Source organism: Chitinophaga sp. W3I9, assembly GCF_050434025.1.
Taxonomy (GTDB): domain Bacteria; phylum Bacteroidota; class Bacteroidia; order Chitinophagales; family Chitinophagaceae; genus Chitinophaga.
Genome location: NZ_JBNPWC010000001.1, coordinates 4,174,319 through 4,405,004, shown reverse-complemented (window position 1 = coordinate 4,405,004; position 230,686 = coordinate 4,174,319). Strand labels below are relative to the sequence as shown.

General features: G+C 46.8%; 187 protein-coding genes, 2 tRNA genes and 1 other RNA gene (2 of these 190 cut by a window edge). 93 read left to right on the top strand and 97 right to left on the bottom strand.

Going from position 1 to position 230,686, the window contains the following annotated elements:
- On the bottom strand, nt 1-611 hold the 5' portion of the coding sequence (locus QFZ51_RS18000; RefSeq protein WP_079467430.1) for a glycogen/starch synthase. Its footprint begins 208 nt before the window's first position; the window shows 611 of its 819 coding nt (coding positions 1-611); its start codon is at nt 609-611; its stop codon lies off the left edge, out of view.
- Between the two features lie 110 nt (nt 612-721).
- Here QFZ51_RS18000 and panC point away from each other — a divergent pair, with 110 nt between their 5' ends.
- The 10 genes from panC (at nt 722) to amaB (ending at nt 11,379) form a co-directional block, all read left to right on the top strand.
- The gene (gene panC, locus QFZ51_RS17995; protein WP_429047713.1) at nt 722-1,585 is read left to right on the top strand and encodes a pantoate--beta-alanine ligase; all 864 of its coding nucleotides are present in this window, start codon (nt 722-724) and stop codon (nt 1,583-1,585) included.
- Nucleotides 1,586-1,699: 114 nt separating this feature from the next.
- Entirely contained in the window at nt 1,700-2,044 is a 345-nt protein-coding gene (gene panD / locus QFZ51_RS17990; protein ID WP_133811105.1) for an aspartate 1-decarboxylase, read from the top strand.
- 46 nt (nt 2,045-2,090) lie between these two features.
- Nucleotides 2,091-3,095, top strand: a complete 1,005-nt coding sequence (locus QFZ51_RS17985) for a lysylphosphatidylglycerol synthase transmembrane domain-containing protein (protein ID WP_429047711.1) — start codon at nt 2,091-2,093, stop codon at nt 3,093-3,095.
- 346 nt (nt 3,096-3,441) lie between these two features.
- Nucleotides 3,442-5,586, top strand: coding sequence for a polyphosphate kinase 1 (ppk1, locus tag QFZ51_RS17980; protein ID WP_429047709.1), 2,145 nt, complete (start codon nt 3,442-3,444; stop codon nt 5,584-5,586).
- A gap of 44 nt (nt 5,587-5,630) precedes the next feature.
- A complete protein-coding gene (locus QFZ51_RS17975; RefSeq protein ID WP_429047706.1) occupies nt 5,631-6,518 on the top strand; it encodes an exopolyphosphatase in 888 nt (295 codons plus the stop codon).
- A gap of 95 nt (nt 6,519-6,613) precedes the next feature.
- Nucleotides 6,614-7,429, top strand: a complete 816-nt coding sequence (gene panB, locus QFZ51_RS17970; protein WP_370910340.1) for a 3-methyl-2-oxobutanoate hydroxymethyltransferase — start codon at nt 6,614-6,616, stop codon at nt 7,427-7,429.
- 419 nt (nt 7,430-7,848) lie between these two features.
- A complete protein-coding gene (locus QFZ51_RS17965; protein ID WP_429047705.1) occupies nt 7,849-8,919 on the top strand; it encodes a saccharopine dehydrogenase C-terminal domain-containing protein in 1,071 nt (356 codons plus the stop codon).
- A gap of 18 nt (nt 8,920-8,937) precedes the next feature.
- Nucleotides 8,938-9,504: a DUF1338 domain-containing protein gene (locus QFZ51_RS17960; protein ID WP_429047703.1), complete on the top strand. Its 567-nt coding sequence runs from the start codon at nt 8,938-8,940 to the stop codon at nt 9,502-9,504.
- Complete coding sequence (locus tag QFZ51_RS17955) at nt 9,482-9,829, top strand: 2-oxoadipate dioxygenase/decarboxylase family protein (RefSeq protein ID WP_429051590.1); 348 nt, start codon at nt 9,482-9,484, stop codon at nt 9,827-9,829. The genes QFZ51_RS17960 and QFZ51_RS17955 overlap by 23 nt, the downstream gene beginning before the upstream one ends.
- A gap of 23 nt (nt 9,830-9,852) precedes the next feature.
- On the top strand, nt 9,853-11,379 hold the full coding sequence (gene amaB / locus QFZ51_RS17950) for an L-piperidine-6-carboxylate dehydrogenase (RefSeq protein WP_370910337.1): 1,527 nt from the start codon (nt 9,853-9,855) through the stop codon (nt 11,377-11,379).
- A gap of 359 nt (nt 11,380-11,738) precedes the next feature.
- Here the strand turns inward: amaB and QFZ51_RS17945 are convergent, their stop codons facing one another.
- On the bottom strand, nt 11,739-12,272 hold the full coding sequence (locus tag QFZ51_RS17945; RefSeq protein WP_370910336.1) for a phosphoglycerate mutase family protein: 534 nt from the start codon (nt 12,270-12,272) through the stop codon (nt 11,739-11,741).
- 358 nt (nt 12,273-12,630) lie between these two features.
- Between QFZ51_RS17945 and QFZ51_RS17940 the strand changes: the two genes are divergently transcribed.
- Nucleotides 12,631-14,325, top strand: a complete 1,695-nt coding sequence (locus tag QFZ51_RS17940; protein ID WP_429047699.1) for a S8 family peptidase — start codon at nt 12,631-12,633, stop codon at nt 14,323-14,325.
- A 68-nt stretch (nt 14,326-14,393) separates the two neighbouring features.
- Here the strand turns inward: QFZ51_RS17940 and QFZ51_RS17935 are convergent, their stop codons facing one another.
- The 10 genes from QFZ51_RS17935 to bioD all read right to left on the bottom strand — a co-directional run bounded on the left by QFZ51_RS17935 (nt 14,394) and on the right by bioD (nt 24,916).
- Nucleotides 14,394-14,804, bottom strand: coding sequence for a DUF4870 domain-containing protein (locus tag QFZ51_RS17935; protein WP_370910334.1), 411 nt, complete (start codon nt 14,802-14,804; stop codon nt 14,394-14,396).
- A gap of 67 nt (nt 14,805-14,871) precedes the next feature.
- Nucleotides 14,872-15,246, bottom strand: an RNA gene (rnpB, locus tag QFZ51_RS17930) — RNase P RNA component class A.
- A 25-nt stretch (nt 15,247-15,271) separates the two neighbouring features.
- The gene (locus tag QFZ51_RS17925; protein ID WP_429047697.1) at nt 15,272-16,321 is read right to left on the bottom strand and encodes a Smr/MutS family protein; all 1,050 of its coding nucleotides are present in this window, start codon (nt 16,319-16,321) and stop codon (nt 15,272-15,274) included.
- A gap of 144 nt (nt 16,322-16,465) precedes the next feature.
- Complete coding sequence (locus tag QFZ51_RS17920; protein WP_370910332.1) at nt 16,466-16,930, bottom strand: DoxX family protein; 465 nt, start codon at nt 16,928-16,930, stop codon at nt 16,466-16,468.
- Nucleotides 16,931-16,977: 47 nt separating this feature from the next.
- Nucleotides 16,978-18,612: an amino acid permease gene (locus QFZ51_RS17915; protein ID WP_429047695.1), complete on the bottom strand. Its 1,635-nt coding sequence runs from the start codon at nt 18,610-18,612 to the stop codon at nt 16,978-16,980.
- Between the two features lie 57 nt (nt 18,613-18,669).
- Nucleotides 18,670-19,641: a polyprenyl synthetase family protein gene (locus tag QFZ51_RS17910; protein ID WP_370910330.1), complete on the bottom strand. Its 972-nt coding sequence runs from the start codon at nt 19,639-19,641 to the stop codon at nt 18,670-18,672.
- Nucleotides 19,642-19,658: 17 nt separating this feature from the next.
- Nucleotides 19,659-22,607 carry a ribonuclease R gene (gene rnr, locus QFZ51_RS17905; protein ID WP_429047693.1) on the bottom strand — a complete coding sequence of 983 codons (2,949 nt, stop codon included), beginning with the start codon at nt 22,605-22,607 and terminating at the stop codon, nt 19,659-19,661.
- Nucleotides 22,608-22,619: 12 nt separating this feature from the next.
- Nucleotides 22,620-23,693, bottom strand: a complete 1,074-nt coding sequence (gene lpxK / locus QFZ51_RS17900; RefSeq protein ID WP_429047691.1) for a tetraacyldisaccharide 4'-kinase — start codon at nt 23,691-23,693, stop codon at nt 22,620-22,622.
- Nucleotides 23,694-23,699: 6 nt separating this feature from the next.
- Nucleotides 23,700-24,275 carry a 5-formyltetrahydrofolate cyclo-ligase gene (locus QFZ51_RS17895; RefSeq protein WP_429047690.1) on the bottom strand — a complete coding sequence of 192 codons (576 nt, stop codon included), beginning with the start codon at nt 24,273-24,275 and terminating at the stop codon, nt 23,700-23,702.
- A complete protein-coding gene (gene bioD / locus QFZ51_RS17890; protein WP_429047688.1) occupies nt 24,272-24,916 on the bottom strand; it encodes a dethiobiotin synthase in 645 nt (214 codons plus the stop codon). Before bioD ends, QFZ51_RS17895 begins: the two co-directional genes overlap by 4 nt.
- Before the next feature lie 286 nt (nt 24,917-25,202).
- Between bioD and QFZ51_RS17885 the strand changes: the two genes are divergently transcribed.
- The 3 genes from QFZ51_RS17885 (at nt 25,203) to QFZ51_RS17875 (ending at nt 27,852) form a co-directional block, all read left to right on the top strand.
- Entirely contained in the window at nt 25,203-26,561 is a 1,359-nt protein-coding gene (locus QFZ51_RS17885) for a pyridoxal-phosphate dependent enzyme (protein WP_429047686.1), read from the top strand.
- Between the two features lie 9 nt (nt 26,562-26,570).
- Nucleotides 26,571-27,347: a helical backbone metal receptor gene (locus QFZ51_RS17880; protein WP_429047685.1), complete on the top strand. Its 777-nt coding sequence runs from the start codon at nt 26,571-26,573 to the stop codon at nt 27,345-27,347.
- 67 nt (nt 27,348-27,414) lie between these two features.
- Nucleotides 27,415-27,852: a ubiquinol-cytochrome c reductase iron-sulfur subunit gene (locus QFZ51_RS17875; RefSeq protein ID WP_429047684.1), complete on the top strand. Its 438-nt coding sequence runs from the start codon at nt 27,415-27,417 to the stop codon at nt 27,850-27,852.
- On the opposite strand, the gene QFZ51_RS17870 is transcribed toward QFZ51_RS17875, so the two are convergent.
- Nucleotides 27,849-28,661: an alpha/beta fold hydrolase gene (locus QFZ51_RS17870; protein WP_429047682.1), complete on the bottom strand. Its 813-nt coding sequence runs from the start codon at nt 28,659-28,661 to the stop codon at nt 27,849-27,851. The genes QFZ51_RS17875 and QFZ51_RS17870 overlap by 4 nt on opposite strands.
- 136 nt (nt 28,662-28,797) lie before the next feature.
- Here QFZ51_RS17870 and fbaA point away from each other — a divergent pair, with 136 nt between their 5' ends.
- The 4 genes from fbaA (at nt 28,798) to QFZ51_RS17850 (ending at nt 32,653) form a co-directional block, all read left to right on the top strand.
- The gene (gene fbaA, locus QFZ51_RS17865; protein ID WP_079467453.1) at nt 28,798-29,865 is read left to right on the top strand and encodes a class II fructose-bisphosphate aldolase; all 1,068 of its coding nucleotides are present in this window, start codon (nt 28,798-28,800) and stop codon (nt 29,863-29,865) included.
- 202 nt (nt 29,866-30,067) lie between these two features.
- Nucleotides 30,068-30,916 carry an acetyl-CoA carboxylase, carboxyltransferase subunit beta gene (gene accD / locus QFZ51_RS17860; RefSeq protein WP_429047680.1) on the top strand — a complete coding sequence of 283 codons (849 nt, stop codon included), beginning with the start codon at nt 30,068-30,070 and terminating at the stop codon, nt 30,914-30,916.
- 101 nt (nt 30,917-31,017) lie between these two features.
- Nucleotides 31,018-31,455 (top strand): SsrA-binding protein SmpB, encoded by a 438-nt coding sequence (smpB, locus tag QFZ51_RS17855; RefSeq protein WP_079467455.1) that lies wholly within the window; start codon nt 31,018-31,020, stop codon nt 31,453-31,455.
- 46 nt (nt 31,456-31,501) lie between these two features.
- Nucleotides 31,502-32,653, top strand: a complete 1,152-nt coding sequence (locus QFZ51_RS17850) for a tetratricopeptide repeat protein (protein WP_429047679.1) — start codon at nt 31,502-31,504, stop codon at nt 32,651-32,653.
- A 119-nt stretch (nt 32,654-32,772) separates the two neighbouring features.
- On the opposite strand, the gene trxA is transcribed toward QFZ51_RS17850, so the two are convergent.
- Nucleotides 32,773-33,069 (bottom strand): thioredoxin, encoded by a 297-nt coding sequence (trxA, locus tag QFZ51_RS17845; protein WP_429047677.1) that lies wholly within the window; start codon nt 33,067-33,069, stop codon nt 32,773-32,775.
- A gap of 95 nt (nt 33,070-33,164) precedes the next feature.
- On the opposite strand from trxA, the gene QFZ51_RS17840 reads away from it, so the two are divergent.
- Nucleotides 33,165-33,728, top strand: coding sequence for a methyltransferase family protein (locus QFZ51_RS17840; protein WP_429047675.1), 564 nt, complete (start codon nt 33,165-33,167; stop codon nt 33,726-33,728).
- Between the two features lie 73 nt (nt 33,729-33,801).
- Here QFZ51_RS17840 and QFZ51_RS17835 read toward each other — a convergent pair whose 3' ends face one another.
- The 5 genes from QFZ51_RS17835 to QFZ51_RS17815 form a co-directional block, all read right to left on the bottom strand.
- A complete protein-coding gene (locus QFZ51_RS17835) occupies nt 33,802-35,292 on the bottom strand; it encodes a RagB/SusD family nutrient uptake outer membrane protein (RefSeq protein ID WP_429047673.1) in 1,491 nt (496 codons plus the stop codon).
- 11 nt (nt 35,293-35,303) lie between these two features.
- Nucleotides 35,304-38,393: a SusC/RagA family TonB-linked outer membrane protein gene (locus QFZ51_RS17830; protein ID WP_429047671.1), complete on the bottom strand. Its 3,090-nt coding sequence runs from the start codon at nt 38,391-38,393 to the stop codon at nt 35,304-35,306.
- A 432-nt stretch (nt 38,394-38,825) separates the two neighbouring features.
- Complete coding sequence (gene aspT, locus QFZ51_RS17825; protein WP_429047669.1) at nt 38,826-40,544, bottom strand: aspartate-alanine antiporter; 1,719 nt, start codon at nt 40,542-40,544, stop codon at nt 38,826-38,828.
- 69 nt (nt 40,545-40,613) lie between these two features.
- On the bottom strand, nt 40,614-41,075 hold the full coding sequence (gene rnhA, locus QFZ51_RS17820; protein ID WP_429047668.1) for a ribonuclease HI: 462 nt from the start codon (nt 41,073-41,075) through the stop codon (nt 40,614-40,616).
- A 69-nt stretch (nt 41,076-41,144) separates the two neighbouring features.
- On the bottom strand, nt 41,145-42,782 hold the full coding sequence (locus tag QFZ51_RS17815) for an acyl-CoA carboxylase subunit beta (protein WP_370910311.1): 1,638 nt from the start codon (nt 42,780-42,782) through the stop codon (nt 41,145-41,147).
- 114 nt (nt 42,783-42,896) lie between these two features.
- Between QFZ51_RS17815 and QFZ51_RS17810 the strand changes: the two genes are divergently transcribed.
- Complete coding sequence (locus tag QFZ51_RS17810; RefSeq protein WP_370910310.1) at nt 42,897-43,358, top strand: DinB family protein; 462 nt, start codon at nt 42,897-42,899, stop codon at nt 43,356-43,358.
- A gap of 33 nt (nt 43,359-43,391) precedes the next feature.
- Here QFZ51_RS17810 and QFZ51_RS17805 read toward each other — a convergent pair whose 3' ends face one another.
- The gene (locus tag QFZ51_RS17805; RefSeq protein WP_429047665.1) at nt 43,392-44,324 is read right to left on the bottom strand and encodes a bifunctional helix-turn-helix transcriptional regulator/GNAT family N-acetyltransferase; all 933 of its coding nucleotides are present in this window, start codon (nt 44,322-44,324) and stop codon (nt 43,392-43,394) included.
- A 279-nt stretch (nt 44,325-44,603) separates the two neighbouring features.
- Between QFZ51_RS17805 and QFZ51_RS17800 the strand changes: the two genes are divergently transcribed.
- On the top strand, nt 44,604-46,046 hold the full coding sequence (locus QFZ51_RS17800; protein ID WP_429047663.1) for a sodium:solute symporter: 1,443 nt from the start codon (nt 44,604-44,606) through the stop codon (nt 46,044-46,046).
- Nucleotides 46,047-46,091: 45 nt separating this feature from the next.
- Here the strand turns inward: QFZ51_RS17800 and QFZ51_RS17795 are convergent, their stop codons facing one another.
- Nucleotides 46,092-47,048, bottom strand: coding sequence for an ion channel (locus QFZ51_RS17795; RefSeq protein ID WP_429047661.1), 957 nt, complete (start codon nt 47,046-47,048; stop codon nt 46,092-46,094).
- Nucleotides 47,049-47,515: 467 nt separating this feature from the next.
- On the bottom strand, nt 47,516-48,223 hold the full coding sequence (locus QFZ51_RS17790; protein ID WP_429047659.1) for a DsbA family oxidoreductase: 708 nt from the start codon (nt 48,221-48,223) through the stop codon (nt 47,516-47,518).
- Between the two features lie 105 nt (nt 48,224-48,328).
- Here QFZ51_RS17790 and QFZ51_RS17785 point away from each other — a divergent pair, with 105 nt between their 5' ends.
- Complete coding sequence (locus tag QFZ51_RS17785; protein WP_429047656.1) at nt 48,329-48,715, top strand: winged helix-turn-helix transcriptional regulator; 387 nt, start codon at nt 48,329-48,331, stop codon at nt 48,713-48,715.
- 33 nt (nt 48,716-48,748) lie between these two features.
- On the opposite strand, the gene QFZ51_RS17780 is transcribed toward QFZ51_RS17785, so the two are convergent.
- The gene (locus QFZ51_RS17780; RefSeq protein WP_429047653.1) at nt 48,749-49,675 is read right to left on the bottom strand and encodes an NADP-dependent oxidoreductase; all 927 of its coding nucleotides are present in this window, start codon (nt 49,673-49,675) and stop codon (nt 48,749-48,751) included.
- Between the two features lie 96 nt (nt 49,676-49,771).
- Here QFZ51_RS17780 and QFZ51_RS17775 point away from each other — a divergent pair, with 96 nt between their 5' ends.
- The 4 genes from QFZ51_RS17775 to QFZ51_RS17760 all read left to right on the top strand — a co-directional run bounded on the left by QFZ51_RS17775 (nt 49,772) and on the right by QFZ51_RS17760 (nt 54,153).
- Entirely contained in the window at nt 49,772-51,103 is a 1,332-nt protein-coding gene (locus tag QFZ51_RS17775) for a DEAD/DEAH box helicase (protein WP_429047652.1), read from the top strand.
- Nucleotides 51,104-51,455: 352 nt separating this feature from the next.
- Entirely contained in the window at nt 51,456-52,013 is a 558-nt protein-coding gene (locus QFZ51_RS17770; protein WP_370910302.1) for an RNA polymerase sigma factor, read from the top strand.
- 36 nt (nt 52,014-52,049) lie between these two features.
- The gene (locus QFZ51_RS17765; protein WP_429047649.1) at nt 52,050-53,144 is read left to right on the top strand and encodes a FecR family protein; all 1,095 of its coding nucleotides are present in this window, start codon (nt 52,050-52,052) and stop codon (nt 53,142-53,144) included.
- Nucleotides 53,145-53,169: 25 nt separating this feature from the next.
- Complete coding sequence (locus QFZ51_RS17760) at nt 53,170-54,153, top strand: hypothetical protein (protein WP_429047647.1); 984 nt, start codon at nt 53,170-53,172, stop codon at nt 54,151-54,153.
- Nucleotides 54,154-54,217: 64 nt separating this feature from the next.
- On the opposite strand, the gene QFZ51_RS17755 is transcribed toward QFZ51_RS17760, so the two are convergent.
- On the bottom strand, nt 54,218-55,105 hold the full coding sequence (locus tag QFZ51_RS17755; RefSeq protein ID WP_370910299.1) for a LysR substrate-binding domain-containing protein: 888 nt from the start codon (nt 55,103-55,105) through the stop codon (nt 54,218-54,220).
- 117 nt (nt 55,106-55,222) lie between these two features.
- On the opposite strand from QFZ51_RS17755, the gene QFZ51_RS17750 reads away from it, so the two are divergent.
- Nucleotides 55,223-56,470, top strand: a complete 1,248-nt coding sequence (locus QFZ51_RS17750) for an MFS transporter (RefSeq protein WP_429047645.1) — start codon at nt 55,223-55,225, stop codon at nt 56,468-56,470.
- Between the two features lie 46 nt (nt 56,471-56,516).
- Here the strand turns inward: QFZ51_RS17750 and QFZ51_RS17745 are convergent, their stop codons facing one another.
- Nucleotides 56,517-58,952 carry a TonB-dependent siderophore receptor gene (locus tag QFZ51_RS17745; RefSeq protein ID WP_429047643.1) on the bottom strand — a complete coding sequence of 812 codons (2,436 nt, stop codon included), beginning with the start codon at nt 58,950-58,952 and terminating at the stop codon, nt 56,517-56,519.
- Nucleotides 58,953-59,042: 90 nt separating this feature from the next.
- A complete protein-coding gene (locus tag QFZ51_RS17740) occupies nt 59,043-60,026 on the bottom strand; it encodes a glycoside hydrolase family 43 protein (RefSeq protein ID WP_429047641.1) in 984 nt (327 codons plus the stop codon).
- A gap of 112 nt (nt 60,027-60,138) precedes the next feature.
- On the opposite strand from QFZ51_RS17740, the gene QFZ51_RS17735 reads away from it, so the two are divergent.
- The gene (locus QFZ51_RS17735) at nt 60,139-63,348 is read left to right on the top strand and encodes an AsmA-like C-terminal region-containing protein (RefSeq protein WP_429047639.1); all 3,210 of its coding nucleotides are present in this window, start codon (nt 60,139-60,141) and stop codon (nt 63,346-63,348) included.
- Here QFZ51_RS17735 and QFZ51_RS17730 read toward each other — a convergent pair.
- Nucleotides 63,345-64,667, bottom strand: a complete 1,323-nt coding sequence (locus QFZ51_RS17730) for a cytochrome P460 family protein (protein ID WP_429047638.1) — start codon at nt 64,665-64,667, stop codon at nt 63,345-63,347. The two genes, QFZ51_RS17735 and QFZ51_RS17730, sit on opposite strands and share 4 nt — an antisense overlap.
- A 281-nt stretch (nt 64,668-64,948) precedes the next feature.
- Here QFZ51_RS17730 and QFZ51_RS17725 point away from each other — a divergent pair, with 281 nt between their 5' ends.
- The 4 genes from QFZ51_RS17725 (at nt 64,949) to QFZ51_RS17710 (ending at nt 70,832) form a co-directional block, all read left to right on the top strand.
- On the top strand, nt 64,949-67,330 hold the full coding sequence (locus QFZ51_RS17725) for an ABC transporter permease (protein WP_429047635.1): 2,382 nt from the start codon (nt 64,949-64,951) through the stop codon (nt 67,328-67,330).
- A 142-nt stretch (nt 67,331-67,472) separates the two neighbouring features.
- The gene (locus tag QFZ51_RS17720; protein WP_429047632.1) at nt 67,473-68,030 is read left to right on the top strand and encodes a TetR/AcrR family transcriptional regulator; all 558 of its coding nucleotides are present in this window, start codon (nt 67,473-67,475) and stop codon (nt 68,028-68,030) included.
- A gap of 6 nt (nt 68,031-68,036) precedes the next feature.
- Nucleotides 68,037-69,278 carry a beta-ketoacyl-ACP synthase II gene (gene fabF / locus QFZ51_RS17715; protein WP_429047630.1) on the top strand — a complete coding sequence of 414 codons (1,242 nt, stop codon included), beginning with the start codon at nt 68,037-68,039 and terminating at the stop codon, nt 69,276-69,278.
- Between the two features lie 312 nt (nt 69,279-69,590).
- A complete protein-coding gene (locus QFZ51_RS17710; protein WP_429047628.1) occupies nt 69,591-70,832 on the top strand; it encodes an alpha/beta hydrolase-fold protein in 1,242 nt (413 codons plus the stop codon).
- Between the two features lie 53 nt (nt 70,833-70,885).
- Here the strand turns inward: QFZ51_RS17710 and QFZ51_RS17705 are convergent, their stop codons facing one another.
- Complete coding sequence (locus tag QFZ51_RS17705) at nt 70,886-72,226, bottom strand: DUF3472 domain-containing protein (RefSeq protein WP_429047627.1); 1,341 nt, start codon at nt 72,224-72,226, stop codon at nt 70,886-70,888.
- A gap of 255 nt (nt 72,227-72,481) precedes the next feature.
- Here QFZ51_RS17705 and QFZ51_RS17700 point away from each other — a divergent pair, with 255 nt between their 5' ends.
- Nucleotides 72,482-73,462, top strand: coding sequence for a DUF6268 family outer membrane beta-barrel protein (locus QFZ51_RS17700; protein WP_429047625.1), 981 nt, complete (start codon nt 72,482-72,484; stop codon nt 73,460-73,462).
- Nucleotides 73,463-73,519: 57 nt separating this feature from the next.
- On the opposite strand, the gene QFZ51_RS17695 is transcribed toward QFZ51_RS17700, so the two are convergent.
- On the bottom strand, nt 73,520-76,789 hold the full coding sequence (locus QFZ51_RS17695) for a S41 family peptidase (protein WP_429047623.1): 3,270 nt from the start codon (nt 76,787-76,789) through the stop codon (nt 73,520-73,522).
- Between the two features lie 301 nt (nt 76,790-77,090).
- Between QFZ51_RS17695 and QFZ51_RS17690 the strand changes: the two genes are divergently transcribed.
- The gene (locus QFZ51_RS17690) at nt 77,091-77,552 is read left to right on the top strand and encodes a cold-shock protein (RefSeq protein ID WP_079469927.1); all 462 of its coding nucleotides are present in this window, start codon (nt 77,091-77,093) and stop codon (nt 77,550-77,552) included.
- Nucleotides 77,553-77,661: 109 nt separating this feature from the next.
- Entirely contained in the window at nt 77,662-78,759 is a 1,098-nt protein-coding gene (locus QFZ51_RS17685; RefSeq protein ID WP_429047622.1) for a metallophosphoesterase, read from the top strand.
- On the opposite strand, the gene QFZ51_RS17680 is transcribed toward QFZ51_RS17685, so the two are convergent.
- Nucleotides 78,747-79,775 (bottom strand): sterol desaturase family protein, encoded by a 1,029-nt coding sequence (locus QFZ51_RS17680; protein ID WP_429047621.1) that lies wholly within the window; start codon nt 79,773-79,775, stop codon nt 78,747-78,749. The genes QFZ51_RS17685 and QFZ51_RS17680 overlap by 13 nt on opposite strands.
- 174 nt (nt 79,776-79,949) lie before the next feature.
- On the opposite strand from QFZ51_RS17680, the gene QFZ51_RS17675 reads away from it, so the two are divergent.
- A complete protein-coding gene (locus QFZ51_RS17675; RefSeq protein WP_429047620.1) occupies nt 79,950-80,642 on the top strand; it encodes a molybdopterin-dependent oxidoreductase in 693 nt (230 codons plus the stop codon).
- Here QFZ51_RS17675 and QFZ51_RS17670 read toward each other — a convergent pair.
- Nucleotides 80,639-81,901 (bottom strand): alpha/beta hydrolase, encoded by a 1,263-nt coding sequence (locus tag QFZ51_RS17670; RefSeq protein ID WP_429047618.1) that lies wholly within the window; start codon nt 81,899-81,901, stop codon nt 80,639-80,641. The genes QFZ51_RS17675 and QFZ51_RS17670 overlap by 4 nt on opposite strands.
- Nucleotides 81,902-82,098: 197 nt before the next feature.
- Here QFZ51_RS17670 and QFZ51_RS17665 point away from each other — a divergent pair, with 197 nt between their 5' ends.
- Nucleotides 82,099-82,590, top strand: coding sequence for a BON domain-containing protein (locus QFZ51_RS17665; RefSeq protein WP_429047616.1), 492 nt, complete (start codon nt 82,099-82,101; stop codon nt 82,588-82,590).
- Nucleotides 82,591-82,614: 24 nt separating this feature from the next.
- Entirely contained in the window at nt 82,615-83,040 is a 426-nt protein-coding gene (locus tag QFZ51_RS17660; RefSeq protein ID WP_429047615.1) for an SH3 domain-containing protein, read from the top strand.
- A gap of 212 nt (nt 83,041-83,252) precedes the next feature.
- On the opposite strand, the gene QFZ51_RS17655 is transcribed toward QFZ51_RS17660, so the two are convergent.
- Nucleotides 83,253-85,211 carry an alpha-L-arabinofuranosidase C-terminal domain-containing protein gene (locus QFZ51_RS17655; protein ID WP_429047613.1) on the bottom strand — a complete coding sequence of 653 codons (1,959 nt, stop codon included), beginning with the start codon at nt 85,209-85,211 and terminating at the stop codon, nt 83,253-83,255.
- A 240-nt stretch (nt 85,212-85,451) separates the two neighbouring features.
- Here QFZ51_RS17655 and QFZ51_RS17650 point away from each other — a divergent pair, with 240 nt between their 5' ends.
- The 6 genes from QFZ51_RS17650 (at nt 85,452) to QFZ51_RS17625 (ending at nt 89,281) form a co-directional block, all read left to right on the top strand.
- The gene (locus QFZ51_RS17650; RefSeq protein ID WP_429047611.1) at nt 85,452-85,931 is read left to right on the top strand and encodes a GNAT family N-acetyltransferase; all 480 of its coding nucleotides are present in this window, start codon (nt 85,452-85,454) and stop codon (nt 85,929-85,931) included.
- 107 nt (nt 85,932-86,038) lie between these two features.
- The gene (locus tag QFZ51_RS17645) at nt 86,039-86,380 is read left to right on the top strand and encodes a YciI family protein (protein WP_429047609.1); all 342 of its coding nucleotides are present in this window, start codon (nt 86,039-86,041) and stop codon (nt 86,378-86,380) included.
- 5 nt (nt 86,381-86,385) lie between these two features.
- Nucleotides 86,386-87,624 carry an RNA polymerase sigma factor gene (locus QFZ51_RS17640; RefSeq protein ID WP_429047607.1) on the top strand — a complete coding sequence of 413 codons (1,239 nt, stop codon included), beginning with the start codon at nt 86,386-86,388 and terminating at the stop codon, nt 87,622-87,624.
- Nucleotides 87,625-87,655: 31 nt separating this feature from the next.
- The gene (locus tag QFZ51_RS17635; protein WP_429047605.1) at nt 87,656-88,495 is read left to right on the top strand and encodes a helix-turn-helix domain-containing protein; all 840 of its coding nucleotides are present in this window, start codon (nt 87,656-87,658) and stop codon (nt 88,493-88,495) included.
- Between the two features lie 67 nt (nt 88,496-88,562).
- Nucleotides 88,563-88,970: a DinB family protein gene (locus QFZ51_RS17630; protein WP_429047604.1), complete on the top strand. Its 408-nt coding sequence runs from the start codon at nt 88,563-88,565 to the stop codon at nt 88,968-88,970.
- 20 nt (nt 88,971-88,990) lie between these two features.
- Complete coding sequence (locus tag QFZ51_RS17625; RefSeq protein WP_429047602.1) at nt 88,991-89,281, top strand: DUF1330 domain-containing protein; 291 nt, start codon at nt 88,991-88,993, stop codon at nt 89,279-89,281.
- A gap of 4 nt (nt 89,282-89,285) precedes the next feature.
- Here the strand turns inward: QFZ51_RS17625 and QFZ51_RS17620 are convergent, their stop codons facing one another.
- A complete protein-coding gene (locus QFZ51_RS17620) occupies nt 89,286-91,778 on the bottom strand; it encodes a hypothetical protein (protein WP_429047600.1) in 2,493 nt (830 codons plus the stop codon).
- Nucleotides 91,779-92,321: 543 nt separating this feature from the next.
- Here QFZ51_RS17620 and QFZ51_RS17615 point away from each other — a divergent pair.
- The 5 genes from QFZ51_RS17615 (at nt 92,322) to QFZ51_RS17595 (ending at nt 99,753) form a co-directional block, all read left to right on the top strand.
- Nucleotides 92,322-92,447: a hypothetical protein gene (locus QFZ51_RS17615; protein ID WP_429047598.1), complete on the top strand. Its 126-nt coding sequence runs from the start codon at nt 92,322-92,324 to the stop codon at nt 92,445-92,447.
- Between the two features lie 152 nt (nt 92,448-92,599).
- On the top strand, nt 92,600-95,740 hold the full coding sequence (locus QFZ51_RS17610) for a SusC/RagA family TonB-linked outer membrane protein (protein WP_429047596.1): 3,141 nt from the start codon (nt 92,600-92,602) through the stop codon (nt 95,738-95,740).
- A gap of 11 nt (nt 95,741-95,751) precedes the next feature.
- Nucleotides 95,752-97,635 (top strand): RagB/SusD family nutrient uptake outer membrane protein, encoded by a 1,884-nt coding sequence (locus QFZ51_RS17605; RefSeq protein ID WP_429047594.1) that lies wholly within the window; start codon nt 95,752-95,754, stop codon nt 97,633-97,635.
- A 23-nt stretch (nt 97,636-97,658) separates the two neighbouring features.
- Nucleotides 97,659-98,348, top strand: a complete 690-nt coding sequence (locus QFZ51_RS17600; protein WP_429047592.1) for a DUF3823 domain-containing protein — start codon at nt 97,659-97,661, stop codon at nt 98,346-98,348.
- 73 nt (nt 98,349-98,421) lie between these two features.
- Nucleotides 98,422-99,753 carry a glycoside hydrolase family 71/99-like protein gene (locus QFZ51_RS17595; protein WP_429047590.1) on the top strand — a complete coding sequence of 444 codons (1,332 nt, stop codon included), beginning with the start codon at nt 98,422-98,424 and terminating at the stop codon, nt 99,751-99,753.
- Between the two features lie 78 nt (nt 99,754-99,831).
- Here the strand turns inward: QFZ51_RS17595 and QFZ51_RS17590 are convergent, their stop codons facing one another.
- The 4 genes from QFZ51_RS17590 to QFZ51_RS17575 all read right to left on the bottom strand — a co-directional run bounded on the left by QFZ51_RS17590 (nt 99,832) and on the right by QFZ51_RS17575 (nt 103,637).
- On the bottom strand, nt 99,832-100,287 hold the full coding sequence (locus tag QFZ51_RS17590) for a hypothetical protein (RefSeq protein ID WP_429047588.1): 456 nt from the start codon (nt 100,285-100,287) through the stop codon (nt 99,832-99,834).
- Nucleotides 100,288-100,376: 89 nt separating this feature from the next.
- Nucleotides 100,377-100,739: a VOC family protein gene (locus tag QFZ51_RS17585; RefSeq protein ID WP_429047586.1), complete on the bottom strand. Its 363-nt coding sequence runs from the start codon at nt 100,737-100,739 to the stop codon at nt 100,377-100,379.
- Between the two features lie 89 nt (nt 100,740-100,828).
- Nucleotides 100,829-102,352, bottom strand: a complete 1,524-nt coding sequence (locus QFZ51_RS17580) for a family 43 glycosylhydrolase (RefSeq protein WP_429047584.1) — start codon at nt 102,350-102,352, stop codon at nt 100,829-100,831.
- 88 nt (nt 102,353-102,440) lie between these two features.
- Complete coding sequence (locus QFZ51_RS17575; protein ID WP_370910264.1) at nt 102,441-103,637, bottom strand: metallophosphoesterase; 1,197 nt, start codon at nt 103,635-103,637, stop codon at nt 102,441-102,443.
- Nucleotides 103,638-103,730: 93 nt separating this feature from the next.
- On the opposite strand from QFZ51_RS17575, the gene QFZ51_RS17570 reads away from it, so the two are divergent.
- The 4 genes from QFZ51_RS17570 (at nt 103,731) to QFZ51_RS17555 (ending at nt 106,513) form a co-directional block, all read left to right on the top strand.
- Complete coding sequence (locus QFZ51_RS17570) at nt 103,731-104,351, top strand: dihydrofolate reductase family protein (protein WP_429047582.1); 621 nt, start codon at nt 103,731-103,733, stop codon at nt 104,349-104,351.
- Between the two features lie 22 nt (nt 104,352-104,373).
- Nucleotides 104,374-104,727, top strand: a complete 354-nt coding sequence (locus QFZ51_RS17565) for a DUF2200 domain-containing protein (protein WP_429047581.1) — start codon at nt 104,374-104,376, stop codon at nt 104,725-104,727.
- A 355-nt stretch (nt 104,728-105,082) separates the two neighbouring features.
- Nucleotides 105,083-105,502, top strand: coding sequence for a sigma-70 family RNA polymerase sigma factor (locus QFZ51_RS17560; RefSeq protein WP_429047579.1), 420 nt, complete (start codon nt 105,083-105,085; stop codon nt 105,500-105,502).
- A gap of 63 nt (nt 105,503-105,565) precedes the next feature.
- Entirely contained in the window at nt 105,566-106,513 is a 948-nt protein-coding gene (locus QFZ51_RS17555) for an ABC transporter permease (RefSeq protein WP_429047578.1), read from the top strand.
- 193 nt (nt 106,514-106,706) lie between these two features.
- On the opposite strand, the gene QFZ51_RS17550 is transcribed toward QFZ51_RS17555, so the two are convergent.
- Nucleotides 106,707-107,588, bottom strand: coding sequence for an NmrA family NAD(P)-binding protein (locus QFZ51_RS17550; protein WP_429047577.1), 882 nt, complete (start codon nt 107,586-107,588; stop codon nt 106,707-106,709).
- A 73-nt stretch (nt 107,589-107,661) separates the two neighbouring features.
- On the opposite strand from QFZ51_RS17550, the gene QFZ51_RS17545 reads away from it, so the two are divergent.
- Nucleotides 107,662-108,048, top strand: coding sequence for a winged helix-turn-helix transcriptional regulator (locus QFZ51_RS17545; RefSeq protein WP_429047575.1), 387 nt, complete (start codon nt 107,662-107,664; stop codon nt 108,046-108,048).
- Nucleotides 108,049-108,681: 633 nt separating this feature from the next.
- Here the strand turns inward: QFZ51_RS17545 and QFZ51_RS17540 are convergent.
- The 9 genes from QFZ51_RS17540 to QFZ51_RS17500 form a co-directional block, all read right to left on the bottom strand.
- The gene (locus tag QFZ51_RS17540; RefSeq protein WP_429047574.1) at nt 108,682-110,424 is read right to left on the bottom strand and encodes a hypothetical protein; all 1,743 of its coding nucleotides are present in this window, start codon (nt 110,422-110,424) and stop codon (nt 108,682-108,684) included.
- Nucleotide 110,425: 1 nt separating this feature from the next.
- On the bottom strand, nt 110,426-110,866 hold the full coding sequence (locus QFZ51_RS17535; protein ID WP_429047573.1) for a hypothetical protein: 441 nt from the start codon (nt 110,864-110,866) through the stop codon (nt 110,426-110,428).
- Complete coding sequence (locus QFZ51_RS17530) at nt 110,863-111,402, bottom strand: hypothetical protein (RefSeq protein ID WP_429047571.1); 540 nt, start codon at nt 111,400-111,402, stop codon at nt 110,863-110,865. The genes QFZ51_RS17535 and QFZ51_RS17530 overlap by 4 nt, the downstream gene beginning before the upstream one ends.
- Before the next feature lie 295 nt (nt 111,403-111,697).
- Complete coding sequence (locus QFZ51_RS17525) at nt 111,698-112,780, bottom strand: SIR2 family protein (protein WP_429047569.1); 1,083 nt, start codon at nt 112,778-112,780, stop codon at nt 111,698-111,700.
- 478 nt (nt 112,781-113,258) lie between these two features.
- A complete protein-coding gene (locus QFZ51_RS17520) occupies nt 113,259-116,180 on the bottom strand; it encodes a gliding motility-associated C-terminal domain-containing protein (RefSeq protein WP_429047567.1) in 2,922 nt (973 codons plus the stop codon).
- A 352-nt stretch (nt 116,181-116,532) separates the two neighbouring features.
- Nucleotides 116,533-116,898, bottom strand: a complete 366-nt coding sequence (locus QFZ51_RS17515; protein WP_429047565.1) for a hypothetical protein — start codon at nt 116,896-116,898, stop codon at nt 116,533-116,535.
- A gap of 5 nt (nt 116,899-116,903) precedes the next feature.
- A complete protein-coding gene (locus QFZ51_RS17510; protein ID WP_429047564.1) occupies nt 116,904-121,097 on the bottom strand; it encodes a DUF6443 domain-containing protein in 4,194 nt (1,397 codons plus the stop codon).
- A gap of 237 nt (nt 121,098-121,334) precedes the next feature.
- On the bottom strand, nt 121,335-125,414 hold the full coding sequence (locus QFZ51_RS17505) for a DUF5977 domain-containing protein (RefSeq protein ID WP_429047561.1): 4,080 nt from the start codon (nt 125,412-125,414) through the stop codon (nt 121,335-121,337).
- A gap of 44 nt (nt 125,415-125,458) precedes the next feature.
- Nucleotides 125,459-126,877 carry a hypothetical protein gene (locus QFZ51_RS17500; RefSeq protein ID WP_429047559.1) on the bottom strand — a complete coding sequence of 473 codons (1,419 nt, stop codon included), beginning with the start codon at nt 126,875-126,877 and terminating at the stop codon, nt 125,459-125,461.
- Between the two features lie 1,206 nt (nt 126,878-128,083).
- Here QFZ51_RS17500 and QFZ51_RS17495 point away from each other — a divergent pair.
- The 7 genes from QFZ51_RS17495 to QFZ51_RS17465 all read left to right on the top strand — a co-directional run bounded on the left by QFZ51_RS17495 (nt 128,084) and on the right by QFZ51_RS17465 (nt 131,392).
- A complete protein-coding gene (locus QFZ51_RS17495; RefSeq protein WP_429047557.1) occupies nt 128,084-128,311 on the top strand; it encodes a hypothetical protein in 228 nt (75 codons plus the stop codon).
- Nucleotides 128,308-128,595, top strand: a complete 288-nt coding sequence (locus tag QFZ51_RS17490) for a hypothetical protein (RefSeq protein WP_429047556.1) — start codon at nt 128,308-128,310, stop codon at nt 128,593-128,595. Before QFZ51_RS17495 ends, QFZ51_RS17490 begins: the two co-directional genes overlap by 4 nt.
- Before the next feature lie 340 nt (nt 128,596-128,935).
- Nucleotides 128,936-129,748 carry a DNA cytosine methyltransferase gene (locus tag QFZ51_RS17485; protein WP_429047555.1) on the top strand — a complete coding sequence of 271 codons (813 nt, stop codon included), beginning with the start codon at nt 128,936-128,938 and terminating at the stop codon, nt 129,746-129,748.
- Between the two features lie 10 nt (nt 129,749-129,758).
- Entirely contained in the window at nt 129,759-130,349 is a 591-nt protein-coding gene (locus QFZ51_RS17480; protein ID WP_429047553.1) for a hypothetical protein, read from the top strand.
- A gap of 29 nt (nt 130,350-130,378) precedes the next feature.
- Nucleotides 130,379-130,621: a hypothetical protein gene (locus QFZ51_RS17475; RefSeq protein WP_429047551.1), complete on the top strand. Its 243-nt coding sequence runs from the start codon at nt 130,379-130,381 to the stop codon at nt 130,619-130,621.
- Nucleotides 130,622-130,625: 4 nt separating this feature from the next.
- A complete protein-coding gene (locus QFZ51_RS17470; RefSeq protein WP_429047549.1) occupies nt 130,626-130,925 on the top strand; it encodes a hypothetical protein in 300 nt (99 codons plus the stop codon).
- A 35-nt stretch (nt 130,926-130,960) separates the two neighbouring features.
- Nucleotides 130,961-131,392, top strand: a complete 432-nt coding sequence (locus tag QFZ51_RS17465; protein WP_429047547.1) for a hypothetical protein — start codon at nt 130,961-130,963, stop codon at nt 131,390-131,392.
- Between the two features lie 492 nt (nt 131,393-131,884).
- Here the strand turns inward: QFZ51_RS17465 and QFZ51_RS17460 are convergent, their stop codons facing one another.
- The gene (locus QFZ51_RS17460) at nt 131,885-132,640 is read right to left on the bottom strand and encodes a sensor histidine kinase (RefSeq protein WP_429047544.1); all 756 of its coding nucleotides are present in this window, start codon (nt 132,638-132,640) and stop codon (nt 131,885-131,887) included.
- A gap of 730 nt (nt 132,641-133,370) precedes the next feature.
- Here QFZ51_RS17460 and QFZ51_RS17455 point away from each other — a divergent pair.
- Nucleotides 133,371-133,715 carry a hypothetical protein gene (locus tag QFZ51_RS17455; protein ID WP_429047542.1) on the top strand — a complete coding sequence of 115 codons (345 nt, stop codon included), beginning with the start codon at nt 133,371-133,373 and terminating at the stop codon, nt 133,713-133,715.
- Between the two features lie 266 nt (nt 133,716-133,981).
- Here the strand turns inward: QFZ51_RS17455 and QFZ51_RS17450 are convergent, their stop codons facing one another.
- Together QFZ51_RS17450 and QFZ51_RS17445 are read right to left on the bottom strand one after the other, a co-directional pair.
- Nucleotides 133,982-135,067: a site-specific integrase gene (locus QFZ51_RS17450; RefSeq protein ID WP_429047540.1), complete on the bottom strand. Its 1,086-nt coding sequence runs from the start codon at nt 135,065-135,067 to the stop codon at nt 133,982-133,984.
- Nucleotides 135,068-135,384: 317 nt separating this feature from the next.
- Nucleotides 135,385-135,468: transfer RNA gene (locus QFZ51_RS17445), tRNA-Leu, on the bottom strand.
- A gap of 145 nt (nt 135,469-135,613) precedes the next feature.
- Between QFZ51_RS17445 and QFZ51_RS17440 the strand changes: the two genes are divergently transcribed.
- Nucleotides 135,614-136,891: a hemolysin family protein gene (locus QFZ51_RS17440; protein ID WP_429047539.1), complete on the top strand. Its 1,278-nt coding sequence runs from the start codon at nt 135,614-135,616 to the stop codon at nt 136,889-136,891.
- A 230-nt stretch (nt 136,892-137,121) separates the two neighbouring features.
- Here the strand turns inward: QFZ51_RS17440 and QFZ51_RS17435 are convergent, their stop codons facing one another.
- Both QFZ51_RS17435 and QFZ51_RS17430 read right to left on the bottom strand, forming a co-directional pair.
- The gene (locus QFZ51_RS17435) at nt 137,122-137,838 is read right to left on the bottom strand and encodes an ABC transporter permease (protein WP_429047537.1); all 717 of its coding nucleotides are present in this window, start codon (nt 137,836-137,838) and stop codon (nt 137,122-137,124) included.
- A gap of 47 nt (nt 137,839-137,885) precedes the next feature.
- Nucleotides 137,886-138,674, bottom strand: a complete 789-nt coding sequence (locus QFZ51_RS17430; protein ID WP_429047536.1) for an ABC transporter ATP-binding protein — start codon at nt 138,672-138,674, stop codon at nt 137,886-137,888.
- A 232-nt stretch (nt 138,675-138,906) separates the two neighbouring features.
- On the opposite strand from QFZ51_RS17430, the gene QFZ51_RS17425 reads away from it, so the two are divergent.
- Nucleotides 138,907-141,336 (top strand): ABC transporter permease, encoded by a 2,430-nt coding sequence (locus tag QFZ51_RS17425; protein ID WP_429047533.1) that lies wholly within the window; start codon nt 138,907-138,909, stop codon nt 141,334-141,336.
- Nucleotides 141,337-141,339: 3 nt separating this feature from the next.
- Here the strand turns inward: QFZ51_RS17425 and QFZ51_RS17420 are convergent, their stop codons facing one another.
- The 5 genes from QFZ51_RS17420 to QFZ51_RS17400 form a co-directional block, all read right to left on the bottom strand.
- A complete protein-coding gene (locus QFZ51_RS17420) occupies nt 141,340-141,975 on the bottom strand; it encodes a response regulator (RefSeq protein WP_429047531.1) in 636 nt (211 codons plus the stop codon).
- 9 nt (nt 141,976-141,984) lie between these two features.
- Nucleotides 141,985-142,764, bottom strand: coding sequence for a sensor histidine kinase (locus QFZ51_RS17415; protein WP_370910250.1), 780 nt, complete (start codon nt 142,762-142,764; stop codon nt 141,985-141,987).
- Nucleotides 142,734-143,372 (bottom strand): hypothetical protein, encoded by a 639-nt coding sequence (locus QFZ51_RS17410; RefSeq protein WP_429047530.1) that lies wholly within the window; start codon nt 143,370-143,372, stop codon nt 142,734-142,736. The genes QFZ51_RS17415 and QFZ51_RS17410 overlap by 31 nt, the downstream gene beginning before the upstream one ends.
- Nucleotides 143,373-143,395: 23 nt before the next feature.
- Nucleotides 143,396-143,944: a hypothetical protein gene (locus QFZ51_RS17405; protein WP_429047528.1), complete on the bottom strand. Its 549-nt coding sequence runs from the start codon at nt 143,942-143,944 to the stop codon at nt 143,396-143,398.
- Between the two features lie 107 nt (nt 143,945-144,051).
- Nucleotides 144,052-146,253: a B12-binding domain-containing radical SAM protein gene (locus tag QFZ51_RS17400; protein WP_429047526.1), complete on the bottom strand. Its 2,202-nt coding sequence runs from the start codon at nt 146,251-146,253 to the stop codon at nt 144,052-144,054.
- A gap of 470 nt (nt 146,254-146,723) precedes the next feature.
- On the opposite strand from QFZ51_RS17400, the gene QFZ51_RS17395 reads away from it, so the two are divergent.
- The 5 genes from QFZ51_RS17395 to QFZ51_RS17375 all read left to right on the top strand — a co-directional run bounded on the left by QFZ51_RS17395 (nt 146,724) and on the right by QFZ51_RS17375 (nt 153,247).
- Nucleotides 146,724-147,980 (top strand): peroxiredoxin family protein, encoded by a 1,257-nt coding sequence (locus QFZ51_RS17395; RefSeq protein ID WP_429047525.1) that lies wholly within the window; start codon nt 146,724-146,726, stop codon nt 147,978-147,980.
- A gap of 82 nt (nt 147,981-148,062) precedes the next feature.
- Nucleotides 148,063-148,707: a YceI family protein gene (locus QFZ51_RS17390; RefSeq protein ID WP_429047524.1), complete on the top strand. Its 645-nt coding sequence runs from the start codon at nt 148,063-148,065 to the stop codon at nt 148,705-148,707.
- 200 nt (nt 148,708-148,907) lie between these two features.
- Nucleotides 148,908-149,861 carry a cytochrome-c peroxidase gene (locus QFZ51_RS17385; protein WP_429047522.1) on the top strand — a complete coding sequence of 318 codons (954 nt, stop codon included), beginning with the start codon at nt 148,908-148,910 and terminating at the stop codon, nt 149,859-149,861.
- Between the two features lie 20 nt (nt 149,862-149,881).
- A complete protein-coding gene (locus QFZ51_RS17380; RefSeq protein WP_429047520.1) occupies nt 149,882-152,437 on the top strand; it encodes a TonB-dependent receptor plug domain-containing protein in 2,556 nt (851 codons plus the stop codon).
- 18 nt (nt 152,438-152,455) lie between these two features.
- The gene (locus QFZ51_RS17375; protein ID WP_429047518.1) at nt 152,456-153,247 is read left to right on the top strand and encodes a DUF4397 domain-containing protein; all 792 of its coding nucleotides are present in this window, start codon (nt 152,456-152,458) and stop codon (nt 153,245-153,247) included.
- 67 nt (nt 153,248-153,314) lie between these two features.
- Here QFZ51_RS17375 and QFZ51_RS17370 read toward each other — a convergent pair whose 3' ends face one another.
- Complete coding sequence (locus QFZ51_RS17370; RefSeq protein ID WP_429047515.1) at nt 153,315-154,175, bottom strand: SDR family oxidoreductase; 861 nt, start codon at nt 154,173-154,175, stop codon at nt 153,315-153,317.
- A 176-nt stretch (nt 154,176-154,351) separates the two neighbouring features.
- Here QFZ51_RS17370 and QFZ51_RS17365 point away from each other — a divergent pair, with 176 nt between their 5' ends.
- Nucleotides 154,352-154,723: a winged helix-turn-helix transcriptional regulator gene (locus tag QFZ51_RS17365; protein ID WP_429047514.1), complete on the top strand. Its 372-nt coding sequence runs from the start codon at nt 154,352-154,354 to the stop codon at nt 154,721-154,723.
- Between the two features lie 60 nt (nt 154,724-154,783).
- Here QFZ51_RS17365 and QFZ51_RS17360 read toward each other — a convergent pair whose 3' ends face one another.
- Complete coding sequence (locus tag QFZ51_RS17360) at nt 154,784-156,685, bottom strand: TonB-dependent receptor plug domain-containing protein (protein WP_429047512.1); 1,902 nt, start codon at nt 156,683-156,685, stop codon at nt 154,784-154,786.
- Between the two features lie 76 nt (nt 156,686-156,761).
- Nucleotides 156,762-157,214: a GNAT family N-acetyltransferase gene (locus QFZ51_RS17355; protein ID WP_429047511.1), complete on the bottom strand. Its 453-nt coding sequence runs from the start codon at nt 157,212-157,214 to the stop codon at nt 156,762-156,764.
- A gap of 109 nt (nt 157,215-157,323) precedes the next feature.
- Here QFZ51_RS17355 and QFZ51_RS17350 point away from each other — a divergent pair, with 109 nt between their 5' ends.
- Nucleotides 157,324-157,461 (top strand): alanyl-tRNA synthetase, encoded by a 138-nt coding sequence (locus QFZ51_RS17350; protein WP_370910237.1) that lies wholly within the window; start codon nt 157,324-157,326, stop codon nt 157,459-157,461.
- On the opposite strand, the gene QFZ51_RS17345 is transcribed toward QFZ51_RS17350, so the two are convergent.
- The 5 genes from QFZ51_RS17345 to QFZ51_RS17325 all read right to left on the bottom strand — a co-directional run bounded on the left by QFZ51_RS17345 (nt 157,458) and on the right by QFZ51_RS17325 (nt 161,469).
- Nucleotides 157,458-158,243, bottom strand: coding sequence for a PhzF family phenazine biosynthesis protein (locus QFZ51_RS17345; protein ID WP_429047507.1), 786 nt, complete (start codon nt 158,241-158,243; stop codon nt 157,458-157,460). The two genes, QFZ51_RS17350 and QFZ51_RS17345, sit on opposite strands and share 4 nt — an antisense overlap.
- Before the next feature lie 141 nt (nt 158,244-158,384).
- Nucleotides 158,385-158,603, bottom strand: coding sequence for a CDGSH iron-sulfur domain-containing protein (locus QFZ51_RS17340; RefSeq protein WP_370910235.1), 219 nt, complete (start codon nt 158,601-158,603; stop codon nt 158,385-158,387).
- A 62-nt stretch (nt 158,604-158,665) separates the two neighbouring features.
- Nucleotides 158,666-159,109 (bottom strand): VOC family protein, encoded by a 444-nt coding sequence (locus QFZ51_RS17335; RefSeq protein ID WP_429047505.1) that lies wholly within the window; start codon nt 159,107-159,109, stop codon nt 158,666-158,668.
- Between the two features lie 73 nt (nt 159,110-159,182).
- Entirely contained in the window at nt 159,183-160,523 is a 1,341-nt protein-coding gene (locus tag QFZ51_RS17330) for an MBL fold metallo-hydrolase (RefSeq protein ID WP_429047504.1), read from the bottom strand.
- A gap of 151 nt (nt 160,524-160,674) precedes the next feature.
- A complete protein-coding gene (locus QFZ51_RS17325; protein ID WP_429047502.1) occupies nt 160,675-161,469 on the bottom strand; it encodes a hypothetical protein in 795 nt (264 codons plus the stop codon).
- A gap of 259 nt (nt 161,470-161,728) precedes the next feature.
- On the opposite strand from QFZ51_RS17325, the gene QFZ51_RS17320 reads away from it, so the two are divergent.
- Genes QFZ51_RS17320 through QFZ51_RS17310 form a run of 3 tightly spaced genes read left to right on the top strand, consistent with a single transcriptional unit; the run spans nt 161,729 to nt 164,304 of the window.
- Nucleotides 161,729-162,745 carry a sensor histidine kinase gene (locus QFZ51_RS17320; protein WP_429047499.1) on the top strand — a complete coding sequence of 339 codons (1,017 nt, stop codon included), beginning with the start codon at nt 161,729-161,731 and terminating at the stop codon, nt 162,743-162,745.
- Nucleotides 162,742-163,452: a LytR/AlgR family response regulator transcription factor gene (locus QFZ51_RS17315; protein ID WP_429047498.1), complete on the top strand. Its 711-nt coding sequence runs from the start codon at nt 162,742-162,744 to the stop codon at nt 163,450-163,452. Before QFZ51_RS17320 ends, QFZ51_RS17315 begins: the two co-directional genes overlap by 4 nt.
- Before the next feature lie 45 nt (nt 163,453-163,497).
- Nucleotides 163,498-164,304, top strand: coding sequence for a DUF6597 domain-containing transcriptional factor (locus tag QFZ51_RS17310; RefSeq protein ID WP_370910229.1), 807 nt, complete (start codon nt 163,498-163,500; stop codon nt 164,302-164,304).
- A gap of 10 nt (nt 164,305-164,314) precedes the next feature.
- Here the strand turns inward: QFZ51_RS17310 and QFZ51_RS17305 are convergent, their stop codons facing one another.
- From QFZ51_RS17305 to QFZ51_RS17295, 3 genes are all read right to left on the bottom strand, one after another.
- Nucleotides 164,315-166,282, bottom strand: coding sequence for a M1 family aminopeptidase (locus tag QFZ51_RS17305; protein ID WP_429047497.1), 1,968 nt, complete (start codon nt 166,280-166,282; stop codon nt 164,315-164,317).
- 51 nt (nt 166,283-166,333) lie between these two features.
- The gene (locus QFZ51_RS17300; RefSeq protein WP_429047496.1) at nt 166,334-167,131 is read right to left on the bottom strand and encodes a helix-turn-helix transcriptional regulator; all 798 of its coding nucleotides are present in this window, start codon (nt 167,129-167,131) and stop codon (nt 166,334-166,336) included.
- Nucleotides 167,132-167,203: 72 nt separating this feature from the next.
- A complete protein-coding gene (locus tag QFZ51_RS17295) occupies nt 167,204-167,740 on the bottom strand; it encodes a DUF1905 domain-containing protein (protein ID WP_429047495.1) in 537 nt (178 codons plus the stop codon).
- Nucleotides 167,741-167,832: 92 nt separating this feature from the next.
- Here QFZ51_RS17295 and QFZ51_RS17290 point away from each other — a divergent pair, with 92 nt between their 5' ends.
- From QFZ51_RS17290 to QFZ51_RS17280, 3 genes are read left to right on the top strand one after another with little or no spacing between them, the layout of a single operon-like run.
- Entirely contained in the window at nt 167,833-169,050 is a 1,218-nt protein-coding gene (locus tag QFZ51_RS17290; RefSeq protein ID WP_429047493.1) for an acyltransferase family protein, read from the top strand.
- 13 nt (nt 169,051-169,063) lie between these two features.
- Entirely contained in the window at nt 169,064-170,089 is a 1,026-nt protein-coding gene (locus QFZ51_RS17285) for a sensor histidine kinase (protein ID WP_429047491.1), read from the top strand.
- Complete coding sequence (locus QFZ51_RS17280) at nt 170,089-170,805, top strand: LytR/AlgR family response regulator transcription factor (RefSeq protein ID WP_429047490.1); 717 nt, start codon at nt 170,089-170,091, stop codon at nt 170,803-170,805. The genes QFZ51_RS17285 and QFZ51_RS17280 overlap by 1 nt, the downstream gene beginning before the upstream one ends.
- Nucleotides 170,806-170,807: 2 nt before the next feature.
- Here the strand turns inward: QFZ51_RS17280 and QFZ51_RS17275 are convergent, their stop codons facing one another.
- A complete protein-coding gene (locus QFZ51_RS17275) occupies nt 170,808-171,506 on the bottom strand; it encodes a hypothetical protein (RefSeq protein WP_429047488.1) in 699 nt (232 codons plus the stop codon).
- 125 nt (nt 171,507-171,631) lie between these two features.
- Between QFZ51_RS17275 and QFZ51_RS17270 the strand changes: the two genes are divergently transcribed.
- Genes QFZ51_RS17270 through msrA form a run of 3 tightly spaced genes read left to right on the top strand, consistent with a single transcriptional unit; the run spans nt 171,632 to nt 174,016 of the window.
- A complete protein-coding gene (locus QFZ51_RS17270) occupies nt 171,632-172,282 on the top strand; it encodes a hypothetical protein (protein ID WP_429047486.1) in 651 nt (216 codons plus the stop codon).
- 39 nt (nt 172,283-172,321) lie between these two features.
- Nucleotides 172,322-173,491 (top strand): acyltransferase family protein, encoded by a 1,170-nt coding sequence (locus QFZ51_RS17265; RefSeq protein ID WP_429047484.1) that lies wholly within the window; start codon nt 172,322-172,324, stop codon nt 173,489-173,491.
- Between the two features lie 33 nt (nt 173,492-173,524).
- Nucleotides 173,525-174,016, top strand: coding sequence for a peptide-methionine (S)-S-oxide reductase MsrA (msrA, locus tag QFZ51_RS17260; protein ID WP_429047481.1), 492 nt, complete (start codon nt 173,525-173,527; stop codon nt 174,014-174,016).
- 68 nt (nt 174,017-174,084) lie between these two features.
- On the opposite strand, the gene QFZ51_RS17255 is transcribed toward msrA, so the two are convergent.
- Entirely contained in the window at nt 174,085-176,469 is a 2,385-nt protein-coding gene (locus QFZ51_RS17255) for an ABC transporter permease (protein ID WP_429047479.1), read from the bottom strand.
- A gap of 299 nt (nt 176,470-176,768) precedes the next feature.
- On the opposite strand from QFZ51_RS17255, the gene QFZ51_RS17250 reads away from it, so the two are divergent.
- The 3 genes from QFZ51_RS17250 to QFZ51_RS17240 all read left to right on the top strand — a co-directional run bounded on the left by QFZ51_RS17250 (nt 176,769) and on the right by QFZ51_RS17240 (nt 179,060).
- Nucleotides 176,769-177,086: a hypothetical protein gene (locus tag QFZ51_RS17250; RefSeq protein WP_429047478.1), complete on the top strand. Its 318-nt coding sequence runs from the start codon at nt 176,769-176,771 to the stop codon at nt 177,084-177,086.
- A gap of 99 nt (nt 177,087-177,185) precedes the next feature.
- Complete coding sequence (locus QFZ51_RS17245) at nt 177,186-178,175, top strand: amidohydrolase family protein (protein WP_429047476.1); 990 nt, start codon at nt 177,186-177,188, stop codon at nt 178,173-178,175.
- A 30-nt stretch (nt 178,176-178,205) separates the two neighbouring features.
- On the top strand, nt 178,206-179,060 hold the full coding sequence (locus QFZ51_RS17240) for a helix-turn-helix domain-containing protein (RefSeq protein WP_429047475.1): 855 nt from the start codon (nt 178,206-178,208) through the stop codon (nt 179,058-179,060).
- On the opposite strand, the gene QFZ51_RS17235 is transcribed toward QFZ51_RS17240, so the two are convergent.
- The 4 genes from QFZ51_RS17235 to QFZ51_RS17220 all read right to left on the bottom strand — a co-directional run bounded on the left by QFZ51_RS17235 (nt 179,061) and on the right by QFZ51_RS17220 (nt 184,003).
- Nucleotides 179,061-180,077 (bottom strand): efflux RND transporter permease subunit, encoded by a 1,017-nt coding sequence (locus QFZ51_RS17235; RefSeq protein WP_429047474.1) that lies wholly within the window; start codon nt 180,075-180,077, stop codon nt 179,061-179,063.
- A gap of 90 nt (nt 180,078-180,167) precedes the next feature.
- Nucleotides 180,168-180,764 carry a hypothetical protein gene (locus QFZ51_RS17230; protein ID WP_429047472.1) on the bottom strand — a complete coding sequence of 199 codons (597 nt, stop codon included), beginning with the start codon at nt 180,762-180,764 and terminating at the stop codon, nt 180,168-180,170.
- Nucleotides 180,765-180,895: 131 nt separating this feature from the next.
- Complete coding sequence (locus QFZ51_RS17225) at nt 180,896-182,617, bottom strand: hypothetical protein (protein ID WP_429047471.1); 1,722 nt, start codon at nt 182,615-182,617, stop codon at nt 180,896-180,898.
- 150 nt (nt 182,618-182,767) lie between these two features.
- Complete coding sequence (locus QFZ51_RS17220) at nt 182,768-184,003, bottom strand: DUF4157 domain-containing protein (protein ID WP_429047468.1); 1,236 nt, start codon at nt 184,001-184,003, stop codon at nt 182,768-182,770.
- Between the two features lie 313 nt (nt 184,004-184,316).
- Here QFZ51_RS17220 and QFZ51_RS17215 point away from each other — a divergent pair, with 313 nt between their 5' ends.
- Nucleotides 184,317-184,958: a DUF2490 domain-containing protein gene (locus QFZ51_RS17215; protein ID WP_429047466.1), complete on the top strand. Its 642-nt coding sequence runs from the start codon at nt 184,317-184,319 to the stop codon at nt 184,956-184,958.
- Between the two features lie 118 nt (nt 184,959-185,076).
- Here the strand turns inward: QFZ51_RS17215 and QFZ51_RS17210 are convergent.
- From QFZ51_RS17210 to QFZ51_RS17155, 12 genes are all read right to left on the bottom strand, one after another.
- Nucleotides 185,077-185,160 (bottom strand) — tRNA-Leu (locus tag QFZ51_RS17210).
- Nucleotides 185,161-185,235: 75 nt separating this feature from the next.
- Entirely contained in the window at nt 185,236-185,640 is a 405-nt protein-coding gene (locus tag QFZ51_RS17205; RefSeq protein ID WP_370910178.1) for a carbohydrate-binding protein, read from the bottom strand.
- A gap of 200 nt (nt 185,641-185,840) precedes the next feature.
- Entirely contained in the window at nt 185,841-186,908 is a 1,068-nt protein-coding gene (locus tag QFZ51_RS17200; protein WP_429047464.1) for a glycoside hydrolase family 76 protein, read from the bottom strand.
- Between the two features lie 14 nt (nt 186,909-186,922).
- Nucleotides 186,923-188,068 carry a glycoside hydrolase family 76 protein gene (locus tag QFZ51_RS17195; protein WP_429047462.1) on the bottom strand — a complete coding sequence of 382 codons (1,146 nt, stop codon included), beginning with the start codon at nt 188,066-188,068 and terminating at the stop codon, nt 186,923-186,925.
- 8 nt (nt 188,069-188,076) lie between these two features.
- Entirely contained in the window at nt 188,077-189,201 is a 1,125-nt protein-coding gene (locus QFZ51_RS17190) for a SusE domain-containing protein (RefSeq protein WP_429047460.1), read from the bottom strand.
- 27 nt (nt 189,202-189,228) lie between these two features.
- A complete protein-coding gene (locus QFZ51_RS17185; RefSeq protein WP_429047458.1) occupies nt 189,229-190,836 on the bottom strand; it encodes a RagB/SusD family nutrient uptake outer membrane protein in 1,608 nt (535 codons plus the stop codon).
- A gap of 19 nt (nt 190,837-190,855) precedes the next feature.
- Nucleotides 190,856-194,362: a TonB-dependent receptor gene (locus QFZ51_RS17180; RefSeq protein WP_429047455.1), complete on the bottom strand. Its 3,507-nt coding sequence runs from the start codon at nt 194,360-194,362 to the stop codon at nt 190,856-190,858.
- Nucleotides 194,363-194,412: 50 nt separating this feature from the next.
- Entirely contained in the window at nt 194,413-195,426 is a 1,014-nt protein-coding gene (locus QFZ51_RS17175) for a FecR family protein (RefSeq protein ID WP_429047454.1), read from the bottom strand.
- Nucleotides 195,427-195,678: 252 nt separating this feature from the next.
- Complete coding sequence (locus tag QFZ51_RS17170; RefSeq protein ID WP_429047453.1) at nt 195,679-196,326, bottom strand: RNA polymerase sigma-70 factor; 648 nt, start codon at nt 196,324-196,326, stop codon at nt 195,679-195,681.
- A gap of 278 nt (nt 196,327-196,604) precedes the next feature.
- Nucleotides 196,605-196,745: a response regulator transcription factor gene (locus QFZ51_RS17165; protein WP_429047452.1), complete on the bottom strand. Its 141-nt coding sequence runs from the start codon at nt 196,743-196,745 to the stop codon at nt 196,605-196,607.
- Nucleotides 196,705-197,370, bottom strand: coding sequence for a PAS domain-containing protein (locus QFZ51_RS17160; RefSeq protein ID WP_429047451.1), 666 nt, complete (start codon nt 197,368-197,370; stop codon nt 196,705-196,707). The genes QFZ51_RS17165 and QFZ51_RS17160 overlap by 41 nt, the downstream gene beginning before the upstream one ends.
- Nucleotides 197,371-197,450: 80 nt before the next feature.
- On the bottom strand, nt 197,451-197,753 hold the full coding sequence (locus tag QFZ51_RS17155) for a hypothetical protein (RefSeq protein ID WP_370910169.1): 303 nt from the start codon (nt 197,751-197,753) through the stop codon (nt 197,451-197,453).
- Nucleotides 197,754-197,847: 94 nt separating this feature from the next.
- Here QFZ51_RS17155 and QFZ51_RS17150 point away from each other — a divergent pair, with 94 nt between their 5' ends.
- Both QFZ51_RS17150 and QFZ51_RS17145 read left to right on the top strand, forming a co-directional pair.
- The gene (locus QFZ51_RS17150) at nt 197,848-198,993 is read left to right on the top strand and encodes a redoxin domain-containing protein (RefSeq protein WP_429047449.1); all 1,146 of its coding nucleotides are present in this window, start codon (nt 197,848-197,850) and stop codon (nt 198,991-198,993) included.
- A 58-nt stretch (nt 198,994-199,051) separates the two neighbouring features.
- On the top strand, nt 199,052-199,798 hold the full coding sequence (locus QFZ51_RS17145; protein ID WP_370910167.1) for an XRE family transcriptional regulator: 747 nt from the start codon (nt 199,052-199,054) through the stop codon (nt 199,796-199,798).
- Nucleotides 199,799-199,915: 117 nt separating this feature from the next.
- Here QFZ51_RS17145 and QFZ51_RS17140 read toward each other — a convergent pair whose 3' ends face one another.
- Complete coding sequence (locus QFZ51_RS17140) at nt 199,916-200,419, bottom strand: hypothetical protein (protein ID WP_429047447.1); 504 nt, start codon at nt 200,417-200,419, stop codon at nt 199,916-199,918.
- Between the two features lie 487 nt (nt 200,420-200,906).
- On the opposite strand from QFZ51_RS17140, the gene QFZ51_RS17135 reads away from it, so the two are divergent.
- Genes QFZ51_RS17135 through QFZ51_RS17120 form a run of 4 tightly spaced genes read left to right on the top strand, consistent with a single transcriptional unit; the run spans nt 200,907 to nt 207,345 of the window.
- Nucleotides 200,907-204,167 (top strand): SusC/RagA family TonB-linked outer membrane protein, encoded by a 3,261-nt coding sequence (locus QFZ51_RS17135; protein WP_429047445.1) that lies wholly within the window; start codon nt 200,907-200,909, stop codon nt 204,165-204,167.
- A 17-nt stretch (nt 204,168-204,184) separates the two neighbouring features.
- Nucleotides 204,185-205,642 carry a RagB/SusD family nutrient uptake outer membrane protein gene (locus QFZ51_RS17130; RefSeq protein ID WP_429047443.1) on the top strand — a complete coding sequence of 486 codons (1,458 nt, stop codon included), beginning with the start codon at nt 204,185-204,187 and terminating at the stop codon, nt 205,640-205,642.
- 18 nt (nt 205,643-205,660) lie between these two features.
- A complete protein-coding gene (locus QFZ51_RS17125) occupies nt 205,661-206,350 on the top strand; it encodes a hypothetical protein (RefSeq protein ID WP_429047442.1) in 690 nt (229 codons plus the stop codon).
- A gap of 23 nt (nt 206,351-206,373) precedes the next feature.
- Nucleotides 206,374-207,345, top strand: a complete 972-nt coding sequence (locus tag QFZ51_RS17120; RefSeq protein WP_370910162.1) for a DUF5007 domain-containing protein — start codon at nt 206,374-206,376, stop codon at nt 207,343-207,345.
- A 58-nt stretch (nt 207,346-207,403) separates the two neighbouring features.
- Here the strand turns inward: QFZ51_RS17120 and QFZ51_RS17115 are convergent, their stop codons facing one another.
- The 9 genes from QFZ51_RS17115 to QFZ51_RS17075 form a co-directional block, all read right to left on the bottom strand.
- A complete protein-coding gene (locus tag QFZ51_RS17115; RefSeq protein WP_429047440.1) occupies nt 207,404-207,901 on the bottom strand; it encodes a 2'-5' RNA ligase family protein in 498 nt (165 codons plus the stop codon).
- Between the two features lie 144 nt (nt 207,902-208,045).
- Complete coding sequence (locus QFZ51_RS17110; RefSeq protein WP_429047439.1) at nt 208,046-210,301, bottom strand: GH92 family glycosyl hydrolase; 2,256 nt, start codon at nt 210,299-210,301, stop codon at nt 208,046-208,048.
- A gap of 115 nt (nt 210,302-210,416) precedes the next feature.
- Nucleotides 210,417-211,943, bottom strand: coding sequence for a RagB/SusD family nutrient uptake outer membrane protein (locus QFZ51_RS17105; protein ID WP_429047438.1), 1,527 nt, complete (start codon nt 211,941-211,943; stop codon nt 210,417-210,419).
- A gap of 49 nt (nt 211,944-211,992) precedes the next feature.
- Nucleotides 211,993-214,983, bottom strand: coding sequence for a SusC/RagA family TonB-linked outer membrane protein (locus QFZ51_RS17100; RefSeq protein WP_429047437.1), 2,991 nt, complete (start codon nt 214,981-214,983; stop codon nt 211,993-211,995).
- Between the two features lie 136 nt (nt 214,984-215,119).
- Nucleotides 215,120-217,129 carry a DUF5989 family protein gene (locus QFZ51_RS17095; RefSeq protein WP_429047436.1) on the bottom strand — a complete coding sequence of 670 codons (2,010 nt, stop codon included), beginning with the start codon at nt 217,127-217,129 and terminating at the stop codon, nt 215,120-215,122.
- Between the two features lie 21 nt (nt 217,130-217,150).
- A complete protein-coding gene (locus QFZ51_RS17090; protein WP_429047435.1) occupies nt 217,151-217,540 on the bottom strand; it encodes an SxtJ family membrane protein in 390 nt (129 codons plus the stop codon).
- Between the two features lie 2 nt (nt 217,541-217,542).
- On the bottom strand, nt 217,543-219,597 hold the full coding sequence (locus tag QFZ51_RS17085) for a hypothetical protein (RefSeq protein ID WP_429047434.1): 2,055 nt from the start codon (nt 219,595-219,597) through the stop codon (nt 217,543-217,545).
- A gap of 433 nt (nt 219,598-220,030) precedes the next feature.
- Nucleotides 220,031-222,583 carry a hypothetical protein gene (locus QFZ51_RS17080; protein WP_429047433.1) on the bottom strand — a complete coding sequence of 851 codons (2,553 nt, stop codon included), beginning with the start codon at nt 222,581-222,583 and terminating at the stop codon, nt 220,031-220,033.
- Nucleotides 222,584-222,748: 165 nt separating this feature from the next.
- Nucleotides 222,749-223,036, bottom strand: coding sequence for a hypothetical protein (locus QFZ51_RS17075; RefSeq protein WP_429047432.1), 288 nt, complete (start codon nt 223,034-223,036; stop codon nt 222,749-222,751).
- 212 nt (nt 223,037-223,248) lie between these two features.
- On the opposite strand from QFZ51_RS17075, the gene QFZ51_RS17070 reads away from it, so the two are divergent.
- Both QFZ51_RS17070 and QFZ51_RS17065 read left to right on the top strand, forming a co-directional pair.
- Nucleotides 223,249-225,933 carry a PQQ-dependent sugar dehydrogenase gene (locus tag QFZ51_RS17070; RefSeq protein WP_429047431.1) on the top strand — a complete coding sequence of 895 codons (2,685 nt, stop codon included), beginning with the start codon at nt 223,249-223,251 and terminating at the stop codon, nt 225,931-225,933.
- Between the two features lie 112 nt (nt 225,934-226,045).
- On the top strand, nt 226,046-227,863 hold the full coding sequence (locus QFZ51_RS17065) for a WG repeat-containing protein (protein WP_429047429.1): 1,818 nt from the start codon (nt 226,046-226,048) through the stop codon (nt 227,861-227,863).
- 38 nt (nt 227,864-227,901) lie between these two features.
- Here QFZ51_RS17065 and QFZ51_RS17060 read toward each other — a convergent pair whose 3' ends face one another.
- The gene (locus QFZ51_RS17060; protein WP_429047427.1) at nt 227,902-230,391 is read right to left on the bottom strand and encodes a hypothetical protein; all 2,490 of its coding nucleotides are present in this window, start codon (nt 230,389-230,391) and stop codon (nt 227,902-227,904) included.
- 84 nt (nt 230,392-230,475) lie between these two features.
- Here QFZ51_RS17060 and QFZ51_RS17055 point away from each other — a divergent pair, with 84 nt between their 5' ends.
- Nucleotides 230,476-230,686: the 5' portion of a VanZ family protein gene (locus QFZ51_RS17055; protein WP_429047425.1), read on the top strand. It continues 164 nt past the right edge of the window; 211 of the gene's 375 nt are visible here — the first part of the coding sequence; the start codon lies at nt 230,476-230,478; its stop codon lies beyond the right edge, outside the window.

Below are 230,686 nucleotides of genomic sequence, written 5' to 3'. Positions count from 1 at the left end.
ATATCTTTTTCTTTGATCTGGTTACTGATGGTGGCCTTCTTAACAAAGGTAGTGCCTAACTTTTCCTTGAACGTATTGGGGGTCAGCGAATATATGATCTTTGAATTGGCAAAGACCGGCTCTTTTTTATAAGCCGTTTTCAGATACATAGGTATCAGAGAGGTCATCCAGCCACTGCAATGAATGATGTCAGGAGGCCATCCGAACTTTTTGACCGTTTCCAGGGCTCCTTTGCAGAAGAAGACAGCTCTCGCCGCGTTGTCGTCGAAAAACTCTTCGTTTTCATCGGCAAACACCGTTTTGCGCTTAAAATAATCTTCATTATCCAGGAAGTAAACCTGCAACCGGGCGTTTGGAAGCGAAGCCACCTTGATAATCAACGGGTAATCATCCCCGTCAATCACAATGTTGATCCCCGACAATCTTACGACTTCGTGCAAACGATGTCTTCTCTCATTAATAATTCCAAATCTAGGCATGATCACTCTCACTTCCAGGCCAGCCTCATTGGACTTAATTGCCATTTTATTGACCATTGCCGCGTAATCACTCAATTCCAGGTACGGCGACATCTCTTGGGCAATAAAAAGAATTCTTTTCTTTGTGGACATTTAACGCTGATTATTAATGCAGTAATTTTTAATTTGGCTTGCAAAATTACGGATTTTTTACGGAATATTGGTCAATCTGTCAGTTTTAACATCCTTTTAAGCAATGATTTATGTATCTATTTAAGCGCAGCTCGGACCTGAAGAAGCACCTGGACCTGGTAAGAAAAAGTAACAAAAGCATTGGTTTTGTGCCCACTATGGGAGCCCTGCATGCCGGTCACCTGTCACTTATTCAGGCAGCCAGGCAAGAAAATGATGTGGTCGTTTGCAGCATCTTTGTCAATCCAACTCAGTTTAATGATCCAAAAGATTTTGAAAAATATCCCATCACCATAGAGGAGGATATAAAAAAATTAAATAATGCATCGACAGATATACTTTTTTTACCATCCGTGGAAGAAATGTATCCGGAAGGCCTGGAAAGTGATCTGCATTATGACTTCGGCGACCTGGAAACTATCCTTGAAGGCAAATTCCGCCCGGGGCATTTTCAGGGCGTGGGTCGTATTGTTCACAAGTTACTGGATATTGTGCAACCTGACCAGCTTTTTATGGGACAAAAAGATCTGCAGCAATGCCTGATCGTCCGCCGGCTCCTGGTGATTACCCATTCCCCGGTAAAACTGGTGGTATGTCCAACGGAAAGGGAAAAGGACGGTTTGGCAATGAGCAGCCGCAATGCGCGCCTCTCTCCCGCCGCCCGGAAAAAGGCAGTGGGCATCTACCAGGCACTTCTTCACATAAAAAACAATTTCGGGAAAGGCCTCCACTTTATGGAAGGCGCCCATGAAGCTTTTGATGCACTCAAAACACAAGGCTTCGAACCCGAATATGTAGATATCCTCCAGCTGGATAATGACACCCTCGTTCACCTGGATCAACCACCCGGAAATGCCACGGTAGTTGTAGCCGTTGCTGCCTGGCTGGATGGCGTAAGGCTCATCGATAATATGGTGCTGCAGGGCAGCCTCTAGCCCCATTCCGCAAGGGATGCGGCAGGCACTGCGTTACTGCTGCATCCCCTGTTCGATCTTCCATATTTTTTTCCTAGCTTTGCAAACGCTCTATAGCGCTAAGCCAGTATAATTATGCAAATCGAAATTTTAAAGTGTAAGATTCACCGCGCGGTTGTTACGGAAGCCAATCTGCAATATGTTGGAAGTATTACGATTGACGAAGACCTGATGGACGCCGCTGGTTTAATCGAATATGAAAAAGTGCAGGTATTAAACGTAAATAACGGAGAACGCCTGGAAACCTATGTGATCAAAGGAAAACGTGGTTCCGGTGTGATCTGCATGAATGGCCCCGCTGCCCGTCTTGTTGCCCCCGGTGATATTGTAATTATTATCTCCTATGCCACTATGGATTTTGAAGAAGCTAAAAAATATACGCCTATCGCCATTTTCCCCAAGGAAGGAAATAAACTGTAAGCCCGTATCTGTACCTGTTTTTAATTAACGCCCTAAACAACTTTGGATGATGCCCAAAACGCTTAAGAACGTCATTAAGTTTATTTGCTTTTTCGGCATTGGGGTGCTGTTGATATGGCTTTTTACCAAAGATATCACCACGGCACAGTGGGAACAGATCAATACTGCCTTCCGTAAAGCCAATTACTGGCTGCTGATCCCCACCATGACTATCGGTATCGCCAGTCACTGGTTCAGGGCCATAAGATGGAAACTGCTGATGAAACCACTGGGGCATCAACCCACTACCCTGAACACCTTTTTTGCGGTGATGGTAGGCTACCTGGCCAACCTCGCTGTACCCCGCCTGGGAGAAGTGACCCGCTGCGGGATACTGGCGCAATATGAAAAAGTACCTGCCGATAAGCTCGTAGGCACTATGATCGCAGAACGCGCGGTAGACATGGTTTGCCTGCTTCTGCTGATGGCCCTCACTGTATTGACCCAACTGGACGTTCTCGGCTCCTATGTCAATGAATCGATCTTTGTTCCATTATCCAATAAAATAGCGCATGCCAATGGCATACAGCTGCTCATAGGCATTTTAATCCTCGCCGGTATAGTGCTGCTGTTACTCTGGCTGCTGAAAAAGTTTGCCCGATCCAAAGTGGCCATCACTATTAAAACCCTCGCCAGAGGTATCATGGAAGGCATTCTTTCTATCGGCAAAATGGAAAAGAAAGGCTGGTTCCTGTTACATACCGTATTGATCTGGTCGTGCTACCTGTCGCAGGTATACATCGGCTTCTTCTGCCTGAAAGAAACCAGCCACCTGGGTATCAGCGCCGCTCTCGCCGTACTGATGATCGGCAGTGTGGGCATGATCGTTACCCCCGGCGGTATCGGCGCCTACCAGCCCCTAGTACAGAAATCGCTGGAACTGTATGGCATTCCGTTAGCCATCGGCTTCGCCTTTGGCTGGATCATCTGGGTGGCGCAAACGGTGCTCGTGATCCTGCTTGGCTTCATTAGCCTGGTGGCGTTGCCTGTTTACAACAAAAAACACGGATAGATCGCCTTCGGCGATTTTAAATTGTCTTGGCTCAGGATTACGCTGATTATACTGATTTCACTGATTTGATTATGTTGGATTTTTATTCTTTTAGATTTTATAAAGGATTAAGGGAGATAGAAGCGAATATCCACTTCTATCTCCCTTAATCCTTTATAAAATCTAAAAGAATAAAATCAAATTAATCAGTATAATCAGCGTAATCCCGAGCCAAGACAAAATCCGCATCGCCGAAGGCGATCATCTCCCCGATTTTCTTTAACTTTAATTTAATACTTCAATTAAAGCGAAAGCCGTATCATCGTGGTTTAGACGATGTGATTTTTTTGAATGTAAATAAGTTCGTATGCGTTTGCCGAATGGTGAGAACCTTGATATTATGACAATGCCCGATGTAACAGCACAAAAGAAAACAACCAAGAAGGCCCCTGCAGAGAAGAAAAAAATGATTGCCAGGGATATCAGCTGGCTCTCCTTTAATGCCAGGGTTTTACAGGAAGCAGCCGATAAAACCGTTCCACTCCATGAGCGTATCCGCTTCTTAGGCATCTTTTCCAATAACCTCGATGAATTTTTCAGGGTCCGGGTAGCCACCCTTAAACGCATGATGTTTTTCGGCAAAGCCGGTAAAATGCATCTCGAAGAAAATCCGGATAAAATACTGGACGAAATACAAACCCGTGTAATTGAGCAACAACGCGAGTTTGACCTGGTATGGAAAGATATCGCGGAAGAACTGGAAGCCCAGCACATCTTCCTGCGAACAGAAAAACAACTCAACCGCGAGCAACAGAAATTTGTACTCAACTACTTCAATGAACAGGTACGCACCAACATCATTCCCCTGATGATTGAAAGCATACAACAGTTCCCTATCCTGCGAGATAAATCTATTTACCTGGCCATCGTACTGGCCCGACAGGATAATTCCGTGCGACAGAAATTTGCACTCATAGAAATACCTACCACGGTACTTCCCCGCTTTATTATCCTGCCCTCCAAACCCGGAGAACACGATATCATCCTGCTGGAAGACCTGGTGCGCTTCTGCTTACCCAATATCTTTTCCTATTTCGGTTACGATAAATTCTCCGCACACATCATTAAAGTAACACGCGATGCGGAACTGGATATTGATAACGATATCTCCGACAGTCTTATCCACCAGATTGAAAAAGGCCTGAAAGACCGCCGCAAGGGCAAGCCGGTAAGATTTGTATATGACAAGGACATAGACCCGCTGCTGCTGGAATATCTCATGCGCAGACAAGGACTTTCCGGAAAGGATAACCTGATCCCGGGCGCACGTATCCATAATTTCAAAGACTTTATGGATTTCCCGGAATCTATCTTTCCCCCTCATTTACACCGTAAAACCTTTACCCATCCGCTGTTCCTCAATGCGCCCAGTGTAATGCATGTAATACAACAGCAGGATGTAATGCTCCACTTTCCTTATCACTCGTTTGATACCATCATCGACCTGTTAAGGGAAGCGGCAATAGATCCGAACGTATCTTCTATAAAAATAACTGCGTACAGGCTTGCCCGTAATTCCAAAATAGTGAATGCGCTGGTGAATGCCGTACGTAATGGTAAACAGGTAACCGTGGTGCTGGAGCTGCGCGCCCGCTTTGACGAAGCCGCCAACCTCGACTGGAAATCACGGTTGGAAGAGGAAGGCGTGAAAGTATTACTGGGTATACCGAATATGAAGATCCACGCCAAACTGTGTGTAATCAAAAAACGGATCGGCACGAAAACGCTGCAGTGCGGCTTTGTAAGCACCGGTAACCTCAATGAAAAAACGGCAAGGGTTTACGGTGATCACTGCCTGCTCACCACCAACCGCGCTATCATTGCCGATATGAACCGTATCTTTTCCTACCTGGAAAACACCCGTCATGATATCAAAATACTGGAGGGCTGCAAAACCCTGCCGGTTAGTCCTTTTAACATGCGCGATACCTTCCTTCGCCTGATGGACCGTGAAATCAAGAATGCAAAACACAAAAAGAAAGCGGCTATTACTGTTAAAATGAACTCGCTTTCTGATGCAGCGCTTATTGCCAAGCTGTATGAAGCCGCCAAAGCCGGTGTGGACGTGAAGATGGTGATAAGAGGTATCTGCTGCGCCTATACGGAAAATAAAAAATGGAAAAAGAATATCACCGCGGTAAGCATCGTGGATGAATACCTGGAACATGCCCGCGTATTTATTTTTCACCACGGCGGCCAGGAAAAGGTATACATTGCTTCCTGCGACTGGATGATACGTAATCTCGATCACCGCGTGGAAGCGGCTGCGCCTATAACGGACCCGGCTATACGCAAAGAACTGATCGATATTATGAATATTCAGCTGAGCGGCAATGTGAAGGCCCGTATACTGGATAACGAGCAGAAAAATGAATATAAGAAAGCCGGTGATAAAAAGATCCGTACACAAATGGAGATCTATAAATACCTGCACGAAAAACAATACCATTAACTCTAAAAAGTTATACTTTTGCCCTTTGATCTAACGACTGACAGATGAAATTAGCTGCGATTGATATAGGCTCCAATGCTGCCAGACTGCTCATCTCTGAGGCATCGCCCAATAGTGCCGGCGTAATGGACTTTACCAAACTAAACCTGGTAAGAGTACCGCTACGGCTGGGCTTTGATGTATTTAACCATCATGTTATTTCAGACAAAAAGGCCGCACACCTTATTGATACCATCCGGGCCTATAAGCTGCTGCTGGATGTGTATGAGGTGAAATACCTCAAAGCATGCGCTACCTCTGCCATGCGCGACGCCAGCAACGGCATCGACATCCTCCAGCAGGTAAAAGCACAAACCGGCATCGATATCCGGATCATTACCGGTCAGGAAGAAGCTTCTTTTATCTACGAAAACCATGTGGCGGAGAATATGGATAAAACAAAGTCGTACCTCTACATCGATGTAGGCGGCGGCAGCACGGAAATCACGCTTTTCAGCGCAGGCAAACAGATCTTCAAGGAGTCCTTTAATATTGGTACTATCCGCCTGCTGCAACAACAGGTTACCGAAGCGCACTGGCAGCAACTGAAAGATTTCCTGAAACATCAGCTCAAAGGCATCGGCGCCGTGATTGCGATTGGTTCCGGCGGCAACATCAATAAAATATTCTCTCTCTCCAAACGAAAAGAAGGCAAACCCCTTTCACTGGATACGCTGAAAGACTATTACAAGGAGTTCAGCGCCTTCACCGTGGAAGAACGTATTCACCTGTACGGACTGCGGGAAGACCGCGCCGACGTGATTGTTCCGGCCCTGCAGATCTATGTAAACATCATGCGCTGGGCAGATACCCCTGAGATATATGTACCCAAGATAGGGCTGGCAGATGGCCTTATTCATGCCCTCTATGAGGAAATCGCAGTGAGTTCCTGATCCCCGGCCGTACATAAAAAACATTTCCTTTTATCTTTTTATATTACCACCTTTGCGGTTATTGCTAACAGCTAAATGCTAAAAGCTCACTGCTTATGTCTGTGAATAAAGAAATAAAGCGTGTCACTACGCATATACTGCAGAAGATGAAAGTAGACGGGGAAAAGATCTCCATGCTTACTGCGTATGATTATTCCATGGCCCGCATTTTTGATGATGCCGGCATTGATATCCTGCTGGTGGGAGATTCCGCTTCCAATGTAATGGCCGGTCATGAAACCACCCTCCCTATTACGCTGGACCAGATGATCTATCATGCCGCTTCGGTGGTCAGGGCAATTAAACGCTGCTTTGTGATCGTGGATCTGCCCTTCGGTACTTACCAGGGGAACTCCAAAGAAGCCCTGGGATCTGCCATCCGTATTATGAAAGAAACAGGCGCCCATGGTATTAAAATTGAAGGGGGCGAAGAAATCATTGAATCTGTAAAACGTATTATCTCCGCCGGCGTGCCGGTAATGGGTCACCTCGGACTTACACCGCAGTCGATTTATAAGTTTGGCACCTACGCCGTACGCGCCACAGAAGAAGCAGAAGCCAATAAGCTGATCAAGGACGCGAAACTGTTGCAGGAAGCCGGCTGCTTTGCCATTGTACTGGAAAAAATTCCGGCATCACTTGCGAAGATCGTAGCCGAAAGCGTGGAAATTCCCATCATCGGCATCGGCGCAGGCAGGTATGTAGACGGACAGGTACTGGTAATGCACGATATGCTTGGCATTAATAAGGAGTTCAAACCACGTTTCCTCCGTCGTTACCTCGACCTTTACAACCAGATCTTTGGCGCCACCCAGGCATACATCAATGATGTAAAATCCAAAGATTTCCCGAATGAAAATGAACAGTACTGATTAAATGATTAGCATGACGGATTTGTAGAGAGATCATCATCTCCCTACAAGTTCGTCATTTGCATTTAATATAAATTCCCTATATTCGCTTCGCACTTTATAAGTTGAATGAACTACCTGTTAAACATACAGCTTTCTCTACTCTCCTATCTGCGGAGCACCTGCTCCCATGTGCCATAGGTAGCACTTCCCTTCTTTTTCTTTCCTGTAGGCCGTTTAGCGGCTTGTAATGCTATTGTATCTGCCATACTGACTTTCATCACCACAGATGATTTTGCATTGGTTTGTTTTGAACCAATCCGCAAATGTAGGATCGTGTATAACAGTAACGTATATACGTAGCTAGGGGAAGCGTCATTTATTATTATTTACCCGGAGGCAACATACGCTTCCTTCTTCACTATAATTCCAAACAGATTATGAAACGTGTAATGATTATTGGCGCCGGTAAGATCGGCGAAACCGCTGCCTTCCTACTGCAACAGTCCGGCGACTATGAAGTAACGTTGGCCGACAGCAACGACGCCCTGTTACAAAAATGCACCGACCCTGCCATCCGCAAAACAGTGCTGGACGTAAACAACGCCGCCTCGCTCCAGGATGCATTGCAGAACCAGGACATGGTGCTGAGCGCCTGCCCCTTTTTCCTGAACGTAAAAATTGCTACGGCAGCAGCTAAAGCCAACACCCACTATTTTGATTTAACAGAAGATGTAGCTACTACCAACGCGATCCGCGAAATAGCGGCGCAAGCCAATGTTAGCTTCATGCCACAATGCGGACTGGCGCCCGGTTTCATCAGCATTGCCGCACATGATATTGCCAAACAATTTGATTCGCTGGATGCTGTCCGGCTACGTGTAGGCGCCCTGCCACAGTTTCCTACTAACAGCCTCATGTATAACCTTACCTGGAGCACCGACGGGCTGATCAACGAATACTGCAATCCGTGCGATGCTATTTACGAAGGTGAACGCAAAGAAGTAATGCCGATGGAAGGCTACGAGCGCTTCGCCCTTGATGGTGTGGAATATGAGGCGTTTAATACCTCCGGCGGACTCGGAGCGCTCGCTGAAATCCTGGACCATAAAGTATATAACCTGGACTATAAAACAGTACGCTATCCCGGGCACTGCCACCTGATGAAGATCCTTTTAAATGAGCTGAAACTCAATAAAAAAAGAGAAATGCTGAAGGAGATTATGGAAGATAGCATACCTTTCACCCAGCAGGATGTAGTATTGGTTTTTGTATCTGTATCCGGAATGGTGAACGGCCGCTCGGTGCAACGCTCCTATTCCCGTAAGATCTACAACCAGGCCGTGGCCGGCAGGGACTTTACTGCCATACAACTCACCACTGCAGGCGCTGCCTGTGCAGTAATAGACCTGCACGCAAAAGGACTGCTGCCGGCGAATGGTTTTCTGCGCCAGGAAGATGTAGCATTTAATGACCTGATCAACAACCGCTTTGCGGTATATTATAACTAGCCCTAAAAGCTGTATGTCATGTTAAAAGATGTTTTAAACGGGCTGATGGAGCGCTATCAGCAAAGGGTTCCGGACGTTGGAGCCGTTATTGCCGCCATGATAAAGGAAGGCATTATTGCGCAGGCAGATGATATAGAAAATGACCACATCGCCTTCCGGACGATGGGCGTTCCACAGCTTGGCGTGCAGTCGCTCGAGAAAATTTTTCTCCATTACGGCTATACGAAAATGGATCACTACCACTTTCCGGCCAAGAAGCTGGATGCATGGTGGTATGCTCCCCCCGAGCCGCAATATCCGCGTATTTTTATCAGTGAACTGCGGGTGGCCGAATTAAGCCCTGCTGCGCAAACCATCATTCATCATTATACAGATGAAGTGAAGTCGGACCCGGTGAATGCCTTGGACCTCGACGACAGCAAAGCCGTGGATGCTTTCCTTCACAGCGCACTGTGGCAAACCCCTACCCTGGCCGATTACAAAGTGCTGGCCGCAGAAAGCGAGTACGCCGCCTGGGTGATCTATAACCGTTATTACCTCAATCATTTTACCGTGAGCGTACATAATCTGCCCCCCGGGATATAATACGGTAGCTGATTTCAACCAGTTCCTGGAAAAACATGGTTTTCATCTCAATGATTCAGGAGGTAAAATTAAAACCAGTCCGGATGGCAGACTGCTGCAAAGCGCCACGGTAGCCGGAATGATCACCGCTACCTTTTCCGGTAGGGAAGAATTCCCCATTGCCGGCTCCTATGTGGAGTTTGCCGAAAGAAAGGTACTTCCTGCCTTTGCGCATTTACCTGCCAGTGAAATACGGCGGGAACACCGGCGTGAGGGTTTTGAAGCAGGCAATGCCGATAAGATCTTTGAAAGTACCTACGCCGCCCAAACAAAAAAAAGTTCCTAATTTAGTTTATTAATACACCAACAATGGAAGACATCTTAAAAGCATTTGGCATCACTGCGGCACAAAGTGGTATCAGCACGGGCACGCACTGGTTGCCGGCTCACGGGGAGGAAATTACCTCAGTTTCGCCGGTAAATAATAAGAAGATTATTACTGTCAGAAGCGCCAGCCGGGAAGATTATGACCAGGTGGTAGCTGTGGCCCAGGAAGCTTTCAAAGAATGGCGTACATGGCCTGCGCCCAAAAGAGGCGAAATCGTACGGCAAATCGGGGTAGCGCTCCGTGAACATAAAGAACATCTCGGCAAACTTGTTTCCTATGAGATGGGAAAGAGTTTGCAGGAAGGATATGGAGAGGTGCAGGAGATGATCGACATCTGCGACTTTGCAGTTGGCCTGTCGAGGCAGCTGCACGGCTTAACGATGCACTCCGAACGGCCGGGGCACCGGATGTATGAGCAATGGCATCCGCTGGGTATTACCGGTATTATTTCCGCCTTTAACTTCCCGGTAGCAGTATGGAGCTGGAACGCCATGCTGGCATGGGTTTGCGGCAACGTGTGTATCTGGAAGCCATCTGAAAAAACGCCGGTGACGGCGTTGGCCTGTCAACATATTGCGGCCAGTGTATTTGCCGCCAACAAAGTACCGGAAGGCGTTTGCTGCCTGGTAACCGGTCAGCGTGATGCAGGTGAATGGATGGCACACGACAAGCGGATTCCGCTCGTTTCGGCCACCGGGTCCACCCGGATGGGTAAAGCCGTAGGTGCTGCCGTAGGCGAGCGTTTGGGGCGTTCCCTGCTCGAACTTGGCGGCAATAATGCCATCATTATTACGCAGGATGCCGACCTGGATATGTCGCTTATTGGCGCTGTGTTTGGCGCCGTGGGTACCGCCGGGCAGCGCTGTACTTCTACCCGCCGGCTCATCATCCACGAAAGCGTGTATGATGCGTTTACCGCAAGGCTGGTAAAAGCTTACTCGCAATTGCGTATCGGCAACCCGCTGGATCAGCACAACCACGTGGGCCCGTTGATCGACAAAGCCGCTGTGGATGCATATCTCAACTCAATAGAACAGGTAAAGCAGCAAGGCGGTTCCTTCCTGGTGGAAGGCGGCGTATTATCCGGTCCGGGTTATGAATCCGGATGCTATGTAAAACCCTGCATTGCAGCGGTGGAAAACACCTACGATATTGTACAGCACGAAACCTTTGCGCCCATTTTGTATGTAATGAAATACGCCACACTGGCCGAAGCCATTGCCATGCAGAATGATGTGCCCCAGGGACTTTCCTCCGCCATCATGACGCTGAACCTCCGCGAAGCAGAACAGTTCCTTTCCAATGCCGGATCTGACTGTGGTATTGCCAATGTAAATATCGGCACATCAGGCGCTGAAATAGGTGGCGCTTTCGGTGGTGAAAAAGAAACGGGCGGCGGCCGTGAAAGCGGTTCCGACGCGTGGAGAGCTTACATGCGCCGGCAAACCAATACCATCAACTACTCCAACAGTCTCCCACTGGCACAGGGCATCAAATTTGATCTCTGATAATAATAAATCAGCTATCTGTTTTGCAGGTACAAATACCTGAAAACGGATAGCTGACAACAATATATTTACTGTAAATTTTTCCGGATCATCCAGCTCCGAGGCGCTTGCCCCGGAGCTTTTAATTTTCGTGACAGGAGATGCTACCCGATCAGATTTTTAAAAGCGGTTGATAAAATAACTACATGTCAAAAATGTTTTGCAACCTGCGTTGCTTTTCTCTACATACACCGACGGCGGCAAGGTTTTAAAAATAGTAGCGAGGTTAGAGAACCCCGCTTTTCGTTAAACGGAAACCATGCTTATGAGAAAAGTTAGAAATGGCGGGAAGCCATTAAAAACTCTTCCGGATATAAATATTAGACTTTTTTTTGAATATTCATATTCAACTTTTGTGCTACTGCCGCATTATTACCACTGTGTTTCACTACTAAAACCTGCCCGGATCCTTTATCATACAGTGTTTTCATGATTTTGCCCTTTACACCCGCATGCTGCAACATAGCAGTAATATTTTCAGGAACGCTGCAAATAACAATTGTTTTGCCCTTATTTTTCTTTATCATGTCTTTAAGGGTGGCGGTTGTTTGCTCCGGATCGCCGTTTAACCGGAAGTAGTCCAGCTGCTGCTGGTGGGCTTTAGAGAGCGGTGTCACCGTTTGCACAGCACGGTTCAGATAGGTAGTGTAGATAGCGGAAATTTCCATTCCTTCCAGGGAAGATGCCAGCTGGCTGGCCTGTTCCTGTCCGGTGGTGCTCAAGCCGGGATCTGCTGATGGTGATGATTCCATTTCCGCAGCATTCACAAAAATGAGTGTGGTTACTTCAGGTTCAGCGGCAGACACAGGTGTGCCGGTAGCCAGCAAAGTGGCCATGAGAACAGCTTTTAACATGATTGGTAAATTTAAGTAAATGAAATACGATACCTGTAAAAATCCCGAACGTAGATCTGGCGGATGAGGGGTATGAGGAATAAGAACAGGTTAAAGCTAAGACGGCTGACAACAATTACAAAAGGGATTGTGACAGGTGGTTACCGGCTATGGCTGGCAAGCAAATCAGGATAAGTAACCGGTAACAATGGCCTGCGGAAAAAGGCCGCCGGGAATGGGCAGAAACCCATTCAATCTCCCAATCAACCAATATATAGCGCGTTTATCATTAATATTTAATGTTATACCGCTTTTTCTATACCTTTAATCTTATCATCATGATATTTTTAGTTGTTTTTTATAGGGAAAATTATTGAACATGAAATTGTTAAGCCGAGAGGTTGCAGTCCTGGCAGGGTGTGTTGCATTGATGACTGCATTTACAACAAATACTACAGCGCAGAGTAAACCCCAGATACCTAAAAACTGGCAGTTACTGAGTTACGATACCGACAGTATACTGGGTACGTCAACGGAAAAAGCCTACAAGGAATTGTTAAAAGGGAAGAAAAGTACGCCCGTTATTGTGGCGGTGATCGACTCTGGTATTGACACTACCCATGAGGATCTGAAAAGTATCCTGTGGACCAATACCCGTGAAATCCCCGGTAATGGCAAGGATGACGATCACAACGGCTATGTGGACGATATTCATGGCTGGAACTTCCTGGGTGGCAAAGACGGCAGCAGCCTGAAAGAAGACTCTGAGGAAGCCGCCCGCGAATACTACCGCTATAAAAACCTTTATGGCAACCCGGATTCCGCACTCGCAAAGGATTCCAAAGAATATGCCATCTGGCAGCAGTTGCAATCGAAAGTGGAGAAGCCTAATTCCCAGTTCAAGATGCAATACAAAAGCATGTCGAAGCTCCAGGAAAACGTGAATAAATGTGAATCTATCCTGAAAACCTACCTGGGTAAGGATGATTTCAATGTAGCGCAGCTGGACAGCATTCAAACGACTAACCAGGATGTACTGCTGGCACGTAATTTCATGAGCCGTTTGCTGAAAAGCGCCGGTGATGAACCAGCCACTTTCGGCGAGTTCAAAATGGAGTTTGATGAGTACATGAATGAACTGAAGCGTAAGGCAGAAAGCACAGAAGTAGCGCCAAATGCCAACAGGGAAAGGATTGTAGGCGACAACCTCGACGACATCAATGACAACAAATACGGCAACAACGATGTGATGGGCACCTTTGGTTTCCATGGCACGCACGTTTCCGGTATCATCGCAGCGGCCAGGAACAACGGTGTAGGCATGGATGGCATCGCCGATAATGTGCGCATCATGGCGGTAAAAGCCGTTCCTGATGGCGATGAAAGAGATAAAGATGTAGCCCTCGCCATCCGTTATGCGGTTGATAATGGCGCACAGATCATCAATATGAGCTTTGGTAAACCGTTTTCACCTCATAAAGACTGGGTGGATGCGGCTTTTAAATATGCAGAAGAAAAGGGCGTTTTATTGGTACATGCAGCAGGTAATGACGGCAGCAACAACGACTCTGTTGCCAACTACCCCAACCCGAATTACCTGGATGGCACGGTTGCTTCCAACGTCATCACTGTAGGCGCCAGCAATACCGGCCTGGGCAATGATAAGGTGGCACCTTTCTCCAACTATGGTAAGAAAAGCGTGGATCTTTTTGCTCCCGGTGTACAAATTTACTCCACCATTCCCGGTGGCAACAAATACGGCAGCGCCAGTGGTACCAGCATGGCCAGCCCTGTAGTAGCAGGTGTAGCAGCATTGGTACTCTCCTATTATCCTGAGCTCAGTGCAAAGCAACTGAAATATGTGCTGGAAAAAAGCGCAACACCATTACCTGGTATTACGGAAGTAAATAAACCAGGTGCTGCGGATGAAAAAGTAAATTTTTCGGATCTGTCCATCACCGGTGGAATGATCAATGCCTATGAAGCATTAAAGCTGGCGGCTACTGTTAAAGGCGAAAATGTGAAAGGTAAAAAACAGCACAAGGCAAAAGTAAAAGCCATCAAAAAGAACTGATTCAGTATATAAAAAAGGGCGGGAATTTTATCTTTATAAGATAAAATTCCCGCCCTTTTTTTATACAATTACTTTACGAGACGAACGCTCAGCGGATACTTGTAAGACTGGCCATTGCTGGCTTTTGTGGCAGCAATAATGCTAAAGATAACATTCAGCAGCCATAATACACCGAGCAGGTTTGTCCAGCCCCAGGCGTTATAAAAATCTCCTCTTGCATGGCGCCAGAAGCTGGTGAGCGACCAGAAACCGGTAACAATATTATTGACCAGGTTTACAATGACCGCAGCAATGCTCAATGTGATCTGGAAATTGATGGCTTCTTTGCCCTGGCTGTCTACAAAAGCAGATTCGTTCTTTTTGATAAGCCAAAAGATCAGTACTCCAAGGATGTTGCCGACGGTAGGTAATATCAGCATCCCGATAATTCCTCCCAGGTGAACAAGCGCTCCCCAGGTTCGTTCATCTTTCTGATTCATAAAATATAGATTAAATATAATGCGGGAAGTTAACAGCTTATTTTAGGATATCAAAAAAGAGAAGAAAAAAAACTACAAACCTGTAAGCCGGATTCTGTTTCTGCCCCGGCAAGCCGGGACAGACTGCTATCATTTATCTGCGACAACGTTCGCACATTGTCTGTATCTGCCTACCCTCGGTCATCGGGCGAGCAGCCCTCAATCGACCGTATACATGGCATTTCAGCACGCAAGGTTTACCCGCACAAACAGTTACCTGCCTGCACCGTGGGCTCTTACCCCACATTTTCACCCTTATCTGCCGAAGCGGACGGTTATTTTCTGTGGCACTTGCTGTTCCCGGTTTGCACCGGGCCCCACCCGTTAGGTGGTGCGTTGCTCTGCGCTGTCCGGACTTTCCTTCCCGCCAACAAGTTAGCGGAACGATAGCACGGTTTGTAGTTGAAGCGCGAAGGTAAATAAAAATATTACCTAAACGTTATTTCTGTAGCCCCATAGCCGTATTTGGCGTGATATTGATTCACAAAGCTGGCTACTTCCGGCGTTTGTTTCAGGATCTGGTGTATTTCGTCTTTGAGCTTTCCCTTTCCGATACCATGAATCACGATCAGGTTGTGCTGATGATGACTGATAGCCAGTTCCAGGTAACGCTGGAAAGCATTGAGCTGGATAGCAAGGATGGCAATATTGCTCAGCCCTTTCCAGTTTTTCTCAAGTGCTTCGATGTGCAGATCTACTTCGTGCTTAGGCTCCAGCGATGTTTCGGGCTGCAGCTGTATTTTACTTAACAGGCTGGCGAAGTTTCCGCCGCCAATAGTAGTAACAGGCGCCTTCTTTTTTGGTTGTTCTGCCGGCGCCGGCGGCTCGGGTTCTTTCTCCGGAAATTTATCAAACAGCGGGTAAGTGATGGTAGCTTCTGCTTTGGTACGCAGCTGCTCCAGCTGCACAAACATCTGTTTTGGCTTGATCTTCCAGGTTTTCTTTACGGAAGTGGCCAGCTTGGGCTGTGGCTCCTTCAGGAAAAAAGTAAACTCAAACCGCGGATTATCATTCAATGATTCAAAGATGAGATCAGCGAGATAAAAGTGATTATAAGGATGTATTTCATTCTTGATTTCCAGGTCCAGCTGGTTATTCAGCCATATCTGGAAATAAAAACGCATCGCATGCGGCGTATCATTAAACAGGTGAAACTTCATCAGCTTCACGGTTTCATCGTATCCATCCATCTGGTATACCGGCAAAACAGACAGGAACATTCCCTTATCTGTTTTAAACACTTCATACTTGCTTCTGTCTACCTTGATTTCGTCGCCGGGAATTAGTTTGGGCTTTTCCTTGACCAGTTTCTGCTGGGTAAAACGATGGAAATAGGGAAAGTCGATCTGATCCAGGTACACCGGAAAAGACGTTCCTTTCACCTCTATCATGACCATATTATCATTCACAATGTCAACAACCGTTCCTTCTTCTTTTGAACTCAACAACAAGATGTTGTCGCCTTTTTGGTATTTCATAATTGCATTCTTCAACTGCAAAAATAGAATATTGAAGGGATATGCGTGGAAGAGATTTGAAGATTTGCCGGATCCGGCGGAGACATGGCTCCTTATTGCCATTAAAAATGGTAGCACTCACCTGCACGGCTATATGAAGAAAAGTTATTCCGCGTACTTCCTGGACCTTGCTTTTTCAGGATGCCGCCGCATGTAGTCATCTACCGAAATGCGGCCACTGCCTTCAATCAGGAAAACGATCAGCAGGAACAGCACCAGTAAGGAGATGCCCATTACGGGGTATACTGTAAACAGCCCGGTGGGAGAATGAACAAAAAATACAGCACCCAGCAATACGGGAATATTCAGGAATGCGGCGATCCTGGTGAACAGTCCCATCGCAATGAATAGCCCACCTACTGTGTGCGCAAATACAACATAATGTCCCAGGAATATGGACAGTGTGGCCAAAGCCGGGTTTTGATTAATCATGGAAATCAGCGCGTCCCTGTCCTGTACAAACCGGATGCCTACATACATGATAAATATCCCCAGCAGAATGCGAACCACACTCAGCCAATTTGGGTGATGTGTATCACCCCAGTGTTCAACCCGTTGTAGCATGTTCATAAAATATAAATTTTAAGATCAAAGAGCTACCCTGAAGTTACGAAGATTTACGCTTTTGTGGCCAGCTTGCTGTTGGTATAGCTGTAGAGAAAGTAAATGGTTAAGCCTACCGCCAGCCATACCGAGAATACGATCCAGTTTTTAAGTGCGATTTCTGTCATCAGGTAAAAACAGCTGAGCATCCCCAAAACCGGTATCAGGGAGAGCTTGCGGGTGAGCGAAAAGTAGGAAAGGGCGATGGTAACCACCACAAATATGTAGAAGGGGATATTATGTTTCCATACCTCCCAGCCGCCTGCGGGGGAGAGCTTTGCCATGATTTCTTTGCTGAACAGGAAAACGAGCAGCACTACGATGCCGGGCACAATGAACTGCCCGTTGATATATGGCAGCTGAAACCGTTTTACCACTGATTTTTCCTCTCTTGGCAGAATGAGTACGCCCCCGCATACCAGGATAAAGGCAAACAGGGTACCAATGCTGGTCAGGTCCGTAACGATGGTGAGGTTCAGGAAAAGCGCCGGGATACCTACCAGGAAACCGGTGATGATGGTAGCGAAAGAAGGTGTTTTAAACCGGGGATGTATTTTGCTGAAGCGTTTTGGCAGCAGGCCGTCGCGGCTCATGCTCATCCAGATGCGCGGCTGGCCGATCTGGAATACCAGCAGTACGCTGGTAGTAGCCACCACGGCGCTTACAGAAATAAGATAACTGATCCAGGGCAGGTTTACCTGTGTGAAGACATATGCCAGGGGATCATTTACCTTTAAATTATAATATGGCACCATACCGGTGAGCACCAGTGAAATCAGGATATATAATACCGTACAGATGATCAGGGAATAGATCATGCCTTTGGGCAGATCCCGCTGTGGATTAGCACACTCTTCGGCGGTGGTGCTCACAGCATCAAAGCCGATATAAGCAAAAAACACGGCCGATACGCCCTTTAGCACACCAGAGAAGCCGTTAGGCATAAAAGGGTGCCAATTGGCCTTATTTACGTAAAAAAAGCCTATCACAATCACAAACAGGATCACCAGGATCTTCAGGGCTACCATAAAGTTGGCGCTTTTCTTACTTTCCTGGATACCTACATACGCCAGGTAAGTGACCAGCAGTACGATGAGGAAGGCAGGGAGGTTCACGATGAAGGGTATGCCGGCAATATGCGGTGCTGCCGCAATAGTTTCCGGCGTGGCACTGTCGTAATTGCTGGCCAGCCAATCGGGTAAACTGAGGCCGATACCACTTAACAGGTTGTTGAAGTAGCCGCTCCATGAAATGGCTACGGCGATATTGCCAATGGCGTATTCCAGGATCAGCGCCCAGCCGATCACCCAGGCAGCCAGTTCTCCGAAAGTAACGTAGGAGTATGTATAGGCGCTGCCGGATACCGGTACACGGGACGCAAATTCTGCATAGCACAGGGCTGAGAATCCGCAGGTAACTGCGGTAATAACGAAGAGCAGGGAAACGCCTGGCCCGCCATGGAAGGAAGCTTCCCCGATAGTGGAAAAGATCCCGGCTCCGATAACCGCCGCAATTCCCATAGCAGTAAGGTCTTTCACCTTCAACACCTTATTCATTCCCCCTGTTTCATGACCATCCGACAAACCGTCTTTGGCATCTTTAATAATGGCAGTAAGTGATTTTTTCCGAAACAGCGAGTTTGACGACATTGGCTAAGGAATTACGTTTAGACGAGCGCGAATATAATGCGAATTTAAATACGAACCTTATTGCTGACGGTTTAAGAGGTAGTTAGCCACTTCCATCAGCGCTGCCTTGCGGTTAGACAGCACCGCCACGTTATCCAGGCTCTGGAACGCCAGTTGCTGGAAGCGTTCTTTTTCCTTCTCTGCCCATTCATCCACTTTACAGCTGCGGAATAATGCCAGCACCCGTTCTACTTTATCGGCGGGTGATGTTTCCATGAGCATTTTCAATTCTGCACGTTGTTCCGGGTTGCACAGTTCCAGCGCTTTCAGGAGCAGGAATGTTTTTTTATTGACGAGGATATCCCCTCCCTGCTGCTTACCGAATTTTTCAGGATCACCAAATGCATCGAGGTAGTCGTCCTGGATCTGGAAAGCAATACCCACATTTTTACCAAAGGAATAAATGTGCTGCTGGTTGCCTTCGCCGGCGCCGCCAATGATGGCGCCCAGCTGCAGGCTGGCAGCAAGTAAAACGGAGGTCTTCAATCCGATCATATGCACATAATCATCGTACTGCACCTTTTCGGGGTCCATGCCTTCAAAGTCCATGTCGAGCTGCTGCCCTTCACATACTTCAATGGCGGCTTTATTAAATACGGAGATGATCTTTTGTTTATAATGCGGTTCTATTTTGTTCAGGCGTTCATATACATAAATGAGCATTACGTCGCCGGCAAGGATCGCCGCCGGCTCGCCATATACCGTATGAACGGTAGGTTTACCCCGGCGGATCGGCGCTTTATCCATGATATCATCATGCAATAAAGTGAAATTATGAAAAAGTTCTATCGCACTGCCCACCTCAAATGCATCCGGGCGCAGGTTATCAAATAGCTCGTTCCCCATCAGGCATAGTACAGGGCGGATTCTTTTTCCGCTTATTCCCAGGATGTGGGACGCTGCATTATATAACTTACTGGGTTGTTCCGGAAACTGTTGTTTTTCAAAATGCTGACTAAACTGCGCTGTTAAATCTTTGAATGAATGCATTGCTGGTGGCTCGTGTTTTATTTTTTACTCTTTTTGTTCTTTGCTGGTGCGGCCTTTTTAGCAGTGGCTTTTTTAGCGGCCGGTTTAGCGGCTGCCTTCTTAGCGGGTACCGCTTTCTTAGCTACCGGTTTTGCAGCAGCTTTCTTCGCAGGAACCGCTTTCTTAGCTACTGGCTTAGCAGCGGCCTTCTTCGCAGGTACTGCTTTCTTCGCTACCGGTTTGGCGGCGGCTTTCTTTGCGGGTATTGCTTTCTTGGCTACCGGTTTTGCAGCGGCTTTCTTCGCTGGTACTGTTTTCTTCGCTACCGGTTTAGCGGCGGCTTTCTTCGCTGGTACTGCTTTCTTAGCTACTGGTTTAGCGGCGGCTTTCTTTGCGGGTACTGCTTTCTTAGCTACCGGCTTAGCAGCTGCTTTTTTTGCGGGTACTGCTTTCTTAGCGGCCGGTTTTGCAGCGGCTTTCTTTGCGGGTACTGTTTTCTTAGCTACCGGTTTTGCAGCGGCTTTCTTCGCAGGTACCGCTTTCTTTGCGGCCGGTTTTGCAGCGGCTTTCTTCGCAGGCGCTTTAACTGCTGGTTCCGGTGCAACTGGTTTCTTCACCACTTCTTTTTCAACTACAGGTGCCGGAGCTGGTTTTTCTTCCGCCACTTTTTCCGTTACCTCTTTCTTCGGCTTCTTTTTATCCACTGGCGCTGGTGCTGGCGTTGCAGGCGTTTCAGGTACATCCGGTGTTACCGGTACCACATGCGTTTCCACTATCACCTGGTCAACAACCGGTAATGGTTTAGGCTCGCCGAGCGATACTTCCGGCGCTCTGTGGGGCGCTTTCCCTTCCTGTTCCCAGGGTTTATACGGACGTTGTTTGTCTTTCTTCTTTTTCCGGTCGTCACGACGATCACCATGACGCTGATCACCTTTACGATCATCGCGGCGGTCTTCCCGGCGTTTATGCTGGAATGGCGCAGCAGCAGGTGTGCCCGTGCCGGTCAGTTCATCTTCCAGGTCGTAGTCCAGCTGGCGTTTGGCCAGGCTGGCAGCCACTACGCGGATGCTCACTTTTTCGCCTATACGAAACTTGCGGCCGGTGCTTTGGCCCACCAGGGAATACTCCCCTTCATTATATTGGAATTCTTCTCTTTTATTCAGATTGTGAATGCTGATCAGTCCTTCGCACTTGGTATCCACTGTTTCCACCCAGAAGCCGAAATGCGCCACACCGCTGATCACACCATCGAAGGTATGACCAATGAACTGCTGCATGTATTCTACCTGTTTGTATTTGTTACCGGCGCGTTCAGCTTCCATTGCCTTGCGTTCCATTTCAGAGCTGTGTTTGCATTTCTGCTCCATTTGCTTGTCGGGACGCACGCTGTTGGCAAGACATTCAGCCAGTACACGGTGTACCAGTACATCGGGGTAACGGCGGATAGGGGAAGTAAAATGGCAGTAGTCTTCAAAACCAAGACCATAGTGCCCCACATTATTCACCGTGTAAATGGCTTTGGCCATTGTACGGATGCCCAGCGTTTCCAGCACCGGTTGCTCCGGTTTGCCTTTTACCTGTGCCAGCATTTTATTGAAGGAGCTGGCAATGCTTTCCGGTGTGGTGAGATCGAACTTATACCCGAATTTTCCGGCGAACAGGGCGAACACTTTCAGCTTTTCCGGGTCGGGCGTATCATGCACACGATAAGGGAACGGGATGGGCTGTTTATTAATCCGCAGCTTGCCCACGTATGCCGCAATGGTTTTGTTGGCCAGCAGCATAAATTCCTCGATCAGCTGGTGCGCTTCTTTACTTTCTTTAATGACAATGCCAATCGGCTTACCGGTTTCATCGAGTTTAAAGCGTACTTCCTGCGAGGAGAAGTTAATGGCGCCATGTACAAAACGTTGCTTGCGCAAAGTTTGAGCAATGCGGTTTAACAGCATCACTTCGTTCTTATACGGACCCTCAGATTTGCCTTCTATAATCTCCTGTACTTCTTCGTAGGTAAACCTGTGATCCGAATGGATCACGGTGCGGCCGATCCAGTGTTGCTTCACCTCTCCTTTTTCGTTCATCTGGAACATAGCGGAGAAGGTGAGCTTGTCTTCATGCGGCCGCAGGGAACAAAGCTCATTGGAGATCTTTTCCGGCAGCATGGGCAACACGCGGTCTGGCAGGTATACGGAGGTAGCGCGTTTATCCGCTTCTTTATCGAGTTCGGTGCCGGGCAGTACATAATGACTTACATCGGCAATATGCACCCCCAGTTCATACAAACCGTTTTTCAGCAGGCGGATAGAGATGGCATCATCAAAATCTTTGGCATCCACCGGGTCGATGGTCATGGTAAGGATTTTGCGGATATCTTTCCGTTTACCTACTTCTTCTTCAGAAATATTTTCCTGGATGGTATCCAGTTCTGCTATTACTTCTTTAGGGAAACTGAGCGGGAATCCTGCTTCTATGAGGATTTCCTTCATGGCCAGGTCGTTGGTATCGCTGGCATCCAGGATTTCCACGATTTCACCTACAGGCTTGCGGGATTTTTCTCCCCATGCTACTATTTTCACCACGGCTTTATCGCCGCTTTTCGCCTCTCCGAGGGAGTTGGCGGGAATATAAATATCCGGCATAAACAATCCCTTTTCAGGGATCAGGAAAGCAAAGCTTTTGCTGACCTGCAGGGTACCGGTGAATTCGGTTTTATTTCGTTTAAGGATGTCCGTTATGATGCCTTCCATGCGGCCTTCGTTATGGGCTGCTTTCAATACATCCACCAGCACTTCATCTTTATCGAGGGCGGTATGCAGGTTTTTCTGCTTCACCATGATGTCTTTTGTAAGGCCATCCACGATCACAAAGGCCATTCCGGACCTTGTTACTTCCAATACGCCTTTAAAGGTCTTCTTCTGGCTATGGCTTTGTTGGGGGTTGTTAGGGTTATGATTACCGCCTTTTTTATTTTTCTTTTTTCTACTCATGTTAGTCGTAAGTTATTGTTGACCGGGCGCTGGCAGGTGCCGGCCTATGTAGTCAAAAATAAAGTTATTAAATAATTCTGCTTCCCCGAAGAGGAATGCAATCTCTACTGGAATAACAGCCATCTGCAGGTTTTGTTCTGCCAGCATTCCTTTGAGCAGATGTAATCTTACCGCATCCTTTTCTGTGGTAATGACAATCTTTTCTGTGCCGGGCAGGTCGCTGCATTCCTTTTTTATTTTTAGTATATCCTTTTCCGTATAATAATAATGATCGGGAAAAGACAAGAGGTATACCTGTTCGTAACGTCGTTTCAATTCTTCGAGCAATGGTTCGGGCCTTGCTATACCACATGCCAGCAATACGGTTGCTGATTTAGGGACGGCCACCGGGTGATGGGTGATCATATCGGACAAGGCGCCGTATTGCAAGGTAGTGAAAAAGAGCCGCTGATGTGGCAATGGTTTAATTTCTTTTTCCAGGGCCAGCTTCTCTTCCGTGCTCATGGCGGGCGGACACTTTGATACAATAATACAATCGGCCCGGTGATATCCCTGTCTGCCTTCCCTTAAACGGCCAAAAGGTACTACATGATCCCGGGTAAACAATCGGCTGTAATCGGTGATCATGATATTAAGACCGGGCTTTATGGAGCGGTGCTGGAAGGCATCATCGAGCAGTACCACCTGGGTATCGGGCTCATCTCCGAGCAGCTGCGGAATGGCCAGCATCCGTTCTTCTCCTACGCAGACCTTGATATCCGGGAATTTATCGTGAAACTGCATGGGTTCGTCCCCGATATCGGCAGCAGTGCTTCTTTCATCTGCCAGGATGTAGCCGCTGGTACGGCGGTTGTACCCCCGGCTGAGCGTGGCAACTTTCAGATGATCCTTCAGCAGGCGGATCATATATTCAACATGCGGGGTTTTCCCGGTGCCGCCTACCGACAGGTTGCCCGCGGCGATCACAGGAAGATCAAATTCCACTGCAGTGAGCAGCCCTTTGTCGTAAAACCGGTTCCGCAACCACATCACCAGGCCATACAGCAGGGAAAAAGGATATAAAAGAACATTCAGGTATTTAAGCACTGTTGTTTATTTAAATTGATAAATGTGATCCGGGGTTACCACCGTATGCAACGGCACATCCCACGAATCCACGTCTTCTATCTGCAGAACGGGTTCAAACAGCGACAGGCCGATGGTACGCACATCCGGCCGGCATTGTTTCAGAAAACGGTCGTACATACCTTTGCCATATCCTACCCGCTGCCCCTGCCGGTCGAAAGCCAGTAAAGGTACAAATACAAGGTCTATATTTTCCGGTGATATCACTTCCCCATGATCCGGTTCCGGGATGCCGAACCTGTTTTTCACCAGTATGGTATTGGTTTTCCAGAGATAATGATTCATCTCGCCGGTTTTCATATCCGAGCGGGAAAGCAACCATTCCATTTCCGGCCATTGGGTTCTCCCCCATTTTACCAGGGGCCAGGTATCCACTTCTTTTTTTTCAGAGATAGGAAGAAAGATATGCGCATTCCTGACGTTGCTGTAATCAAGCTGACGGGCATTCGCCAGTAACCGCTCATTCAGGGCGAGGGCGGTGGGTTCGTCCAGGTTAAGCCGCAGCTCCAGGAAATGTTTTCGTATATCCTTTTTAGTGGTCATGCCAATAAACTATGCAGCGAGGCTGACAACAACTGTGCCTGTTGTTGAATGAATGCCTTATCTACCGTATCTGTCAGCGGGATACGGCCAATTTTCGGGTACCCGCTCCACTTTACCACATCGTCTTCATTGCTGTGATAATCTCCGCCAAACACCCATCCGATAACGGGCACGCCTGTATGTTGCAGCATCCTTGCAGTGAGCATCGAGTGGTTGATGCTGCCCAGGTAATTCTGCGCTACAATCACCACCCTGGCTTTCAGCGCCACTATCAGGTCCAGCGTAAACAGCTCTTCATTTACCGGCACCATCAATCCCCCGGCGCCTTCCATTACCAATGGCCTGTCAACCGGCTGGTACTGGTCCGCCAGCTCCAGGATACGCCCCGCATCAATAGTACAGTCCTCCAACCGTGCCGCCAGGTGCGGAGAGGCAGGCGCCTGCAACCGCCACGCTTCCGGGTGACAAACTGACACCTTATTTGACAACAGGGATAATACCGTATCTGTATCTGTGCCTTCCATCAAACCCGTTTGCACCGGCTTCCAGTAGTCGGCTGTTAGTGCCTCCGTGATACAGGCAGCGGTAATGGTTTTACCCACGCCTGTACCTATTCCTGTAATAAAAATCCTTTCGCTCATTGGCGCAAATATACGCGAATGTTGTCTTTCGCGGATTTTGTCTTTCCCGCTGATTACGCTGATTATACTGATTTAGGGATTTGATCACTTTGGATTTAAAATGATTTGGGTAGATGTAAGCGGATATACCCGCTTATATTTCCCATAATCATTTTAAATCCTTATAAAATCTAAAAAGTAAAATCAAGGTAATCAGTATAATCAGCGTAATCAGTGAGAAAGACAAAATCCGCTCCGATCCCTCAACGCAATTCCGTATTTTCGTAATCATACAACCTCATTTTTTATGAAATACTGCGATAATATACTTGAAACGATAGGCAATACCCCGATGGTAAAGTTGCACCGCGTAACGGCTTCCCTGCCTTGCACGGTGCTGGCGAAGGTGGAGTTTTTTAACCCCGGCAATTCTATTAAGGACCGCATGGCGGTGAAAATGGTGGATGTAGCGGAAGAGAAAGGATTACTGAAACCCGGCGGCACCCTTATCGAAGGCACCTCTGGCAATACAGGTATGGGACTGGCGCTGGCGGCCATTATCAGGGGATACAAATGTATTTTCACCACTACCGATAAACAATCCAAAGAAAAAGTGGATATCCTGAAGGCGGTAGGCGCCGAAGTAATTGTTTGTCCTACCAATGTGGAACCCGAAGATCCCCGCTCCTATTATTCTGTGTCTAAAAGACTGGCCACGGAAGTGCCCAATTCATTTTATGTGAATCAATATGACAACCTGGCTAACCGGGATGCGCATTACGAACAAACCGGTCCTGAAATATGGGAACAAACCGACGGTAAAATCACCCACCTGGTAGTGGCCACCGGCACCGGTGGTACGGTTACCGGCACCGGGAAATACCTGAAAGAAAAAAATCCGGATATTAAAGTATGGGCGATCGACAGTTATGGCTCCTTACTGAAGAAGTATTTTGAAACCGGGGAGCTGGATATGAGCGAAGTGTATCCTTATATTACAGAAGGTATCGGGGAAGATTTTGTGCCGGAGAATTATGATATGAAGGTGATCGACAAATTTGAAAAGGTAACGGATAAAGATGCTGCCGTGATGGCGCGACGCATCACCAAAGAAGAAGGTATTTTTGTTGGATACTCCGCCGGATCAGCCATAGCCGGTCTGTTGCAGCTGAAAGAAGGACTGAAGCCAACAGATGTGGTGGTCGTTATTTTTCATGATCATGGCAGCCGCTATGTAGGTAAAATCTATAACGACCAGTGGATGCTGGAACGTGGTTTCCTCGATGTAAAAACAGTGAAAGATGTAGTGAATGGCCGTCGTAACCAGCCACTGGTAACCATCAGCGCTGATGAAAAAGTAAGTGAAGCCATTGCCCGGATGAAAAAATATGACATCGAACATATACCTGTAGACCAGGGCGGGGAACTGATCGGATCCATTTCCGAAAACGGGTTGTTCAACCGCCTGATCGATGATGCCAACCTGAAAGATGCGCAGATAAGCCAGGTAATGCAGCCATTGTTCCCGCTGGTAAGCCAGGACACGCCTATCGAAAAGCTTTCGGTATATATCAACCGGGAAAACGGCGCTGTACTTACAAAAGATGACAGCGGCAATCACCACATTGTTACGAAATACGATATTATACAGGCGTTGGGCAGATAAAAGTACCGCATGTTATTTACCGATCAGCTCAACAGGCAGATAACAATTGAACATCCGCCACAGCGGATTGTTTCACTGGTGCCATCCCAAACAGAGTTGTTATATTCCCTCGGACTTGAAAAGGAAGTGGTGGGTATTACCAAATTCTGCGTACATCCGTTAACGTGGTTCAGGGAAAAAACACGGGTGGGTGGCACCAAAAATATTCACGCTGGTATTATACGGCAGCTTTCACCGGATCTGATCATTGCCAATAAGGAAGAAAACCTCGCCGCTGATGTGGAGCTGCTGATGAAAGATTACCGGGTGTGGGTGAGTAATATCCAAACATTGGAAGATGCTTATGCCATGATTGCCGGTATCGGCGCTATCACCCACCGGGTGCAAGCGGCCGCTGATCTGGTTTCGCAGATCAAAGCCGGCTTTGCATCGCTGCACCCGCTTCGGGAAGCTGTTCCCACCGCTTATTTCATCTGGCGCGATCCCTGGATGGTTGCCGGTGGCGACACCTTCATACACCAGATGTTGCAGTTATGCGGGTTCCATAATGTATTTGGCCACCTGCCCCGCTATCCAACTGTTACTGCCGCTGAGCTGGCCGCCAGCGGATGCCGCAGGGTATTGCTCTCGTCTGAGCCCTATCCATTCAAAGAAAAACATATAGCCGAGTTGCAGGCTGTTTTGCCGGACGCCCGAATCCAGCTGGTAGACGGTGAAATGTTTTCCTGGTATGGCAGCCGTTTAATTGAGGCGCCCGCCTATTTTCAATCAGTGATAGAAAATTAAAGGTCCCGAGGCAACTTTCTTCTTTTCACTTGCGTAAACAGGATAACGATCAACTAAAACGCATTTTATGGAAAGAAGAGATTTTGTTTCCAACATTGGATTAACGCTGGCATTGGTATGTACAGCCGGTTTGGCTGCCTGCAGCAAGGGAGGCAGTAATGATCCCGACCCCACACCTCCCGGCGGCGGCAATGCAAAGCTAACATTGAACCTCGGCAGTGACCTCACCAATGTGGGCGATTTCAGGATCTCCAACGGGGTAATCATTATCCGTACAGGCTCCGGCAATACTGCAGCGGCTTTCACGGCCCTTTCCAGTACCTGCACCCACCAGGGCTGTACCGTAGCCACCTTTAACAATTCCTCCAAATTAATTGAATGTAATGCGCCTTGCGGTCATGGCAGCCGGTACACCACTACCGGCTCGGTGAATACGGGTCCCGCTACCGCTGCGTTGACGGCTTACACCATCAAGGTAGATGGCAATGTGCTCTCCGTTAGTTAATGTTTTTGCAGAAAATCGAGCACCCATTCTGCAAAGGGTACCGTGCGCACTACTGAATTATGATCTCCGGCTACTGTGCCGTGCATTCCTGCCGGCATCATGGCCGCGAGAGAGCCTCCGGTATCATTATCTTCGTCTTTATCCCCACCGATAACCAATACCGGCTGATGCACGCCGGCCAGCTCCTGTGGTGTAGTAGAGGGCTGGCCCAGCTGCATCATGGCGAGGGCCCGCTGATCCAGTCCGGACTGTTGTACATATTTAACCATCGCAGCCAGTTCCGGCACGTCTTTCCCCGAAAGCGCCTCGTAAAACTGCCGGCGGCGCGGCCATGCGGGATCTGTAAAAGCTATACCCATACCGCCCATCACGGCGCTGCGCACCCTGGCGTCCAGCACCAGCAGGCGGGAAACAATAATAGCGCCCCTTGAATAGCCCACTACCTGGTAATTATTAATATTAAGATGGGTCATGAGTCCCATAATATCTTTTGTTTCCGCATCATTAAGATAAGCGAGGCTGTCGTGCGGATGATCCGACGCGCCATTTCCCCTCAGATCGAGGGTGATCACCTGATACCCATGCGCCAGCAGGGAGTCGTACAAAGCTGTTTTCTTCCAGGAATCCCCGTTCACAATAAAACCGTGCACCAATAATACCGGGGCGCCGGTACCTGCAATGGTATAATGAATACGGGTGCTGTCGAAGGAGGTATAATATAGCAGGGAGTCCGCAACATTGGCTGTAAATGCACCAGCAGCAGACACTTTCAGGAATATACCTGCGATGAAAAACAGAAATAGTTTCATACAAAACCGGATTGAGATCGGTTAAAATACATTTTTCTGTTGGTAGAATTAATACGTAAGCGCTTACTTTTCGCTATAAATCTTCTATTTAACTCCTTATATTTGCTTTCCTAAAAAATAAAACACATATCAGAGTATGGGAAAATACAGAGCTGGCGTATTATTCGGCGAAGAGCTGGATGCGCTGTATAACGATGCCAAAGACAACGGATTTGCTATGCCTGCCGTAAATGTTGTGGGAACTAACTCCGTGAATGCGGTACTGGAAACAGCTGCTAAAGTAAATTCACCGGTTATTATTCAGTTTTCTAACGGTGGTGCACAATTTTTTGCCGGTAAAGGCATGCCGAACGACAAGCTGCAGGCGAACATTGCAGGTGGCGTTTCCGGTGCTAAACACGTACATGAAGTAGCTAAATATTACGGTGTTCCGGTGGTACTGCATACCGACCATGCTGCTAAAAAATGGTTGCCGTGGATCGACGGTTTGCTGGATGCAGGTGAGCAGTTCTTTAAACAAACCGGTCAACCGCTGTACAGCTCTCACATGCTGGATCTTTCCGAAGAACCAATTGCAGAGAACATTGAAATTTCTCATAAATATTTTGAGAGAATGAACAAACTGGGTATGTCCATCGAAATCGAACTGGGCGTAACCGGTGGTGAGGAAGACGGCGTGGACAACTCCGGTGTAGACAACTCCAAGCTGTATACCCAGCCTGAAGAAGTAGCTTATGCGTATGAAATTTTATCAAAAGTAGGCCCCCGTTTCACGGTAGCTGCTGCTTTCGGTAACGTTCATGGCGTATACTCACCAGGTAATGTGGAACTCCGTCCGGTGATCCTGCATAACAGCCAGGAATTCATCCAGGAGAAATATAAAACTGCAGCTAAACCTGTTTACTATGTATTCCACGGTGGTAGCGGTTCTCCAAAGCACCAGATCACAGAAGCACTGGGTTACGGCGTTATCAAAATGAACATCGATACCGATATGCAGTGGGCATTCTGGGAAGGTATTCACGATTTCTACGAAGCCAAGAAAGATTACCTGCAGGGACAGCTGGGTAACCCCGAAGGTGCTGACAAGCCAAATAAAAAGTACTACGATCCCCGCGTATGGCTGCGCAAAGGCGAAGAAACCTTTGTTAAGCGCCTGGAAGAAGCATTCAGGGATCTGAACTGTATTAACAGGAACGCATAATTAAGCATTCAGCTTAAGATATAAAGGCAAAAAGCTGTTGTAACGGAGATAAAAGCGATCATATATTATATGTATATGTTATTATCTCCGCTACAATGGCTTTTTGCTTTTTGACTTAAACTTTATACTTTTCCCTATATGTTTTTGGCTTTATGCGATAATTCGTATCTTGCACCACTATTTTCTAATCTAATAGTAAAATATGTCAAGCTGGTTTAAGCGAATTAAACAAGGCATCTCTACCACCACCAGTGAAAAGAAAGAAGCACCGGATGGTTTGTGGCACAAGTGTCCTAACTGTAAAAAAACCACCACCGTAAAGGATCTGAAAGAGCATTACTATGTTTGCGATAAGTGTAATTATCACAACCGTATTAACTCTGCAGAGTATTTTGAGATCATATTTGATAACAATCAGTTCGAGGAACTGTTCCCAAATATATACCCGACCGACTTCCTGGGATTCAAGGATCTGAAGCCGTACGCCGACAGGCTGAAGGATGCGCAGAAGAAATCCGGGCTGAAAGACGCGATGACCGTAGGAGCCGGCAAGGTGCTGGGAAACGACCTGGTAGTAGCCTGTATGGATTTTAACTTTATCGGGGGTTCTATGGGCTCTGTAGTAGGTGAAAAGATAGCCCGTTCTATCGACTACTGCATACTGCACAAGATGCCGCTGATGGTCATCTCCAAATCAGGAGGCGCCCGTATGATGGAAAGTGCCTTCTCCCTGATGCAGATGGCCAAAACATCGGCCAAGCTCACGCAGCTGGCGGATGCAAGACTCCCCTACATCTCTTTAATGACTGACCCCACCACCGGTGGTGTAACCGCCTCCTACGCAATGCTGGGCGACCTCAACATTGCTGAACCAGGCGCGCTCATCGGGTTTGCAGGTCCCAGGATCATTAAAGAAACGATTAAAAAAGACCTCCCCGCTGGTTTCCAGAGCGCTGAGTTCCTGCTGGAACATGGCTTCCTGGATTTCATCATGGATAGAAAAGAACTTAAGACAAGGTTGGCAGGTTTGCTGACCATCTTCAAAAATTAGAAAAACAGCTTTTAGCCTTCAATTGTTAGTACGGGCATGGATCTTTCCTGCATCTGCTAACAATTGAAGGCTAAAAACTAACAGCCCATATTAAAGCGCAAATGGCAGAGTTAAAGAACAGATCGGCATATTTTGAGTACGCAATAGAAGATAAATTTATTGCCGGGATGGTATTGCTGGGTACGGAGATCAAATCGATCCGCGCCGGCAAGGTGAGCTTTAATGATTCTTTCTGCTATTTTTCCAAAGGAGAATTATATGTGAAGAGCCTGCACATCGCAGAATACTCACACGGTACCTCCTCCAATCATGATCCGCTGCGGGAACGCAAGCTGCTGCTTACCAAGCGGGAACTGAGAAAGATGGAAAACAAGATGAAAGAACGTGGCTACACCATTGTACCACTTCGCATGTTTATTACCGATAAGAGCCTGGCAAAAATGGAAATTGGTATCGGTAAAGGTAAAAAGCTTCACGACAAACGCGACTCTATCAAGGCCAGGGAAGCAGACAGGGAGCTCAGACGACAATTTAAATAAACATAGCCCCTGCAGGCAAAGCATATCCTTATAAAACAGTTCCCCATTGAAAAAACTAGCATTCAGGCCGTTACTGAGCATTACCGCCATCCTTCTCTACACCTGTATTCTCTCCTGTAAATCAGGTGAAAAATTATACAATAAAGGCAGATACGACGAAGCGGTTACCGCTTTTGTAAAAAAGCTGCAACGTAAACCGCAGGATGCCACCGCCACGCGGATGCTGCCGGACGCCTATAAACAGGCGCAACTGGTGCGGGAAGACCGCGTTAACGGATACCTTCGCTCTAATAATCAACTCAAGTGGGAAAATATACGGAATGAGTACAGGGCTTTACAAACGCTCTACAATGCCATTCACAGCTCCCCGGCGGCCCTTAAACTGGTGCAGCCGAAGGACTACCGCGATGCGATCACCGGCGCCCAGGAAAACGCCGCAGAAATGCGATACGACCGGGGCATGGCTTTGCTGGATAAAGGCGATAAAGCCAGTGCACGCCTGGCCTTTGATGAATTTAATGCCGCACTGAAGCTGATCCCCGATTACCGGGATACCAAGCAACGGCGGGATGAGGCTTACCAGATGGGCGTGATCAATGTGGTGGTCAGTGAAATTGAAGTACGCTCACCTTATTACCAGTTCAGCGCCGATCAGTTCCGCGACTATCTGGTGCGCAACCTTCAGCAGCGCAGTATCAACCAATTTGTGCAGTTTTACGACGAACGGGTGGTTCGTAATGAAAATCTCCGCCCCGATGAATATATTGAACTGCGCTTTTTTGATTTCGTGGTGGGTCAAACATATGTAGACCGTATCCAGCGCGATGTTTCAAAAGAAATTGTGATTGGTACCACGAAAGACTCCACCGGTAAGGAGTTCAATATCTACAAAACGGTGAAGGCCACACTTTTTATCACTAAAAAAACGGTGGTATCGAAAGGGTTACTGGATTACCGCATCACCAATACCGGCAACGGGCAATTACTGCGCACCGACCGCATCCCCGGCAGCTATACCTGGCTCAACCAGTTTGGTACCTTTAAAGGCGACGAAAGAGCCCTCAGCGATGAGGACAAGCAGCTGATGGGAGGACGGGATATGCCGCCACCGCCGCCTACAGACTTATTTATGGAATTTACCCGGCCTATTTATGATCAACTGGCAGGGGATCTGCAGAGTTTTTACAACAGGATTTAAGGGACATAGTGTATAGATAGTGCATGGATAGTGCATGAGGAGTCCATGAGAAGTGCATGGATGGTCCATAGTATACGCAGGTTTTAGGCATGGATGAAGTATCCATGAAGTAATGAAGATTATATCTTTTGCTTTAGCAGCGGTATCAGCTGGTGTGCTGGCACTACCCCACTCTGCCGCCAGATCAGTTTCCCATCCCGGAAAAGCAACAAAGTAGGTACGCTGGCAATCTGCCATTGAGCGGCCAGTTGCTGGTTTCTGTCTATATCTATCTTGATGATCCTGATCTGTTCCCCCATTTTATCCTTTACTTCTTTCAGGATAGGCGGCACCATCTGGCAGGGACCACACCAGGTGGCAAAACAATCGATCAGTACCGGGGTTGATGAAGCGAGTATTGCCTGAAGGTTTTCCATAGCACAAGTTTTAATTCCAATCACAAATTACGACTTTTTGAAAATCAGAAAATATAACATATATTACCAATATAACCCGTCTTATTTATTTGCATATGAACGTGCTATCCACTATTATCTATTTTGCCTGGTTCCTGTCTGAGATTCTGCTGCACCGCATTCTCCGCGGCAAGGACAAAGAAGACAAGAAGAAAAAGGACCAGGGCAGCCTGGCGTTTATCTGGATCGTGATCATTGTGTTCATCAATATTTCCGTATTGGTATCTGCAAAAACAGCTTACCCTATTCTTCCAGGCCCGGATATGAATCGTATAGGCCTTAGCGTTATACTACTGGGAATGGTGTTTCGCTTTATGGCCATTGCGCAGCTGGGCAGGTTGTTCACCGTAAATGTAACGATCCGGAAAGACCATCACATTAAAAAGGATGGACTGTACAGCATATTACGGCATCCCTCCTATGCCGGTTCCCTGTTATCTTTCCTGGGATTCGGGTTATCGCAGAACAACTGGCTGGGATTAGCCATCGTGTTCATCCCGGTTTTTATAGCATTTGCTTACCGGATGAACATAGAAGAAAAAGTACTGAGCGAACAGTTTGGAGAAGAATACACCAACTATATGAAGCATACCAGCCGGGTTATTCCCTGGATCTATTAGCAATTTCTTTTTACGATAAAAATATAGAAGCATAAAAAAAGCCCCCGGAAATTCCGGGGGCTTTTTTTATGCTTTAATTATTGATATTCGGATTGTTCTGCAACTCCGTAATTGGAATGGCAAAGAGGTAATATTTACTGTATGGCACAAACGGCGTTCCATCCGGTTGTTTCAGCGTAAGATGGCCCTGTGCAGGCACTTCTACAAAGGTACCGTCTCCTCTTGGCACACTGATGATGCTATCCTGCCCATTATAAGAAAGGAATGGCTTCCTTACTACGGTACCGCCTGTACGAATAATATCAGACAATGAAAATCCTTCTCCCCACAACTCTTTCCTTCTTTCCACCAGGATGGTATCCACCAGGCTGCCGCCACCTTTATAAAGCGTAGCGTTGCGCGCTGCACGCAATACATTGAGGGCTTCCGCACCTTTGACAGTGTTGCCGCTTTGGGCATAGGCTTCTGCTTCAATCAGGTACATTTCTGCGGAGCGCATCAGTACCAGGTCGCCCACCAGTGCGCCGGCATCACGGAAACGGAATTTTTTATAGCGCAGGTAGCCTTCCTGGTCAGGCAGGGTATCCCAGTCGAATAAACGGAAACGTACGTCTGCACTATCAAAGAAATTCTTAAAGTAAGGATCTGCCATAAAGCTCTGGTAGTAAGAGGCCGGGCTGGAAACATCCAGGAAATGGAAGTTATAGCTGGCGTTGCTTTGATTAGGCGTTTGTGCATGTCCCCAGATCCACTCCCCATTATTGATATCGCTGAATCCTTTGTTATAATCATCGCCCGACATCAGGGGATAACCATTGCGGGCCGCTATGGCAGCGGTGACAGCGCTTGTCCATTGGCGGTTGTAAAGGTAAGCACGGGCCAGTAAGCCATTGGCTACGTTGAGGTCAATTTTCCATTTCTGGGTAGCGTTGCGTTGATAATTCTGTAACAGCGGCAGCGCTTTCTGCAGGTCGTCGATTACCTGTTTGTATACTTCTGCTACGGTTGATTTTGCCTTTCCTGCAGTGGCCGGGCCGGATGGTTCTGTGTAGATCGGGATGGCTTTTTCTGTCCCGGTTCTGTTAAACTGGTAAAAAGACGCGAGCGTGAGGTAGCAATTGGCGCGCAGGGCATATGCCTGGCCTTTAAGACGTTTCTTTTTGTCCTCGTCGCCCGTGGCATTATCTACTTTCGCGATTACATTATTACAGTTGTCGATCACCTTGTAAAGAATAGTCCAGAAGGCATTTACCCGGTTCTTGGTATTGTCCGTCATTTCAGTGTATCCATATGAATCACGCAGGCCATACGATTGCGTTACCGCTACATCGCTGCCCATGGCGTCGCTGGTGAGATGAATGGATTTATAACCCGGCACTGCAAAGGTGAAGAATTCTTCAAACATATATGCCCAGGTACCGTTGATCACCGTTTCCACGTTGTCGGCAGTATTAAACACCTGGTCGTCGGGTACGGCATTGGTTGGTTTGGTATCCAGGAAGTCCTTGTTGCAGGCGCCTAATACCAAAGCTGCGATTATTATTAAGAATATATTCTTTTTCATGGTCGTAATTTTTAGAAGCTCAGATTAATACCTGCAGAAATGGATTTGATGGCCGGGTAACGATAGTAGGTAGTACCTCCTACTGATTGTTCCGGATCCAGGCCCTGGTGGTTATAGATCGTGAACAGGTTTTCTCCCTGCACATATACGAGTACGTTATTAAGATGTGCTTTATCCATTAATGATTTAGGAAGGTTATAGCTGATGTTCAGGCTCTTCAGGCGGGCGTAGCTGGCATCGTACAGGAACCGGTCGGAAACGGATGTCCAGTTGGTTTGTACGGTAGTGAGTTTAGGCACATCCGTTACCTTGTTGGTGGGCGTCCAGCGGTTCAGCATTTCCGTGCTGAAAGGGCGGCCTGCGGAGGTACCGGTACCCAGCAGGAACAGGTAATCCTGGTCCAGTACTTTACCACCAAGACTGTACACCATCAGGAACGACAATGAAAATCCCTTGTAGGTAAATGTGTTGGTGAAACCGCCGTATACATCCGGCAGGGAGGAACCGTTATAATACTGTGTAGCCGAAGAATAGTTGCCGGTAGTACCTTTGGTGCCATCTGCATTATCGATGTACCACATTGGCAAACCTGTTTCCTGGTTTACACCTGCCCATTTTCTCAGGTAAAAATCATAGATAGATTTACCTACCATGAGTTTCTTGGTGCCGCTGATAATTTCTTTCTGCGGCAGCTCCGTAATCTTATTCTTATAGTGAGTAGCGTTCAGGTCAATGGACCAGCTGAAATCTTTTGTTTTCACCGGCACTGCGTGTATGGAACCTTCCACCCCGGTATTTTTCAGTGCGCCGATATTTTCATCTACCGCCGAGTAACCTACTGAAGGCGCCATAGGCCTGGAATACAACAGGTCCTGTGATTTGCGCTGGAAGTACTCTATGGTACCGCCCAAACGGTTTTCAAACATGCTGAAATCCACACCAACGTTCAGGTTCAGATTGGTTTCCCATTGCAGGTTCGGATTGTATACCTGGCGACGATAGGTACCACCTTCACCGAGGTTGCTGTTTACATTCAGCAGCGGGTAGTAGTTGTAAAATGCGTCATCACCGAGGTTATCGTTGCCTTGTCCGCCGTAGCTGGCGCGGAGAGTTAGCAGGTTAAGCCAGGAACTATTCTTAAGAATACTTTCCTCTGTTAATTTCCAGGAAGCGCCCACGGACCAGAAAGTACCCCAGCGGTGATTGGGTGCGAAACGGGAAGATCCGTCGCGGCGCAGGGAAGCCGATAAGAAATATTTCCCTACATAGTCGTATTCAGCCCTGCCCAGGAAGCTGGAGAGCGTGTACGTGTCAGTATATCCCTGCAGATCCTTGATGAGAGAGGCATCCGACAGCTCTTCCAGTCCTGGCAGGGAGAAGCCGGATTTCTGACCATCTAAAAAGGTAGTGGTGTATTTATAAGCTTCCTGGCCTGCCAGCAGGTTCAGGTGATGCTTTTCATTAAATGTTTCTTCGTAGGTGAAGATGTTGTTGAACGTCCAGCTGAATACGCGGGTGTTCAACCGTTCTATTGTTCCGCCCACTTCTGCATCAAAGCCCAGGGTTGGGTTTGTATAATCATATTGTTGTTTGGCGGTATAATCGGCGTTGTAACTTGATTTGAATTTAAGTCCGCGCCAGATGGTGGCTTCGCCGTACAGGCGGGCCGATAAGTCATCGCGGGTAAGGCGGTGTTTATCGATAGCGGATGTGGCCACCAGGTTAGTGTTTGTATTGGCTGCGCTGGGGCGGTAACTGCCGTAGTCAAAGATCTTATTGCCGTTGGCATCCAGGATATAGGCGCCGGTGGACCGGTCGCGCTCATAAATAGGATAGAAATTTGACATCAGGCGGCCATAGTTTACATAGTTATCAGAGCGGCTGTCTTCCGAAGGAGGCGCATCCTGTTCGGAGTGCGTACCATTCAGGTTCAGTCCTACCTTTAACCATTTCTTGGCATCAATATCAATATTGCTGCGGAGGTTATAGCGTTTGAAACCGGAAGCAAGATAAATACCCTGGTCATTCAGGTATCCTCCGGAAACGTAGTACCTCGATTTTTCGGTAGCGCCGCTGAGTGCCACATCTGCCTCGGTACGTTTCCCGGTTCTTTGCATGGCATCGTCCCAGTTATCGTCCCACAGGGCTTTAGCGCCGGCTACCAGTTTGCCGTCGGTGCCAACAGGTTGCGGAAACGCGGTGCCATAGGGGTTAATCCCTACCCTTCTGATAAGGCTGCTGCTGGCCTGGGTGGCTGCGGTAGCGGGCGATAAGCCGCTGGTGAGGCCACCGTTACGGATGGCTTCCCAATACATTTCAAAATACTGATCGGTGCTTACCCGGTCGTAATTATCTACTGCTCTTTTTGAAAAACCCTGACTAACGCGAACGTCTATATTACTTCCCTGTTTCTTCCCTTTCTTGGTAGTGATAATCACTACGCCATTGGCGCCACGGGAGCCGTACAGCGCGCTGGAGGCAGCGTCTTTCAGTACACTGATGGATTCAATGTCGTAGGGGTTGATCGCATTCAGGCTGCCTCCGTAAGGCACGCCGTCTACCACGTATAACGGATCGGCGGACGCATTGATGGAGCCGATACCGCGGATGCGGATGGTGGCATCAGAGCCCGGCTGACCGCTGGTAGACGTGCTTTGCACACCAGCTGCAAGCCCCTGTAATGCTTTGGTAACACTGGATACCTGCCTGTTTACCAGTTCCTCGCTTTTAATTTGCGAGACAGAACCGGTGTAGGAACTCTTTTTAGCAGTACCATAAGCTACCACTACAATTTCATCAATGTCTTTCCCCAAAGAACGGAGTGATACATTGATGGGAGATGTGCTGATGGGTACTTCCTGTTGTTCCAGGCCAATGTAGCGGATCACGAGCGTAGTAGCAGCCGGATCAGTTACCTGGAGACTGAAGTTACCTTCAGGATCACTCACCGTGCCGCTGGTAGTGCCTTTAATCACCACCGAAGCACCCGGTAAGGGCGAATTATCTTTCGCGGAATAAACACGACCGGTCACCGTACGTGTTTGTGCAAATACTGCCATGGGTCCAATAAGCAGTAGAAAGAGGAGTAGTCGTTGTAACATGGTAAAATGTTGAGAGTTTTGCAGTGATCTGGTTTTTCCTGGCAATACCTGCCCCTGTCTGTTATTGAACAGGCATTGCAGCTTTGTATCCCATTGTTTTTTAACGCCGGTACAGACGGAGTTCCGGAAACAGTTATTGATCGTTGTAACCTGCTGTGGTAAGCAGACAAATATTTATTACTTCTTAATGATGGCAACAACAATAGTTGCTTAAACAATATGGTTGGGTAATATTCTCCATAAGCAATTCTTTAAATTAATTCCGTTCTATTATCCTATAATTCCTATAGACTAATGGGACGCAAAGCTATATGCTTTCATAATTAAAAACAAAAGAATTGTTAAAAATGTTGAAGAAAAGATTTTTCATCAGAACAGGTTTTCAGTACAGACGTGGATTTCATTGTTAAAAAATGTGATGAGCGGGGAACATCAACTGCCTTTATGCATCAGCAGCACGATGATGACGCCGGAGGTAGTGAGTGTAATATTCGCTACTGCATATGCCACGGTATATCCCAGTGCGGGCACTTTGCTGTTGATGGCATCCTGTATGGCCAGCAGTGGTGCTGATTCATCGTGCGCTCCCGCGCAGGCCCCGAGACCAATGGCCGGGTGGAATTTAAATACATACTTCGCCAGGAACAGTGCCAGCACCATTGGCAGCAGGCTTAGCACCACACCGGCCAGGAAAAGAGTGACCCCTTCTTCTTTCAATCCCTGCAAAAATCCTTCACTGGCGCTCAGCCCAACGATGGCAATAAATACATGTAGCCCCAGTTTGGTCAGCACCCATTGCGAGGCAGCCGGGATGTAACCAAACCGGGGATGAATACCACGCATCCAGCCGAAAACAAGACCTGCTATCAGCGCCCCGCCACTGGTACTCAGCTCTACAGGCACACTGCCAATATGTATGCTCAAACTGCCAAATAAAGTACCGGCCACAATGCCTGCTGCGAGATAAACAATATCTGTTTCCACCCCACTGCTTTCCTTATAACCTAACAACGCAACCGCCTTATCAAGGTCTTCCTGGATGCCCACCAATTCTACCATATCTCCTTTCTGTATAACGGTAGATGCATGCAGTGGCATCTCCATGCCGGAACGCAGAATTTTACGCACGCTGATACCATGAAATTCGGGATGTTTTGAAAATGCTTTCAGCGGCTTATTATTGGCGTCCTTGCTGGTAATGATCAATGTTATTGACTGTACCGGGAACGTGAGCAGTTCCTCATCGGCTACTTCTTTTCCCAACAAAGATACTGACGCAATGGCCGCTGCACGCTGGCCACTGACCGCAATAATATCTCCCGGCTTTATTATAAAATCAGGGGAAGTTTCCATGAGCTTCCCTTCCCGTCTTACCCGTAAAATATAGAGGAACCTTTTCTTGCCGTGAAGTAGGTTTTCTATTTCACGGATGGTTTTGCCATCACCGGTAAGTTCTGCACTAACGAGGTAAGCGCGGAAAGCCACCTGGTCGTAGGCATTGGTAATATTCTCCTCTCCTTCTGCACCGGCCTCTGCTACTTTCGCTTCCATTTCCCTGGTTTCTTCGATGAGCTTTGCACGGCTGCCAGACATAAACCATGGCCCTATTACAGAAAGGAACCAGCTGGTACCGGCGGTACCAAAAATATAGGTGACTGCATAAGCGACCGGGATCTGGTTGATGAGCGTATTCTTTTCATCGTCGGTAATATTAAGTTCACCGATCGTATTGGATGCCACCCCGATGATAGCGGAACAGGTATTGGCGCCGGACATTAACCCCGCAGTGGTACCTGTTTCAAAACGCAGCAGGGAGGCCAATCCCCAGCAAAATAGCAAACTGCTGCAGCATACTATAAAGGAGAACAGCGCCAATGGCAATCCGTCTTTTTTAAGTCCCTGGAAAAACTGCGGACCGATACCATAGCCGGTACAAAACAAAAAGAAGAGAAAGAAAATAGATTTTGTTTCTGAGGGTATATTGATGTGAAAGCTTCCGATGGCAATGCCCACTAATAAAACACCTGTAACAGTGCCGAGTGTAAAGCCTTTTATATGTACCCTGCCTATCAGGAAGCCAGTCAGAAGGGTTAGCATCACTGCTATTTCGGGGTATTTCTGCAACGTATCTGTGAACCAGGAGAGCACCATCGGAATATAAGTTTGCGCTTATATTACAATTATGATTGCCGGTTGGTTCGGTAAGGAGTGTGTTATTCTTTAAGCCAATCCGTTTTCAAAACCTTCATCAATCAGCCAGTTACCGCTGTCGGCGGCCTGTGTGGCCAGTTCATCACAGCGGTTATTGAAAGGGTTGCTGGCGTGGCCTTTCACCCATTGCATTTTTACCTGGTGTCTTTTAAACAAGGGGATAAAGCGTAACCAGAGGTCTTTATTTTTTTTATCTTTAAAATTAATTTTTACCCAGCCCCATAACCATCCTTTCTCAATACTATCCACCACATATTTACTGTCGGTAAAAATGGTGACGGTTACGCCATCTTTCTTCAGTGCTTCCAGTGCAACAATAACAGCCAGCAGTTCCATCCTGTTGTTGGTGGTTTTGCGGTATCCCTGGGATAATTCTTTTCTGACATTTCCCCATATAAGCACCACGCCATACCCACCCGGACCGGGATTACCGCGGGATGCACCATCTGTATATACTACCAGTTCAGCCATGTTCAATTTTAAAGAAGCGCGAAGATAAGGAAAAGTGCGGAGGGGATCGAACACTTTCCCCTCCGTTCTTTACACCTGGAATACGCCTACACTAAAAGGCTGATCCACCGGTGCGTTGTTGGCAGCTTTAATACCTTCTGCAATTCTTATCCGGGTATCGGCGGGATCAATGATATCATCTACCCATAACCTGGAAGCGGCGTAGTAAGGAGTGGTTTGTGCGTAATATTTATCGGTAATTTCTTTCAGCAGGCGGGCTTCTTCTTCCGGGGTGATCACCTGTCCTTTTGCTTTCAGCGAAGCCACCTGGATCTGCAATAATGTTTTGGCGGCCTGCTCTCCTCCCATCACCGCAATTTTAGCGGATGGCCAGGCATATATAAAGCGTGGATCATAGGCTTTGCCGCACATCGCATAGTTGCCCGCGCCATATGAATTACCAACGATGATAGTAATTTTTGGCACCACGGAATTAGCAACGGCATTCACCAGTTTTGCCCCATCTTTGATAATACCGGAATGTTCGCTTCTGCTGCCTACCATGAATCCTGTTACGTCCTGGAGGAATACCAGTGGAATTTTTTTCTGGTTGCAGTTCATGATGAAGCGGGCTGCTTTATCGGCGCTGTCGTTGTAGATAACGCCGCCCATTTGCATTTCGCCTTTTTTACTTTTTACGATTTTACGTTGGTTGGCAACAATGCCTACTGCCCAGCCATCGATACGTGCGTAGCCGCAGATAATGCTTTTGCCGTAGTCCTGTTTGTATTGGTCGAGTGTGTTGGCATCTACAATACGGTCTATTACTTCCAGCATATCATAGGGCCGGGTACTGTCGGCCGGCAGCACGCTGTCCAGTTCATCGGCGGGCTTTGCCGGTGGCTGCGGCGCTATCCGGTCGAAGCCGGCATTACCGGTATGACCCAGTTTGCTTACAATGCGTTTTATCTGGTCGAGGCATTCCTCATCAGACTTGAATTTATAATCGGCGATGCCGGAGATCTCAGTATGGGTAACGGCGCCTCCTAACGTTTCCGCATCTGCGTCTTCCCCGATGGCGGCCTTTACGAGGTAAGGACCCGCGAGGAAAATGGAGCCATTACCTTCTACCATGAGCACTTCATCGCTCATGATAGGCAGGTAAGCTCCTCCGGCCACGCAGCTGCCCATTACCGCAGCAATTTGTGTGATACCCATGGCGCTCATGCGGGCGTTGTTGCGGAAGATGCGGCCAAAGTGTTCTTTGTCGGGGAATATTTCATCCTGCATGGGAAGGAATACGCCGGCGCTGTCGACCAGGTAAATTACCGGCAGCCGGTTTTCCATGGCGATTTCCTGGAGGCGCAGGTTCTTTTTGCCGGTCATGGGGAACCAGGCCCCGGCCTTTACGGTCATGTCGTTGGCTACAATCATACATTGGCGGCCGCTTACATATCCAATTCCTCCTACGGTACCTGCTGCGGGGCATCCGCCATATTCTTCGTACATGTCGTACGCGGCGAATGCGCCGATTTCGGTAAAGGGGGTATCTTTATCGATGAGGTATTGAATGCGTTCCCTGGCAGTGAGCTTACCTCTTTGTCTCACTTTCTCCAGGCTTTTCTTTCCTCCGCCCTGTTCTATTACGCCCAGGCGTTGTTTCATGGTGCTGATTGCCATCCGCATAGCATCTTCATTTTTGTTGGTTTCCAATTGCTGCTGATCCATAACGATGGTTTTTATATTCTTTAAAAATAAGGGAAAGAATTCAGTAAATTACGATTAACGGGAAGGCTACCGGTGTTTGAAGCCGGATATCTTTTAAAATAAAAATCCTATTGTATGTCTTTATTACTGGAGCATTTAGCCGTATCGCTTGAAAATCTTTACAATGGCACCCCTTGGATCGACGTTACCTTCCAGGAACATCTTTCGCGCATTGACGCCCGGCAGGCGGTAAAATCTTTCGGGGAATCCAATAACATCTGGGAGATTGTCAATCATGTGATATTCTGGCACCAGCGGGTGCAGCGATACATGCACAATGAAGCGCCGGAGCAGGATGGCGACCTGCCTGATTTTTATATGCCGGAGAACCATGGGGAAGAAAACTGGCAGGCTACTATTCACCGGCTGACCCATTCCTTTGAGCAAATAGCCGCTACCATCCGGAAGTTCCCGGAGAAAGAATTGTTTGACACCTTTCCCGGAACAGAAAACAAGGCCATTTATTATTTACAGGGGCTGGCGGAACATGACGCGTATCACCTGGGGCAGATCGTACTGCTGCATAAATATGCATAACGGGGAAAGAATCCGGGCATACCTTGCGTATCCTTAAAATAAATCCATATCGTAACGCTGTTCATACAGTTGCTGTCCCCACAGCTGCAGATATTTTTCGCCCGTTTTGCGGAAGCCGGCATTCTTATACAGGGCAATGGCGGTTTCCTGCATGCTGGTGGTCATCAGGTATACTTTCTGATAATGTTTTTCCTTACAGAAGGCAATGGCCTCCTGCAGCAGTTTCTTTCCCAGTCCTTTGCCCCGGAAGTCGGGATGGATAAGGAACCACCGCAATTGCGCCAGGTGGCGGGAAGATCCCAGGATGGCCACTGAACCAACAATCTGATCGTTTACAGTAGCAAGGAACATCCTGTCTTTGGCCGGGTTATAGGCAGGAAGAAATTCATAGAATGTCTTACAAACATATGCCTCAAACTCCAGGTTATATCCTGATTCCCTTGCATACAGCTGCCCGTGCAGGTAAATGAGGTAGCCTACATCCCCCGGCAGCAGGTTATAACGGATATGGATATCCGAAGTTTGCTCACCCGGCTGTGCAGACAATACCTGTTCAATGGTTTTCATAGCACCGGCTACCTGTTGTTGTTGTTTTTCGGAGAGATGATTGGTGATCTGCCTGATCTCCCGGTTAGATTTATCTTCCAGGCCGGCCAGCATTTTTTTACCGGCAGCGCTGAGGTAAAGAAAAAACGTACGTCCGTCGGAGGTAGACTGCTGCCTGTTCAGCCACCCGTTCTTCTCAAACTTTTTCAGCAGGCGGCTAAGATAACCTCCATCAATCTTCAGGATGGCAATCAATTGCCCGGCAGTACATTTTCCAAGCTGTCCTATTTCAAATAAAACCCTCACTTCGGAGAGCGACAGGTTACTGTCCAGGATATGCTGGTTCAGCAACCCGATCATGCCGGTATAGAAACGGTTAAAGCGGCGGATATCGCCTACAACCGGAGATTCGACAGTCATAGTTACTTGTTTTCCAGGCAAAAGTAGATAATTACTTGACAAAAGCAAATAATTAATTTGCTTTTGTCAAGTAACTTGAGCGGAGTTTGTCTTTCTCAGGATTACGCTGATTATACTGATTTGGGGGATTTGATCACTTTGGATTTTAAATGATTCGGGGAGATCTAAGCGGATTTTGTGTTTTTCAGGATTGGGGGGATATACTGATTACCTTTGTCCTTTTGTCCTTTTGTTCCTTAGCGGGAAAGTAGTATCTTGATTAAATTTGATTTTTGATTTATGTCTCCAGGATTATTATTCTCATTCGTCATTGCCTACTTTATCATTTTGCTGGTAGTTGCCTGGTATACAGGCCGGAACTCCAACAACGACTCCTTTTTCATCGGTAACCGCAACAGTAACTGGATGCTGGTGGCCTTTGGAATGATAGGCACCTCACTGAGCGGGGTTACTTTTGTAAGTGTGCCCGGCGCGGTGGGGCGCGACGCCTTTTCCTATATGCAGATCACCCTGGGTTATTTTATCGGGTACATTACGATTGCCTATGTGCTGATACCGCTTTATTACCGGCTGCAGTTAACTTCTATCTATAATTACCTCGACAGCCGCTTTGGAAGAAGCTCCTATAAAACCGGCGCCTCCTTCTTTATCCTTTCCCGTACACTCGGCGCTACCGCAAGGCTATACCTGGTGGTGAGAATACTGCAGGACGCCATCCTCTCCAGTTTTGGCGTGCCCTTCTGGTTAACGACCATCATCATCTTATTTATGATATTGCTGTATACCTATGAGGGCGGCGTAAAAACAATTGTATATACCGACACCCTGCAAACAACCTGTATGCTGGCCGGACTGGTAATTTGTGTAGGTTATATCCTGCATACCATGAACCTTAGCCTCGGTGAAAGCTTCACCGCCATGGGTGAAAGAGGGCTGACAAAAATTTTTAACACCGATCCAAACGACAAACTCTTTTTCATAAAGCAGATTGTGGCGGGTGCATTCATCACCATCACCATGACCGGTCTTGACCAGGAGATGATGCAGAAAAACATCTCTGTAAAAACTTTAAAAGATTCCAAGAAGAACATGGTATCGCTGGCTTTTATTATGGTGATCGTAATTGGCCTGTTCCTCTTCCTGGGTGGTTTGCTTCATTTATACGGCGCACAGCAACAGGTAACAGCCACCGGCGATAAGTTATTCCCGGAACTGGCATTGCATCATATGCCACCGGTAGTTTCAGTGATCTTCATCATTGCGCTTATCTCAGCGTTGTTCCCCAGCGCCGACGGCGCTATGACGGCCCTCACCTCTTCGCTCTGCATCGACATCCTGGACATGCAAAAGCGCACCGACTGGTCCGAAGCAGAAAAGAAAAAGTACCGTCAGCGTATTCACCTGATGATGGCGTTTATCTTCCTTCTTTTTGTGATGGTATTTGAATGGGTGAATAACCAAAGCATGATAGGCGTTATCCTGAAAGTAGCTACTTATACCTATGGACCGCTGCTGGGACTTTTTGCCTTTGGCATTTTAACCAAACGCAAAGTGCAGGATGCGCTGGTCCCGGTTGTTTGCGTAGCTGCGCCGTTGCTTTGCCTGGTGGTGGATCTCTACCAGTCGCATATTTTTGGTAAATTCCAGATAGGACTGGAACTGCTGATCATCAACGGGCTGTTTACTTTCCTGGGGTTATTGCTGATTTCCCGTAAAGACTAATGATATCATCCGGATGCAGTGATGATCACTGCGTCCGGGTACAAACTATTTCAATTCTTTTGTTTTATTCAGGTGGTGCAGCTCCAGCACAGTTGTTTTCCCGTTATCACTTTCCCGGTACATCGGTATAAATTTCCTGTTATAAATAATTTCCTGGTAGGTGTAAGACGTGCGTTGCAATACCGTATTGGAATACACATCATTAAAGCCTCTTACCGTTACATAAATTTCCGCATCGGCCACTTCCATATCCTGTGCCGTAAACCCGAGGAAGGGGCTGTTTTCGTCGATAGGATGCACCACGGTCCAGTTCATCGACAGTGTTTCAATTTTGCTTCGTTCCAGGGCAAGGTTATAAAACTTGTATACGGCCTCCCCGTTTTCCTGCACCTGGACACCCGCTGTTACCAGCACTTCCACGTTGGTGAGGGTATGATTTTCTTTGTAAGAAGCGAAGCGGAACATCAGGGCTGTTTTATCCTTGTAAGGAGCAATCAGCGCATGATCGCTGAACAACAGGTGTGCCCGTGGCTTTGAAAACCGGCCATAGATAAGACCTGTAGCAACTGCGAAAGAGAGGAAGCCTGTCATTGCTTCAATGGCAGCTACAAAGTTGATGCCGTCGCCCACCGGGTTAACACGGCCATATCCTACCGTAGTAAAGGTTTCTGTACTGAAAAAGAATACTTCTTTAAACCTTTCCCAGCTGGTTTTACCGATGATCCCCTGAAATCCTTCCGTGCCTATCCACCAGTAAATACCGGTATACAGGAGGTTAATGGAGAAATAAAAAAGCAGGATCACCAGGGCAAACTGCCAGGCGGGTACACTTAATAAAGCATGGTAAATATTAAAACGTTGCATAAACGAACGGCCTTCCCGGCGGATGTTAAAGCTTCCGTCGCGGTTAATAAACCGGCCGCCATAGCCATTTGCATTCGTACCAAAGCCGGTGTCGTCGTTTTGCCTGGAAAAAGGGTTGATTCTTTTCAGAAGCGCCATAAATGGATATTTGAGGTGTAAAGCTAAGAAGAAATGCGAGGATAATAATGAATCAGGAAGATCGTGTTTGGGTGGGGTTGGAAAGTAAAAAATTGATTTCTTGCAGAAAAGGAACGTAATGGCACTAAATTTAAAGATAAACTTTAACGATTGTTATGAAACGGAAATACTAAAGCCGGATTTTAGTCTGGACCAAGAAACCAGAAAAAAAATAGATGCTCTTCTTCTCAAAGCAAAGCAATGTGAAGATCAGAAATCAAGGTTACCCTAAAGTCCGGAGGGGTAAGCTCACTAAACCAGGTTATTAAAACCAGGGAGCAAGCGCATATCTTTATGACAATATTGAAGTGTTTATAACTAAATCAATAAATAGAAATGGCGCAGGAGATTAATCCTGCGCCATTTCTATTTATTACAGTCACCCGTCTATAAAAATTGACCAGCCAATTACCTTATAAAAAATCAAACTATTGACAATCTCCTTCCGGTGTACAAACCTGGCCTGATAAAGTATCCAGTGCTGTTACCGGCTGTGTGCTTTTCCATTCTGCAAACGCCTGTTCCAGTGTTTGTGTGAAAGCTTCTACCGGTTGTGCGCCTGACACGCCGTATTTGCGGTCCAGTACAAAAAACGGAACACCCCGGATGCCCAGTTGCTGCGCTTCGCTCACATCCCTGTTCACGGCGGCGGCCATTTCTGATGTTTCCAGTACAGCCTCCACAGTAGCTTTATCCAATCCGATTTCCAGGCCCAGTTCCAGCAGGGTGGCATGGTCGCTCACATCTTTACCTTCCGTAAAATAGGCGTAAAACAGGCGTTCTTCTGCTGCATCGCCGAGGCCTTGTTGCTTCGCCAGCTGAATAAGGCGGTGGGCATCAAAAGAATTGGCGATAACTGCTTTATCAAAATTATAGGTAAGACCCGCTTCACGGGCGGTACCTGCCAGTTGTTCGTGTACGGTTAACGACCATTCGCGCGACTGCCCCTTCATTTCTGCTACATAGTCATATACATCTTTTCCCGGCTGCGATTTGAGGGAAGAGTTCAGCTGGAAGCTTTTCCATTCCACCGTGATGTCGTCTTTCCCCGGAAATTTCTCCAGTGCTGCTTCAAATCTCCGCTTGCCGATGTAGCAAAACGGACACATGATATCGGACCATATTTCTACTTTCATTAATTTAAATTTAAGTTCCACCAACAAAGTTAATATATTTGCTATCAGAAAGTAACCAGTTTCCTTAAAGTAAGTGCTTTACAAAAGGTAACCAACTGTATACAGATGAAAACAGAAGAACTCACGATAAATTGTGGCAGACCGGAGGCGGAAAGCAGTGCTCATACCGATTGCCATAAAGTGATTATGCCGGTAAGGGACGCGCTGGATGTGATCAGCGGAAAATGGAAACTGCCCATTATCATCGCTGTTTCCCGGGGTCATAAACGTTTCCGGGATATAGAGCGCAGCATTCCTAAAATAACGTCGAAGGTGCTTTCCAAAGAGCTGAAAGACCTGGAAACGCATAAGCTGGTGAAGCGAACTGTGTACGATACACAGCCTGTATCGGTAGAATATACCCTAACGCCTTATGCGGCTACACTGGACAGTGTGATCATTGCCCTGCAGAAATGGGGCATTCAGCACCGGAAAAAAATACTCGGCAAATAATACCATCAGCCGGAGGATGACCCCGGCTGACGTTTATTCTTCCGCTATCTTCAGTACTATTTTTCCCCTTCCGCTACCACCATTTTTACTGTATTCCTGTGCTTCAGCGGCGGCCGACAGGGAATGAAATACTTTGCGGACGTAAGGCCGGATCAATCCTTTATCCAGCAATTGATGCACCTCCTTCATGGAAGCAAGTGTTTTGGTGCCTCCCCACAGCGCGCGGACGCCAGCTGCAGCCACCTTTTCCGCATCAGGCATTTGCACGATACACAATAATACGCCTTCGGGTTTAAGCACCGCCAGCGATCTTTCCGTGGTATCTCCGCCAACAGTATCAAATACAATATCTACCGGCGCTACCTGGTTTTCAAAAGGCGCAGCCTTATAATCAATTACTTCATTGGCGCCCAGCGAGGTAACGAAATCCAGATTCTCTGCACTGGCCGTGGCAATTACATATGCGCCTGCATTATAGGCCATTTGTACGGCGAAATGCCCCACTCCGCCTGCGCCGGCATGAATAAGAATGCGTTGTCCCTTTACGAGGCCTGCCACATCAAACATTGCGCCCCAGGCCGTTCTGGCGCCCGCCATGGTAGCTGCTTCCTCAAATGATATGCCGGGTGGCTTACGGAATAAACCTTCGCCCTGCGCAATGGCATAAGCGGCATAGGAGCCATCTACAGAACCATATACCTCATCGCCTATTTTTTTCCCGAAAACGCTTTCGCCTACTGCAGTAATAATACCGGAAGCTTCCACTCCAGGGATGTAAGGCAAGGGATGTTTCATAAATCCTTCTCTTATTTTCCAGTCAATCGGGTTTACACCGCTGGCTACCACTTTGATCAGCACCTGGTCTTCTGCCGGCACCGGAACGGGCACCTCCTGCAGTTGCAACTGCTCAGGGCCTCCATATGCTTGAACACTAATAGCCGGTATGTGGAGGTTTTTCATAGCTTTTTTTATGCTAATGTATTGAAATAAGAATTACAAAGGGCAAATCCATAATTGGTAATTCTTTACCTTTGCGGTTCATATTATAGTAGTATCATGACTTTTGGTGATTTAAACCTGAATACCCCATTATTAAACGCGATAGACGAATTAGGTTATAAAAGACCTACCACCATACAACAGCGCGCCTTTTCCGTTATCATGTCCGGACAGGATGTGTGCGGGATTGCGCAAACAGGTACCGGTAAAACTTTCGCTTACCTGTTGCCCACATTACGGCAGTTTAAATTTTCGAAAGAAAAATATCCCACTGTACTGATCATTGTACCTACCCGGGAACTGGTAGTACAGGTGGTGGAATCCGTTAAAAAGCTCACTACCTACATGAATGTATCAGTGCTGGGCATTTATGGCGGCGTGAATATGAATCCTCAGATGGAGGCGGTGCAGGACAAACTGGATATTCTCGTGGCTACCCCCGGGCGCCTGTACGACGTTATCCTTAGCGGCGCCTTGAAAGTGAAACTGGTAAAGCGTCTTATTATTGATGAGGTAGATGAAATGCTGAACCTCGGTTTCCGGACCCAGTTAAGAAATATCATGGACCTGTTGCCTCCAAAACGGCAGAACCTTATGTTTTCCGCTACCATTACGGAAGACGTGGAGAAAATGATTGAAACGCATTTTAATAACCCGGTAAGAATAGAAGCAGCGCCTACCGGTACCCCACTGGAAAACATCGACCAGATCGTATACAGGGTTCCCAACTTTTATACAAAGGTGAACCTCCTGGAAATGCTGATCACGGACGATAAAACCATGACCAAAACCCTCATTTTCGCCGCCACCAAACAACTGGCGGATGATCTGCATGAGCAGCTGGAGAAGGAATTCCCCGGCCAGGTAGGCATTATTCACTCCAACAAGGAACAGAATCACCGTTTTAATACTGTCCGTAAATTTCAGCAGAACGAATACCGTTTCCTGATTGCTACAGACATCATTGCCCGCGGACTGGATATTGCAGAGGTAACGCATGTGATCAACTTTGATACGCCGGAAGTACCGGAAAACTATATTCATCGTATAGGCAGAACCGGTAGAGCTGATAAGAAAGGAATTTCTATCCTGTTTACCAAAGACGCAGAAACAGAAGACCTGGCGCGGATAGAAAGCCTGATGAATTATGCCATTCCCGTGCAGCCATTACCGGACGACCTGGTAATTTCTGATGTATTAACGGAAGATGAAAAACCGAAGGTACATATGCGGAATACGCTGGTAAAGGCGCCCAAGCGGGAAGACGTAGGCCCTGCTTTTCACCAGAAGCTGGCTAAAAATATGAAGACCAACAAAAAGGTGACCCACAAAGAAAAGATGATGCTGAAATATGGCAAACCCAAGAAAAGGGGCGCCAAAAAGAAATAGTAAAGGCGGGTTATTTTGTGCAAACTGCACAGAATAACTCCGTTTTCCTCCTCCTGCTCCCCTGCCTATTCCTGTTTCAAACACCTGAGACAGCTTCCGGAAATGACGGAATAACAATTCATTAACAAACTTTACTTCTAATTAAAAATCCGCCCATACCCCCTGATCGAATATATTCTGTAGTGTGCATGTTATTGTATCAAAATCAGTTGTCTTACGGGTGGTTTTTCCTCATTGCTTAAAATAGCCATGCTGTTTCCTGCCCTGTCTGACGTATTTCCTAACCGCGTATCAGTAACCATTTGACAACAGCAGCCGTTGCCAGGCCTGCGATTATCAACTAAATCCCAGCATGAGTGCATCTATCAACGATATTGAATTGCTTGCACAACTGAAATCGGGCAGTGTTTCCGCTTTCCAGTATTTTTATGAGAGCTACCGTCAATGGTTGTATATGACTGCATACACAATACTCAGAAACGAAACCGAGGCCCAGGAGCTGGTCCAGGACTTTTTTGTCGACTTCTGGCAAAAGGACCTGAGCGCGCGGATAGACCTGAGCGCCACCGGTTCTCTCAAAAACTTTCTCTTTGTCAGCGTACGTAACCGCTGTTTGAATAAAATTGCCAAAGATGCCACCAGGAACAAAAGGTTAAAGGAAATCATGCTGCCTGAAACCTACACGATTCCTCCAAGCAGGCTGGAAAACAACGAGCTGAAAGAGCAGCTGGAAACCGCCATCAGTCAGCTTCCGGAACGCCAGTCGATGGCGTTCCGGCTGGCTTACCAGGAACATAAAACGCGAAAAGAAATAGCAGCCTTCATGGACACCACTGAAGAAACTGTAAAAAAACAGGTAGCCAACGCGCTGAAAACTTTAAGGGCATCCTTAAAAAAAATCCTTTTTTAATACCCCGCCAGATTAAATAAACGGTTAATAGTGTACATGAACAGCGCAGAAGAAATATACAGGCTAATGACGGAAAAGCTTGCGGGAAGAATTTCCGCAGCAGATGACCAATTGCTGGAAGAACTTATCGAAGAAGACGAAGTAGTAAGGGAGAAGTGGGAACAGCTTTCCATGATGCAGATCCCTGCCCCTCCTGCCCCGTGGCTGGAAGTGATTGACTTTAAGCAGAAAAAGCCGCTGTACCGCACCATACTTCCCTGGGCAGCCGCAGCAGTGGTAATGGCCCTTGTAGCATTTTCGGCCTGGAAATGGGACTTTTTCGCCTCTCCCAAACCAGCGCCGGTGGCCACCATCAATAAAGATGTGCTGCTGGAAATCACCGGCCAGCCCACCATCAACCTGACCCAATCAGCCGGCAACGTAACTATTGGCGGTAAAACGATTCCCAATAAAAACAATACCCTTTATCTCAACGCATCAGACGACCTGCCACAAGGCATTCACTCATTGATAGTACCGCACGGCAAAAGCTATGAAGTTGCCCTCCCGGATGGTTCCGTAATTACGCTCAATGCTGCTACCACCATGGATTTCCCGGCTACCTTTAAGGGGGCCGACAGGGAAATTACCCTGAATGGGGAAGCATACCTGAATATCGCGAAGCGCGCCGGTAAACCTTTCCTCGTACATCTTCCCAACAGCACCGTGGAAGTACTGGGTACCAGCTTTAATATCAACAGCTACGACAGTGGCATGGTGAAAGTATCCCTGGTAGACGGAAAAGTGCGGATGAAAGCCGGTAAAAAAACCGTTACCATGAAACCCGGACAGCAGGCTATCTTCAACAAAGAGGCCGCTACCCTGGATACACAACCTTTTAACGCTACTGTAGAACTGGGCTGGCAGAAAGGGCTTTACTGCTTTTCTGATACCCACCTGGATGAAATATGTAATGCCATCTTCCGGTGGTACGGCGTTCGCGCTACCCTGGATCATCCTGACCTTGCCAGCAGAACCTTCACCGGTTTGCTGGATAAAAATACACCGATAGGCTTCCTCCTGGAAGGTATAAAAGCCACTACAAATACCGATTATTATTTTACCGCGGATAGTACATTGCATTTCAAATAACAGGCAATATCAAAGGAAATTAACCATGAGTCAACCGAAAACCAAGTACCTGCTGATCAATCCGGGGAAAAGAGTTTGCACCACTTACGAACAGGTTCCCGGCTACCTGCAGTCGCAACTGATCCCTAATGCCAAATGCTTTGCCGATATTGATGAAAACGGGGTGATCATGGATCAGGAGATAGCGCTCAATGAACTGTCTGTCCACTACGCCCTGGTTCATCTGAAACAGGGCGTGGAACTTACCACAGTAGCGCCGGACAACGCCTGTCTGCCTGTTTGTATTTCCGGTTTTGCTGAAAATGCGGCGGCTTTTCCCATGAAGATGAAACTGGGCAAAAAGGAAATGAATACACGGGAAGGCGCCACCCACACCACCACCCTGATCACAGAAAAGGAATTTACGATCAACTTTCATGTAAATCTGCACCTGCCGGCGGCGAAACACCTGGTCACCGAATTTCCCCTTTTCAAGGTGTTGAATCTGAAAGAACCGGCTGCAGACAAACAGCCCGTTAAAAAAGCTCCTTATCATCTTAATGAAGTCAACTACCAGATCATGCACCGGATCCGCAGCTTCAAAGCAGTAGGCGAAACGGCGGATGTTTTCTTCCGGCGTAATGCCATCGACTTTTACGCTACCTATCTCCGTTACCTGCAAGGCCCTCCCTCGCTGATGCTGATGGAACACTACCGCGAAAAGCTGCGGGAAATAGCCAATTATATTATTCATCATCCGGCGGAAGCGACCTGCAAGGAAGCGCTCTGCGACCGGTTTAGCGTGGCGTCCGAATTCCTGGAAGCGCCATTTGAACAGGAATTCCTCATCACTGTGGAAGAACTGATCCTGCAGGAAAAAATGGCCTTTGTATTTAAAATGCTTATTGAAACCGACCGTACACTCACGCATATTGCCAGTCTCACCCAATACCGCGGATGGGAAGAACTGTCAGATGTATTTGAAAAATATTATAAATGCAATATCGCAGAACTGCGAACCGCACAATAACCCCTTACCTGTGGTCACCCGGCGGCAGCACTTATGTTGCTGCTGAGTGCCATATGGCGCCGCCTTACTTCCCTGTGGGCGGCAACTCCTTCAGTAATTCCTTTATAAACAGATCTGCCGCTTTTTTGTGATACGTTTCTTTTTGCCAGATGATATACGCCCGGCGTTGTAACTCCTTTCCTTCAATAGGAATGGCCACCAGGTTTTTCCATCCCAGCAAGGCCCTTTCGTTAAGTAGCGTAGCCCAATGTCCTTTCTCCACCAATGATAAAATAGAATGCACATCATTCATTTCAATCTTCACCGAAGGCTGAATTTTATTCTTCTGTAACACTTCGTCCAGCGAATCACGGGCGCTGAAACCCCGCGAGGCAAAGATCAAATCCATACCATTTAAACTTTGCAGGTTGATCTTTTTTAATCCTGCCAGCTTGTTCTTTTTAGACACTGCCACTACAATCCGGGAACGGAACAGCTCCCGCGTTTCCAGGTCTTTGTAAAACGCATCCTGGTGAAAAGCCAGTACCAGGTCCAGTTCAGAGGCTCTTAATTTATTTTCCAGCTGTTCAGTAGTGCCATACTCCACGAATATTTTGATGCCGGGATATTTTACCGGGAAAGTTGCCAGCGCCGGCAACAGGAACGAGGTAAAGGCATACGTAACGCCTATACGTAATTCGCCGCTCAGCATATTCTGCAAATCCTGGATCGCCTGTTTACCTTTCTCCACGTCGAGCAGGATTTGCCGGGCATGCAGCAGGAAAACCCCGCCTGCCTCTGTGAGGTGAACATGCTTGCCGATCCGGTCGAACAATAACATGCCCAGTTCATTTTCCAGCTGCTTGATCTGTTGCGATAAAGTAGACTGGGTAATGTACAGCGCCGCTGCCGCTTCTGTAAAATGCGCCATCTCTGCGGCCTTCACGAAATACATCAGTTGACGGAGTTCCATGCACTAATCGTTTTTATCAATCAATATCATTAAAACAATCTATTTAACAAATATACTTCACTTACCGAAATTTGCACCAGTTCAATAACGGATCAATACCCTAAATATGATTTCTAAATGGATGCTTTTCGTGCTTTAAAATCCCGGAATTTCCGGTTATTCTTCTACGGACAATCAGTTTCACTCATAGGTACCTGGATGCAGAAAACAGCCGTATGCTGGCTGGTATATCGCCTCACCAACTCGGCAGTGCTGCTGGGGGTAGTGAGTTTTGTAAGCTTAATTCCTTCCCTGCTCCTGTCGCCATACGCCGGCAGTTATATCGATCGCCACAACCGTTACCGGATCCTGATGATCACCCAGATCATTTCCATGCTGCAGGCAGGCGCATTGGCGCTCATGATCCTGTTGCGTTACTATAATATTCCGGGCATCATCTTATTATCGCTGATACAAGGCGTTATCAACGCCTTTGATGTTACCTGCCGGCAATCGCTGATGGTGGAAATGGTAGAAAAAAGGGAAGACCTCCCCAACGCCATTGCGCTGAATTCCACGATGTCTAATTTTGCCCGCATCGCAGGGCCTGCGCTGGCAGGGATTATCCTGAGTACTTTCGGGGAAGATATCTGCTTTGTCAGCAACTTCCTGAGCTATGTGCCGGTGCTGATCTCTTTATGGATGATGAAAATTATCCTGCCGCCGGTTCTCCGGTCGGACCGGAGCATATGGGCCGAACTAAAAGAGGGTTTTCATTATATCGCCGGTGATAAAGACTTATCGTCGCTCCTGCTCATGCTTTCAGCCAGCAGCCTGTTTGTGATTCCCTTCAATACCCTGATGCCGGTATTTGCCAAAGACATTTTCAATGGCGACGCCAAAACATTCAGCTGGTTTGAAAGTGCTGCTGGTCTTGGGTCTATTGCCGCAGCCATTTACATGGCCAAACTAAAGCCGGGAAAGGATCTTGTAAAGCTCCTCATTACTGCCAGTCTTATTTTTTCGCTCAGCGTACTATTGTTGTCGCTGTCGGGCTGGTTGCCGCTGGCACTGGTATTTATGGCGCTTTCCGGTGTGGGTATGATGGCGCAAACCGCGTCTATTAATACTTACATTCAAACACACGCTATTCCCACCATGCGCGCAAGGGCTATCAGTTATTATATCATGGCTTTTCAGGGCATTATCCCCGTGGGCAGTTTGCTCACCGGGCTGCTGGCGCATTTTATAGGTCCGCGGTTAACGGTATTTGTAGCAGGTTTGGCGGGCGCCGTGGCTACAGTGGTATTTGTTTATTATCGTAAAAAACTACGCTTTCACCACTACGAAATACAGGGGGATCGTCGTGCTGGTGTGGCAGCATAACTGAAAACGCCCGGGCTGTGAGGATACACCGCCCAGGCTTCTTTTATTAAAATTTAAACGACAAACTTCCGGTAAAGCTTCTCAGCTTCTGTGGGTTTACAGTAGTATAGCCAATCCAGTAATGCTTATCAGTAATGTTATCCATTTTAACCGCTACGCGGAAACGGGGTTGATCGTAGAAGATACTACCATTTAACACGGTGTACGATGGCAGTATAAAAGTACCGACTGTTCTGTCGTTCACTATTTTATTGTCGCTGGCATAATTGCCGCCAAAACCAAAACCAAGACCGTCGGCTACGCCGGCGGATATACGATAACTGAGCCACAGGTTAGCCACAGACGGCGCGCCGGCAGTACCCGGACGCATTCCTTCCACCTCTTTAGCGGCGGCCTCATATTTGGAATCATTATAAGCAAAACCGGCCACAATGTTAAAGCCCTGGAAAGGATTGGCAATTACTTCTGCCTCAAATCCTTTACTCACCTGCGTTCCATCCTGTACAGAGAAATTGGGGTTCGCCATATCCGGACGGAGTACGTCTTTTACTTTGATATTATAGTAACTGAGCGTACTGTTAATACGGCCATTCAACAACTGTAATTTCACACCTCCTTCCAGCTGGTTGGCCTGCTCCGGCTTAAACGCTTTCCCCGCAGCACTGGTGCCAGCCTGGTTGGTAAACCCGTTCTGATAATTACCGAATATGGAGATCCTGTCCTTTAAAGGCTCATACACGATACCCAGTTTTGGAGAGAAAGCGGTTTGGTTGTAGCCACCTTCATAAATACCTTTTACATCATTGTAACTGCCCTTGTTATCAAAATAATCCACGCGGAGGGCGGCCATGATCATCAGGTTATCGGTCAGGTTCAACAAATCCGATACATAGGCACTGTAAGTATTGGTAAGGTTCCGGATAGGAAAGGTAAATGCCAAACCGTGATTATTGTACAATGTATCCAGGTTACGGCGATTGAAATTGGAATAGGTGGGGATATCGCCGTGAGAAGGAATGGTATCATAGGTACCGCCACCAAAGAACTGGTCGGCATTATGATGGAAATAATCCAATCCGCCAACGAAACGGTTTCTCAGGCTGCCGATGTTAAAATCTCCATTAAAGTTTTGTTGTATTTCCAGGATACGATCCCTGCTGTTATCGGTAAACTGGTCGTTACGCGAAATATAGTTACTTCCTTTGGCGCCGGCTACCCCGGTAGCTGCGGCGTCAGACAGGAGATAAAAATAGGGAGAAGGACCATCTGAAAAGCTGTTGGTAGAGCTGATGTTGGTGCTCATGGACCACTGGTCAGACAATTTATACTTCATTTGCCCGAAAATATTGGTATTACGGGAAGTCTGGTACAGGTCATTCTTTGCATAGGCACGTTTGTAATCTATCTTCAGCTCATCGGCGCGGTTAGTACCCAGATCAGCCATGGGTTGCATATACGGGAAGAAAAACACACCCAAACCGGTATTCTGTCCCGTGGAATATTCTGCATCGAAGAGGAAAGACAGACGGTCGTTGACCCTATAGGATAAACTTGGCGCGAAGGAGAAATTTTTGTTAAAGCCATAATCCTGCCAGCTGCCTTCGTAATTATAGGCCGTATTGATTCTCAGTAATACGTCCTTTTCCTTGTCCAGCGGCGTATTTACGTCGGCGCTTACGCGGTTAAAACCGTAACTGCCCATTGCGTAGGTAACATCTCCGCCGAAATGATCGTAAGGTTTTTTGGTAACGCGGTTAATGAGGCCGCCGTAGGAAGTAAGACTGTTACCAAACAGGGTGGCAGACGGTCCTTTGATGACTTCCACCTGCTCCAGGTTATAGGCATCAATTTTAGCGGTCACATTACCAGCCAGGCCATTGCGCAATTTACTCTGGGTGATAAACCCGCGGAGGTTATAATAACCGCCACCATCGCCGCCTCTGCCCGTGGCGTCCCACATACGGGTAAGACCCGGTGCATTTTTCAGGGCATCATCCACTGAAAATACCACCTGCTGCTGTAACAGTTCTTTCGTGATGGTGCTGTATACCTGCGGGTTTTCCAGGTTTTTCAGCGGCATTTTTGCCACATCGTAGCTGGAGGTTTTGATGAGTTTATTATGGTTACCGGTTACCACTACTTCTTTCAGGGCTTTGCTGGTAACGGCCAGCTGCAACCTGATGGTAGTGGTTTTCCCGGCATTTACCACTACCTGTTCCTCTATGGGGGTGTACCCCATCAGCGTTACGGTGAGGTGATAACTGCCCGGTTTTATGCGGTTAAACACGAAAGATCCATCCGTTTCCGATATTGCGGTTTCATTCGTTTCCTGCAAGAGGATGACTACATCACTGGCAGGCTTACCATCTGTGGTGATCACTTTTCCCCTGATGGTACCAGCATTCTCCTCTTCTGCCCGCAGGCACACTGGTGAAAAAAGGAGTACGATAAATAAAAAAACTAAGCCGGTTTGCCTGATCATATTTTGCTTTTTTTGATGGTGCAAAATTGGAGCAGGCAAGACCGGCAATGTAATCGTATCCGGAATTTTATTTACGCAATAGGGAAATGTTTAGCGGATCACCGCTTTGGTAACGCCTTCGCGGGTGATTTTCACTGGTTTGATATAACCGTCTTTATCAAAATACATCCGGTCAATACAGGTTTCACGGGAATTAGCCGCTTTTTCGGTTAATGGACGGCGGTGGTACACTATATACCAGCGGTTTTCCTCCGGAATACCGATAACAGAGTGATGACCTGCGCCAGTGGCGATGGTGGCGTCCTGTTCCAGGATTTTGCCGATCCTTTTGAACGGGCCCATCGGGGAATCAGCGATGGCGTAGGCCACGCTGTAGTCGGGGCCTGTCCAGCCGCCTTCAGACCACATAAAGTAGTACTTGCCATCTTTTTTGAACATGGTGGGTCCTTCCACGTATTTTTCGGGAGTGATTTCTTTAAAGGTAGTACCGTCTGCAAAGGGAATGAAGCCGGTTAAATCGGGTTTCAGCTGTGCAATATTACAATGTCCCCATCCGCCGTAGATCAGGTAATACTTCCCGTCGCTGTCGTGAAATACATACTGGTCAATGGGTTGCGCCTTATTAATGATCTTATCCACCAGTGGTTTGCCGAGATAGTCTTTAAACGGACCGGCAGGATTGTCGGCCACCGCCACGCCAATGCCGCCTGTTTCCTCGTTGTTCTGTATGTCGTTGGCGCCAAAGAACAGGTAATACTTATTCGCTATTTCTATAATGGACGGCGCCCATACGGCGCGTTTGGCCCACTTCACCGAAGCGGTATCCAGGATATGCGGGTGTTTTGTCCAGTTAACCAGGTCGGGCGACGAGAAAGCGTCGAAGAACACCTGTTTTTCGTAAGCGGCAGAATAGGTAGGATAAATCCAGTATTCCTTACCAAATACCACTCCTTCCGGATCGGCGTACCAGCCCGGGAATACGGGGTTTCCGGATAACTTGTCCAGCTTTTTCTGCTGGGCCATTGTAACATGCGTACTTCCTGCGAGCAACAACAGGGCTATCAATCTTTTCATGTAACCAGATTTTATGAATCGTTAAAAATAATAAAAATCGCTGGCCGTTCTTAAGAGATGAAAAATATCTGCTATATTTTTTCATAATTTTATCGTTCAGAAAGGCATTTACATGAAGCGGGGAAAAAAAGTAATCAGGCTATTCCTGATCATCACAGGCGTTTTTTTGTTGGTGATGACAATAGCCGGCGGTATCTTATACAGTCAACAGGAGCGGCTCACGCAGATGGCGGTGAAGGAATTGAATAAGCAGTTTGCGGGGGAGCTGGTCATCACAAAAAGTAGTATTTCTCCATTCAGCAACTTCCCATATATTTCTATTGCCCTGCACGACGTTCGTTTTTTTGCAGATAAAAAAATGCAGGGACAGCCACTGTATCAGGTAGAACGCCTGTACGTGGGCTTCAGCTTACCAGATATCCTCCGGCAGCGCTACAATGCCCGCATTATTGTGCTGGCCAACGGCCGCGTGCATGTGGCCCGTTATGCTAACGGCGATGTGGATCTGATCAAAGCCCACGAATTCAAAAGTACCGGCCCCGCTGCGCCGGCCGACTCCAGCGAGGACCTGAGCCTGGACCTGAAGAAAATAATCCTGAAAAATATTGACGTCAGCTATTTCGACGGCATGTCCGGCCTGAAAGTGAACACCCATATAGATAGGATAAAAACAGCTTTCGCGATGGACTCCGCCCGTATTGCCATCGATATGGACAGTAAGCTGGAAATAGACATCACCGGGAAATCCGATACCACGCTCTTCCGGCACAAACAGCTGAACTTTAAACTGGCGGCTGTTTATGACAAGCAGCAAAAGCAACTGACCCTGCCTCCCGGCACTATCCGGCTGGAACAGGCCTCACTGCAACTGCAGGGAGTGGTCAGCGAACATTTTGTGGACCTGAAAGTTAAAGGCGATAAACCGGATCTGAACCTCCTGCTGGCCATGGTGCCGGCAAACGTGGCTGTGATGCTGGATAAATACCGTCATGATGGCCGCGTCTTTTTCGATGGCATTATCAAAGGCGCTATCGGCAAAGGCATCATGCCTTTAATGGAATTTAATTTTGGCTGCGAAAATGTATGGTTCCAGAATAAGAAGATCGACCGGAAAGTAGACCAGCTCGGCTTCAAAGGGTTTTATACCAATGGCGCCGCACATAACCTGCAAACATCCGAACTGCATATCCTGAACTTCAATGCCAAACCGGGAAGCGGCATATTCAAAGGTAACTTCGTGATGAAAAATTTCACCGATCCGCAAATCCTGATGCAGTTATATTCTGAGCTGAACCTGCGCTTCGTGGGCGAGTTCCTCGGCATCAAAGACCTTGAACAGATCAGCGGTGAAATCAAGCTGAATATGAATTTCCGGGAAATAGTGGATATGCGCATACCGGAAGAAAGTTTAGCTAAACTGAAAGACGGCGTACAAAGTGAGCTCACTGTTAAAAACCTTGAATTCCGTATTCCCGGCTATCACCTGCCGGTACGCAATATGAATGTGCATGCGCAAATTCGGCAGGGGCGGCTGCAGCTGGATTCCATTGCTTTTCGTATAGGCAGCTCCGATATACTGGCGCAGGGCGCTGTCAGTGACGTACCGGCGCTGTTTCACCAGCAGGATAAACCGGTAGCCGTAAATTTCAGCGCTTCCAGCAAGCGTTTGCAGCTGGGAGAATTATACAAATTTGATTCTACCCATCCCATTTTATCCAAAGAAGTAATTACCGGGTTTAATATCGGCCTGGCATTTGAAACGTCGGTAAAAGAATTACTGCATCCCAATCCTTTGCCCAAAGGCACCTTCAAGGTAGAAAAGCTGTACGCCAAATTCCAGCAGTACCCGCACGCCCTGCATGATTTTAACGCGGCAGTAATGATCAACGACACCAGTTTACGGGTGTCTAACTTTAGCGGAAACATCGACAGCACCAGCTTTGCACTCAAAGGAAGGTTAAATAACTACCTCATCTGGTTTGATAACATTAAAAAAGGAAACACGGAAGTGGCATTTGATTTTAAGTCGGACCGCCTGGCCGTAAATGACCTTATAAGTGAACGCGGCCATAAATTTATTCCGCAGGGATATTGGTATGAAGAAGCCAACAACGTTTGGCTGCGGAGTAAAATGAGCATAAAATACGATACTGTTTTTAAACGGATAGATGCCCGCATCGCCAATATTTCCGGCACATTGAAACAACATCCTATCAAAGTGGAAAATGTGACCGGGCGTATACGGTACGGCAATAACCGCTTTATTGTGGTAGATACACTCACCGGTAAAGTAGGCCGCACCGATTTCAACCTGAACATGCGCTATGCTACCGGCAAAAGCAAACGTCAGTTAAAACGCAGCAATTACTTCCGGTTCAAATCTGACATGCTGGATATTGATGAACTGATGAACTATGATTTCAGCGACCATCCCGTGGCAGCCGCTGCACCCGCGCGGCGCACCACAGTAAAGGAAAACGACTCGCTGCATGCCACCGGCTTCAACGTATTCAATATTCCTTTTTCAGAATTTGAAACACAGGTGGATGTAAAGAAGATCAAATACAAAAAGCTGTGGCTGAAAAATGTGCTTGCGAATATTCACATGCGGGAAGACCAGAAAATAAAGGTAGACACCATTGCCATGAATATTGCCGGCGGACATATTGCCATGCGTGGCATGTTCAACGCAGCTGATCCTAAGAAACTGTATTTCCGCAGCGGCATCTATCTCAAAAATGTGGACATCTCCAAACTGCTCATCAAGTTCGACAACTTCGGACAGGATTTTGTGCTCAACAACAACCTGAAAGGTATACTGAGCGGGAATATCAAAAGCTATGTGCGCATGCATCCCGATCTTACGCCGGTGCTGAGTGAAACGGAATCGCAGATGGATATTGAAATCACCAATGGCACCCTGCTGGATTTTGGTCCTATGCAGGCCATGGCCGGTTACTTTAAAGATAAGAACCTCCGCATGGTACGCTTTGATACCCTGCGCAATAAGCTAACCCTGAAAAACGGCACGCTCGTTATTCCAAATATGAACATCAATTCTTCGCTCGGCTATATTGAGGTTTCGGGCAACCAGTCGCTGGACATGAGTATGAACTACTACCTCCGCATCCCGATGAAAATGGTGACCCAGGTAGGCTTCCAGGCGCTTTTTGGCCGGAAGCAGGAAGAGGTGAACGTGGACCAGGTGGATGAAATTGAATACCGGGATAAAGATAAAAAGGTGCGTTTTATGAACATCAACATTTCCGGTACCCCTGATAAATACAAGATAGCCCTTAAAAAAGCAAAGAAAACTTCTTAGGGCATTACAGATGCCCGCTGGCGGGTAATGTAGGCGATCCTGCTTTTTATTTCCTCTTCACTGGTTTTGTCGGCCACCAGGTTTTTACCGTTATATTTTTTATATAACGGGGAGATGTTACCCGGCTGGAACTGCACCTGTTCTACAGATGCCACGATACCTGGAATGACTGCGCCAAACCAATGATCGTCCGGTTGCTGTTTCCAGGTGACCAATGTAAGCAGGGCATCTGCCGGATAAGTGGCCGCTCCTTTCCTTGCACTGGCTACTGCCCGTTCGTTGCCATACAGGGTACTCATGGTCTGATCTTTCTGAATACCGCTGGTGATCACCTTCCATTCATTCAGCTTCAGGCCCAGCGTATCAGGCAGTGAAGCAACAGTGTGCTGCGTAGGCGCAGTGAACACAAAATCGTTGTTACGCATAGGTTGGTGGCAGTTAACACATTCCATGGTGAACATAGCATTTTTACCATAGGGCTTCAGCGCGGTTCCTTTCCAGCGCGCCCATCCCCAGCCTTTGGTGGAAGCATATTTATGGCTGTCTTTGATCATAAATTCTACCTGTTTAAACTCCCCCGGAGTAATGTTCCCGGCGGCATCAGGAAGTTCATCCCAGGCTATTTTTGCGAAGGCAGTACCGTCGGGCCAGGGATTGGTCTGGTGTTCCCGGATGGCCTTCACGGCGATGTCATTCCCGGTAATGACCCGCATGGTGCCGTTGTCCAGTCGCTGGGTGCTGCTGATAGCTTCCCAGTTTTTATACTCCGCCATATAGGCGATGCCGTTAGGTACGGGCATTACTTTTACAACAGGGCTGTCCGGATGCCAGGCGGCGTATTGAAGGTTGGCGGCGGCGGTTTTATTACGGTCTGGCTTCAGGGGAGCAAGTTGTGTGGCCAGGTAGTTTTTCAGGATGCTGATCTCATCATTTGTAAGGCGTGCAGCGGGATGGAGGGCCGTGTACTGCGACAGTGGCATTACATTGAACTGCATCTGGTTCAGGGATTCAAACAGTTTTCCTTTTTGCTGGTCTTTCGGTATACTGTCCCAGTTGGAGAAATTAAGCGCCCGCCGGCCTTCCGTGATATGACCGGCCACCAGCCAGATAGCAGGTGAAATCTGGTCGAACCAGGCCAGGTGCGTTTCATTTGAGTGGCAGTCGTAGCAGGCCTTCCGCAACACAGCGCTGACTTCCGGCGGAACATCCGGTTCGCCTGTAACGGGTGGATGGGTAATACGCGGCCGGATAAACTGTACGGCGATAAAACAGCCAATCGCCACCAGCAGTATTACTTTCCATTGTTTATACCGTTTCATAAGGTCGACATTTATATTTATGGCAAAGTAAATTCCCTTGTTCACCGTAACTAATATTTTTAGGTGAACCGGGCAAATGGGGGTGTGAACCAGGATAAATTAACAATGAACCCGGGCATATAGTTGCTGCCACCTGGCAATAAGTGCTGCTGCCTGTCCGGAAATGAACACTTCTCCCGTGAAAACGGACAACCTTAATTATCCAAATAACTCATTATCAATATAAAATGCTATGGCATTATCTTGGCCGGAGCTAGTCGCACTACTCCCAATGTGTACAAATGATGATGCTAAAAAATTATATTAAGATCTCATTCAGACATCTCTGGAAAAACAAAACCTACAGCTTTCTGAATATTTTCGGACTGGCCATTGGCCTGGTCTGCGCCGGTGTAATTTTTTTATGGGTAGAAGATGAAGTTACCTACGACAGCTCTCACGTGAAAAAAGACAGGATATACCAGGTGTGGGAAAACTGGAATTATGATGGTAACATCCGCACATTTACCTCTACGCCTGCCCTGCTGGCCGATGCGATGAAGACAGAAATACCGGGTATTACGCAAACCTGCCGTACCTCAGAACAAACGACCAACCTGCTATTCACGTTCGGAGATAAAAAAATGTATGCCGGCGGTATTTATGTGGATGCCAGCCTCTTTAATATTTTCACGCTTCCTTTTACAGAAGGCAACGCGGCTGTTCCGTTTCCGCAGTTATACTCCATTGTGATCACTGAAAAAACCGCCCGGAAATTTTTTGGTAACACGAAGAACATAGTGGGTAAAACCATTACGGTGGATAATGCGCAGCCATACGTGGTATCCGGGGTAATAAAAGATATCCCGGAAAATTCCACACTGAAATTTGAATGGGTAGCTCCTTTTGAGATCTTTTTCAACGAAAATCCTTATCTGAAAAACTGGGGCGCCAATTCTGTTGACACATATGCCGAACTGGCTCCCCATGCAGATCTGACCGCTATCAACCATAAACTTCAAAACTTCATTGCAGCGCACAATCCCGGCGCCATTAACCAGGCCTTCCTGTTCAGTATGAACAACTGGCGGTTGCGCGACCAGTTCACTGACGGAAAACAAAGTGGTGGTCGCATAGAGTATGTCCGTTTGTTTTCTCTGATTGCCTGGATCATTTTATTCATTGCCTGCATTAATTTCATGAACCTGTCTACAGCGCGCAGTGAAAAACGTGCAAAAGAAGTGGGCATCCGCAAAGTAGTGGGCGCCGGAAAAAGTAGGCTCATCACGCAGTTTATCGGTGAAGCACTGTTTATGTCAATGCTGGCAGCGGTGGTGGCGGTGCTGCTGCTATTCCTGGTGCTGCCCGTATTTAATGCGCTGGTAGATAAGCGCCTCAGCGTTGGGCTGGATAAACCGATGCATCTTATCTGGTTACTGGGAATTACGTTGATTTGCGGCGTACTGGCAGGCAGCTATCCGTCGCTGTACCTGTCTTCCTTTAACCCGGTTTTTGTGTTAAAAGGTATTAAGTCGAAGACCGGCAGTGCCGCCTTTGTCCGTAAGGGCCTGGTGATTGCGCAGTTCAGTGTTTCCATTACGCTCATCATTTGCACGGCTATCATTTACCAGCAGATCCAGCATGTAAAGAAGCGGAACCTCGGTCTTAATAAAGATAATCTTATTTCTATGCCGCTTCAGGGAACGATGAAGCAAAACTTTGCCGCCATTAAAACAGCCTTGCTGGCTACCGGCGTGATAGAAAATGCTGCATTGGCGGACCAGGTTACTTTATACGGCGGCAACAACACCGACGATATCGGCTGGAGCGGAAAATCGCCTACTGATAAAATTCTTGTTTCCCAGCGGCGCATAAGCCCCGAGTTCATTCAAACTACCGGAATGAAGATAGTGGCTGGCAGTGATTTTAAACCGGTGGCTGCTGCCAATGGCATGGATGTGCTGATCACCGAATCGTTGGAACAGTTGATGGGCAAGGGAAGCGCTGTAGGCAAAACTATTAACACACCATTCAGCGCCGATTCTGTCATTCATTCCCGTGTAGCCGGTGTAGTGAAAAATTATGTTTATGGTAATATGTATGGCTCACCTGATCCTGTAGTGTTCTATTGTGTTCCTGATGACGCCAACCTTCTGTATGTGCGCATGAATGCGGGCACAGATAAGGAAGTGGCGCTTCATAGAATCGGCGATGTGATGAAGCAGTTGAATCCCGCTTATCCATTTACTTATCAGTTTGTGGACGACCAGTTTAACGAGATGTTTACCAATGAAACGCTGATGCAGCAGCTTTCCCGGCTGTTTGCCACGCTGGCTATTGTGATCAGCTGCCTGGGGTTATTTGGACTGGCCGCATATACCGCGGAGCGCAGAACCAAAGAAATAGGCATCCGCAAGGTACTCGGCGCCAGCGTATCCGGCATTACGCGCCTGCTTTCTGCCGATTTCCTGAAGCTGGTGGGCATTGCCGCGCTGATTGCCTTCCCGGTGGCGTGGTATACCATGGATCAGTGGTTGCAGAAATTCCCTTACCGCATCTCTATTCATTACTGGGTATTTGTGCTGGCCGGTGTGGCCGCCATGCTCATTGCCCTGCTCACTATCAGCTTCCAGAGTATAAAAGCAGCACTGATGAATCCCATTAACAGCTTAAAGGCAGAATAATACTGTTGCCCATATAAGTAATTCCGGCGGGGAAGTTTGAAATCAAACCTCCCCGCTTTTTTTAAGCCAATAAATTACAAAAAAGCCGTGCATTTGTTTACTTACTACTAAGTAAGTATATTTGTGCCGCAAACGGCAAAGTATGTCTGAAACAAAAGATAAAATAGTGGCGCTGGCCGACCGCCTGGTGAGGACCAAAGGATTTAACGCCTTTAGTTACAAAGACATTTCAGGACCGCTAGAGATAAAAAATGCGGCGGTGCATTATCATTTCCCGGCGAAAGCCGACCTGGGCGTGGAAATAGTAGACCAGGACATTGCGAAATTTATCGCACAAACGAGCAAGTGGAAAAGTTTGCCGGAAGAAGAACAACTGGTAAAGCTGACGGAAGTATTCCGCCGGCACAGCAAAGAAGGCAATATCTGTTTGATGGGCTCTCTCGCCCCGGATTTTGAGACGCTGGAACCGGCTATGCAGGCGAAAGTACAGGAAATGGCCAGCGGCATCCTCGCCTGGCTTACCCGGTGCCTCGAAGAAGGCCGGAAAAAGAAACGCATTCACTTTAAAGGCGCCGCTAACACGCGTGCGCTCATTATCATATCTAATTTGCAGGCCTCCCTTCTTTTATCGAGGGTGATGGGACCATCAGCTTTCCGCCACATTGCGGAGCAGCTGTTGGACGATCTGCGTCATAAATAACCAGCTATGAAAAGAGTTGTCATAACAGGAATGGGTACCGTATCCCCTATTGGTAACAATGTTACCGATTTCTGGAATAGTCTTGTTACCGGTAAAAGCGGTGCTGCCACTATCAGTCACTTTGATGCCAGCCGCTTCCGCACACAGTTTGCACACGAGCTGAAAGGCTTCGACCCTGGCGCGTTGCTCGACAAAGGCGAAGTACGCAAAACAGATCCCTTTACACAGTATGCGCTCGTAGCGGCCGACCAGGCGGTGAAAGATTCGGGGCTGGACTTCAGTACCATGGATCCTTTTGATACCGGCGTGATCTGGGGCTCCGGGCAGGGCGGTATGCAAACGTTCGAGGAACAGGTTACTGAATATGTTTCCGGCGATTTTAATCCCCGTTTCAGCCCTTATTTTGTGCCCAAGCTCATCACCAATATGGCATCAGGCATGATCTCCATTAAATATGGCCTGATGGGCATTAATTATACGACGGTATCAGCCTGCGCCACTTCCAATACCGCTATCATGGATGCATTAACGTATATCCGTTTGGGTAAGGCGAAGGTAATTGTGACCGGCGGCTCCGAAGCGCCCATCACATCGGCATCTGTAGGTGGCTTCTGCGCCATGAAAGCCATGTCGGTGCGCAATGATGACCCTACCACCGCCTCGCGTCCTTTCGACGTGCACCGCGATGGCTTTGTGATGGGAGAAGGCGCCGGTGCACTCATACTGGAAGAGTATGAACATGCCAAAGCCAGGGGCGCACACATTTACGCCGAAGTAGCCGGTGCAGCCATGACCGCCGATGCCTATCACATGACCGCCACCCATCCGGAAGGACTGGGCGCCCTGCGGGCTATGCAGCTCGCATTGGAAGACGCCGGGCTGAATAAAGAAGAAGTGGATTACCTGAATGCACACGCCACCTCCACACCCGTGGGCGACCTGAGCGAAATAGCTGCCATCGGCAAAATGTTCGGAGCCGCACCGTCGCACCTGCACATCAGCGCCACCAAATCCATGACCGGCCACCTGCTTGGCGCCGCCGGCGCCATAGAAGCTATCGCCAGCGTCATGAGCATTCAGAAAGGCATCATCCCTCCCACTATCAATACACAGGAACTGGATGCCGCCATCCCTTCCACCTTACAGATCGTACTGGGAACCGCCATAGAAAAAACGGTCAACGTAGCCATGAGCAATACCTTTGGCTTCGGCGGACATAACGGCATCGTCGTTTTCCGCAAAGCTTAGCGGAGGTTGTCTTTCTCGCTGATTACGCTGATTATACTGATTTGCTTGATTTTTACTTTTGGATTTTATAAAGGATTACGGGAGATAGAAGCGAATATATCCGTTTCTATCTCCCGTATTATTAATCAAAAAATCCAAAAAAATCCAAAAGTAAAAATCAAGCAAATCAGTATAATCAGCGTAATCAGCGAGAAAGACAAAATCCGCTTTGTCACGCAAAACACCCACTCCGTCACATTAATCCCCGCGTGCATCACAACTCCGGAAATACGTGCCCGGAAAATTCCATCTTTCGGGAAATAATAACCCGGTATGAAAAAAATATTCCTGGTATTTCTGGTGTTCCTGGCCTTCCTGGTGCTATGCGGTGGTGCTGGTGTGATGGCACAAGCAAACCAAAGCCTGGTTTCCTTCGGCCAACCTGATAGCATTTATTCTGATGTATTAAAAGAAAAAAGACCCTTATGGATCTATACGCCTTCGGCAGATACCAGCTATTCTGCAAAGCCGGCCTTCCCGGTGGTATATGTGCTGGATGGCGATTTTCACTTCTCCTCCCTGCAATCAATGATCCTTCAGCTAAGCGCCATTAATGGGAATACAGCGCTGCCAAGGATGATCATTGTTGGTATTCCGAATACCGGCGGTAACCGGATGCGCGACCTCACACCCACACGCGATTCGGCGTATCCCGGTTCCGGCGGCGGCGAGGCTTTCACGGAATTTCTTGGTAAAGAACTCATTCCCTATATCGATAAAAAATACGCCACGGCCCCCTACCGTATGCTGATAGGACACTCCCTCGGCGGACTGATGGTGGTGAACACGCTATTGTATCATCCTGCGTTGTTTAACGGTTATATTGCCATAGATCCGAGCATTTCCTGGAATAAAGGCCAGGTGCTTGCAACAGCCAGCAGGCAATTGCAGCAGTCATTTAAAGGTAAAAACCTCTACCTCGCAGTGGCCCATACCATGAAGCCCGGACTGGATACTGTACAATTAAGAAAAGATAACTATCGGGGATCCGTTCATACCAGCGCCATTCTTAACTTAACCGATTTCCTGAGAAAATTCCCCGGTAACCAGCTCAGGTGGAGTTATAAATATTATGAAGATGATGACCATAACTCGATACCGCTCGTGGGAGAATACGACGGATTAAGATTCCTGTTTCCGCATCACCGCTTTCCTACTTATCTCTATACCGATGACAGCTGCCCTGCGGATTCGTTAAAAACACTTATCACCCAGCATTTCGATATTTTGTCGAAAGACATGGGCTACCGGGTACGCCCCTACGAACCTACCTTTAATGAATTTGGCTACCACCACCTGCAACAGAAAAATTTTGATAAGTCTAAAATGTTCTTTCAGCTGAACATAGATTATTACCCGGAAAGCTTTAATACGTATGATAGTATGGGAGATTATTACCTGGAGAGGAAAGATACTGTAAATGCCAACATCCTCTGGAAAAAAGCGCTGAGCATCCGGCCTTCAAAGGAAATTAAAGATAAGGTGGAGAGCGTAAATAATACTCCGCCACGTTGAGGGTTACTATTGTTTGAAAAAAGGGGCTGCAGTCACAGCCCCTTTTTATTTGTTTATGGTAAGGTATTAAAATTAATTACCGGCGCAGTACCCGATGGTGTACGGGTAAGCGGCGTATTGATTTTTACAAAGTTAGAGAAGAAGCCACAGTTGCGCAGGTAAAACTTTGTGGATTCCACGCCACCGGCAAAGTCCATACGCGCCTGGGATGCAGCAGTAGCATCGCCTGTAAACTGCGCCTTTGTTAACTCATACCAGGTGCCATTGGTATCTCTTGCCCACTGATTGCCGTACTGTGCTTTCCGGCCGATGTAACCGGTTTCGGTGGAGAAATTTTCCAGGAAAGAATACAACCCGGTCAGGTATGTATTGGTTTGCGGACGTCTGAAGCTGGCAATCAGTTGCCAGGCACCGGTTTCAGGGGCATAAAACCAGGAAGTGAATTCCGTTTTGTTATTGGCCACCGGCACAGCATGCGTTAAAAAGCGATAAGTAGTTCCCGCCTGCCAGTTGTATACCAGGTAACTTTGTCCGCCTGCACCTTCGTTGCCAAAGGAACCCGTTTGTACATTGGGGCCTTTGCGCAGTAATTCAATCTTCAGTGAATCCGGGATGCTGTTGGGATCATCTGTATCGGCAGGACTCCAAACTGAAAACAACACCCTTCTTTCGGTAGTACTGTTTACCTGTATGCCAAAATATCCCTGGCTAAAGCCGTTGGACATAAAGTAAGATCCAACCGGGTCCTGGCCAGTAGGTACGGTTACTTCATTATAAAACCATTCCACGTTTTTACCCGCCGGCGGCGTATAGCCCAGGTGTACAGAGGGACCTCTCCTGCCCCAGTATACATCGGTTTGAATGTAGTTGAGCCGGCCACTGGTGGCGGCGCCGCTGATGTACAGGTCGGACAGGTCGGCAAAGTAGCTGCCTGTTTTAGATACGCCCTGGAAATCGACTTTCACATAGCCGGTATCCGTTAGGTTAAAATCGCCCACATCAATGGTGTGGTAGTTGCCGCCGGAGGCGGTAATAGTTTTCGACTGGCCCGCGGCGGTTATTTTCAGCTGGCTGCTGCCACCCGGTACTTTACCGCGCAATGCGAGGTGAAGGGTGCCGGTAGCGCTGGTGCGAAAGTAAGCGCTGAATACGGAACTGCTGCTGGTCCAGTTGGCCAGGCCATAGTCCACTACTACTTCTGCAGCGCCTGCGCTGCTTTGTGTTAACCAGGCGTTACTACCCAATGCCACGGCAACATCCGTAATGCCTGAAGCTTTAACGGTGGCGGGTGACAGGCTGTCTTTCGGGGATTCGCCGGAGGCAAAATAGTTCTTTGAACAAGACGCGAGGGTGAGGCATCCGAATGCGAACGCAAGCGATAATTTTGGTTTCATTGCACTGTATGTTTGGTTAAAAAAGACAAATGGGCTCACAGATTTTTTCGTACGCTCTTCTACGTGGTATACCTTGAATTTAGTTACTGTAATGGTTATACGGAAATACTGCCGCCCAATTATGACATTGTAATGACGCCTGTATTTTACGGGATGGGGCAATTGTGTTTTTTATCTCCCGAAAATAAATACCGGTAAAGGCATAGGGGTATATGGGGTGCATGGTGTCTTCCTCTAAAGCAATAAATATCACTCATGACGAATCAACAACGCATACATAAACAGCCCGTGCAGCAAAAGAAAATATATACCTGTTTGTTACTCGCCTTATTCGCCTTTGCACCTATGCAACGCCTGTGGGCGCAGCTGGGCGCCACTTCCCTCAATGGTCCCGGCATTGGGATCAGCGTGGATTACTTACCACCCTCCCGTTATATCAGGCCGGAAGATAGTGTGAAAACAAAGTCCACTACTTCGCAGCAACGTTATAATTTCGGCGCTGTATTTATGCTGAGCAACCAGGTGGATACCGCTACCGGAAAGGTGCGTACCTGGAACCTCGCGGCTTCCGGCAGCTATACCAAACTGGTCAGCGAAGATTATGATCACCGGATCTTTCCGGAAGAACTGCTGGAAACACAGCTGGCGCTCCTTCATTTCCGGAGTATCGGTAACCATTGGGGCGCGCTGAGTATGTTATCTGCCGGGGTTTTCACTGATATGAAAAAGATCAACGGGGAAGATATTTTTATTAACGGGGGCGTAATATTTATAAAACAACATAACAAGCGGTTCTCCTATGGTATAGGCGCTATGCTTACCAATAGTTTTGGCACGCCTATGATATTGCCTGCGTTGCTCATTAAGTACCAAACAGCCGGCAGGTACAGGATAGATGTTAATTTCCCGGAGAAAATCAGTGTATCAAGCAGTCTGAATAAACAAACGGACCTGGCGCTGGCATTCCGTATGCGCGGTTCTTCGTACGATGTGGAGAATGCGCCGGATAAAAAACGGCTGATGGGTTATGCTGAAATGAGCGTGGGACTGGAGAATACCTGGCACCTGAACCGGCATATCGATTTTGTGGCGTCGGGTGGCAGTATCCTTTACAGCGGCGCTACTTTTAAGGAGAAGAATTTATCTGAGATGTTTGCAGATAAACCGATGCACCGTTTTGCGACCAATTACTTTTTCAGTGGCGGACTGCGATGGAATTTCCAGCCGCGTAAATAAAAAAACCGGGGGCTGTTTACTTAAAGCAAACAGCCCCCGGTCAGTTATATAAAGCCGTTATCTCACTTCATAAGGAGGCTGTGCAGGCGCCTTGTAAGGCTTTGTTTGCAGCAGGTTCTTTATTTCGGTGATGGCCCGTTCCAGCTGCGGATCGATGCCTTTGGCCATATCGCCGAGATTTTCATCTACCGCAATATCAGGATCTACGCCGTGTCCTTCGCGGAACCAGGTACCGTCGTTATTAAACATGCGGAAGGATGGTACGGTGATGATGCCGCCGTCGATTAAGCCGGGTGTATTGCTGATACCGATCAAACCGCCCCAGGTGCGGGTACCGATGATGGGCCCCAGTCCTGCCTTGCGGAAGTAATCAGGGAAGGCATCCCCGCCGGAACCGCTCCAGCCGTTGATCAGCATCACCTTCGGGCCGAAATGCGCGTAAGAAGGCCATTGTGTGGGCGTACCGTTACGGGTAGCCCAGTAAGCCAGCGGTTTGCGGTTCAGCATTTCTATAAAACGATCGGGAATCTGCCCGCCGTTATTGAAGCGTTCATCAATGATAAGGGCCGCCTTATCCCACTGACCATTAAACTGGCGGATCAGTTCATCCTGGCCATCGATGCCGGTACTTGGCACAAAGATGTATCCAACCTGGTTATTGGTGGCATCCGCAATACGTTTGCGGTTACTTTCTATCCAGGCCAGGTGGCGCAGGCGGTATTCGCTGCCGATGGTTTTTACGATCGCGGTTTTAGCGCCTTCCAGGGAAGGGCGGCTATTCCAGGTGATCTCCACTACTTTTCCTGCCAGCGACTGAAACACGCTGTATGGTTCCTGCGCGGTGGTGAGGGGCTCGCCGTTTACTGCCAGGATATAATCTCCTTCATGAATGTTCACACCAGGTTCGTCCAGCGGGTTACGGGCTTCCGCGTTCCATGCGGCGCCGCGGATGATGCGTTTAACTTTGTAGTATTTACCATCTGCCTGCCAGTCCACGCCCAGGTAGCCTACATTTTCATGTTTGCCATCTTCAACATCGCCGCCGAAATTATACGTATGCGATGCATTCATTTCGCCGAGCATTTCATTAATCACAAAGCTTACTTCTTCGCGGGTGCGGGCGCCTTCCAGGAGGTGCAGGTATTTATCTTTTACACTGTTCCAGTTCAGGCCGTGCATATGGGGATCATAGAAGAAATCACGTTCCAGGCGCCAGGTATCCATAAACAGCTGTTTCCATTCTTCTGCCGGGTTCACGGTCATTTCCATGTCGTCCACCTGCATAGCGGTGTCGATCTTCTGATTTTCGGCTACGTCGATCACGCCATAGGGCCCGTTATTGACCAGTATTTTATTGCCATCGGCGGAAAGTTCGTACTGGCCCGGGTCTTTGATGATAGTTTTTACCTGTTTGGTAGCGATATCATAGTATTGCAAAGTGGCTTCACCGCCGCTTTCCTCGTCGCTGGGTGGTGTGCTGCTCACAAACAGGATTTTGCCTTTTACGGCGCCGAGGCGGGAGTAGTTGCCACCTGGTACCGGCAGCAATACCATCCTGGCTTCCATGTTGTCCAGGTCGATATTGGTGGCGGTTTCTTTTTTCTTATCGTCTGCAGGTTTCTCCTTCTTCTCTTTTCCTTTTTTTGCGGCCGGCTTTTCCGGTTCCTTTTTATCTTCCTTTATATTCACTGCATCATTGCGGGTTGCCAGCAGGGAAGGTGTTTCCTTTTGCAGGCCAATAACCCCGATCACGGTGCTGTTGGCGTAAATAAAAGTATTATCGATACTGCTGTAGGTGGGTTTGAACGACTGGTTGGTAAGTACATAAAGATACTTGCCTTCTTCGTCAAACACCGGCCGGGCGGCATCATAGAAACCGCTGGTTACCTGGTGGCGCTGGTTATTTTTTGTATCGAAGAGAAAAACGGCTTCATGGCCGTTGTCCATGTCGCGGCTATAGGTAAGCCATCTGCTGTCGGGAGTCCAGCTGAAACGGAAGCCATCCAGCACATCGGGTGAATAGTGAAGGGCTTTGTCGACCGCCGTGGTTTTGCCGGTGGTCACATCCAGTACCCAGATTTTCAGGTCGTGGTCTATAAACGCAAGTTGTTTGCTGTTGGGCGACCAGTGCGGGCGGTAGCGGAAGCCGGGGCCGTAATGGGTGATCTGCTTAGCCTCATTTTCCTTGCCGGCGGCAGCCAGCCACAGTTCATATTCACCTGATTTATCGCTCCACCAGGCGATGGTTTTGCCGTCCGGCGCCCATACAGGGAAACGTTCTGCCACACCGCTGGTGCGGGTAAGATCTTTCACGTAGCCGTTTACAGCGGGTACGGAGAAAACATCGCCGCGGGCGCTTATCAGCGCACGCTGGCCATCAGGGCTGATGGCGGTGGACTGGATATATTTAGCAGTGCGTTGTGTGCGTGGTTTCAGTGCCGCGAGGTCGGTGGTGATATTAATTTTCACCTCGGTAGATTGTTGTGTGTTCAGCGACAGGAGAAACAATTTGCCATTGGCTTCATACACGATATCATCCGGTCCCAGGGAGGGAAAGTGAACGTCATAGTCTTTGTAGCTGGTAATTTGCTCGCAGGCTTTGGTATTAACATCAAAACGCCAGAGGTTCATCCTTTTCTCTGCGCCGCGGTCGGACAGGAAGTAGATGAAGTTGTTGTGCCACATGGGAAATTCGTCGCCCGCGTCACTTTTTGCGGAAATGTTTTCCGATTGTTGTTTGGCAAAATCAAACACATGGATATCTGCTTTCATACCGCCGCGGTACCTTTTCCAGTTGCGGAAGCTCTGGGAGCGGGTAACCAGGGCCATTTTGGAACCATCGGGCGACCATGATCCAAACTCTGCGTAGGCCAGTGGCAGTTTGGTGGCGGCGCCACCATTTTCCGGGATGGTGTAAAACTGGTTGAAGCGTTCTTTCGTGCTTTCCCTGCCGGAGGCAAAAAGCACCTGCTTGCCGTCGGGTGTCCAATCTACTACGCGGTCGCTGCCGCCGTACTCCGTGAGACGCAGCGGTACCCCACCGGCTACCGGTAATACGTATACATCGGCGTTGCCATCATAGTTGGCGCTGAAAGCTAGTTTGTTGCCATCCGGGGAAAATTTCGGGAAGGCCTCCACTCCCGGTGGAGAAATCAGTTTGATGGCTGTGCCACCTGTTTTCGGGACAATCCAGATATCATTGGCATAGGAAAATGCGATCTGCGACCGGGATACATCAGGATAGCGGAACAGGCCGGCGTCTACCTGTGCCATTGCCTGTTTTCCTGCAATAGCAGCAAGGAAAACCAGGGCCGTTTTCTTCATCATAAGCGTTTTAAATTTTTTTAGACGGGTCCACTTCCAGGTGGTTAATTTTGTTGCGCACTAAAACCAATTTGCTAATCTATGGAAATCCCATGACACCATAATTACCCCTGGTCACAAATAAAATATCATGATAATCTGCAACATGATGCGAATTATTTTCAATGTGCAAAAAATATAGAATAGCCGCTATGGGGAGTCCTGGGGCAAAATACCTGTGCATAAAGGCTGTGCTGCTTTATATTCCGGGCCTTTTACGCAAAAAAAGCCGATCTTTGTAAGGTATCAAAATATATACATAAATATGGCTAGATCCCAGGAAACAGTTGGTAAAAAAGAAAAAGAAAAGAAAAAAGCGAAACAAAGACTGGATAAACAAGAAAGAAAGGAAGAACGAAAGAGAGAAAGCGGAAAAGGAAAGAGTCTGGAAGATATGATGGCTTACATAGATGAGAATGGTAATATCTCTTCTACTCCGCCCGATCCAAGCAGGAAAAGGGAAATCAATGTGGAAGACATTCAGCTCGGACCAGGCAGACAATTGCCGGAGGAACCAGCAGAACTGATCCGCAGAGGTGTGGTGAAATTTTTCAATGAGTCCAAAGGTTACGGGTTTATTATCGATCAGCAGACACAGGATAGTGTGTTCGTTCACATTAACCAGCTGACTGAACTTATTAAAGAAAAAGACAAGGTAACTTTTGAAGTGGAGAGAGGACAGAAAGGTCCAAGTGCGGTTAACGTAAAGAAAGAAGTAAAAAGCTAAACTGTAACAGGTCTGGCTTTATTGAAATAAAAAAATCTGAGCGGTTATTGATAATCGCTCATTTTTGTGCGTGGTAAGGTACTCAGCCACCTTTCTAAAAAAATACAGCGTGCCGCATCCAGTGAAAAAATTCTTCCAGCGTCCTGTTATCTGGCTTTCAAACAGGTTTTCTTCCCAGCCGGACAAATCCCAGGTATTTACCTCCCTATCCCAGCTTCACGAGGAAATCCTTAAAGGCAACCGTCAAAAAGGACTGATTGTTCCTTTTGATTACGAGCATAGCCGCTTTATTATTTTCTCCGATCAACATAAAGGAGGTAAAGATGGTGCGGACGACTTTATGGCCGCAGAAGCCAATTATGTGGCTGCACTCCGTTATTACTACGACAAAGGCTACACGTTTATTAACCTGGGCGATTGCGAGGAATTGTGGGAATGCACGCCGGCTACCGTGATCCGGGAAAACCGCGACACATTGCTGGAAGAAGCCCGGTTCCTGCAACAGCAACGTTATTTCAGGATATTTGGGAATCATGACCTGGAATGGCATTACGCCATACCCCGGCAGCAATTTCTGAAGGGGATCTTCGGGAAGAAACTGAGAGTATATGAAGGCCTTATCCTGCAAACCCGCTACCAGGACCACGACTACAAAATTTATCTCACACATGGCCACCAGGGCGACCTGCGCAGCGACGGCAATGCTTTCAGCAAATGGTTTGTAGCCGCTATATGGACACCCGTACAGCGCTTTTTTGATATCCGGATGGATACCCTCTCCGATTCCTTTGACCTGGCCGACCGCCACAATATCATGATGTACGAATGGAGTATCCGGTACGAGAAAACCTTCCTCATTTCCGGGCACACCCACAAACCGGTGTTTGCATCACTGGATCATATCGACAAGCTCACGAAACAATTGGATAAAGCCCGCGCCCAGGGAGACACCGGCGAGATAGCCATCTTACAAAAAGCATTAGCAGCCAGACAGGCAGAATATGCCGGTAAACAGGTGGTAAAAACAATGGCGCATCCCTCCTATTTCAACACGGGCTGTTGCTGTTTTAATGATGGCGATATTACGGGGATTGAAATAGCAGATGGCGCGATCCGGCTGATCAAATGGAAAAACGATGCGCAGGGGAATTCCCGGGTAGTGCTCGAAGAATCCCCGCTGTATTACCTGTTTGATCAGATGACCTGATCTGCTGTGGGCTGCCGTAATGGTTGCTGATGCTGCACCTCTTCGAGGAAAGCCTGTTTCACCACCTTCGCGGTTTTATGATCCCCGGTATGGCTCCATCCCGGCGGCATTACAATGTACAACAGCTTGTTTTTTATGCCGGGCGCTTTCCGGACATCTTTCCACAACCCGTACAATTCACCAAAATAAACATCCAGGAAATTATTGGGATTCATTTCCCTGGAAATACCATATTCGATCTGCATATCCCTCTTTTCAGGCTGGAAAGTGCCAAATACCTTATCCCAGATGTTAAGCAGGTTACAGAAATTGGTATCCATGTACAGGGGATTCTTTGCATGATGCACCCTGTGATGCGATGGCGTGAGAATGATTTTATTGAGAAAGCCAAGACGCCCGTCTTTAACCAGGTTTTCACCCACATGAATGAAAGATCCCCAGGTGCCGTCGATGAACATAATGATAAAAAGCAATGGCGGATTAACGCCCATGAGGATACAGATACTGGTGCGGATTACGTCTGCATAGGGTGCTTCCAGGAAGAAGTGCGCATAAGTAACCGAAAGGTTCATGGTTTGCGGCGCATGATGAGTAGAGTGCAGGCACCAGAATAAACGCACCTTATGCCCATAATAATGGTAAATAAAGTGGGAGAATTCCCAGATCACATATCCATAAATAAACCAGTACCATTTAAGGGAAGTATTGATCAACGCATATTTCTCCAGCAAGCCAATACAAAAAGCAACTGCCGCAATAGAAATGAACCGGGAAATGAACCGGTTGGCCACAAAGATCAGGAAGGGCATTTTATAGTCTTCAATCTTGAATTTTTTATAAAAAATGGCCCTGCCTATTTCCAGCAATAGCAGAAAAGGTACCAGCGGTGAGATAACCGAGAAGATCCCGTTTAACGTAAGCAGCACCTTATAGTTTCCTGTTTTACATACTTCTATTAGTTGCGAGATACCCAGGAACCCGATGATCTCCTTGAATATCGTTTGAATGACCTCCATAACGCGCCTTTATTTAAGTTTACTTTGTTCGTACAATATACAACTTTGTATGAACAAAGTATAGCAAAACGGCTACTTTTTTTTCAGATAATGCCGCGCCCGGTACACCAGGCCCTACCGCCCGGATAGGCCGTAAATCCGTATATTTATGCCCTGAGACCCAAAAATTACTTTATGGAAGAGGCGGATAAACTAAAGCGTATCGTAGAAGCGAGAATGAAGCTCAAATCCCGTTTTGAGGAGAAGATGCGGCTCACCCCATCTGTAGCCGATAATAAACCCAAAGGCAGCGGCAATCCCAACCGGCATGGCATGCCCGTATTACCGGTAGGACAAACCATCACGTATAAATGGCCGGTACTGGACCTGGGCATACAGCCGGAAATTGAAAAAGAAGAATGGCAGCTTGTCCTCGATGGTGCTGTGGAACACCCGGTGACTTTGAGTTGGGAAGATTTCCTCGCACTGCCGCAAACATCCGATACCTCGGACTTTCATTGCGTTACCACCTGGTCGAAGCTGAATATGAACTGGGTGGGCGTTCGCCTGCTGGACCTGGCCGCGCTGGTACAACCAAAAGACACGGCCACACACATACTCTGTTACGGATACGATGATTACACCACCAACGTGTCACTGGAAGAAGCATTGAAACCGGATGTGCTGCTGGTACATACATTTGAAGGCGCGCCATTACCAAAAGAACATGGCGGACCGGTAAGAATGATTACCCCTGAACTATATGCCTGGAAAGGCGCCAAGTGGATACGGCGCATTGAATTCCTCACTGCCAACAGGCTGGGCTTCTGGGAAGAAAGAGGTTACTCCAAAACCGCTTACCCCTGGAGAAACGACCGGTATAGCTAATGCTTTATAAACGCTGCCAACGACGGTACCAGCTGCGACGACAGTGGTAACGGCGCCTTATTCCCTGCGGGAACGGGTGCGGTGTCTTTCAGCGCGTGCGTCATTCCTTTGATCATCAGCAGCTGCGAACCCTGCTTACAGTGATGGAGAATATCGGCTTGTACAGGTGGCACCTGTGTATCGCTGGTACCGCCAATAATTAAGAACGGCATTTTTACAGCGGGTAGCAAGGTACAGGGATCATAATGAAAAGTACTTTTCCAGAAAGTATACAGGGAAGGATTGAAAAGCGTGCCTAATACCGCCGGTACCTGCTGCGGATTATTGCCCTGCCGGAGTTCATTTAAAATCACGGTCGCCCTATCATATAACGAATCAGCCAGCATTGGCCTTAACTGTGTCAGCAATACTTTATCCATACATTCCCCCGGTCCGGATAATGATACCAGGCTGTTAAAGCTCCTGCGGCCGGCACACATCAGGCCTATTAAAGCCCCTTCGCTATGCCCAATAACTGCCACACTTTTAAATTGCTGTGTATTTTTTTGGAGATGATCTATCCAGGCGATGGCATCATCCGTAAAATCGTCGAGTGAGGTGGCGCTGCTGCTTTTTTTGAAGCCGGTGCTTTGCCCGATGCCGCGTTTATCGTAACGCAAAGAGGCAATGCCATTGGCCGCTAAAGCTGCTGCCAGCTGCTGATAAGAGTTACCGTTGGCAGCCGCTGATAATGGATTATTACCATTATGATCAGTTGGCCCGGAACCTGCGATGATCAATGCCACCGGCCAGGGTTGTTTTTCCACGGGCTTTGTAAGAACGCCATACAGGATACCACCGTCCGGAGTAATCACCGTATCCGTTTCTTCATAAGGCAACAGTGCGGTAGTCAGGAGTTTGGTACCTGCAATAAAAAAGCCGGCAATCCGGTGGTTGGTGTCGAACACCACACGAAAGGTGATAATGGCTTTGCCAAACCTGTTATCCGCCAGTATCATATCATATGCGCCTTCCTTTGCTGTTTTCAGGGAGATAACAGTTTCCCACTTCCCATGGGATTGCTCCATCTGTTGCCAGATCCCTTTCAGCATGTCCGGCGTTACCTTTGCCGTCATGGTGGCATCCATATTTTCTTTTGCGCCGTCCCAGTTCCCTTTACCGAGCTGCTCAAAAAAATGAGTCGCTATCTGATCATTTTGTTGCGCAGATGCCGTGCAAAGCAGGATGCACAGGAGTGATAACAGGTACCATTTCTTCATAGGTCCGGAATTTACTGCATTATTTTTTGCTGGGCCTAAATTATTGAATACGCCTGACAGTCAAAATTAAAATCACATTAATTGAGACCAGGCCGTCTGTATTAAAAAATAAACAACTCTTACCGTCTTATTGCCGGATGAAAAAAGATACTTAACTTAAGAAAGTATTTTTTCATCATTAAAACCTCAGTATGATTATGAAACTGAAACACCTGACCACAGTGATCCTCTCCGTGGGGCTATTGTTCATGATTTCCTGCAAATCGAAACCTAAGGATGCAGACATACAGGCTGCAGTAACCACTGCATTACAATCATCGCCCGGCGTTAGTGCAGATGTGAAGGATGGCGTAGTAACCCTTTCCGGATCTGTTGCCACCCAGGCTGACAAAGATGCCGCAGAAGCTGCTGTTAAGCTGAACCAGGGTGTTAAGAGTGTTGTTAACAATGTTACCGTAGCCCCTCCTCCGCCGCCGCCACCCGCACCGGTAGAAGTTACTGCCGACGATTCACTGAAAACAGCCGTAGCAAGTATTGTGAAAGATTTCCCTGGTATCCAGGCAGATGTTAAAGACGGAGTAATTACTATTACCGGCGAACAGAAAGCAGACCGTTGGAAAAAACTGAAAATGGCGCTGGATGCCCTGAAGCCTAAAAAGGTAGATGCTTCCGGTTTAAAAGTAAAATAATCTTTCTCTTTAAATACAATAATCATGGCAGCATTACAGGATAAATATAAAGAGCTGATTGATGCAGCACAAGCTGCAGGCACCAGCAACCTGAAAGTAAACGAACTGGATGGCGTATTGCATATCGAAGGAGAAGCACCTACCGGCGCCGTAAAGGACCAACTGTGGAACATCTACGGAAAGATTGATCCCAACTTCCTCACCGGCGACGTAGTAATGAATATCAATGTAGCTACTGCTGTAGCAGGCGCTAAACTGAAAGTGATCACAGAATCAACTAACCTGAATATCCGCAAGGGCCCCGGCACCGACCAGCCTGTTGTAGGAAAAGCAGCACACAATGAAATTGTTTCGCTGATCAGTAAACAAAGCGATCAGTGGTGGCTGATCCGCACAGATGCAGGCGAAGAAGGCTATGCCTATGCGCAGTATCTGCAACCGGTGGAATAAGCGGATATTGTCTTTCCCGCTGATTACGCTGATTATACTGATTTGCTTGATTTTTACTTTTTGGATTTTTTTGGATTTTTAGATTAATAATAAGGGAGATAAAAGCGGATATATTCGCTTCTATCTCCCTTAATCCTTTATAAAATCCAAAAAGTAAAAATCAAGCAAATCAGTATAATCAGCGTAATCAGCGAGAAAGACAAAACCCGCGTTTATCTACGCGGCGCCGGGATACGGATAAGCGCCACCGAGCGGGGCGCAACTTCATAACTAATCACTTTGTCGATTTCGAGATTACTGGTAGCAGATGTAACTGCCGGCGCATTTTTATCCGTTGCATTTTTATCCGTTGCATTTTCTGTAAGTACCGTTACTGCTGCATTTGTATGCCGCGCTACGAGGCCGGCCACATTGGCTTTGGCGGATACAGCGGTTTCACCGGCATTCACCAGTTTAATAATGAGATCACCGGTTTTACTGTCTTTCACGCAAGATACGCCTGTATTGGTATTATTATTCAGCGTAACGATATCCGGGTAGCAGATATCGCCTGCATTGTTTGAAAACAGGTGCTGTACGTAATAATTAGGCGTACGGGTGATTGTAGTACCCGTGAAATAAATGAGGTTCGGGTTCCACGAAGTATGACCGGTACGGGCCAGCAGCGGAGCGTAGGAAGATAACCGTACGATGTCGCCGTTGCGTTCCAGCGCGGTCATGTATACGCCTTCCGCTAAGGCATTGAACCAGGTGTTTCCTCTTGAAGCATATTCACCGAGGTATACTTTGGATTTCCTGCGGTTATAGGAATCGTAGCGGTTTTTATTTTCCAGGAACCACTCCGGTTTTTCGTAATAGTGTTCATCTACGATCTGCAAAGCATTTTTGTCGGCAAATGCCCATCCTGCCTCAAAATCTTCTCCTGCCGGAGCCGGGCCGACGGTTCCGATAAGGGTAATTTCCGGGTGCTTTTCTTTTACAGCCGCTTCAATTAATTTAAAGCGCTCCCTGAATTCGGGCGTTTGTTTATCCTCGTTGCCAATGGCCAGGTATTCCAGGTGGAACGGCGCAGGATGACCTGCAGCAGCCCTTTTGGCGCCCCAGGTGGAGGTGGCTGGTCCGTTGGCATATTCAACCAGGTCCAGTATTTCATTGATATAAGCGGGCATTTCTTCCAGTGGCAATCCCTTTTGCCCGGTGCCGCCAATGCGCCAGGTGCCGCCGGAATTCTGGCAGCTCACCGCCGCAGGTACTACCGGTAAAGGTTTGGCGCCAATATCTTCACAAAACTGGAAGTACTCGAAGTAGCCAAGTCCGAGCGACTGATGATAGTTCCATATATTCCGCTGTGCTTTTCTTTCTTCTACAGGACCGATGGTGTTTTTCCAGCGGTACATGTTTTCGAGGCCGTCGCCATGCACGAGGCAACCTCCCGGGAAGCGCATGAACCTGGGCTTCAGATCCGCGATGGCCTGTCCGAGATCGGCTCTTAGCCCGTTTGTTCTGCCATGAAAAGTATTTACCGGGAACAGGGAAACCATATCTATCGCCAGGCTGCCTTTCGCTTTGGCCACCAGTACCAGCACGGCGCTATCGTCTGTTTGTTGTGCGGTAAGAACGCCACTGCTCTTCTTCCACTCCTTTGCATCTGCCGTGATGCTTACTTCTCCATACACCTCCCCTTTCCGGCCGCGCAGCTGCACAGACACTGGAATAGGAGTTGCCGACAGTAGCCGGGTAAATACGGAAAAGTTATACTGTTCTCCTTTTTTGATGGCAATGCCATCAAACCCGTTGTTTTGCAGCCCGATGCCTTCCTGGCCGGGTTCCTCAATGGTGAGTACTACATAATGCGGGTTATTGGGATGAACCGGCGATTTACTTTCCACGTTCACCGCTCCGTAGCCGAAGCCTTTTGTTACGTATTCCCAGGCCGTGAAAGCATGCCACTCCCGCCTGTCGGCCGGTGTATACTCAAACGAACGGTTCTGGATTAATTCTGCATACAGGCCGCCATCTGCCGCATAGCTGATGTCTTCAAAAAAAATTCCGAACAGATCGGGGGAAATAGCTTTGCCGGCTTTGTGCTTCGTTTGTGCACCCGCCAGGTGTGTACCCAACAAGCCAATAAAGAACATAAAGAGGATCTCTTTTCTTACATGCTTTTTCATAACGCGTACTAATTTTTGTAGCTGCCTGGCAGGTGCGCCGGCTTACTTCTGACAGGAAAAATAATAAAACTATTTTATTAATCGTCAATTTGACAATTAATTTTTATAATTCCGGAAGATGCCTGTGTTTTGTTGTTATATTTTTGTTGACAGCAATAAAAGCCCCGCTCCGCTTCCGGTTCTTTTTTCTCCGGCTGGTATATAAAACTTAACTTCCCGTTATTCATTTTATCGTTGTTAATGAGCATGACCATCAGACCATATACGCCCTCCGATAAACCAGCCTGCATGGCTGCTTTTAAAAGTAATATGCCTGGCTTTTTTGCACCGGCAGAATTACCCGATTTTGAAGAATGGCTCCGGGAACAGGATGCACGGTATGCATCTCCCCAAAAAAATAACAACGAACAATACTATGTAGCCACCCTGCAGGAACAGATAATCGGCTGCGGAGGTTATTATATCGATACTGCAAAACAGGAAGCTGCAATGACCTGGGGCCTCATCACACAGGCATTACATAAACAGGGATATGGCAGGCAATTATTCCTGTACCGCGTACGGGTGATCCGGTCGGTATGCCCGCAATGCAGCATCAGGCTTGACACTACGCAACACGTTTATCCTTTTTTCGAGAAACTCGGATTTGTGGTTACCCGCATCACGAAAGATGCTTATGGTCCGGGACTCCACCGGTACGATATGGAACAGCATGCATAATCCGCACGCCGGATGGAAAATATTTTTTTCGGACAAAAAAATGAAGTTATTTGTCCCCCTCATGAATATTCAGTCGTTACTAAAACGAAACCATAAAACATTATGCAATGAAAGAATTCATGTTAATTTTCAGAAACAGTACCAACTCGCACGACAACCCATCTCCCGAACAGTTACAGGAAAGGATGAACTGGCTGGCTGGTATTGCCGCCCAAAACAAACTGGCAGATAAAGGAAACCGGTTATCCGCCAGCGACGCCAAAACCGTGAAGCCCGATATGGTAACAGACGGCCCCTACACGGAAATCAAAGAATTTATCAGTGGCTATATGATTGTGAAGGCAGCCAATATTGAAGAAGCGGTGGCATTTGCCCAGGCCAACCCGGTACTTAAAGCCGGCGGCAATGTAGAAGTACGGGCTATACTCAGACCGGAAGAGAAAAGCTAACGCCCATGGCAGCAAGCACCCCTCCCCACCCGGAGCTTTTACCTCAATTATTCAGGTTGGAATATTCCAAAATGACGGCTGTATTATGCCGTCTTTTTGGCTTGAAACATATGGAAACAGCCGAAGACATTGTGAGCGAAACCTTTCTGAAAGCCACCGAAATATGGCGCGTACAGGGCACCCCTGAAAACCCCACCGCCTGGCTGTACACCGTAGCAAAAAATAAAACGAAAGATTATCTCAAACATCTGTCCATCTTCGAAACACAGATTAAAGGCGCTCTTACAGCCAGCGAATGGCAAATAGCACCCGACTTTGATTTCACCCCGCAAACTATCAGCGACAGCCAGCTGGCCATGATTTTTGCGGTTTGCAATCCCGCTAACTCCACCGAATCACAGATCTGTCTCGCCCTCCAGATCCTGTGCGGATTCAGCATCGAAGAAATTGCGGATGCCTTTCTTTCTAAAACAGCGACCATCAAAAAAAGATTGCTCCGGGCAAGGGCCAATCTGCGCAACGACAACTTCCAGATCAGGCAACTGCAGGAAGCAACCATAAAAGAAAGACTGGACGTTGTTTTAAGAACCCTCTATCTTTTATTTAATGAGGGATACTTTTCTAAATCCAATAATCACCTCATCCGGAAAGACCTCTGTTCAGAAGCCATCAGGCTGGCGCTGGTACTCACCGAAAACCCGCTCACCAACACCACTCAATCCAACGCACTGCTGGCACTGATGTGCTTTCAAAGTTCCAGGCTGGATGCAAGGGACAACAAAGGAGAAACCGTGCTGTATGAGCAACAGGATAAAAACCTGTGGAGCAAAGAACTCATCCAACAGGGCAACTACTACCTCGTAAATGCCTGCTCCGGCAATGAAATATCGAAGTATCACCTCGAAGCAGGCATCGCCTACTGGCATACCACGCCCACTGATCATAATAAATGGACGCATATCCTGCAGCTGTATAACCAGCTGATATTAATTGAATATTCTCCTATGACCGCACTAAACAGAACCTTTGCCTTTGCAAAAGTTTACGGACACCCCGCCGGCATACAGGAAGCGGAAAAACTTGGCTTACACAACAACAGCCATTATCATTCCCTGCTGGGTTATCTGTACGCGGAAAACAATACAGCAAAAGCGGTTGCGCATTATCAACAAGCCATCCATCTTACAAAATCAACCGCAGAAAAGAAAACGCTGATGAAGGAAATACAACGGCTTCTCCTGTAACAGGATCACTTTTTTTTGATAACTTTATATTATGCAGGCGGATATTCAAATACTCTATCAATCTCCCGTTTGCACCGTACATAATTTTCTGTGCCGGTGCCAGGAATGTTCCGTGTCTGCAAAAGAATACCAGGAAACATTTTCCATTGCTTATATCCGGAAAGGAAACTTCCGCTTCCGGGTTTTCAGGAATGAGCTGGATGCTTACAGCGGTCTTTTCCTGCTCTGTAAACCCGGCTACGAACACCAGGTAGCGCACGTGCACAACATACCGGATCAATGCACCATTTTTTCTTTTACACCCGCAAGTGAAGGCCTGTTGATGGAACATGCTGCCAACTTTTCCTGGTTCTTCAATAACCCCGACATTCAATCCATCCTGGTAAAAGCTACGCCGGAAATGGAGTTCCTGCATCAGCGCATATTCAGCCTGCTGCAAAAAACACGCTACCCTTCTTTATGGGCAGAGCAGCTGATGACCGCGCTTTTCCACCTGGTGTTGTCTGCCGGAGATCCGCGCCATCCCCTGCCCGTATTGAATGATAAACAAAAAAGGAATTACCTGCCGGTGATAGAAAAGGTGAAAGCGTTTATCCATGAAAACTATGCAGACAATGTTACGCTTCCGCAACTTGCAGCGCAGGGAAATATGAGCCCGTTTCATTTTAACCGGCTTTTTAAACAGATCACCGCCGCCACTCCCTACAGTTATTTGCTGCAGGTAAGGCTCAAACAAGCTGCGCTGCAACTTTGCAACACAGGGCTGCCGGTAACCGACATTGCATTCTCCACAGGCTTTAACAGCCTCGAACATTTCTCTGCCGCCTATAAAAAACAATTTGGCCAATCACCCTCCGCCATGCGTTCTTAAAGAGAGCAATTTTCCTTAAACAGATGCTTCCCCTTCCGGTTAATTTTGCGGTAACAAACTTAATATTATGAAAACGCAATTATTAACGACCCTGGAAAATGCGAAGCATTATACGCTAAGCGTAGCGGAGGCCATGCCGGAAAAGAACTATCACTTTAAACCAACACCAGCCGTATGGACGTTTGGAGAACTGCTGCATCATATTGGTTATGGCATCGGCTGGTGGGAAGAAAATTTTATCCAACAACAATCTTCAGAATGGAACCCTCCTCCTGCTACTACCGGCAAAGCGGCCACCATTACCTACCTGAACCAGGCTTTTGCCGCCTTGAAAAAAAGTATAGAAGAAATGCCGCTGTCGGACCAGGTGGTGGCCGGCTTCTATGCCACCATCGATCATGTTACGCATCACCGCGGACAGGCGACTGTCTATCTCCGCACACAAGGTATTGTTCCTCCTGAATACGTTTACTGATCTTTCAAATAAAAAATCATATGCCTGTATATTATATCAATAGCTACGACATTATCAATGAAGAAGAATATGCAAAGTATGGCCCGCCGGTAGTTCAATTATTGCATAAATATGGCGCGGAAGTACTGGCATCAGACCTCCAAGCCATCGCTGTAGAAGGAACGGTGAAGAAGATGACTGCCATTATTAAATTCCCGTCGGAGGCAGCTGCGCTGCAATGTTACCACGACCCGGAATATCAGCCGCTAAAGGCCATTAGGTGGCGTTCTACTGAAAATTGTACGATGACGCTGGTGCATGGATGGGAGTAGTGTATCAATGCGGATGCCCCGTAATTTCCTGGAACGACCTTTCAAAATCCTGCCCGTAACTTTCCTTGTATTCCTTTGCAAAGCGCTGGTAAACATCTTTGGCGGTGCCATGCCTTCCCAGCAGGATCAACGCCTTGCTTTTATGCACCAATGCTTCTTCATTCAGTGTATCGAAAAAGAAGATGCAGTTGCTGAGCCGCACAATAAGCTCTGCATCTGCACTCATATCAGCATGGTTAATAAAAGATAGTATAACGTCCGTCACCTGGTTGGAAACGTCTGCTTTGATATGATCCAGCCATTCGTACTGGCTTGTTTTAAGAAAGGCTCCCCTGCCCGCTATGCGCAGCAGTTCCAATATCCAGTCGCGGTTAACAGGCGCCTTTGCGCCCACCAGCTGGATATACTGCTGGTAATCCACCCGGATGGAGTTATTCAGTATTTCAAGCCGCCATTTACCTGCTTCTTTTACTACCTGGTAGTCGCCTACTTTTTCCAGGAGATTTTTCAGTTTTAAGATGTTTACGGAGTAATTGTTTTTGGCGTCTTTCTGTAACTTATCCGGCCATAGCGTACTATAGAGTTTTTCGGGAGAAATGCCTTTTCCGTCTTTAAGGGAATAAATGAGCAGTAACAGGAAAAGCTCTTTCAGCAGCGGGGTGAAATGTTGCGTAATATCCTGACCGTTGGCATCAAATACTTCGAAGGATCCAAAAAGAAATATGGCAGCAATTTCGGGGTTCTCCTCCGGCAAAGGAGCGGCGGGTGGCTCCGGTACGGGAACAACCGGCGCTGCGCTGCTGCTGACCGGAGGAGGCATCATAGCCGGCACGGCACTCTCCGCGGCTTTTGGGAAAGCAGATTTCCGGCTCCGGTAATAAAGGAATATAAGACCCGCTGCCGCAAGTGGCAGCAACAGGTACCACCAGTAAGTCCTGCCGGTTGCCGGAACGGCCGCCCACACGCCTGCCTGGTTTGGCGGAAAAAAGATCGTATGTACTTTCACGTTGGTAACATTCCCTTTGGAATTGTATAAGGTTACGGCTACCAGTTTTTTACTAACCGGACAATAATATAAGTCGGCAAAAGAGGCGATGTCATAAAAGGAATAAGGGATGGAATCTCCCATCAGCTGATATTCCGGGGAGTTTAAGGAACCTTTGATCAGCTGCAGGGTGGTATTGAACTTATCCGTTGGATAAATGAGTGCATAGAAATCATCGGTCCCCGGTATGGTGATCATGCTGTTGGCAAAACAGAATTGTCTTTCCGGCTTTTTAAATTCAAAAACCGGGTGAAAGGTCCGGTCCCTGATGCTATAAGCCATCAGGTCGTAGCAATATTGCGGGTTGATCCCCTGGTCGCCGGATTTACTGCCGTAGCCACCTATAATATACGCGGTATCCTTTGCCGCATTCATACCAAGTGCGGTGAGATAACGCGGCATGGGACGTTCTCCTCCGTAGGGAACCACTTCCCAGGTTTTACTGGGAAAATGATAGCGTTGCAACAGGTTTTTATACTGCAGTTGCCCGTAGCCGCCCAGCACATATAGGGAAGAGTCAGTGGGAGAAAGGAACTTATTGACCTGCCAGAATACGGTCAGGGAATCCGTGGTAAAGTTAACGTCCCACTCCGGTTTGGCAGGATCCAATGTGCTTACCTTTTTTTCATCTGCATAAAAATTATACAACCGGTTATTTACCGGATCAAAAACGGACTGGTTGCCGGGAGGCAGCAGGTGACGGCTGCGGGTAAGCCTTTCGCCTTTCAGCTGCATATTGCTGAACGATAATTCATAAATGGAATCAACCGACACTACACAGAGCACTTCCCGCTTACCGTCGAAGGCAATACTGGCAGCGCCCTTTGTGTCAAAGTCCACTGCCTTTTCCCATTTCCGGTGTTTGGGACTGATCCAAACAGGGTTGCCCACGCGGGCCACCCTTTTCCCGATCTCATCATGGGCTTCATTGCCCTTCTCTTCTGACAAAGGGAAATAATGCGTCAGCTGCCCGTTTTCACTGATCCTGATATCCCGGATATTCATGGGAGGGATATCCAGCATCTGGAATCCCTCAAAACTGTTGGCGCCAAAATAGATATTGCAACAGGTACCGGCGGAAAAGTTGCCTTTGCCTTTACTGATTAACCGGCCATTCATATAAAAAGAAGCTTCCTGCCGCTCTGTATCAAATCTTATACGGACCTGGCTCCAGTTCCCGAATAATTTAGCAGAGTCGATATCATACCCCCCAATATAGTTTTCCCCGATAACAAAATTCAACCTCGCCAGCCGCTGGTTATATACCAGGTCGATACTCTGATTGGTGGGGGTAATCAGCCGCATGATATACCCGAAATAAGTTTCATGATAAGGCAGAAAGGTAAGATCGAAGGATATTTCCGTGTTATGTTGCAGGCATATGGGGGCAGTGGGGGTTAGATGAAGGGATGTCCGTTTCTCCTGTACCACCTCATGGCTCCGGAACTGCAATCCGTGTGATTGACAATACCCCCCGTGGCCAGCTAACAACACACCGCATATACATAAGATATATCTTAACATTAGATCCATTCTAATAAGGACTACAATAATTTCCTGGCTAATACGCTGGTGGAATTAATGTCGGAATTTTTAATCAACGTGAACAGTTACAATAAACAATTAACCAGCGGACAGCGTCTGCCCTGTTTTGCGCCAGCAGGATAAATTAATCTTTTACTTTGGTTGATGAGAGATAATCATAGATAAACTACCTCCAGGATGCTTTCAGCACAGTGTTTTCAGCCACAGATCCTCCTGTCATATTATCTCTGAGGCAATATTATAAAATTAATCCAAAGAATAATCGGTTTTTTAAATATTGAAGATGACCCATTTCTTGTCTTATTTTTTATCGACTACAATATAATGAAAACCAACTAGTTATCATTCTTACAGAAAATTAATTTTTCAGTTAGTCGGTTCATTAACCGGTTTATTAGAAGCTCTCCGATTTATTGCAGCAGCTTATTGCAGCAAAACGATTCCACGATTATGAAGCGACTTATATTCCTTTCAGTACGCCTGTTTGTGTTGGTTTACTCCTGCGTGCCAGCCATCAGAAAACATCCTTACACTTCAGCTTCGTTTGTGCATATCACCTTGCCTGCCATCATGTAGCATATTCCTGTTTCGCGTATTAACCAAAATCAAGTATTGATATGATGTATTGTACTCATTTTTTTCCACCGTAATCCCGGAAGAATCATCAGGCACTCCTCTCCTGACGACTTTCTGGCGAAAACAAATTTATCCAATGCAATAGTAACGTTATGAAAAGAATCTACTACCTATTCCTTTTAATATGTATCTGTCCGTTAAGTGTGCTGGCCCAGCAAAGGACCATCACCGGCAAAGTAACGGATGCCAAAGATGGCAGCCCCATACCGGGAGTGAGCGTAACGGTGAACGATAATGCTCCTGTCCGTTCCGGCGCCACTACCAATACAGCAGGGATCTACCATATCACCGTAGATGCCCGCGCTACGGAACTGGCCTTTTCTTTCATGGGCATGAAAGGCGCCATCGAAAAGATCAATGCCCGTACTACCATCAACGTTAGTTTGTCGGCCGGCGAAGACCAGCTGGGAGAAGTAGTGGTGGTGGGATATGGCACCAAACGGAAAGAAACCCTTACCGGGGCCGTATCCAATATCACTTCAAGGGAAATACAAACCTCCACCAATGTAAGCCTTGCGCAAAAGATCCAGGGTAAAGTAGCCGGCCTGATGGTCCGCCAGTTAGGCGGCGAGCCGGGTAACTTCGATAACATGATCAATATACGTGGCTTCGGAACGCCGCTATATGTTATAGATGGCATTGTAAGAGATGGCTCCTCCGAATTTCAGCGTATCAACCCGGAAGATGTGGAAAGCATTTCCTTCCTGAAAGATGCTTCCGCCGCCATCTACGGGTTCAACGCCGGCAACGGCGTGGTCATCGTAACTACGAAGAAGGGCGCAAAGGGAAAAACCGCTTTCAACTATTCAGGTACCGTAGGCATGATGAAACCTACAGACGTACCCCGCATGGCCAATGCCTCCGAGTGGATGCAGATGCGCAATGACGCAGCCGTATTAGGTACCGGCGCCCCTTTTGTAACAAAAGAAGAGTTACAAAAATATATCGACGGGGCTCCGGGCTACGGTACCACCGATTGGTACGACGTAACCATGAAGAAAGCCGCTACCCAGCAGCAACATAACCTGTCGGCCACCGGCGGCACCGACAAAACCCAGTACTTTGTAAGCCTGGGATATTTCCAGGAAGGCGGTTTGTTGCGTAGTAACGACCTGAACTACCAACGCTTTAACCTGCGGTCAAATATCACTACGGAACTCACCAGGAATCTGAAGGCAGAAGTATTGATCGGCGGCCGGTACGATAAAAAAGAAGCGCCGGGAGAAAACTTCTTCAACATCTTTAAAGGTACCCGCGTTACCCTCCCTACTGAGCAACCCTATGCCAACGGCAATCCTGAATACCCGGCAGTAGTAACCCCTTCTAATCAGAATCCACTGCTGCTGTCGCAGCGAGGCGCCACCGGCTACAGTGAAACCGTGAACAGGAGTGTGCAGACTTCCCTCGCGCTCACCTACACGTTTCCTTTCCTGGAGGGACTTTCGGTAAAAGGACTGGCAGCCTATGACATGAACAGCTACCAGGGTAAAGATGTATCCAAACCTTATAATCTCTACACGTATGTAAACGACGAATACCTCGTGGCTCCGCAACGTGTAGGCGCCGGCGCTATCAGCAACGGCTACGGTAATGGTAACCGTCTTACGTTACAAACACAGCTGAATTATTCCACCAGCATTGCCCGCGCCCATAATATTGGCAGCTCCCTCGTATTTGAGCAGCAGCAATCCTGGAGCCGCAATGCGGACCTGAGAAGGCTGTATTCCTTTTATACCACCGACCAGATCAACGGCGCTTCAGAAGCCGGCATGACCAACTCCGGCCAGGAAGGGCAATCTGCCTACCAGTCGTTGCTGGGCCGTTTCAATTACGACTACAAATCCAAATACCTGGTAGAATTTGCCTTCCGTTACATGGGCAACTATGCATATCCCAGCAACAGTAGATGGGGCTTCTTCCCGGTGATCTCCGGCGGCTGGAGAATTTCTGAAGAACCTTTTCTTAAAAACAAGATACCAGCGATCTCCAACCTGAAGTTACGCGCCTCCCATGGTAAAATGGGCGAAGATGCCGGTCAGCCTTTCCAATGGATCCAGGGATTCTCCACTTCAGGCGGTGGACGATATGAATTTGCAAACGGAATTCTTACCAACGGCGCCGCGGCTCCCGGTATCACCAATCCCAATCTCACCTGGGCTACCAACACTACCACCGATCTGGGTATCGATATCGGTTTATGGAACAACAAACTCGGACTGGAAGCAGACGTTTACCGGAAAACACGGACCGGTCTGCCCGCCCGGAGAAATGTATCATTGCCCAATACTTTTGGCGCAGGATTACCGGAAGAAAACCTGAACAGCGATCGCGTACAGGGCGTGGAGTTTACCATCACGCACAACAACCGCATCGGTGAATTCTCCTATAATATCTCTGCTAATTTCAACTTCTACCGTGCACAAAATCTGTATGTAGAAAGAGGCGCTTACCAGAACAGCTACGACAAATGGAGAAATGGTAACGACTACCGGTATAACGATGTGATCTGGGGATACCAGTACCTGGGCCAGTTCCAGAATTTAGACGAAATCGCCAACTGGCCTTTGCAGAACGGCGGTCAGGCTAACATCCGTGAGCTGCCCGGTGACTTCAAATACGCTGATCTCAACAATGATGGCGTTGTGGATGATAAAGATATGACGCCCTCTTTCATCGGCGCCGTGGGTAACAACGACAATCAAAATCCAAGCGGCAAAAATCCGAAAATAAACTACGGTCTTTCTATCGGCGCCGCCTACAAAGGCTTCGACCTGAACCTGCTCCTGCAGGGCTCTGCCATGTATACCGTACGTTTCAGCGAAGTGTATGCAGAAATACTGGCGTTCCGCGGTAACACCCCCGCCTACTTCTTCGACAGATGGCATAAGGCAGATCCCTATGATCCAAACAGCGAATGGGTGCCGGGCAAATGGCCAGCCTCCCGATTCAATGGCGACGTAGGTAAAATGTATGCAGAAAGCTCCGTGTGGAGAAAAGACGCCTCCTATGTCAGGTTAAAAAGCCTGGAACTGGGATACACCTTCGGTCCCAACCTGCTCCGTGGAAGCGGCATCCAGAAGATCAGGATCTATGCCAACGGCTTCAACCTCTTCACGATTGCAGATCCATTCGTAAAAGCGTTTGATCCTGAAAGACTGGAAGGCCTCTTCAACGCCGGCTTCAACTATCCCCTCACGAAGAATTACAATTTCGGGATCAACGTCAACTTCTAAAAGCACGCAACATGACTACCAATAAATTCTCTTTTATTATACTGTTGACAGGCATCCTCTTTTCCGGCTGTAATAAAGTACTGGATCTGAAGCCTACCGACAAAATCCAGGCAGAAGCCCTGTTTGGCGACCCGGAAGGGGTGAAAATATATATGGCCAATCTCTATTACCAGTTACCGGTGGAAGACTTTACCTATTTCCGGAACGGGTTTAACTGGAACAGCGGAGATCCCAACAACGGCGGGTTCGCTCCTGCCATGGCTACCGATGAAGCCGTGCATACCGAGTTCGGCGACTTCGTTGGCGACGGTGATTTTAATTGCTGGGAGAGCGCTTATAAGCTGATCCGCGATGTAAACCTCCTGATAGATGCCATTCCAACATTAAAGATCCGTGAAGAAGAACGTGCGGCGTTAATTGGCGAAAGCGCCTTTATTAAAGCATACGCTTACTTCGCACTCGCAAAAAGATATGGCGGCGTATCGCTCATTAAAGCATCCCAGCAATATACCGGTGACGCAGAAAGCCTGAAAGTGCCCAGGAGCACCGAACAGCAAACATGGGATTATACCTTGGAATTGTGCGATCAGGCGATCAGTAACCTCGGAGATGGGGTGAGCAGAAGAGCTTCCAAATGGACGGCTTATGCGCTGAAGTCGAGAGTAGCATTACATGCTGCTTCGCTTGCAAAATTCGGCAGCCTGGCGCCTATGTCCGGACAAGCAGTAAATGAAAAGCTGATAGGACTCGAAGCCTCCCTGGCCAATGGTTATTATGAGGCCTGTAAAAGCGCTTCCCTGGCGATTATGAATGCCAACAAGTTTGAACTGTATGCGGCTAGCCCGGCAAACCGGGAAGCAGCAGCAGAAAATTACCGGCTCCTGTTCCAGGACCCTGGAAATAAGGAAGTCATCTTTGCAAAAGGATATACACTTCCCGGCGCATTCCTGGGTCATAACTACGATATCTGGTACCAGCCCGCCCAGGTGGCCAATGGCTGGCCGCATCCCGGCAGGATGAACCCTACGCTGGATCTCGTAGACACTTACGAAAGCTATGATAATCCCGGTCATTCATCACCCGTTGTTACCTCTACAGATGCAAACGTGACAGACTATAACGGCTATAACCCTTCCAGGACGTATATCCAGTTCGATTCTCCCAACGACATCTTTAAAAATAAAGATGCCCGCCTCTGGGGAACTGCTATATTACCCTCTACGCTCTGGAAAAATATCCCGATCATCATACAGGCAGGTTACGTAAAACCGGATGGCACCGCAGTGATCCGCACCAATGATCACATCACCATCAATGGCACCACCTATTATACATACGGCGCCGCCAGCACCAGCCTGTATTCCGGCTTTGATACCTACGGCGGCAATAACACCCGCACAGGCTTCTCTTTCAAAAAATTCATGAATCAGAACGCGCCTATTATACCGGGATGGAACCAGAGTACCACCGACTTTATTGACTTCAGGTACGCAGAAATATTACTCAACTATGCGGAAGCTGTTGTGGAAAGCGGAACAGGTGATGCGTCCATCGCTGTAAAGGCGCTGAACGATATCCGTAAAAGGGCCGGTCATACTACAGATATCCCCTTAACCGCCGCTAACGTACAGCGGGAAAGAAAAGTAGAGCTGGCATTTGAAAACAAACGCTTCTGGGACCTGATCCGCAGAAGAGAGTATCATACCGAATTCAATAACCGGATGCTGCACTCGCTGTTACCATTACGGGACCTCCGTGCATTACCGGCCACGAAATACATCTTCGTCCGCGTAAACGTACCTAATACCAATACCAAAACATTCCAGCCTAAATCCTATTACAGACCTATTCCGGGTATCGGTTCAAATGGCTTGATCCAAAACCCGCAATATTAATGTGTGATTCTAAAAAAATGATTATGAATAAGCTAAGATATTTTTTCTTCATCGCCGCACTGGCACTGGGAATGATGTCCTGTGAAAAGGATAACTACGATGGCCCCACTGCAGGATTATCCGGCAGCTTCCGGGATGTTAAAAGCGGTGAACTGATAGAACAGGACATCATCCTGGGCACTACCATTGAAATTATTGAACATGGTTATGCTTCCCGCACACCGCAACCGCTGATCGTAAAAACCGACGGCACCTACGCCAACACCATGCTCTTTGCCAACACCTATACCGTTACACCGGTGAGGGGTAACTTTATCCCCGTAGATTCGCAGGTGGTAAACATCAATGGCCAGGTAACCCTTGATTTTGCGGTAACGCCCTACATCCGTGTGAAGGATGTAAATATTGTAAAAAGCGGCACCAAGGTAACCGCTACCTTTAAGCTGGAACAGAATGTGATCAACAACGTAAAGAAAATCGGGCTATATGCACATTCCGATGCAAGGGTCGGGGAACCTATGCGCCTGGTGGCCTCCGAGATACAGTTAAATGCGGTAAGCGATCCGGCACAGGTATATACACTGGAGATTGATCTGGCTGCCAACAGTTCTATACTGAAACCCGGCAACAAATACTATTTCCGGGTAGGTGCGCTTATTGATGCCGGTGAAGCGAAACCTAATTACCGCCCGGCAGTTCGACTGGATATTTAACCCATTATAACAATTGATGAAGTTCCGCCTCCCTGCGGGACTTCATCAATCGTTGTTCTCAAAAATAAATATTATGAAAAAACTAAGTTGGCTCTTTTGTGTACTGGCGCTTTACATGGCTTGCGGTTGTTCCAAAAAAGAAAAAAAAGTTGACACCCCGCCTCCAGGTCCTCCATCAGATACGGAAAATGTAGTGTATGACGAAACCGGTTGTTTGTACAAGAGTTACAAGAACCTGGTGATGGCTGGCTACCAGGGCTGGTTTGCAGCCGCAGGCGATGCGTCTGACCGCGGATGGTATCATTATCAGAATGGCAGCTGTGGCGGCTTTTTGCCAGGTTGTTCTGCAATTGATTTCTGGCCGGACATGGGCGAATATGTGAAAAAATATAAATCCCCTTTCAGCTTCGCCGATGGCACCGACGCATATTTGTACAGCCCCTACGATGAAGAAAGCGTGGACCTTCACTTTAAATGGATGAAAGACTACGGCATCGACGGCGTTTTCATGCAACGTTTTGTGGTGGAGATCAAAAACTCCAACCCGAAAGGGAAACGGCATTTCAATAAAGTGCTGGAAAATGCACTGAAAGCGGCCAATAAGTACCAGCGCGCTATCTGCGTGATGTATGACCTCAGCGGCTGCACCAGTGAAGATGTGGCGTATATTGAGCAGGACTGGAATGAACTGCAAACGTTATTTTCCCTCTTCGACAATAAAAAGCATCCCTCCTATGTAAGGCACAACGGCAAACCGTTGTTGTCCATCTGGGGCCTGGGATTCAATGATAACAGGAAGTATACCATCGCCAATGTAGACCAATTGGTAACAAAGCTCAAAGGAAAAGGCAACAAGGTATCCATCATGCTGGGTGTGCCTTATTACTGGCGCTCGCTGAAAAATGATACAGAAAATTCTTCCCTGCTGCATTCCCTCATCAAACGTTCCGATATTATTATGCCCTGGGCCGTTGGCCGGTACGACAACAACAGCTACAACAACGTGGCCGGCGCGGAGCTGGCGGCTGATATCCAGTGGTGTAACACGAATAAAGTAGATTATGTGCCGCTGGTATTTCCGGGTTTCAGCTGGGGAAATTTGAAGAACGACGTGGCAGCCTACAATTCCATTCCGCGGCTGAAAGGCGACTTCTTATGGAAGCAGGTGGCAGGCGCGCGGATATCCGGGGCGCAGTCGTTATACGTAGCTATGTTTGACGAAGTAGATGAAGGCACCGCTATTTACAAGTGTGCCAGGGAAGGCGAACTGCCACTACATGGCGATAAAAAGTTCGTCGGTATTGAAAAAGATCTGTCGTCCGACTATTATTTATGGCTTACAGGTCAGGCTGGTCGCTGGTTTCATGGTGAAAGCGGCTTCAGTGCCACCAAGCCGGCCAGATAAAACAGTTCATTTCTGTTAAATCATAAAAGCGCCTTGCAGGTAAACCTGCGAGGCGCTTCCGGTACAACACCTTATCTGCTAAAGCTGTTTCTTCATCGCATATTTCAGATATACGTCACCGTTAGAAGTGGAATTAAGCACATACCACTTTTTGTTGTCACTGAGCAAAAGCTCGTATGTAACGCCGCTTTTGTTGGTAAGCTCTGTAACCCCTTCGATATGCTTATTATGATACTCTTTCTTTACCGTCAGCAGCACGCTCAGCGGCAATTCACTCTCCTGGCAGTACCTTAAAGCATAAACCAGTGCGCCTGCTTTATCATACCATATCCTGCATTGCGTATCGTTCCTGGTGAAAGAAACAATATAATACTCGCTATCTTCCACCCACGAGGTGGATTTCGCATCCGGGAATGTTTGACTGAACACCCGGAGTACCGTATCATTGGGCGCTGCCATTGCATGGGATAACCACAGTGTAGCGGTTATCATGATGAGGAGTATTTTACTTATACCGCGAAAATTCCGTTTCATAATTTTAAAGTTTAAAGGTGATTTTGTGTTTCACGATGTAAAATTAGGATAGCCCTAAACTTTAAAATTGTACAAAACGGAACAAACGCTTACAAAGACCAAACTGCCAGTTCGTACCCGTCAGGATCCGTGAAATGGAACCGTTTGCCGCCGGGGAAGCTGAAGATATCTTTTACAATGGTCCCTCCTGCTGCTACAATCTTTTGCTGGGTTGCTTCAATATTGTTTGAATAAAGGATAACCAACACAGTTCCTTTCACCGGTTTACCGGTGGTGAATCCTCCATCTACATAATCCCCTTCAAATGCCGTATAGTCGGGACCGTAGTCAGTGAACTTCCAGCCAAAACTTTTGGTATAAAATGCTTTGGCGCGGCTGATGTCTTTTGACAGGAATTCGAGATACTGTACCTGCTCGTGTTTTAATTTGCTTTCAGAATGTGTGTCTGCCATAGATCTTATGCTTTTTGTAAAGATAAGAAACGACCGTTTTTACCTGTTTGTAAAAAAACGACAACGTTACACATGAATTTCAACTTCGCCTAGTTATCAATAATAAAAGTACCGGCTTCGGCCAGGCCGGGTTGAGGCTGACTGTCGAGCCCTGATACCGGCACCAGTTTAAAATACCTGAAATGCTTTCTGGCGGGAAGATTAAAATACTGTTTATTAGGATGGAGATTAAGCAGTTCAGCGGTACCCAAATTTTCCCAGTTCTGATTATCATTGCCCGCGAGTATCTGCAGCTCTTTTATTTTCCGGTCGCCACTCTTCTGGATAAAAACAAACCCATCTACTGCAAGCGTATCGCCCATGTCTACCGCAATCCAATGGTCAGGGTAGCTGGTGGCGGGCGCGGAATAGCGGGCTATCCAAACTGTAGACGAGTCATCGTCTATTATTCGTATAGCCAACCTGCTGTTGTTAAGCTCCTCCGAGCTGAATCCGGCAATTGACCAATTCTCTTTGGTATACATCTTCCGTACCGGTTCACCGGAAGGCTTCTGCACAAACGAGCCGATTTTAACCGGTACCCCGAAATCAGGCGTGCCATCTGTTTTCCATGTAAAGCGCTGTATACGGGCGTTCCGGGCTCCCCCGCCAGCCGCACTGCGCGCATGGTAGATGAGCCAGTCTTCCGTACCGTCGGGTGATTTGAAAAAACCATTATGACCGGGACCAAAAGCACCACTATCTGCGTTCATTGAGAAAACGGGAGTTGATGTTTTCACCCAATCCGCCGGGTTCATGGGATCGCCGTTCTGGTTAAGACTAAGTAATCCGAGGCAATAGGTATCCACCCAATAGCCGCTGCCCGAATACACAATGAACAGGCGTCCGTCCGGGTTGACGATCACCTGCGGCCCCTCGTTAATGGCATTGCCATTCATTTCCCAGGAATAGGTGGGGCTGGAGATGGCCACTTTCGCGCCCGCGATGGTCCAGGGATTGCTCATGCGGGCGATGTAGATACGCTGCGGAGCAGCGCCCGCATTGCCACCGGACCATAACATATACATCTGTCCGTTATGCTTAAAAACAGTTCCGTCTATTGCCCATTGATCGGATGAATCGGCAACCTTTCCCTTCAATGCCCAGGATCCCTGCGTTGGATCGGCAGAGCTGTTTTCCACCACGTACATACGGTGATTGGCATTTGTGCCGTTGTCGGCGGCAAAATAGATGTACCATTTATTATCTATTTCATGAAGCTCCGGCGCCCAGATATTTTTGGAGTACGGCATGCCCTGTGGAGGAATCCATGCATCATGCGGAGTTGCCAAAGCCAGTTCGGTCATGGCGCTTGTTTTGTAAAGCACCAGTTTACTCCCCTGTGTATACATGAAATAATACATCCCGTTCTTTTGGGTTACCCAGGGATCAGCCCCACGTGGTATCAGCGGATTGGTGAAGGTGTTCTCAATAGTAAAATTTGCATCATTTACTTCATTAGCCCCGATAGCCATGGCATGATGGCCAACCAGCTTTTCAGGATTATTTTTTTTACATGCGGAACAAAGTGCAAGGCATAACCAGGCAAACAAATAGGGTGCTTTTTTTTTCATGGACGAAGCGGATTAACGGTTAACGCGGAAAAATAGAATACGCTATTCTAATATACTAAATTATCCGTACAGTTATCGTCACTTTGAACTACTGCATTAACGCAGCACCGGCCCGCTTCAGGGTAAGCACCGTTATTTCAGGCCATATGCCAATTCTGCCTTTTAACCCGTGAAAACCAAAGCCCCTGTTTACATAAAGATATTTACCCGCCTGCTTATAAAGACCGGCCCATTGCTTGTAGAAATATTTTATCGGGCTCCATTTGAAACCAAACAGTTCAATGCCAAACTGCATACCGTGTGTATGCCCCGCCAGGGTAAGATGTACATGTTGTTCATGATCCACCGTTACTTCGTCCCAATGGGACGGGTCATGGGACATCAGAATTTTAAACGCGTTATCATGTACCCTGGCGGTCGCTTTTTTCAGATCGCCATATTGATGAAAACCGCCTTTCCCCCAGTTCTCCACCCCGATGAGGGCAACATGCTCTCCCTGCTTGTTTATTTCCACCGCTTCATTAAGCAATAATTTAAAGCCGGTTTCCGCATGAATTTCCTTTAGGCGTTTAAGATTGGCTTCCTTAGCCGCATTACTGTCCCACCTGATATAATCGCCGTAGTCGTGGTTACCCAATACGGAATACTTCCCGTAAGGCGCCTTCAGTTTCGTAAACATAGGAATCCATCGATCCATTTCCGACGCCATGTTGTTGACAAGATCTCCCGTGAACACCAGCAGATCGCTGTTCTGGGAATTTACAAGGTCAAGGCCCTTTTGTACGCCTTTAGCATCGCTGAAGCTTCCGGAATGCAAGTCCGATATTTGTGTGATGGTAAAACCATCAAATGCCTCGGGGAGGTCCGGGAAATAGATCGTTTCCTTTCTTATCTTGTAAAAGTGCTTACCACGGGTAACACCAAAAACGATGATGAGAAAAATCAGGCCCGCCAGCGCAAGCGCCGCCTCGCTAATGTAAAAGCTTCTAGGCGGAAAGCCCCGGAACAAACGGAGGATATCTTCTGCCAGCAGAATAGGTGAAGAGAATAATTTTGGAATGAAAATCAGCAGCATGGCAGTCATTAGCCCGGAAAGCAGACGCTGCACCTTCCTGCGTGCCCTGAGCATAGATATCGCCGATATAATCCCGGCCATCAGTAAAATATCAATCAACCAGTAGCTCAGGTGGATAACCGGATTCGGCGTAAGTGTAATAACAGCCTGGTAGAAATAAGTATCGCCTATCAGGAAAAGTAATAATATCAGGAAAAGTCTTCTGGCCATATAGATAAAAACATGTGTAAATTAGTAGACGAATAACTAGCAGGAATATTTTATCCACGGACCGCATCGTTATGAAATACTTAAAAATAAGTTATGAGTAAGGTCAAAGTAGCCGCATTTTCGGTTTCCCTGGACGGGTTCGGTGCAGGAGCCCATCAGGATGTAGAAAATCCGCTCGGTATCAGGGGCGAAGAACTTCACACCTGGATGTTTGAAAGGACCAGTAATGTTGAAAACACCGGCGTGGATGATGACTTCGTTAAGAAGTCAATGGAAAATATAGGCGCCTGGATAATGGGGCGCAATATGTTTGGACCGGTTCGAGGCCCCTGGCCGGATGCTGAATGGAAAGGCTGGTGGGGCCAAAAACCACCCTATCATGTTCCGGTATTTGTTTTAACCCATCATCCAAGGGAATCTTTTGAGATGGAAGGAGGAACCACCTTTCACTTTGTCACCGGCGGTATTGAAGCGGCGCTCGAAAAAGCTGAAAAGGCGGCAAATGGAAAAGATATCCGTATAGGTGGTGGCGTTTCAACAATACACCAGTTCTTACAGGCGGGCTGTATCGACGAAATGCACCTGGCATTCGCTCCCATTTTCCTCGGTTCAGGAGAACACCTGTTTTCAGGAACCGATATCCCCGCCCTGGGCTTCCATCAAATCGAAAAATTTAACGGAGAAAGAGCCACACATATTATTTTAAAAAAATAACATAACACCCTAAACAGACAGTATGGACAACGCCAATCAGCGTATCGCAAAAATGACATTTGCCTCCGTCTATCCGTTGTATCTCGCAAAAGTGGAAAGGAAAGGCAGAACAAAAGAAGAATTGCATCAGGTGATAACCTGGCTGACCGGCTTCGATAATAAAAAGCTGCAGGAGCTGATAAAAGAAAATGTAACCTTCGCTGCATTCTTCCAACAGGCTTCGCTGAATCCCAACGTAAACCTCATCACAGGCGTCATCTGCGGATACCGTGTGGAGGACATCGAAGATCCTTTAACGCAACAGGTCAGGTATTTGGATAAGCTGGTAGATGAATTGGCGAAAGGCAGAAAGATGGAGAAAATTTTGCGCGGCTAGCAATAAAAGCTACCTGTTTTCGCAAGCCATTAAAATTGATATCCCAAACATCGCCTTTGGAAATTTTATTTCCCAGGTTATATATATTTATTATTATTGTCGGAGCTACACTTTACCGATCCAACCGCTATACTCAAATTATCTTTTCACTTAAAGGTGAGCACTTGCCAATGAGCATCAATTACACACAAAACAATCCGGATGGCGTACCTCCTGATAATCCACGGTTCGACAAAGCTGCCTTTAAGGAGTTATTTAAGCAACATTATCCACCTCTTTGTGTTTACTGTAAGTTGAAATATGGCTTCGACATTCATGCAGCAGAGAAGATTGTTCATTCAGGTTTCATAAAACTTTGGGAAACCCGCCAAACGCTTGCCCTGACCTATCTCCAATATCTTATCTGTATAAAATTGTTAACAATCTCAGTTTAAATACGCTCAGGCATGAAAAAGTAAAGCAACAGTATGCAGCCCATCTGTTGAGAACAACTTCTGAAGATATTGCTGAAACGGACTTTAACAGTATTGATTTAAAGCAGCTAAGTTCCGCTATAGACGCTGCTATTGCAGAACTCCCTGAACAGATGCGCATCATATTTGAACTCAGAAAATCTGAAGGGTTAAAGTACGCGGAAATAGCCAGCCGGTTAAATATATCTATAAAAACAGTGGACACCCAGATAAGCAGGGCTATGATCAAATTGAAGGAAAAGCTGTCGAAGTTTCTCCTCTTTATTATTGTATTGATTTTCAGCCTCTTGTTAAAAAAGTAAAAATATTTTTTCCCCGCTTGTAGGGAAGAATTCATCATCAGGTGTATAAATAATATAGCGCACATGGAACATAATAATCAATATGACGAGCTTTTAGTCAGATACTTGTTTAATGAGGAAACTGCTGAGGAGAAAGTATTTGTTGAAAACTGGCTCAATGCAAGTGAAGAGAACCAGCCTAATATTTCTTATGCAGACCTGGCCCCTAAAATAAAGGGAATGCTGGTTAAGCACAGTCCTAAATATTTTGCGCAGACAAAAGCTGACCTGTTCCTGGAACCTTTAAAGGACTGGCATTTATTTTCGGAGTACAGGAATGGAGTGGCAACCGGCGGCCTGATAGACTACGTGAAGATGTTTGCGATCATCGGAATCCTCATCCTGGTCATTGCCTGTATCAATTTCACGAATCTTTCCATAGCACGTTCAGAAAAAAGGGCGCGCGAAGTAGGCATCCGTAAAGCCATAGGCTCCCGTCGTAAAGACCTGATTTTGCAGTTTTTAACCGAATCCATGACCTTAACAGTAGTGGCATTTTTGCTTTCGCTGCTTATAGTCATCCTGGCGCTCCCGGCTTTTAACAACCTTACCCATGCAACTATCAGCATTCCTTACACTAATGGCTTGTTCTGGCTAACCATGGCAGGCTATGTCCTGTTTACAGGCCTGCTTTCCGGAAGCAGGCCCGCTTTTTACCTGTCTTCCTTTAACCCGGTGAAAGTTTTAAAAGGGTCTATACAAACAGGCAAAGGTAGCAACCTTCCCCGGAAGGTGCTGGTGGTAGTGCAATTCACCTGTTCTATTACACTGATCATTAGCACGATCATTATTTACCAGGCTTATCATTATTTGCAAAACTGGCTGATGAAATACGAGTACCGGATCATAATCAGCCCCATGGCGTTTGTATTGGCGGCGGCAGCAGCCATCTTCATAACCGTATTTACCGTCAGTTTCCAGGCTATTAAAGCGGCCATTGCAAATCCAGTGAAGAGCTTAAGGTCGGAATGATCGTCCTTTCCTGAGAATCATTCCTACTTATGAATTCGATGAATGCTTGCTTTAAGGATCAAATAATTGTAAGATTAAATTATAGCCTTTTAAATATTATTTGCCAGATCAGGTAGTGATTATTGCATATAAAAAATGGCCGGAAATTCTTCCGGCCATGAGTAAAAAAGTACTTATCATATTTTAATGATGATTAATTATCTTTAGAACGTAATTCCTTTATTTTTTTGATTCCTATTTCATCCATCCATTGTTCAAAGCCTGTTAGCTTTGGCATCCAAGATGATATAAATTTGTAATCGATAGGATCATAACCTTCTTTGTCGATCATTTCAACCAGTTTCGCAAATGTTTCACTTTGTTGATAAAGTACTTCTAAGGGTACTTGTACGAAATTGATTGATTGGTTTAACTTCTCCTCCAATAACGATAAAACTTGTTTAGGTGTAAAAAGTTCACCTCCAAAATCAACTGTTTTGCCATTGAATTCTTTATAATTCTGAAATATTATTCGAGCAAAAGTTCCAATATCACCGGTGGCTACCCAAGGGATTGCTTTTTCTTCAGGTAAGGGATTGATAAACTTGCCCTCTCCCAATCCGAAACCTGGCAAAAGTAGATTTTCCATAAAGGAAGCAGGTCTAATTACTGCTCCTTGTAAATTGCTTTCTAATAAGTATTTTTCGATTGTAAATTTAAATTTCGGCCTGAATAAATCCTGTTTATCCGATCCAAGAACTGATGAATAAAGAACAAATTTAACGCCTTGCTCTTCTGCAAATTTGATTGCTTGTATTCCAATTTCTGCTTCTTTCTCATCCGTTTCTTTGCTGGAAACCCAGACAGGAGGAAGGACTAAAAAAAGTCCGTCGACTTTTTTAAATATGTTACTTAAACCTTCAATATCTTCTAAATCGCCTTTCACCAAAACTGCTCCTGCTTTTTTTAAATTATCCGCTTTTGAAGATTGAGGATTTCGGGTAAGTGCAAATACCTCAAAATTGTTTTTTAGCAACTCATATACTGCGGCACTACCTTGCTTTCCAGTTGCACCTGTAACTAAGATTCTTTTCATTTTAATATTGTTTACAGCAAAATTACTTTCCCTATTTAGTAAATTTGTGGTTAGTAACCTTTAGGAAAGTATTATGGAAAAGAAAATAAAACCTTGTATAGAAAATGAAAAAATCTTAAAACAAAGATTTTTAGCATTGAGAGACACCTTAGATTTATTAAGTGGAAAATGGCGTTTCTGTATTCTTTTAAACTTACATTATTATGAGAAGTTACGGTTTAAAGATTTCTTTGAGGTATCAAATGGTATTTCTCCGAAAGTACTAAGTTCTGAACTTACGACGTTGGAAGCTCATCAGCTAATCGAAAAAAATATTGAATATACACCCACACAAGATATAACTTACTACCAATTAACTAAGCACGCTCAAGAAATCTGGCATGTCTTGAATACTTTAATTGAATTTGGACTGTCCAATCGTAAAGAAGTGATCAAATCACTGCATCAAGGTAAAAATTAGACATTTCCCTATTAAAGAAAATCTTCTATTCAGTATGTAGCATTCTGTTATTTAAGTATTAAAGTGATTATTTTGATAAGTTTTACCAAAACGAACTTAAACGTTTCTTTAGTTGGAGTAGGGAATTAAATATGTTTGATAAACCAAGGTAATGCAAACCGAATTTTCCTGCCAGAGTAAAAAGCCTTACGGGGTGTGAGAGATATAGGATTTTTCCTTTACAGACTAGCTAAAATCGATGCGTAACATCATAATCCCCAAGTTTTCAACTTGATTCGGAATATCATTAAAATAGCCAACCCGCTCTACGAGCGGGTTGGCTATTTTAAGTGCCCAGAACTGGATTCTTTACAGTCTGATTTTCAATGTCTTGCAAGTAAAGTGTGTCAAATTTGTGTCTTAAATAAGATAAATCCTCATTTATTAACGCTTACTTTCACATTCTCCCTATCCCAGCAAAAATAAGTATATTTCCAATAAGTATTTGTCTTAATTTAATAAGCAGATAAGCAATAAATTATGGCTAGATCAGAAATATATTTGGTAAGGTTAGCGAAGGGTTTTCATTCATATGGATATGATTTTAAAATGTTTAGTTATTCCTCAGCACTGGTCCGTTGGCCATTCCTACTGCTAGGATGTGCCCAATTCAGTTTCAACATCATTTTTCATTTGCGCTAGTATCTGCTTTAAAGTTTTATCGGGAAATTTTTTCATATAATCAAAGACGATCCATCTGTATCTGATGACCATTAAGGGGAAAGTATGCGTAAGTTTAGTTTCAGCCCTATCCTCGAACTTTCCTGCATGCGCAATTAGATTTCGGTGCTCATAAGCTTCTTCCATTAGCGAGTAATACGTATCGCGCAGTGAATTTTTCCATTTTTTTGTTTTTATAACCTTCATTTCTTTATAGGCATATTGAAAAAATATACTCGTGATTTTATCAGAAAAAGTAGATATATCAACTTCCCTTCTGACAATCTGCAATTGTTCCTCCAGGGTTAAACCGATACGTTGATAGTCAGCATTAAAGACATGTAAGCTATTGCGCAGATATTCATGTATCCTGTCTATCCTGAACTTTTTATCATATAAAACCAATGCACCTGAAATGTCGGATTTTAAGTTCTTATGGTGTGTCTCGTCATTGTGCAAAATCTCCAGATAGTGCCAAAGCGCATCTACATGATTATTCACTTTTGCCTTAATGTATACAGGTTCAAATTCTAGAAAGTGTTTCCCCGCTACTGAGAGCACCTTATCGAACAGCTGATATGCGTTATCGTTTAACTTTTGCTGGTCAAACTCTGTAATTCTGTAACTATTATTGTAAAGGCTGCCAAAATGATACCCGTAGTCGCATTTATTTGTTGAATAGAAATAGTTCTGCTTATCCACTATTATTTCTCGTTGAAGAATAGCCTCCATATAACTAGTGGCATAGCTTAATTGTTTAAGCGCCCGGTTATAAGCGCCTACATATGTCACACTATTAGCCTGCACCTCTGCAATGCTAAAAGCATCACCTTTAAAATAATCAGCAATCAAGTGATCTTCATTATTTTTCACCCTGTCCATAAGAGGGCTATTCTGAACATGGCTAGGGGGCAAAATCGCGGTCTGATCAAAACGGAAGACATAGTCTTCTGGAAATACGAGATTCTTTATTTTGAAATTAATGTTCCATTCTTTCTGGGGAGTTTCACAAAAATGTATAATGGCATCTAATGTTTGATGAATACCTTTCTTTCTAAAAAAAGATTGCTTCTCCTCATCCGTCTTAATGTGGGAAGGATAAGGAAATTGCCTGTAATCTTTTGTCATTATTTCAGTAAACAACTCAAGTGCTTCCTGTTTACTATGTCGAAGCATAATAATCTCCGAGGCAATGATCTTTGTATGGAATATTATATTTTCGAGATGCTCCGCTGCCTCATGATCACAAAGAATCATATTTTTAATCTGTTCAGCAGACTTTTTCAACATATCAACATTCAATTCCCGTTCGAGCAAGGATAATTTGGCTATAATTAGCTCTAAATTTTTTTCAATATACTTATAGAGCTTTTTTTCAGCTTGAAGCACCTTGAATATTTTCCCAACATCCTTATAGGCTGGGAATCCACTCCAATATCCAATCCCGTATCCTTTTAATTTCCTGAAATGATTGACAACATAAGGAACACATTTGGCGTCTTTATTATACTGCAGCTGAAAGATCAATTTGCGAGTGATACAAAGAGGGTTATCCAGTTCCATATATCCAAACATGCCGCCAAAATAAACATAGTATCTGTAGTAGTCCGCAAACAAGTTTAGTTTCATTTCCTGAACAGGAAACTGACCAAACTGGATTCTATTTATACCTGCCATATTAGGATATATTTACTTGCTCCACACCTTGATATAATTCCTCAAGCAGGATCCTTTCAACAGGTAGTTTACCAACTTTTGAGGCAGAAGTGTCTGTATTAAGATTAATAATAATGAGATAAAATATTTTTCCATTGAACTCAATAGAATATGGAAATCTGTTGCCAGCCTGTTGTTGCTCTATTTCAATTTCTATTTGATCCAAGTTGAAAACAGTGAGGTACCCCACATGTTTGTTATAGTCTGCAGTATACCTTACAATTTGGCTGAATCCGCTTATAATTCTATTTTTTCGATAATTTTTTTCCTTATCATACACCTTTATTTCCATTATTAAGGGAGCCGAGGTGTCAATCAGACCAACAATATCGGATCTACCTGCTGGGGACCTAGGCGTTGAAAAGGGAAAGTCAATCCCTTGATCAAAAAGATATAATCTCAAATCATCTTCAATATCTGTTCATAATTGGCAGTTGCATTTCGATATCTTGCCAATAATCCAGCGCCTAAAAACCATTCCGTTCTACGCTTATACTTTTCCAGCAGGTAAAGTACAGAGTTGTCCTCATCTAGCTGGTCATGCAGATAATTCAAAATGGGTTCCACGAAATTCTCTCCAAAGCTCCTAAGCTGGGAACTGAAGTCACGACCAGAACCATAATTAACAACCACGGTCCTTCCTGGTTGTTTAATCAGGTGCTCAGTGTGAAGATGATATAAATAGACAGCTGCTTGCTTCATACTCTCAAATGTTAGTGCTTGCGAGTTTTGAAAACCCATCTCTTTAATTTTTTCAATCCGATCCGGATCAATACCAATTTCGCCACGTGCCTGTTGTAAAATCCCCTGGATCGCTGTGATGGCTGCTACCTTTTCCCAGAAAAACCTATAATTGTTTTCAATACTGAAAATATCAGACCTATAAAGTCGGTTTCTCCATTCTTGTAAATTACTTCTGAGGCTATGTCCTGTATACATTTGCTAAGATCATTTGAAGTTTCTAAACAAATCATTCAATGCTTGGGTGATATCCTGCAAACCTGTGTGAACAGAGGCATCACCATCTTGTAGTTGGATAATTTGCTTGCAGTTATGACAAATCACTCGACTTCCTAGCCTGACCTCTCTAAGCTCCACATCCAGGCCATAATCACAGCATGGACAATTTATTGAAACCATAGCATCATCAAAATAAAACATCCATTCTTATTTTAAGACAGTTTTTGAATATTATGAAAATTTCTTCACAGCGCATATCACATTTAACGCTCAATTACTCAATCATTAGATTAAGTACTTCATGAAGCTCATTCCATTCTTTAATCCAGATAATATGTATTCCCAAATGTTTAACGCAGGCTTCTATCCAGTCTATTTCTTGTTTATCTTCTGGTATTTTATTAATCCAAAAATGACTAAATAGCTTTTTTACTGTGGCTTTAGAGAAGAGTCCATTCTCCTGAATTTCCGTTTCCTTTATTTTATGTATCCATGATAGCCACCTTCTCATGTTAGGATCCGTCAATGACACACCAATAAATACTATCGTTTTATTTAGACAATATGAGACAAATTCCGTCGATTGCCATGAGAATGAAGTATTTGCGATATTAAGATAAGAACTTTCTGAAAATACGAGCTTATCACTGGCTGTAAGTAGTACTGATTTCTTTGGGGAAAGTGGTGCACACAGAAAGCCATGACAAAATACGTACTTCACTTTTTCGCTTTTTTGTGGTGAAATGCTGTGCGTCAATCTGTCCAAATAGGAAACCATATCACCCGCTTTCTTGACTTTTCCCAGATATTTTTCGCGCTCAAAAGAGTTGATAAGTGAAAAAAGTAGCGACTCTGCGTTAAAAGAAATAATAACTTCTGGTTGAATACTTCTATCTATAGCATCACAAACAAATTTTCCTATCGAGTAAGCAGATGTCATCTTAAAATATTTATCCCTAATCTCTATATAATCTTTCCAAACCGGGTCTTTTTCCAAATGAGGACTTCTACTTTCAAAAATGACTTTCAAGGACTCCCATTGCTTAGTTGTAAGTTTTGATTTTAGCTCGGCATATAGCTCTTCAGCCAGTAAAATTGCAAAGTCAGAATCTGATAATTTTAACTTATTCTGAACAGCTTGAATTAATGTATCGGGAGAGAATTTTGTCAATAAGGACTTACATAACTCAACAGCTCCGATAATTGATGAATCTCGCTTAATCAGACTCTCAACTAAAGCCGACCATGTCGGAAAAATTGGATATGATGTGCCGGCTCCAATACATAAGCCCCAACCCATATCTGAATAATCTTTCCTTAAGACTGATTTAATATTTATACTAGTTTTGATATTCATAGATGAAACAATATAGAACTTAAAAGGGATTTTGACTTTTAGATAAGAAATATCTTATTGGCCAAAACAATCTGTGTTTGAACAAAATCATTCTTACAAATTCAATCTATTCTATGTAAAAGCAAATATTTTTCTAAAATTCCCAATGTATCAGTTGAAAACGGCATCTCTACTCCGTTAATTAAAAACTCTTTGTATCGCTCTATTCTCAATGCCTTTGAGGTTTTTGATAGAAAACTCTGCGAATTTCATAGGACAACCTTTTTTGATTTAATATAAAATGTTTCTGTAGGAATAGCTGATTTGACATTTCTTATTATTAGCTGATAAAAAGTCGAATCATTCTGTATTTAAATCCTTCATACCATATAATTAGATAATTAAGAAAAAGATGATAAAATTGACAATACCTCTATTCTATTCTTATTTATTCGACCATTCGTTTAACTTTAAAAATTTGGATTCCCACGTTATCACGCTATCGTACCAATGTCACCGCGCCCGTTTGCCGGAACTGATCGGAGCTTTCAGAACTCTTGTATTCCACCAACCAGGTATAAGTGCCAATGTCTGCTTTTCTGCCATCAGGCAGCGCGCCATTCCAGCCGACGCCCGGCGTCTGGGTTGCAAAGATAAGTTGCCCCCAGCGGTTATAGACCCGCATTTGATAGCTCGCCGTTACGCAGTGAATGACTGGTCTGAAAATATCATTGGTGCCATCCCCGTTGGGCGAAAAGGCGGTGGGAATAAATATATCGCAACCGCAGTTCTTTTCCTGTAGGATTACCTCGTCCTGATTTTTACATCCCCATTCATCCTGTACTGTCACATTATATACTCCCGCTTTAGCTGCACTGTATTTGCTCTCTGTTACAAACGGGCCATGCTGCCAGCTGAATGCCACTACGTTGCTGCTATAAACCGGTTGTAATGTGAGCTGGCTGCCGCGGCAAATGGTTGTATCGTTTATGAGCGAAACGGAAGGAAGGTCCCTTACGATAATAGGAAGCAGGGAGGGAAGGTCTACCGACCCACAGAGGCCAGTTACGGTGTAGCTGATCGTGTAGGTGCCAGGATTTTTCCAGGTGACGATGGGCTTTTGATCGGTGCCGCTCATGACGGGGCTACCTGTAATACGCCAGGAAAGCGTGCCGGTGGCATCAGGTACGGCCAGCGTTAATGGCTCGCCTACGCATAACTGTTCCGGGATTTGGAGATGGCCGGGTTCAGGCAGGCCCCGGACGGTGATAGAATGGGTCACCGGTTCATCGACCACGCACTGGCCGGTGGCCCGTAGGGTCAGCGTATAGGTACCTGCTGCGCTCCAGGTGATGGCAGGGGTGGCGGTAGCGGCGCCGCTGATGTCATGATCGCCGCTGGCATTCCACTGCCATCCGGTTAGGTTATTACCGCTTGCCTGCACCTGTACGGGTTTGCCGGCACAGGCCAGGGAAGCAGCAAATGTAAAATCAGGCGGTCCTATTTTAGCTACCGTCACCTGTGTGGTGAATGCACCTATGCAGCCATCTGTGCCGGTGGCTTTCATCACGTATTCACCGGCATTGGCGGACGTAGCTGCGTTTGTGATCAACGGCGCCTGCTCCCAGTAGGGGTAACCATCCGGACCTAACCACAGCACCTCTGCCAGTACTACATTTGAGGCGGCCTGTAACTGTAAGGGGCTGCCCATGCATACTGTTATAGCCGGTGTAACCTTTACGGAGACGCCGGCGCTTACCTGAAGTGTTGCTACCACGGAAACCGCTTCTTTACGGCAGGAGGTGGTGAGATTTTCATTCATTATAATGCGGTACTGACCTGCATCTGCCGGCAGCAGTTCCTCTATAGTATAGGTATCATCATGGGCGCCGGATATGTCCTCCCAATTTCCGGAGGATGTATTCAGCTTCTGCCACTGCAGTACCGGTTGTTTTAGCTTGAGACCTGTTGTATCTACTTTAAATGTGGCGCGGGTAAGCTGGCATCCGGTATACGAAGTGGAGCCGCCATTGATACTAACGGGTTGCAGGGGTTTACAGGTGCTGAACACGATATCGTCCACCGCCAGGTCATTGCCACATCCACCGGGCGCATCATCCAGCATCACGATCTGTATCGTCGTTACACCTTCCGGCAGGGTAAACATCATACCGTATTCTTTCCATTTGGCTGCCGGGTCCGGATCTGCCGGGATGTATCTTTCTGCCAGTAGTCCGAGCGGCTTGCCAAATTCGTCTTCGATACGGAACCGGATACGGGAAGGAATAGGAGATATGTCTGCTCCGCAAAACATGGCAGCAGCTATCACCGAGCATGCACTGACCGATATTGCATACTGCAATCCTGGGCATAACCCGGTCATTTTTTTGCGATAAAACTCACCGGGCTTATAGGAGCCGTTTACTATCAGCATGCGGCCGCCCGCTTGTCCGCTATGATCGGTCATGTTTTTCCAGGTGGAATTACCTTGCGCGGTGGCTGCATTATCTACAATGGTATAGTATCCTTCAGCCAGAGGCGCCGTGCGGGAGAAAAGGTAGGCGCCACTACCCAGACCTGGTAAGGGGGGACCAAAACCTGCACCGTTTCCAAAATCTTCCCGGAAGATCAGCTGGCCGTCGGTATTACAAACGCCCCGCTTTAACCGGCAGGCCATATCATTATCATCCAGATAGCCGTTGTGATCATCATCCAGGCCATTACCGCATATCTCTATATCTTTGTCGTTGAGACCTTCCTGCTGCATGGCCGCGCCCCAGACGCTGGTGATGGGGCCTTTTACCGGTTTACTGATAACATAGGTCGTGGCATCTTGCAGATCGACTAACGCCAGATCCTGGGAGGTACTTACCACGTAGCAGATACCGTTTTCGTTAATGGCGATGCTGTAAATATCCCCTCCAACACTTATAGGTCCTACTATCCGCTCTGATAAAATGCTGGTACCGCCGGGGCCCAGCACCATTTCCACGAGAATATTGCCATTGGCGATCATATACAGCTTGCCATCTGAAAAGGCAAGATCTCCCGCTGCTATCAGGCTAGTGCCCCCGACAAAAGAAAGTGTAGCGGTTTTCATATCTATTTTATACACGGCGCCACTGTTTCCGGCAACGTAAAGGTCTCCGTTACGGTCGCTCACCATCGAGTGGCCGCCATTGAAATAAGGGTAGTTCAATGTGAGGGTAATGGGTGTAGAGGCTCCTGTTACCGGATTGACCTCGTATAGCGCCATTCCGGCAATTCCATAGATCTTTCCACCAGGAGCAATGGCCAGATCAACAAAGCCCGGTGTGGATGCAACGAATTTATAGGTAAAGTCGGCCAGATCGATATAGCCAATGTCATCACCATTGGCAACAAATATCTTATCCTGTGAGTACCCTTTGTGGATTAACATCAGCAAGAAAATAACCAGGGCAATGGAGCGAGTGGGTAAAACACGCATAGATACAAGAATACAGGTTGTAAACTTAGTGAAATATCGGGATATCTTTACCTTCTAAGCCGTAATCTTTTTATAGTATATGGGAGATTCATTTGCGCGGATTGGGATGACTTGAGGATATATTAGAATGCTTGTTCGTTCTTTTGCGCTATTCTCAATGGGTATTCTATTGGGGCTTTCAACAGTTTTAATGTAGATAACAAGATTTTCATTTTATAAAAATGAATTGTACTTGGTTACAAGATGACAAATATTAGTCATCTTGTAACCAAGTACAAAAATATCAATTAAGGTTTATCGAAGATTATTCGATCCTGTCGTTGTCGGCTATAAAATCATCAAAGGATCTTCCGAACTCCTGCTCAAGACCTTGTGCAACCAAAAAACCACCCGATGTCAGAAGCTTAAATTTACCATGACTATCAAATATAGTTGTCATACCTACTTCTGGGCCGGTAGAAATCTGAAAATCAGCATTATCAAAACTGAACTCGCCGCTTATTTGCTTACAAGCTATACCAACTAAATATATCACTTCCTCTGTTTTACTTAGTGCTAATCTGAGAGCCATTCTTCCCAAACTTGGGCTAAACATAAATATTTTGGCATGAGCACCTGAATATGTACGCAATATTGCGTTAGCTTCGTTAATCTCTGTTGTTGTTTTCATATTAACTAATGTATGAATCCTTTTCCATTCCAAAAAACAATTTTTCCATCCTGAATAAAGGTGGTTTTTTGAAGTAAAGAAGGATTTCCAATTATGTGATTAAATTCGAAATTAGTAACTCCAGGTTTGTGGAAGAAAGGATCAAAATTCGTAACGTTAAAATTAATCGCATCAGCTTTATTAGCTGCTTCAACAAATGATTCTTCAAAATGGTACCTATCCATCGCTGCTTTAGCATAATCCACCTTAGTTAGTCCTGCACGCTGCCAACCAGCACCCTCCCAGGTAATAGCCTCCGTCCCTCTATGGAAATATAGGTCTTCTTCTATACCCAAACCAATCGTTTTACCCTCAGGAATTAATGATTTTGTTGCATTTAAACTTTCAACACCTCTTGCTCCTAAAGTAAGTTCTTCCAGAAGCCCGCGGCCAACTGCAGCATCTACAGCTCCAACTCCAGTGACTGCCATAAGTGGATTCTTCTTGAAATCTGCATATAACAACTGAGGAGTGGTTATTCCATTATCCCATCGGTACTGCCAATTTTGGCCTGCCCTTTTGACTAAGTCAGTTACAAATTTAATTTCTGCAGTTGTATTTCTATTCCAGTTATTAAGTAACGTAGTCAGAATCTGTTTAGTCCAGCTTTTTTCTTCCTCCGCGCGCTTGGCATAGTTAGGAATCTCATTAAATCCATTTGTTTGAAATTTAGTTCCAACTTCAAGAATTCCCCGACCAGAAGCATAAGGTATTCTATGAGAAACAATATTAACTGCACCATAGCCCCAACCATATTGTCCATTGAAGAGTCCCCAAACCGGAGGATCATCTCCCCAGGGATCAGATATAGAAATAGGATTGTTGAAGTTGCTATTATAAGGACTAATACCAGGGTACTTGTAAGCAACAGGGTCTATCTGATTCCACCTTCCGATTTGTGGATCTAATGTGCGGAAGTACGCATCATATTGGTTTAGACCCAATTCATCCGTTTGTTCTATTCCATTATAGTTGAAATTATTCTTTACATATGGATTCTTCAGGGCTTTGGAGCTGATACCTGCCATAGTTAGACCAAACGGGTAATAGTGAGTTTCTTCCAGCAATGGCCCTGCATTATGATTAACCACTATGTTGTCAAAATAGACGTCCTGTATGCTTTCGTTAGTGGTATAGACATACAAAAAGCCAGTCTTTTTCATCACCATAAGGCTTGTGGCCAGCGTTTGGAGCTGGTCTGGGCTTCCCTGTACCTGTCTGACGCCACTGTTTTCATCCACCATGTTCATTTGCTCATCAAATAGCACGTACGCCAGGTAAGCTTTTGGGAGGGTGGCGACATTTTGAGAAGGGTCCTTGTCCCGGATAGCCTGGTAGTTGGTTGAGGTAAAGTTTGAAACAATTGGGGAACCTGACCCCGTCCCGTTACCGTGGGCGCCATCAGCAGGACCACTACCAGTTGCAAAAGCCTGTAACAAAGCAGCAAGCATATTAGCTACGGTGGTACTAGAGGTGCTGGCAGCGGCGGATTTATAAAATGCTTTGCTGCCCAGTTGAATGGTATCACCGGACATTACGCGCAAGACAAGTGAAGGGCCAATTTTCTGAGAACCGGCAGAGGCATTCAATTTGGCGACATAGTCGTTTGGATTGGTAGTGGCATCGACGGGATACCCAACTGGTTTAGCCGCTCTGCAAATATTGATATTGGCAAACAAAGCATTTTCCTTTGCAGAAAGGGCAGTTTCCATTGTCGCTGCATAAGTAGCCTTACCTGATTGTTCAGTAAGCACCATGCGGGTGTTACCAATGTGGTCGGCAATAAAGTAATCATACACATATGCGGGAGGCTGTCCAGTGGCATACAAAATACGAATACGGCCCTCATTATGGCCAAAAGATACCAGGCTATCGTTCTGGTAAACAAAACCATCGATATAATCTGTTGTTGTGATCGAACCTGTTCCAGTGACATCAGTTACCTTCTTCCGCAGCTTATTTCCGACGGCATCATAGGTATAGGCTATAAACCCTTTACCCAGTACTGTCAGGCTATCTGGTACATTCAGATAAAGATTAGGTTTGATGGTCAGTAACCGGTTCATATCTGTGGTGAGGTTACCGGCAGCATCGTATGCGTAGTCCTGGGTCTCATTGTTGTTGATCTCCTTAAAATCACCCAGCTTAGATTGTGGATCGTTTTGGCGGTCCGTTACAAAATACAGCTGATTACTATTAGGCAGATAAGCATACTTAAGACTGTCAACGACGGCTATGCTCAGTCCTTTCATCCCTTTTTGAAGCAATCCGCCAATATTACCGTTGGCATCATAACTAAGATTCTTCAGGCTAAAATCGACTTTATCAGATGTCCAGGTTGAGCTTCCCTGATTTTGTTGGGAAAAGTCGGCTGCTAAGAGACGGCCGGATTTATCATAAGAGTAACCACTTGCTCTGGCGATACCATCACCTCTACTTTTCCATTTTGTGCCGGCGATAGTGCCGTTATACTGACTGGCACTAAAGCCGTAGTCGTACGCCACCTCTTCTCCGAACCAATTCGTAGAGCTACTTGGGGTGTTGACAAATGTTTTATTGATGCCTTTCAAGCTTCCATTAATACCGTAATCGAATGTGAGTGTCTCTTTGGGAACGCTATTGACTACGCCTAATTTTTTTGTTCTTAGATTACCTATTTCATCATAGGCGTAGCTGCCTACAGTCCTCTTGGTGGCTGGGAGATCATTAAGCTGTGTGCTTACTTCAGTTATTCGTCCGCCTGCATCATAGGTGAAATTCGTCAGGATCCGTGTCTCTGGCGTCACTGTACTGTGGGGATTGGTCTGGCGGGTATAGGTACTTAGTGTCTTCCCATTAAAGTCATACAGTCTGGTAACCGTCTGTTTTCCGCCATAAATGTTATCTCCTATTACCTGAATCGGCCTTCCTTTATCATTATAATAAATGGTGGTGGTTAACCATTGAGTAGTACCTAAAATCCGGCTACGAAAGCCAGTTAACATACCCATTACCCGATGACTAATGCCAGTGATAGGATCGTCGTAAAAGTTAGCCCCCTTTTGGGGTGCTCCAAAATCAGTGGTCAAAGCCGGCTGCACACCAGGGAAAGAATAATTATCATCGTAATATTGAAAAGTAAGATCTGTGAGGCTGGCTGCAGGAATAAAAGGAAAAGTACCAGGTGTAGTACCGTTTACTGATGTCTGAAGCGCGTCTCTGCTAGTAGAAGCTGCATAGGAGGCCGTTCTTACAGATCTGTCCAAATTGTCATAATAACATATCAGCCATTGGCCTTTACTCTTTAACTCACCATCACGTACAAGTACCGGTCTGTCACGTGTATCGTAAACGGTTTCCGTAGAATCAACGCCAGGCAGTTTGGTGACGATAACCCGGCCCCTTGCATCATATCTAAAAATGGTGCATAATCCAGAAAGTACGTTAGTAATCGACCAGTTCGGTATAATCTTTTCCACTGCTAACGGAGGAATAACATACCTCAATCTACTTAGCTCATCATATACAAAATAAGTACATAACCAGCCTGTATATGCAGCTCCTGTAGCTGCTCCAACCTGTGATTTTTTGAGGATAAGTTTCCCTTCTTTGTCATAATATTCGACATGTTGAACCGCGTTTTCGTCAATTGACACTGTTTTCCCCAATTGTCCTGCATCATAGGTCTTCAATGTCCTTAGCGCGCCGGTAGTCAGGTCCCATACCCGAACAGAGTCGGAGGCGGTGTTCACAAATGGATATTGCTGGCTAGGTTTTTTTCCTCCTTCATTTGACCAACTATTCCCTGGACTAAAACTTTTAATCACCGGTGAGGAGGGTGACTCATCATATATCTGTTGGCTATAAAAAATACTTTCTCCGGCACCAGAAGGATTTAGGACAGGGTCTTGTAAAAAAGTTCGCTGACTGGTAAAAGGAGTAGTTTTAAATTTACCGTCACTCGTATTACCTGTGTTCTGGACATATGGCAAGTACATGAGGGGCTGCCTTCCATAGGAATCAAAAGTCTGTGGGCTCACCAGATCCTTTCCGGATGTGCTATTCCCCTTTAATATCGTTTGCATTGGACGGTTGATGCCGTCCGTATAAGTTGTCGTTTGCCTTATTTCCTGAACTGTTCGGGCAGTTCCGGTTACATGAACGGCATCGGTAGTGGGCATATTGGGCTCCCAGGTTCTGACATAGTTGATCACAGGGCTCTGATATGCTGCGGGAACCGGCAGCGGAGTTGCCGCAGGCGGAGTGCTTCCTGAGGGTATTACCGGAGTTTGAGCTGCAACGTCAAATGAAGTATTGCAACAAATGTATAAAAGGGGGATAATAATTCTGAGTCTTGGAAAATTCATATAATTGGAAATTAACTAAGTTTAAATTTGGATGTCAGCAGAAGGGAGTAGTTAGTCACAAGGCTCTTCCCCTGTATAGGTTTTTGGACCATAGGTACCATCAGGAAATTTGTAACGATAGCCTACTTTGCACTTGAAAGGATTTCCTGGGATTGGCTCGTTGAAATATTCCATTACTCCTGTCACACAGATACCATTGATTACTTTTTTATCTACACCCATGCAAAGACATTGTGTAGTCTGGTTGATGTAATTTTGCCCATTGACCCTCATATCTTCCTGCGCCATTGCGGCTACAGCTAAAGAATCATCCGCCGTATATTTCCCAGCAGGAACTGTGTATACTCCCGTTCCTGGTGTAAATGAAGGTCCACATCCTTGTTTGGTAAATGTCTGAGAAAGGGCAGTATTGGAATAGGCTTTTCCGCCGCATGTCTCTGCTTGCCCATAATAATTATAGCAGAGACGTTTTAAGATATTTTTGTACTGATCGCGTACGATACTCAATCTTCCCAGGTAGTCATATTCATTAAAGACAGTATTTCCGTTGACATCTGTCTGAGAGGTAAGTCCCACCAATGGATCATAAGTGCTGGTCAAAATATTTGCATCGACAGGGTATACCCTTACTTCATCAATCGCATCGCCATCACTAAGGATCATGCCATTGGTATAGGGTTTAGCATTATAAATCCATTTGTCAACCGAGTAATACCGGTAATCCACCCTGTAACTGCGGGAATTGGGCATGGTAAAAGAAACCGTATAATCACCTTCCTTACATCCTCTTCCTGCGTAGGGAGGAATCGTTCCGGCATAGTCACCTGTTTCAAAACCATCATATAGAAATTCAGAACCTACAGAGATCACGGGATCGGTAAAATAGGTGTAGGTTAAATTAAGAGCCTCGAATGAACCGGCAGGAGGAGTTCCGGTAAGCGTATAGGTTCCGGCAGGTAATGAGGTATAGAAAACATTTTTTGGGGTATAAGTTTTAATGGAATTGAACGGATCATTTATTCTGCCAGATCGTACCACATTGCATAGAGAGCCACTATAAGAAACTGCCGGGCTGCCTCCTGTAAGTGTATAACTTAACATCAATGAAGTCTCAAAAGGTGAGGGGTCCAGCTGAAGAAATACTGTGCCCGGCTGTGAAAGGGTAAATGTAGCCGTTTTAGGAGCGGTATCTGGCATCACCAATTTGGCATTAATGACAGTTCCTGCTCCAGTTTTTTCTTTATGTGCAGCATGGGCATTTGTTACTTCAGCAGTGATTTTTAGTTTTCCATTACCAAATGGATCTCCGTAGCCCCATTGAAACCCGAACTCCGTATTACCGGCAGCTGATGTGTGAATAATGTTTCCGAGATCATCATAGTTCATGACCTGCTGTTTTTTAATAAGCGCTGGTGTTCTGTTAAGCATACCAGGATTAAAAGCACCAGCGGTAGCAGCACTAACAGGAGCATCTGACTCCAGGGTTTGTATCTGCTCCACCTTGATATCAGACGCTTGGTTAAATTTGTAATCAGAGAGGCTTGAGTAGAGCAATTTCTGACCGCCTGTATTCAACTGCCATGTTTCTGAAGCTACCGGAACAGAAATACAATTAGCGTCCTTAAGGGCTTTAAGAGCTGGAAAAAGAGTACCAGTGTAGTCCTGTGCATAGTAGGTTCGAGTTTGTATCGTATCTCCAATACTATTTACCACATTGACTTTTGCAGGTAATAAATTAGTGGGGTTATAAATAAAGTTGGTCAGGGTTTGAGAAAAATTGCCAATACTATCATAGGTTTTATTTGTGATAGACAGTAAGTCAGTACGGCCATACAAAGGCTGGTAGGTTTCACTGTAAAATTGAATCTCTGAAGAATAATTGGCATATTCCCCTTCCGGACACATCAAAGTTTTTTTGGTTTTCCAGGCAATATTATTGTTTCCTGCAACTGTGGTTTGAGGGGCATAAGTGTAAATCTTCTCAGAAACTACTTTATTAGCTTTTGAAATTTCCTGCTCTTTTTTTACAAGGCCATATACCCATGGAAGGCATCTCGACTTTTGTGAATAAGGCTGACTGAGTGTGGGCACTGCAATTGGAAAATCATCCGGGGAAGTGAATTCATATACCATTTTCCCGATATTGTTGGCATTGGTTCCTTCCAGGACCTCGACCCGTTTATAAAGGTGCGGAAGTTGATTAAATTTCGAATTATGAGAACTGATGTCCTGGGTACTTGTTGCCAGTATATAATATGTACTAGGGGAAGGTGTAAAAATATCAATGACAACTGCAAGCGCAAGGTTAAAAGCAAATTGTTGGATGACCATGCTGCCCAATCCTGCAAGACCGCCTCCAACTATGGCATCCCCTAAAAATGGGACAGCTGAAAAAACTGCAGACTGTGCCGAACTGTATACGAGGTTAGCCGATTTATAGCCGTATTGAGATGGCGGAATAACCATTCGTGCAGTTGATACTTCTGTGTAAATTGGTACTTCGTATCCCCATCCGGAAGAATTGCCGTTCGCATTCACATACTTGTACTCCTTCACTATTTTTTTGGTAGTATCTACCATATCATACACAGTTGTCCTGCGCACCCTAATCCCACCCGATAAAACAGACGCGTTATTATAAAAGGCATCATTATTCTCATACTCATATAGTATTTTTCCACCGGTCGGATACTGAATAGTTTTCAAGGCACCGAGCATGCTTTTTCCATCAACATCTACTGCTCTATGAGGTAGCTGATAATTGGTAAGCAGTTTAACACTGGCACTCGCCTGATCTGCAGTTGAATAGTCCTGTTCTAATGCGTTTGCATTACAAAAACCCCAGTGATCCGGACATTGAAGATTTCTTCCGGGCATACTTTTCAGACCTACTTTATTATAATAGGAGAAAATATAGGGGGCGTCTGGTATATTGAATTTTCCGGTTTTCCTGACATCCTTCAAACAAAGTCTCGCATACTTCAAATCAGCAGGAGTAAACGAATAATTAAACGGTCTGGTAGTATCCTTAAAGAAATATTCATAACCAAACTGATATCCTGAAATGATTTCCGTATCCTTCTTTACTACAATTTGCTTCAGGGCTTTTTCCCCCGGCAGATCCGCCATATCATTATCATTATACAAAAAGATTACTTTGGTTTGATTATCAGGGAAGGATATCTCCATTAATCTTTTTCGGGTCCCTGAAAAACGAGGCATAATGCTTTGTGCTACTGTACTGGTAGTACCAGTCGCGTCGCTTGATGAAAAAACACCCTCGTATCCAATCAGATAATCTAAATGGTATGGCGAATAGGTGAGATTGATGGACTTTCCTGAAAATGGATCTTTGATCTGGGTTAAGTACCAAACGTTTTTTACTGAATAGTCACTTACCTGGTAATTAGGAACAGTAACCTTGTTTACACTGTTGTTGGCAGAAATTGTTGTTGCTCTTTTGCTGATCATCAGGTTACTAATTTCTGCTTCATAAAAGACATACTGTACACCTGTTTCATCAGTAATAATGAAGCCACCAATGGTGGTAATCACCTTTGGCTCCTCTATTACTTGGGCTTCTATTTTTTCAATCTTCAATTTTGAATTATCCATCGGAAGCACAGCCCCATTGTCTGAAATCATAAACCGGCCAGTTCTGCCGCCAAATTCAAATTCAAAAATGTCTTGCTGGAAATCCCTCAATACTTCAAAATCAGGCTGATAAACGTATTCATTGTCCGTTTTGGACACCAATGGAATAAAGCCTGCTCTTTTAGAAATAGGGTCCAGCCAACCTGGATCGGGAGTCAGTGTTCCCTCGCCATATTTAATGCCATCATAAGTACCGGAAACCTGGTCGTCGGGTTCTCCGATGGTGCGTCGCACAATAGTGCCACCGGCCATCAGATCCCAACCCAATCCTACTTTAGTGGGTATCTGGTTGACCTTAATGCCACCACCACCAGTATAATTGAGTGCAATGTTAAAATTCAGGCGGTTGCCGTCACTATAGTTGAAAAGCGGCAAAGTATAGTTTGCCCTTCCTGTTGGTAGGTCTACCTGTGCGGTAGTACTTAATGAAAAAAGCAAACTTAAAATCAGAAAAATGGGATAACATCTGTAATTCATAGTAATTACGATTTGGTATAGTTAGGTGAATAATTGACGTTTCTTTAAAAATTATATCCCAGCCTTACTTTAACTGGATCTGTTGATGGTACATGCCGGTTATACAAAAAGTCAAAAAGGACCATCATGTTTCCCTTCAACTTACTGTTGATCTTATATTTCTTACTGATACCGACCAATCCACTCTGCGTCCATTTTTGACCAGCACCTTCAGGAATACCAGAGTAAGATGGCTGGTAGTTCTGCTCATATCCTCCATTGAGGAAAAAGGTTCCTTTCAGCTTCCAGTCAATAAAAGAACGGATACCCATGCCGTGACCAGAGAAACGGATGTTGTCAAAGCCGGTACCTATGCCCAGTTTATAAGAAATTCCGATGCCGGCACTTCCGTTCTTATGAAACTTATAGGCTGCCTGTCCGGCAAGGTCGCTGGTGGTCGGGAAGAACCGGTTACTACGTTGAAACTGCATATTGCTTCCAAATTCAAGGCGCTGAAGAAAACGTTTAGTTTTCATTTCCTTTGGTTTGAAATCGGGCATTTCTCCGGCGTTATCCAGACCAGGGAATTTATTTTTTAATTCATCAAACCTGCTGCGTGCTTCATCCATTTGCTGGCTCAGCGCAGCTCCGGCACCAGGGCCACTACCAATGCGCTGCTGAATGAGTTGTTCCACCTGGCTACGGGTCTGAAGTCCCTCCAAACTTTGGGCGGAAGCAGGGGCGCCTTGTATATTGAACAGGCTGGCGATCTGGGAATGTTTCTGTATGAAGTCATTGAATGCAGGTATTTTCCTGATCACTTCCATAGCCTTTTGTTCCGCTTTCTTACGGTCTTTAAAAATCTCTTTATACTCCCTTAGCTGTCCAGCATAGTAATAGGCTTCCTTATTTAACTTTTGTAGATCTTTGGTAAATCCGGTATACTGACTCAATTGCTCTCTCAGCAATTCTCTGCGTTCACGGATATACGCCTTGATCTGTTCGGCCTGCAGGAGTTTATCCTTCAGGTTATCGACTGACTGCAATGAGCCGTTTAATTTACCGGTCATTCCCTTTGACTGCTGAAGCAAACCTTTAGAACCTTTCAAAAAAGAAAGTGTATTGTCCAGGCTATCCAGATAGGCATCGCCGAATTGGCTTAGGCCGCCGGAATATTTGCCTAATTTGTCACTAAGACGGGATTTTAATTTACTTAGGGAATCTATGGAATGGGAAAAGAGGTTATCGGCTTTCAAGGAATCAATGCTTGCGAGTTTTCTTTTCATCCGGTTTTCTTCTTTTAACAATCGTGCTAAAGTCTTTTTTGACTTCAGGCTGATCAGATGTTCTAACCTGTCCGACTTTCGCGTGACCTCAGCAAAGAATGTCCCCTGTATGTGAGCGGAATCCCAGATGCCGCCCCACTGAGAAAATCCATAGACAGGGCATGTAAGCAATACAAACAAGATGAAAAATGTCTTCATACAATATTTTGAATGGTACAGAGTTAATTTGAATTTGTTTGCTGCCTTTAGTTACGGTGCTTATCCTTTAGGTATATACAGCATTGCGAATACTTTTCCAATTCAGGCAGCTCATACGTTACACGTTTATGCGCAGCATTAAGCCTGCCTGCAAGAAAATTCTACAGTCATGAAAACCAAATAATCTACCCCTATTGCGAAGTCATAGTCTAAACCTGCAATAGTTCACATTGAACATTTATCGGTATCTAGTTTCTGCCGGGGTAAAGAAGAATGATACAGTCATGGTGGGTAAACATAAATCAGTTAAACAAAAAATGCTTCTTTTGAACCCTTATCTTACTTAGTAAGACAATTCATAGATATTACAATATAGGCGACAAATTTTTCACAGATATAGAGAATCTATCAATATCACTTCACATAGAGGGACCTATAATTGCAACAAACAATCACATATAGGATGTAAATTATAATACAATTCCATAAATTTTACTATCCTTTGAAGAATGCGTAGTTCTACGGCTATTTATGCGTAGATATACGTATCCGTAAATATGCCAAACCATCAAATGATGAATGCACTACGAAAATAGGAGATGGCCACGCACTGGATTTGCGTAATGGTAATCAAATCTAATCTGAAGAATTGTTGGAAAATTTTGGCCATGAAAAAAAAGAGCACAATTTACTTACTCTCAAAGCAAAAAATCTCACTTAATACAGTTACTTAGGGATGTCAGATTTGGGGCATTTATCCATTCTGCCGTTGGCAGAAGTAATGACAAATATTCTCTCTTAAAGAATAATCATATTGTGTAATATAGTTGTAGTAATAACAATCATCTCCGTCAAAACTATTCCGCGCCCGCTCAACTGATTTTTTTTATACAACTACCAGCTCTGGTGTAAGAAATCGCATGGTTGTTACACCATCTTTGATCGTATAAAAAGTCTAATCTATGGTCAATCCTAAAACATATTTCACTCCACCTGACTTAACCAGCGTAACAGTATATTTCATTATACTCGGCCTTCGTCCAATGCATGCAGAAGCCTTTTATTTATATTATACCTCCCGCAGCTGGATGTTGGGAAACAAAATTCCAATAAAAAACTGGAAAGTATTGGCATATAATTGGGTTGCCTCTTTTCGTAAAGCAAAACCATTGAGTAAAAAATCTATTCACTGCTAATACTTTCCTTATGCAATTGAATAAATATATGTCACTAGCAGCTGAACTAAATGAGCTGGGCATAGATAAGAAGATATTTGCTCTCGTGGAAGAAAACGATAAACTGGAGGAAACCTACGTTTTGGCTCATGTTATTAAAAAGTTCCCTAACTCTACACGAGGAAAGAGCGATACATTAGCTGTTGATCTGAATTTCTATCGCTCTGATATAAAAATGCTTTTTCTCTTCAAAGTATGACGGTGTACTTTTTCCGGTATGTGAGTGGAGTAAATGGGCAAGTAATAGATTTATCTGAAAATTTTTCTAAACAGCTTTCCAAACTTCCTACCCTGGATCAGGCGCATGACAGGTTCTGTAAACTTCTTGCTGGTCAACCATTGAATGATGAGTTTATCCCTTCTCCCAAAGGATTTGTGGAAAAAATGGAAAAAAGCAATCAACGATTATTCGAAAAAAGGCTAAAACGATTGACAGGGGCCCCGGAGAAAGTTACGGCCAAGACGACACAGCAACATAAATGACTTGTTCTCGCCCAAATGGCTTCAAAAACTCATTGATGCAGCCAATGTGGGAGTAAAATGTGCAAAAAGGTGCAGCATGAAAAAGGACTATTGATAAATCTTTCTGGTAAAGTTCCACCGCAAAAATCTTTCGACAATTGACAAACAAAGAACATCTTTTTCGCCTTTCAAAATGGAAGAAGACGGAAGCTTTATGTCGGCAGCTTCAATTGTTCAATGCGACAATTGACCTGAGGATACAGGCTGTTCCAATTCCCGCGAAGAGTTTTAAAGTGCAGGTCCGGCAATATTAGAAAGTTCGCCGGCTGGTGATTTGTGAGAATGAAAACGTGCGTAAAAAATGAGGCATGGTAGCTTGTTTAGTGGAGTCGGAGGATTTGACCTAGCCGCAAAATGGATGAGATGGACGAATGTTTTCCAGGTTGAAATAGATCCCTTCTGTCGAAAAGTACTGGCGAAGCATTTCCCTGAGAGTATCCGGCATGAAGATGTGACACAATTTAATACAAAGGATTATGACGGGACAATTGACGTTATTTCCGCAGGCTTTCCATGCCAGCCGTTCAGTGTTGCCGGCCAGAGAAAAGGCAGTGCTGATCACCGTTACCTCTGGCCTCACCTGCTCCGAATTATTGAACAGATCCGACCTACTTGGGTTGTTGGTGAAAATGTTGCTGGCATCACCTGCTTGGTACACGCCACTGAGTCTGTTAGAATGGCGGCCCAAAATGCTTTATGGATGGAAGATCAAGTCCTTTATACCCGACAACGGTATATTATTGACAGCATCTGCCAGGATTTTGAACAAGTGGGATATTCCGTCATCCCGGTTATTATTCCAGCTTGTGCCATCGGTGCCTGGCACCGTAGAGACAGAATTTGGTTTTTGGCCTACTCCAATGGCGGGCGATGTGAGAGGAACCAGCACCTGGTGGGCCACAAAGAAACCGAGCTACCTCCGGAATTACTTACACGGTTCCCGATTGGTCATCTATCCCAGATCGAAGGATTACTCTTATCCGAACCCGGACTTGTACGGATTTTTGATGGGATACCCCTCTCGTTGGTTAGACGACAAATAAAAGCTTATGGCAATGCCATTGTACCGCAAATTGCTTTTGAGATTCTCAAATCTATTAACTTGATAAGTTAAATGTTCTGTTATGAAAGTTGAATTGAAAAATGTAAAGATGCATGTACCGCAGTATGATGCTTCTATGGGATTTACGGCTGACCTCTACATCAATGGAGAAAAGGTAGGCACTGCGCATAACGATGGTATTGGTGGCCCCTCCGATTATCATGGAGATACAAAAGAGGAATCGAAATTGATAAGGGAGGCAGAAAGTTATTTTAGCAGTCTGCCTAAAGAGAATATAGCCGACCCTGGTCGGGAAGCAGTTTACATAAATCAAACATTGGAATATCACATCACGAAATTGTCTTTTGACCATTATAACCAAACTCTCTTGGCAAAGCACATGACTAAGGGTATCCTCTACGGTAATAATGATTACTACCAAATCTTCGATACAGGTAAAGCCATAAGTATTTTGCTAAAAGACCAGAAAGGAGAAGAGTTTTTAGCAAGCATAATCAGGTCGGACATACTTCCCATCCACAAGGAAGGGAATAGAATCCTCAATACTAATCTTCCTGCTTCTCTGGTAGATCTAATAAATAAGGCACAAAAGAAGAAACGTAATGCACAACGGAAACGTCAAGACAAATCACAAAAAGGAAACCATCTGTAAATTATGCCTAACATAAAAAGCTCTTCATTATGTATTTACGCTATCAATTACAGCCGCATTTCACTCAGGAGAAATTTAACATTGAGCACCCTGTGGCCAATGCACAAGAGGGAGAAGCGTATATGAAAATGCTACTTACGAAACAGGATAAGGGGAAAACCTATGGCCAGTTCGCCTTACTGGATATGGCAAAGAATGTTCTCAAAATCTATCCTTTGCGTAGAAAAAGACAGCAAATTAAGCAGAATCAAAATTATAGACAAAAGCTTTAAAAAGATGGCAACAGTTAAAAAAGATGCAATTGTTTTTACAAATGGCAGGGAGATTAACGTACCTGGTGGCATAGTTTCAATAACAAGAAGCCTGGAGCTCACCGATTATTATTCAAGGAATGTATTATACCATGACCCTACACATAAAGACGGGCCGGTTGTTAACATCTATGGCTTAAATAAGGATGAAGCAATTGAAATAGCGGACCTAATGATTCAGCTATGGATTGAGTTGAAAGATAATATCCGTCAATTTAATATCTCAAAAGCGGAAATTTTTAGAGCAAGAAAAGGTAGCAGATAGTTTGGGCATATTTATCAGTAGCTAATATATAGAATATGACCTTATTCAATCATTTAATCCAGGAGCATATTTTATTACTACAACTAAAAGGGTATGACGAAAGAACATTGGACAGTCCTGAAGTGGAAGGAACATTATTTAAGCACCTTGAAATTGAGATAACGAAAGCCATTAATTCTACAATTGAAAATTATAACTCAACAACTTTTATACTTAAAGCAACAGGTCGTTTTAGTAATTTTCCCGACCCGATAGACATTCATCTTACATATAAATATGAACCTGACAAAATTGCGATTTCAATTGAACAAATTCAACTGAGATCGAATTATACTAAAGCCGAAATACGCCTTTCAAATAGCTATGCCCTCCCCCATTCATATGAAATAGTTCGTGCATTGAAGATAGAAATTGCTTTAAAAAGACGGAGAATAAATGTTAGAAAGAGTAATGGGAATAGAATCTAGTCATAAATCTTAACTAAAATAGTTGTCTGGAAAATGGAGTTTTTAGAAATTCCGGCAGCCTTTGACGCAGCCAGCAAGTTGTATGGTTGTTACACAACCACTTGAAAAGCTGCCTCCAAAGTCGTCGCTTTTAACAAAAAATCGCTCGGAACTCACGATTATCTGTATTCAAATCTGGAAATAATTATAAAGAAATCGGCAGGTTAATAGCCTGCCGATCCTAAAAAATCCAATATAATTTACGATTCAATCAACTGAACAAGACTATTTTGGAACCACACTTTTACCTCAGCAGCTACTTTTTTCATCATCGTTTTCTCGGCATTACTTAACGCGGCTGCACCTGTGGAATCTCCATTCCGATCATTCATTAGCCTCATTTTCCGGTAGAATGTTGGGGTACTCCAATTGCATTCCTCACACATTCTTTCCCGGAAGAAAACCGGAGTATGGGTAAAAACACTATGCAATTCAGAAAGACAGTTTGGATTCTTACTTATCATGATTGTCAAATTTGATTGATGAAAAGGAAAGAATAACTGAAAAAACGGTGACCCTTCTTTTGCTCCGGACTTCTATATTTCCACCAAGTAAATCAGTATATTGTTCACACAAGTATAGCCCCAATCCTACCCCGGATTTGCCCTTTTCCAATGTCTGATATGGCTCAAAAATTGTTTGGAGCTTTGCTTTTGGAATTGTTTCCCCGCGACTAACCACCTTTAAAATTATCTTCTCCCCATAGACATGGGCACGCGCAATGATGTAGCTTTCTGGCTGAGCATATTTAAAAGCATTGAGCAAAAGGTTCGAAAATATCTGCCTGAGCTTTACAAAATCAATTGTGCCTTTGGTGCCAGGTCGCACGAAGACATCTCGCTCGATCCGGACATTTTGCAAGTTACTGAGTATAGAAAAAGAATCTATGCAAGACTGAATAAAGGGCTCCACTAACATTTCTTCCTCCGAAATTTTCAGACTGCCATCCCCTGCAACCGAGGAAGATATCATGTTTTCATAGACAGCAGTTGCATTCAGGGTTATCATTTTGATATAGTCAAAGTAAATAGCTGCTTCTTTTGAAAACGTAGCATCTGGCAGTTTATGCGCATGGATGGAATCTAAAGCCTGAACTATTCCAGCAAGTTGTCCTTTTAGCTCATGGCCAAGCAAACCAATAAAGTCTTTGGCTGATGATCTGGAAAGGGATTTCCTCTTTGTTTTTTGAGAGATATAACAAGCTTCCATGAACCGTTCCAGTTCTTCCCTGAACCAAATATAATTCAGTGGATCGGGTGCATTGCTGATTAGAATCCGGCTCAGTCAGTCGTCGAAAGTTTTGCGGATTTGCGGCAATGGGAAGTCCTCCATAAAGGTTTTTACTACGGTTGCCGGTTGGGAGATTTCATTTTTAGTTAATCGAAACGGTTTGCAATGCCATTCCGGGAGGGTCGCTACTAAATTTTGTGTGTTTATAATGCTTGATTTAAAATTGTGAAGGCTGATTGCTATAGTTTGGGCAATAAGATGCCGGTCGGTTTATCAAAACCGATTTTTAAAGGTTATGAAGAAGTGATTTTTCAGCTGAGAAGGCGTATTGCTGAATAAAAACGGTAGGGCAAAAAAAGACGTGGGACAGTCCCTACCGAATCACTGGGCTACGACACCCCGACACCGAATAGTGACGCCCACGCCAATAGCGTGAGCGCTTTACTCGATCCCCCGGTGTCTCAATTGTCGTAGTTTGTGATTCCGAGAACTAAGCAAATACGCTTAATATTTTTTGAAGCTGCTAAAATACACCATTAGGATGTATTAACAAATAGTCTTAATATCATGACTATACGCTTTTAATTGTTATCAGTTAAAGAAATTGCAAGTCCATTCAGAAGGACTGATATTATAAAGATAAGGAAAAAAATGATTTGATACTCGTACTAGTATCAAAATGTTTTTAAGATTTTCCCACTTTACTTCAATGGAAAAGGGGAAGAAATTTTATAAATACAGATTGGGACTAGGTTTGCTTCAATGGATAGCCAATAATAAAGATATTGCTACCAAAGACAAAGAAGCCGGGAGAAACCTTGTGAAAAGTCTGCGCGGTCTGGAATCCGGCTCTGGTATCAGTTATACAATTATCCAGGGAATTTCAAAAGGGCAGAGAAGTCCGGAGTATACCACGTTAGAAGCCATTGCCGAAGCCTTGAACACGAAACTGAGTGTATTTATTGCATATTGTGAAGCCATACCTGACGCAGAAGTATTGAAGGCAATAGAAAAGGATAGTAAGTCTAAAAACAAAAAACAGTCGGACAAATAACCTTCATTCTCCCTCCTCAAAAATAATTCACTGCTACGAGCCTACGAAACGCTGCGCCTCTGCGTTGCGCCGGCTTGCCATTCGGGTGTACTGAAAAAAAATCTCCACCCCGCATCATTTTTTCTTCACCGGCCGTCACCACATAAGATCTAGCATTGTTACACATTTTGGCTGCCGCAGCTGGGGTAGTATTTTTTTTCAAACACGTTTCTCCGGCCTCCGCAGTGAATTGGCTAGTCGCTACGGGATAATGAAGGGCCACACGTTCATATATTAAGAAAGTACGGCAACAGCTCCGGTGTGGGTAGTTGGTCTATTGTTGTTTGCTGATCTGTTGGCCGGTGGCGCTTGTAAGTTTTCTGCACCTGTTTTGTTGTACTATGCCCCATCAAATAAGCAATCGTAGGATCACCTACCAGCTTATCTTTCAAAAGAATCGCAAAACTCAAACGGGCACAAGACCAGGTTATATATTTATCGATGCTGGTTGCACTGAACCACTTTGCAAGCACCTTATTGGCTCCATCAGCAGTAGGTAACCGGAAAAGTAAACCGGTAGCTGACTTCCGACGCTTATCTACGATAATACGCCCAATAGGGTGTAACGTTAAAGTAACGGGTAAACCTGTTTTAGCCTGAATAATTCCCGTTGTCAGCGTAGGTCCATTAATCTGTTCTATCCGTAATTGTTTCACATCTACCCAACGCAAACCCGTGTAACAACAAAAGATGAAGGCGTCTTTTACTTCTTCATTTGTACAAGGTGTATTTAGCAATTCCAGATATTCCGGTACTTCCAGGTGTTCTTTCAGTCTAACACTGGGATTAGATTTTGCAGCCACTTTTTCTGTGGGGTTTACGCGAAAATAGCCATCAGCAGTGGCCGCGGCCAATACCCATTTAAAACGGGTGTAATAATCGGAAGGTGTTTCACCGGTATATTTATCTAACAGATAGCGGCGGAAATTCTTACAAAGATTCTCTGTAATATCTACAGGAGAAATGAATTCAGTATCCAGAAACAACCTGAACGGATTCAGGCTATTCTGTAAATGCCGGTTGCCTTCACGCCTATGGGTGTTTACATATTCCTCATAGTATTCGAGGAAGTTATCTTTAAACTTATGAGTTGGAATATAGGCTGTACCTATAGATTGCTGTTCAATGATAGCCTGGCTTTTCTTTACTTCCAGTAATGCTAATGCCTGTTTGTTGTGGTTCTTTTGTGTCTGATCCCTCGGCTTCGTATATACGAAAATACCGGTCGCGGGACGCTGGCCTTTGCCGCGCCCAAAGTCGTAATAGTAATAGGTTTTATCACCCTTTGCATTCTTTCGCTTCAATAGATTCATACCGCACTATGTTGAAAGATGAAACCATTGCCTCCAATAGTATGCCGTGCCAATAAGAATTTGAGGGCATCGGCAAAATGATGGGAAAGCGGGCAAAAGTGAAAGAAAGAATTTTTTTCGTACACAACAGCCATGTTGTCATTCTGCCAAAATGCAGGACTGGCTGTCTGCTCAGGAAAGAAAAGATAATTTTCGTGTGTCATGTCGTGTCTCAATTATGTGTCGCAAATAGTGGGCAGAAGCGGATAAAAGCGTACAAAAACGACATTGACACAAAAAAAATAGGTTGTAAGTCAAATACTTACAACCTATTGACGTGCCCAGAACTGGATTCGAACCAGCACACCCTTGCAGGCGCTGCGACCTGAACACAGTGCGTCTACCAATTTCGCCATCTGGGCAACTGATATTGTGTCAGGGCTGCAAATATAAGCAGCCATTTTATTTTTCCAAAATTTCACCGGGATATTTTTTCAGTCAACCGCCGCAACTACCCTGAAAACCAGCCCGGTAAACAAATAACCCGCCGCTGTTGTTTAAATAACTATGACTTCTATCATCATCATACTCGTACTTATTGCACTCAACTTTTACTTCTCCATTGCGGAGATTGGTTTAATTTCTGTCGACAAACCCCTCCTCCAGCAACAGGCGGACAACGGCAATAAAAAAGCCCTCAACGTACTAAACCTCATCAAAGATCCGGATGAATTCCTCAGCGCAGTACAGGTAGGCATCACGCTGGTGGGCATACTGGAAGGACTATACGGAGGCGATCTCATGGCTGCGTGGCTGGAACCGGTATTTGTTTCCTGGGGCCTGCATGAAAGCATGGCGCACCTCGTAGCGCTGATCGTAGGCGTAGGCAGCATCACCTACCTCACTATCGTTATCGGTGAGCTCATCCCTAAAACCCTCGCCCTGCTGAACCCGGAAAAAGTATCTTACCTGATCACCCCTTCGATGATCGTCTTTTCAAAAATTACCTATCCTTTTATCAAACTGCTTACCGCCAGCACCAAGTTCATTCTTGGCCTCTTTTCCGTAAATACTATCCGCGAAGAAAAATTAACAGAAAACGACTTACGGAGCATGCTCACCGCCGCATACAAACAGGGACTGATAGATAAAGGAGAATTCACCCTGCACAAAAACCTGTTCTCAGCCTACGACCTCACAGCGGAAAACATCATGACGCCGGCCAGTATGATCACCTACATCAATAATCAAATGAACAGGGATGTAATAACGGACACGATTAAACGCAGTATACACCGTACCTTCCCCGTAGTCAGCGATAAAAGGGAAGTGCTGGGCGCACTGGGCGCGAAGGAATTCCTGCTGTATCCCGATAAGCCGCTGGAAGCGCTGCTCTCCCCCGTTTCTTTCCTGTCGGTGAACCAGGCCGTGTACGATATCTTCCAGCAGCTGCGCCGCGAAAACACGAATGTAGGCGTAGTGATCAATGAGTACGGCGCCTGCGAAGGAATAATCTCCTATCATGATATCGTTTCCGGCTTACTCGGCGGCAGCCTGCCGGGATTCAACGCCACAGAGCGTTACCTCGTACAGCAGGACGACAAAAGCTGGCTTACCTACGGTTATACACGGCTAAACTATATCCGCGAAACACTGAACTTCGAATGGCTCCGGGAATATGAAAAAGAAGATATTACCATCGCCGGCCTGCTCATCGATAAACTGAAACATATTCCCGCTCCGGGCGAAAAAGTAATGCTCAACCAGGTTACTTTCGAAATAAAAAAAATGGATCATCACCGCATCGATGAAGTAATCATCCGTACGCAAACGCTTGCGCAATAATGCTTTTACTATAGTTCATCTACCATAACATGTCTATCTTGACACAAACAATCTAATGGTATGGTAAGAAAGACCCGCCTGCTTGGGCTACTGGTCTTGCAGGGCATCGTAAAAAGAGAACACCGGAACGCACATATCAATGAATGGGAATTCATCAACCCAAAAACAAACAAAACGAAATAAAAAACACCACCGGTATGTTCAACGTGGTTGAACATACCGGCGATTCACTACTTGTTTTCCCACTTAAACCACTTCACTCCCAACACCACAAATACAATAGTATAAGCTGCAGACGCCAGTAATGCCCAGGTGGTATCTATACTCCAGCTGGCAGGATCAAGGCTCGCCGCCAGTACTTTCCTTACCACACCATACGGCGACCAGATCACCAGTAACGCTATCTTCTTACCCAGCACGCCAAACTCGCCGAACATACCGATCATAATAAATATAAAGTAAACAAGACGGGTAGTAGAGTTAACCGTATCGGGATTTTTGATGAGTCCCACAATGGCCTGCCCCATCCCCAGGTACACTAAACCTCCTACCATCGCCATCAGCAAACCGGCGATGTAACCCACCGGCGAAACATAAATATGATCCACAAAATAACCCACCACAAAAACAAGGATCGTCATCAGCAAAATCATCGCTATTTGTACAATCAGGCGGCTCATCATAATCGTCCATGCCGATACAGGGCCTACTCTCAAACGCTGAAACACGCCCCTGTCGCGGTCGCGGGCAATGCTATTGGAATACCCCATTAACCCGATACTGGTCAGCCCGATCGTAATACAGGACGACAGCACAAACACACCGCCCAGTTTATCCACCAGCCCTTTCCAGGACACTAAAATAACGAGCGACACCAGCAACACCAGTCCGAACGACCGGCGGTTGCGCCACAGCGTTGTAAAATCGGCCCGCAACAAAGCAGTCATCACCGTCCTATTTTTTGGTACACTTGTTTCCATCCGTAGTAATTTGATCAGGAACGGACAGCCGTTCCGGTTAAACCAATAAACACATCTTCCAAAGTAACTTTCCCCTTCCTCACTACGCCCAGCACTGCCGGATCATCCCGGTGCTGCGCGATCAGCGCCTCCGGCGTATCTATGGCGATAATGCGGCCATGGTCAATGATCGCAATACGGTCGCATACCGCTTCCGCTTCTTCCATGGAATGGGTGGTGAGTAATACCGCATGACCGTTGTCGCGGAAGTACTCCATCCTTTCCCATAACTGGCGCCGCGACTGCGGATCCAGCCCCGTAGTGGGTTCATCCAGCAATACCAGCTGCGGGTTATGAATAGTGGAAATCACCAGCGATACGCGTTGCTGCTGTCCGCCCGAAAGCTGCGATATCTTCTTTCCTGCTGAGGTTTCAAGATTGATCTCCGCCAGCTTTTGCTTCACGGCATCATCCTTTAAGTTTACCCCATAAATACTGGCAAACAACCGGATGATTTCAGAGATGGTCAGCTCAGGCTGAAAACTGGTAGCCTGTAATTGTACGCCCATATTGGCACGGGCATGCAGTGGCTTCTCCCTGATATCAAAACCTGCTACGGTAACGCTGCCGGAAGCAGGATGTAGCAAGCCCTCAATAGCGCTGAGCGTACTGGTTTTGCCGGCGCCATTGGGGCCCAGCAAACCGAAAATTTCACCGGCATGCACCTCAAAGGAAACATCCTTCACTGCCTGGAAAGCGCCATACTGCACGTTCAGCTGGTTCACAGCCAAAACGGGAGCAGCAGCCTGTTGTTGATTGATCATCTGATCACATTTAGTTTAAACGTACAGCCGAAAATACAACAACCAGATTGATCACCGCGGCTAAACCGGTGAATGCCACCGGAAAGGCGGTAAACAGTGGAGATAAAACGGTGAAAGCCAATTGTCCGGAATTGAAATCAGTTGTTCAGAACCGGACAATAAAGCATGATTAAAGACATTGAATCTGAGTACCTTACATTTCTGACCTGCTTTTTGCAGTGGCATAACCACTATGATAAACAGCTACCTGAAAACAGCCTTTCGCAGCATCACCCGGAAGAAAACTTTCACCATCCTGAATATAGCAGGCCTGTCTGCCGGCATCGCCGCTGCATTGATCATTTTCCTGGTCATCAGTTATGAACGCGGCTTCGACACCTATCATACCAACACCAACAGGATTTATCGTGTTACCACCGACGTAATGAACCGCAGTAACGGAGAAGTGATAGAGCAACTGAGTACGGTGAACTGGGAGCTCCCGGAAAAAATAAAAACCGATTTTTCCGGCGTGGAAAAAGCCGGGCTCATTTCTTTCCAGGGGGGAGCGCAGATGTACGTTCCTGCCCCCGGCGCCACTGATGAAAAGCGTTTCAAACAAAATGGCATCTTTTATACCTCTCCTGGTTTCTACAGCATCTTTGATTATTCCTGGCTGGCCGGTAACGCGGAAGGCTTATCAGCCCCGAATACAGCGGTCATTTCAGAAAAAGTGGCAAGGGCCTATTTCGGGGACATCCATGCCGCCATCGGGCGCACTATCCAGATGTGGTCCTTCAGGGTGCCATTGCAGGTAACCGGCGTATTCAAAGACCTTCCTGCAAATACAGATCTCCCCATACAAGTGGGTGTATCTTACAGCACCCTGAAAAAACTGGTACCGGAAGATTTTACTGCGGGTGCACAATGGGACGCCGTACCCGGTGGTTATGGGCAATGTTTTGTGCTGCTGAAAAAACCGGATAATGCCGCGGCCATCACAGCGGGCCTGCCCGCCTTTGCCAAACGGTATTACAAGCCTCATAATACGCGGTTGCCCCAGCTAAAATTGCAGCCGCTGACTGCGATGCACCTGGATAAGCGCTATCCCAATTTCACCAATGCAACGCTGAGTACCAGGGAATTGTGGGCGCTTACCCTCATCGGCATTTTCCTTCTAATGGTAGCCTGTATCAACTTTATTAACCTGGCCACTGCCTTGTCTGTAAACAGGGCGAAGGAAATAGGCGTGAGAAAGGTACTTGGCAGTAACCGCCTGCAGCTGTTTTCACAATTCCTGTCGGAAACAGGTGTCATTACGTTGCTTTCCATCGCTGTAGCCATCGTTATTACCATCGTGGCACTGCCTTATGCGGGCAACCTGATCGACCGGCAGCTGCCATTGTCGTTACTTGCAACGCCACGTGTATGGGCCGCCATCCTGGCCTGCGGCATTGTGGTAACACTTTTATCTGGTTTCTACCCGGGCATGATCGTTTCCGGTTTTAACCCGGTAACAGCGCTTAAAAGCAAAATCAGTATTAAATCAACCGGGGGCGTGTCGCTTCGCCGTGGCCTGGTCGTATTCCAGTTTGTAGTTGCCCAGCTGCTGGTCATAGGAACACTGGTGGTACTGAAGCAAATGGATTATGTAAGACACCAGTCGATGGGCTTTAACAAAGATGCTGTTGTAATGATCAACCTGCCCAGCGACAGTACTTTAAAATTAAAATACAATTATCTGAAAGCCAGTCTGGCTGCACTGCCGGGCGTTACAAATGTTAGCTTCTGTGCAGATGCTCCCACCACTTACTGGATATTTATGCAGAATTTCCGCTTTGATACTAATCCCGAAGGACAACCCTTTAAAATAGGCGCCAAAGCAGCAGACGCCGACTTCTACAAGACCTTCGACATCAAACTGAAAGCAGGCCGGCTTCCCTACCCCAGCGATACGCTGCATGAAATTACTGTGAACGAAACCACCGTAAAAAAACTGGGTTTATCCTCTCCCGAAAATATTCTCGGGAAGACTATCACCATTGATCATAAAAGTTATCCCGTGGTAGGTGTGGTGAACGACTTCAACAGCAAATCCCTGCATGAAGCCATTGTGCCCATGTTCATTGGCTCCCAGGCAGCAGCTTATGAATATGTAGCTGTGCGGATGGATCCCGGAAAGGTAAGCGCCACGCTGAAATCGGTGCAACAAACCTTTACCGGCATCTACCCTACTTACCTATATGACCTTTTCTTTTTAGATGAGCGGATCAGGGATTTTTATGCGGCAGATGTTATTACGTCAAAGCTGTTCCAGTTATTTGCAGGCATTGCGATATTTATTTCCTGCCTGGGTTTATACGGACTGGTTTCTTTCATGGTCACCAATCGTACAAGGGAAGTGGGCATCCGTAAAGTGCTGGGCGCATCGGTTAACAATATCCTCTTCCTTTTCTCTAAAGAATTTATGCTGCTGATAGGTATCGCCTTTGTAATTGCCGCACCGCTGGGATATTTCTTTATGCAAGGCTGGCTATCCGGGTTCTATTATCATACCGCCATTGGCGTGGGCGTATTTGCGGCCGCCATTATACTGTCGCTGATGATGGCATGGATCACCGTAGGTTACAAAGCGCTGAAAGCGGCCCTGTCTAATCCCGTAAAAAACCTGCGGGAAAACTAAGCCCTACAAAGAAACCAGTTGCCTGCGCAAAGCTTCCAATACCATACCGGTACGGCTTTGCACGTTCAACTTATTAAACAGGATTTCGCGGTAACCATCCACGGTTCTTTCTGTGACGTTCATTTTAACGGCAATAGCTTTATAGGTAAGATCACTGCACGCCAGGTGAAGGAACTCCCGTTCCCGCTCTGTAAGCGTTTGCTTTTGTTCGGACTGCAACAGCAACCGGCGGTAGTTAACATTGGAAGCATCGTTGTTATACTGACCAGTGGTATAAATTTCCGTTAGTGCTTTTTCCAGTTCTGTGGGATGGATATCTTTCAGGAGATAGGCACAGCAACCAGCCTTCAGCATTTCTATGATCGTGGCGTCATTGTCTTTCATCGACAACGCTACTACTTTTACCGTGGGATACAATTTCAGCACCGCCTCGGTAGCCCTGGCGCCATCCATCACCGGCATATTTACATCCAGCAGCAGGATATCCGGCAGTACAGGCAGTTGCGCCAGCTTATCCAGCATCTCCCGGCCATTCATGGCTTCCGCTACAATATGAAAGCCGGTGAAACCACTCACCAGTAAACTAAGTGATTTCAGGAACAGCTGGTGGTCATCTGCAATACCTATGTTGATCTTCATAAACAAAAATTATTCAAGGGGTAATGTTATCAATACGGCGGTACCGCCGGCGGTGGTTACCTCCCAGCGGATTTCGCCTCCAAGTAAACTGGTGCGGTGCTGCATATTCCGGATGCCCATCCCGATAGACGACATCCCTGCTTTATCAAAGCCGGAACCATCATCTGCGATAATGAGGATCAATTGTTGGCCCGCGGTTCTGATACTGATATCAATTACCTGCGGACGGGCATGTTTTATACAGTTCTGGATCGCTTCCTGGATGATCCTGAACAGGATGATCTGGGGTTCTGCCTGTAATGGCAGCACCGTTAGTTCATGGGTAAACTTTATGGTGATAGCCCTGCTGGAATTGATCCTGTCCACTTCTGCTTTCAGGTTTTCTATCAGGCTGAACTGGTCGAGCCACTGACGGCTAAAGGATTTGGAAAGCGCCCGCAGATGCTGAATGGCGGTACTCAGGGTATCTTCCGCAATTTGCAGGGTATCCGGGATTTCCTTCATGCTCCGTTGGGTTACATTGATCAGGAGCTTGGTACTGCTCAGCAGCTGGCCGATATCGTCATGCAGTTCCTGCCCGAGGTGGGCAAAGGCTTCTTCCTGCATTTCAATCTGGGACCACATTAATTGTTTGTCGTAATCTTCTTTCATTAACTTAAGCTGATGTAAATATGCATCCTGCTTCTTCTTATAACTTATTACCGCTGCCACTACCACCAGTCCCATGATGGTAACCAGCAACGAAATAAAAATCACAGCTACAAAGAGATCCTGTTTGACCGGAAGCATACGACGCCTTTTATCAGCATAATATACAACAGGTAATTGGATAATGAGTTCAACACCGCGAAAAAATGCCTGGCCCTGGTAGTATCGTTTTCCAGCAACAGGTTATAAAAGGCATTTACACTCACGGAAGCCGCGAAATAAATAAAGAAAGCAAGGGTTAACCAAAAAACAGGGTGCCGGAATATAGACGCTTCACTATCCGGGGTTATTGAAAAAAAGGATAAAAGGCACCAGCAAATAACCAGGAAGCTTTCTATGGTGATGTTGATACCCGGAAAGGCACGCCACCCGCCCAATACAAAGCTGTAGAAAAGGGACACCATGCAAAACACAAAAATGGAAATCCCCATCAGTAAGCGCCAGCGGTAATCCCTGATCCCCGATCGGAGAATAATTGTAATCAGACTATATTCCAGCACCACAAAAAAATGATACACTATAAAAAAACCTAAACCTTCTGTGCCGATCAATTCTACTATTATCTCCGTAACAATAGATACTGCGAGCAATACGCACAGTAACTTTACTTCCCTGTGTTCCAGGTGAAATAAGCTGATAATAAAACAGGCTATCAATAAAGCATAATATGCGTACACCCAACCGTTCATCGGCACAAAAAGTTTTAATCGGGTTAACCAAATATCTGGTCCAGGTCTGCCGTAGCTAACGGTGATCCATGTCCTTTCAGTAATTCAAATAAATGTTTTAACGGCGGGAAAGGAACCGGTGTTCCATTGCCCCTTTCCTCTATTTTCGGATCACCGCCGGCATGCACCATGTTGTTGTCCGTTGCTTTCTGCAACAACTGCGCATAGCCTACCTGGCTTCTGTCGAAAATTAATCCCTCGGCTACCAGGCTCAGCTTCTCGTTAGGCTCGGGGATGGCAAAATGAAAACGTACGTATTCGCAACCTTCCTGACTGAGGATGCGTAAAAGAGAGGCTTTACTGAAATCCACAGAGTAAGATCCCTGGAATAAAGGAATCAGCCCCGGGTTAGCAATCAGAAATTTGTAGAAGTTATTCAGCATACCAAAATATGCCGCAACAGTAATAGGCATTCCATAGGTCACGGCCTGGTCCTCTGTAAAGGGCATCCGGTAGTCCAGCTGTTCGGTGATAGGATTCAGGTAGCCCTGGTCATTACAGCCATAGCCTGCAAGGGACATTTGATCACTCATGTTAGGTCAGTTTAGTGGAAACAAATATTTGACTTTTTGCTCATGACTGATACCGGGAAAATCCCCGGTAATGTAAAATACTGCTTTCCACCTGCAGCGGTCCTCATTTACAACCTCAGCAAACCCAGCTTGTGAAGGGTATTCACCGGTTTATTATCCCAAAACAATTCAAAATCATCCAGCCCTGCCGATTCATAGCTGTCTTTCACCTCCTGCAGCGTATATGTTTTAGCGTTAGTCACGGCCAGCTGTTGCAGCATTTCCGTGAGCCATGCCCCCTGGGGAGGTTGCACGCTGATATTTACTTTCTCCTTTTTACCCTGGAAAGTTAAGGAAGATATTTCCCAGGTACTCCCTTTCTTTGATTTGGTAATTATCTCCATCGCCGGCTGTTTGCCCAGGTATACTACTTTAGAAGTAGGTTTAACCGTGCCCGCTTCCTCCTCCATCAGCGCGGTAGTGATGAAATCAGGATGCACCGTGGTTTTCGGCACTTTGAAGTCGAACCATTTGGACAATGGATAATCCAGGCAGGCGCCGTGCATAAAGTTCAGCAGCGATTTCTTCAATCCGTAGCTGAATGCCTCATGGTCAGTACCGGTAGGATCAATATGCAGGATATCGTTATTGGCAAAGGGTCCAATCTCTTCTGTTTCTTTTTGTACGCCGAACCTTGCAGGTTCCAGTCCTACCGGGCTGTGAGCCGTCATCGTAAACTGGTGCCAGAAGGCCGATTGCAGTATCCCCGCCTGGAACATCTGCCGCACCATTTCCAGCGCGTCAATGGTTTCCTGCGCTGTTTGTGTAGGGAACCCGTACATCAGGTACGCATGCACCATAATGCCCGCTTCTGTGAAATGCCGGTTTACACGCGCCACCTGGGCCACGGTAATCCCTTTCTGGATCAGCCCCAGCAAACGGTCGGAAGCTACTTCCAATCCGCCGGAAACGGCAATACATCCAGATGCTTTAAGCAACAGGCAGAGATCACGGGTAAAGCTCTTCTCAAAACGGATGTTTGTCCACCAGCTAACAGTGAGCTTGCGCCGGATGATTTCCAGCGCCAGCGCGCGCATCAGCGCGGGAGGTGCGGCTTCATCCACAAAATGAAACCCGTTTTGCCCGGTTTGCGCAATGATAGCTTCCATCCGGTCGCATAGCAGTGAAGCGGTAATGGGTTCGTATATCTTTATATAATCAAGAGAAATATCACAGAACGTACATTTACCCCAATAGCAGCCATGCGCCATGGTGAGCTTGTTCCAGCGCCCGTCGCTCCAGAGGCTGTGCATCGGGTTTACCACTTCAATAGCGGAAATGTATTTATCGAGCAACAGGTTGCTGTAGTCCGGCGTACCCAGCTGGGCTTGTTTATAATCGTGTGTAGCCTTGCTGTTCACATAAGTTACTTTCTCTTCCGTAAGCAAGAAAGTACGCTTCAGCTCTTCTGCCGTTTTCTTTCCTTCCAGGAACAGCAGCAAATTTTCTATCGGTGCTTCGCCATCGTCGAGCGTAATAAAGTCCACGAATTCAAATACACGGGCGTCTGCCAGCGAGCGCAGCTCGGTGTTAGGAAACCCTCCTCCCATCGCTATTTTTACCGCCGGGTAATGTTGTTTGATCCACTGTCCGCAGCGTAATGCGGCATACAGGTTACCTGGAAAAGGCACAGAAATCGCTACCATTGCAGGTTCAACCTGTTGCATATGCAGCGCCAGGAGATCGGTCAGGATACTGTCTATATAAGTATATTCCGCCTGCAAAGCGGCGTATAGTTCATCAAAGCTGTTGGCAGAGCGGCTCAGGCGTTCGGCATAGCGACTGAAACCAAAATGCGGATCCACACATTCCATGATCAGATCCGAGAGATCTTCCAGGTACATGGTGGCCAGGTGTTTCGCTTTATCCTGTGTACCCATAGAGCCGAAAGCCCAGTTCAGGTCATCCAGCTGCGCAAACCGCGACGCTTCCGGCAGGTAATCCCGCTTACAGATAAGATGTGCCAGCGTAGGATTCTTTCCCTGTAAAAATAAAATAACCGCGTCGATGGTCTGTATATAATCGTCCTGCAGCACCAGCATCCGCGCAATATTCTCTGAGGCCGCCGCCGGCGGGGCTGCAGCAATATGCGCAAACAACTGCTCCAAACCCTGTTTTGAAAATAAACGGAGCGTTACCTCAATACCCAGATCCGACTGGAAGGAAGTAATATTCTTTGTATTCAGAAACCCTTTCAGATAAGCAGTGGCCGGGTAAGGCGTGTTCAGCTGGGTAAATGGTGGTGTTATTAAAAAAACAGTATTCCTCAAGTCCGGTTATTTAAACCGCAAATCTAGCTCTTTTTGCGCGGACTTTGTCTTTCTCAGGATTACGCTGATTTTACTGATTAATTTGATTTTACTTTTAGGATTTATAAAGGATTTTGGGAGATAAAAGCGGATATTTTCGTTTATGGCTTTTGGATTTTTTAAATTAAAAGGATCAGATCAATGAAACCAATTTATATCTTCTAAAATCCTTTATAAAATCCCAAAAAACAAAATCAAATTAATCAGTAAAATCAGCGTAATCCTGAGCCAAGACAAAATCCGCGCTAGTAGTCTACAAAATTTATAGACTTTTATTTGGAAATAATAAAAGACCCCTTTATCTTTGTTTCACCACCACTGATAAAGCCACCACTCCATCAGTACTCCACCACCAGTTTTATTTGTAGCATACCTCGTCGCCTCACCAGGACCGGCAACGTCTTGCATTGTTCAACCAATAATATACAAACATGAAAACGCATAAGCACCTATTTCTAACCGGCCTGATGGTGGCAGGATTATTCGGCAACAGCTCCTTCGCTGCCCCTAAAAAACCATTCGTAAAACAAGGCATCTGGAGAGGCGTGTTCACCCTCAGCGAATCACAGGTACCCTTTAACTTTGAACTGAAAGGGAAAGACCCCGAGCACGCCGTTTTCACGCTGATCAACGGTTCCCGCCGCGACGACTTCCACGTGCAGCGCATTGGCAACGACTCTTTATTTATAAAGATGAATACCTATGACGCCGCACTCGTAGCGAAGATTGAATCAGATGGTAAGATCACCGGCGAATACCGCAGCCTGGTGCCTAACTTCCGTGGCAATGCCCTGCCATTCATCGCGGAACACGGACAAACCTACCGCTTCGCGGAACCTGGTACGGAAGCCGCTCCTACCTACGATATCAGCGGTAAATGGGACCTGAAAATTTATAGTAAAGAACCCACCCCTAACCGCATCGGCTTACTGAAACAAAACGGCAACAAACTCACCGGTGTTGTGATGTCTGTAGTAGGCGACAGCCGCGAACTCGAAGGCACCGTTCATGGCGATGAATTTGAACTGTCCGGCTTCACCGGCCCCAGTCCCATCTACATCAAAGGAAAAGTGAATGATGATAAATCCCTTACCGGGGAAATCAGCTTAGGCATCTACAATAACATCAAATTCGATGGAGAAAAAAATGCCGCCGCCGAATTACCAGACCCTTACAAACTTACTTTCCTGAAAGAAGGTTATAAAAAACTGGACTTCACCCTGCCAGACCTCAATGGCAACAACGTTTCCCTGAGCGACGACAAATACAAAGGAAAAGTAGTGATCGTGGAAATCATCGGTACCTGGTGCCCTAACTGCACCGATCAGACCTCCTTCCTTTCACCGTGGTACAATAAAAACAAAGACCGCGGCGTGGAAGCAATCGCCATCGGCTTTGAACAAAAAGACGACCTGGAGTATGCAAAGTATACCCTGGGGAAATTAAAAGAAAAATACAACATACAATATGATATTCTTTTTGGTGGTATTGCTGATAAGAAAGTGGCATCAGAGAAGCTGCCAGCGCTCAACCGCATGATGGCCTTCCCCACCACTATTATAATAGACCGCAAGGGCGAAGTACGGCAAATACATACCGGTTATACCGGCGAGGTTACAGGTCAGTATTACAAGGACTACGTGGCAAAATGGAACCAGGACCTGGATGCTTTAATCGCTGAAAAGTAATTTTAACATTAATTTCCGGATCTCGTAAACGCTAATCCGCCCGTCACCCTTAAATTGCACCTAATTTAAACACACAACACATATGCAACGATTAGCATCATTATTCTTTATTGGAGGAGCTGTCTTCCTGATGTCTTTCACCACACCTGCTACTGTCAACAAAGGAGAAAAACCAACCAAAGCTGCTGCCACCAGGAAAGCAACGGTTTTCCAGGTAGACATTAAAGAAAGCAAGTTAAGCTGGACAGGTAAAAAAGTAACCGGACAACACGAGGGTACCATCAATATTGCCGACGGCAAACTGGAAGTAGAAAGCAATGTACTGAAAGGTGGCAGCTTCTCACTGGATACCCGCAGCATCGCGGTAACCGATATCAAAGATGCTGGCGGCAACGCTAAATTACTGGGCCACCTGAAAAGCGAAGATTTCTTCGCCGTGGAAAAATTCCCGGCAGCCACTTTTGCTACTACCAGCGTCACTTCCAAAGGCGGCGGTAACTACGAAGTAACCGGCAACCTAACCATCAAAGGAATCACCAACCCGGTTACCTTCCCCGCAACGGTAACGGTGGCAGGCAACAAACTCACTGCCAAAGCCGCTATTAAAGTGGATCGTACCAAATACAATATTAAATACGGTTCCAAAAGCTTCTTTGAAGGCATCGGCGACAAAGCCATTTACGACGACTTTGACCTGGATGTAACCCTGGTAGCCGCTGCCAAATAATTCGTTCTTGTTTATACTACCCCATTATATAATTCCTGGGGAGCACGGGCACTCCCGCCCATGCTCCCGGGAATGCCAATAACCATTTCTCTTTTTACAGCCTCCTTACAGCAACACCTTTTTTATTAATCGACCAATTACTTTTTAGCAACGCCCAAGTTGCTGCCAGGCATTTCATGCCATCCATAATTTTTACCACCATGAAGCTGAGAAAAATGATGCTCATTTTACCGGGCATGCTATGCGCCATTGCCATCAGCGCGGGGTTCAACACCACTGATCCGCCTACCAAAGCGCAACTTGGAGAAAAACTATTCTTTGATCCGCTGCTGTCGAAAGACCGTAGCATCAGCTGTGCCTCCTGCCATATCCCACAATTTGGATTCGCCGATACCCTCGCTTTCAGCAGGGGCATTCATCATACGCCCACCAAAAGAAATACACCAGGCATCACCAACCTCTCCGGCCGCCCCAACTTCTTCTGGGATGGTCGCGCCGCTTCCCTGGAAGACCAGGCGCTGCAACCTATCATCAATCCCGACGAAATGGGATTGCCCATCGAAGAAGCCGTACAACGCCTCAACGACAATGAAAGCTACCGCCGCTATTTCCAGCAACTGTTCAACAGTCCGCCTACCAGCAAAAACCTGCTGCAGGCCATCGCCGCTTTTGAACGTACCCTGGAAACTGCTAACAGTCCATACGACCGGTACATCGCCGGCGACGACAACGCACTAACGCCGTCGGCTATACGCGGCCGCCTCCTTTTTATTGGTAAAGCCAATTGCAATAATTGTCATTCGGGAGAAGATTTTACGGCAGACCGCTTCAAAAATATCGGTCTTTATAACGGAACTACCCTTACAGATGCCGGCCGCTTTGAAACAACGAAAGACAGCTCCCACCGCGGCTTTTTCAAAGTGCCGGGACTGCGTAACGTAGCCGTTACCGCTCCGTATATGCATAACGGTATGTTCAAAACACTCAAAGAAGTAATTGCCTATTATAATACACCCAATAACATTGTACACGATGGCATCAACCGCGATCTGTCGCTCAACAAGCCACTGAACCTCAGCAAGGAAGAAATGGAAGATCTCGAAGCATTTCTCGTAGCGCTTACAGACGACCGATTTAAAACAACACATCACTAACCATAAAAATCAACCAGGGCATGAAAAAAATTATACTGCCGGTCATCTCCCCCCTGTTGCTGTTTTCCGCAACACTTACCGCACAGGATAAACACCTCACCGATACCACCAGCCAGCTGGGTGAAGTACAGATTGTAGGCAGCCGCAGCGCCAACCGTACCAAACTGAACTCGCCGGTACCTGTAGATATCATCGATATCAAATCACTCCAGGAAGCAGCGCCGCAAACCAGCATCACGCAGTTGCTGCAATATGTATCACCCTCCTTCCATTCTGTAAACGGTTCCAATGCCGGCGACGCAGGATCTGCCCTCAGTCTCGCGCAACTGAAAGGCCTGGGTGTGGATCAACTGCTGGTACTGGTAAATGGTAAACGCCGCCATAAAAGCTCCAATGTCAACTGGGGCGGCCTCGGCAACGGCGCCACCGGCTACGATCTTAACTCCATCCCCGCCGGCGCTATTGAACGCATTGAAATACTGCGCGACGGCGCCGCCGCACAATACGGCTCCGATGCCATCGCCGGCGTTATTAATATTGTACTGAAAAAACAAACGGCCGATGTAATCGTGAGCACCACCGGCAGCATCCGCCGCCGCGGCGATGGCGCCAGCACCCGCACCAATATTAACTACGGCATCAAAATAGGCGATCGTGGCGGCTACCTCAATGCCACCGCCGAATTTGCCACACAAGCCGTGTCCCTCCAACCCGGCCGCGACGATGCCGGATTGTACAACGGTCCCATTTATGGCGGCGGCGCCAATACCCGCGGATACGATAATATTTATACCAAAGAAATAGACGATGCCATTCTCGCCAGCCGGGGCATCGACCGCCACTTCTTCGACCAGCGCGGCGGAGGTTCCAACAAAGCAAAAGACGCACTGCTGTTTTTTAATACGGCCATTCCCGTTGGTGACCATGCAGAAGTGTACGCATTTGGCGGTATCAGTCACCGCAACTCCCAATTCACCGCAGTATACCGTCTACCCGGCTGGACGGAACGCAACAACACCGGTCTTTACCCAGACGGCTTCTTACCCGCCATGGACAACAGTATCTCCGATAAATCCATCGCCATCGGGCTGAAAGCCAAAGCAGGTGAATGGAACCTCGATATCTCCAATGTATTTGGCAAAAATGACTTCGGCAACGTGATCAGCAATTCACTCAACGCCAGCCTGGGGCTGAAAAGTCCAACCACCTTCGACGCCGGTAAATACAACGCCTCGCAAAATACTGCCAGCCTGGATATCAGCCGGTACTTTCCTGCTGCGCTGCATGGTCTCAATGTTGCACTCGGCGCACAATACCGCACCGAAACCTACCAGATCATCGCCGGGGAAGAAGCCTCCTACAGCAAAGCCGACCTTCGCCCTATTTACTCAGTAGATACGTCCGTTAACGGCATCCCTTACCTCACCGACGGCGGCCTTCTCGCGCTTAACGGCCTTTCGCCCGGATCACAGATCCACGCAGGATTCCGGCCATCGAATGAAGTGAATGTAAGTCGCGCTATCGTAGCCGGCTATGCAGATGTGGAGCTCAACGTCACCGAAAAATGGCTGGTGTCCGCCGCCGTCCGCGCGGAAAACTTCTCCGACTTCGGCAATGTAACCACCGGTAAAATAGCCACCAGGTACAGCTTTGCACCCTGGCTCGGCATCCGCGGATCTGCTAATACCGGCTTCCGCGCACCCGACCTCGCACAGTTCTATTATACCGAAACCTCCACCAGCTTCCAGCAGGGCCGCGCTATCGACCAGGTAACCGCCTCCAATAAAAATGCTGCTACCAGGGCGCTCGGCATCCCCTCCCTTACGCCGGAAAAAAGTACAGGATACACCGCCGGCATCACCTCACAACCCGCCAGGAACGTGGAACTAAGCGTAGACGCCTATCTCGTGGATATTAAAAACCGTGTAGGCAATACCGGTAATTTCTCCGCTAACGATCCCAATCTCCCGGCAGATGTAAGGGCACTGCTCCTGCAAACAGGTACCACACAGGCAAAGTTTTTTTACAACGCTTTCAGTACCCGCACCAAAGGAATTGAATTCACCGGCAGCTACAAAATTCCCCTGCACAGGAACAGCCTCCAACTGCTGGCCGGCGGCAACTTTGTGAAAAATGAAGTAACGGCTGTAAATACGCCCAAAGGACTGGAACAATACAAATATGTTATCTTCAGTGAATCAGAAAAAGCCAGGGTAACCACCAATATTCCGCAACAGAAAATAACGTTGCAGGCTATACTGAATACGCCCCGCTTCACCTTCCTCGCGCGTACCATTTACTTCGGTTCCGTTACCACCGCTTCCGCGCTCAATGCTAACTTCCCACGCCCCGATTACTACTTCCAGGAACTGAAACCCATTTGGGTAACCGATTTCTCAGTAGGATATCATATCAGCAAAGCCATACAGGTAACCGCCGGCGTAAACAATGCCTTCAATGTACTGGGCGATTACTCCGATAAAGTAATAGCAGGATTACGCAATCCATCCGTAGTAGGCATTCAGAACGGCAGCGCAGGCATTCAGCCGTTTGTAAGATTGTACGCCCGTTTCTAATACTTAAAAAATGTACTCATGAAAAATAATCTCCTCTTGCTGGGCAGCTTCACCATACTGGCTTTCAGCGCCTGCAATAAAACAGATTACCTCGATGTAAACGCCGGCGACCGGCCTCCCCTCTCCGCTAATATCCGTTTTGTAAATGCCCGCATCCCTGCTACCGGGATCCAGTTCTGGACCTTCACGCAAAAGGTAACAACCGATGCAGTACTCCCAGGCGCCGCATCTCCCTATGTAGCTACTACTTTCGGAAATGTACAGATCAATTTCACGGAAGGCGGCGGCACTGCCTATAAAGCTTCCAGACAGTTTGGCAACAGCGCTGCGTATTCCGCCACCGGCGGACCTAACGGCCCCATTGCCGGATACTACCACACGGTATTTGCCGCCTCCACAAAGTATAATGCCGCCAAAGATACCCTGCTCCTTTTTTACGACGACCTCTCTGCTCCCACCGCCGGTAAAGCAAAGCTCCGCTTTGTACACCTGGCGCAAGGCGTTGCCGGTGTGAGTGTACGGTTACAACAAAATAATACGGAAACCCCGCTGTTCACCACAATCCCCTACGGCAGCGCCGGCGGCAGCAACCTGCAGGGTGCTGCATACGACAGTGCGCCGTTCACTAACGTAAACGCAGGTACGGTTTCGCTGATCGTTAGCGCTGGTGAAAATGCGGCGCCTGTTACTATTGACCAGCAGGCACTCACTAATATTCACCTGGAAGCCGGGAAAATATATACGGTATTTATCCGGGCCGATACAAAGGGCGTGGTGAGTGCAGGCATACTCTCCACTACAAGTTTGTAGCCTGCAACAAAAAAGCTGTCTCAAAATAAATTTGAGACAGCTTTTTGTTATTGAAGTAAACCAATGCTTAGAAAAAAGTCTTTTGCAGATAACTTTCCAGGGAAGCTGGTTTTCTGCCCAACAAATTTTCCAATTCAGTACCTGGCAGATTGAACTCATTCTTTTTAATTGCTTCTGCAAAGCCCGACATAACGCCAACATACGCCGGTGGTACGCCCGCTTTCGCTAAAGCAGCTGTATACGCATCATGCGGGGCGTCAACATAAACTACCTGCTTATTAGCCAGTTTAGATAATAGTTGCGCAATATCAGCAAATGAATAAGTAACATCAGATGCAATGGTATATTCCTTATCATCGTGTCCTGTTCCGGCAAGCACATTAGCCGCCGCTTCTGCCATATCCAACCTGGATGCATAAGGCACCCTGCCTTCTCCACCCGGAATGAAAACACCGGTTTCCACTACCTTTTCTCCAAGAAACATGGGCAATACATCTGCATACAGATTGTTGTTCAGCAGCGTATAGGTCAACCCGGATGCTTTAAGGTGGTTAGCGGTAGCGATGTGTGAGTCTACCACCATAGGAATAACGGTGGTAGTTGGAGCATTGGTCGCAACGCTGGTATAAATAACATGTTTCACACCTGCTTCCTTAGCGGCATTGATCACATTGATCTGCTGACCGGCACGATCATTAAAATCACTGGAAGATACCAGCAATATTTTATCAACGCCCTTAAAAGCCGGTACCAAAGAGGGATAATTGTGATAGTTGGCAACCCTTATGCTAATACCTTTTTCTTTTAATCCACTGGCTTTTGCTTCGTCTCTTACTAATGCCGCAATCTGGTTAGCGGGAACTTTCTTCAGCAGAAAATCGATCACCGCTGCTCCTAAATGGCCGGTGGCGCCTGTTACAAGAATCATTATGTTAAGTTTTAAATTTTTAATAATACCAGTATGTAACTACCTTTACATACTAATCGTATGTTAGTTACCTTTGGTAAGTCAAAGCTATTAAACAATTGATTATCAAACAATAAGGCACTAACAGGTGTGCCAATTACCTCCGGGTAAGTAATACTAAAAATCAATCTGTTGACATGATAGAAGAATATAAAAAATTTGATAAATCCATCCCTTGCCCGGTCAGAACACTGATGGACCGGATCGGCGACAAATGGGCGGTACTCGTTATCAGTACCCTGGGAGAGAAAGGAACTATGCGTTTTAACCAACTGCATGAGATGATTGGAGATATCTCGCAAAAGATGTTGACCGTAACGCTTAAAAAGCTGCAGGAAGATGGATTGGTATCCCGTAAAATGTATCCCGAAATTCCTCCCAGGGTTGAATATGCCTTAACGGCTATGGGCGAAAGCCTTTTACCACATATTACAGGTCTTGAACAATGGGCCATCGCTAATATGAGTGGCATTCAACAATCCAGGCAACAGTATATGTCCGCTAAATGATATTGCAAAAAAAGCTGTCTCAAAATTCCTTTTGAGACAGCTTTTTTCTATAAGTTATTATCAGAAGCTCACCTTGCCCCCCACCGTTATCCAGCGGCCAGGCATAGGCACTGCACCTGCTTCCACATAGGTTACATCCAGCAGATTGTTGGCATCTGCATAGATCTGGTAACGTGGTTGCCTATACGCAATACGCGCATCTACCAGCGTATAATCTTTATAATTTACCCGCATACAATAACGCGCTGCAGCAGAAACACTGAAATGGCCGATATCCGTACGTACATTGGCGGTGAACTGGTGCCGCAAACTTTCAATGACATACCGTGAAATCTTCGTTGTGATCGCATCCCCTTTGAAGGATGGAGAAAGATAATTGTACCCGGCATTTACACCAAAGCTGTTAAACAGCGAACCACTATTGAAAATAGTATTATAGCCGCTGTTAAGGGAAAAACCAGTCATATCTGCGCGCTGGAAATTCTGCGGCTGCCACGGAACCTTTGTTGGATCCACACCACCGGCGGTATCTTTTACAAAATCAATAAAGTTGCTGACCTGTCTGTAGAACACAGACCCTGCAAAAGAAAATTTACCACTGAACTTCCGTATCCCCGCTTCTGCAAAGGATGCTTTTTCCGGTCCCAGGTTTTCGTTGCCAATAATACCACCGCCTTTATAATAAAGATCGGTGTAAGTAGGCAAGCGCTGAGCGGTACCTGCATTGGCAAACAGTTTTATGTCGGGGGTAATATTAAAGCCCACATCTGCTCCCGGGAAAAACTGCCAGCCATATACGGTGTTGTAATTGAGATAACCGCCTATCGTGAAACTAAAGCGGCGGTCGGCCACCGACTTATACTCACCATACAGCCCGAGGTTGGTTCTGTCGTGGTTACCAAGATTAGAACTCTTAATATGCTCGTAACGTCCTTCCACACCGGCGCCAATGGTACCAATAGCAGTGGTGAACGTATTATTCAGCTCTGCATCAAATACGTGGGTATTATGAAGATTACGGTATTTATCCGGTTTTATGTAGATGTAATCATCTTTGGTGTACCGGTAGCTCACCCTGGGCGTCATTACCCAGTTGGGATTGATCCGCGAAGTATTGCTTACGGCGGCGAAGGCGGTTTTCACGGTTTCTTCTGAATTCAGATCACCGGGGGCTGCATAAAAGCCGTTGGCGCCGTAGCCGTTATTTACAAAACCGGCCATTACATTGTACTGGTGCAGGGTATCGCGGTTAAAGGCGGCCTGGTAAAACGCACGGTAGTTACTGTAGGCCGTATTATAGCGGTAGCCGTTGCCCTGGTTGCGGCTGGCGGAAAGCGACTGGCTCACGCCATTCTTTACCAGTGCGCCGGTAGCGCCAATGCTGTAAGCGCCGTAAAGGTTATTGTTTTCGTTCTTTTTGAAGCTGCTACCCCCGCTGCCGCTAACGGTAGCGCCGCTTTGGGTGGCTTTGCGGGTTACGATATTGATAGCGCCATTCAGCGCGTTGATCCCGTAAATACGGGCGGCAGCTCCTCTCAGTACTTCAATATGGTCCACATCGGAGAGAGACACCGGCAGGTTCATGATGTTATGCCCCGTTTGCGGATCGGTTATTTTCACCCCGTTCAGCAGCACCAGCGTCTGGTCAAAAGTACCGCCGTCGATACCAATATCCGCCTGGATACCGCCCGGACCGCGCTGCCGCACATCCAGTCCCGGCACATAAGCCAGTACTTCCGTGATGGACGACACCGGCATGGCTTCTATCTGCCGGCGGGTAATGATGGTAATATTACGGTTCACTGCCTTTACAGGCGCGGCCAGCCTGTTTTCCTGCACAATCACCTCTTCCAGGTGATGGGTGATAAGGACAGAGTCGGCCTGCTGCTGCGCAGTGGCGCTGCCACAGAGGCCCAGGAACAGGGATATCAGTAGTTTATTATTCGGTACTGCTACACGCATCTTTTAAAAATCGTTGCTAAAAGAGCGCAAAAGTACGTATTAAATCATTTATTCAATCATGAAAGCCGTTGCTGGCTCATGAAACGGCACCTGCGATGCGCAACCAGGTATCCCGGTCCATCTCAAACCTTACCTCACCGTTTTTCATCAGCCCTGCATTTTTCCAGCCGCTGCGGGTGTAAAACCGCTCTGCCCTTGTACCTGGCGAGGTTCCCAGCCACAACGATGTTTGATACACCGCAAAGTACCAGTCGAGCATCAGGCGCTGCAACTCTCTGCCCACTCCCACCGCCTCTGTACGCGGGTCTACAAACAGCGCCCAGATATTATGCCGGTGTGTATCCACAATGGCAAACCCCACAATAACACCGGCAGATTCACATAGCCATCCCCTGCCATCGGTAGTGAGATATTGTATGTAATCTGAGGTAGTAACCAGGTCGGGGTTATTCAGTACATTTTCCTTTACAGCGCCACGTACCCGTTGCAAACCGGGAATATCTGCAGTAGTTGCTTCTCTGAAAATCATATACAGGGATTAGGTGATTACGCCGACGCATACACGTAATTGCCAGCCAAAATATATTCACCCGGGCAAGATACATTTATCTGCACAAAAATCTTAATTTTGCAGGGCTATGACACCGGAAAATAACAGGAAAGCAAAGATCCTCAAATGGATAAAAAAGCTCGGCTTCTGGGGCTTTCTTTTCTTCCTTATAAAAGGCCTGCTATGGCTGGCCCTGGGCTATTGGGGCGTTTCTTTATTCCGCTAAAAACGGAACACCCCGTCTATCACTGTTACCGCTTCTCCTTTCAGCAATACCCGGTTACCTTGCAGCACTACTTTCAGTTCACCTCCCCGCTGCGATGCCTGATAAGCAAAGAATTCACTTTTATGCAAACGTGCAGCCCAATATGGCGCCAGGCTGCAATGTGCGGAACCTGTTACCGGGTCTTCATCAACGCCCACCGGCGTAGCAAAATACCGGGAAATAAAATCGTACGGCGATCCTTCATCACCCTTTCCTGTAACCACCAGTCGGTATGGCGCCAGCAGGTTCCTGTCGGGCACAAAGCCGGCCACAGCAGCCCCCGTTTTCAGCTCCACCAAATATCGATCTACGCTGAACACCACGTTCGTCACCTCGTCTTTAAACAATGGCTGCAGCTCTTCCGGCAGCGTAGCGGGTTCATGGTCCCTGGCGGGGAAATCGAGCGTAATCCAACCGTTTTGCCGGCTGGCGGTGAGCAGGCCGCTCAGTGTGGTAAAGGAAATGGTTTCATCCGGAGCTACCAGCCCGGTTTCCCATAATACATGCGCACTGGCCAGCGTGGCATGCCCGCAAAGCGCCATTTCCACCAGCGGCGAAAACCAGCGCAGGTGGTAGCCATTCTCCACCCGTAATAAAAAGGCCGTTTCCGCAAGATTATTCTCAGCGGCGATGGCTTTCAGTACTTCATCGTCCGGCATCTGCTCCAGGAGGCACACGCCTGCCTGATTGCCTTTAAAAGGCTGCCTGGTAAAGGCATCTACCTGAAAAAATCTTACTTCCATATGTTACTGCAATTTGTAACACAAAAATGCGGTGATTTATTTTCTGAAAACAGATGCAATTCTGCTCATTTCGACCAGATCAGATATAAAAAGGCTCCATGCAACATGTGCATGGAGCCCCTGAATGTTATCATTGTGACCTTACTTTTTAGGCGGGAGCGCAAAAGCCACGGCGTCGTGCTCAAAATGTCCCTTGTGTGAACCATCACAAAACGGCTTATTGGCAGAACGTCCGCAACGGCAGATCCCTACCGCTTCCCGGCCGCCCAGGTCGTATTTGTTGCCGTCTTTATCCACGATCTCAAATTCACCTTCTATCTTCAGTGAACCATTGTTGTTAACAGTAATCTTAGTAGCCATAAATGTTCCTTATTTGAGCGGCAAAAGTAGGAAAAACAATTGGCTATTACGTTAACACCGGGTTAGCCTTCTTCCACAACCGAAAGTATATTGCCGGCAGGATCAGCAAACCAGGCTATCACCGGTCCGCCTCCACGGAATATTCCCTTCTCATCTGTCTTAAGTTCCCCTTCATACTGCTGGAACTTTACACCCTTTGCGGTCAGCTGGTCCACGGCTTCTTCCACATTACTCACCTGGAAGTTAAGCACCGTAAAGGTAGCAGGTGTATGATCCGGTTTTTCATAGATCCAAACCGATGGTATCCCCGCAATTTTAAGTGTAATCACCGGCTCTTTGCCGGCTGATACTACTTCTATTCCTAGCGTTTCCTGGTAAAAATTCTTTGCCTGCTGCAGATCATTAACCGAAAAACTGCTGAATGCTTTTGTTTTCCCAAACATAATAACTGATTTTTTCAGGTGAAGAATAAATGCATTGAAACCCCGCACAGCGGCCTGCTCCATTGCATATACAGATATAAATATATCACCATTATATCACAGTTACAGGGGGTAAACAGGGCAAATAACGGGTGTATTACGACATAAATTCTTTCACTGCTTCACCCAGATCATATACCGGCGTTTGCGTCTTTAATGCGGCCGCTACAATACTGCTGCCCGCCGCACTTCTATAGCCACCGGCACAATGCACTACCACCGGCTTATCTGCCGGAATTTCGGATGCCCGTTCCCGTAGCTCATCCAATGGAATGAGCATCGCATGCTCAAAAAGTGGTTCCTCTTCTATTTCTGATGGCATGCGTATATCCACAATCGTATACTGCTCCGGATGTTCCCGGAAATCCGCCAGTGGTATGGGCGCCATCATTTCGGCTCCTTTTGTATAAACCGCCGCAGCCCTGATATTACGCTCGTAACCAATTTTAGCAGCCTTGCGGATCACCTCCTGCAACTCCGCTTCATTCTCTGCCAGCAAATAATACGGTTCCTCCGGCGCCACCATGCTACCCAGCCACGTTTCAAATTTCCCGCCATTCTGCAGGTTGATCGCATTAGGCAAATGCCCCTGCTTAAAACCGGACTGTGGCCTGCTGTCTATTATAACAATATTTTCTTCAAACGCTGGTGTGCCCTTTATGACCTCCACTTTATCCAGCGAAGCCTGCAAAACCGGCGCTCCTTCCCGGTTTACAGCTACATCATAGGGAAAGTATTTTGGAATAAAAGGCTGCTCCGATAATAAAGCCACCACAAATTCTTCTTCCGTAAGCGGCTGCAGGCTCCAGTTGCTCACTTTCTCGGCAGCAATCGTGCTGCTGTCAGCATCGCCGAGCGACTTACCACATAACGTACCGGCGCCATGTCCCGGGTACACCAGTACATCATCCGCCAGCACCATCAGCTTTTCATGAAGGGAATGATACATTTGCTTCGCCAGCTCATTGCGGCTCACAATAACATTGCCGGTATTCTCCCGGAGATCCGGACGCCCGCAATCGCCCACAAACAAAGTATCGCCTGTAAATACAGCCCTGGGCTCTGCTTTATATACCAGCACCACACTGATGCTGTCCGGCGAATGACCGGGTGTATTCAATGCTTTCAGCACAATATCCCCCAGCATCATCCGCATACCATCATCAAAAGTTACATGCGGGTAAGCTGCATGGGTATACTTCGAACAATAAATAGTGGCTCCCGTAACGCGATGCAGCTCCAGGTGGCCACTCACAAAATCCGCATGCGGATGGGTTTCAATAACACCGGTGATCTTTGCATTCAATGCCTTAGCATACGCCAGGTAAGGCGCAACATCCCTCGCCGGATCTATCACAATCACTTCCCCCGACTTTTCACTGTAAATAGCATAAGAGTACTGCGCCAATCCCTTGTCTTCAAACTGTTGGATATCCATGACTGTTTATTTTTAATGAGGTAATTGCATGCGTCCGGAATGAAGCATACAAGTTACGACAATCAGTATTATCACCAGTTACCCTTATTTGTTTGTTTTCGGGAGATGTAAAACGCCCCGGGACTTCCGGGGCGCAAATTATTCACAGGGGTTACTTTACAAAACGTGGCTGCAGGTAAGGCGCTGCACCCGGCAGCTTTACCTTGTACCGGTAAAAGCCGCCAAAGGAATCTTCTTCTTTTAATAATTCATGCCCCGCTTTGCTGATCCAGAAAGTTTGCGAGTAATGCCCCCGTGGCGAATCCCCTTCGGTTAACAACTTCCAGCAGTCCACCGGCCGCTGATCCAATGTCTGCAGCACTTCACTGCCGGTTACTTTATATGTCACATACGCAGGAGGTTCCAGCCCCGCATCGTAAAACCGGATAACAAAGGTTTTGCCGGCCTTTAAAGGCAGCATCTCAAACGTTTCAATGTCGAGGTTCCAGTTATAATTGGGACGGTCAAAAGCCAGCTTGAAATCCGCCGCTTTATTGTTCATGGTGGCAGTGTCACCGCTGATCCCATTAACCGTCCAGCGATAAGCCTGCTGCTCCCCGCCCCTGGTTTGTGCATGATATAATGGTGAAAAATCGGCCACGCTGTTATAGGAAATGCTTTCGAGATACCGGGCAGTGTCGCTCCCATACCAGTGCTGGGTGATCCGGAATACCGGCTCATTGTTGCGGCTCGTTTTCTCAATCTCCCGCACCCACAGGCTCAGGTCCAGCCAATTACTGCGGGAAGGCATCTGGAAGTACACGAGGTATTGTTTTACTCCTGGCTTCAGGAAGGCTGTATTCAGCCGGTGATGTTGCTGATCAACTGTATCGGTTTGTGCAAAAGCAGGGAGCATGGCAATGGTGACTAACAGTACCGAAAGGACCAGGAAACGTTTAGGTTGCATATCTATCAGGGAATTTAAAGTTTTCAATATCCGCCGCCGGAGGGCATACGGACGTGTAATTATGCTCAAAGATTCCCGGTTTCCGGTCTGTCAAAAAAATGATTTCAATAACAACCCCTGTATTTTTAATAATCAGGCGGTTTTACCCATCACCGGCCCTCGTTGAATTTCCGGGCCTGCCCGTTGAGCCGTTACCGGTATTTATTGAATCCTGAACAGGACAGGGGTTAATGAGCGCAAAAGCTTCGTAAATTGAGACATGCAATTGATAAGTCGTATGCCGGCAGCCGCAAAAGTGCAATGGGCGCTTTGGCTGGTTGTTTTCCTGATGATGTTTTTCTCCATGCTGCCGGAAGATGGCTTCTGGCAGGCCGCCATTTTTTCATTGTTGAACACCCTTTTTTATGCGCTGGTCATTTATGGCAATATCAGCTGGCTCTATCCACGGCTTTATTTAAAAGGCCGTATAGTGGTATACGTTATAGCCGTGCTGCTGTTTTTACTGGTGGCAGGATTATCCAGGGGCTTCTTTCTCAGCTGGATCTACAACACCTGGTTCACTTCGCATCCCGAACCCGTTACCGTAAAAATAATGCTCCGGTATATGACCGGCATCCCGATGTTATTTTTACTGAGCTTCGTATTCCGGATGGCCATCGTTTATTTTGAACTGAAAGCACAAGCCGCCGCACTGGTTTTACAGAACACGAAAGCAGCACTCAACCTCCTGAAATCACAGGTGCAGCCGCATTTCCTTTTTAATACCCTTAATAACATCTATTATGAAGCCTATCTTGAAGCGCCGCGAACCGCCGCCCTCATTGAGCGGCTGTCGGATATCATGCGGTATTTTGTAGATGAAAGTCCGAAGGACCAGGTAGACATCTTCACAGAAATAAACTTCCTGGAAAATTATATAGCTTTGGAGCGCATCCGCATCCGGCATGATATCGACCTGCAATTCACCCGCGAGGTACCCGGCGGATGCAGTATTCCGCCGATGTTACTAATGACTTTTGTAGAAAATATTTTCAAACATGGGATCGATAAAACCAGTTTACAAAACCACATTGATATTTCACTCGTGAAACAGGAAAACAGGTTACTCTTTACCACCCGCAACAGCTTACCGCAACAGCCGGTACATAATCATCCGCTGGGGTCCGGCATCGACAACCTCCGGAAACGCCTTACCCTGCTGTATGGCGCCGGCTTTATCCTGCAAACCGCCCGGTCAGAAAATTATTTCACCGCCTTTTTATCCATTCCGTTATGAGCCTGAAATGTATCATTGTTGATGATGAACCCAATGCGGTAAATTTGCTGGAACTGCATATTCAGCAAACCACCGACTGGCAGCTCATCGCCAAATGCTATCACGCGCTGGAAGCGCTGACGTTCCTCAAAAGCAACAAGGCAGACCTGATTTTCCTTGATATAAACATGCCCCGGCTCGATGGCATGGAACTGGCCGCACTGCTGCCGCCGGAAATGAAAATTGTGTTCACCACCGCCTATACGGAATATGCCGCCGCCAGTTATAATTTCCAAACGGTCGACTATCTCCTGAAACCCATTACCCTTAAACGTTTCCTGGCGGCCCGGCAAAAAATAGAATCAGCGTTTATGCATTCCCGTATGCCGGAAACCGCCGCCCCGGCGCCTTCCGCCGATTACTATTTTGTAAAAACCGGTAAAACCCTCCAACAGATTAAACTCTCTGAACTACTATACGTTGAAGGAGAAAAAGAATATCTACGGATCGTTACACTCCGGGAAGAAATCCTGGTTTACAAACGCCTGAAAGAAATTGCCAGCCAGCTGCCGCCGCCTTTTATCAGGGTACACAACTCCTACATTGTAAACACCAGCCGGATCGATAAAATCCAGGATAATCACCTGTTCATCGCCGGCAAACGCATTCCGCTAAGCGACAAATTCCGGCCCGCATTCATGGAACTGATACAACAGCGTTTTTTATAAACCGGTATTTTACTTAAATTGCAGTTACCGCAATTTTCAACCAAAATGATATACAGGGAAATCCTTCCGGAACAACTGTTAAAACCATATGTAAAATGTTACTACCATTTTGAATCCGAGGCAGACACTGCTATCGACGATGTAGTATTTCCCGGCGGTCACATGGAAATTATCTTCAATCTGGGAACAGCCACCTGGAAAACAGCCAGCAATAATATCTTTCAAAACACCCCTAAAATTGAACTCTGGGGCCAGATTACCCGTCCCCTTCCCGTGAAAGCCGCAGGCAGCTATAATAAAATGCTGGGCGTGAGATTTTACCCCCATACCGCCGCATTTTTTATGCAGGAAGATATCATGCTGCTGAATGACCAGGTGAACGACCCTGCAGATATGTTAGGCAAGTCCATACACCAGTTGCATATGAAACTGCTGGAAGAAGAAAACCTGGACCGGCAAATAAAACTGGTGGCACAATTCCTGTTAAACAGGCTACAGGAAGTAAACCGGAAACCGCTGAACATCGCTATGGTGGGCAATATCATCCACCAGATGAAGCAGCCGGACGCTGATGCAAAAATTGAAAGTATCGCGCGGCAACATCTTATATCTTCCCGGTATCTTCATAAACTCTTCTTACAGTATACCGGCGTTCCGCCCAAATTTTATACAAAACTGCACCGGTTCCAGAAAAGCCTGGAACTGGTGCAGCAACACAAACTTTCCCTCACAGCCATTGCTTATGAATGCGGGTATTTCGATCAATCCCACTTCATCCGGGAATTTAAATCCTTCACCGGCGTTTCCCCCGCCTCCTATAAAGTATCCCCCTATCCTGTTACGCTGATCTGATTGGTTCTCATCATTTTGTTTTCGCCACTGCCGATGACAACAACCCCGCCACCTTTGCTTCCATCCCATCTGATTTGTTGCGGGCAGCATCTGCTTTCACAGCGTTAGCCGCCGCCCATTGCATCAGCGCATTGTCATTCCCTTGAGCAGCCAGCGTAGCGATCCGGTAATAAGTATAAGCCAGCAGGTCCGGCGCGCGTGATACGCATTGCAAAGCACGCTCATAATAGGCCAATGCTTCCGCCGGTTTATTTTGCATGGCAGCAATACGCCCCATGTGGTAAAAAAGTGTAAACTCCACACCGTACTGGTCATCCGGGAAACCTTCCTTAATATAGGATTGCGCCAACTGCATTGCTTCGTCATTTTTTTGCTGGCGGCGCAGGTTCATCACCCGCACCACTTTTGCCTGGGCAAGCGCCTCCGGTGTTAGCGCTTCGTCCCAGTGAAGCACTTTGAAATAAGGATCTACCTGTACCTCCTTTACTTCGCCATTAACCGGCAGTTGCAGCTGATTGCTGCGGTCGCGGATAGTGACTTGCTGCAGTGAAGTGGTTCCGTTGCTATACGTGATCAGCACTTCTAGCGGAAGATGATATATACTGTCTTTTTGCGTAATGCTGAGTTGCAGTTTGTTTTGCTGTTGCTGCCAGCTGCTTTGCCAGGAAGGTGCGCCCAACTGCTCAAACCACTGGCGGTAAAACCATTGCAAACTGCTGCCATGCGCTTTCTCCACTTCCATCTGGAAGCCGTCCCACGTAACGCCGGTTCGATTATATTTATCGCCGATCGTGCGCAGCGCTTTATGAAATACGGCCTTACCAACGGTGTTAGATAATAGTTCCAGGGCAAGAAAACCTTTACTGTCGCCAATAGTATGACCATTGTTGCCTGACAGCGACACTAACGCTTCATCATTACCGGCAGCTACGTTTTTAAGATAGCCCAACCCACACTGATCGCTGATATAACCGGGGTAACCGGTTCTCCGGTAGGCCATCGCATGGGTGCTGTCGAAATGACTCACCACCTGCAAAGAACCATATTGTGCCAGTCCCTCCGAGAGCATGGCTTCTCCTTTCGTCCCGGCCGATAACACTTTATTGCCCCACCACTGGTGACCTATCTCGTGACCAAAAAGCGCATAGTTAAATTCGCGCAGCGCCCCGGTAGGCATGGCCACACCGCCTAGAATACTGGCGCCGCCAATACCTGTGATTTCAGCAACATAGTCGGGGTATTCAATAATGGAAAAGTTGGGAATGTCCAGCGGACCAAATTGTGAAGACAGGTAGTCCAGCACCGCAGCGGACTTGCGGCTTAAATCGTTGCCATCAACACCCTTACTTAAACTGTAAGTATAAAAAGACCGCAGCCCTTTATATTCCTGCCGGGTGTAATTACCGATATAAAGTGAGAAAATATCCGGTTGTGCATAATGGAAAGTATAGGTGTGTCCGGTCACTGTCACCTTACTTGCAGCCATTACAGGCATCAAATTAGCGGAAGTGGTAACAGCAATGGTGCCGGTACCACGGGTATGATTACCTGCGCCATCTGTAACCTGTGGATACCAGGCAGCGCCATAGCCGCCAGCCATGCAAAAGGTACTGTCGAGATAATACTGGAACGCCGGCGCACCACCGCGCTCATACGCACAGGTAAAGTGCAGGGCCGTTCCTGCCGGCAGCGGCGATCGGAAATGCCAGCGGTAAATAATATCCCCGGAAGCCTTGCGGCTGGTATCCATTACGGCGGCAGCACCCTGTAACTGCAGCCTTACCGGTCCTGCACCCTGGCTGATGACAACATCCACTGAGTCGGCAGCAGCCGTGTCGGTTTTAAAACTAAATCCGCCCTGTACAAAAAACGACTTCTTTACCAGGTCCGCTTTTACCTGCAACTGGTAATCCAGGTTACGCTGTGCTGATAATAATGCCGGTGCTAACAAATATAAAAAGACGATCAATCGGCGCATACGCTTTTTTTACAAAGTAACGGCCGGCGCCACAAATAAAATGGTACCGGATTAACTTTTTAGCAATGCCCGGAATTTATGGGGAGTAGCACGGTAAAACAACCGGAAACACTTTACCAGGTGGGAAGCATCGGAAAAACCGGCGGTAAAGGCAATATCTGTTACCGGCAACGTAGTGGTGAACAACAAGGTCATCGCTTTTCGCACCCGCATCTTTAACTGGTACTCGCCGGGCGTAATCCCCTCCCTTTCTTTAAAGGCCCGGGCCAGGTAAACGGGGTGTACAAACACCCGCGCGGCTAACGACTGAATAGTATGATGGGTATCAAATTCATTTTCCAGGATCTGCTTTGCTTTAGGAAGCCAGGGCAGGCGCTCAGGCATTTTGTCATTGGTATATTCACACAGCCAGTTGATAATATGTTCTTCCGGTAATGAACTGCCCGGATCCTGTACAAAAGCATACAACAAGCGGTACAGGTAATCGAATGTGCCGGTTTTATAGATCGCCGCGGTGCGGGGAAGCAAATGATCCAGTTCCAGTTCCTGCAATCCGCCTGGTTTAAATTCTATATTCAAACACCTGCCGCCTACTGCCTGGAAGTGGTTGGCATGGCTGTATCCGGCCGGCCGGAAAAGCACTTCGCCGGGAACCACCCCGCTCTCCGTTTTTTTACTTCTCTCTTCATAACTGCCGCTGATCAGCAAACTCAGGTACGCATTTTCATGATAGTGCTCACGGATCTGCACATCCGGCTGGTATGCCGTGATGTTCAGCCGGAAAGACGCATTCTCGCTGACCTGTTGTTCTTTGCCAAAATAATTACCTGGCGACAGGATAATACTCATAAAACGGGCCCGTATCCTTTAGGCGTAACGGTTATCAAAGATACTTTAACCATTTCGTTTTCTTAACTGAGTTTACATTTCTTCCCTTTCATACAATTTTAGTCCCCTCGATAACCGGATGATCGATTTAGTCATACGGCTTACTCTCGTTTCCGTTCTTTTGGCGGAATAAATCCAGTCGATATAAAATTTCTGCTCACTTTCAGACAGGGATGCAAAGAAACGGTTAGCAGAGGGCTCGTCTTCCAGGCAAGCCTTCAGCTCCTCCGGTATTTCCAGCGGATCATCATCCCGGAACAAAGTGATTTCCACCCAATCGCCTTCTTTCTTTTTTATTTTCTTCCTGATAGCTGCTTTTACAGGAAGAAATAACACCCCATTACCCATAGGCATCAGGTGGCATTTTTTTATTTCATGGTCGTCAATAACCCCCTTTACTCTTACCAATCCGAACGCTTTCACTTTATCGGGCGTAATTTCGGGGATACGCGCGAAAGTCCATCCACCTTTCCCGGGGATTTTCTCAAGGCGGTAGGATTGACGGACGATTGGTGTAGCAGCCATAATATCAGAGATGGAACGAGCCTTAAAGTTATTGTATTTTAACATAAATGATCTTTTCAACACCGGAAACTGTCCACATGTCAAAAATGTTTTCCTGAAAACCGCCGGTCAGATAGGTTTGCACTAAACAATTATCTATGCAACCAATATCTTCTTCCCGGCTGGCGTATTTAGACTGGCTCCGCATCATCGCTATCCTGGGCGTCCTGTTCTTCCATTCCGCGATGCCCTATGTGTCTGAATGGGGATGGCATATAAAAAATAAAGAAACCAGCAATGTGCTGCTTGAAATGAACGACTTCCTCCACCGCTTCCGCATGCCCCTGCTGTTCTTTGTTTCCGGCACAGTAAGCTATCTTATGCTGCAGCGTAATTCCGGCGGCAGCTTTATCGGCCTGCGTTTCCGGCGGCTGTTTATTCCGTTGCTGGTGGGCATATTGATTATTGTTCCACCTCAGGTATACATGGAACGCCTCACCCAGGGCTTCAAAGGCAACTTCTTCGACTTCTACACCAGTATGTTTACCACCGGCGCCTATCCGCACGGCAACATGAGCTGGCACCACCTGTGGTTTATCGCTTACCTGCTGGTATATGATATCATTTTTGCGCCCGTTTTCGTATGGCTGATCTCCGGCAAAGGCAAAAATCTACTTCAAAAATTAAACTGGATGGGAAGCAAACGGTATATCTACCTGCTCATCATCCCGGGAACACTGGTGCACACCTTTCTGCTCATCTGGTTCCCGCAAACCGGCGACCTGGTACATGACTACGGCTATTTCTTCTACTGGTTGTTTTATGTACTGGCAGGATTTATCTGCATTGCCAATCCCCTGTTCATGGACAGCCTGGAACGGAACCGCCGGTTTTCACTGGCCATCGCTTTCGCCGGCCTTATGATCATTAACTACCTGCGCTGGAATAAAATGGAACCCTGGCTCTTCAACGACAATGCTAAACATGTACCCTTTACTTATGTATATATGGCTTTAGGAGGAATTGTTGCCTGGATGTGGGTACTGGCGATTGTTGGCTACGCAAAAAAATATCTCAATAAACCCCTGCCCATCCTGGCATATGCCAACCAGGCCGTATATCCGTTTTACATCCTGCATCAAACGGTTATTGTAATACTTACTTATTACCTGGTGCGGGTACCTGATGGCGTTGGACTGAAATACACTTTTACCGTTCTGGTTACTTTTTTAATCAGTATATTCATCTTCCATTTGTTTATCAGACCCTTTGCCATCATGCGTTTCCTGTTTGGCATGAAACCACCGGCACGGGAAGGGAAAGATCGCAGGTCCAAAGAAACAAAGTTAATACCGGCACAACCTGAAGTGGCATAATTAATCAGCTATCATGAAAATATTCTGGAAATATTTCTTTCCCCCGTTATATGGCCTGCTGGTATACTTTACCATCCGCCTGCTTACGGACAGCATAACAGAAATGAAATTCTGGTACCGGCCACTACTGGTTAACATGATTGAAATAGGATCCAGTATGCTGATGGGCTACCTTTTTGTGTGGATCTTCAACCTCCTGTTCCGCTATTTCGATCAAAAAAGCCAGGCCGGCTTCTCTTATAAAATCATCCTGAAGGAATTATTATATGTCTTTATCATCAATCAACTTATACAAAACGCCATTTTTACGCCCATGGCCGCCTTCACTGACAACGGCCTGCAATCGTTCGACCTCATCGATATCAATGTGATCCCGTTGTTATATTGCCTCATCTACTATGGGGTACGAAGAAGCAACTCTTTTTTACAGGCATATATCAATAACCGGCTGCAGCTGGAGAAAATCACCAACGACCAGCTGCAAACAGAACTCAAATTCCTGCGGGCACAATACCACCCCCATTTTTTGTTTAATGCGCTAAACACAATATATTTCCAGATGGATATGGATGTGGAGGCAGCTAAAAAAACAGTGGAACGTTTTTCAGAACTGCTCCGCTACCAATTGTACGATCAGCAGCAAACGGTAAGCGTGATGAATGAAATACAATACCTGCAGAACTTTATTGCCCTGCAGAAGATCAGGTCGTCACGCAGGCTGCAGCTCAACGTATTTTTTGATGAAGCCCTGCACGATGAACAGGTATATCCACTGCTGTTTCTGCCGCTGGTGGAAAATGCCTTTAAATATGTTGGTGGTAATTTTCATATCAATATCGATCTAAAAAAACAGGATCATGAAATATCTTTTTGTGTAGAGAATTCAATACCCGATAAAATTAGCTTCCAGGAAAAAGGAGGCATCGGGTTAGATAACCTGAAAAGAAGACTGGAACTGTTGTACCCCGGTAAACATACGTTTACCGCGAAAATTAAAGAAGATAGCTTTTTGGCTGAACTAAAACTCACTACGCGATAATGGACCAATTAACGATACGCTGCATTATCACCGACGATGAACCTTTCGCCGGAGAAGGATTACAACGTTATGCCCAGAAAACGCCTTTCCTGCAGGTAATAGCTGTTTGTGAAGATGCCATACAGCTCAATACCCTGCTGAAGCAACAACCTGTGGACCTGTTGTTTCTCGATATTGAAATGCCTTATATCACCGGCATCGAATTCCTGAAAAGCTATCCAAATCCGCCCAAAGTGATTTTTACCACCGCATACGAGCAATATGCCATACAGGGTTTCGAGCTGGATGTACTGGATTACCTCGTAAAACCAATTTCATTCGACCGCTTCCTCAAAGCTTCCAATAAAGCATTTGATTATTTTTCCTCCCAGCACATCAGCAAAGAACAACCTTACTTCTTTATAAAAACAGATAATAAGCTGGAGAAAGTAATATTCAATGATATTTTATTTGCAGAAGCATTGGGCAACTATGTGGCGATTTATACCGCAGACAAAAAAATCATCACCCATACAACCTTGAAATCGGTACAGGAAAGTTTGCCTGCGCGGCAGTTCCTGCAACCACACAAATCCTATCTCGTTAACATCAATCATATCAGCGCCATTGAAGGAAACGTATTACACATGGGCAATCATGAAGTACCTATCAGTAAGTACCAGAAAGAAGAATTACTGGAGAAGATCGTCAACAACAGGCTGCTGAAAAATAAATAACATCATTTCATCCGGTCCCGGATAAATTGTATGACCTTACCGGCTGCCGGCCGGTATTGCGACTGGTACTTAATCCGCACTGAACTTTTATAAATATTATCAAAATACACCCAGCCGCCCATCTCCTGGATAACATATTTAGGCTGCCTTTCCGCGTTATAAACTTTATCGAATGGCGCATGCGCGAGAAAATCCTGGTGAACCTTTTCAAACAATGCTTTATCAATGGCCGGTCCGTTAACGAAAGTAATGTTCTCCTGCTCGTAGTGGTAGTAACTGTCGAAATATACATCTCCTGAAAAATGATACGTGTGATCGTAATAATCAATCACCTCCTCAAAGGCGGCAAACCGCAGGATCTTATCTGAATGCCGCGGCAGGATAATAAAAGGATATTGGCTATCGTCAATTACAGCAATGATATCTCCATCAATCGTAGTCGCAATGGTTAACCCATTCAGCACTGCAGGTTCTTCACTCTCCGGCAGCTCCCATAAATCCATATACTCCCCGAAATTAGACCGGATATACGCTTCATCGGGTTGATGGATCATCAGTAGTTCATTGATGGCTCCCAGTCCGTAAGTATAAAGAAAATCCCGGTAGCTCACCGGCAAAAGAAATGGTACCGCATCGGTTATTTGCTGAAATTCAGCCGGGGTTAATGGTTTTATTTGTCCTATTAGGTAAGGAGCCTGCATAGCCTGTATCCACTTATTTGCAACCGCAATATACGAAGGCAACGGAGAATATTTTCATGGGGATCGCATTTAGGCCCCCTTCCCGCCTCCACATTTTTTTGTATTTTTAATCAAAAAGTTAACCCATGGCAAAACAAACAGGAATACTCCCTTTTACAGGGAAATTGGGTAACCTCATCGGTTACCGGAGAAACGGAAGTTACTTCGTCCGTTCCATGCCCGAAGAAGTAAAACAAACCACCGCTACACGGCAGTCATCCCGGAATTTCGGCGTCGGCACATTGGCGATCCCCGCACAAACCTGGTCGCCATCAACCGCCGGCGATCTGCTGGAGATCAGCGTTATCGCCGTTCGCATCAATCCGGTTACGCATCGGGTAACCGGCAGCCGCAGCTCCTCCCTGTTCACAAATATAGAGGAACCATTTAATGGCGCCACACTGGAAGCCAACGTTCCTGGAAAAGGAATCTTGCTCGTTACGCTCCAGGTGAGAATATTTAACAGCGCCACCCCTACACTAAACCGCCGGTTTATGGCCGCCGATATAATAGCAGTCGTACTGCCGGTCAACAAACAAAAATCCAGCAAAGGAAACCGCCTGGCCGGTGTAAAACGGGTACTACGGTACGCTCCGGGTAAAGTTAACCGCATGAGCGTCATCACCAACTCAACACCTGATCAAGTCCACCTCCCGTCCGGGCATTCCCCTACTCCCAGCCCTGCCATAGGGCATTCCAGGACATGTGCTCCCCCATCCATTGCATATCTCTTTTAAAGACTGTATTTTACAAGGATCAACAGACAGGCATTTTTCATGACAAACACCGACATAACGGTTAAAAAACTCTCCGGACTGGATCATTTAAGGTCGCTGGCAATACTCATGGTGTTGTTCTATCACTACCGCATGTTCCAACATCCGCAATGGCTGGATAATATCATGGGCTTCGGGTGGACAGGCGTAGACCTGTTCTTCGTATTAAGCGGATATCTCATATCCTATCCCCTCTTTGTAAACATGGCGTCAGGGAAAAACATCTCCCTGCCGGAGTTCTTTATCAAACGTTTCTTCCGGATCATTCCGGCTTACCTGGTGGTACTCACCATCTACTTCCTTTTTCCGGCATTCCACGAAAGGGAAGCCCTGCCACCGCTCTGGAAGTTCCTGACCTTTACGCAGAACTTCAATTTCGACATTAAAAACTATGGCACGTTCTCTCATGTATGGTCGCTGTGCGTGGAAGAACACTTTTACCTGCTTTTCCCGCTGGTGCTGGTTACGCTGCTCCGTTTCAAGGTATGGAGAAAAGCGGGATTCCTGCTGCCGGCGTTGTTTATATTGGGTATCGGTATCCGGCTGTACTGCTGGTACGCCCTGATTGCCCCTCACGCAGAACAGGACAATTTCTGGGTGATCTGGTACCGGCACATGTACTACCCCACTTATACCCGCCTTGATGGCCTGCTTGCCGGGGTTTCCATTGCTGTGCTGTTTGCATTCAAACCAGCTGCAAAAACATGGATTATCAAACGTGGAAACGTTATTTTATTATTGTCCCTGCTTGTGCTTACAGGCGCCTGGTTCCTGTGCAATGAACAGGAAAGCTTTTACGCTTCCATATTCGGTTACCCGCTGGTGGCGGCAGGATATGGATTGATGGTGATAGCAGCGGTAAGTCCGACAGGCATATTGTACCGGTACAACAGCCGTGTTACTGCCTTAATAGCTAAACTATCCTTTGCATTGTATTTATCGCACAAAGGAGTGATACACCTGGTGCAGCCCCTGCTGGCACAAACAGGCATCGCGCCAAAGGGAAGCCTCATGCTGGTGCTATGCCTGCTTATTGCCGTTTTAGGAGCATTCATCCTGAATAAGGCGGTAGAGGCGCCGTTCCTGCGGCTCCGGCAGCGTATACTGAATAAGCGGAAAGCCATTACCCATAAAAATGTGGCGCTTCTCACCAAGGATTCCGCAGCATGACTTAACTTCACATGATTAAAAGAGGAAAGACATATGAATATTGAAAAAGCGATTCTTGCCGGTGGTTGTTTCTGGGGCGTGGAAGAACTGATCCGCCAGCTACCCGGCGTGATCTCAACAGTGGTAGGATACACCGGTGGCGATGTTCAAAACGCCACCTACCGGAACCATGGCACCCATGCGGAAGGTATTGAGGTTACCTTTGATTCAGCCGTGTTATCATACCGCTCCCTCCTGGAATTTTTCTTCCAGATACATGACCCTACCACGCGCAACAGGCAGGGCAATGATATAGGCACCTCCTACCGCTCCGCTATCTTTTACCAGAACGAAGCGCAACAGGAAACAGCCAAAGCCTTAATCGCAGAACTGAATGCCTCCGGTAAATGGCCGGGGCCCATTGTAACAGAAGTGGTTCCGGCAACAGCATTCTGGAACGCCGAAGAAGAACACCAGGACTATCTCCAAAAGCATCCGCATGGATATACCTGCCACTTTGTAAGGCCCGAATGGAAAATAAATTAACATAAAAAAGGAGAAAATGAATCCACTTCATTTTCTCCTTTTTTTATAGAAAGATAAATAGCGCTTAGCTATTCCGATCTCAGCGATTTAACAGGGTTCATCAATGCCGCCTTTATCGACTGGTAGCTCACCGTCAGCAAGGCGATTAACAACGCTCCTGCAGAAGAAGCCACAATGATCCACCACGATATTTCCGTACGGTATTCATAACGCTGCAGCCAGTTGTTCATAAAATAACAGGCCACCGGCACCGCTATCACCAAAGCAATAACAACCAGCATAATAAAATCCTTTGTCATCAAACGCCATAAGTTGAAAACGGAAGCGCCCAAAACTTTCCGCACCCCTATTTCCTTTACCCGTTGCTCGGCCATGAAAGACGCCATGCCAAAAAGCCCCAGGCAACTGATGAATACCGCCAGCACCGCGAAAAAACTCGACAGTTTACCAATGCGTTGTTCTGCATCAAATTTAGCGGCATACTCATCATCCACAAACCTGTAAACGAAAGGAATACCAGGGTTATATTTTTTAAAGATGCCCTCAATCCGGGCCAGCGCATCAGCGGTTTGTTTAGCCGGGTTTATCCTCGCATTGATCACATTGGCAGCATTGTAGTCCAGTGTAAAAACAGTCCGGAAAACCGGCTCGTATGGCGACTGCATCACCATATCCTTTATCACACCGATCACGGTAAAAGGCTGGCCATCTTTTTTTACAATTTCTCCTATCGGGTTTTTCAGCCCCATAAACTTAACAGCCGATTCATTCAGGATCATCGCCGTGCTATCCGAAGCAAAATCCCTCGAAAAATCACGTCCTGATATGATCTGCCAGTTGATCGTTTTCCCGAAATCATGCGTAACCGTTACTGCGCCAAAATTGCCCTGTGCACCTGGCGCCATCCCTTTCCAGGTATAACCATTGTTTATTGCATCCACATCTGTTGTAGGCGCGGAAGAATAAGCCATCTCCGTAAGGGCGCCTGATGATGTCAACTCATTCCTGATCACCTCGAAATGGTCTTTCAATGCGCCGGTAGACACCGGGATAAGGAGCAATCCTTCACGGGTGTAGGCCGTAGGCCGGTTCTTAGCGAAATGAATCTGCCTGAATACCACAATCGTTCCGATGATCAGGATCACCGATACCGTAAACTGCATCACCACAAGTGCTTTCCGCGGAATAGCGGCATAACGTCCGGCCCGGAAAGTACCTTTCAGTACTTTTACCGGCTCAAAAGAAGAAAGATATAACGCCGGGTAACTGCCCGCTATTAAACCCGTGAATAAGGTGATACCGAAACAAACCAGCCAGAATACCGGGCTGCCAACCGGAATGCTTACCTTCTTATCAGCTACCTCGTTAAATACCGGCAGCCCGACCTGCACCAGCACCAACGCTCCCACAAAACCGATAGCCGCCAGCAAAAGCGATTCACTGAAGAACTGCGTGATCAGCTGTCCCCGGAGGGAACCAACTGCCTTGCGGATGCCCACTTCTTTCGCCCTTTTCTCAGAACGGGCAGTGCTCAGGTTCATAAAATTGATGCAGGCCAGCAACAGCACAAATACACCGATGATCCCGAAAAGCCATACAAACTGGATCCTGCCACCTATATTCTTCCCGTTATCCCAGTCGGCGTACAAATGCCATTTGCTCATGGGATGAAGAAAAACTTCGGGTTTAAAAGCGGCGTCTGCTGCGCGCACTTTGTGCAGTTTTACATCTTTTATTTTAGCGGATACTTTTTCAAGGTCGGCATGATCCGCCAGCTGCGCATAGGTCTGCGTAAAATTGGATCGCCACGGGTTTTCCATCTCCCTGATCCAGGGCTGACTGCTCAGGTACAACTCCCACGGCGCCATAAAAGCCAGGTCCCGGAAAGCCGAATTATAGGGCAGATCTTCATACACCCCCGTTACCTTCACCGGCGTCTGGTTATCCAGTTTCACCAGCTTATCTACCGGATCTGCATTCCCGAACAACGCCTTCGCAGTGGAAGCCGACAGCAGGATGGACGCAGGATCTTTCAATCCGCCGCGGGTCCCCTTCAGCATTTTTAGCGTCAACATTTCCGGGAAATCCGGTTCAAAATAATTCCCGGTTTGGGAAACCACATTGTTGTTGTAAGCCAGCAGGTGTTTGTTGGGCCACGATGCCATGACCACGTATTTAAAATCGCTGCCGTATTTATCCCGGATCTCCTCTCCCAGCAGGTAAGGATTAGCCGTTTGCGTACCCACCACGCCATTAAAGGTTTGGTGCTGCATCACAGATACAATACGGTCGTAATTCGCATGATTTTTACTGAAAGTAAGCTCATCGTATATCCATAAACCTATCAGCATGGCTACCGCCATACCAGTAGATAGTCCCACAATATTGATGAGCGAAAAAGTTTTATTTTTCAACAGATTTCTCCAGGCAATTTTAGCATGATTTCTTAACATAGCTAACTGGTTTGCCATTGAAAAAACAATAATACTGCCACACCTGAAATGCTTACTGGTAGACATTCTACGAATATTTTATTTTCATGTATCTGTCCGGATATGAACACCGGTGTCTGAAAATGGACACCGCAACGATCAGGCTGGTCTACAATTTGTCCAAATCTCCCTACTATATCCATCAACTTTACCCGCTCAGGATCATCTCTCCGCCTGCATTGTCCACCTGCTGCTATCCGGTCTGCCTTTTGTTGGAACAGATGGTCAGGACAATATCATTCACCCATAAAACAACGGTTATGATTAATAAAGATGACTTAAACGAAGACCTGCTCAATGAAGACGATTTACCGGAGGAAGATACAACGGCAGATGCGGATGCAGATGTAAGCGAAGAAGAGAAAGAACTATTGGAAGAAGCATCTACCACAGATCCAACTTACTCGGAGGAATTACGTATGCGCGGAGCCGTGGTAGATAATGCAGATGACGACGGAGACCCACTGAATGAAGCCGGAGACCTGGATGTACCCGGCGCAGAGCTCGACGATGACCAGGAGCGGAACGGCGCAGAAGATGAAGAAAATAACGAATACAGTACGGATAAAAATGACTGACCGCAAAATTTTACCGCGAATTGTGCTATCATCACCACTGGATGGGCATTGATTTTCTATGGTTACTATCTTTCCTTTGCATTGTTCAAATACATCAAAATGAGAATAGTAACCTTAGAAGAACATGTATCCTTCCCGGAGATGACCCATCTTCTTCCCGCCGGTACCCTGAGCAATACACGGCCATCAGCCGTGGCAATGCAAATGATGCCAAAGCTGGCCGACATTACCGGTGAACGGTTGGATTCCATGAACGAATCCGGGATATCCATGCAGGTATTATCCGTTGAAAACACCGATGTAAACCTGCTGGACACCACCAGCGCTCCGGCGTTTGCTTCAAAATACAATGATCTGCTGGCGGAGAAAATCAACAACTATCCCGGCAGGTTCACCGCATTTGCACATCTCCCAATGACCGCACCCGCAGCGGCGGCCGACGAACTTGAGCGCGCCGTAAAATCTTATGGCTTTCGTGGCGCCATGATCAGGGGACTTACAAACGGAGAATTCCTGGACGCTCCTAAATTTGCGCCGGTGCTTGCAAAAGCTGAAAAGCTGGGTGTGCCTATTTACATCCATCCGGGTCTTCCACCCAAACCGGTGATAGATGCCTATTACAGCAACATAGGGCATGATACCGGGCCTTTTGATGCGATTGCCTGCTGGGGATGGGGATGGCATTCGGAAACCGCTATTCACGTGCTACGCCTGCTGGTGGCAGGTATCTTTGACGTTTACCCGGAACTAAAAATAATTATCGGTCATATGGGCGAAATGTTACCCATGATGTGGGCGAGATCCAACCGGTCGTTTCAACCCGGCAATGGCGGGCGCAATCAACGCACACTGATCGATACATTCCGGCGGCAACTCTATATCACCACAAGTGGCTTCTTTACACAACCACCCCTTCAGATTGCACTCGATACGATTGGTATCGACAACATTATGCTATCAGTGGACTATCCTTTCAGCACGAACCAGATGGGCATCGAGTTCTTAAATAACATCCAGCTTCCCGCAGAGCAGGTAGCAAAAATTGCCCATGGAAATGCAGATAAATTACTCCGGTTACAGGCTTCATGAACCTGCGTTAAAATACTTACTTTTAAACTCATGAAGAATATTCCGGTACATAAATTACAGGACAGCACCAGTCGCGGTTACCTGCTGAAGCCATTCACTCACAAGGGAACAGATGATAAACCGCCCGCACAACCGGGCGCGCACCGGGATGATCACTATATCTTTTTCATCATGCTGAAAGGCGCCGGTACAGCCGTGGTAGACTTTGAAGAAAAAACCGTGCGTGCAAATCAACTCTATTATATTCTGCCGGAACAGATTCACTACCGGATTAAAGCCGACAAAGCAAACGGGTGGTTCATCGCTGCAGATCCTTCGTTAATTGATCCCGCCTGCCGCCATGCTTTCGATAGCTGGTCGGGCTTCCAGGAACCTGTTACTTTATCGCGCAGCGATGCACATCACTACAACCAGCTCCTTAGCATCCTGTATAGCAAAATGACGGATCAACCTCCTGGCAGTTTAACGGTACTTCATTCATTACTTCGCTCCTTCTTTGAAATGGCAGCAGACACTGTACGTGTCTCCGGGGATGCCGGTACCGGCAGTTCAAGGCCAGCCTACCTGTCGCTCAAATTTAAAAAATTGCTTGGCGAACATATAAGACAACACAAAAGTCCTTCGGATTACGCCGACATGCTCCATATTTCAGAGCCGTATCTCAATGAGTGCCTGAAGAAAATAACCGGTTCCCCGGTTTCGTTCTGGATAAAATACAGGATTATTATAGAGGCAAAGCGACTGCTATATTTCAGCGACCTGAATGTAAAACAAATAGCCGATGACCTGGGCTTTGAAAACCATTCTTACTTTTCCCGGTTTTTCAGTAAAGAAACAGGAATGACTGCCCTTACTTTTCGTAAAAAACTCAAAGATCCAAGCTAGTTACTCTGCTGAAATGTATAAAGAATCTTTAGGGTTATATGATATCACGTGTTTTATACCCACTGGAAATTGTGCTGATGCTGTTTCCATCACCTTTTCTACCGCTGGTTGAATCCCGCTATAATTTGAATCCGCCCACTGCATTACCACGATGTTAACGCCAGGCTTACCATTGATACGCGAAAAGTTTCCATAAGTATAAGGGCCAAATTCAATCTTCGTCGCCACGTCCTTCCATCTCAGGATGGTATCAGCATCCTTGCGGATAACCATATTTCCATACTCAGCAGGTTGGTTGTGCTTACTACTGCACTTAATAATATAATCAGATGATGATTTACTTTTCTTATAAAACATTCCCGTTACTGCATCCAGTTGCCCTGCCGGAATGGCTGTTAATATTTCCTTTAGGGTGAGATGAGCAGCGGCCATGTGCTCTTCATTTAACCAGATACGCATCACCGAATCTTTACTCTTGTTAAAAGTGATCAAATGACTGACCCCGGGGATTCCCCGTATTCCAGGAACAATATTGGTTGCCGTATAATTTACCAGGAATGCCTGATCGTAACTTCCGGTATCCTCCGCATACATACCCACCGCCATTACAATGGACTCATTTTGCCGGGTAACGGTAACGCCTGATTGTACTACGGGTGACGGTAGTTGTGGCGAAGCTACTGCCACCACGTTGGATATACCCGTTGCAGCTGAGTCCAGATCAATACCTGGTTTAAAATAAACCGTAACAATGAATGAACCATCGATATTGGCCGTATAGGTTATATGATCCATGTTTCCGGCATACTGGGAGAAAGCATCTTTTAATGGCGCGGATACTGAATCCAATAACTTCCCGGCATCGGCGCCAGGATAAAACGCCCTTACCTGTATAGATGGTAAGGCCTGGTGAGGGGACTGCTTTACGGGGTGTTTGGTTGCCGCTGTTTCGCCGCAACTAAATACAGTATAAATAATCGTGGCTGCTACCAGCCATTTCAACGGGTTCTCAAACATCTTTCTGAAATTATTCAACAAGGAAAAATGATTTTAAATATCAGGCTGGCACAAGATAAATTATATTTAGATTCCGTTCGTTTTATTCATTCAGTTTTCAGAAAACGAGTCATCTTCTTTCCCGGCGACTGTAAGGTCCTTTCCGGTTAGATTAAGAAATATTGATTCTAGCGCTTCAAAATCCCATGAAGGAATATTATTACCGAATTTAATTGTTCTTCCTTCAAAATCAAAAGCAAGCTGATTATCCCCATGCATATCATTAATTACCTGCTGTCCGGTCTGAAACCCCAGATAATCAAATTCTCCTCCTGCTAAAGTATGCCGGGTTAAGGTTGGTTTTGCCAGATGTCTGAAACTGGATATTTTCTGTATGTCGAAGACCTGTATTGCCGATCTGAAAATCCCTTTCCTTATTAAATGCAAGGACTCCCTGGTAACAAGTATCTGTTCTGTCATAACAATTTTATTTGCGAACTGGTAAGCTCCTGCATAAGTCAACAACATAAACAAGCCACCTACAATTAACGCTACTATTTTGTCGGAGTTTGTTAAAACTACACGGAGCATGAATGTTCCTAACGTGAATAAAACAATGAAGTAAAATAAATATAGCATCTTGGACCTCGTATCAAATGCAGTTGATAGAATTACTAATTTTCCGGCGCCGGAATCTTTTATTTTCATAGAAAGGATATTTCAAATAGTAGCAAAAATAACTATATATTTGATTACCAGGTAATGATTTTCCTGGCTAATCAAGTAATTGGTTGTAACAACGGCAGGCGGCAGGCACTGCTCTCCTACCGAATCGCGAATTAATTTGTTATACTGGACGATGAATTAATTTTCACATCTGCATATTGCCAGGCGGATTCGAATGCAGCCAATATTTCCTTCGCCTCCTTATTTTTCTTTTGTAAAACCAGCGCGTTATATAAACCGATCAATGCCCATCCATTCTTTCTCCATATTCCCAGGTCTTCCCGGTAAACTGTCTCCGCCTGCCGGTATTGCCCTGCTTTGAGGAGCACTGCACCTAAATGATGCCGCACGGAGAAGAACCAGTCCGGCGGCTCGTTGTAGTTGAGGTGGTCTTCCATAGCCACGGCCTCTTTTAACAATGAAATAGCCGTGCCGGACGCTTGTTGCTGCACTGCGATGCCCGCAGCCAACACCTTTCCGGCAATTTCTACCAGGTCGGCCGAAGTATTGATATTCCAGATCGTCAGGCTTTTCAGGATGGTATCAGCAGCAAGTACATACAGGCTATCCAGTTCTTTCCGGGCCTTTATTACTTCATGCCTGCCTAAATAAGCCATTCCCTTTGCATAGTGCCAGATAGCCCGTGGATACACCAGGTGCTTGTCCGGCGCTGGAAGCGCCAGTATGGTGTCCCACATCGATAACTTCGCGGCAATATAAAACGGGATGGTATAGTAGTGTTGCAAAGTGCCCCAGCCCGGCATGCTCATAATCTCTTCGGAGGTATGTTGCTGCAATTTCACAGCGGTTTGCCAGGCCAGAGCGGAATGGCCTTCCAGCGTAGCCGTAGCTGCCAGGAAGTGATAGTTATGCGGGTAGTACGCCAAAGGGTAAGCCCCCTGCGCATGACATGCCACGGTGTAAACGCTATCGGTGGTTACCGCGCGGATATTTGACAGCGAACCTTCATGATAATCGCCGGTACGGATGTAAATATGTGAAGGCATATGTAGTAAATGCCCGGCGCCGGGCACCAGGCTATCCAGCAATTTCGCACTGTGTATGGCTTTCTCCGGCTGCGAAGAAGCTTCCAGTGCATGAATATAAAAATGATGCGCGCCAGGATGAGTAGGATGCAATTGCATCAGGTGTTCGAGTACTGCTATTATCCCGGGCGTCCATGCTTTGGGCGCTTGTGTTCTTTTCTCATACAAATCCCAGGGATGCAGGTTCATCATCGCTTCTGCATATAAAGCACCGATATCCGGATCATCGGAGAATTGCGTGTATACCTTTTTCATGGCTGCCGCATAGGCACTGTCCAGGGCGCTGCGATCAGCCGGTGGATCTTTAACATACCTGCTGGCCAAAGCGGCGATGAGCGCCTGCTCTTTTGGACTGTTCTGATGGGAAAGCGCCTGTGCTTTCACAACAGCTTCGTAGGCGCGCTGAAAATTATCCGATTCCATACCGGCATTGTAATTGGGGCCCAGCACGTACGCAAAGCCCCAATAGGCCATGGCACAGGTGGAATCCAGCCGGGTGGCTTCAAAGAAAGAACGGGCTGCTTCTGCATGGTTAAATCCATAGGAGAGCATCATTCCCTGGTTAAAATAAGTTTGTGCTGCTTTCACGGATGTTGAAATCGTGAAATGAACGCCTTGCAACCCATCAAATAAAGGCGCTTTCTTACCGGATGTATACCATTCTTTGTCGGTGGTAGCAGGAACTGTGCAACCAATGGTATTAGCATTGCTTTTTACCTCTTTGGACGGGCGTCCGTAATTACAGGCCATTAGGCAGCAAATGACGGATGCTACATAAAACGTTTTCATAAAGGGATTGAATACTTTGGGGTAATGGAAACTATCGGGGTATAAGCCTGTCGCTGATTACTAATTTACATCATTCCTTCCATAATTTGTCAATAGGAGAAGCGGGTGTATCCATGTTCAGATACTCCCGCTTTAATTTTGTGAGTAAGTTTATGCAGTGGCGCTATCGTCTCCGGTTGTGTGATCTTCGCTGGCTACAGTGCCTCCGGATGTAGAGGAAGATGAATCTCCACCCAGGAATATTAATAAGGCCGCGGCGGCGGCCGTGCCGATGATCAGTCCTAATTTGGTTATAGGCTCAGGGTCTGCTAAAGCAGCGACCACTAATGCAACCATTCCTCCAAGGGCGAAAGCCGGGATACCGATATGGATCAGGAACCGCTCTACCCGTTGCCGTAATTCCGGGTCAGGTGAAGCCGTTACAGGCTCTCCATCCCGCCGCATGGCAGGGAGAGGCCTTGTGGGAAACTCCCTTTCAGCAAATTCCCTTGCTTCAGATAAATCCTGCGCTTGCTCCCTGGTGAGCTGGTAGCCCCGGCACCTGTCGTTAATATCCCATTCACCCAGTTTGGTGCGCAGACGGCCACGGTCATAGTTAAAACGATCGCGGTGACCGTCCCAGCTTCCATACTCGGGATGTGGGGTACGCCTGCCAAAGAGGCCATGGCGGTCGTTTTCAGCATCCATAATACGGTGTGCCACTTCTTCCAGCAAAGCAATGATTTCCTGGAGCAAATTAAAGCAGGGATCCGGTCCACCCGGCGTACCGGCCACCTGGCGTTGTACCGTAGCCGGAGCGGCGGCGTTTTGCTGCGCTACATGCGTAAGCTCGTGCGCCAACAGATGCTGTCCCTCCCGGGAATGAGGGTTGTATTCCTGTTCATTAAAAACCACATGATTGCCCACGGTATAGGCCCGGGCGTTCACAGCCTGTGCCGACTGCGCAGCTTTATCTTCTGTATGCAGCACTACGTTGCTGAAGTCGTAACCTATTCTCTCTGACATTTCCCGCTGGATAACGTTATTCATTGGCTGTCCGCCAGTAGAAATCACTTCATTGATCATGTCTGCGGATGGTGCGGAGACTTCAGCGCCGTTGATCTCTTTGCGGGTCAGCTCTTCTTCATGTTCGCACGTCTCGCATTTTCGTTGTAAGGATGTGTTGTGGCCAGCATTTATTTTAAGATCCATGGCGGCAGGCTGGGTAACGGCGTCCGCTACGGCGTCGGCCTCTTTTTCCTGCACAGTATCTGGTTGTCCTACCTTTAGACGGGGCTGAAAAAAGCTGGGTTTGGCAGATTTCGGGTGATCATTTTTAGCAGTAAAAAATGGGGTATGCTGTGGACGTGCAATCCCTGGTGATTGATTGGGTACTTTAGAGAACATTCTGGGGTCTATTAAATGTTAATGGATATTGGGGGTCATCTTTAGGGAAGTTACTAAAAATTTGGAGAAAAAGAGGGCATGACTAAGGGGGTATTTTTCCCGGGTAAAAGAGCTCTTGTTCATAGATCAGGAAACAGGTCGCCCTGTCCAGGTTTCAAAAACTAACCGAACGATTATTGAACAAACCAGCTTCGTAAACGTTTAATTGGTTAACAGTGCCTCTCGCTCTCATCTTCAGTTCACTAAGCATAACAATATCATCGGGTAAAAATTTTTCCTTTAATAAAGGAGGGATGAGTCATTGCAATTTGAAATGCAAACAAATACCAAAGAGTGCAGGTGGAAGCCTAAGATTGCATGCAAGCTGATCATTCCTGTTATGCTGTTCTTCGCAAGCAGTGGTGCTTTTGCGCAGTCTCCCCCTCCATATACCTTCGGTTTCATTCCTGCTTCCATAGGGGAAACCGATTTTTCCTTTCCATTGATAAAAAAATGGCATCTCGACGGCGAAGTAGACCTGCAGATAGTTACCCAGGGCTCATATGATACAGGCAATCCATTTGCCTATGCACAACGGTTTGTTGTCAGGCCCTGGATATCTTACTCAGGGTTCAAAAATATGAAGTTGTGGCTGGGCTACGCGCGCAATAAGAAATATGAAATAAAGGAAGCCGGCAACTATGAAACCCTCGAGCGGCGGTTAATCGTTATGGGCTCCTTTGCTGAGAAACTGCCCAAAGGAAGCCTCTTTCAGCAGGTACGGTTTGAAACCAAATTTTTTGACGACCGGCAGGGTATAGCAAGGGTGGTACCGAGGATCAGGGCCAGAGTAGGTGTCAATCACTTTCTCCTTAATAACGTCATCAACAGCCAATCTTTCTTCTTTTACATCAGAAAGGGATGCGACAAATACACTATACTTTACGACCTTCACTGGCATCACTTAAAAATTTAGAGGTTAATTAAATTGTTACATTAATGAAGAAAGTAGGGCCGAGTATAAAAAGCGTACAAAAACCACACTGACACAAATAAAAAAAGGTTGCAAGTCCTCAAACTTACAACCACTCTAGTGCCCAGAACTGGATTCGAACCAGCACACCCTTGCAGGCGCTGCGACCTGAACACAGTGCGTCTACCAATTTCGCCATCTGGGCAACTGATATCGTGTCAGGGAGCGCAAAGATAAGCAGCTATTTTAATTTTCCAAAAAAATAACGGCAACGCCTATATTAATAATTAAAAATAAAGCCAAATGCTGTAATGCTGAAAGGCATCCCGCCCTTCGCTACCAGGTACAGATCATGCACGCCTTCGGCATGACGAAGATTACCCGTTAACTTCAACGCATAGGTGCTGTCTCCCGTATAAGGAATGTCAAGGGTACCAATAATTTTACCTTTGGGTTTATCTATCCGGAACTCCAGCCGGGCATTACTCTTTTTGTGCTCCGATGCCACTTCCACGCGGAAGCCTATTTCACCAAGACTTAAATTAACCTGGGCAAAGCTGAGATAACTGCCCTCCTTCATCTGGAATTCCGTTGCACGATTCCCCTTTTTACCCGCCGGCGCCGCCGTCTGTCCCAAAACAGATACCGGCACGAAAGCAAAAAGCAGCAATAACATCAGCCTCATAGGATAGGATAGGTTGTCTTCTTCTCTTTTCTAAGATGGTCAGGAAATAATGCTTCCCGGGATAAATTAATAATAAAAATTATAAAATTAAGGAATTATGTAATATTATAGCAAAATAATAACCCGGGCTCACGGGTAACCACGAAAAAGCCCGTAACAATAAATGCTACGGGCCTCTCCTTTAATTTCATTTCTTTGATTTATATACCGGCCAGCCGGGCGTAAATTTCCATCATCCCCGCCTGTCCCAGCAGCTCTTTTTCCGGACGGTTGCCCACCATATTGTTGCTGCTGTTCCTCTCCTGCTCCCATACCTTACCCGCATACTCCTGCATGGCACGGATATACTTCGGGTTGTTATCTGTCCTGTACAGCGCTTCGTATCCCCTTAGCAATACGGCATTAAACCAGTACGAAGAAGGAAACTTTCCATTTCTGAAAAAGCGCCTGTAGCTGCCTTCTGCAATATGACGGGCCTCTTTTAAATACTGCGCATTCTTTGTAATGCGGTACAGCTTTACATTGGCCTCCAGCATAACGCCGGCATTGTAAGTATACGTCGCAGAATCAATACGGTTGTTTTCTGCCGGCTTTATGGCATCCCAATACACGCCGTCCTCACTGCGGAGATACCTGTTTACCCAGTTGTACAACAACAAAGCAGTATCCAGGTAGGCTTGTTTATGAACCGCATCATACAATTGCAGCGCCAGTAAAATAGCCGGTCCGTTGGAACAGGTATTTTTCGTGGTGAGATCTCTTTCCTTCCAGTATAAACCGCCACCACTAACGGTATCGTAACCCGTCATCATAAAACGGTAGATCTCCGTTCCTTTACCCAGGTACCACTTCTTCCTGGTACGCGCATACGCATCCAGGTACGCAATGCCAATCCACTGGTTATCGTCGTAGTACCTATCCTCCCGCCTTTCCTTCACTACATAAGATGCATATCCCGGAGCAGGTGGAATAGGATCATAATACTGGTTAATTGCCTCCACCACCGGCGCCATATACACTTTGCCGGGATGGATCCGTTCCATTTCATTGGTGGCTTGTATGAGCCCGCAAAGACCCCACAGGTCGGCATGCGGATTATGATTCTTTGTACGGTCGCTGGTTTGGATATACAACCCCGTTTTGCGCTCATACAAATATTTGTTCACTGCCTGCTGCAGCATCTCTGCCTTTTGCCTGTTGCTTTGGGCAAATACGCTGCCGGCAGACAGCAAACACCAAAAGGTAAGCCTCACTATTCTTCTCCCCATCTTTATCATTTTCATTACTTCATCAGTCCCATACTCTTCAGCTTCACCGCCGCTTCCATGAGCATAGCGCCACTCAACTGGGTGGTGAGGTCGCTGCCGGCAGCCATGGTGGACCAGTCCTTGTTAAATAACACCTGCGGGCGCGTCGTGCCTTTCAGCCACAACGTTTCTGCGTTCAGCTGCAGGAAAGCGGCATACTTTGCCACATCCGTGCTGCTGATACTGCCATCGGTGATCAGCAACATCAGGTAACGCACCAGTACACCTTTGAACAAACCACCATCTCCGCCGCCTTCATCTTTCAGGATATTGGCATTGGTAAATCCACCGGCTAAGGCGTTGTTGGCCGTTTTCAATGCGTCATTGATATATACATTCTGACCGGTCAGTTTATACAACTCCACCCCTGCTCCAATAAACACACCCTGGTTGTAAGTGAAGTTCCAGTTCTTGGTTACCTGACCACTGCCGTCCTGGTTAATACCATCCCAAACGAGACCGGTAACCGGGTCTACCAGCGTGGCTTTCTGCCAGTCGTAGATCTTTTTTGCCCAGGCAATATCATCCGGGTTCTGGGTAAGACCATACATCCGGCAGGCAATAATACACGCAGGCGCATTGGCAGGCGTATTCTTGTAGTTCTTGGATTTATCCTTATTCCAGTGGATACCGCCGCCCCATACATCATCCCAGCCGCCTTTGATATCGTTCCACAGCAATACGGCTACATCTTTGTACCGGGTATCGCCGGTGGCCTCAAAAGCGCGTAAGCAGGCAAGGTTCATCCACTCCATATCATCATAGAAATGGTTGATGTAAGTACCGCCGTTCTTTGTTTTCATGCCCGCCAGCAAATCATCCATACGGGTTTTGATAGCCGGGTCATTTTTACGTATATAGGCATCCGTTAGTACGTCCAGTGCATGCGCATTGGGCCAGTAATTAAAGGTGGCATTACCCGCATTATTGGCGTTAAAATATTTCTCCTGGTTCCAGAAATTGCTGGTGAGCCCCTGTAAAGAGGAATCACCGATCTGCGCCCAATCGAAAACATAACGCGCCTTGTTGGCTCCGGGACCCGGGCCATCATCTACAGGTTCTTTCAAACATGCAGTGAAGGCCAGGGAGAGCATTAAAAGGGAATATCGTATCAGCTTCATAGCGGTCATTATTTTACGATGATTTCGTGGGTGTAATTTTTATCCGTGGTGAAGTACAGGTTCACATCACAATTCTTGTTATCTGCTTCGGTAGCGAACTTGTAACAGTAGTTCCACTGGTCATTGTTGGTAATAGGACGTAGCTCCCAGAAACTCAGCGGTGTAGCGGAAGTTGGACGGTTGTTATCTGCATTGGAACTTCCTATCCACTCTTCACCGGCATTGCCATCACTGTCTTTTACGTTGATACGGAATTTATAACGCTCATCACGTCCCCATGATTCCTGTTTGAAAGTGATCAGCTGGCTCTGAATTTTCCAGGTACCGCCACCGGCATAATTGATCTCGAATAAAAATTTATTCAGTGGCGCAAACCAAAGACCAATAGTGCCTATTTCTGTTACGGTTGCTGCGGCGTTATTGAAATCCAGGCGCAGGCGATACACTTTAGTACCTGCGGTTTGTTCACTTTCACCACCTTCTTTTACAGCGGTACCGGTAATGGAATAGGTATCCGGTGTACCAGTGTTCCTGCTGGTGAAATGATATTTACCGTTTTTGAGAGATGTATAAATTTCATATACCCCCGGAGCAGTGGATTTCAGCTTCAGGGCTTTCGACAGGTCAGCGCCCACTTCGGTAGCTTCACCGGTGAGGTACACATCTGTAGGGATCTCGGCAAAACCATTAGGTCTTTCTACTTCAATGGTTTTTGTTTCGGCTGCCTTCTGGATATTATATCCTTTGGATGCCAGCACCGTCCATATCAGTTTACCGGTGGCCAGGGAAGCAATGCCTGCTTTACCCGCCACACTGTTCAGGTCTTTATGCGACAAGGTCAGTTTGTTCTGCACACCGCCACCATCAGAAGAAAACTTTGCCACAGGGGCAGAGAAATCGCCGCCGGCTTTGTCAAAGGCTACTTCATATTGCACCAGGGAACCATCTTCGGCGCGGGCCTGGTCCCATTCAAAGCTCACCGTAGCGCTGGTAGTAGGCTGCAGCTTGATGTATTTATTGTCCAGCGGCGCGGTGAGCTTTGGCACCGGCTGCATATTGGTGTTGAGTGAATAATCGTCTTTCTTGCAACTAAAGAATAAAACACTCAGTATGATGATCAGATATTTTTGCATGTTATTACAGTTTTAGGTGGAAGGATATTACCAGTCTTGATTTTGTGAAAGATTTTTATTCTGATCGCGTTCTACGGTTGGCACCGGCCACAGGTAGTGTTTGGGATTTGTAAACAACCTGTTTTCCACGATGATGTAGCCGTTCGGATCTTTATTGAATGCACCGGAAGTTACTTTGATGCCTCTCACTGGCCTGTTCATCACTACCTCCGCAATTTTCCAGCGACGTACATCGTAAATACGCAGTCCTTCAAACGCCAGCTCAGCTCTTCTTTCCCGGCGGATCACCACACGCTGCTGATCCTGGTTAAGCGCTGCATTAAACTGCGTGGCGCCTGCATCGTTAAAGCCGGCACGCACACGGATAGGCTGAATCGTTTGATTCCATACGGCCGCATTCATCTGTCCCAACTCATTTTTTGCTTCTGCATACATCAGCAGTACATCGGCATAACGGATCATGATCAGGTTCAACCCGGAAGCATAATTGGTAGCGGCGCGGTCATAATATTTGTAGAAATAATAACCGGTGGGAGAAGCGCCCTGGTCGTCTACCGTATTGGTGGCAGGCACAGAACCCGGCTGCGTAAGAATGGTTTGCTCCGCTCCTGCGAAATCAATCACCTTAGAGCCATGATGCAGGATGGTAGCCTCAAAGCGTGGATCCCTGTTGATATACGGCGTGTTCTCATTATAACCGGAACCGGCTTCACCAATGGCTTTACCGTTAGCCATGATATAATCATTTACCAGGTCCTGGGTAGGCACCAGCACACTTCTCAGCGCGGCAATGGTTTGCGGCATGAAGGAACGTTGCTTGTCGTATGTTCTGCCACCGCCATATTGCAGGTCCAGGATTACCTCGCTGTTATATTCATTGGCTACGGTAAACAGGCCGCTGTAGTTGCCAAACAAGGCATAGGCGCCATTGTCTGTTTTGCCGATCAGCTTCTCACAATCTGCTACCACAGCTGCCCATTCGCTGCGGAACAGGTGTACACGGGCGCTCATAGCGATGGCTGCACCGCGGGTAATGCGACCACGGTCGTTCTGCACCTGTTGCGTGTTAGTAGGCAGGTCTTTCTGGATATCCGCCAGTTCTGCTAATATAAATTCCTGGACGGTGTTCTTATCGGTACGTGCAATGGTACGGGAAGCATCAATGGTGATGAGGTCCGTATAGAAAGGCACATCACCATACCAGGCGGTGAGCTGAAAATAAGCATACGCACGGATAAAGCGGGTTTCCGCCAGGATACGGGCTTTCAGCGCCGGGTCCATATTGGGTACCCGGTCTATATTGGTGGTAACGGTATTGCACCTGCGAATAGTGGTATAGTAATACGACCAGGTATCCGATACACGCCCGTTGGCGCCATCATAACCGCCGTTGGAAATGGCATTTACATTCATCATGCCACCGCCGCTGTTATACGCATTATCACTCAGCGCTTCATCTCCAAAGAAATAATCATCTTTTGAAAGATGTTCATAACAGGCGGTCAACGCATCGAGGGCATCCTGTGAATCACGCCAGTAGGCAGTTTCAGTGAACTCCCGGGTGATCGGCTGATCCAGTTTACGGCAACTGAACAAAGTGCCGGCCATTAATATTGATAAAACTAATTTCTTCATACAATTGATTGTTTAGGCATCAAAACTTAACATCCAGACCAAAAGCAAAAGTGGCCGCATTCGGGTAATTACGTCCTGCAATAGGGTTGTAATTAGACATGGACAACTTATCATCAAACTGCGTAAACTCAGGGTCCACGCCTATTTCACGGAAGCGTTTAGGCATAATCGTTATCAGGTTCTGGCTGGTAAAGTATACCCGCACACCCTGGATACGTGCCCTGTTCACTAAAGCTGCAGGCAGGTTGTAGCCCAGCTGGAAGTTTTTCAGACGCAGGTATTTGGTATCAAACAGCCAGTAATCGGAATAAGCGAAGTTGTTGGCATCAGCAGAACCGATGGTCAGCCGTGGATAGGAAGCACCCGGATTAGTAGGCGTCCAGCGGTCGAGGTGCTGCACCATGGCGTGGTCTTCATTGTTATGGAATGCCTCCACGATATCGCCTCGCAGGAACTGGGAACGCTTGCCCACACCCTGCCAGAACATGGTCATATCGAAGTTCTTCCAGCTTACGCTGTAGTTAAAGCCAAAAGTGTAACGCGGGAAAGGATTACCAAAGATGTAGCGGTCGTTTTCATCGATCACGCCATCTTTATTACGGTCAATATATCTCACATCTCCCGGCATCACCTGCTGGTTGTAGGCAAACGGCACTTTAGGTGCATTCTTTATATCGTCCAGGTTCTGGTATAATCCGTCGGATTTATAACCATAGTAAGAAGCGATAGGAAATCCTTCTTTAATGATAAAGGTTACGTCAGAACCACGCACTGATTCCTGGCCGAATTTAATCACCTTGTTCAGGTTATCGGCGAGGTTGAAACCAAAGTTGTGGTGGAATTTACCGGTGGTCAACCTGTAATTCACGGCCAGTTCCCAGCCTTTGTTATTTACCTTACCCACGTTTTCCAGCGGAGCGGCAGTACCTGCGGTTCCCGGTACCGTCTGGAAAAGATAGATTCCGTCTGTTGTCTTATTAAAATAATCGAAAGACGCCGTTAAAGCACCTTTCAGGAAATCCGCATCGATACCATAGTTACTCATGGTAGAAATTTCCCACTGCAACAGGTTGTTGTAAGTAGAGAAAGTAGCGCCAATAGCAGGCGTGTTATTAAACGAATAACTACCGGTGGTATACGGAGAATTGCGGTCATCTGTCAGTCGTACCCTGGCCAGGTAATTGAATCCGCCGATGTTGGAGTTACCCACCTGTCCCCAGGAATAACGCAGCTTAAAGTTGCCGATCTTATCCTTTACTTCTTCCATAAATGCTTCGTCTGTCAATCTCCATCCCAGTGAAAATGCCGGGAAGAACTGCCAGCGGTGGCCCGGAGCCAGCTTGGAAGAACCGTCGTAACGCCAGGTCACTTCCGCCAGGTATTTATCGTTATAAACGTAGTTAAATCTTCCGAAAAGAGAATTCAGCGCATACAGGTTAGGATTGCTCATATCGTTATAGGTGCCAATATCCCTGTAATCGAAGGTGCCATCCGGTTTAGGGATATAGCCGCCACCGATGGCCCAGTCGTTGTCCAGGTTGGTAGTACCAAAACGGTCGGCCCGGAAGCCGTAACCTTCATTCACCGCATCACTGCGCACACCCACCTGTCCTTTTACATAATGCTTACCAAAGGTATTCTCATACTCTACGGTACCATATACGTTTGTCGTCAGATCCTTGTATTCGGAATTATGCATCTCATTATACAACGGCGGTGTGGCGGTAGTATAATAAGGTGCATACGTGAATTTATTAATACGGGTAACGGTATTATCAATGTTATAATTACCGGAAGCATTCAGGTTGATCTTAAAATGATCTGCCGGTGTAATCACTACATCGATTCCTCCCATCAGGTTATCTACTGTTCTCAGTTTGTATCCGCTCTGTGCCAGTAAAGCCATTACGCTGTTGCTGGTCAGTGGTGGCACTACCCAGTTACCCAATGTATCTTTCACGGCAGTGGTACGCGGTACACGCATCGCATCGCGCATCAGGAAGCCGATATCAGATACCTGTGTGCGATAAGTGGAGCGGGTATAAGCTACATTACCGCTTACTTTCACGTATTTGCTCACATCTACCGACATGTTGAGACGGGCGTTGTAACGCTTGTAGTAAAAGTCCTGCGGCACATATTTATTCTGGAGCATATTGCCCTGGTCGAGGTAACCCAGCGATAACAGGTAACTGCTGGTTTTACCGCCGCCGTTTAAACTTAAATTGTGACTTTGCTGCGGCGTGTATTTGCGGATCATTTCGGTGAGCATGGCGGGTTCGGAGCCACGGTTGTGCCACGACTGTATATCACCCGGCGTATACTGCGGCGTTTTGCCGGAGTTCACGAGGGCTTCATTTTTCAGGGTCATGTACTGCCATGCTTCCATCTGCCGCGGCAGTGTGGTGGGCATTTGCCAGCCATACATACCGTTGTAGCTAACTGAAGGATGTTCGTCTTTCTTACCTTTCTTCGTGGTAATATAGATCACTCCGTTGGCGGCCTGCGAACCGTAAATGGCGGCCGATGCCGCATCTTTCAGTACAGAAATGGTTTCCACATCGTAGGGGTTCAGGTTCTGCAAACCATTGCCTCCTGCCTGCACACCATCAATGATGACCAGCGGAGCATTGCCGGTTAGGCTACCTACCCCGCGGATGTTCATGGTCATAGGTGCGCCGGGTTCCGCAGTGTTCTGCTGCATGATGAGGTTGGGCGCCTGTCCCTGCAAAGCCTGGAACATATTCACGGCCGGCCTGCTGGTGATGTCTTTTGAATTAATGGTGCTGATGGCGGCGGTTACCTGTGTTTTCTTCTGCTGGCCATAAGCCGTTACCACGATTTCTCCCAGGTCTTTGGAATCTACATTCAGCATGGCAATGATGCTGGTTCTTCCGCTGATGGCTATTTCGGAAGTTACATATCCTACGGAAGAAAATATCAGGGTGCCGTTAGCGGCGCTGGCAGGGATCTTCAGCGTGTAGTTGCCTTCCGAATTAGTAACAGTTCCCACACTCATTCCCTTTACGCGAACGTTGGCGCCGGGAATGGTTTCTCCTTTGTTATCCACTACGCGACCGGTAATAGTAATATCCTGCTGCTGATCATTATCAGCAGTAAGATTACTACGCTTCAGGATAATTTTATTAGCGATGAATTCATAGTTGATTTCCAGCGGCAACAGGATCATCTGCAGTACATCATCCAGTTTGTTATCCTTTACGTTCAGGGATATTTTTTGTGCTGCTTTAATATCATCGTTGGAATACACAAAAACCAGGGAGGTTTGTGCTTCAATCTTTTCCAGTACCAGTGCGAGACTGGCATTGTCAACCTGCAGGCTGATCAGCTGATTCATAGCGGGAGGTCTTTCCCGTTCCTTTACGGGCTGATGTTGCACCTGCCGGCGTAACCCTGCCGCATAGGCTACCTGCGCATGCAGATCCAGCACGCTCAGCAGCGATAAGCAGATTATCAGCGACAGGAAAGGCGGACGAAAAGAAGGCTTGTATAATACCTTTCTCATAACGTAGTGGTGATTAAAAATGAATAAATATTGGTGTTGGCTTGATGTGATTATTCTCCTATAACTAATGTTGAATCGGTGATACGGTAGTGGAACGCTTTCGATTTACTGAGGTAGTACATAATATCTTCCAGGGAGTTATTATGGAAAGCCCCGGTTAACCGGTACTGTTTTGGTGCGTTGGCTTCAAACTCTACCCGCTTGTTGAAATTGCGTTGCAGGCTGGCGCCGATTTCTTCCAGGGTGGCATTTCTGAAAATAAGCCGTCCTTCTGTCCAGGCTTTATCTTCCGACCCGATGGTATTGCCTTTGATCAGGGTGCCGCTGCTGGCGGTATAGGTTACCTTTACATCAGGTGTTACCAGGATGGTATCACTAATCTTTTTGGTTCCTTCATAGCGTGGAATGAAGGCTACTTTTCCTGTTACCACGGCGGTTTGCACCGGTTCATTTTCATAGGCCCGGATATTAAAAGAGGTACCCAGTACTTTAATAGTCCCTTTTTTCAGGTGTACAATAAAAGGACGTTTGGCGTTGGTGGCTACATCAAAAAAGGCCTCTCCTTCCAGGAAGATCTCGCGGTTGTCGCCGCGGAATTTTTCCGGGTAAGTGATCACGCTTTCTGCATTCAGCCAGATCTTACTGCCGTCGGCCAGTTCAATAAACGACCGGGTAGCCTTGCCGTTGCTGCGTTTCACCCATTGTTCCCGTCCGGCATCCGGTATCTTACGTGTAGCGTTAAAAAACCAGAGGACGCCGACCGGTAACAATATGGTGGCAGCAACAGCAGCTACCCATTTCCATCTCCCGGATCTCTTAGGCTCCATCGGATGGATGTTAGTCGTTTGTTGTTTTATTTTAGACATCGTTCGCTGCAGGGCCTGTTCCGTGTTTTCGGCCGACAGGTGCCGCGGATCTTCAAAATAGTGGTGGAGGTGATGATATTTTTCTTTCAATACCGGGTACTGTTCCAGCAGGGCATCCAGCTCCGCCAGTTCCGCAGGCGTTGCAGCTCCCGCCAGTTTACGGGTAACCAGTAAGACGAAATGTTCTTCGTTTATCATAAAATGGAATCGTGTTCAGGTATAAGGACAGGTGGCGGAGGGAAAACTACTTACAAGCGCGGAAAAAATATTTTCCGCGGAGGTTGTCTTACTCAGGATTACACTGATTATACTGATTTTCTGGATTTTGTTTCTTTGGATTTTTTTGATTTTAACAGAATTAGTGGGTGAGATATAATCGAAGCTATCCGCTTATATCTCCCCTAATCATTAATAAAATCCAAAGAAAAAAAATCCAGAAAATCAGTATAATCAGTGTAATCCTGCTCCAAGACAATTTCCCTCGCCGAAGGCGACCAGGGCAGACATAGCGAGCAGCATGATCAGCGGTGGCAGCATTTCCTTCGTTTTGCCGATGGCGCCCAGCCCTTCGTTCAGGCGGCGCATGGCGCGGAAAAGCTGCGTTTCCACCGTGCGGGGAGAGATATTGAGGATTTCAGCAACCTCCTTGTATTTGAAGCCGTCTTCTTTGATCAGCTGGAAAATGCGACGGCATTGGGCCGGCAGCGAGGACACGATCTGGTCCATTTTAAAACGCATCTCCTTCCATTCCAGGTCGCGTTCCAGGTCGATGCTGTTACGCAGATCGGCCGTATCGGAACCGGAAAGCGGTACAATGCGCAGGTGGGAATACTGCTCCAGGTAATTGAGCGAATGATTTTTTACGGCCACAAAAAGATATACTTCCAGGTTAGATACCTGCTCTATTTCCTTACGGCGGTTCCAGAGTTTAACAAAAACATCAGACACTATTTCCTCCGCCGCTTCCTTTACATGCACATACCGGATACAGAAATGCAATAAACGGTCGTACAGATGACGGAACAAACGGGCAAATGCCTGTTCATCATCATAACGCGCTATCTGCACCTGCCATTCACTAATCTCAGCCATCTTCATGTGTATGCTAAAACGTTTTTGCTTAGTGGACAAAAAAAACGAGAATCAGCGGTTCTCCTTGTTGTTCTGGTTGTTATCGTGATAACTTTTGGTTGACATAACAATGTTATAAAAAAAGATCAATATAAACAATTATCCATTTTAAATGATAATATATCTGCATATATCTATCAGTCACGTTGCCCTGTCTCTCCGGATCTTACCTCCATCCTTCCTTAATCAAAAGATAAAAATCATTATAATCAGCGTAATCAGGCAGAAAGACAAAATCCGCTGCATTAAACCCACCCCTCCTTCACCGCCTTTACCACCAGTTCAGCAGCCGATTTGATTCCCGTTTTCTTCAGCATGTTTTTACGGTGCTTGTCCACCGTAAGCTTACTGATATTTAGATGGATAGCAATCTCCCGGCTGGGCATACTGGCCAGGCACCAAACGAAGGATCTCTTTTTCCCTTTTGGTCAACACTTCCCGGCTGGGTGTGAGCGTTTTCCGGATTTCCACATTGGTAAAAGATGGTTCTCCCTCCAGCCCTACAAAAGATAACACCGGGTGACCGGCGGGTTTCAGGTGGGTAATATCCGTATGCACGCATAAACTGCGTAATACGGCGCCGGTTTCATCGTGCTGTATGCAGGTGGACTGCTGCAGCAACCGCACATATTCGCCGCTGGCTTTCCGCACGCGCAGATCGTAACGGACTTTATACTTCAATACTTTTTCGGGTGGCAGCCGGGAAAAGAAATCCACCGCCGCCTGCTCAAACTCCAGGAAACTGGCCACATCTTCCGGGTGAATACGTGACATCATCTCGGTAATCGTACATTCATCCGCGTTATAACCCAGCACGTCGTATACACCCGGATGCATGAAGTCGAGTTCTCCCCTTACCGCATTAAATATAAAGTAGTAGCACGCTCCCACCTGGAAAAAACCAAGCACTTTCTTATGGACTTCCATCTCCAGCGCCAGATCCGGCGGATCATTGCGCTCAGCCAGTATATTCCAGACCTTCCTGGTTTCTTCATATATGCGAATCGTCATGGTACTAGGGAGATATTACAATGAAAACCGTAAGCAAACCTGCTAAAAAGGGCTATCGACGGGCATTCCGGCAACGTCAACTAGCTCAGCAGATTAAAAGATACAAAAACAATTGTGATACTTATGCATATTAATGCCACCAGGAAGGTATAATCAGCTACCTGTTCCAACCGCTCACTGGTCCTCCCTTCGTTGCTTTTCAACGATAAAAAAGACAACAGGCAACTCGCCATCAGCAGGATGGCCGCTATCCCGGTGCAGTCATCTATAATGGTGGCATGATTGAAATGAGCCACTTTAATGGAAGTTAATACGATCAGGCAAAAGCCCAGCAGGTTGGTAGAGGTATTCAGTATGTGCGGCGACTTACTTTGATTTGCCATAACTCTGTATTGTATGTTATTCAGGATTAACAAAAGTCCTGTATTGCAAATGAATAAATTTTGTTGATAGTTTAGGCTCCTGATAGCATATCTTATGAAAAAAATAACACTTATAGCGCTGTGTTTGCCCGCATTCATAAATGCCCAACCCGCAAAATATGTCCTGAACGGCAAACTTACCAAACAGAACGGCCCCGCAAAAGTGTACCTGAACAAAGTAGTGAATGATGTGCTGGTAGTTGACTCGGCAGTGGTACAAAATGGTGAATTCCGTTTTGAAGGTTCCGTGGAAGGTCCCGTTCGTGCCATGCTCATCCTCGATACCAAAGGTGGCGGCATCGATTTCATGCAGCTTCCACCGGACGCGGACACCAGGATCTTTTTCCTGGAAAAAGGAACCACCAAAGTGTTGATCAGGGAACATGTAAGCAAAGCGCGCATCTCTTCCCCCATCAACGAGGAAGCTGCCAACTTTAATAAATCCATGAAATCTGTTCTGAAATCCATCCGGCAGCTTTCAAAGGAATATAACAGGGCGCCTGCCAGTAAAAAAGACGACAAAGGATTCCAGCAGCAAATGGCCCTGCAGTACCGCGTGTCCTACGAAGCACAAAAACTGCTTCAACATAAATACATTGCAGAAAATCCCAACTCCTTCTATAGCCTCATGGCACTGGAAGAACTGGCGGGCCTGGATGTAAACCCCGACCTGATAGAACCTATCTTCCTTAAACTCTCCGAAGAAATACGCAATACCACCGAAGGAAAAGCCTTTGCAGCAGAAATTGCCCGGGCCAGGAGCCTCACAGTAGGATCAGATGCACCCGACTTTGAAGTACCCGACATGAATGGGAAAATGGTAAAGCTCTCCGACTTTAAAGGCAAAACCGTATTCCTGGATTTCTGGGCCTCCTGGTGCGAACCCTGCAGACGCGAACACCGCAAGATCCAGGAAGTCTATAAACAGTTCAAGGATAAAAACTTTACCATTATCAGCGTGGCACTCGATCCGCCGGCCGACCGGAAATATTTGCTCGAAGCCATTAAAGAAGACAGCATGGTGTGGACCAACCTCGCCGATCCTAAAATAGATAAAAACCACGCTGCCAGGGTATATGGCGTGAAAGCCATCCCACAGAACTTCCTCATAGATTCTACCGGCATGATCTTCAACAAAGACCTCACCGGGGAAGCACTCTACCAGCAATTAAACAGTTTGCTGAATAAACAGAATGAGTAAAAAGCCCTACATTTGTCCTTGTCAATTATAAATATAAGTTATCGTAAATATATAATACATGGACAAACAGCCCCTTTTCTGGGCCGCTAATCTCAAATTATTACGGACACGAAAGAAGATTTCCCAACAGCACCTATCTGATTTACTTGGACTGAACCGGAACAAGATCACCGCACAGGAAAGCGGGAAAACACGCAATCCCCGGATGGACGACCTGGCGCTGATCTCCGGCTATTTTAAAATAGACCTGGACCTCATGGTGAAAACCGACCTGTCGCAGCTCCCGGAAGAACAACTCCTGGAACTGGAAGCCGGGAAAAAGGTGGACCTAACAGGCAGGCATATACGTATCCTGCCGATTACGGTCGACAACAGCAATGAGGAAAACATGGAGTTTGTTCCTGCACGCGCCCGGGCAGGCTACCGCAGCGGCTTCAGCGACCCGGCGTTTATTTCGGCACTGCCCAAATTTACCCTGCCCGGTTTGCCCAGGGGTAAAACCATCCGCATGTTTCCCATCAGCGGCGACTCCATGGAACCCATTCCTGATGGCAGCCATGTTATTGCGCAATACCTGCAGGACTGGTCCCATTTAAAAGATAATACCGCCTGCATCCTCGTGCTGAAAGGAGGCGAAGAAGAAATTGTATTTAAAGTGGTAGGCAATCACATTAAGCAAAACGGTACGTTATCACTGCATTCACTGAACCCGCAGTATGAAACCGTAACCGTAGCCCTTGAAGAGGTACTGGAAATATGGACTTTCATCGGTTATGTGAGCAAACAATTCCCGGAGTTGAATTAAATCAACCCGGCGATAACATTTTCATGCGTCCCCGTTTATTTAAATATAAACAGGCGCACAAAAAAACGATGCCGGCCGGCATCGTTTTTTTGTGCGCCTAACTTTCTGAGGAACCGTTTACTTGTAATTCTCTCGGAACGCCTGTAACGCCTGTTCTATCCTGACTTTCAGCTTTTCGCCGGGTGGCCCGTCGCCGGGTTTGGCGATGTGAAAAAGCGCCAGTGTATTGTTTTCCTTCAGCTCACGGCTGCCCTTGTCGCTCTCCGCTATGTGTACAACCGGGCCGTCAAATTCCAGCCCGATATAATAATCATAAAACACACCTTTAATGGAGCTCACCGGCGCACTAAGGCGGTAAAGGCTATAACTGGTTTCCACCGGGTAACGGAAAGTTACCGACAGGATACCATCTTCGCTCACGCGGAAAGAAGACTCGATTTTCGCACCCGCCTCCGTGAGATAAGATAACTCCGGCGGATATACGGCAGCGGCGTCGTTGAGGATTTTGGTAAATACGGCGGCTGCCTTGGCCCTGCTTCCCGGGTTGACTGCCTCCTGGGCGAAGCTATGGATACTGAAAATGGTCAGCAGGATGCCGACAAATAAGTAGCGTTGTTTCATAGGTATAATTTCGGGTTAGATAGTTTATTACAACCCTAAATATAATATTTTTAAATTATATATCTATACCCCGGACACGGGAAGAAGAAATTCACTGTTTTTGTTTACCTGTAGGGAGATACAGACCGCGGCCAGACCTGCTTCTTTTTAAGATTGTTTACAATCTTTTAAATTTCATTAACAAGTTATTTTTCCTGTTCATACTAATTTCATCCTCACATTCTGAGACCTGTGATTTAATCAGAAAATCGATTTAGCAATATAAGAATTTATCAGACCAAAATTCAAATTAGTAACAAAAAAAGGAGTTTATCAGACCAAAATTTTGTCATCGGAAGCGACGATGGTATTTGTCAAATCAAAATTAGTCAACAACAGAGAATACGTTTTACATCATTTATTCCGGGTATAATACGTCAACCAATATCATAATAACAACTGGGTAATCAGCATTCCAGTATCATTCATCAGTTTCAAATCAATTTACATGACTGTTAATTTTACACAAAACAGCCGTAACGGCGCTGTTATGTTATTAACGTTCTGCCTCACCTTCCTATGCCTGAGAGGTACCGCACAGGTAAAATCTGCCTCCACACAGATCACCGTATCAGGCACAGTAAAGGATGGTTCAGACGGCAACCCGTTGCCGGGCGTATCTGTAAGCATTTCAGACAGCAAAGCAGGCGCTATCACCAACACGGATGGTGGCTACACACTCAAAATGAATCCTGGCAGTACGCTTACCTTCAGCATGATGGGCTATCTTCCTTACTCGGTAATAGTAAAGGAAGCTAATGCGCATCTAAACGTAACTTTACCGGTAGACAAAAAAATGTTGAAAGATGTGGTAGTTATCGGGTACCAGGAAACCTCCCGTAAAACAGTTACCGCCGCCGTTACTTCCATTAATCCAAAAACATTACTGGATGTGCCCACCCCTACTTTCGACGCCTTGCTGCAGGGACGCGCACCCGGCCTGGATGTGCAGAACTATTCCGGTGAACCCGGCGTAAGGAGCAACGTGGTAATGCGTGGTAACACCGCCGTAAGCCGCAACATCAACAGCGACTTTACCAGCAATTCCGGGAAAGCCAGTTTGGCCCGCGCATTGAGCGGGCCCCTTTACGTTATCGACGGTGTACCGCAAACCACGGAAGACATTGCCGCCATCAATTACGGCTCCGGTACCAACACCGACGTAATGGCCGGTATTTCCATCAACGATATTCAAAGCATCGATATCCTGAAAGATGCCTCTGCTGCCGCGATCTACGGATCAAGAGGCGCAGGCGGTGTCATCATCATCAAAACAAAAAGGGGGATCTCCGGTAAACCCAAAATTGATTTCGCTACCTATCATGGTTTCACTGAAATGCCCCAACTGGATAAAGTGCTGATAGGCGCGGAAGAACGCCGGGCTAAAATGGACCTGATCAACCATTACGGCGACTGGGGCACCCTGAGAAATATCCCGCAGGTGCTGACCGACAGCCTGAATCCGGCCTTCAATAACGCCAACGATTACCAGGGTGGTATGTATCAAACCGGCCGGGTCGACAACTACGACCTTTCCATTTCCGGTGGTAATAACCTGATCAACTACCGCTACGGCCTCAACTACTACAGCGAAGATGGTATCATCCGGAAATCAGGCTTAAAGCGTTACAGCTTCAGCAGCAGCACCGGCTTGAACCTCTCTCCCAATGTACAGATCAATACACAGATCCGTTACTCGAAAATAGACCGCCCAAGATCCATCAATGATCTCTCCGGCGGCTACGGTCCTTTCAACGGCGGGTACTATGCATCCAACGCATTGCCTACCTCCCTGCTGTATATGAGCAATGCCAACAAAGACTTCATTTTCGGTAATACCACCAGCGGCACAGATCAGAACAGTAATGATAACCTGTCTATCAGCCCGATCATCGAATGGAAGATCTCCAGCAAATTTAACTTCACCACGGTGATCTCCTTTACACAAACCAACAGCCGGATGGACTCTTATACCCCCGGTGCTGTAAGAAGAGACGGAACCGGTAAGGCCACCAGCTTTGTTGATAAATCGAACAACTACTTAATGAGCAATACGCTCCAGTACACCACCACGCTGAATACCAATCACTCGTTCAACTTCCTGGCGGGTCAGAATACAGAGTACTGGGAATACCGGGCTACACAGTCCAGTGCCATCGGTATACCGAATGACCAGATCCGTACCGTTACCGTGCTCAATAAAAACCTGGCCGATACCCGCTCCGACCTGTTACAGAGCGGTATCCAGTCGCTTTTCTTCAGAGCCAACTACGGCTATAAAGAACGCTACCTGTTATCTGCAGTAATCACCGCAGATGCCTCCTCCCGTTTTGGTAAAAATAACCGCTGGGGTTATTTCCCTTCCGTATCTGGTGGCTGGGTAATCAGCGACGAACCGGCACTAAAATCTGCCAGCAGCTGGCTAAGCCTGTTGAAATTACGCGCCAGTTACGGCGTTGCCGGCCGTCAACCGGATGGTGGCGACAACTACCTCTCTTATAATACTTACCGTATCGGTGCAGGTGATTTCCCCGGCAGTACCAATCCTGCTACAGGAAACAACTATGGCTTTGCCTATAACGGTATTCCGGCCGTGTCGCTCGACTTCGACAAAGGTCTTACCAACAATAACCTGAGCTGGGAAAAGAGTACACAAAGTAACCTGGGTTTGGATGTAACCTTATATAACGGCAGGTTTAATGTTGTTGCAGATGCTTACATTAAAAATACCAACGGCGGTATCTTTAACCTGAATGTACCTGTAACCACCGGTTACTCCATCCTCACCGCCAACGCCATCGGCATACGCAACACCGGTGTGGAAGTACAGTTCATTGCCAATATCCTGAAGCCATCTTCAAAATTCCAGTGGCAGGCGTTGTTAAACCTCGCGCATAACGACAACCTGATTACCTCCCTGCCGAACGGCGGCCGTGATATTTATCTCGATAAATACCTGCTCCGCCAGGGACAACCACTGAACTCTTACAATGTATTTAACAAAACAGGCATCTACTTTACCGATGCAGATGTACCGGTAAATAAAGCCAGCGGATTACCGCTCAGTTTCTACGGTTATCCATTCAGAGGTGGCGACCCGATCTGGCAGGACTCCAACGGCGACGGTATCCTCGATAACACCGATTACATCCCGGCTGGTAACCCCAACCCTAAAGTAACCGGCGGTTTTGGTAATACCTTCAGCTACAAGAATTTCACGCTGTATGTGTTCTGTACTTTCACGGCGGGCCGTAAAGTATTCAACGACTACCTCGCCGGAAAGCTTTCCCAGCTGGTACCTACGGATGATGGCGATCCCGATCCCTATCACTCCCTGTCCACCCATTCCATGCCCGACCTGAGCAACATCAACTACTGGAGAAATCCGGGCGATAAGGCGGACTATCCAAGTCTCAGTTCCGTAAACGGTACCCACTACAAATACGCCATGGTAAGTTCTGCCTGGATCGAAAGCGGCGCCTACTTCCGTGTGAAAAACGTATCCCTCTCCTACTCTTTCAAGCAGGAAGTACTGGATAAAATTCACTTCAGACGTTTAAGGATCTATGCGCTGGCCGACAACCTTTATATCTTCAAACAATCTAAAAATATCCCTGACCCTGAGCAGGTGGATGCCTTTGGAGTATATAGCGGCAGTGGTTATCCCATTCCCAGAAAGTTCACCCTGGGACTGGATCTTAGCCTTTAACCATAAAAAAGAAAATCATGAAAAAACAACGCTTATATATCGCTTATGCAGCTGCTGTTATTTCTGCAGCTTCCCTGGTGTCGTCCTGCTCCAAAATACTGGACCTGGAACCGCATAACTCCACTTTTACCAGCGCTTATTTTTCTACGGAAACAGATGCCAAAACATCGCTCGCCGGAGCTTATGCCATCCTGCGTAATATCCTGATCCGTGATAATTCCTGGCATAAATACGGGGACATTGTATCCGGCGAACTGAGTATCGACGGCGGCCGGGATAACGGCAACTACAATATTTCGAATGGTCAGTTTGTTGGCCTGAACGTGGGTGGTAATAACTGGAACTGGCAGCAGTACTACCAGCTGCTCCAACAGGTAAACCTGATCATCAATAAAGTACCGGGTATCGACGACAGCAAATTCACAGATATCAATAACAAACGGCACGTGATCGGCGAAGCTTACTTCCTCCGCGCCTTTACCTACTTCTATATGAGCAGGATCTGGGGAGATGTGCCGTTGAAACTGGAACCGGACCTGGATGTGTCTACCGCGAAGAATATCCCGAGAAGCCCGGCCGACAGCGTTTGGAAACAATGCCTGGCCGACCTGGAAGTGGCTAAACAAAACCTGGATTTTGGTTATGAAGATGAATCTGAACGGGCGGTAAGAGCCAATAAAGGCGCTGCATTTGCCCTGCAGGCACATATCCTGGCGTGGAAAGGCGATTACGCCGGCTGTGAAGCAGCAGCGAATGAAGTAATCACCAACGGTGGTTATGCGCTGATCGATTCTGCCAATTACATGAAAGTATTTATCGGCAAAACACAGGAAGGTATTTTTGAGATCAATATCAACGACGGACAGTCAGAAGGAATTTCCCTGGCCACCAATGGCGGTGCAGGCGTTACGCTGATGATGCCGTTTATCGATGGAAAAGGATATATCGAATGGCCGGTGAATGAAAACTACCTGTCAATTTATGATGCCGATAAAGATATCCGTTTCAAAGACTTCTTCTACGGACTTGGCGGTAACCAGGGACAGATCATCAAGTTTTCTAATATTGCTTATGCGGATGGTTCTACCAAAAAAGATCCCCGCATGACCAACAACCTCACCATCTTCCGGCTGGCGGATATCCTGCTGCTGAGGGCTGAGGCGCTGAGTAAACTGGGTAAGGATGGCGATGCACTGCCCCTGCTTAACAGGGTACGCGAACGTGCAGGACTGGACGATTATGCCGGCGCTGGTGAAGACCTCGCCACTACCATCCTCGAAGAACGCCTCCGGGAGCTCTTCTACGAAGGCCACGCTTATTACGACCTGGTGCGTAATAAAAAACTGACTACCTACAATGAGCATTTCCCAGGCGATCAGTTTGAAAACGGCGGCTGGTTATGGCCCATTGATCCAACAATGTTTAAAGACGATTTCACCCTTACACAAACTCCTTACTGGAGAGGTAAACTCTAACCCATTAAAATCAGCTGTATGAAACATAAAATATATCTCTCTTTCATCGCTTTGATGGCCCTGGTTTTATTTTCCTGTAAGAAGGATTACACGATCGGCGGCAGTTTGCATGATCCGCATGTAAACATGACTACTTATGATTACCTGAAAACAAATCCGCTTTTTGATACCGTTGTGTTGATGATCGATAAAACAGGTTTGAAGGAAGAAGTAAATGCTACCGGAACCTTCTTTGCCATCACTGACTATGATATCACCAACTACCTGGATTTACGGCAGGAAATGGAACGCACGCAGAGAACAGATCCTAACTATATCTTTACTTTCGACTCCCTGGATTTTGGAGCAATGAGAGATTCTTTACGGGCTTATCTTTTCAAAGACCTGATTCCTTTAGACAAAGCTACCAAAACAGGAAAGCTGTACAGGGCAAACGACGGGGAACTGCGTCTGGTACAGGGCATTCCCAGCGGGGATTATACCGACGGAAGCGTATTCACGCAATACCCGGTATACCTCTACCTGACCAAGCTGATTGCAAAACCCGGCCATCCTGTTCCCGTAACAGATGCCGACCTGGCTAATACCATACCAGAGCAATACCTGCAAGCACGCTGTCAGACTACCGGTATACTTACTACGAACGGAATACTGCATGTGTTGAATAACAAACACACATTTACCTATTTCGCGGATACGTTTAACTGAGTTTTCACCCTTACGCAATGATCATGAAAAGAAATATAAAAATATTCGGCGCCCTGGTGATGGCTGTTTCGGCAGCTATGTACGGTTGCTCCAAAGTGGAAAACGGTTTTCTCAGCAACCAGATACGCTACATCGATAATCCGATTAAAATAAAACGCGGCCAGGTACAATCCACCAACCCCGTGAGCAACGATGGTTCCAGCGCACCGGTAGTGTACAAGCTCCTGGATATCCGCGATGCAGTGAAACACACCCATGCCGACTCCGTATTCACTAATTATGAGCGCTATGAGTGGATCGGGAAATTTGATCCGGAAAAAGATACCACGGTAGAATTGCTGAATAAAAAAAGACAAAAAGTAAACACCCCCTGCTTTGAATTCAACGAGCATACCGGCGCCTTTACTTTTTACGGCACTTCCATCAAAGTACCACTGGGCACCTACGAATTTGATATAGAGGCCTCCAATCAGAACGGCAGCAAACAGTATAAAAACATTGCCACCTTCACGCTGATAGACGAGCCGCCTTATCATGTGGGCGACGGCGGCGCTGCCTGGTTTAAAGACGGTACCACTACCAGTGGCGACCTGGGCGTGCCCACCGTTACCATCCGGAAGATCTCCGATGAAGGCACCAATATTATCCTGAAGATCGCTGACCAGAACGGCCGCTACTTTAACCCGGCCAAGGGAGAGATCATCCGCAGGGGCGACCGTAGTGATTTCCAGACCTATGCACAGTTTCATCCGCTGGAGAAAACAGATACGAGCATGGTCTGCAACTTTGAAACCACGCCGTTTCCCTTATTACAAAGTGTGTACGGATACCTGATCTATTATCGTATCCCAAGCCAGTTTGTAACCGTGGATCCAGGGTATGCACCTACCAACGAAAAAATCTATAACGTGAACCCCCGGTTCCAGTTCCAGATTTTCCAGGAAGGAACCTACGAGGTGGTTGTTAAGATCAAACACGTGAATAGAATTATTTAACAACGATAAGACGATGAATGAAGTAAGAAAGCCTTTCCGGTAATTCGGGAAGGCTTTTTTATGTGAGGAAAGGATATTCCCCTGCCAGTTTCCAGGGGCCTTTTAAATACTGCCACACCTGTATGCCCGTAGCGGTTACTTCAAAGGGCCGGAAGCTGGCCGCCAATTGTTCATGCGCCTGCTGCGCTTTAAAAGCCGTTACCTGGTTCATGATAGTGATATGCGGCCGTAATGGCTGCCGGTCGCGCGGAATCAGCCAGGGTTCCCATTGCATTTGCAGGGCTTCATGCAATGCCCGTAGTTCTGTGGACATGAGCGTATAGGCAATACCGTTGGTATACCGTTTCAGTTCACTTACCTGCAATAAAAAAGACGGCCGCGCAACCATCGCCGCAAGGGAAGTAATGATTTGTGGTTCATCCGCCGGCAGGCGGTAAAATAAAGTAAGATGTGCGTGCACCTCGTTGGCATGAGCAGGATAATACTGCCGGCGCATCTGGTTAAAGAATGCGGCGGCGTTCCGTTCAAGTTGCAAAGTAACGATGTAAGATGCCATGTCAGCTGCGAAGATAATAAGGCGCCGCCGGTTTACAGCCAAGATATCAGCATAAAAAAAGACCGCCTCAATAAGAGACGGCCTTTCTTTTGTCTTCATCATTGTTACCGGTTCACCAAAACCAGTAAACTTCTTAGCGCCTAATTACTGTACGCCCCAGCTCTTGTTAGGCTTCGGGCCCATGAACAGCTCCAGCGTTCCGCCATCAGTTAACTGCTGATGTGTAAACGTAGGTTTGTTCAAAGGTTTGCCGTTGAACTTTGCCTGTTGAATATATTTATTTACCACGGAGCTGTTGTGCGCCACTACGGTAAACTGTTTCTTGTTGGGCAATGCGATGCTTATATTTTCAAACACGGGGCTGCCAATGGTATATTCCGGGATACCGGGTGTTACCGGGTAAAAGCCCATGGAGGAAAATACGACGAAGGCCGACATTCCGCCGCCGTCTTCATCACCGGGAATACCAAAGATGTTATCCTTAAACCAGGTATCGAGCAGGAAACGGATACGCTGCTGCGTTTTCCAAGGAGCGCCGGTGTAGTTGTACAGGTACGGAATATGAAAGCTTGGTTCATTACCCATGGAGTATTGTCCTACAAGACCGGTGGCATCCGGGAACTTACTCCAGAAAGCGTAACGCGACATATCCAGCGGTTCACGGAACAACTGATCCAGTCTTTTTTCAAACGCATCTTTCCCACCCATCAGGCTGATGAGGCCGGGGATATCCTGTTGTACCTGCCAGAGGTAGGTCCAGCCGTTATTTTCGTCGTAGAAATCGCGACCACCAATACCGCCGTCATACTTTACGTTGATATCGATCCATTCCCCGTTACCATCTTTCGGCAGGAAAAATTGTTTATCGGCGTTCCATAGATTTTTATAATTCTTCGCTCTTGGTGCAAACAAACGCTGGTCATCTTTCTTATTCAAATCACCAGCCAGCTCGGACAATGCCCAGTCGTCGTAGCTGCCGCCTAAGGTAACGGCTACTGCCTGTCTTTTTTCAAAAGGATGCACCGCTGGCTCGGTTTCTTTTTCGCCGATGCGCAATGCAGGGAAATAACCTTTGTTGTGATACACGTCGTCGAGCGCTGTTTTAGGACCATTGCGCCACGGAAGCATAGTAGCGTCCGTCGCATTTTTCCGCATGCCCTCATAGGCTTTCCCAATATCAAAATTTTTCAACCCTTTCCGGTGTGCGTCCAGCATTACTACGGAAGAATGGAACCCGTTCATGCAGGCGTGATCGCCAAACAACACGGGGAAGGTAGGCAGCCAGCCACTTTGCTCGTACATGTGTACAAACGATTGCAGCATGTCTTCTTCCTTTGCAGGATCCAGGATCATTCTCAGCGGATGCAGTGCCAGGTAGGTGTCCCAGGTCCAGTCATCTACATAAAAAGGACGGTTGTCTTTGTGGATCTGTTTATCATAACCACTGTAATACTGCCCGTCTTCTGTAATATCCACTGCTCTTTCATAGCAACGGTATAAGGCCGTATAAAAAGAACGTTGTTGCGCCAGCGTACCACCTTTTACCTTCACCTGGTTCATGACATCTGCCCAGGCTTTTTTTCCACTGGCGGCTACGGCGTCAAAATCTTTCTTACTGATTTCTTCTTCATAACTTTTCTTTGCCTGTTCTGCGCTGATGTAACTGATAGCGTATTTGAAAGTAACTTCCTTTATAGCGGCAGGGAAACTGATAAATGCTTTGATTCCTTTACCAGCAATATTTTTATTGTTGCTCAACTGTCCCTGTTCCGCTACACCGGGTGTACCGGCTTCACTGAAAACGCCGTACAGGTATACTTTTACATAGCCGTTATAAGTTTCCATGCCGGTCATTACCTTATTGGGCAGGAAGGTGTAAGCAGCCTCCCCATCGTTATAGGTACCAAACAACAGCGATTTTTCTTTACCGGCAGGAAAACGGAAACGATAGTAGCCTGCTTTTTTACCGGCAGTAAATTCCACGTTTACTTCTTCATCCAGCAGCCAGGTAGAATAGTACCAGGGCCGGTTGGTTTCCAGGTTATGGTCGTAAGCCATCCGGGTTTGCCAGTCATTTTCCGACAGCTTGCCAGTGGCGGGTTTCAAGGAAAACACCTGCCCGAGCCGGTGTGATACCACGTTCAATGGAAAGTCGGAGATCTGGTCATCCATAAAGTCTTTCCGCTGCGGCGTAAACCGGATCAGCTGGTTCGGCAACTGCACGGTGGGCCGGGTAGGCTCCAGCAGCTGACCTACGTTTCCTATGGTTGGGTCAATCAGGTCGATGGATGGCTTTACGCCGGGGATAGTATCATACACCGCTGCATGCGCGCGGCCGGATAAGCATACAAAAGGTGTCAGCAACAGAAGGCTGTACAGCTTCCAGTTTGTTTTTTTCATTCACTAAAATTTATGCGCTGGGAGAATTCCTCATTGGCTACAGAACGAATTAACAAAATAGTTTAATCATGCACAAGGCATGATTAAACTATTTATAGGCCAAATCAAAAAGTGTTTAGTATGTCGGGTTTTGTGTCCATCCCGGGCTCAGGTTCAGATCTCTGAACGGGATCGGAGCAATATACTTAGGACCCGGGTTGGCAACCGCAGCAGGATTCAACGGGAGATCCTTGAACTCATTCGGATCGCGGCGCGCAATTACTTTTGGCAGCAACTGCAAGCGAACGATATCGAACCAGCGTTGTCCGAATTCCCCGGCAAATTCATATTTGCGTTCATTGACTACTGAATCACGGAAAGCCACTGCCGTTAAACCTTTTACGATGTTGGGCAAACCGGCGCGCCGTCTCACCCTGTTCAGCGCTTCATAGGCTTCATCAGAAACGGTGTTGGCAGCCATGGCAGAAGCTTCCGCGTAGGTGAGCAATGTTTCTGCAAAGCGAACGATATCAGTGGTTTTATTGGTACTGGCGTTAAAGCTCACCACCTGTGTAGGCGTTTCAACGATACCATCACCTGCGCCATAACGGAATTTGTTATAGTAAGGATGGTGGGTAGCCGTTCTCGGATCATCCCATTTTACTACACCGATTTTATTGCTTTTGATTTGTGTGTGGAATGTTTGATCGGTACGTTTACAAACCGGTGCATCCTTAAAGTAGTTGATTTCAGGAAAGAAATCATCCCATCCACCTTCATCATCAGGAATACAGGTAGCGCCAAAGGAACGGTTAGGCAACTGGCCGCCTACATTGTATTGCAGTCCGAATACCGATTCAATATTGTTATTGGTTTTGAATACATCGAGGTAGTCGGGCATCAGGTCATATTTCCCGGCGTCCATTACGGCTTTTGCTTCCGTGGCAGCCAGCGCGTAATTGGAATTTTGGTTAACAGGCCAGCCTGCCATAGTGAGGTATACGTTTGCCAGCACGGCTCTTGCCGACAATGCGCCGGGTCTGCCTACGTCTGCGCCGGTCCATTTATCGGGCAGCATGTCAGCCGCCTTTTTCAGATCGGCGATGATCAGTTCGTATACTTTTGCAGGTTCTTCCCTGGCCGGTGTTACAGTAATATCTGCCGGACCGGTAACAATAGGCAATGCACCAAATGTTCTTACGAGGTAGAAATAACACAGTCCCCGGAGGAAGTATGCCTGTCCGCCGGCATACGTGCGTTGCTGAATCGCTTCATTGGTGGTGGCGGTTACTTTTTCAAAATTGGCAATCACGTTGTTTGCCTGATAAATGGTATTCCACGGGCCTTCCCACTCGGCTCTCATACTGGAGTTGGTGGTGGTACCCTGGAGCCGGTCAAATTCCCGCGAGTCTGCTTTGTTGGAAGCAGGGTGCGTGGTTAAATCATCGGAGCCGAAGTAACTGGTCATTTTACTGGTGAAACCCCATGCACCATCTACGGCGAGCGCCCTGAAAGCAGAGGTTACAGCGCCATCCAGTTCATTTTGTGTATTGAAATAATTGCCGGGAGTGAGTGTTGCTCTTGGATCTTCCGTCAGCTTCACGCAGGATGATGCACCGATCATTGCTGCCATCGCTAAAGGGAGGAAATATTTTTTGTTCATAATAGTAATTTTTTAGAAAAACAGAATCCTTACTTATACGCTATGTCAATTATAAACCAAGTCTTACACCAATCGTATAGGTTTTGGGGTTAGGTATCGTACCTGTTTCCAAACCTTGTGTAATGGCATTGGTGGCGTTGGTTACTTCCGGATCGTAGCCAGGGTAGTTGGTGATGGTCCAGATATTCTGGGCGCTGATATAAACATCCAGGCTGCGTGCATGTATCCTGTTCAACAGTGATGCAGGAATGGTATAAGTGAGGGAAATATTTTTCAGTTTGATATAGCTGGCATCGTATACATAACGGCTGCTTTTAATTTCGTTCTGGTTACCATAGACGGGAACGTCTGTCTGTTTTTCAGGCGTCCACATATCGAGGAGTTGCGCGTTGGTGGCATCGCGTGCATCTCCCAGTCCGCCCATTGTATAGGCCTGGGTAAAGGAATACATCTGGTTGCCGTGCGTGCCCTGGAACATAACGTTCAGGCTCCAGTTCCTGTAAGAGAAATCATTGATGAAACCGAAGTAATATTTAGGCATACCATTACCAATCGTAGTAAGATCGCCGCCGGAAAGTTTATGATCGCCATCGAGGTCAGCATATTTTGTATCTCCGGGCTTCTTGCCGTATGTAGCGGCTTCTGTTTTTTCTTCATTTTTCCAGGTGCCCAGGTATTTATAACCATAGAAGGTACCCAGCGGTTCTCCTACTTTGATGATGGATACGCCTTGTTGTGCAGAGCCGATACCATTTACAATGATATTGTCCTGACCTCCCAGATCCAATACTTCGTTCCTGTTGAAGGAGATATTGAAGTTGCTGGTCCACTTGAAGTCTTTTCCAACAACCGGCATACCGCCTACGCTGAATTCCAGGCCGGTATTCCTTACGCTGCCGATATTACGCTGAAAGCTTCCGCCGCCATAGTAAAAAGGGTTATCGGTGGCATACAGCAGGTCGGATACTTTTTTATTATATGCATCCGCGGTGAAGGTTAAGCGGCCACGCCAGAATTCCATGTCCAATCCTACATCATAGGTAGCGTTCTTTTCCCACTGAAGCGTAGTGGCTACCGGTGTTCCCAGCGGGGTATTTACGCTTGAAGTAGTACCATCGAAGTAGTAAGGCAGGGCCGTACCGATCTGGGCAATGGTAGAATAGGCAGGTACTGCCTGGTTACCCGTTTGCCCGTAGCTGGCGCGGAGTTTCAATCCGGTTATCACTTTGGACTCTGCCATAAATCCTTCTTTGTCTACAGCCCATCCCAATGCAACTGCGGGGAAAGTGGAGTACTTCTCTACCAGGTGGGAAGATCCATCTGTACGAACAGAAACGGTTAACAAGTATTTATCTTTAAAGGCATAGTTTACCCTTCCCATATAAGAGATGAGCGCATCTGCCCAGTAACCGCTGCTGGTCGACTGGGTTTTACCTAATCCCAGGTTCCAGTAGCCGAGGCTGTAGGTAGATAATTTATTAGCCTGCGCAATGGTGTTTGTATTGGTTTTGGAAGCCTGTTCCACGAGCCCGGTGACCGTGAGGGAATGATTCCCGAAGCGGTTGTTATAGGTCAGGAAGTTGGAGTTCTGCCAGCTCCTGTACCGGCTATTCTCCATTTTCGCATAGTCGTTACCGTTAAACGCTTCGTTTGTTCCCGGAGGAAAAACGGATTGCGTTTGCTGGTTCTGCAGCTCATAGCTGTTATTGGAAGTAAAGGTAAGGTGATCGATGATACGATAGGTGAAAACGCCGGTAGCAGTCAGGTTAGACGTTTTTCCATCTACCGAACGGCTCATGATATTTTGTACCGGGTTTTTAGCGAGGGATGCGAAATTAGACTGGCTGATATAATCACCAGCCGCATTTCTTACCGGGCTGGTAGGATCCCACATACTGGACTGCGAGAACGGATCAACGATATCACCGGAGAAATCCGTGTTGTGTGATTCCGGCAACAAACCTGTAATATTTACTTTCAGGTCCATTTTGCTGTTCAGCTTCACATCCACATTCGCGCGCAGCGTATTTCTTTTATAGCCGGAGTTGATCAGCAAACCTGGCTGATCCAGGTGGTTGTAAGAGAAATAATACTTTACATTTTCAGAACCACCGGACACGCCTACCTGGTAGTTTTGTGTCAATGGCTTGCGGGTCAGTTCATCCTGCCAGTCGGTGCCACCGGGATTTTTCTGCAGTTCTGCGAGTTGCGCATCGGTAAACGGATGACCCGTTCCGGCAACATCGCCTTTTTTATTTACCTGCTGCGCAAATTCGTAGGCGTTCATCAGGTTTAGTTTCTTTGGCAAAGAAGCTTTGCTTATCCAGGCGCTTGCATCCACGCGGGGTTTTCCTGATTTACCGGTTTTGGTAGTTACCATTACCACGCCGTTAGATCCGCGGGAACCGTAGATGGCGGTAGCGGAAGCATCTTTCAGGATTTCCATGCTTTCAATATCGCCGGGAGCGATGGACTCCAGGTTGCCGCCAATGTAACCATCAATGACGTATAACGGGTCGTTACTGCCGGTGATGGAACTGGCGCCGCGGATCCTTACACTGATGCCTTTACCCGGCTGACCACTGTTGCTTTGCACCGTTACGCCGGAAGTAGTTCCCTGTAAAGCCTGTTCTACTCTTACTAAAGGACGTTTGGCAATTTCTACGGCTTTCACCGAACTGGTAGCGCCGGTTACGTCGCTTTTCTTCTGTGTGCCATACCCGACTACTACGATATCATTGAGGGATCTGGCATCCGTTTTTAAAGTGACGGACAAGTCGCCGCCGGTTACCGTCACCTCCTGTGAAAGGTAGCCGATATAGGAAATCACCAGTACCGGGGAAGCGGTTTCGCCGGTAGCAATCTGGAATTCGCCCTGTGCATTGGTGGGGCTTGAGATGTTGGTACCTTTTACTCTAACGGTTGCTCCGGGTAGTGGTTGGCCGGTTTCATCCAGCACTTTACCCTTTGTCAACTGCTTTTGTGCATAGGCCTGCAGCAGGCCCGATGCGAGGAGCATCAGCAATAGTAATCTTTTCATAACGCGAACGATATTTCGATTGATAAGAGAATAATGAATGCAAGTAAGCGCCGGCGGCCTAACAGCAGCGCTAATAATGAACTAACAGCCGTATTAATGCTGTATTTTTTTTAATTTTCTTTTTAAGAAGAAGCTATTAATCCCTTTCAAAGGATTTGAACAACTCCGGCGGCAACGCTGGTTGCTGGCGGCGATCAAAAATATAATTCCCCATTACCAGGTAATCCATTTCTGTTCGCATAAAAGCCAGCCACGCATCTTCCGGCGTGTTTACTACCGGCTCTCCCCTTATATTAAAAGAGGTATTGATCAACACACTGCAACCCGTTAGTTCTTTAAAACAATTAATAAGTTGCCATAACTTTGGATGAAGCGTACGATGTACGGTTTGTATCCTGGCGGAATGATCGAGGTGTGTCACCGCAGGGATGGCGGAGCGTTGCAGATGCAGACGCTCATAAATGGAGGCGAGGGCATCTGCTGGTGTATTTGTGCGCAACGCATCTTTTAATGTGGTGGTAAATAACATATAGGGAGAAGCAGTGGCGTCATTAAAATAGTGGTGCGCATCTTCTGCCAGTACTGCGGGTGCAAAGGGGCGGAAGCTCTCACGGAATTTTATTTTCGTGTTGAGTTGCTGCTGCATGGCCGCCTGCCGTGGATCGGCGAGGATGCTCCGGTTGCCGAGTGCGCGGGGACCAAACTCCATCCGGTCGTGGTACCAGCCCACTACTTTTCCGCCGGCCAGGTGGGCGCTCACTTCCTGCGTGAGTGCGACGAAGTCCGGCTGATGAACAGCCACCGCTGCATAGCGGGCCAGCAGCTTCCGGATATCGGCGTCGCCATAAGCGGGGCCGAGAAATGCGCCCTGCATGCCATCATCTCCCGGGAAAAAAACACGCGCCTGCTCCATACCAATATGATAGGCGACGTATGCAGCGCCCAGCGCGCCGCCGGCATCACCGGCAGCAGGCTGTATCCAGATATCCTCAAAAATACCGGCGGCTTTTATTTTATGATTGGCCACACAATTAAGCGCTACACCGCCTGCCATCGCCAGGTGATTGCTGCCCGTAATGGCTTTCGCCGTGCGTGCCAGCGTCACTACAATTTCTTCGGTAACCTGCTGAATAGCCAGCGCCAGGTTCATGTGCGCCTGTGTGATAGCTGATTCCGGCTCCCGGCGGGGAAAACCAAATAAGGCTTCCCATAGTGGCGTAGCCGTCATTTTCAACCCGGTGGCAAATTCAAAATAATCCATGTTCAGCAGGATGGAACCATCGTTTCGTATATCCACCAACGTTGCCAGGATCTTTTCCCGGAAGGCAATGGTTTGCGGGGCATCAGCCAGTCCGTAGGGCGACAGCCCCATTAATTTATATTCGCCGCTGTTTACTTTAAAGCCCAGGAAATAAGTGAATGCAGCATATAATAAGCCGGGTGAATGCGGAAATCGCAGTTCCCTTAAAATTTTGATATCGTTACCGGCGCCATAACAAATGGTAGTGGTAGCCCACTCCCCTACGCCATCAACGGTGAGAATGGCGGCCGACTCAAAAGGCGACGGGTAAAAAGCGCTGGCAGCATGAGATAAATGATGTTCTGGAAAATACAGTGGCACTTTTACCGTAGCTCCCAATGTGCGGAACTGGTGGCGGAGCATTTTCTTCATAAACACTTTCTCCTTCATCCACACCGGCATAGCGGTGATAAAGCTGCGCCAGCCACGTGGTACAAAAGCGTGATACGTTTCCAGCAACCGTTCAAATTTCAGCAGCGGTTTGTCATAAAATGCCACCGCCGTTAGCTCATCAAAGGAGATACCCGCTTCAGACAATACATATTTAATGGCCTGCGCCGGGAAAGCAGCATCCTGCTTAATGCGCGTAAAACGTTCTTCCTGTGCGGCCGCAACAATGCGCCCATCGATGATCAGCGCAGCTGCACTGTCATGATAAAATGCCGATATACCCAGGATAATTTTCCTCAAAGCCGTTAAAAATATGGCATAAATAAAAGGCGCCAGCGCGGAAGCACTGGTCAGGGCTACCAGCGATGCCAATAACAACAGCACGATGATCAGCGGAAGCAGCCAGAATTTTTTACGGGTTCTTAAAAAATAGAACAGTTCATGCAGAAATTCCATGACGTGAAAATGATGATCGTTTTAAAATGTGTGCAGTAAATCTTCTTTCGTATATACATGATTACGTGTAACCATCACCGATCCTTTCTCCTTCTTAAACCCGCGTAGCTGTAAAGTATCTTTGCCCCGCCACTTCCGCCATAAGCCCACAGGTACTACCACCAGTATAAAAACAAGGGTCAGGAGTATGCGAATGTTTACTTCTCCCAAAACTTTTCCGATGCCCAACCAGATCACCGCCAGCGGATAAAAAAGCCGGGGCGCCAGCAATGTGATGAGCAACAGCAGCAAGGCAATGGTTACCAGCCTGAAATCACGGAAATACAGGGCCGCCGCCAGTAGCGCCGCCACAGCCACCTGGCCGGATTCTATGCATTGCTGCAACGTAATATGGGTGAACCGTTTCCACATGGCTATACTTTTTTGAGTTGACTTTGCATGGTGAGTGCATCCCGGTTGCCTGGCGAGACTTGCAATACTTTTTCTACATACAGCACGGCGCCCTCTTTATTGCCCATCCGGTAGTACAGTTCCGCAATCTGGTTAAGCAAACCTATATTTGCCGGCTCCCTCGCCGCCTTTGTTTGCAGCTCCAGGACCTGCAACAGGCAATCTTTTACGGGCAACAGGTTTAAGCGCCGTTCGTTATGTTCGATGGCATAATTCAGGTAAGGCAATGCTCCGGTGGCGTTATCCTGTTTCAGGTAAAGCACAAAAAGCGTCCTGGCCACCTCAAAGGAAGGCGACATGTCAAATACTTTTTTAAAGTAGAAGATGGCTTCCGCAGTATGATCCAGCTTACCATAGTAATTACCGGCTTCCTCGTAGTATCCCGCTTCGGTAGGATGCTCCTGTACCCATGCCGCCACAATGGTAGCGGCGTTTGCAAAATCGCCGTTTTGATTGTAGGCATTATAAAGCTGTTGCAGCGCCGCGGCCCAGGATGTTTTCCTGAAAGCAACTTCATAAGCAAGCTGTTCTTCTGCACTGGCAATCAGCATAGTATCGTCAACATGCGTTTTACTAAACGGCCAGCTTCTTTTAAGATTAGCGATCTTATAAGCGCCGGATAAGCTGTCGATAACCGTAATGGGCATGGTTTGCTGCAACAGGGCAAAGCTCATTTCCGTTTCCGGCAACGGCTTGAAAAGTCCCTGTGCTTTCATGGTATTATAAAACACATCCGACAGGAGCGCATAACCTTTCAGGTTAGGATGTACATGTTCGAGGATCAGCTCATTACCGATAATACGGCCGGCACTCGCAGCTTCAAAAGCCGCATTGGCATCTACCAGGTGCGCGTTCTTATATTTGCTGCATAGCTCCAGCATCACTTTATTCAGTTTGGATGGCCCCCGGAAACGAAGGGCATCGAGGTCCCTGGCTTTGTCGAAATACGTTTTGGCAGCGGCGCTATCGCCGTTGTGCAGGGTCAGCAGTCCCAGGTAATAGTTGCAGCCGGCATGCGCCTGGTAGCTGTTTTCTGCGGCCATGAAATATTGCAGGGCTGCAGCGGAATCCCCATTGGCCATCGCCCCCTCACCCTGTAGGTATGCGGTGTTGAAGCCCGGGTACTTTATGCTGTCGGGTGGCATACTAACAAATGGGAACAGGTCTTTTTCAGCAGACACCAGGTTGCTGATGAACACCGGAACATTTGCCTGGTCCAGCATGTGCAGGGTATTATCCATGTTGGCCGTGAACTGGGCAATACCTCTTTCGTACATCGCTGATCCGAAAGGAATCTGTTGTGCTGCCACCATCATTTCCATGCGGGTTTTGCCGGCGCCATCCGGGCTGGCCGGTGTTAGCCTGGAAATTTTATGGAGCGCGTTGGCCATGAGCTGGGTAATCCGGAACTCCCGGAGCTTCAGCACCAGGTGGATCAGGAAAGGGTTGCCGGCAATTTTGTCGGTGCTGCCGGTGCCCAGGCAGCCATAATACTCATTATGCCCGGTATAAATAAGTACCGCATCCGGCTGATACGGCAATAATTCTTTTGTAAAACCCTCTACTGTATAGGAATTAACGCCCGTTAGTGAAAGATTAATGATTTCGAGGCGTTTCTCCGGGCAGGAATGCATGAGGCGGTATTGCAGCCAACGGTGAAAGGAGCCATTATGAAAATAGGGATACCCGATCGTAGTGGACTCACCTAATACAAAAATGCGGAGGGTACCTGTGTCTTTTACTTTCTTAAATAATTCACTATTGCCTTTGGTAGCGATTTCCGTATTGGAAAAATATTTCAGGGAAGCTGCGGGGTTGAGTTGGTAGTAATTGCTGTTTTGCGGAGAGGTAATAAAAAGCGCCAGGTTGTGGCCGTAATTAAATAACCGCAATCCCCCTTCCACTCCACCGATAATTAAAAAAGGAAAAAGAATGCTGATGATTTTAATCACCAGCATCCTTTTTTTTCGTAATAAAACGGCCTGAGTGCCATAGTCGTGGAACCTTGTCTTATTCATTTCAATGCAATTTATACGGCGGGCCTTAACGGCAGCACTAATAATGCACTAACGCGGGATAAAAGCGGAAGGATTGATGCGGATTTTGTCTTTCTCACTGATTACGCTGATTATACTGATTTTTAGGATTTGATCACGTTGGGATTTTAAAGGATTTTGGGAGATATAAGCGGAGATATTGGCGCAGATCGCCTTCGGCGATTTTAAATTGACTTGGTGCAGGATTAGGTTGATTAACGCCGATTACGCTGATTTGATAATGTTTTGATTTTAACGATAATAATAATAATAATAATAACAATAATCAGGAAAACAGAAGCCAATATATCCGCTTATATCTCCCAAAATCCTTTAAAATCCCAACGTGATCAAATCCTAAAAATCAGTATAATCAGCGTAATCAGTGAGAAAGACAAAATCCGCTCTAATCCCGCTACCCTGAGTAGTCCGTGAACGACTGCGGGAACTCTTCCCCATACATGTGGAGATATTCTTTCGCGAACTTGTTGAAGGCCGTTTTGGCGAGGGAATGGCGCCCCAGCGATACGAGGCTGCTGCACTTCATGCGAAGGGCTTCTTCATTCACGGGGTCGAAGAGGAAGATGCGGTCCGCGATTTCAATGAGGAGTTCCGGATCTGATTTGAACTGGTTGGCGGCCTCTGTGAGGATGTCGAGGGTTATGCCGGAGATTTCGGACTGGATATCTTCCAGCCAGGTGTAGTTGGTGTCGGGCAGGAAAGAGCCACGATGGAGGATCTTCAACAGATCCCTTACATGTTGTTCCTGCAGTGGACGGGGCGAGTGCAGCAGTTGCTGGAACCCGGCCAGGTCCATGTCGATATCGGCGGTGGAGTATTGGAGGCTCCAGCGGTCAGCTTCTTTTACGAAGGCACAGGCGCCCAGCTTGTCGAGTATAGCTTTAAGCTTTACCATATTCACAGAGCGGTTGTTCTGTGCTTCCTTGCTGGACTTATCGCGCCAGAGGGTGGCATAGAGCCGGTCGGATGAAATACCTTTTCCTGAACGGATGGTATTGATGGCTATCAGCAGGAATAATTCTTTGAGCAGCGGCGTGAAGAATTTGGTAACGTCCTGCCCTTCTTTGTCCAGTACTTCAAACGGACCAAAAAAGTAGATGTTTCCTTTTTTTTCAGCAATGATTTCTTCCGGTGCCGTTTCATCGGTAACCGTTTCGGGTATTACCACGGGCAGCGGAGGAAGCGGTGTTGCAGTTGCTGGTACCGGTGGCACAACAACTGAAGGTGGTGGCATGATCTTTCTGCGGCGGCGCAGGAATAAGAACAGCCCGGCGGCGACTACGGGAATGAGCAGCAGCGGGTACCAGGCAGAAAATTCCGGGAGACCGGATTTATCTGCCACTACCGCGTCGGGCGGAAATTCCAGCGTATACACCTTTACTTCCGTGATATTGTCTTTAGAAGTATAAAGTGTTACGGCGACCAGCTTTTTACTGTCGCGGCAGTAATAGAGATCTGCGAATGATTTGATATCATGAAAAGAGTAAGGGATGGTATTGGCCAGTGGCTTCAACCGTGGTGCTTTCAGCGAGCCTTCCACGAGCTGCAGGCTGGTATTAAATTTATCGTCGGGGAAGATGAGGGCATAATAATTCTGGGTATTGGGATCGATCACCAGACTGTTGGCAAAGCAGAACTGCACAGGAGGTTCTTCCAGCTGGAACACTTTATGAAAGGAGTGATCTTTCACGTGGAAGGCCATGAGATCGTAGTAATGGCGGGGGTTTACTACCTGGTTCCCGCTGTTGCTGCCGTAGCCGCCCAGGATATAAGCGGTATCTCCATTGCTGGTAGCGCCGGTGGCGGCGAGATACCGGGGAATGAGCCTTTCGCCGGCGGTGGATACGGAGTCCCACTTCTTATTGGCAAAATGATATCGCTGTACGGTATTTTTATATTGCATTTGTCCGTATCCGCAGAGGATATAAAGGGAAGTATCCTGTTGGGAGACAAATTTATTGGCTTGCCAGTAAACGGTAAGCAGGTCTGGTGTGTAGCTGATATCCCATTTCCGGTTGAGGGAATCATAAGACCCTGCTTTTTTTTGGTCTATATAAAAGTTAAAGAGCTTATGGAGAAATGGGTTGAACACCGACTGGTTCCCCGGCATGAGGCTATCGAGGCGTTGCGCCAGGCGGATACCGTGTTGCTGCTCATTTTTAAACGAAATATTATATAGTGAATCGGAAGATACAATATAGAGCACTTCTTTCTCCCGGTCGAAAGCCACACTGGGGGTACCATTAATTTCCCAGCTCTGGAGCAGGCTCCAGTTGCGGTGTTTAGGACCTATCCAGTTGGCATTGCGGATCTCGGCAGTTTTACCTTCCTGCAGGTCGGTGGCGTTACTGCCATCGTTTTCGGAGAGCGGCCAGTTGTACCTGGTTTGGGCGCCTTCTTTCACAACTATATTACGGAGGTTCATGGGTGGAATATCCACTGTTTGAAAACCTTCGTAGGTATTGGCGCCAAAGAACACGCGGGTACATGCCGGGTTGCCTAGCTTTGCAGGACCTTTGGCGATAAATTTATCATTGACCGAAATAGCGGCTTCATTACGCCCGAGGTCGAGGTGAATAGTGATATGCGTCCACCCGCCGAAGAGGGCGGCTGAATCAATGGCAAATGCACGTGAAAAGCTTTCGCCTATGAGGAAGTTAAAGGTTCTTTCTTTCTGGTTATATACCAGGTCTATGTTCTGGTTGTTGGCGGCGATGATCCTTAATACGTATCCGAAATAAGTTTCTTTATAAGGAAGGAAGTTCAGATCGAATGATATTTCCCCGTTCTTTTTGAAACACAGCGGACCGGATGAAGTTAAGTTCAGCGTTGTTCTCCTTTCCTGCACCACTTCATGACTGGAAAAGCGTAATCCGTAGGACTGCGCATAACCAGCATTTGTAATCAGATAAACAGATAAAAATAGTAAAAGGATAAATTTCCGCATACTCCGCTAAAAAACTAAAATAACTGATTGTCTAATATTTGTTGATCTAACGCCACGCGGAATATACAAATAATAAACAAATTAGTGCTTTTTTATAGCCTAATAATCAATGACAAATGTAAAATGTACACGCTAAATTGGCAATCGGTAACCGTCAGTTGCCGGTTATTTTAAATACTGGGTAACTAATTGTTCCCATTCTTCTTCCTGTGTACCAGAAGGCCTGGTGGTGCCTGCCCGGCGGTACCAATAGTCAGCATTTGCCTGATCTCCTTCTACCCTGTGCAGGTAAGCATGTACCCTTGCAGCATCCGGTCCCGGCAGATCGTCTACCAGGTCGTGCGCCTTTTTCCAGTTACCTTTCCCTTCGTACCAAAGGGATTCAAGGTATATGTCGACATATTTAGGTGGGTGTGTCTCCTGTAAAGATTGCTTAAATTCGTTCAGATCCATCTTTTCCATTTACCAGCTTGAATAATGTGGGTCTCAAATATACGGAAGCGCAGCGCAAAATGACAACTTCCTCTTCCAATCTGATATTAAATTAGCCAATATTCCCTGATCCTCAAAACGATGTGGTTATTTCCTTTCATCCATTTTTAAGGAAATAAAAAATAATATTCTATTATTTTGTGTCCCGCAAATCAAATCCATAATCACATTACATGAGTGAACTGTTCAGGCTATGCACGCAGAGACTTCCGGCCCTGTTTATTGTCGGATTGACATTAATTATACAGGGATGCGGCGACCACCCTGCCAAAAGCAAGGCTACCAAAGCCCCGGAAGACAACCGTTTTACCAAAACCATTCTTTCCAACGACCTCAACGAGCCGATGGAACTGGCGGTAGCAGGTAATGGCAGCGTGTATTTTATTGAACGCAGCGGTAAATTGTATCACTACGACCCGGCCACACAGGCCACCAAAGTCGTATATACATTCCCGGTACTCCCCGATACGAAGGAGGGATTTGGTAACGGGTTGCTGGGTGTTACCCTTGATCCGGATTTCGACAAAAATCATTACATCTATTTTTACTATACGCCCAATAAGCTTCCCGCAGCGCAACACGTATCCCGCTTTACGCTGGAAGGCAAAGACTCCCTGGTGGTAGCTTCCGAAAAGGTATTGCTCACCATTCCGCTGGAACTGGAAGTGAGCGCGCATACCGGCGGCTCGCTCGACTGGGACCGCAACGGCAACCTCTTTATTTCCACCGGTGACAACACCGTGCCTTTCGCTTCCAACGGTTATGCGCCGATAGATACTATTCCCGGCCGCATTACTTTTGACGCCGAACGCTCCGCCGGCAATACCAACGACCTCCGTGGAAAAGTGCTGCGTATCCATCCCGAACCGGATGGCAGCTACACCGTTCCTGCCGGCAACCTCTTTCCCAAAGGCACCGCCGGCACACGCCCTGAGATATACGCGATGGGCTGCCGCAATCCCTACCGCATGTCTGTTGACACGGCCACCGGCATTGTTTACTGGGGCGAGGTAGGTCCGGATGCAGGCCAGGACGGCGATCAGGGGCCACGCGGATACGACGAAATCAACCAGGCAAAAAAACCAGGCAACTTCGGATGGCCATTTGTAGTAGGTGATAATAAAGTATATCCGCAATATGATTTTGCCACCAAAACCATCGGCGCACCTTTCAAAGCAGAAGCGCCGGTAAACAATTCACCCAATAACTCCGGGCTGAAAGTATTGCCACCCGCACAAAAGGCCATGATCTGGTATCCGTACGATTCCTCTGCCGTATTCCCTCAACTGGGCAACGGCGGCCGCTGCGCAATGGCCGGACCAGTATTCCATTATAATGAAGCAACTGCCTCCCCTACCGGTTTGCCTGCATGGTATGATAACGCCTTATTTATTTACGACTGGATGCGTAACTGGATATATGCTGTGCGACTGGACAGCCAGCAGCACTTTAAATCGATGGAACCTTTCATGAAAACCAACGGCGATTTCAGGCGCCCGATAGACATGGCCATTGGTAAAGGCGGCGACCTGTACATACTCGAGTATGGCTCCGTATATGGTATCGACAACGACGATGCGCGACTGGTACGCATTTCCTATAACGGTGGCAACCGCGCACCGGTAGCAGCTATTACCACTGCTGATACCGCCGGCACTGCCCCTATGAAAGTAAACTTCAGCAGCAAAAGGAGCTATGATTTTGATGAAGGACAGGCACTTAAATACGAATGGCATTTTGGCGATGAAACCGCTGCGGTAACTGATTCCTCACCTGTGCACACGTATGAAAAGAATGGCGTGTACCATGCCATCCTGAAAATAACGGATCCGGAAGGCGCCAGCAGCACCGATACCCTAACCATCCGCGTAGGTAACACCGTACCGGAAGTAAAGGTTAGCACAACCGATAACACTACCTTCTATTTTGAAAACAGCCCGCTGCATTATGCCGTTACAGTGACGGATAAGGAAGATCCGGCCATCAATAACGAGCAACTGATGATTGGCCTGCATTACATTCCACGCAGCAAAGCGAAAGCAGAGAAAGGACATCAGCTCATTACCAAGGTACCGGCGCATCCTGGCAAGTTGCTGATGGAAAGCAGCGATTGCAAGGCGTGTCACCAGGTAGATAAAGCCTCCGTAGGCCCTGCCTTTACACAGGTAGCCAAACGCTATGAGAAAGACCCTAAAGCACCAGCCTATCTTGCTGCCAAGATCATTAAAGGCGGCGGCGGCGTTTGGGGAGAACACTCTATGGCGGCACATCCGCAGCTGTCTGTTGACGAAGCCGGACAAATTGTAAAATACATCCTCACGCTGTCCGCGCCGCAGGCGGCAGGCAGCTTGCCCGCCTCCGGCAGCGTAGCACTGAAGGATCACCTGGGTAAGGAAAAGTATGGCACCTATGTACTGGCAGCCACCTATACAGATGGCGGCGGCAACGCCTCCCCGCTCAGCGGCAGCGGGCTGCTGTTCCTGCGCTCCCTCCGCGTACAGGGAGAAGATGCGGACTCCGTTAACAACATAGACCGTTCATCTGATCACCTTGGAGCTATTCATAACAAATCGTTCTTTGTATTCAGGGATATTGATCTGAAAGGTATTCATAAAGTCACTTACCGGTATTCATCCCTCGATAAGGATGCGGTGCTGGAAATTCATACCGGCAGCGTGAACGGACCAGTGATCAGCAAGCTGGCATACAAAGCCACCGGCAACTGGGATAAATTTATAGAAGTAACCGCACCAGTGGAAGCACCTGCCGGTAAAAATGATCTCTACTTCGTGTTCAGCAAAGATCAGCAACCGGACCAGCATTTGTTTACACTGGACTGGCTCGAATTTAAACCATGATAAAAATATAGCCTTGCACGTTATGGTGCTTTTCTGCGCCCTGTATACAAATGTATACAGGGCGCATTTTTTTATCTGCATTTGATTTATCTTCCGTCTGAAATTATTCATTATGTCTCACAGAGCTTACCTCTATAATATTTCTTCCCCGGCTGTTGTTCAGGATACCGATGTAATGGTAATGGAATGGGGATACGAAGTGCCGCTGCTGCTGCAACCCCTGCTGATTGACGAAGGTTTTGTGGCGGGTAATATTTATAACACGCATACCGATCCCGAAAATTTTGGTCTTTATTATAATGCAGAAAAGGGAATCCAAAACATTAAACGGTTTTATAATTTTATCGAAAATCACCAGTCAGCACTGATAGATGATATAGAAAGTTTTACGATCGCCAAAGAAAAAATGTTCCGGTACCTGGATAATTTAAGTCAGCCTTACATTCATGTAGATGCCTGGGACGTTTTTAACATGAGCGATGAAAGTCATCAGCAGCAAGCCAATGACCTGTTGACGGTGATAGCCTATAACAACAATGTCATCACCCGTGCAATAGACGCAGATGATATTTCGCTTTTAACCCCTGCTGCATTTGCAGGCGGGGTGATGCTGGGGTTCTCCGATTTCAGGTCCTTGCTGAATTACCCTGGTTATGATTATGGATTCAGGTATATCTATGAACAGGCAGATACCGGGGATACAGATATTTTTGAAGAAAACGGACTTTGGGGATTAAAAGATAAGAAGGGGAAGATATTGGCGGAAGCGATTTATGACGAGTTCTATGGTTTCGATGAAGAAGAAGAACTCGCCGTTGTAGCAAAAGACGGGAAGTACGGCTATATCCATAAATCCGGGAAAATGGTTGTACAGCCGGTTTATAACGACGCCTATGGATTTGACGGCGGATATGCGGTAGTGAACTTAGAGGGCAAGTATGGCCTGATACAGTCGAACGGCAACATCAAGCTCCCGCCGCGTTACGATGACCTCTCCTCCTTAACGCCTTTGGGAAGTTACTGGTCGGCCGCATTGAATGGAAAATACGGGGTAATAAATGCTGATGACAAAGTAATGCTGCCTTTTGATTATAATCATGAAATTAAAGTTTCCGACGATGAAACGTTTTACACCATCGAAGAGGAAGGCGCCGGCAGCCATTTAATATTCTCCGGTCAGTTTGTTTTTCTCGGCAGATTCGATCCTGCCTTTGTTAAAGGGAGAGCTATTTATCATGCTGAAAATTTTAATGAAGAGGTTGTTATATTCGAGGTTTTAAAACATCCATATCAGGCGCATAATGTTTTACTATCTTCCAGTGGAGAAATCTTACTGGCTGATTATACTGACATCATTGAAACCTGGGGACACGCATTTTTAATGAGTAAGAATGATAAACAAGGATTGTTTAAATACCCGCGGGGACTGGTGCTGGATTTCGATTTTGATTTAATAGAAGATCTGCGTCCAATTACCGATGAGCCGATAACGGCTATTATCAAGGAGTTACCCGAACGTCTTGAACATCTGTCTTTCAACTTTTGTAAGGTTACTACCAATAATCAAGATGGCTTATTCTTCATCTGCTGTGATTTTAGCAAATGGATACTGGCGCCTGAATACGCCGCAATAGAATACCTCAAATCGCAATACATCGCCGTGCATGACGGCGCCAACTGGGCGGTGTTTAATATTGACGGAAGCCAGCATACCGGTTTTGAATTCGAAGAACTTATCAACCTGATTTCTTACACCGGAATTGCCTACGGTATAAAAGGAGCACATGTTTTTACCATTATGAAAGAGGGAATCATGCCTGCTGATAAAATGCATTTGCAGGATTATGTGGAGGCAAACGAGGAGTATGGTTATTATTATTTCACGGAGGATGTTCAGAAAAAGTTCCAGGCGTATATTGACGAAGAATGATAGGAAGGGGTCCGGTATCCGATGATAAAAATCCCGTGTCAGGTCGATCTTATACTCATCGATTCCCACTTTCCTGCCCAATCCATCAGATAGGGCTCCACCCCTTTTAATGACTTACATTTTCCCAGGATCCGGTACACATTCTCCCAAGTTTGCGCATTGGGTCCACGGAGGAACTCCTGGATACTCTCTGTTAACATTCCCATCTGGGGTAGCAGTGCCGGATCACCATGCGCCACGCTGGCTACCAACGCCAGCAGCTCGTCGGCCGTCTCCCGGTCGGCAGCGGTCAGTGCTGGTACATTAACAGGCGGGGATTGCGGCTGGAAACGGGGTATATTCCGTTGTGGAGATGTTGATATATTGGTATTAGGAACAAATGGTCCTGGAATGATTTTAGGCTTCTTGTCCTTTTCGTCGCCGGTATCCTCTGTTTTCAGATCTGTTTCGGATTTACGTTTTATGGGTGCGGCTGTCTGGGCTTCCTTCAATGCTGCGTCGAGTTTTGCATAGGCCGATTTAAGCAGCACTTCCCGGTTGTTCAGATCCAATTTTGTCTGGTTTTCCCGCCAGAATTTTTTATACAAGTCGAAAATATCTTTTGCTGCTGCATCGAACTTTCTTTTCTGCCAGTCTTCCGTTAGCTTAGCCCGGTAGTCCGAGTTGATCGTGGTATTTAGTTCGTTCAGCAGCTCCAGCACAAAATCAGCTTTACCCTGTTCAATGAGTAATGCGTTTTTGTCCTTTACAATTTGCGCTTTCAGGGGAGCCAGCAGATCCTCCAGTTTCTTTTCACTCAACTGCGGATCTTTCTTCCATTCTTCCACAGTTCTGCTCAGTATTCCTTCCTGCATAACCGCAAAACGTTTCCCAAACTCGGGATTTAGTTCAGGGAGATACTTGGCCACTTCTGCATTGAATGCTGGTTCCAAATCGCGCAGGTAGCGCTCCTTCCTGAGTTCTGCCACGGTTTTGACTTCCACCTTTGGGGCGGGCGCCTTCTTCTTCTTTTCCAGTGCCAGTTTCTCATCTTCCTTTGCTTTCCTTACTTCTTCTACCTTCACCGCATATGCTGCTTCATTAGCCGCCTGCTCTGTTTTTTTGGCGATAAGAAACGATTGGCCTTCTGGTGTTGTCGTGGAATGTATATTATTATTATGAATGAAGGCTATCGGCTTCTGGGGTATCGGTATTAGTTCATAACCAGCCGGCATTTTAAATGCAGTGGTAATCTCCAGGTCGTACTCCTTAGAAAACAGTGTACTTTTATTCAGCCCAAACGGTTCAAAAAGATAGTCGAATCTGGATCCGTTAATAAAATATTTGCCTGAAAGATGATAATCCGGTGGCACTTCTTTTAATGTTCCGGTAGCAGAAAAGTAATACCCAGGTATAAATGTTTCCGGTACCAGCGCCATTGTTCCGCTCTTGGTTTCTTTGCTGGTTGGTATGGTATGCACCAGTGTTTCACTGAATATCGGGCTTTTAGCGGCCAGTTTCCAGTGGCCGGTTTCACTACCATCTTTTGTGGGATCCCGCTCCAGCTGTTGAACAAGGAACCTGAACTTAGCTGGAAGTTTGTTCTCCTCCAGGAAAGTGCCTTTAAAAAACCCTTTGTATGCGCCCCATTCGAGTGTTTCCACTTCAAACCTCACTACTTTATTGTTGGCATTCACGGCTTCTTTGGTTTTCGCCTCCACCGTTGTCTTCATCAAACTATTAAACGGGGTGGATATCGGAACCAGGTTATCGTTAGTACCTGGTCCATGCAGGTGATCATTCAGCATATGACCACGTATATACGTGATCTTTTTGTTGAGCGCTGTGAATAGTTTTGATTCACCCGTAGGGGCGCTTCCCATCACACCGTCATCCCTGGGCAACAGGCTCAATGGGTGCATCACCACTTCCTTACAAAAAGTGTCCCCGTCGGTCGTTGTATGAACGGATGATTTTTCTTTATGAGATGGTGGCCGTACCTTTTTCATCACATCAGCCGACTTCGCGTTTAGCTGCTTTAGCAATCCGGCGATCTCTCTCAATTGGCCCAACGCCATAATGCGCTCCGCCTTTGTGGCCGCCACGTGCTGAGATTTTTTTGGTAAACCAGTCTTCTTACTGATCCTGTTAGCCGCCTTAGTAGTGCCATAGGTATTCACATGCACCTTCTTCGCCAACACCTCAATATCGTTCAGCAGTTTAGCGATATCCGGCGTCATATGCCTGGCGTGTTTGCTGCGTTTCCGCCTTAGAAAAAGTTCCAGTGTTTCTTTGTCTGAATGCAGCCACAACTGCCCATCTGCGGTGTCCATGATCAGCGTATGCAGTTCATCTTCGCCATCGCCGTCCATATCGATCAGCAATGGCTCCGTCAGTTCTCCATTAAACGGTACTTCTGCAGTGGGGATTTCCTCCTGTGGCGCCGCCCCCCGGTTTGCTACCGCCGGTATCGCAATGCCATTGGTTGCCGCCTGGTTAGCGGCTGCATGGGAACTGGTTAACGTATCCGGTGATGACGCGGCCTTCATGGAAATGGTTATTTATAAGGAAGTTACAAAATTTTCGTTTTATTTTGAACCTGCTTTGCACTTTGTTATTTATGACTTCAACCCATGAACAAAAAAACCGCGTACATCATTCTTCTTTCCATTGCACTCCTATTCACACTCTATGAAGAGCTGAAACTCAGACCTTACTTATTAAAGCATCATATTACCACTTTCTACATAGCGGATTCCCTGCCGAACTTCCTGGCGGTGGTGATCTCTTTTCTGGGATACATGGTGATAAGGTTTCCTGTCGACGACCGGAAAGCTCCCAGCC

What these genes read in the sequence shown, in the direction of transcription:
- panC (WP_429047713.1), top strand. Translation starts at nt 722, where the DNA reads ATGTATCTATTTAAGCGCAGCTCGGACCTGAAGAAGCACCTGGACCTG.
- panD (WP_133811105.1), top strand. Translation starts at nt 1,700, where the DNA reads ATGCAAATCGAAATTTTAAAGTGTAAGATTCACCGCGCGGTTGTTACG.
- QFZ51_RS17985 (WP_429047711.1), top strand. Translation starts at nt 2,091, where the DNA reads ATGATGCCCAAAACGCTTAAGAACGTCATTAAGTTTATTTGCTTTTTC.
- ppk1 (WP_429047709.1), top strand. Translation starts at nt 3,442, where the DNA reads ATGCGTTTGCCGAATGGTGAGAACCTTGATATTATGACAATGCCCGAT.
- QFZ51_RS17975 (WP_429047706.1), top strand. Translation starts at nt 5,631, where the DNA reads ATGAAATTAGCTGCGATTGATATAGGCTCCAATGCTGCCAGACTGCTC.
- panB (WP_370910340.1), top strand. Translation starts at nt 6,614, where the DNA reads ATGTCTGTGAATAAAGAAATAAAGCGTGTCACTACGCATATACTGCAG.
- QFZ51_RS17965 (WP_429047705.1), top strand. Translation starts at nt 7,849, where the DNA reads ATGAAACGTGTAATGATTATTGGCGCCGGTAAGATCGGCGAAACCGCT.
- QFZ51_RS17960 (WP_429047703.1), top strand. Translation starts at nt 8,938, where the DNA reads ATGTTAAAAGATGTTTTAAACGGGCTGATGGAGCGCTATCAGCAAAGG.
- amaB (WP_370910337.1), top strand. Translation starts at nt 9,853, where the DNA reads ATGGAAGACATCTTAAAAGCATTTGGCATCACTGCGGCACAAAGTGGT.
- QFZ51_RS17945 (WP_370910336.1), bottom strand. Translation starts at nt 12,272, where the DNA reads ATGTTAAAAGCTGTTCTCATGGCCACTTTGCTGGCTACCGGCACACCT.
- QFZ51_RS17940 (WP_429047699.1), top strand. Translation starts at nt 12,631, where the DNA reads ATGAAATTGTTAAGCCGAGAGGTTGCAGTCCTGGCAGGGTGTGTTGCA.
- QFZ51_RS17935 (WP_370910334.1), bottom strand. Translation starts at nt 14,804, where the DNA reads ATGAATCAGAAAGATGAACGAACCTGGGGAGCGCTTGTTCACCTGGGA.
- QFZ51_RS17925 (WP_429047697.1), bottom strand. Translation starts at nt 16,321, where the DNA reads ATGAAATACCAAAAAGGCGACAACATCTTGTTGTTGAGTTCAAAAGAA.
- QFZ51_RS17920 (WP_370910332.1), bottom strand. Translation starts at nt 16,930, where the DNA reads ATGAACATGCTACAACGGGTTGAACACTGGGGTGATACACATCACCCA.
- QFZ51_RS17915 (WP_429047695.1), bottom strand. Translation starts at nt 18,612, where the DNA reads ATGTCGTCAAACTCGCTGTTTCGGAAAAAATCACTTACTGCCATTATT.
- QFZ51_RS17910 (WP_370910330.1), bottom strand. Translation starts at nt 19,641, where the DNA reads ATGCATTCATTCAAAGATTTAACAGCGCAGTTTAGTCAGCATTTTGAA.
- rnr (WP_429047693.1), bottom strand. Translation starts at nt 22,607, where the DNA reads ATGAGTAGAAAAAAGAAAAATAAAAAAGGCGGTAATCATAACCCTAAC.
- QFZ51_RS17895 (WP_429047690.1), bottom strand. Translation starts at nt 24,275, where the DNA reads ATGACCACTAAAAAGGATATACGAAAACATTTCCTGGAGCTGCGGCTT.
- bioD (WP_429047688.1), bottom strand. Translation starts at nt 24,916, where the DNA reads ATGAGCGAAAGGATTTTTATTACAGGAATAGGTACAGGCGTGGGTAAA.
- QFZ51_RS17885 (WP_429047686.1), top strand. Translation starts at nt 25,203, where the DNA reads ATGAAATACTGCGATAATATACTTGAAACGATAGGCAATACCCCGATG.
- QFZ51_RS17880 (WP_429047685.1), top strand. Translation starts at nt 26,571, where the DNA reads ATGTTATTTACCGATCAGCTCAACAGGCAGATAACAATTGAACATCCG.
- QFZ51_RS17875 (WP_429047684.1), top strand. Translation starts at nt 27,415, where the DNA reads ATGGAAAGAAGAGATTTTGTTTCCAACATTGGATTAACGCTGGCATTG.
- QFZ51_RS17870 (WP_429047682.1), bottom strand. Translation starts at nt 28,661, where the DNA reads ATGAAACTATTTCTGTTTTTCATCGCAGGTATATTCCTGAAAGTGTCT.
- fbaA (WP_079467453.1), top strand. Translation starts at nt 28,798, where the DNA reads ATGGGAAAATACAGAGCTGGCGTATTATTCGGCGAAGAGCTGGATGCG.
- accD (WP_429047680.1), top strand. Translation starts at nt 30,068, where the DNA reads ATGTCAAGCTGGTTTAAGCGAATTAAACAAGGCATCTCTACCACCACC.
- smpB (WP_079467455.1), top strand. Translation starts at nt 31,018, where the DNA reads ATGGCAGAGTTAAAGAACAGATCGGCATATTTTGAGTACGCAATAGAA.
- trxA (WP_429047677.1), bottom strand. Translation starts at nt 33,069, where the DNA reads ATGGAAAACCTTCAGGCAATACTCGCTTCATCAACCCCGGTACTGATC.
- QFZ51_RS17840 (WP_429047675.1), top strand. Translation starts at nt 33,165, where the DNA reads ATGAACGTGCTATCCACTATTATCTATTTTGCCTGGTTCCTGTCTGAG.
- QFZ51_RS17835 (WP_429047673.1), bottom strand. Translation starts at nt 35,292, where the DNA reads ATGAAAAAGAATATATTCTTAATAATAATCGCAGCTTTGGTATTAGGC.
- QFZ51_RS17830 (WP_429047671.1), bottom strand. Translation starts at nt 38,393, where the DNA reads ATGTTACAACGACTACTCCTCTTTCTACTGCTTATTGGACCCATGGCA.
- aspT (WP_429047669.1), bottom strand. Translation starts at nt 40,544, where the DNA reads ATGGTGCTCTCCTGGTTCACAGATACGTTGCAGAAATACCCCGAAATA.
- rnhA (WP_429047668.1), bottom strand. Translation starts at nt 41,075, where the DNA reads ATGGCTGAACTGGTAGTATATACAGATGGTGCATCCCGCGGTAATCCC.
- QFZ51_RS17815 (WP_370910311.1), bottom strand. Translation starts at nt 42,782, where the DNA reads ATGGATCAGCAGCAATTGGAAACCAACAAAAATGAAGATGCTATGCGG.
- QFZ51_RS17810 (WP_370910310.1), top strand. Translation starts at nt 42,897, where the DNA reads ATGTCTTTATTACTGGAGCATTTAGCCGTATCGCTTGAAAATCTTTAC.
- QFZ51_RS17805 (WP_429047665.1), bottom strand. Translation starts at nt 44,324, where the DNA reads ATGACTGTCGAATCTCCGGTTGTAGGCGATATCCGCCGCTTTAACCGT.
- QFZ51_RS17800 (WP_429047663.1), top strand. Translation starts at nt 44,604, where the DNA reads ATGTCTCCAGGATTATTATTCTCATTCGTCATTGCCTACTTTATCATT.
- QFZ51_RS17795 (WP_429047661.1), bottom strand. Translation starts at nt 47,048, where the DNA reads ATGGCGCTTCTGAAAAGAATCAACCCTTTTTCCAGGCAAAACGACGAC.
- QFZ51_RS17790 (WP_429047659.1), bottom strand. Translation starts at nt 48,223, where the DNA reads ATGAAAGTAGAAATATGGTCCGATATCATGTGTCCGTTTTGCTACATC.
- QFZ51_RS17785 (WP_429047656.1), top strand. Translation starts at nt 48,329, where the DNA reads ATGAAAACAGAAGAACTCACGATAAATTGTGGCAGACCGGAGGCGGAA.
- QFZ51_RS17780 (WP_429047653.1), bottom strand. Translation starts at nt 49,675, where the DNA reads ATGAAAAACCTCCACATACCGGCTATTAGTGTTCAAGCATATGGAGGC.
- QFZ51_RS17775 (WP_429047652.1), top strand. Translation starts at nt 49,772, where the DNA reads ATGACTTTTGGTGATTTAAACCTGAATACCCCATTATTAAACGCGATA.
- QFZ51_RS17770 (WP_370910302.1), top strand. Translation starts at nt 51,456, where the DNA reads ATGAGTGCATCTATCAACGATATTGAATTGCTTGCACAACTGAAATCG.
- QFZ51_RS17765 (WP_429047649.1), top strand. Translation starts at nt 52,050, where the DNA reads ATGAACAGCGCAGAAGAAATATACAGGCTAATGACGGAAAAGCTTGCG.
- QFZ51_RS17760 (WP_429047647.1), top strand. Translation starts at nt 53,170, where the DNA reads ATGAGTCAACCGAAAACCAAGTACCTGCTGATCAATCCGGGGAAAAGA.
- QFZ51_RS17755 (WP_370910299.1), bottom strand. Translation starts at nt 55,105, where the DNA reads ATGGAACTCCGTCAACTGATGTATTTCGTGAAGGCCGCAGAGATGGCG.
- QFZ51_RS17750 (WP_429047645.1), top strand. Translation starts at nt 55,223, where the DNA reads ATGGATGCTTTTCGTGCTTTAAAATCCCGGAATTTCCGGTTATTCTTC.
- QFZ51_RS17745 (WP_429047643.1), bottom strand. Translation starts at nt 58,952, where the DNA reads ATGATCAGGCAAACCGGCTTAGTTTTTTTATTTATCGTACTCCTTTTT.
- QFZ51_RS17740 (WP_429047641.1), bottom strand. Translation starts at nt 60,026, where the DNA reads ATGAAAAGATTGATAGCCCTGTTGTTGCTCGCAGGAAGTACGCATGTT.
- QFZ51_RS17735 (WP_429047639.1), top strand. Translation starts at nt 60,139, where the DNA reads ATGAAGCGGGGAAAAAAAGTAATCAGGCTATTCCTGATCATCACAGGC.
- QFZ51_RS17730 (WP_429047638.1), bottom strand. Translation starts at nt 64,667, where the DNA reads ATGAAACGGTATAAACAATGGAAAGTAATACTGCTGGTGGCGATTGGC.
- QFZ51_RS17725 (WP_429047635.1), top strand. Translation starts at nt 64,949, where the DNA reads ATGATGATGCTAAAAAATTATATTAAGATCTCATTCAGACATCTCTGG.
- QFZ51_RS17720 (WP_429047632.1), top strand. Translation starts at nt 67,473, where the DNA reads ATGTCTGAAACAAAAGATAAAATAGTGGCGCTGGCCGACCGCCTGGTG.
- fabF (WP_429047630.1), top strand. Translation starts at nt 68,037, where the DNA reads ATGAAAAGAGTTGTCATAACAGGAATGGGTACCGTATCCCCTATTGGT.
- QFZ51_RS17710 (WP_429047628.1), top strand. Translation starts at nt 69,591, where the DNA reads ATGAAAAAAATATTCCTGGTATTTCTGGTGTTCCTGGCCTTCCTGGTG.
- QFZ51_RS17705 (WP_429047627.1), bottom strand. Translation starts at nt 72,226, where the DNA reads ATGAAACCAAAATTATCGCTTGCGTTCGCATTCGGATGCCTCACCCTC.
- QFZ51_RS17700 (WP_429047625.1), top strand. Translation starts at nt 72,482, where the DNA reads ATGACGAATCAACAACGCATACATAAACAGCCCGTGCAGCAAAAGAAA.
- QFZ51_RS17695 (WP_429047623.1), bottom strand. Translation starts at nt 76,789, where the DNA reads ATGATGAAGAAAACGGCCCTGGTTTTCCTTGCTGCTATTGCAGGAAAA.
- QFZ51_RS17690 (WP_079469927.1), top strand. Translation starts at nt 77,091, where the DNA reads ATGGCTAGATCCCAGGAAACAGTTGGTAAAAAAGAAAAAGAAAAGAAA.
- QFZ51_RS17680 (WP_429047621.1), bottom strand. Translation starts at nt 79,775, where the DNA reads ATGGAGGTCATTCAAACGATATTCAAGGAGATCATCGGGTTCCTGGGT.
- QFZ51_RS17675 (WP_429047620.1), top strand. Translation starts at nt 79,950, where the DNA reads ATGGAAGAGGCGGATAAACTAAAGCGTATCGTAGAAGCGAGAATGAAG.
- QFZ51_RS17670 (WP_429047618.1), bottom strand. Translation starts at nt 81,901, where the DNA reads ATGAAGAAATGGTACCTGTTATCACTCCTGTGCATCCTGCTTTGCACG.
- QFZ51_RS17665 (WP_429047616.1), top strand. Translation starts at nt 82,099, where the DNA reads ATGAAACTGAAACACCTGACCACAGTGATCCTCTCCGTGGGGCTATTG.
- QFZ51_RS17660 (WP_429047615.1), top strand. Translation starts at nt 82,615, where the DNA reads ATGGCAGCATTACAGGATAAATATAAAGAGCTGATTGATGCAGCACAA.
- QFZ51_RS17655 (WP_429047613.1), bottom strand. Translation starts at nt 85,211, where the DNA reads ATGAAAAAGCATGTAAGAAAAGAGATCCTCTTTATGTTCTTTATTGGC.
- QFZ51_RS17650 (WP_429047611.1), top strand. Translation starts at nt 85,452, where the DNA reads ATGAGCATGACCATCAGACCATATACGCCCTCCGATAAACCAGCCTGC.
- QFZ51_RS17645 (WP_429047609.1), top strand. Translation starts at nt 86,039, where the DNA reads ATGAAAGAATTCATGTTAATTTTCAGAAACAGTACCAACTCGCACGAC.
- QFZ51_RS17640 (WP_429047607.1), top strand. Translation starts at nt 86,386, where the DNA reads ATGGCAGCAAGCACCCCTCCCCACCCGGAGCTTTTACCTCAATTATTC.
- QFZ51_RS17635 (WP_429047605.1), top strand. Translation starts at nt 87,656, where the DNA reads ATGCAGGCGGATATTCAAATACTCTATCAATCTCCCGTTTGCACCGTA.
- QFZ51_RS17630 (WP_429047604.1), top strand. Translation starts at nt 88,563, where the DNA reads ATGAAAACGCAATTATTAACGACCCTGGAAAATGCGAAGCATTATACG.
- QFZ51_RS17625 (WP_429047602.1), top strand. Translation starts at nt 88,991, where the DNA reads ATGCCTGTATATTATATCAATAGCTACGACATTATCAATGAAGAAGAA.
- QFZ51_RS17615 (WP_429047598.1), top strand. Translation starts at nt 92,322, where the DNA reads ATGAAGCGACTTATATTCCTTTCAGTACGCCTGTTTGTGTTGGTTTAC.
- QFZ51_RS17610 (WP_429047596.1), top strand. Translation starts at nt 92,600, where the DNA reads ATGAAAAGAATCTACTACCTATTCCTTTTAATATGTATCTGTCCGTTA.
- QFZ51_RS17605 (WP_429047594.1), top strand. Translation starts at nt 95,752, where the DNA reads ATGACTACCAATAAATTCTCTTTTATTATACTGTTGACAGGCATCCTC.
- QFZ51_RS17600 (WP_429047592.1), top strand. Translation starts at nt 97,659, where the DNA reads ATGAATAAGCTAAGATATTTTTTCTTCATCGCCGCACTGGCACTGGGA.
- QFZ51_RS17595 (WP_429047590.1), top strand. Translation starts at nt 98,422, where the DNA reads ATGAAAAAACTAAGTTGGCTCTTTTGTGTACTGGCGCTTTACATGGCT.
- QFZ51_RS17590 (WP_429047588.1), bottom strand. Translation starts at nt 100,287, where the DNA reads ATGAAACGGAATTTTCGCGGTATAAGTAAAATACTCCTCATCATGATA.
- QFZ51_RS17585 (WP_429047586.1), bottom strand. Translation starts at nt 100,739, where the DNA reads ATGGCAGACACACATTCTGAAAGCAAATTAAAACACGAGCAGGTACAG.
- QFZ51_RS17580 (WP_429047584.1), bottom strand. Translation starts at nt 102,352, where the DNA reads ATGAAAAAAAAAGCACCCTATTTGTTTGCCTGGTTATGCCTTGCACTT.
- QFZ51_RS17575 (WP_370910264.1), bottom strand. Translation starts at nt 103,637, where the DNA reads ATGGCCAGAAGACTTTTCCTGATATTATTACTTTTCCTGATAGGCGAT.
- QFZ51_RS17570 (WP_429047582.1), top strand. Translation starts at nt 103,731, where the DNA reads ATGAGTAAGGTCAAAGTAGCCGCATTTTCGGTTTCCCTGGACGGGTTC.
- QFZ51_RS17565 (WP_429047581.1), top strand. Translation starts at nt 104,374, where the DNA reads ATGGACAACGCCAATCAGCGTATCGCAAAAATGACATTTGCCTCCGTC.
- QFZ51_RS17555 (WP_429047578.1), top strand. Translation starts at nt 105,566, where the DNA reads ATGGAACATAATAATCAATATGACGAGCTTTTAGTCAGATACTTGTTT.
- QFZ51_RS17550 (WP_429047577.1), bottom strand. Translation starts at nt 107,588, where the DNA reads ATGAAAAGAATCTTAGTTACAGGTGCAACTGGAAAGCAAGGTAGTGCC.
- QFZ51_RS17545 (WP_429047575.1), top strand. Translation starts at nt 107,662, where the DNA reads ATGGAAAAGAAAATAAAACCTTGTATAGAAAATGAAAAAATCTTAAAA.
- QFZ51_RS17540 (WP_429047574.1), bottom strand. Translation starts at nt 110,424, where the DNA reads ATGGCAGGTATAAATAGAATCCAGTTTGGTCAGTTTCCTGTTCAGGAA.
- QFZ51_RS17530 (WP_429047571.1), bottom strand. Translation starts at nt 111,402, where the DNA reads ATGTATACAGGACATAGCCTCAGAAGTAATTTACAAGAATGGAGAAAC.
- QFZ51_RS17525 (WP_429047569.1), bottom strand. Translation starts at nt 112,780, where the DNA reads ATGAATATCAAAACTAGTATAAATATTAAATCAGTCTTAAGGAAAGAT.
- QFZ51_RS17520 (WP_429047567.1), bottom strand. Translation starts at nt 116,180, where the DNA reads ATGTTAATCCACAAAGGGTACTCACAGGATAAGATATTTGTTGCCAAT.
- QFZ51_RS17515 (WP_429047565.1), bottom strand. Translation starts at nt 116,898, where the DNA reads ATGAAAACAACAACAGAGATTAACGAAGCTAACGCAATATTGCGTACA.
- QFZ51_RS17510 (WP_429047564.1), bottom strand. Translation starts at nt 121,097, where the DNA reads ATGCCCACTACCGATGCCGTTCATGTAACCGGAACTGCCCGAACAGTT.
- QFZ51_RS17505 (WP_429047561.1), bottom strand. Translation starts at nt 125,414, where the DNA reads ATGAATTACAGATGTTATCCCATTTTTCTGATTTTAAGTTTGCTTTTT.
- QFZ51_RS17500 (WP_429047559.1), bottom strand. Translation starts at nt 126,877, where the DNA reads ATGAAGACATTTTTCATCTTGTTTGTATTGCTTACATGCCCTGTCTAT.
- QFZ51_RS17495 (WP_429047557.1), top strand. Translation starts at nt 128,084, where the DNA reads ATGCAATTGAATAAATATATGTCACTAGCAGCTGAACTAAATGAGCTG.
- QFZ51_RS17490 (WP_429047556.1), top strand. Translation starts at nt 128,308, where the DNA reads ATGACGGTGTACTTTTTCCGGTATGTGAGTGGAGTAAATGGGCAAGTA.
- QFZ51_RS17485 (WP_429047555.1), top strand. Translation starts at nt 128,936, where the DNA reads ATGAGGCATGGTAGCTTGTTTAGTGGAGTCGGAGGATTTGACCTAGCC.
- QFZ51_RS17480 (WP_429047553.1), top strand. Translation starts at nt 129,759, where the DNA reads ATGAAAGTTGAATTGAAAAATGTAAAGATGCATGTACCGCAGTATGAT.
- QFZ51_RS17475 (WP_429047551.1), top strand. Translation starts at nt 130,379, where the DNA reads ATGTATTTACGCTATCAATTACAGCCGCATTTCACTCAGGAGAAATTT.
- QFZ51_RS17470 (WP_429047549.1), top strand. Translation starts at nt 130,626, where the DNA reads ATGGCAACAGTTAAAAAAGATGCAATTGTTTTTACAAATGGCAGGGAG.
- QFZ51_RS17465 (WP_429047547.1), top strand. Translation starts at nt 130,961, where the DNA reads ATGACCTTATTCAATCATTTAATCCAGGAGCATATTTTATTACTACAA.
- QFZ51_RS17460 (WP_429047544.1), bottom strand. Translation starts at nt 132,640, where the DNA reads ATGGAAGCTTGTTATATCTCTCAAAAAACAAAGAGGAAATCCCTTTCC.
- QFZ51_RS17455 (WP_429047542.1), top strand. Translation starts at nt 133,371, where the DNA reads ATGGAAAAGGGGAAGAAATTTTATAAATACAGATTGGGACTAGGTTTG.
- QFZ51_RS17450 (WP_429047540.1), bottom strand. Translation starts at nt 135,067, where the DNA reads ATGAATCTATTGAAGCGAAAGAATGCAAAGGGTGATAAAACCTATTAC.
- QFZ51_RS17440 (WP_429047539.1), top strand. Translation starts at nt 135,614, where the DNA reads ATGACTTCTATCATCATCATACTCGTACTTATTGCACTCAACTTTTAC.
- QFZ51_RS17435 (WP_429047537.1), bottom strand. Translation starts at nt 137,838, where the DNA reads ATGACTGCTTTGTTGCGGGCCGATTTTACAACGCTGTGGCGCAACCGC.
- QFZ51_RS17430 (WP_429047536.1), bottom strand. Translation starts at nt 138,674, where the DNA reads ATGATCAATCAACAACAGGCTGCTGCTCCCGTTTTGGCTGTGAACCAG.
- QFZ51_RS17425 (WP_429047533.1), top strand. Translation starts at nt 138,907, where the DNA reads ATGATAAACAGCTACCTGAAAACAGCCTTTCGCAGCATCACCCGGAAG.
- QFZ51_RS17420 (WP_429047531.1), bottom strand. Translation starts at nt 141,975, where the DNA reads ATGAAGATCAACATAGGTATTGCAGATGACCACCAGCTGTTCCTGAAA.
- QFZ51_RS17415 (WP_370910250.1), bottom strand. Translation starts at nt 142,764, where the DNA reads ATGCTTCCGGTCAAACAGGATCTCTTTGTAGCTGTGATTTTTATTTCG.
- QFZ51_RS17410 (WP_429047530.1), bottom strand. Translation starts at nt 143,372, where the DNA reads ATGAACGGTTGGGTGTACGCATATTATGCTTTATTGATAGCCTGTTTT.
- QFZ51_RS17405 (WP_429047528.1), bottom strand. Translation starts at nt 143,944, where the DNA reads ATGAGTGATCAAATGTCCCTTGCAGGCTATGGCTGTAATGACCAGGGC.
- QFZ51_RS17395 (WP_429047525.1), top strand. Translation starts at nt 146,724, where the DNA reads ATGAAAACGCATAAGCACCTATTTCTAACCGGCCTGATGGTGGCAGGA.
- QFZ51_RS17390 (WP_429047524.1), top strand. Translation starts at nt 148,063, where the DNA reads ATGCAACGATTAGCATCATTATTCTTTATTGGAGGAGCTGTCTTCCTG.
- QFZ51_RS17385 (WP_429047522.1), top strand. Translation starts at nt 148,908, where the DNA reads ATGAAGCTGAGAAAAATGATGCTCATTTTACCGGGCATGCTATGCGCC.
- QFZ51_RS17380 (WP_429047520.1), top strand. Translation starts at nt 149,882, where the DNA reads ATGAAAAAAATTATACTGCCGGTCATCTCCCCCCTGTTGCTGTTTTCC.
- QFZ51_RS17375 (WP_429047518.1), top strand. Translation starts at nt 152,456, where the DNA reads ATGAAAAATAATCTCCTCTTGCTGGGCAGCTTCACCATACTGGCTTTC.
- QFZ51_RS17370 (WP_429047515.1), bottom strand. Translation starts at nt 154,175, where the DNA reads ATGATTCTTGTAACAGGCGCCACCGGCCATTTAGGAGCAGCGGTGATC.
- QFZ51_RS17365 (WP_429047514.1), top strand. Translation starts at nt 154,352, where the DNA reads ATGATAGAAGAATATAAAAAATTTGATAAATCCATCCCTTGCCCGGTC.
- QFZ51_RS17360 (WP_429047512.1), bottom strand. Translation starts at nt 156,685, where the DNA reads ATGCGTGTAGCAGTACCGAATAATAAACTACTGATATCCCTGTTCCTG.
- QFZ51_RS17355 (WP_429047511.1), bottom strand. Translation starts at nt 157,214, where the DNA reads ATGATTTTCAGAGAAGCAACTACTGCAGATATTCCCGGTTTGCAACGG.
- QFZ51_RS17350 (WP_370910237.1), top strand. Translation starts at nt 157,324, where the DNA reads ATGACACCGGAAAATAACAGGAAAGCAAAGATCCTCAAATGGATAAAA.
- QFZ51_RS17345 (WP_429047507.1), bottom strand. Translation starts at nt 158,243, where the DNA reads ATGGAAGTAAGATTTTTTCAGGTAGATGCCTTTACCAGGCAGCCTTTT.
- QFZ51_RS17340 (WP_370910235.1), bottom strand. Translation starts at nt 158,603, where the DNA reads ATGGCTACTAAGATTACTGTTAACAACAATGGTTCACTGAAGATAGAA.
- QFZ51_RS17335 (WP_429047505.1), bottom strand. Translation starts at nt 159,109, where the DNA reads ATGGAGCAGGCCGCTGTGCGGGGTTTCAATGCATTTATTCTTCACCTG.
- QFZ51_RS17330 (WP_429047504.1), bottom strand. Translation starts at nt 160,523, where the DNA reads ATGGATATCCAACAGTTTGAAGACAAGGGATTGGCGCAGTACTCTTAT.
- QFZ51_RS17325 (WP_429047502.1), bottom strand. Translation starts at nt 161,469, where the DNA reads ATGCAACCTAAACGTTTCCTGGTCCTTTCGGTACTGTTAGTCACCATT.
- QFZ51_RS17320 (WP_429047499.1), top strand. Translation starts at nt 161,729, where the DNA reads ATGCAATTGATAAGTCGTATGCCGGCAGCCGCAAAAGTGCAATGGGCG.
- QFZ51_RS17315 (WP_429047498.1), top strand. Translation starts at nt 162,742, where the DNA reads ATGAGCCTGAAATGTATCATTGTTGATGATGAACCCAATGCGGTAAAT.
- QFZ51_RS17310 (WP_370910229.1), top strand. Translation starts at nt 163,498, where the DNA reads ATGATATACAGGGAAATCCTTCCGGAACAACTGTTAAAACCATATGTA.
- QFZ51_RS17305 (WP_429047497.1), bottom strand. Translation starts at nt 166,282, where the DNA reads ATGCGCCGATTGATCGTCTTTTTATATTTGTTAGCACCGGCATTATTA.
- QFZ51_RS17300 (WP_429047496.1), bottom strand. Translation starts at nt 167,131, where the DNA reads ATGAGTATTATCCTGTCGCCAGGTAATTATTTTGGCAAAGAACAACAG.
- QFZ51_RS17295 (WP_429047495.1), bottom strand. Translation starts at nt 167,740, where the DNA reads ATGTTAAAATACAATAACTTTAAGGCTCGTTCCATCTCTGATATTATG.
- QFZ51_RS17290 (WP_429047493.1), top strand. Translation starts at nt 167,833, where the DNA reads ATGCAACCAATATCTTCTTCCCGGCTGGCGTATTTAGACTGGCTCCGC.
- QFZ51_RS17285 (WP_429047491.1), top strand. Translation starts at nt 169,064, where the DNA reads ATGAAAATATTCTGGAAATATTTCTTTCCCCCGTTATATGGCCTGCTG.
- QFZ51_RS17280 (WP_429047490.1), top strand. Translation starts at nt 170,089, where the DNA reads ATGGACCAATTAACGATACGCTGCATTATCACCGACGATGAACCTTTC.
- QFZ51_RS17275 (WP_429047488.1), bottom strand. Translation starts at nt 171,506, where the DNA reads ATGCAGGCTCCTTACCTAATAGGACAAATAAAACCATTAACCCCGGCT.
- QFZ51_RS17270 (WP_429047486.1), top strand. Translation starts at nt 171,632, where the DNA reads ATGGCAAAACAAACAGGAATACTCCCTTTTACAGGGAAATTGGGTAAC.
- QFZ51_RS17265 (WP_429047484.1), top strand. Translation starts at nt 172,322, where the DNA reads ATGACAAACACCGACATAACGGTTAAAAAACTCTCCGGACTGGATCAT.
- msrA (WP_429047481.1), top strand. Translation starts at nt 173,525, where the DNA reads ATGAATATTGAAAAAGCGATTCTTGCCGGTGGTTGTTTCTGGGGCGTG.
- QFZ51_RS17255 (WP_429047479.1), bottom strand. Translation starts at nt 176,469, where the DNA reads ATGTTAAGAAATCATGCTAAAATTGCCTGGAGAAATCTGTTGAAAAAT.
- QFZ51_RS17250 (WP_429047478.1), top strand. Translation starts at nt 176,769, where the DNA reads ATGATTAATAAAGATGACTTAAACGAAGACCTGCTCAATGAAGACGAT.
- QFZ51_RS17245 (WP_429047476.1), top strand. Translation starts at nt 177,186, where the DNA reads ATGAGAATAGTAACCTTAGAAGAACATGTATCCTTCCCGGAGATGACC.
- QFZ51_RS17240 (WP_429047475.1), top strand. Translation starts at nt 178,206, where the DNA reads ATGAAGAATATTCCGGTACATAAATTACAGGACAGCACCAGTCGCGGT.
- QFZ51_RS17235 (WP_429047474.1), bottom strand. Translation starts at nt 180,077, where the DNA reads ATGTTTGAGAACCCGTTGAAATGGCTGGTAGCAGCCACGATTATTTAT.
- QFZ51_RS17230 (WP_429047472.1), bottom strand. Translation starts at nt 180,764, where the DNA reads ATGAAAATAAAAGATTCCGGCGCCGGAAAATTAGTAATTCTATCAACT.
- QFZ51_RS17225 (WP_429047471.1), bottom strand. Translation starts at nt 182,617, where the DNA reads ATGAAAACGTTTTATGTAGCATCCGTCATTTGCTGCCTAATGGCCTGT.
- QFZ51_RS17220 (WP_429047468.1), bottom strand. Translation starts at nt 184,003, where the DNA reads ATGTTCTCTAAAGTACCCAATCAATCACCAGGGATTGCACGTCCACAG.
- QFZ51_RS17215 (WP_429047466.1), top strand. Translation starts at nt 184,317, where the DNA reads ATGCAAACAAATACCAAAGAGTGCAGGTGGAAGCCTAAGATTGCATGC.
- QFZ51_RS17205 (WP_370910178.1), bottom strand. Translation starts at nt 185,640, where the DNA reads ATGAGGCTGATGTTATTGCTGCTTTTTGCTTTCGTGCCGGTATCTGTT.
- QFZ51_RS17200 (WP_429047464.1), bottom strand. Translation starts at nt 186,908, where the DNA reads ATGGGGAGAAGAATAGTGAGGCTTACCTTTTGGTGTTTGCTGTCTGCC.
- QFZ51_RS17195 (WP_429047462.1), bottom strand. Translation starts at nt 188,068, where the DNA reads ATGAAGCTGATACGATATTCCCTTTTAATGCTCTCCCTGGCCTTCACT.
- QFZ51_RS17190 (WP_429047460.1), bottom strand. Translation starts at nt 189,201, where the DNA reads ATGCAAAAATATCTGATCATCATACTGAGTGTTTTATTCTTTAGTTGC.
- QFZ51_RS17185 (WP_429047458.1), bottom strand. Translation starts at nt 190,836, where the DNA reads ATGAAGAAATTAGTTTTATCAATATTAATGGCCGGCACTTTGTTCAGT.
- QFZ51_RS17180 (WP_429047455.1), bottom strand. Translation starts at nt 194,362, where the DNA reads ATGAGAAAGGTATTATACAAGCCTTCTTTTCGTCCGCCTTTCCTGTCG.
- QFZ51_RS17175 (WP_429047454.1), bottom strand. Translation starts at nt 195,426, where the DNA reads ATGATAAACGAAGAACATTTCGTCTTACTGGTTACCCGTAAACTGGCG.
- QFZ51_RS17170 (WP_429047453.1), bottom strand. Translation starts at nt 196,326, where the DNA reads ATGAAGATGGCTGAGATTAGTGAATGGCAGGTGCAGATAGCGCGTTAT.
- QFZ51_RS17165 (WP_429047452.1), bottom strand. Translation starts at nt 196,745, where the DNA reads ATGCCCAGCCGGGAGATTGCTATCCATCTAAATATCAGTAAGCTTACG.
- QFZ51_RS17160 (WP_429047451.1), bottom strand. Translation starts at nt 197,370, where the DNA reads ATGACGATTCGCATATATGAAGAAACCAGGAAGGTCTGGAATATACTG.
- QFZ51_RS17155 (WP_370910169.1), bottom strand. Translation starts at nt 197,753, where the DNA reads ATGGCAAATCAAAGTAAGTCGCCGCACATACTGAATACCTCTACCAAC.
- QFZ51_RS17150 (WP_429047449.1), top strand. Translation starts at nt 197,848, where the DNA reads ATGAAAAAAATAACACTTATAGCGCTGTGTTTGCCCGCATTCATAAAT.
- QFZ51_RS17145 (WP_370910167.1), top strand. Translation starts at nt 199,052, where the DNA reads ATGGACAAACAGCCCCTTTTCTGGGCCGCTAATCTCAAATTATTACGG.
- QFZ51_RS17140 (WP_429047447.1), bottom strand. Translation starts at nt 200,419, where the DNA reads ATGAAACAACGCTACTTATTTGTCGGCATCCTGCTGACCATTTTCAGT.
- QFZ51_RS17135 (WP_429047445.1), top strand. Translation starts at nt 200,907, where the DNA reads ATGACTGTTAATTTTACACAAAACAGCCGTAACGGCGCTGTTATGTTA.
- QFZ51_RS17130 (WP_429047443.1), top strand. Translation starts at nt 204,185, where the DNA reads ATGAAAAAACAACGCTTATATATCGCTTATGCAGCTGCTGTTATTTCT.
- QFZ51_RS17125 (WP_429047442.1), top strand. Translation starts at nt 205,661, where the DNA reads ATGAAACATAAAATATATCTCTCTTTCATCGCTTTGATGGCCCTGGTT.
- QFZ51_RS17120 (WP_370910162.1), top strand. Translation starts at nt 206,374, where the DNA reads ATGAAAAGAAATATAAAAATATTCGGCGCCCTGGTGATGGCTGTTTCG.
- QFZ51_RS17115 (WP_429047440.1), bottom strand. Translation starts at nt 207,901, where the DNA reads ATGGCATCTTACATCGTTACTTTGCAACTTGAACGGAACGCCGCCGCA.
- QFZ51_RS17110 (WP_429047439.1), bottom strand. Translation starts at nt 210,301, where the DNA reads ATGAAAAAAACAAACTGGAAGCTGTACAGCCTTCTGTTGCTGACACCT.
- QFZ51_RS17105 (WP_429047438.1), bottom strand. Translation starts at nt 211,943, where the DNA reads ATGAACAAAAAATATTTCCTCCCTTTAGCGATGGCAGCAATGATCGGT.
- QFZ51_RS17100 (WP_429047437.1), bottom strand. Translation starts at nt 214,983, where the DNA reads ATGAAAAGATTACTATTGCTGATGCTCCTCGCATCGGGCCTGCTGCAG.
- QFZ51_RS17095 (WP_429047436.1), bottom strand. Translation starts at nt 217,129, where the DNA reads ATGGAATTTCTGCATGAACTGTTCTATTTTTTAAGAACCCGTAAAAAA.
- QFZ51_RS17090 (WP_429047435.1), bottom strand. Translation starts at nt 217,540, where the DNA reads ATGTGGAAACGGTTCACCCATATTACGTTGCAGCAATGCATAGAATCC.
- QFZ51_RS17085 (WP_429047434.1), bottom strand. Translation starts at nt 219,597, where the DNA reads ATGAATAAGACAAGGTTCCACGACTATGGCACTCAGGCCGTTTTATTA.
- QFZ51_RS17080 (WP_429047433.1), bottom strand. Translation starts at nt 222,583, where the DNA reads ATGCGGAAATTTATCCTTTTACTATTTTTATCTGTTTATCTGATTACA.
- QFZ51_RS17075 (WP_429047432.1), bottom strand. Translation starts at nt 223,036, where the DNA reads ATGGATCTGAACGAATTTAAGCAATCTTTACAGGAGACACACCCACCT.
- QFZ51_RS17070 (WP_429047431.1), top strand. Translation starts at nt 223,249, where the DNA reads ATGAGTGAACTGTTCAGGCTATGCACGCAGAGACTTCCGGCCCTGTTT.
- QFZ51_RS17065 (WP_429047429.1), top strand. Translation starts at nt 226,046, where the DNA reads ATGTCTCACAGAGCTTACCTCTATAATATTTCTTCCCCGGCTGTTGTT.
- QFZ51_RS17060 (WP_429047427.1), bottom strand. Translation starts at nt 230,391, where the DNA reads ATGAAGGCCGCGTCATCACCGGATACGTTAACCAGTTCCCATGCAGCC.